The sequence below is a fragment of the Bradyrhizobium centrosematis genome (assembly GCF_045571495.1).
Lineage (GTDB): Bacteria > Pseudomonadota > Alphaproteobacteria > Rhizobiales > Xanthobacteraceae > Bradyrhizobium > Bradyrhizobium centrosematis.
The window spans coordinates 6,710,145-6,938,405 of the sequence record NZ_CP120703.1 but is presented as its reverse complement, the minus strand read 5'-3'; the positions used below and the strand labels follow the sequence as shown (position 1 = coordinate 6,938,405).

Sequence of the window (228,261 nt, the reverse complement as noted above, 5' to 3'; positions counted from 1 at the left end):
CACCGTGAGCGAAGTGGTCAAGCTTGAGCGTCATGACGAAGTCGGGATCGTCACGGTCAACAGCCCTCCGGTCAACGCGCTGAGTGCCGCGGTCCGCGGTGGTATCTTGGAATGCATCAAGGCCGCCGTCGCCGATCCCGCCATCAAGGGCATCGTGCTGACCTGTGCCGGCCGCACCTTCATCGCCGGCGCCGACATCACCGAATTCGGCAAGCCGCCGAAGCCGCCCGCGCTCAACGACGTGCTGTCCGAGATCGAGAACTCGCCGAAGCCGGTGGTCGCAGCCATCCACGGCACCGCGCTCGGCGGCGGCCTCGAGGTCGCGCTCGCCTGTCATTTCCGCGTCGCAGTGAAAGAGGCCAAGCTCGGCCTGCCCGAGGTGAAGCTCGGTCTTCTGCCGGGCGCCGGCGGCACCCAGCGCCTGCCGCGCGCGGTCGGCCCCGAGCTCGCCGTCAAGATGATCGTCGGCGGTGATCCCATCGGCGCGGCGGAAGCGCTGAAGAATGGGCTGATCGAGGAGATCGTCGAGGGCCCGGCGTCGGGCGGCGAAGCCTTCGTGCGCAAGCTGCTGGCCGAGAAGCGTCCGCTGCGGCGTCTGCGCGACGATGATTCCAAGATCGCGGCCGCCAAGGCCGATCGCTCGATCTTCACCAATGCGGTTGCCGCCATGACCAAGAAGGCGCGCGGCCTGGAGGCGCCGTTCGCCGCCGCCGACGCCGTCGGCTACGCCATTGACCTGCCGTTCGACGAAGGTCTGAAGAAGGAGCGCGAGGGCTTCCTCAAGCTCGTCACCAGCGATCAGTCCAAGGCGCAGCGCTACGCCTTCTTCGCCGAGCGCGAGGCCAACAAGATCGCGGGCGTTCCCGAAGGCACCAAGCCGCGGCCGGTGAACCGCGTCGCCATTCTCGGCGCCGGCACCATGGGCGGCGGCATCGCGATGTCCTTTGCCAATGCCGGCATTCCCGTCACCCTGATCGAGACCGGCGAAGAGCAGCTCAAGCGCGGCATGGGCACCATGCAGAAGAACTGGGAAGCGACCGCGGCGCGCGGCGGCATCCCGGCGGATGCGCCCGCCAAGCGCATGGCGCTGATCAACGGCGTCGTCGGCATCGAGAATGTCGGCGATGCCGACCTCGTCATCGAAGCCGTGTTCGAGACCATGGCGGTGAAGAAGGAGGTGTTCGGCAAGCTCGACCAGTACGCCAAGCCCGGCGCGGTGCTCGCCTCCAACACCTCCTATCTCAACATCGACGAGATCGCGAAGTCGACCAAGCGTCCGCAGGACGTGCTCGGCATGCACTTCTTCTCGCCGGCCAACGTCATGAAGCTGTGCGAGATCGTGCGCGCCGAGAAGACCGCGCCCGACGCGCTCGTGACTGCCGTCACGATCGCCCGCAAGATCGCGAAGGTGCCGGCCGTGGTCGGCGTCTGCGACGGCTTCGTCGGCAACCGCATGCTGGCGCAGCGCGGCAAGCAGGCCGAGAAGCTCCTGTTCGAGGGCGCGCTGCCGCAGCAGGTGGACGCCGTGGTGACAAAATTCGGCATGCCGATGGGCCCGTTCGCGATGGGCGATCTCGCCGGCCTCGACATCGGCTGGCGCTCGCGGAAAGACCGCGGCATCAAGTCCGAGATCGCGGACGCGCTGTGCGAGGCCGGCCGTTTCGGCCAGAAGACCGGCAAGGGCTACTACAAGTACGAAGCCGGCTCCCGCGCGCCGCTGCCCGATCCGGAGGTCGAGAAGCTGATCGACGAGACGCTGCTCCGTCTCGGCCGCAAGAAGCGCGTCGTCAGCGACGAGGAGATCCTCGAGCGCATGATGTATCCGATGATCAACGAGGGGGCGAAGATCCTGGAAGAGGGCATCGCCGCGCGTCCCAGCGACATCGACGTGGTCTGGCTCTACGGCTATGGCTGGCCGATCTACCGTGGCGGCCCGATGTACTGGGCCGACAGCGTCGGCCTCAAGCACATCGCCGATCGTCTCTCCTTCTATGCCAAGGAGACCAACGACCCCAGCCTCGAGCCCGCCCCGCTGCTGAACAAGCTCGCCGCCGAAGGCAAGACGTTCGCCTCGCTGGCCGCGGCGTCGAAGGCGGCGTGATGCGGTTGGGTGCCGCTGCGTTGTCGCGCTCCGAGGCACGCTATCTCCGTTCCCTCCCCCCTTGTGGGGGAGGGTCAGGGAGGGGGGTGGCTCCGGGCGAGGTTCGCGTTTGTGGCTACCCCTCTCCCCACCCCTCCCCCACAAGGGGGGAGGGAGCCTGACCGCCAGTGCCTGCCTCACATGGAAATGCTGTCCAGGCAGCAAGGAATATCGACCGCCTATGACCCATCCCGGCGAACAGTTTTACCCCGAGGGCGTGCGTTGGGACGATCCCATCGTCCAGGGCACGCTGCCCGACCTCTTGTCGAAGGCCGCCGCCGACTACGGCCCGCGCACGGCGCTGGAGTTCCGCGATCGCGCGATCAGCTACACCGAGCTCGCCGCGCTGGCCGACCGCGCTGCCGCGGCGTTCCTGCGGGCCGGCTGCGGCAAGGGTACGTCGGTCGCGTTGTTCCTCGGCAACACGCCCGACCATCCCGTCAACTTCTTCGGCGCGCTGAAGGCTGGGGCCCGTGTCGCGCATCTGTCGCCGCTCGACGGCGAGATCGCGCTGACGCACAAGGTCTCGGATTCCGGCTCGCGCCTGCTCGTCACGTCCAACCTTCAGGCCTTGCTGCCGACCGCGCTGAAGTTCCTGGAGAAGGGCCTGATCGACCGCCTGGTCGTCTGCGAGGACGACAATTGGGGCAAGGTCGGCACGCCGCAGGCGGCGATCCCAAATGATCCCCGCATCGTCACCTTCAAGACCTTCGTCGAGGGGGCGGCTGCGCCCGCGCAGTGGCCGAACGTGACGGCCGACGACGTCGCGCTGCTGCAATATACCGGCGGCACCACCGGCCTGCCCAAGGGCGCGATGCTGACGCACGGCAATCTCACCGCGGCGGTGTCGATCTACGACGTCTGGGGCAAGCCGGCACGCGCCGCGCGCGGCGAGGTGATCGAGCGCGTGATCTGCGTGCTGCCGCTGTTCCACATCTATGCGCTCACCGTGGTGCTGTTGTCCTCGCTCAGCCGCGGCAATCTGATCTCGCTGCATCAGCGCTTCGACGTCGAAGCCGTGATGCGCGACATCGAGGTCAAGCGCGCGACATATTTCCCGGGCGTGCCGACGATGTGGATCGCGATCGCCGCGCTGCCCGATCTCGACAAGCGTGACTTCTCCTCGCTCGCCACCATCGGCTCCGGCGGCGCGCCGCTGCCGGTGGAGATCGCGAGCTTCTTCGAGCGCAAGATCGGCAAGAAGCTGAAGAGCGGCTGGGGCATGACCGAGACCTGCTCGCCCGGCACCGGCCATCCGCCCACCGGCCCTGACAAGCCCGGCTCGATCGGCCTGATGCTGCCCGGCATCGAGCTCGACGTCGTCGCGCTCGACGATCCCAGACGCGTGCTGCCGCCCGGCGAGGTCGGCGAGATCCGCATCAAGGGCCCGAACGTCACCAAGGGCTACTGGAACAAGCCGGAGGGCTCCACCGACGCCTTCGTCGACGGCCGCTTCCTCACCGGCGACATCGGCTATGTCGACACCGACGGTTATTTCTTCCTGGTCGATCGCAAGAAGGACATGATCATCTCCGGCGGCTTCAACGTCTATCCGCAGATGATCGAGCAGGCGATCTACACCATTCCCGGCGTGCACGAGGTGATCGTGCTCGGCATTCCCGATCAGTATCGGGGCGAAGCCGCTAAGGCCTTCATCAAGCTGAAGCCGGACGCAAAGCCGTTCTCGCTCGACGAGCTGCGCACCCAGCTCGCCGGAAAGGTCGGCAAGCACGAATTGCCGGCCGCGGTCGAGTTCGTCGCCGACCTGCCGCGCACGCCGGTCGGAAAATTGTCGCGCCACGAATTGCGCCAGCAGCAGAAACCGTCACAATCCACTCCAGCCCTATCAGGAGGTCGTTCTTGACCGACGCCGTCATCGTTTCCACCGCCCGTACCCCGATCGGCAAGGCCTATCGCGGCGCGCTCAACGCCACCGAGGGGGCGACCCTCCTGGGCCATGCCATCGGCGAAGCCGTCGCCCGCGCCAAGGTCGATCCGAAGGAGATCGAGGACGTCGTGATGGGCGCCGCGCTGCAGCAGGGCGCGACCGGTGGCAACATCGCGCGCAAGGCGCTGCTGCGCGCCGGCCTTCCCGTCACCGTCGCCGGCACCACCATCGACCGGCAATGCGCCTCGGGCCTGCAGGCCATCGCGCTCGCCGCGCGCTCGGTGATCTTCGACGGCGTCGAGATCGCGGTCGGCGGCGGCGGCGAGTCGATCTCGCTCGTGCAGAACGGCAAGATGAACGGCTTCCACGCTCAGGACCCGGCGCTGCTCAAGATCAAGGGCGAGGTCTACATGCCCATGATCGACACTGCCGAGGTCGTCGCCAAGCGCTACGGCATTTCGCGCGAGAAGCAGGACGAATATTCGCTGGAGAGCCAGCGCCGCACCGCTGCCGCCCAGCAGGGCGGCAAGTTCAAGGAGGAGATCGCGCCGATCACGACGCAGATGGCGGTCACCGACAAGGCGACGGGCGCCGTCTCGATGAAGGACGTCACGCTGTCGCAGGACGAGGGCCCGCGTCCCGAGACCACGATCGAAGGCCTCGCCGGGCTCAAGGCCGTGCGCGGCGACGGCTTCACCATCACCGCCGGCAATGCCAGCCAGCTCTCCGACGGCGCCAGCGCTTCCGTGATCATGAGCGACAAGGAAGCCGCCAAGCGGGGCCTCAAGCCGCTCGGCATCTTCCGCGGCTTCGTCTCGGCCGGCTGCGAGCCGGACGAGATGGGCATCGGCCCGGTCTTCGCCGTGCCGCGCCTGCTCAAGCGCCACGGTCTCACGGTCGACGACATCGGCCTGTGGGAGCTCAACGAAGCCTTCGCAGTGCAGGTGCTGTACTGCCGCGACAAGCTCGGCATCGATCCCGAGAAGATCAACGTCGACGGCGGCGCCATCGCGGTCGGCCATCCCTACGGCATGTCGGGCGCGCGCCTGACCGGCCACGCGCTGATCGAAGGCCGCCGCCGCAAGGCCAAATACGCGGTCGTCACCATGTGCGTCGGCGGCGGCATGGGCGCGGCCGGGCTGTTCGAGGTGCTGCAGTAACCGCTGTCGTTCCGGGGCATTCGCGGCACGCGAATGAATCCGGAACCTCGCGCCACAAGCTTCTGGACTCCGGGTTCGCGCATCGCGCGCCCGGAGTGACGAATAGAGAATAACGCTCACAGGAGGATCCGATGGATCTCGCATTCACGAAGGAAGAGCAGGCGTTTCGCGAGGAAGTGCGGCAGTTCTTCCGCGACAACGTGCCGCCGGACACGCGGCGCAAGATGGTCGAGGGCCGCCACCTCTCGAAGGACGAGATGGTGACGTGGTGGCGCATCCTCAACAAGAAGGGCTGGGGCGTCAGCCACTGGCCCCAGCAATATGGCGGAACGGGGTGGACCTCCGTGCAGCATTACATCTTCAACGAGGAGCTGCAGTCCTATCCGGCGCCGCAGCCGCTCGCCTTCGGCGTCAGCATGGTCGGCCCGGTCATCTACACCTTCGGCAACGAGGAGCAGAAGAAGAAATACCTGCCGCGCATCGCCAATGTCGACGATTGGTGGTGCCAGGGTTTTTCGGAGCCCGGCTCGGGATCTGACCTTGCCTCGCTGAAGACGAAAGCGGAGCGCCGTGGCGACAAATGGATCATCAACGGCCAGAAGACCTGGACCACGCTCGCCCAGCACGCCGACATGATCTTCTGCCTCTGCCGCACCGACAACAATGCCAAGAAGCAGATGGGGATCTCCTTCATCGTGTTCTCGATGAAGTCGAAGGGCGTCACCGTGCGCCCGATCCAGACCATCGACGGCGGCCACGAGGTCAACGAAGTGTTCTTCGACGACGTCGAGGTGCCCTACGAGAACCTGATCGGCGAGGAGAACAAGGGCTGGGATTACGCAAAATTCCTGCTCGGCAATGAGCGGACCGGCATCGCCCGCGTCGGCGTCTCCAAGGAGCGGCTGCGCCGCATCCGCGAGCTCGCCGGCAAGGTCGAATCCGGAGGCAAGCCGATCATCCAGGACGCTGCGTTCCGCGAGAAGCTCGCCGCCTGCGAGATCGAGCTGAAGGCACTCGAATTGACCCAGCTTCGCGTCGTCGCCGACGAAGGCAAGCACGGCAAGGGCAAGCCCAACCCGGCGTCCTCGGTGCTGAAGATCAAGGGCTCCGAGATCCAGCAGACCACCACCGAGCTGCTCATGGAAGTGATCGGCCCGTTCGCCGCGCCCTACGACGTGCACGGCGACGACGGCTCGAACGAAGCCATGGACTGGACCGCCCAGATCGCGCCGAGCTACTTCAACAACCGCAAGGTCTCGATCTACGGCGGCTCTAACGAGATCCAGCGCAACATCATCGCCAAAGCGGTGCTGGGACTCTAGGCGTCATTCCGGGGCGCGCGTCAGCGCGAACCAGGAATCTCGCGCCACAATCTCTGGATTCCGGGTCCCCGCGCTATCGCGCGTGTCCCGGAATGACGAAGCAAATAAGTCCGGGTACGAGGAACCAAAGAAATGGATTTTGACCTGAACGAGGAGCAGCGGCTTCTCAAGGAAAGCATCGACGGCCTGCTGACCGACTCCTACGATTTCGAGCAGCGCAAGAAGTACATGAAGGAGAAGGGCGGCTGGAGCAAGACGGTCTGGCTCAAGCTCGCCGAGCAGGGCCTGCTCGGCCTGCCCTTCGCGGAAGCCGATGGCGGCTTCGGCGGCGGCGGCGTCGAGACCATGATCGTGATGGAAGCGCTCGGCAAGGCGCTGGTGCTCGAGCCCTATCTGGCGACGGTGGTGATCGGCGGCGGCTTCCTGCGCCATGCCGGCACCGATGCGCAGAAGGCCGCGCATGTGCCTGGCATCATCGACGGCAGCAAGACGCTGGCCTTTGCCCAGCTCGAGAAGAACTCGCGCTACGATCTGTTCGACGTCACCACCACCGCGAAGAAGAAGGGCGACGCTTACGTCCTCGACGGCGAGAAGTTCGTCGTGCTCAACGGCGAGAACGCCGACACGCTGATCGTCACCGCGCGTACCAAGGGTGATCGCCGCGACAGAAGCGGCATCGGCGTGTTCCTGGTCCCGGCGAACGCCAAGGGCGTCGCCAGGAAGGGCTATCCGACCCAGGACGGCCTGCACGCCGCCGACATCACCTTTACGGGTGTCGAGGTCGGCGCAGATGCCGTGCTCGGCAACCCCGAGGATTCGCTCGCGCTGATCGAGCGCGTGGTCGATGAAGCCCGCGTCGCACTCTGCGCCGAGGCGGTCGGCCTGATGGACGAATCGCTCAAGACCACTGTCGAGTACATCAAGACGCGCAAGCAGTTTGGCGTCGCGATCGGCTCGTTCCAGTCGCTGCAGCACCGCGCCTCCGACATGTTCGTCGCCACCGAGCAGGCGCGCTCGATGTCGATGTTCGCGACCATGGCGAACGATTTCGAGAACGCCAAGGAGCGCACCAACGCCATCGCTGCCGCCAAGGTGCAGATCGGCAAGTCGCTGAAATTCGTCGGCCAGCAGTCGATCCAACTGCACGGCGGAATCGGCATGACCATGGAGGCCAAGATCGGCCACTACTTCAAGCGCCTCACCATGATCGAGAACACCTTCGGCGACACCGACTACCACCAGCGCCGCGTCGCCGACGCGGGCGGGTTGGTCTGATAGCCACCGTCGTCATTGCGAGGAGCCCTTGCGACGAAGCAATCCAGACTTTCTCCACCGAAAGATCCTGGATTGCTTCGCTGCGCTCGCAATGACGGAGCAAGTTGAATCAGCGGAGCCAAAAAAATGCAAAACACCCCGTTCGATCTCACCGGCAAGGTCGCCGTGGTCACCGGCTCCAGCCGCGGCATCGGTCGCTCCTCCGCCGAGCTGCTGGCCAAGCTCGGCGCCAAGGTCGTGGTCTCCTCGCGCAAGGCGGATGCCTGCAAGGAGGTCGCTGACGGCATCAATGCGTCCGGCGGCGATGCCATCGTCATCCCCTGCAACATCGCGCGCAAGGCCGAGGTCGAGGCGCTGATCGCAGGCGCCACCAAACATTACGGCAAGATCGACATCCTCGTCTGCAACGCCGCGGTGAATCCGTACTATGGCCCGCTGCTCGACATTTCAGACGAAGCCTTCGACAAGATCATGGGCTCGAACGTCAAGAGCAACATCTGGCTCTCCGCGCTCGCGATCCCGCAAATGGCCGAGCGCGGCAAGGGCTCGGTGATCATCATCTCCTCGATCGGCGGCTTGCGCGGCTCCACCGTGATCGGCGCCTACGGCATCTCGAAGGCCGCCGACTTCGCGCTGTGCCGCTCGCTCGCCGGCGAATGGGGACCGAAAGGCGTCCGCGTCAACTGCATCGCCCCCGGCCTGGTCAAGACCGATTTCGCCCGCGCGCTGTGGGAAGACGAAGCCAATCTCAAGCGCCGCACCGCCACCACGCCGCTGCGCCGTATCGGCGAACCCGACGAAATCGCCGGCGCCGTCGCCTACCTCGCCTCCGACGCCTCGAGCTTCATGACCGGCCAGACCATCGTCATCGACGGCGGTGTGACGACAGCGGCGGTGTAGGCACCGCGCTACTTGCAATTGTGCCGCGAGCGCGCTTCACTTCACCCTCCCCTGGAGGGGGAGGGTCGCTCACGCGCAGCGTGAGCGGGGTGGGGTGAAGCCACGCAAATGGTCTCGACATCAATCCGACGCGCAGCCGCGAAGAAGCTGAGAGCGAATACCACGCCGCACGAACGTATCCTGTGGCGTGCCCTCAAGGACCTCCCGATGGACGGCTCGCACTTCCGCCGCCAAGCTCCGATCGGGCCCTATGTCGTCGACTTTTTCCTGCCGGCCAAGCGCCTCGTCATCGAACTCGACGGTGGACACCACAATGAAGACGCCACGGCCGCACGCGATCTCGAACGCCAACGCTGGCTCGAACGCGAAGGCTACCGCGTCATCCGCTTCTGGAATTCGGAGATCAAGGCCGACCTGACCGCCGTGCTCGAACGCATCTATGTCGAGCTGTATGGATCGCGCGAGGCGGAAACCATGCACCTTGAGCACCGGCGCAAGCGAAAAACGTCAACGTAAATCGAGAAGCGCCCTTTCTTACCCTCCCCTGGAGGGGGAGGGTCGATCGCGCGCAGCGCGAGCGGGGTGGGGTGATCTCTCCCCACGAGCAGTGTTCGTCGCAGAGCGACCTTCACCCCACCCCGGATCACATTCCGCTTCGCTGCATGTGATCCGACCCTCCCCCTGCAGGGGAGGGTAAGAAGGCGCCCGGCCGTGCACGCCTTGACCTCTTGCCGGCAATCCCGTTTTCTTGGCGCGACACAATGACTCCATCGGGAAAACGCCAAGGTAACTTCCATGTCTTTCGTCCTCGCCATCGACCAGGGCACCACCTCTTCGCGCGCGATCGTGTTTCGCGGCGATATTTCCATCGCCGCCAAGGCGCAGCAGGAATTCCCGCAGCATTTTCCGGCTTCGGGCTGGGTCGAGCACGAGCCTGAGGACATCTGGACCTCGACCGTGATGGTCTGCCGCGAGGCGATCGCGCAGGCCGGCATCACCGCAAAGGACATTGCCGCGATCGGCATCACCAACCAGCGCGAGACCACCGTGGTGTGGGACCGCGCCACCGGCCAGGCCGTGCACCGCGCCATCGTCTGGCAGGACCGCCGCACCGCCGACATCTGCGCGAAATTGAAGGCCGACGGCCGCGAGGCCGTGATCTCGCAGAAGACCGGCCTGATCATCGATCCCTATTTCTCCGGGACGAAAGTCGCCTGGATCCTCGATCACGTTCCCGGCGCGCGCGCCCGCGCCGCGCGCGGCGAATTGATGTTCGGCACCGTCGATTGCTATCTGCTCTGGCGCCTCACCGGCGGCAAGGTGCACGCCACCGACGCCACCAACGCCTCGCGCACCCTGCTGTTCAACATTCACACCGGCCAGTGGGACGATGAGCTGCTGGAGATCATCGGCGTGCCGCGCTCGATGCTGCCCGAGGTGAAGGATTCTTCCGCCCGCTTCGGCGAGAGCACGCCCGACCTGTTCGGCGGTCCGATCGCCATTTCGGGCATCGCTGGTGACCAGCAGGCTGCCACGATCGGCCAGGCCTGCTTCCGTCCGGGCATGATGAAGTCGACCTACGGCACCGGCTGCTTCGCGCTGCTCAACACCGGCACCACGCCTGTTGTGTCGAAGAACAAGCTGCTCACCACCGTCGCCTATCAGCTCGATGGCAAGCGCACCTACGCGCTCGAAGGCTCGATCTTCGTCGCAGGCAGTGCGGTGCAATGGTTGCGCGACGGCCTCGGCATCATCAAGCACGCCGCCGAAACCGGCCCGCTCGCGGATCAGTCCGATTCCATGCAGAGCGTCTATCTCGTCCCCGCATTCGTCGGCATGGGCGCGCCCTACTGGAATCCGCGCGTGCGCGGCGCGCTGTTCGGCCTCACCCGCAACACCGGTCCCGCCGAGCTCGCCCATGCCGCGCTGGAAAGCGTGTGCTACCAGACCTTCGACCTCTGGGCCGCGATGCGCGCGGACTGGCCGAGCTCGGAAACCGCAAGCGTCGTGCTCCGCGTCGACGGCGGCATGACCGCCTCCGACTGGACCATGCAGCGTCTCGCCGATCTCTTGGATGCGCCGGTCGACCGCCCCGTGATCCAGGAGACCACAGCGCTGGGTGCCGCCTACCTCGCCGGCCTCAACGCGGGCGTCTATCCCGAGCCGACCAAATTCGCCGACAATTGGCGCCTCGAGCACCGCTTCAAGCCGAACATGAGCCAGGCGACAAGGGAGCGGAAGCTCGCGGGCTGGGCAAGGGCAGTGAAGGGCGTGCTGGCGAGCGACGAGGGGGAGGAGTAGGGGTTGGCTGCCGAAACTGTCTTGCTAAGGCTGACGTGAATGAGGCGCATCCCCAAGCAGGCTGTCGTCCCGGCGAACGCCGGGACCCATATTGCGTGATCTATCGAGACGCGAACGATTGCGTACCGAACAACCGGTCTTCGTCAAACTGCGCCCTGTGATTATGGATCCCGGATCTGCGCGCGCTTGTCCGGGACGACATAGGAGTGCGAAGCGCCGGCCTTGGAGCCTCCCTTGATGAAGCAGAGCAACCAACCATGATCCTTCCCGACGGCTATTCCGACGTCCCCGCCGGCAAGATCGCCGCCGTCGTCACCCACCTGGAGATGACGGCGCCTCCCGCGCGCCGCGATGATCCCCCCGGCGCCTGGACCCTGCGCAAGGTCGATGCTCCCGCGCTCGATTGGTACCGCGATCTCTTCCGCCGCGTCGGCGAGGACTGGCTGTGGTTCTCGCGCGCCCGAATGAGCGATGCCGAGCTCGCCGCGATCATCCACGCGCCCGGCATCGAAGTCTATGCGCTGGTCCTGGGCGGCCGCGACGAAGGCCTGCTCGAGCTCGACTTCCGCGAGCCCGGTCAATGCGAGCTGGTCTATTTCGGCGTCACCACCCCCTTGATCGGCACCGGCGCCGCCCGCTTCCTGATGAACCGCGCGCTGGAGATGGCGTGGTCACGCGACATCCGCCGCGTCTGGGTCCACACCTGCACCTTGGATCATCCATCGGCCGTTGCCTTCTACCAGCGCTCCGGCTTCCGCCCCTTCCGCCGCCAGATCGAAATCGCCGACGACCCGCGGCTTGACGGAACGGCGCCGCGCGATGCGGCGAAGCACGTGCCGATCATCGAATAGAACACGCCTGCCTCAGCTCGTCATTGCGAGGAGCCCTTGCGACGAAGCAATCCAGACTGTCTCCGCGGATAGATTCCGGATTGCTTCGCGGAGCCTGTCATCGGACCGGACGGAACGATCGCCGCCGCCGTCACTGATCTGGAGATGACCGCGCCTGCCGCACGCCGCGATGATCCGCGGACGAATGTCCATTGATCCCGCCTTGTTGCGTCGCGCGCAATGCTCTTGTTCCGAGATAGTTGTTGCAGGCGACGCGCATTGACGATGAACTGGACGGCCCTGCCTTGTTCAATGATTGAGAAGAGCGAGAACCATGTTCCTGATCGGCCAATATGATTCCCCCTTCGTCCGCCGCGTCGCGATTGCGCTCAGGCTCTACGGGCTCGCTTTCGAGCACAAGCCGTGGTCGACCTTCGGCGATGCCGACAAGATCGCGCCATACAATCCGCTGCGCCGGGTGCCGACGCTGGTGCTCGACGACGGCGAGGCGCTGATCGAGAGCATGATCATCCTCGATTATCTCGACGAGCGCGTCGGCGCGGACAAGGCAATGCTGCCGCGCAGCGGCACCGAGCGGCGCAGGCATTTGCGCATCTGCGCGCTCGCCTCCGGCCTCGGCGACAAGGCGGTGAGCCTGCTCTACGAGCGCGTGCTGCGGAAGGAGCAGCTCGCGCTGTGGGTCGAGCGCTGCCAGGCGCAGATTGCGGACGTGCTGAAGGTGCTGGAGGCCGAGCGCGCTGGGGTGACGACGCCGTATTGGCTGGGTGACCGCATCGGCCATGCCGACGTCGCCCTCGCCTGCGTCGTCCGCTTCACCCGCGAAGCGCATCCCGACCTGTTCGATGCCTCGCGCTATCCGGCCCTCGCGGCACATGCCGAGCACTGCGAGGCGCTGGCCCCGTTCCAGGAAATCGTGCAGCCGCTGGCCCCGCCGAAGGGGTAAGGCCGTCACCCTCCCCTGGAGGGGGAGGGTCGATCGCGCGCAGCGCGAGCGGGGTGGGGTGACACACCATCCGCGATCTCGCTGCTTCTCAGTCCCGAGGCTCTCACAGCGATCTCATTCGTGGCTTCACCCCACCTCGGTTCGCATGCCGCTGCGCTGCATGCGAACCGATCCTCCCCCTCCAGGGGAGGATGGGCATCGTGCGCCTGCGAGAACTACCGGACCATCCGCCGGCTTTCCGACACCGCGCACACCAGCCGATGATGCAATCCTACCCCTGTTTTGCCCGACGCCGCAAACGCGTCCTCGGCAGCACCGAAAATTGTTCAACCTTTTCAACCCCATCGCTACTGTGCATGGGGTTGTTTTCGCGTTTTTGTCTTTGGCGCCTATCCCGCTCCCGCGCGCTTCTTCTGCCAGACGAGGTGCACCGCGCAGGTGCAGCCCGGCGGATGCGAGGCGAGATCCTTCGAGGTCTCGTCGTTCGCCGGCGTTGCCGCAAAGGCCTTGTCGCTCGCTTGCTGCGACGGGATGTAGTTCAGCACCGGCGCCAGCCAGCGCTCGGCTTCCGCTACCGTCATGCCCTTGCGTGCGGCGTAGTCCTCGACCTGGTCGCGCTCGATCTTTCCGACGCCGAAATAATAGCTCGCGGGGTTCGCGAAATAGAGCCCGGACACGCTGCTGCCTGGCCACATCGCGAAGCTCTCGGTCAGCTTCACGCCGGCCGTGGCCTCCGCATCGAGCAGCTCGAACAGCGTCGCCTTCTCGGTGTGGTCGGGCTGGGCGGGATAGCCGGGCGCAGGCCGGATGCCAGAGTATTTCTCCAGGATCAGCTCCTCGTTGGTGAGCGCCTCGTCCGGTGCATAGGCCCAGAACTCGCGGCGCACGCGGGCGTGCATGCGTTCGGCGAAGGCTTCGGCGAGGCGGTCGGCCAGCGCCTTGCACAGGATCGAGGAGTAATCGTCATTGGCTTTTCTGAAGCGGTCGGCGACTGCGTCCTCGCCGATCCCCGCGGTAACGACAAAGCCGCCGATATAGTCCGGCACGCCCACGGGCGCGATGAAGTCGGCGAGCGCGGCGTTGAAGCGGCCCTCGCGCTTCTCGAGTTGCTGGCGCAGCGTGTGCAGCGTCGCGATGCTCTTGGTGCGGCTCTCGTCGGCATAGAGCACGATGTCGTCGCCTTGCGCATTGGCCGGCCAGAAGCCGATCGTCGCGCGCGCCCGGAACCATTTTTCCTTGACGATGGTATCGAGCATCTTGCGCGCATCGTCATAGAGCGAGCGCGCGACCTCGCCGACCTTGGCGTCGTCGAGGATGGCGGGGAAGCGGCCGGCGAGCTCCCAGGTCTGGAAGAACGGCGTCCAGTCGATATAAGGCACCAGCTCGGCGAGGTCATATTCGTCAAAGCTCTTGATGCCGAGGAAGGTCGGCTTCACCGGCTTGTTCGCGGCAAAGTCGACCGGCACGCGGTTGGCGCGGGCGTCAGCGAGCTTCAGCCGCCTCTTGTCGGCCTGCGCGCGGAGATGCGCCTCCGAGATCTTGGCGTATTCGGAGCGGACCTCGGCGGCATAGGCCTCGCGCTTCTCGGGCGAGAGCAGCGCGGAGGCAACGCCGACGGCGCGGCTGGCGTCGTTGACATGCACGACGGGACCGGCGCGGTAGCTCGGGTCGATCTTGACCGCCGTGTGCACGCGGCTCGTGGTGGCGCCGCCGATCAGAAGCGGCAGCTTCAGGCCCTCGCGCTGCAATTCACCGGCGAAGAACGCCATCTCGTCGAGCGAGGGCGTGATCAGGCCTGACAACCCGACGATGTCGGCCTTCTCGGCCTTCACGGTCTCGACGATCTTGGCGGCCGGCACCATCACGCCGAGGTCGATGACCTCGAAATTGTTGCACTGGAGCACGATGCCGACGATGTTCTTGCCGATGTCGTGGACGTCGCCCTTCACCGTCGCGAGCACGATCTTGCCGGCGGACGAGGAGGCCTCGGTGCCGATGCCGCTCGCAAGGTTACGCGCCTTCTCCTCCTCCATGAACGGCATGAGGTAAGCAACCGCCTGCTTCATGACGCGGGCGGACTTCACCACCTGCGGCAAAAACATCTTGCCGTCGCCGAAGAGGTCGCCGACCACGTTCATGCCCGCCATCAGCGGGCCCTCGATCACGTCGAGCGGGCGCGAGGAGCTCTTGCGGGCCTCCTCGGTATCCTGCTCGATGAATTCGGTGATTCCATGCACCAGCGAATGCGACAGCCGCTTCTCCACCGACCATTCGCGCCAGGCGAGGTCGGCTTCCTTGCTTTCGGTCTTCTTGCCGCGGAATTTCTCCGCCAGCGCCAGCAGCCGTTCGGACGCACCCGGGTCGCGGTTGAGAACCACGTCCTCGCACACTTGCCGCAGCTCAGGATCGATGTCGTCATAGACGATCATCTGTCCGGCATTGACGATGCCCATGTCCATGCCGGCCTTGATGGCGTGATACAGGAACACCGAATGCATGGCCTCGCGCACCGGCTCGTTGCCGCGGAACGAGAACGACAGATTGGAGACGCCGCCCGAGACATGGGCGCCCGGCAGGTTCTGGCGAATCCAGCGCGTCGCCTCGATGAAGTCGACGCCGTAATTGTTGTGCTCCTCGATGCCGGTCGCGATCGCAAAGATGTTGGGATCGAAGATGATGTCTTCCGGCGGGAAGCCGACCTTGTTCACCAGGATGTCGTAGGCGCGCTTGCAGATCTCGGTCTTGCGCGCGAACGTATCAGCCTGACCGACCTCGTCGAAGGCCATCACCACCACGGCCGCGCCGTGGCGGCGGGCGATCCTGGCTTCAAGGATGAACTTCTCCTCGCCTTCCTTCATCGAGATCGAATTGACGACCGGCTTGCCCTGCACGCATTTCAGGCCGGCCTCGATCACCGAGAATTTCGATGAATCGACCATGACCGGCACGCGGGCGATGTCGGGCTCGGCGGCGAGAAGGTTGAGGAAGGTCACCATCGCCGCTTCGGAATCGAGCAGGCCCTCGTCCATGTTGACGTCGATGATCTGAGCCCCGTTCTCGACCTGGTCGCGCGCGACCTGGAGCGCGGCGGTGTAGTCGCCGGCGGTGATCAGCTTGCGGAAGCGGGCCGACCCGGTGACGTTGGTGCGCTCGCCGACATTGACGAAGGGAATCGCGTCCGTCAGCACGAACGGCTCGAGGCCGGAAAGCCGCAGACGCGGGGTGATCTCCGGCACGACGCGCGGCTTGTGCGGGGCAACAGCGGCGGCGATCGCCGCGATATGCTCCGGCGTGGTGCCGCAGCAGCCGCCGACGATGTTCACGAGGCCGTAGCGCGCGAACTCGCCGATCAGCCGCGCCATGTAGTCCGGGCTCTCGTCATACTGGCCGAACTCGTTCGGCAGGCCGGCATTCGGATAGGCACACACCAGCGTGTCGGCGACGCGGCCGATGTCGGCGATATGCGCGCGAAGGTCTTCGGCGCCGAGCGCGCAGTTGAAGCCGATGGTGATCGGCTTGGCGTGCCGCACCGAATTCCAGAACGCTTCCGGCATCTGGCCCGAGAGCAGGCGGCCGGACTTGTCAGTGATGGTGCCCGACACCATCACCGGCATGTCGATGCCGCGCTCTTCGGTGATCTCGGCGATCGCATAGAGCGCCGCCTTGGCGTTCAGCGTGTCGAAGATGGTCTCGACCAGGAGCAGGTCGACTCCGCCGTCGATCAGGCCCCGGATCTGCTCGCCATAGGATTTGCGCAAATCGTCGAAGGTGACGGCGCGATAGCCGGGGTTGGAAACATCCGGCGAGATCGAGGCGGTGCGGTTGGTGGGACCGATCGCACCCGCGACGAAGCGCGGCTTGCCGTCCTCGGCCTCGACGCGCCGTGCGGCATTGCCGGCGAGGCGGGCGCCTTCGCGCGCCATCTCGTAGACGATGTCGGTGAGGTCGTAATCGGCCTGCGCGATCGAGGTGGTGGAGAAGGTGTTGGTCGCGACGATGTCGGCGCCGGCGCGCAAATAGGCGGCGTGGATGTCCTCGATCGCCTGGGGCTGGGTCAGGATCAAGAGGTCGTTGTTGCCGCGCAGGTCGCGATGGAAGTCCTTGAAGCGCTCGCCGCGGAAGGCCTTCTCGTCGAACTGCAGGTTCTGGATCATCGTGCCCATGGCGCCGTCGAGCACCAGGATGCGCTCGCGCGCGGCGTTGAGCAGGGCAGTTCGCTTCGGAGAGATGGTCACGGTCATTGTCTGTTACGCCGCCTTCTGCGCGCTCTTGGCGCGAATCCCGAGCAAATGGCTGATCGCGAACACGAGATCGGCGCGGTTCATGGTGTAGAAATGGAAGGTATCGACGCCGTGCTTGGCGAGCTTCTGCACCTGGCCGGCCGCAACCGTTGCGGCCACAAGCTTGCGCGTTTCGGCATCGTCATCGAGGCCCTCGAACTTCGCGGCGAGCCAGTCGGGCACGGAGGTGCCGTTCCGGGTGACGAAATTGCGCGCCTGCTTGAAATTGTGCATGGGCATGATGCCCGGCACGATCGGGATGCTGATCCCGCGCGCGCGGACGCGATCGAGATAGCGGAAGTAGAGGTCGTTATCGAAGAATACCTGCGTGATCGCGCGCGTCGCGCCTGCATCGACCTTGGCCTTGAGCGTGTCGATATCGGCATCGAAGTCGCGCGATTCGGGGTGCTTCTCCGGATAGGCCGAGACGGAGACTTCGATATCCGCATGCCGCTTCTTGATCCCTGCGACGAGATCCGCGGAGCTCTGGTAGCCGTCGGGGTGGCTGGCATAGGGCGTGCCGATGCCGCCGGCAGGATCGCCGCGCAGGGCCACGATGTGGCGGACGCCGACCTCGTGATAGCGATCGACGATCTCGTCGATCTCGCCGCGCGAGGCGCCGACGCAGGTCAGATGCGCCGCCGGCAGCAGCGCGGTCTCTTTCAGGATCCGGGCGATGGTCGCGTGGGTGCGTTCACGGGTCGAGCCGCCGGCGCCGTAGGTCACCGAGACGAATTTCGGGTCGAGCGGGGCGAGCCGGTTGATGGTCTCCCAGAGATTGCGCTCCATATCTTCCGTCTTCGGCGGAAAGAACTCGAAGGAGATCGCAGGCGGCTTCAGGTGCCCGTCTTGCCCGTCGGCCCGGGCAGGGGTCGTCAGATCGGTCATGGCACCACTCACTCCAGATTTGTCGCCAGTTTCAGCGGCCGACGGTCAGGCCTCGCTTGGAGCCCAAGATAAGCCAAAGCCTGGTCGATCGACAGCCCATCGGAGATGGGAAATGGCCCACTTACGGCATTTTGCTTGAAGTTATTGACCAAGCGTAGAGTTTGGTGGGAAGTTGGTACTCTAATAAGAATTATATATATCAATGAATTAAAGGGAAGATAGGATCGAGCCATAGAGATTCTGACGGGTGGGCAGGACGAGATGATCGTCATTTAGACGTTAATCAGCCCAACGCCTCGCTTCGGCCAGCCGCGTCAGCTCTCGGCCTGCACACGTCAGGCCTGCGTAGCTGACCCATTGTCGCCGCGCGGCGCTCCATTACGGTACGCCGCCATGATCCCGCTCTCCGTCCTCGACCTCTCCGTCGTCACATCAGGCACCAAGCCCGCCGCGGCGCTGCGCAACAGCATTGACCTCGCGCGCCATGTCGACGGGCTCGGCTACGTCCGCTACTGGCTCGCCGAACACCACAACCTCGCTTCCGTCGCAAGTCCTGCGCCCGACGTCATGATCGGCCAGATCGCTGCGGTGACGCAGCATATCCGCGTTGGCTCTGGTGGGGTGATGCTGCCCAACCATGCGCCGCTGGTCGTGGCCGAGCGCTTCAAGATGCTGGAGGCCCTGTTTCCGGGCCGGATCGATCTCGGTCTCGGCCGTGCCCCCGGCACCGACGGCGCCACGGCGTATGCGCTGCGCAGCCGACTCGACCGCCGCGAGGGCGACGATTTCCTGGAGCGGCTGCACGAATTGATCCTGTGGGAGACGCGCGAATTCCCCGCGGGGCACCCCTACAACAACGTCGTCGCCATGCCTGACGACACCAGGCTGCCGCCGATCTGGCTGCTCGGCTCCAGTGACTATTCCTCGGAGCTGGCCGCGCAGGTCGGCATGGGCTTCGCGTTCGCCCATCATTTCGCATCCCACGATGCTGTCGACGCGATGGTGCATTACCGCAACCGCTTCCAGCCCTCGGCGTGGCGCGCCAACCCGCATGCCATCCTGGCGGTCGCCGTCATCACCGCGGATACCGATGAGGAGGCCGAACGGCTCGCCAGCTCGTTCGACCTCAACCGGCTACGCCGGGACCGCGGTCAATATCTGCCGCTGCCCAGCGTCGAGGAGGCGCTGGCCTATCCGTATACGGATGCCGAGCGCATCTCGATCCTGCGCAACCGCTCCCGCCTGTTCGTTGGCAGCCCCGCGACGGTGCAGAGGAAGCTGCAGCCGCTGATCTACGCGAGCAAGCCGGACGAGCTGATGGTGATCACGGCGGTGTATGACCACGCGGCGCGAAAGAAGTCGTATTCCCTGCTGGCGGAGGCGTTCGGGCTCAGAGCGCGGGGGTAGCTTACCCTCCCCTGGAGGGGGAGGGTCGATCGCGCGTAGCGCGAACGGGGTGGGGTGATCTCTCCGCACGGGCAGTGTGCAAGGTGGAGAGACCGTCACCCCACCCCGTCTCACATCTCGCTACGCTCAATGTGAGCCGACCCTCCCCCTCCAGGGGAGGGTGGCAAATCAATCCTGCGCTTCGCTGAACGTCGCGCGGAACGGATGGCCGGGATAGACGCCGACGATGCGGAATTCGCGCGAGAAGAATTTCAGCTCCTCGATCGCGAAAGCGAGGCCCTTGTCCTCGGGGTGTCCGTCGACATCGGCATAGAACTGCGTGGCGAAGAAATTGCCGTCGACCATGTAGCTCTCGAGCTTGGTCATGTTGACGCCGTTGGTGGCGAAGCCGCCGAGCGCCTTGTAGAGCGCGGCCGGCAAATTGCGCACCCGGAAAACGAACGTCGTGACCAGCCGGCCGGAGCCCTGCGCGGCCCATTTCGGCTCGCGCGCCAGCACCACGAAGCGCGTGGTGTTGTGGGCCTCGTCCTCGATGTCCTCGGCGAGGATGTCGAGGCCGTAGATCTTGGCGGCAAGGCGCGAGGCGATCGCGGCCACGGTCTTGTCCTTGCGCTCGGAGATGTCGCGGGCGCTGCCGGCGGTATCGGCGTGCACGATCGGCTTGATGCCGAGCTTGCGAATGATGCGCCGGCACTGGCCGAGGGCGTGGACATGGCTCTCGACGCTCTTGATGTCTTCGAGCTTGGTCCCCTTTACCGCCATCAATTGATGCCGAACGGGGAGGAACCATTCGCCGATGATGAAGAGTCCAGAGGCCGGCAGCAGATGATGAATATCGGCGACGCGGCCGGCGACCGAGTTCTCGATCGGGATCATGCCGAGGTCGGCCTCGCCCGACGAGATCGCCGATAGCGCGTCCTCGAAGGTGGCGCAGGGCATCGGCTCGGCATCGGGATAGGCCTCGACGATGGCGATATGTGAATTGGCGCCGGGCTCGCCCTGGAACGCGATTTTCAGCTTGCTCATATCTTGAAGTGCTCCTGCGGCGCCTTGTAGCAGCCGCTCAGGATTTGGAAAGGATGCTGCGCGCGGTTTCGAGATCGGGCGGCGTGTCGACGCCGCGAGGCACGCTGTCGACGATCATGATGTCGATTCGCATGCCGGCTTCTACCGCTCGAAGCTGCTCCAGGCTTTCCTGGCGTTCCAGGGGCGAGGGCGGCAGCGACACGAACCGCTCCAGCGCCGCGCGGCGGTAAGCGTAGAGGCCGATATGGTGATACCGCGGTCCGTTGCCGTAAGGGGCTGTGGCGCGGGTAAAATACAGCGCCCGCAGGCGCCGTGGCCCGATCGGCGAGCCGATGGCCTTTACCACGCTGGGGGCGAGGTCCTCCTCCTCGGTGTGGATCTGCGAGGCCAGCGTCACGATGTCGACCGCCGGCTCGTCGAAGGGCGGCAGCACCTCGCGGATGGTCTGCGGCGTGATGGTCGGGAAATCGCCCTGGAGATTGATCACGATTTCGGCCTTGCCCTCCGGGTCGAGCTTCTGCATGGCCTCGTGGATGCGGTCCGAGCCGGAGGGGTGGTCGGCGCGGGTCATCACGGCCTCGCCGCCATGGGCGGTGACGACGGACGCGATCTCCGGCGTGTCGGTCGCGACGGCGACCCGGCCGATGGCAGCGGCCTCGGCGCGACGCAGCACATGCACGATCATGGGCAGGCCCGCGATATCGGCGAGCGGCTTGCCGGGCAGGCGGGTGGCGGCCATGCGGGCTGGGATCAGCACCAGGATGCGGGGATCGATCATCGGTCAAGGGCCTGAAAACGGAGCGTTTTCCGCACCGGGAAATGGGATGGGGACGAGCCTGAAGCGGGGTCGCTTATACGGGTTGCCAGACCCCGGGCAAACCGATATCTCAATGGCAAAACTCGGGGAAACAATAAGGAACGTTTGATTCTCCCGAGGCTCGTCCTGGCGGCCGCCCGGCCGCTCAATCCTTCTTGCGGTGTGGGGCCTGGCCGGAAATGGACTCTTTCGAACTCAACAAGATTCTCGGTGCCGTGCTCGGCACCTGTCTCATCCTGCTGGTGACGAGCTTCACCGCGAGCGCGCTGTTCTCGCCCAAGATGCCGGAAAAGCCGGGCTTCGAGATCGCCGTGAAGGAAGATGCCGGCCACGGCAAGGAAGGCGGCGGCGCCGCTGCTGCATCCTCCGAGCCGATCGAAAAGCTGCTCCAGACTGCCTCCGTCGAAAAGGGCGCCGCTGCCGCCAAGAAGTGCGGCGCCTGCCACACCTTCGAAAAGGGTGGCCCGAATCGCGTCGGTCCGAACCTCTACGGCGTGGTCGGCGAGAATAAGGGCGAGGGCCGTAATGGCTTCAACTTCTCTGCTGCCATGAAGTCCAAGGGCGGCACCTGGACTTTCGACGATCTCAACAAGTTCATCGCCAACCCGAAGGGCTTCATCCCGGGTACCGCGATGGGCTTCGCCGGTATTCCGAAGGATTCCGAGCGAGCCGACGTCATTGCCTACCTGAACTCGCTGTCGGAGCATCCGCAGCCGCTGCCGACGGCGTCGAAGTAGGCCTCAAGAATCTGTCTTGGAATATGCGGCCAGGCTGAGAAGCCTGGCCGTTTCCATATCCGGGCCTCGCGATGACGTTATCGGGGCGTTTGGCCGCATCTGACGAGCCGTCCGGCCTTCCAAGATGAGGAAAAAGCAACATACTCGGTCGAAACCTCGCCTATATTGGGAACTTAAAGGAGTAGCCTCCTTCAAGACAGGGATGTTGATTTGGCCATTACCCGACGCGATCTCCTGCTCACCGGCACTGCGGCCGCAGCGCTTCCCGTCCTCGGTTCCGTGGCGGGCGTTCCCGCCATCGGCTCAACGCAGGCGCAATCTGCCAGTGAGCCGGCTTGGCGCCATGCGCTGTCGCTGTTCGGGAAGGTCAAGTACCCCGCCGATTTCAAGCGCTTCGACTACGTCAATCCGGAAGCCCCCAAGGGCGGCGTCGCCCGCCAGATCGCCGTCGGCACCTTCGACAACTTCAACATCGTGGTGTCGGGCGTGAAGGGGCAGGTCGCCGGCGCGGTCGCATTCATCTACGAATCCCTCACGACGCCCTCGCTCGACGAGGTCTCGACCGAATATGGCGCGCTGGCCGAGGCCGTCAGCCATCCGGACGATTTCTCCTTCGTCACCTACCGCTTGCGGCCCGAAGCCAAATGGCACGACGGCAAGCCGGTCACTCCCGATGACGTGATCTTCTCGCTCGATTCCTTCAAGAAGCACCACCCGATGTACTCGGCCTATTACAGCCATGTGGTGAAGGCCGAGAAGGTCGGCGAGCGCGAGGTGAAGTTCGTGTTCGACGCGCCGGGCAATCGCGAGCTGCCGCAGATCGTCGGGCAGCTCATCGTGCTGCCGAAGCATTGGTGGGAGGGGACCGATGCGCAGGGCCGCAAGCGCGATGTGTCCACCACCACGCTTGAAGTGCCGCTCGGGTCTGGTCCCTACAAGATCAAGGATTTCGTTGCAGGACGGTCGATCGCGCTGGAGCGCGTCAAGGACTATTGGGGACGCGACCTGCCGGCCAATGTCGGCCGCAACAATTTCGACGAGCTGCGCTACGAATATTTCCGCGACGCGACCGTGGCGATCGAGGCTTTCAAGGCCGACCAGGTCGACTGGCGCACGGAGAACAGCGCGAAGAACTGGGCGACGGCCTACGATTTTCCGGCCGTGAGCGAAAAGCGCGTGATCCTCGAGGAATTCGCCAATCGCAGCTCGGGCGTGATGCAGGCCTTCGTGCCGAACCTGCGCCGCGCCAAGTTCAGCGATCCCCGCGTGCGTCGCGCGCTCAACTACGCCTTCGACTTCGAGGAGATGAACAAGCAGATTTTCTTCGGTCAGTACAAGCGCATCAGCAGCTATTTCGACGGCATCGACGAGCTGATGGCGACCGGCCTGCCGCAGGGCAAGGAGCTCGAGATTCTCGAGACCGTTCGCGCCCAGGTCCCGCCCGAAGTCTTCACCACGGCCTACACCAATCCGGTCGGCGGCAGTCCGGAGGCTGTGCGCGACAATCTTCGCGAGGCGCTGCGCCTGTTCAAGGAGGCCGGTTATGAGGTGCGCGACCGCAAGCTGATCGACGTCAAGACCGGCGCCCAGTTCTCCCTGGAGTTGCTGAACTCGGATCCGAGCTTTGAGCGGATCACGCTGTTCTACAAGCCGTCGCTGGAACGGCTCGGCATTGCCGTCAGCGTGCGGACGGTCGACCCGACCCAGTACGAGAACAGGACGCGCGAGTGGGATTTCGACATCGTCACCAATTCATGGGGCGAGTCGCAGTCGCCGGGCAACGAGCAGCGCGAGTTCTGGTCGTCCAAGTCGGCCGACATCGCCGGTTCGCGCAATATCGCCGGCATCAAGAATCCGGCGATCGACAAGCTGATCGAGCGGGTCATCTACGCCAGGGATCGCGACGATCTCGTCGCAGCCACCAAGGCGCTCGACCGCGTGCTGCTGTGGAATCACTACGTCGTGCCGCAATGGACCTATAACAAGGTGCGCACGGCACGCTGGGATCGCTTCGGCCGGCCGGCGGAATTGCCCCGATACGGTCAGTCCGGCTTCCCCTTCATCTGGTGGTACGACACAGACAAGGCGGCGCGGATCGCAAAGAAGTCGTGAAGGACATGTCCCGCATGACGCAGATGTCACGCCGCCATGTGTTGGCCCTCGGTGTTGGCGGCGCCCTCGGGGCGTCGCTGGGCACGAAGCCGTTGCGTGGTGCGCGAGCATCGGAAGCGGGGGCCGAGGCACACGGCATCTCGGCCTTCGGCGATCTCAAATATCCCGCCGACTTCCATCATTTCGACTATGTCAATCTCGACGCCCCGAAGGGAGGCACCTTCTCCCTGATCCCGTCCGTGCGTGCCTATAACCAGTCCTACCAGACGTTCAATTCGCTCAATGCCTTCATCCTGAAGGGCGATGGCGCGCAAGGCATGGACATGACGTTCTCGCCGCTGATGGTGCGGGCGAACGACGAGCCCGATGCGATGTACGGGCTTGCCGCCAAATCGGTGCGGATCTCGCCGGACAGGCTGGTCTATCGCTTCACGATGCGGCCCGAGGCGAAATTCCACGATGGCACGAAGCTCACCGCTCACGATGCTGCGTTTTCGCTGATGTCGCTGAAGACCAAGGGCCACCCGCTGATCATCGTGCAGATGCGCGACATGGTCAGCGCGGAAGCGATCGACGATGCGACGCTCGTCGTCACCTTCGCCAAGGGACGCGCACGCGACGTGCCGCTCTATGTCGCGGGCCTGCCGATCTTCTCGAAAGCCTATTACGCGTCCCGCCCGTTCGACGAATCGTCTCTGGAGATTCCGCTGGGCTCGGGTCCGTACAAGGTCGGCAGGTTCGAGGTCAATCGCTACATCGAGTTCGAGCGGGTCAAGGACTGGTGGGCTGCCGATCTGCCGCCGTGCCGCGGCAGCTACAATTTCGACGTCGTGCGCTATGAATTCTATCGCGACCGCGATGTCGCCTTCGAGGGGTTCACCGGCAAGAGCTATCTTTACCGCGAGGAGTTCACCTCGCGCATCTGGGCGACGCGCTATGACTTCCCTGCCGCGAAGGACGGCCTTGTCAAGATGGAGGTCGTGCCCGACGATACGCCCTCCGGCGCACAGGGCTGGTTCATCAACACGCGACGCGAGAAATTCAGGGATCCGCGCGTGCGCGAGGCCCTGATCGACGCCTTCGATTTCGAATGGACCAACAAGACCATCATGTACGGCGCCTATGCCCGTACCGTGTCGCCGTTCCAGAATTCGGATCTCATGGCGGTCAACGCGCCGCCTTCGCCGGAGGAGCTGAAGCTGCTGGAGCCGTTTCGTGGCCAAGTTCCGGAAGACGTTTTCGCCGCGCCGTTCACGCCTCCGGTCTCGGACGGCTCCGGACAGGATCGCAGCCTGCTCCGCAAGGCACAGCAGTTGCTGAACGAGGCCGGCGTGCCGATCAAGGACGGCAAGCGGGTGCTGCCGAACGGCGAGCCATTCAGGATCGAGTTCCTGCTGGATGAACCCTCGTTCCAGCCGCATCATGCGCCCTACATCAAGAATCTCGCGACGCTCGGCATAGAGGCCGGTGTGCGTCTCGTCGACGCCGTGCAGCACAAGGCGCGCCAGGAAGAGTTCGACTTCGACATGACGATCCAGCGCTTCAGCATGTCGGCAACGCCGGGCGATGCCATGCGCGCGTTCTTCTCGTCGCAGGTCGCCAACACCAAGGGCTCCTACAACCTCGCCGGCGTCGCCAGCCCCGCGATCGACGCCATGATCGAGAAGATCATGGCGGCCGACAGCCGTGAGGAACTGACCGTCGCCTGCCGTGCCTTCGACCGCCTGTTCCGTGCCGGCCGCTATTGGGTGCCGCAATGGTACAACAAGACGCACCGGCTCGCTTATTGGGATCAGTTCGGCCATCCACCGAGGCTGCCGCGTTATGCCAACGGCGTCGGCGCACCCGACATCTGGTGGCATGAGCCGACCAAGGCGGCCAAGCTCGAGCAGGCGAAGTAGCCATGAGCGCCTATATCGCCCGCCGCATCCTCCTGATGATTCCGACGCTGCTCGGAATCCTCTTCGTCTCCTTCGTCGTCGTGCAATTCGCGCCCGGCGGCCCGGTCGAGCGCGTGATCGCGCAGCTCTCGGGCGCCGACACCGGCGGCACCTCGCGCATTTCGGGCGGCAGCGATTTTGCGCAGCGTGCACCCGGGCAGGTCGGGGCCGGCGCCGATGCCATCAACTCGAAATATCGCGGCGCGCAGGGGCTCGATCCCGATTTCATCAAGAAGCTCGAAGCGCAGTTCGGCTTCGACAAGCCGGCACCGGAGCGCTTCGCGCTGATGGTTTGGAACTTCGCCCGCTTTGATTTCGGCAAGAGCTATTTCCGCGACGTCAGCGTGATTCAGCTCATCAGGGAGAAGCTGCCCGTCTCGATCTCGCTCGGCCTCTGGCTGACGCTGATTACCTATCTGATCTCGATCCCGCTCGGCATTCGCAAGGCGGTGAAGGACGGCACGCGCTTCGATACCTGGACATCGACCATTCTCGTGCTGGGTTATGCCATTCCGGGCTTTCTGTTTGCGATCCTGCTGATCATCCTGTTTGCCGGCGGCTCCTTCTTCAACTGGTTCCCGCTGCGCGGACTGACCTCGGACGGCTGGTCGCAGTTTCCCTGGTACTGGAAGATCATCGATTATTTCTGGCATCTGACGCTGCCGCTGATCGCCATGGGGCTGGGTGCCTTCACCACCATGACGTTCCTGACCAAGAACTCGTTCCTGGACGAAATTCGCAAGCAATATGTCATGACCGCGCGGGCCAAGGGCTGCAGCGAGGCCCGCGTGCTTTACGGCCATGTCTTCCGAAATGCGATGCTGATCGTGATCGCGGGATTTCCCGGGACCTTCATCCACGCCTTCTTTTCGGGCTCGCTTCTGATCGAGACCATCTTCTCGCTGGATGGACTCGGGCTGCTCAGCTTCGAGAGCGTGCTCAACCGCGACTATCCCGTGGTGTTCGGAACACTCTACATCTTTTCGCTGGTCGGCCTCGTGATCAATCTGATCTCCGACCTGACCTATATGTGGATTGACCCTCGGATCGATTTCGAGGCGCGGGAGGTCTGATGACGATCACCGCGCCGACGCCGATTGAAACCACAGCGAAGTCGCCGCTTGGCGATGCCGTTCCGATCACGCGCAAGCCCTTCGCACCTTCGCCGCTGAACAGGCGGCGGTGGCAGAACTTCAAGGCGAATCGCCGCGGCTATTGGTCGTTCTGGATATTCATCTCCCTGTTCGTGGTCTCGCTGTTCGCCGAGCTGATCGCCAACGATCGGCCCTTCCTGATCAAGTTCGACGGCCATCTCTATTGGCCCGCCTTCGTGACCTATTCGGAAACCACCTTTGGCGGCGACTTCGAAACCGCTGCCGACTATCGCGACCCGTACCTGCAGAAGCTGATCAAGGACAAGAACGGCACCATCGTCTGGCCCTTGATCCGCTATTCCTATGACACCCACAATCTCGATCTGCCGACGCCGGCGCCCTCGCCGCCGACCTGGATGTTGACCGAGAAGCAGTGTCAGCCGGTCGTGGAGAAGAAGGGGCTGAAGAGCTGCCGTGACCTCGAATATAACTGGCTCGGCACCGACGATCAGGGCCGCGACGTCGTCGCCCGACTGATCTACGGCTTCCGCATTTCGGTGCTATTCGGCCTCTGCCTGACCATCGTCTCATCCGTCATCGGCATCGCAGCGGGCGCGGTGCAAGGGTATTTCGGCGGCCGGATCGATCTCATCTTCCAGCGCTTCATCGAGATCTGGACCGCGATCCCCTCGCTCTATCTTCTCCTCATCCTGTCCTCGGTGCTGGTGCCCGGCTTCTTTGTGCTGCTCGGCATCCTGCTGCTGTTCTCCTGGGTGTCCCTGGTTGGCCTCGTGCGGGCCGAGTTCCTGCGCGGTCGCAACTTCGAATACATTCAGGCGGCGCGGGCGCTCGGTGTCTCCAACCCCGTCATCATGTTCCGCCACCTGCTGCCGAACGCGATGGTGGCGACCATGACCTTCCTGCCCTTCATCGTGTCGAGCTCGGTGATGACGCTGACGGCGCTCGATTTCCTCGGCTTCGGCCTGCCGCCGGGTTCGCCGTCGCTCGGCGAACTGCTGTCGCAGGCCAAGGCCAACGTGCAGGCGCCCTGGCTCGGCTTCTCCGGCTTCTTCTCGGTCGCGATCATGCTGTCGCTCCTGATCTTCATCGGCGAAGCCGTGCGCGACGCCTTCGATCCGCGCAAGACGTTCAGGTAAGGTCATGGACGCCATTAACCAGCCCCTGCTCAGCGTGCGCGATCTCTCGGTGGCCTTCCACCAGGGCGGCGCGACCACGCTTGCGGTCGATAAGGTCTCGTTCGAGATCAAGCGCGGCGAATGCGTCGCGCTGGTTGGCGAGTCCGGCTCAGGCAAGTCGGTGAGCGCGCTTTCGATCCTGAAGCTGCTGCCCTATCCGAACGCTTCGCATCCGTCGGGAAGCATCCGCTTCAAGGGACAGGAGCTGATCGACCGGTCCGAGCAGCAGATGCGGGAGATCAGAGGCAGCGACATCTCCATCATCTTCCAGGAGCCGATGACCTCGCTCAATCCGCTGCACACGATCGAGGCGCAGGTCGGCGAGATCATCCAGCTGCACAATCCGACCAGCAATGCGGAGGCCCGCAGGCGGACGCTGGAGCTGCTGACGCAGGTCGGCATTCCCGATCCGGAGACGCGGCTGAAGAGCTATCCGCACCAGCTCTCCGGCGGCCAGCGCCAGCGCGTCATGATTGCGATGGCCCTCGCCAACGAGCCGGACTTGTTGATCGCGGACGAGCCGACGACGGCGCTCGACGTCACCGTGCAGGCGCAAATCCTGGCGCTGCTCGCCGAGATCCGCTCGCGGCTCGGCATGAGCCTGCTCTTCATCACCCACGATCTCGGCATCGTGCGCCGCATCGCCGACACCGTCTGCGTGATGAAGGGCGGCGTGATTGTCGAGCAGGGGCCGGTCGAGCAGGTCTTCAAGGCCCCGAAGCATCCCTACACACGCGACTTGCTGGCGGCGGAGCCGAAGCCGGATCCGGCGCCACCGCAGCCGGATGCACCTGTGGTGATGTCGGCTGATGATCTGAAAGTGTGGTTTCCGATCAAGCGCGGCTTGATGCGCAAGACCGTCGGCCACATCAAGGCGGTCGACGGCGTCAGCGTCGCCGTGCGCAAGGGCGAGACGCTTGGCGTCGTCGGCGAATCCGGCTCGGGCAAGACCACGCTGGGGCTGGCGCTGCTGCGCCTGATCTCCTCGAACGGGCGCATCGTGTTCTTAGGGAACGACATCCAGGGTCTGCGCTTCAAGGAGATGCGCCCGTTCCGGCGCGACATGCAGATCGTGTTCCAGGATCCGTTCGGCTCGCTCTCACCGCGCATGTCGGTCGCCGACATCATCGCCGAAGGTCTCTCCGTGCACCAGCCGAAGCTCTCGCGCGAGGAGCGCGAGGCGCGCGTCGTCAAGGCCCTGGAGGACGTCGGGCTGAAGCCCGATACCCGCTACCGCTATCCCCATGAATTCTCCGGCGGTCAGCGCCAGCGCATCAGCATCGCGCGGGCGGTGGTGCTGGAGCCGGACTTCGTCGTGCTGGACGAGCCGACCAGCGCGCTCGACATGCTGTTCCAGGCGCAGATGGTCGATCTCTTGCGCGAGCTCCAGCGCAAGCGCGAGCTCACCTACATGTTCATCTCGCACGATCTGCGCGTCGTCGCGTCGCTTGCGAGCCATCTGATCGTGATGCGCGGTGGCAAGGTGGTCGAGGAGGGACAGGCCGCAGAGCTGTTCAGGAATCCGAAGACCGACTACACGCGCGCGCTGTTCGCGGCGGCGTTCCGGCTGGAGACGGCCGGGAACGGCGCGGTGGCAACCTAGTACTTCACCTCTCCGTACGGGAGAGGTGTCGCCCGCGCAAGGAGGTCAACCGAGCCGTTTGATCGCAACGACCTCGCTGCCGGCCTGCTTGATCCGTGCGATCGCCGGCTCGATCGGCTCGATGACGGTCGCCATGTGATGCGCGTTGGCGTGAACCATGGTCGTGGAATCGCGGACGATCGCGACATGCCCTTTCCAGAAGATGAGATCGCCGCGCAGCAAGCGGCTTCGCTCATGCGGCTCCAATGCGCGGCCGAGACCGGCGAGCTGCATGTCGCTGTCGCGCGGGCAGCCGATCCCGGCTGACGTCAGCGAGACCTGGACGAGGCCGGAGCAGTCGATGCCCAAGCTGCTCTTGCCGCCCCAGAGATAGGGCGTGCCGACGAAGCGCTCGGCGACTGCGACGAAATCCGGCTCGCGATGATCGAGCGCGACAAGATGCGTTATCGGCAGATATCTGCCGTCCTGCGTCACGGCGAAGCTGCCGTCCTCGCGCGTCACGGCGAGCTTCGATCCCATCACGAGCGTATCGGCCGGCGGCAGCTTGATCGAGGGACCGGGGAACGCAAATGTCCGCAGCGCGCCGACCAGGTGAGTTGGGACGCCCGATGGCCTCGCGAGCGCCGCATCCGGAAGCCAGCCGACATAGCCATCGTTATGGAGCTGGCCCCACGCCCAACCCTCGCCGTTGCGGTCGTAGACCGTGACGCGTTCGCCGCGCAGGGCCTGCGTCATCAGCATCGCGCTCGACGACGGCTGCTCGCGCACCGGTGCGATCGCTTCGATCACCTCGAATTCCTCGCCGGTGACGTATCGATCCGCCTGCACCTGGCCTTCGAGATATTTTGCGGCGAGGTCGCCCCGCGCCGGCGTCAGCCGCGGGTCATGCATAGCGTTCGCTCAAGAGTGCGTAGATGGCGCGCGCGGCCTGGCATTCGCCGCCTTCGGGCCGCGCCGGCTTCGCCGACGGCGTCCAGCCATAGATGTCGACATGCAACCAGCTCCTGGCCTGCTCGACAAATCGCTGCAGGAACAGCGCGCAGGTGATCGAGCCGGCAAATCCGCCGGAGGGCGCGTTGGTGATGGTGGCCGTCTTGGAGTCCAGCCATGCATCGTAAGGCGGCCACAACGGCATGCGCCACAACGGATCGTTCTCCTTCACCGCGCAGCGCGCGAGGTCCGCAGCGAGGATCTCATCATTGGTATAAAACGGCGGTAAATCCGGTCCCAGCGCGACACGCGCCGCGCCCGTCAGCGTGCCGAGGTCGACCAGCAGGTCGGGCGTCTCCTCGTCGGCCAGTGCCAGCGCGTCGGCGAGCACCAGGCGTCCTTCCGCGTCGGTGTTGCCGATTTCGACGGTGATGCCCTTGCGCGAGGTGAAGATATCGAGCGGGCGGAAGGCATTGCCGGCGACGGCGTTCTCCACCGCCGGAATCAGCACGCGCAGCCGCACCTTCAGCTTCGCATCCATCACCATGCGTGCCAGTGCCAGCACATTGGCGGCGCCGCCCATGTCCTTCTTCATGATCAGCATGCCGCTCGACGGCTTCAGATCGAGCCCGCCGGTGTCGAAGCAGACGCCCTTGCCGACCAGCGTCACCTTGGGATGATCCGGATCGCCCCAACCGATGTCGATCAGCCGCGGCGCGCGGCTGGACGCCATGCCGACGGCGTGAATCAGCGGGAAATTCTTCTCCAACTCCTCGCCGACGGTGCAGGCAAAGCTCGCACCGAATTCCACGGCCAGCGCTTGCGCAGTTGCGGCGAGCTCGTCGGGGCCCATGTCGTTGGACGGCGTGTTGATGAGGTCGCGCGCCAGCATCGCTGCACCGGCGATGCGATCGATCTCGGCCGGATCGACGCCATCAGGCGGCACCAGCCGGACCTCGGGCCTGTCAGCCTTGCGGTAGCGCGCGAAGCGGTAAGTGCCGAGCGCGAAGGCGAGCGCCGCCAGCCGTGCATCGTGCGGCGCATTGGCAAAGCGATAGGTCCCCGGCGGCAGCAGGCCGGGCAGGGCGCCGGGCCGGAACAGGTCGCGCGATCTTGCGCCGTCGTCCTCGAGGCCGAACAGCACCTGCGCAATCGCGCCGTCCGGCGCGGGCAGGGCAAGATAGCCGCCCGGCTTGGCAGCAAAGGCGCTGGCGCTCGCGAACTGGCGCTGCGCCGGCGGCAGCGTCCCGGCGACCTGATCCCAGCTCGATTTGGTGACGAAGGTGATCGGGATGGCGCTGGGGGACGTCTCAAAGACAGAGGGCATCGGCGGGTCCGGATGGTCGGATCAAACATGGCATGCGAACGGACGAGACTTCGCAGAGTTTCGCTGCGGCTGCAATCGGCTTTGCTGTCACCGTTCGGCGAGCCGCTACTCGCGGCAAGGGCGCCATGCTAGGTTCCGGCAACGGTCGCCAGAATGAAATCGGGGGGCGACCGACGACAAGCGCGCCGGGAGGACATGCAATGGAATTTGTGTGGAGCATGGTCACATTCATCGGCCAGGCTATCGAGGTGATCTTCAGTTATGTCGAGCACCACCATTGGATCTTCGCGTTCCTCGCCGGCGGTTACGTGTTCTATCTCCACGACCGCTCCGTCCATGCGCGCTTCGATGCGCTCGACAAGCGCGTCGACGAAATCCGCAAGCGGCTTGCCATCGAATATTGAGACGGCAATTGCTGAGGCGCCTGAACGAGCAGGTGAGGGCGCTCGGCCGCGATCCGACCTCGGGCGGCGGGGCGCCGCGGCAAGCACTGCCTCGACAAGCGACTCGGGAGCTTCGTTAACCGGCCGTTAGGGTTAACAGCCTATTGCTGGCGCGTTCGGCTCGATCAATCGGCTCGAGAGTCAAGGCGTCATGCGTCAACGGTTCAGTCTTGCCCGGCTTCTTGCGTCCACCTCGCTGGTCGCAGCGGTGGCCATGGGCCTCGGCGGCTGCAGCGGCATGTCGAAACTCTCGGACGTGACGGGCTCGATCGGCGGGCCACGGGCGGAAGCCGCCCCCACCGATCCGGTGCGCGCCGTCGAAGTCTATGGCGAGCGTTACCGCGCCAATCCCAAGGACGCCGACGCGGCGCTCGGCTATGGCCAGGCCCTGCGCGCCAATGGTCAGCGCGCCCAGGCCGTAGCCGTGCTCGAGCAGGCGACCATCGCCAATCCCGGCAACAAAGCGCTGCTCGCCCTGTACGGCCGCGCCCTCGCCGATAACGGCAATTTCCAGCAGGCTTTCGACGTCCTGTCGAAGGCGCATTCGCCGGACAATCCGGACTGGCACCTGCTCTCCGTGCAGGGCACCGCGCTCGACCAGATGGGGCGCCATGAGGAGGCGCGTTCCTATTATGCGAGCGCGCTCAAGATCGCACCGGGCGATCCCGGCGTGCTTTCCAATCTCGGCCTGTCCTACATGCTGACCAAGGATCTGCCCAAGGCCGAAGAGGCGTTGCGGCAGGCCTACGCCTCGCCGCGCGCCGGCAGCCGGGTGCGGCAGAATCTCGGCCTCGTCGTCGGTCTCCAGGGCCGCTTTGCCGAGGCCGAGACCATCGTGAAGGCCGATCTGCCGCCGGACCAGGCCGAGGCCAACGTTGCCTATCTCAAGGACATGCTGAGCCGCAGCGACGGTCATCGCGGCGCGCCGAAGCGCACCCCGGTCGCCTCGCTCAACCAGTCCGACTGATCAGACCTGATCCTCGATGGTCGAAGCCGTCCCGCGGACCATGTGCGGTCCGTGGCCTGCGTCACTGCATCTCAGTGACCTTGATGGCGGTCGGTCCGAGAATGACGACGAACAGGACCGGCAGGAAGAACAGGATCATCGGCACGGTCAGCTTCGGCGGCAAGGCGGCGGCCTTCTTCTCGGCCTCGTTCATGCGCATGTCGCGGTTTTCCTGCGCCATGACGCGCAAGGATTGACCCAGCGGAGTGCCGTAGCGTTCCGCCTGCTGCAGTGCCAGACACACCGACTTGACGCCCTCGAGCCCGGTGCGTCGTGCCAGATTCTCATAGGCGACCTTGCGATCCTGCAGATAGGACAGTTCGGCGGTTGTCAGCGTGAACTCTTCCGACAGCGCGATCGATTGTCCCACGATCTCGGTGGCGACCTTCCGGAATGCCATTTCGACCGACATGCCGGACTCGATGCAGATCAGGAGCAGGTCGAGGGCATCGGGAAAGGCGCGCTTGATCGAGAGCTGGCGCTTGGAGATCGCATTCCTGAGGAACAGCATCGGCGCCTGGAGGCCCAGATAGGCTGCGCCGAGGCAGATGCCGATCTTGATCGGCATCGCCTGCTGCAAATGCGCGATCAGGAAAACATAGATGACAGAACCGGCGAAGAGCACGATCGGAGCGACCATGCGGGCAAACAGGAAGGTGATGTAGGGAGCCTGGCCGCGGTAGCCGGCCATGATGAGCTTGTCTCGGGCTGCTTCCTGCGCGAGCCATTTGGTGAGGTTGAAGTCCTCCACGACCTTGGAGACGATCTGCTTCGGCGTCTGGCGCAGCGAGACCTTTTCGCTCTTGTGAAGGCGCTCACGCTCGCGCTGCCGGATGCGTTCACGTTCGCTCGCCACCGCCTTCATGCGCTTGGAGAGGCCTTCGCCGGCGAACAGCGGCATCACCAGCGTATAGACGGTCGCGCTGGCGGCAATGGCTGCCAGCATCATGGTCATGAACCGGACGTCGTGCAGTTTCGCAACGAGGAACTCAACCATCGGTCACCGTCAGAAGTCGAAATTGATCATCTTTTTCATCACCAAGACGCCGATCGTCATCCAGACGACGCAGCCGACCAGCATCAGCTGGCCGGTGGGATGAGTCCAAAGCAGCGAGATGTACTGCGGCGTCGTGAGATAGACGAGGAACATCACGATCGGCGGCAGCGAGCCGATGATGCCGGCCGAGGCCTTGGCTTCCATCGACATCGCCTGGATCTTCTCTTTCATCTTCTTGCGGTCGCGCAGCACCTTCGACAGGTTGCCGAGCGCTTCGGAGAGATTGCCGCCTGATTTCTGCTGGATCGACACCACGATGCCGAAGAAATTGGCTTCCGGCAGCGGCATGCGCTCATAGAGTCGGGAGCAGGCCTCGCCCAGCGGCATGCCGATCGCCTGCGTCTCGATGATGGCGAGGAACTCGCTGCGCAGCGGCTCGGGCGAATCCGCCGCGACGACCTTGATCGATTCGAACAGCGGCAGGCCGGCCTTGATGCCGCGGACGATGACGTCGACCGCATCGGGCAGTGCGTTCAGGAATTTGTTTTCGCGGCGCTTCTTCAGATAGCCCAGTGCCCATCGCGGCAACCCGAACCCGCCGGCAAAGGCGAGGCCGGCTGCGCCGATCAGGCCGCCGCCGGCGAACAGGGCGCCTGCGAAGAACAAGCCGGCGACGACGGCGGACACGATCCAGAATTTCTGCGGCGTCCAGTCGAGTCCCGCCTGCGACAGGCGAACAGTGAGTGGAACGTTCTTTTCCTGCAGGCGTCGCGCTTCGAGGTCCTTCAGCGTGCTCTCGACCTGTTCGCGGCGCGAGCGCTGGCTCTTTTCCGCCTGGCGGACCGTCGGCGTCTCGGCGCGCGAGATCGAGGCCCGGCGGCTTTCCGCCTTTCGCTCCCCCGACAGCAGCGGATAAAGGAAGACCCAGGCGATGCCGCCGACCGCTGCGGTGGCGAGGAATGCGAGGGCGAGGACCTGCATCTTCATGGCGGTGTTGCCCTGCTCACGTCTTCGGCGCGACTTCCGCCGCGTCCAGCGCAGCGGCAAGCCGCTTCTCGTCGCCGTAATAGCGGGCGCGTTCCCAGAACTTCGGACGGCCGATGCCGGTCGAGCGGTGGCGGCCGATGATCTTGCCGTTGGCGTCCTCGCCGACCATGTCGTAAAGGAAGATGTCCTGGGTGATGATGGTATCGCCTTCCATGCCCATCACCTCGGTGATGTGGGTGATGCGGCGGGAACCGTCGCGCAAGCGCGCGGCCTGGATGATCACGTCGATCGAGGCGCAGATCATCTCGCGGATCGTTCGCGAGGGCAGCGAAAAACCGCCCATCGTGATCATGGATTCGCAGCGCGACAGGGCTTCGCGTGGGTTGTTGGCGTGCAGCGTGCCCATCGATCCGTCGTGGCCGGTGTTCATGGCCTGCAGCAGGTCGAACGCCTCGGGTCCGCGGACCTCGCCGACGATGATGCGTTCGGGCCGCATACGCAGGCAGTTGCGCACCAATTCGCGCATGGTGACCTGGCCCTCGCCCTCGATGTTGGGCGGACGGGTTTCCAGCCGCACCACGTGGGGCTGCTGGAGCTGGAGTTCGGCGGCGTCCTCGCAGGTGATGACGCGCTCGTCGTGCTCGATATAGTTGGTCAGACAGTTGAGCAGCGTGGTCTTGCCGGAGCCGGTGCCGCCGGAGATCAGCACGTTGCAACGGCAGCGTCCGATGATCTGGAGGATCTCGGCGCCCTCAGGCGTGATCGCGCCGAACTTGACGAGCTGATCCAGCGTCAGCTTGTCCTTTTTGAATTTGCGGATGGTGAGCGCGGGGCCGTCGATCGACAGCGGCGGCACGATGGCGTTGACGCGGGAGCCGTCGGCGAGACGCGCGTCGCAGATCGGGGAGGATTCGTCGACGCGGCGGCCGACCTGGCTGACGATGCGCTGGCAGATGTTGAGAAGCTGCTGGTTGTCGCGGAAGCGGATGCCGGTGCGCTGGATCTTGCCGCCGACCTCGATGTAGACGGTGTTGGCACCGTTGACCATGATGTCGGCGATGTCGTCGCGCGACAGCAGCGGTTCGAGCGGGCCGTAGCCGAGAACGTCGTTGCAGATGTCGTCGAGCAGCTCCTCCTGCTCGGCGATCGACATCACGATATTCTTGATCGCGATGATCTCATTGACGATGTCGCGGATTTCCTCGCGCGCGGACTCCGAATCGAGCTTGGCGAGCTGGGCGAGGTCGATCGCCTCGATCAGAGCGCCGAAGATGGTCGCCTTGACCTCGTAATAATTGTCCGAGCGCCGGCTCTCCATGGCCGGGGGCGGGGGCGCCTTGGCCGGAGCCAGCGGCGGCGAGGCAACGGCCGGCGGGGGCGGGGCGCGCGACACCGTCGGCGCCGGAGCCGGGGTCGGCTCGAGCGACATCGCGCCGGGCTTGGGCGCCCGAAAATCGGTGTCTGTTCCGCTACGCTTACCGAACACTTAACGACTCCTTGCGGCGGCCTATTTTCCCCGCAACTTCTCAATCAGGGGTGAAAACAGGGACGACTTTTGTTTCTTGGTCTCGCTGCGGCCGGTCAGTCGCTGGGCGATCTGAAGGAACATCTCGATAGACTTGTGGTTGGCGGAGATCTCCGCGATCATCTGGCCGTTGTTGGCCGCCGAGCCGAAGATCTGCGGCTCGAACGGGATCGAGACGATCGGCTGGCTCTCGATCGCCTTGGCGAACTCCGCGGCGGCGATTTCGGGCCGTTTCGGCACGCCGACCTGGTTCAGGCAGTACAGTGGCGGGCGGTCGTTGGGCCGTGCGGCCTTCAGCAGATCGAACAGGTTCTTGGTGTTGCGCAAATTGGCGAGGTCAGGGGCGGCCACGATCAGGATGTCGTCCGCTCCGATCAGGGCGCGCTTGGTCCAGCCCGCCCATTGATGCGGAATGTCGAGCACGATGCAGGGCATGGTGGAGCGCAGCGTGTCGAACACGGCGTCGAAGGCGTCGGTGCCGAAATCATAGACCCGGTCGAGCGTCGCCGGTGCTGCCAGCAGGCTGAGATGGTCGGTGCACTTCGACAGCAGGCGGTCGATGAAGGCGGTGTCGACGCGATCAGGCGAGAACACGGCGTCGGCAATGCCCTGCGGCGGATCCTGGTTGTAGTCGAGCCCGGCGGTGCCGAAGGCGAGGTCGAGATCGGCGACGACGGCATCCATTGCGAGGTCGCGCGCGATCGCCCAGGCGACGTTGTGCGAGATCGTGGAAGCCCCGACGCCCCCCTTGGCGCCGACCACGGCGATGATGCGGCCGACCGCCTTGGCTTCCGGCGCCGAGAACAGGTTGCAGATCGAGCGTACGACGTCGATCGCGCCGACCGGCGCAAGCACGTAATCGCTGACGCCGCGGCGCACCAGCTCGCGGTAGAGCATGACGTCGTTGATGCGGCCGATCACGACGACGCGGGTGCCAGCATCGCAGACGGTGGCGAGCTGGTCGAGACCGCCCAGCAGGTCGTTGCGGCCGTCGCTCTCGAGCACGATCACGTTCGGCGTGGGCGCCGAGCGGTAGGCTTCGATCGCGGCCGCCATGCCGCCCATCTGGATCTTCAGGTGGGCCTTGCCGAGACGGCGATCCTCGCCGGCCGACTGGACCGCGGCAGCCGTTTCCACGGTCTCGCAGAAGGCCTGGACCGAGACGCGCGGCGCGGGCGCAATATGCTCCTCCACCGGCGGCGGAGGTGCTTCCGGCTGCTCTTCGTGTGTCTGGCGAGCGTAGCTGATCATTTGCCGGTGTCGCTGAGTTTGGCCTTGTCGGCCTCGGGATAGATGGTCGCCGTCGTCGTTCCCTTGCGATACTTCTCGAAGCCGGTGATGCGCCGGGGTGTGTAGGACGGCGTTTCAGGCCGCGGCTGCTCGAGGTCCGAGGGATTGTCGACCATCGCCGCGAGGTTGCGCTGATAGGCGCAGCCGTAATTGTAGTAGTCCTTGTTCTCGAACCAGCCCTTGTTCTTCATCGACGGGCCGATGTCGTCCGGCCACAGGCCGCAGGGACCCGCGATCGCGGCGATCTTGGAATAAGTGAGCCGGATCGGCGGCAGGAAGCGCTTGTCCTCAGGCTGGTAGGGACGAACGTTGACGCCGCGCGGCGGAACGCCTGCTCCGGCGAGCATCGCCTGAATCTCACGCATCGTCTCCGCGACCGGACGCGCATTGGGCGTACCGGACGGCACGTCGATGCGGATGGCGCCGGTGCCTTCGTGCAACCATGCCGATGCGACACCCATCACGTCCGCGCGCTGGGCGGCGGTCAGTCCGCCGCGGGCATGACCGACGAAGACGACGATCGAGCGGTTCTGCTCCTCGATCGCGATCGGATGGCGTTGCTTGTAGTCGTCGGGAATGGAGGCGGTAACGGCTTCGTCGTGCTGGCAGCCGCCAAGCGCGAGCGCCATCCCGACGAGCGCGCCGCCGAGGCGGATGGCGCGTGTGCGAAGCTGGGGTGGTTTTGTGATCATCGTCAAGTCCCCGTTCCGCCTCAGTCGGTAATGAAGCCGTAGGTGCCGCGGTAGTTCTTGGCCGGTTCGGTCCGGCCGGGCACGCCGTAGATGCGGTTGATGTTGCCGATCAGCTGGGCCTGAGGATCCACCGGCGGGGCGAAGCCGTCATCCGGCCGCGACAGGTCCTTTGGCGCTACCGCGCGCACGACATAGGGCGTCACGATCACGCAGAGCTCGGTGGCGTTGTTGACGAAATCGCGGCTGCGGAACAGCGTTCCGAGGACCGGGAGCTGCATCAGCCCCGGCAATCCGCTGATCGCCTGCTTGGTCTGCTGCTGGATCAGGCCGGCCATCGCCATCGCGCCGCCGGAGGGGATTTCCAGCGAGGTCTCCGCGCGGCGGGTCCGGATCGAGGGTACGGTCAGCGAGTTCACCGTCGACGTGGTCACGGCCTGCGACAGCGTGATTGCGTTTTCGTTCGACAGCTCAGAGACCTCCGTCATCACGCGCAGGCTGATCTTGCCCTCGCTCAGCACCACGGGGGTGAAGTTGAGCGAGATGCCGAACTTCTTGAAGCTGATCTGGGTGGTGCAGACATGCGTGGTGGGATCGCACGCATAGCCGGCCGGGACCGGGAATTCACCACCGGCGATGAACGTTGCCGATTCACCGGAGATCGCGGTCAGGTTCGGTTCGGCCAGCGTGCGGATCACGCCCGCCGTTTCCATCGCGCGCAGGGTGGCCTGCACCGACGGTGCCGCGCCGAACTTCGTCGTCAGGTTGTTGCCGTCCACGAGGTTCTTGCCGAGAGCCGTGAACGGATTGGCGTTGGTGAAGCTCACCACCGAGGTGCCGTAGTTGAGGTTCGCTGAGAGGTCGATGCCGAGCTGCTTGACGATGTTGCGCTGGACTTCCGCCACCGTCACCTTGAGCATGACCTGGTCGCGGCCGCGCACCACGATCGAGTTCACCACCTTGTCGACGCCGCCGGCCAGGCGCGCGGCGAGCTCATTGGCCTGCTGCGCCTCCATCGGATTCGCTGCCGTGCCGGTCAGGACGACGCCGTCGCCCAGTCCGTCGATCTGAATATCCGAATTTGGCAGGACCTGCTTCAGCGCGGCCCGCACGCCGTTGAGGTCGCGCTTGACCGCGATGTCATAGGCCGCAATCTGCTGACCGGCGGAATCGAAGAACACGATATTGGTCTGGCCGACCGTAGCGCCGATGATGTAGGCGCGCTGCGCCGAGCGGACCACCGCGTTGGCGATCTTGGGATCGGCGACCAGCACGTCCTTGATGTCGCGCGGCAGGTCGATCACGATGGACTTGCCGACGCCGAGCGAGAGGAAGCGCGCATTCATCTGGCCATCGGCGGCCGCCGGCGCCACCGGACGGTAATCGGCGGCGACCGCGGGGGTCAGCACCGGGTTCAGCGCCAGCGCGAGAGCGGCCGTGAACGACAGGGCACGGACCGCCGAGGCCCGCATCGTCGCCAGATCCACCCTGCATTTCATATCGACTGTCTTCATCGTGCTTTCGCCGTCTGACTCGGAATGCCGTAGCGGATGATCGAAATACCGTCTCGCTTCTGCGCGGAATCATCGAGCGTGATTTCGCTCATCTTGACGTCGGCGATGCTGCGCAGCGCCAGCGACAGCGTGCCGCTCTGGCGTGCCGCGGAGAGCGTCGCGGTCTGAGCGGGATTGAGCTCGAGCGTGACGGTCTTGCCGACCACCGAATTCTGGCCGTCCTTCTCCTTGGGCGCCTGGTCGATCGCCAGGACGCGGATATTGGCCAGGATGATCTCGGAGGTGACGATGTCGGGGGCGCCGCTGGCCTGGTCCGGGTTCTTCAGCCGGCGGGTCAGAAGAACGTCGACGCGATCGTTGGGCAGGATGAAGCCGCCTGCGCCGGTCTCCGGCGAGATCTCGGTCGAGATCGCCCGCATGCCGCTGGGTAGGATTGCCGCCATGAAGCCCGAGCCGTCGGCCTTGACCAGCTTCTGATCGCGGATCGGCTCGCCTTGAATGAAGGGGGCACGCGCGATCGAACCGGCGACCTGGGTCGCGCCGTCGGGACGCTCGTTGCGACGAATGAAGGTGGCGCTGGCGGTCGCGGCCGGCCAGGTCTGCCACTGCACGTCTTCCGGCTTCACGGTCTGGCCGAGCCCGATGTCGTTCTTGGCCACGAGGACGTCGACGGTCGGAAGCTGCGCGGCCGGGGCCGCCGGAGGCGGCGCAGTATTGTCCGAGCCGCTCGCCAGGTACGCGGCGACGCCGCCGGCGCAGATGGCGACCGTCAGGACGACAATGCGTGCCCTATTCATACGCTTCACTTTCCAACAAAACGCCGCGACGCTGCCGCCGCCGTAATCGGCAGTTGACCAGCTATTCGTCAAAGCATGGTTAATGAGGCGTATCTAAATCGCCTTAACGCCGGGTTTACCCAGTGCGTTCAGCGCAGTGCGAGGTGAGCGAGATCGATCGCCTTCACCCATTCGGTCTCCGGGTAGACCATCAGCGCGCTCAGCGCGAGCGCGATGCCGTAGGGGATGCCGCTCTCCTTGGCGTGCAGCCGTGCGAGCCAGGCCTGGCCCGCCAGCCCGTAGGGCAGCGGCCATTGCCGGAACTGAAGCAGGAGCAACGTCAGCGCACCGCCGAACAGCGAGGCGTAGAGCAGGAAGTTCATCAGCTGTGCGAAGCCGAACCAGAGCGCGACGGAGGCCGCGACCTTGGCGTCGCCGCCGCCGACCCAGCCCATCGCGAAGCAGGTGAAGGCCACGACGAGCAGAAGCGCGCCGGCGCCGACATGACTCAGCATCTCGTAAGGTGCCATGCCACCGGCGAGGGCGAGCGCGAAGAAGCCGGCGACCAGCGCCAGCGATACGCGGTTCGAGATCGTCATGGTGAAGAGATCGCTCGCGGCGGCGAACGCCATCAGGGCCGGGAAGAGCAGAAGGCGCGCAAGGTCGAGGATCATGGGCTGCGTCTTGAGGCCTGGGTTCGTCGCGGGGACTGGCGTCGGCGGATGCTAGCCTTCAGTGCTAAACAAACCGACAACACAGCAAGGGGCGCGGGACGCCGAAGCGGCGGAGCGCATGCTTACCAGAGGCTGGCGATGCGCGCGGCGAGCGCGACCGTCGCAAGCAGCAGCGCAAGGCAGACCCAATAGACTGGCGAGCCGGCCTGCGCCGTCCCTGCCTCGTTCGCCGCGACTGCGGCATCGGTCCTGTACTCGCGCAACGCCACTGGAACTCGCCGTCTTCACAAAAACAAAGGCCCCGGAGGTCCGGGGCTTTTGCAGTCGTCCGCCTGTCCGCTTACTTCAGCGAGCTGCTGATCGCGCTGAACTTGCTGTTCAGCGTGCTGCCGAGATTGTTGACGACGGTGATGATGGCCAGCGCGATGCCGGCAGCGATCAGACCGTATTCGATGGCGGTGGCGCCGGATTCATCCTTCGCGAAACGCGCAATCAAGTTCTTCATGAACAAACTCCATTGGGGTTGGATCGCCTCGTTCGGCGCCGTCTTTGACCCGATGACCATGAGAGCCGAGCTCTTTCGGTAGAGTTAATTCGATCGCGCAAACCCGCGTCTGGCGCCATGCTTTGGCCCAGAGTGAATTTCGCCTTAAGACGGCGAGCCAATTTCGCGTTGGTTCCAGATGCATCGTCAGCGCGGCGGCCGCTTCACCCTCCCTTAAATTTCAGGGAGTAGGCGTTAGAGAATCGGAATCCGCGGAGAGAGGCGACGATGTCGAGCCTGCCCATGCAAGTCGCCCTGATGCTCGGCGAGACCATCGTAAAGGTGCTCCCCGTCACCTTGGTGCTCGCGGCGGTCTTCACCGTGCTCGAGCATTTCTGGGCCTGCAATCCCGGCGCGCCGTGGTGGCGCAAGCGGGAGATCGTCACCGACATCTGCTACTGGTTCTTCGTTCCGGTGTTCGCCCGGACCATGCGGATCGGACTTCTGATCGTCGGCGCCAGCGTCGTCTTCAACATCCACGACGCCGACGAGCTCATCGCCTTCTACGACAACGGCCATGGCCCGCTGTCGCAGCTGCCCCTGTGGGTGCAAGCCCTGCTGTTCCTGGTGCTGTCCGATTTCATGCTGTATTGGCTGCACCGGCTTTTCCACGACGGCGGCTTCTGGAAGTATCACGCCATCCATCACTCGTCGGAGGAGATCGGGTGGATCTCCGCGGCCCGCTTCCATCCCATCAATCTTATGCTCGGGACGATCGGCGTCGACGTTGTGCTGCTGATGGCCGGCATCTCCCCCAACATCATGATCTGGGTTGGCCCGTTCACCACCTTCCATTCGGCCTTCGTCCACGCCAACCTGAATTGGACCTTCGGGCCGTTCAAATATGTGCTGGCAACGCCGGTGTTCCACCGTTGGCATCACACCGCGCTTGAAGAGGGTGGCAACACCAATTTCGCCGGGTCGTTCCCGGTCTGGGACGTGCTGTTCGGTACCTTCCGCATGCCGGAGGGGCGCCTGCCGCAGGATTACGGCAAGGACGAAGCGACGATTCCGAAGGAGATCGTAGGCCAGTTGGCCTATCCATTCCGCCGCTAGGACGGGGATATCGAGATCGTAAATACCGGTCCGCTCAAACAATAGTCCGGGAGTTTGCGGAACGTTCACGAATTAAGGGCAGATTAGCCGGGTCGGGCACCGGCTCCGCTGTTATCCGTTCGCTTCTGCCGGTTTGTGACGTCCCGGGGGTAAGAGTATGCGTAAGGAATTGCTGCGCCGTCAGGCGCGCATCTGTCTTCTGGTTGCTGCCGCAGTGCTGGCGTCGCCGGCTGCCGGATTGGCCGAGTCCACCGCCGACACGATCGCCGTCAATGTCGACCAGGCCAAGCTGGTGCGGCTGCCAGGCAAGGTGGCGACCATCGTGGTCGGCAATCCCCTGATCGCCGACGTCACGCTCCAGCCCGGCGGCATGATCGTCGTGACCGGCAAGGGCTACGGTGCAACCAATTTCATCGCGCTCGACCGGAGCGGCGAGATTCTGGTCGACCGCCAGATCCAGGTCGAAGGGCCGAGCGACCGGCTCGTCACCGTCTATCGCGGGATCGAGCGGGAATCCTACAGCTGCATGCCGCTTTGCCAGCGTCGGGTGACGCTCGGCGACAGCGACACCTATTTCAACAATACGATGAACCAGGCCGGTTCGCTGAGCAGCAACGCCAGCGGCAGTGGGGGCACCAAATCCAACTAGCCGGTCGGGCTCGAGCGCATCGCTCAAGGTTCGGATTGCGACTTGTCAGATCACGCCCGACATTGCGAGCGGCGCGACCCTGGCGATCCGCCAGCAAGACCTGAACGAAAAAGGCCGTGCGCTATGCACGGCCTTCTTGTTTCTCGCGAGCCGATCGGGCCAAACGCCCGGCGGGTTCAGCTTGCGGCCCGGAGGTTGTCTGCTGCCGATTTGCCGGAGCGGCGGTCGGCCACGACCTCGTAGGAGATCTTCTGGCCTTCACGGAGCGTGCCGAGGCCGGCGCGCTCGACGGCGCTGATGTGAACGAACACGTCCTGGCCGCCATCGTCGGGCTGAATGAAGCCGAAGCCTTTGGTCGCGTTAAACCACTTCACGGTTCCCATGCTCACGGGGGTAGTCCCTTCTCAGATAACACAATGTGAGAGCCCGCTTGCGCAGGCCGGTTAGATCGAATTTTTGGAAGGGTCGTCAGCGTGTCTGAACCGGCTGTACCGGTGGATGCTAATGTCGTCCGGCCGAAAATCGATAAATTCCTTTTATCGGAATTCGGGCCTCAAAACAATCCGGACGCGCACGATTTTTTGATCCGCCGCGCCGTCCGCGGCGGATCAACAACAAGGTCGGAATTTTACTGCCGCGCTCGCGCGCCGGTCGGCGATTAGCGGCGGCGGAACTGGCCGCCGCGCTGTCCGGGCCGGGGCGGTCCGCCAGCCGCGCTGGGACGTTCGTCCTTGTGGCGGAAAATCAGGCGGCCCTTCTCGAGGTCGTAGGGCGACATCTCGACCGTCACGCGGTCGCCCGCCAGCGTCTTGATGCGGTTCTTCTTCATCTTGCCGGCGGTGTAGGCAACGATTTCGTGTCCGGCGTCGAGCTGCACGCGGTAGCGGGCGTCGGGGAGGATTTCGGTGACCAGTCCTTCGAACTGGATCAGCTCTTCCTTAGCCATGTGGGTGTCTCCAGTCGTAGACTGTTAGTTCGAATGAGGGTTGCGGTTCGGTCGGCCGTTGGGGCGGCTCTCGCGACGCAAAAAGGCAACGCCTTGTATTCCATCAGGCTTGCCGGCGCTATGCGCGGGACGCTGTTCCGACCGATCGGCTGGTGAGAAGTTCATCTTACCACCTGAACCGCGGCGGCGGCGAGACCCCTTGGAGGCCATGTGGCCATCACCGAGCCTGCCATCAACAGGCCTGCCCTCGCCATGGCGTCCTTCGCCCGGCCGTCCGTCGCCGTGCCTGCCGCCACCATGGTGGCGTCCCTCCGCATGCCGCTCGTCGCCACGCCGTCCGTCGCCATGCCGGGCGCCCTGCGGACGCTGGCCTGGGCGGCCCTGGCGGCCCTGCCGCTGCTGCGGCGGGGGAGGACCGGCATCGCGGCGGCCGGCGTCGGTGCGATGGTCTTCACGCGGCAACGCCACGCGGATCAGCCGTTCGATGTCGCGGAGATAGCTGAGCTCCTCGCCGCCGGCCACCAGCGAGATCGCGGTGCCGTCAGCGCCGGCGCGCGCGGTGCGGCCAATGCGGTGAACGTAGGTTTCCGGCACGTTGGGCAGGTCGAAATTGATGACGTGGCTGATGCCGTCGACGTCGATGCCGCGGGCCGCGATGTCGGTGGCAACCAGGGTGCGAATCTCGCCCGAGCGGAACTGGGCGAGCGTGCGTTCGCGATGGTTCTGCGATTTGTTGCCATGTATGGCGTTGGCCGCGATGCCGGCCTTGGCCAGCGTCTTCACCACCTTGTCGGCACCGTGCTTGGTGCGGGTGAAGACCAGCGCCCGGTTGATCGCTGCGTCCTGCAGCAGCTTGGTCAGGAAGGCGGGCTTGGCCGAGAAGTCGACCTGGAGGATGCGCTGATTGATCCGCTCGGCGGTCGAGGAGACCGGGGTCACCGCGACGCGGGCGGGGTCGCGCAGCATGGAATCGGCGAGCTCGGCGATGTCCTTCGGCATGGTGGCCGAGAAAAACAGGGTCTGCCGCTTGATCGGCAGCTTGGCGACGATTTTGCGGATGTCGTTGATGAACCCCATGTCGAGCATGCGATCGGCCTCGTCGAGCACGAGGAATTCGACGCTGGAGAGCTTCAACCCGTTGCTCTGCACGAGGTCGAGCAGGCGGCCGGGGGTGGCGACCAGCACCTCGACGCCCTGCATCAGGGCGCGGACCTGGCGGCCCATCGGCACGCCGCCGATGGCGAGCGTGGAGGACAGACGGATATGGCGGCCATAGGCATTGAAGCTGTCGAGGATCTGGCCGGACAGCTCGCGGGTCGGCGACAGCACGAGGACGCGGGCCGTCTTCGGCTGCGGCCTGATACGGTGCTCGAGCAGGCGGTGCAGGATCGGCAGTGCGAAGGAGGCAGTCTTGCCGGTGCCGGTCTGGGCGATGCCGACGACGTCGCGGCCGGTCAGCGCCAGCGGAATGGTCTGAGCCTGGATCGGGGTGGGGGTGACGTAATTCTCTTCCTGAAGAGCGCGCGCGATGGGTTCGGCGAGGCCGAAGTCCTGAAACGAAGTCAAAAGAGGGGTTCTTTCCATGTCAAAAGCGAACGCCCGGCGCATCTGGCGCGGCGCGCGCAAAAGGGTGTCGAGAAGACACCTGCGTGTTTGGGGTGTCGGATGGCTTGGGAGATTATGGGGCAAGCCAGAGGCCCGGAGGGGGCTTAAGAACACGCGGCTCGCTATGACCCCTTGATTCGCAAGAGGTCTCGTCCGTGATATGGAACATCGAGGGGGCACTTTCAAGGCACGCTGCTCGCAAATGGCGATTGCGGTGCAGAAATAGTTGTGCCGGAAATTTAGCCAGAACGGGCAATCTGCTTAAAAAATAATCCGCCTGCCGCTTTGGCATACATTTGAGTTGCTCAAGATTTGAGCTGCCTGCTCAGCGCGAAACTTTATTTTACGGCGATTTTTCTAGCAAAACCAAATGCTTATTGGGTGCTCAGTGCATGGCACGGTTCTTGCGAATCCGTTAATCGCAGGCGGCCGTGGGGCCGTTTCGCAGCGTTTTTCACGTCTGCGTCAGGGAGATGAGACACTCATGCTTAGCAAATCTACTCACGATATAGCGGCGTCATTTAGCCGCCGCGGCGTGCTCGCCGCGACCGCCGGATTGATGCTCGGTCTGGCTTCATTGACTGGCGCGAAAGCCGCCGACGACACCATCAAGGTCGGCGTGCTGCACTCCCTTTCCGGCACCATGGCCATCAGCGAGACCACGCTGAAGGACACCATCCTTTTCCTGATCGACGAGCAGAACAAGAAGGGCGGCGTGCTCGGCAAGAAGCTCGAAGCCGTCGTCGTCGATCCCGCCTCGAACTGGCCGCTGTTCGCCGAGAAGGCGCGCGAGCTGATCACCAAGGACAAGGTCTCGGTGGTGTTCGGCTGCTGGACTTCGGTGTCCCGCAAGTCAGTGCTCCCGGTCTTCAAGGAGCTGAACAACATCCTGTTCTACCCCGTGCAGTACGAGGGTGAGGAGAGCGAGCGCAACGTGTTCTATACCGGTGCGGCGCCGAACCAGCAGGCGATCCCCGCCGTCGACTACCTGATGAAGGAAGAGAAGGTGAAGCGCTGGGTGCTCGCGGGCACCGACTACGTCTATCCGCGCACCACCAACAAGATCCTGGAAGCCTATCTGAAGTCCAAGGGTGTCGCCCAGGAAGACATCATGATCAACTACACGCCGTTCGGTCACTCCGACTGGCAGACGATCGTGGCCGACATCAAGAAGTTCGGCTCGGCCGGCAAGAAGACCGCGGTGGTCTCGACCATCAACGGCGACGCCAACGTTCCCTTCTACAAGGAGCTCGGCAACCAGGGCATCAAGGCGAAGGACATCCCGGTGGTGGCGTTCTCGGTCGGTGAGGAAGAGCTCGCCGGCATCGACACCAAGCCGCTGGTCGGCCATCTCGCCGCCTGGAATTACTTCCAGTCGATCAAAAATCCGGCGAACGAGAAGTTCATCAAGGACTGGCAGGCCTACACCAAGAATCCGAAGCGCGTGACCAACGATCCGATGGAGGCGCACGTGATCGGCTTCAACATGTGGGTGAAGGCGGTCGAGAAGGTGAAGTCGACCGATCCGGACAAGGTGATCGACGCGCTTCCCGGCATCGAGGCGCCGAACCTGACCGGCGGCGTGTCGAAGATGCTGCCGAACCACCACATCACCAAGCCGGTGTTCATCGGCGAGATCAAGGCCAACGGCCAGTTCGACGTGGTCTGGAAGACCCCGGGCCTCGTCGCAGGCGATGCCTGGTCGAAGGAGCTCGAGGGCTCCAAGGACCTGATCGGCGACTGGGTCGGCAAGAAGTGCGGCAACTTCAACACCAAGACCAACAAGTGCCTCGGTTCGGGTTCCTGATCCGGGTCTGACACTCCACTGCAAGCTCGGAGAAGGCGGCGATCCCGCCGCCTTCTCCACTCATTTCTGCCGGGGTCATTCACAGTGCCAGCCCATTTGTCCGTGCGCCTCTGTTCGCTTGCGCTCTCATTCTTCCTGATCGCGTTTGCGCTGCCGGCCTTCGCCGGTCCGTTCGAGGACGGGGTCGCAAAATTCGCCAACGATGATTTCTCCGACACGGAAGAGGCAATCGGTGTGGTCGCCAGCAGCGGCAACAAGCTGGCCTTTCCCATCATCAGCGCGCTCCAGGACGGCCGGTTGATGGCCGATCCGGACAGCAAGACGGTCTACATCACCGGCACCGACGGCAAGTCGATCGATGCCGCGACCGGCGAGGCGGTGGCCAGCGTTCCCGACAGTGCGAGCGCGGTTCGCCTCAACAACCGTCTGCGGCGCAGCGTCGACGCCGCGCTCGGCAGCCTGACGCTGCAGTCGCCGGACGTCGGAACGCGCCTCCAGGCCGCGCAATCCGTCTTCAAGTCGCATGAGGAGACCGCGCTCGAGGCGGTCGATGCCGCGCTCGCCAAGGAAAACAACAAGTCGGTCAAGACGGCGCTCGGGGACGCTCGCGCCGCCATTCTGCTGTTCAAGGCGGATGCTTCCGAGGTCGAGAAGCTCGAGGCGGTCGCAACGCTCAAGGCGCGCGGCGACCAGGAAGCGCTGGCGCTGCTCACCGGCATGGGCGAGCAGCCGGCCTCGGTGACCAAGGCCGCCGCGAGCGCAATCGGCTCGATCCAAAATTCGCTCGCGGTCTGGTCGATGGTGCAGAATGCCTGGTACGGCCTCTCGCTCGGCTCGGTGTTGCTGCTCGCCGCGATCGGGCTCGCTATCACGTTCGGCGTGATGGGCGTCATCAACATGGCGCATGGCGAGATGGTCATGATCGGGGCCTACACCACCTTCGTGGTGCAGGAGGTGATCCGCACCCGCTATCCCGGCCTGTTCGACTATTCGCTGCTGATCGCCGTGCCGCTCGCCTTCGTCGTCGCCGGCGCGATCGGCGTGCTGATCGAGCGCAGCATCATCCGCTTTCTCTACGGCCGTCCGCTGGAGACGCTGCTTGCGACCTGGGGCCTTTCGCTCGTGCTGCAGCAGGCGGTGCGCACCATGTTCGGTCCGACCAACCGCGAGGTCGGTAATCCCTCCTGGATGAGCGGTGCGTTCGAGCTCGGTCAGATCACCATCACCTATAACCGGCTCTGGATCCTCTGCTTCACGCTGGCCGTGTTCGCGATCCTGCTCGCGATGTTGCGTTACACTGCGCTCGGCCTCGAGATGCGCGCGGTGACGCAGAACCGCCGCATGGCGGCCTCGATGGGCATCGCCACCTCGCGCGTCGATGCGCTCACCTTCGGCCTCGGTTCGGGCATTGCCGGCATCGCCGGCGTGGCGCTGTCGCAGATCGACAATGTCAGCCCCAATCTCGGCCAGAGCTATATCATCGACAGTTTCATGGTCGTGGTGTTCGGCGGCGTCGGCAATCTCTGGGGCACCCTGGTCGGCGCCTTTACGCTCGGCATCGCCAACAAGTTCCTGGAGCCGGTCGCCGGTGCCGTGCTCGGCAAGATCGCCATCCTGGTTCTCATCATCCTGTTCATTCAAAAGCGGCCGCGCGGCCTGTTCGCGCTCAAGGGCCGTGCGGTGGAAGCATGACCTCTCACATGCTGACCCGATCGCTGGACCGCGGCGCGACCGTCTTCCTTGCCGTTGTGGCGGCCTGCGGCATCCTCATCCCGCTCTCCAACCTGCTGCTGCCCGCGGGCTCGTTCCTGCAGGTGCCGACCTATCTGGTCGCGCTCTGGGGCAAGTATGTCTGCTACGCCCTCCTGGCGCTCGCGATTGACCTGATCTGGGGTTATTGCGGCATCCTCTCGCTCGGCCACGGCGCCTTCTTCGCGCTCGGCGGCTATGCCATGGGCATGTACCTGATGCGGCAGATCGGCACCCGGGGCGTCTACGGCAATCCGATCCTGCCCGACTTCATGGTGTTCCTGAACTGGCAGAAGCTGCCCTGGTACTGGTACGGCTTCGACATGTTCTGGTTCGCCGCGCTGATGGTGCTGGTCGTGCCCGGCCTGCTCGCCTTCTGCTTCGGATGGCTCGCGTTCCGTTCCCGCGTCACCGGCGTGTATCTGTCGATCATCACGCAGGCGATGACCTATGCGCTGCTGCTCGCCTTCTTCCGCAACGATTTCGGCTTCGGCGGCAACAACGGCCTGACCGACTTCAAGGACATTCTCGGTTTCAACGTGCAGGCCGAGGGCACCCGCGCGGCGCTGTTCGCGCTGAGCTGCCTGGCCTTGATCGCCGGTTTCCTGATCTGCCGCGCCATCGTCTCCTCCAAGCTCGGCAAGGTCTTGGTTGCGGTGCGTGACGCGGAATCCCGCACGCGCTTTCTCGGCTACCGCGTCGAATCCTACAAGCTGTTCGTGTTCACGGTGTCGGCCTGCATGGCCGGTGTTGCTGGCGCGCTCTACGTGCCGCAGGTCGGTATCATCAATCCAAGCGAATTCGCGCCCGGCAATTCGATCGAGGCGGTGATCTGGGTGGCGGTCGGCGGCCGCGGCACGCTGGTCGGCGCCGCGCTCGGCGCGGTCGTCGTCAACTACGCCAAGACGTTCTTCACCTCGGGCGTGCTGGCGCCGTACTGGCTGTTCATGCTCGGCGCCCTGTTCATCCTGGTGACGCTGCTGCTGCCCAAGGGGATCGTCGGCACCTTCAACGCCTGGTGGGATCAGTCCAAGGAAAAGCGCAACGCCGCGACCATGGCGAGTGCTGCGGCCGAGGACGGCGTCACCGAACCCAAGATGGCGGAGTAGGCGCACATGAACGTCATGGACAATCGCGCGACCTCCGCGATGCTCTATCTCGACGGCGTGCACGTCTCGTTCGACGGCTTCCACGCCATCAACAATCTGTCGCTGACGCTCGCGCCCGGCGAGATGCGCGCCATCATCGGCCCGAACGGCGCCGGCAAGACCACGATGATGGACATCATCACCGGCAAGACCAAGCCCGACGAGGGTACGGTTCTGTTTGACGGCGTCACCGATCTGACGCGGCTGGACGAGACCCGCATCGCCGAGCTCGGCATCGGCCGCAAGTTCCAGAAGCCGACCGTGTTCGAGAGCCAGACCGTGCAGGACAACCTCCTGCTCGCGCTCAATGTCGACCACTCGGTCCGCGGCACGCTGTTCTGGCGCGGCAGCAAGGCCGAGTCCGAGCGCATCGATAAGGTGCTGGAGACGATCCGCCTCACCGACGCCCGCAACCGCCTCGCCGGCAGCCTCAGCCACGGCCAGAAGCAGTGGCTGGAGATCGGCATGCTGCTGGCGCAGGACCCGAAGCTGCTCCTCGTCGACGAGCCCGTCGCGGGAATGACCGACGTCGAGACGCATCTTACCGCCGAGCTCTTGAAAGAGATCAACAAGACCCACACCGTGATGGTGGTCGAGCACGACATGACCTTCGTGCGCGAGCTCGGCGTCAAGGTCACCTGCCTGCACGAGGGCACGGTGCTCGCGGAAGGCACCATCGACCAGGTCTCGTCCAACGAGCGGGTCATCGAAGTCTATCTGGGACGCTGAGCGATGCTTGAGGTCAAGGACATCAACCTGTTCTACGGCGCGGCGCAAGCGCTGCGCGGCGTCTCGATCTCGGCCGAGCCGGGCAAGGTGACCTGCGTGCTCGGCCGCAACGGCGTCGGCAAGACCTCACTCTTGCGCGCCATGGTCGGGCAATATCCGATCTCCTCGGGCGCCATTGTGTTCGACGGCAACGACATCTCCGGCCTCAAGCCCTATGAGCGGGCGCGCAAAGGCATCGGCTTCGTGCCGCAGGGCCGCGAGATCTTCCCGCTGCTGACGGTCGAGGAGAACCTCAAGACCGGTTTCGGCCCGCTCAGGCGCGAGGACAAGCACATTCCGGACGACGTGTTCTCGCTCTTCCCCGTGCTGCAATCCATGCTCGGCCGGCGCGGCGGCGATCTCTCCGGCGGCCAGCAGCAGCAGCTCGCGATCGGGCGTGCGCTGGTGATGCGACCGAAACTGCTGCTGCTCGACGAGCCGACCGAGGGCATCCAGCCCTCGATTATCAAGGACATCGGTCGCGCCATCTCGTACCTGCGCAATCTCGGCAACATCGCCATCGTGCTGGTCGAACAATATCTCGACTTTGCCTGCGAACTCGGCGACAGTTTTGCGGTGATGGATCGCGGCGCGGTGAAGTTCAGCTGTGACCGCTCCAATCTCGATCCGGCCGAGATCAGCCGCCAGATGGCGCTGTAGGCCATTCTGCCGCGACCGGCTGGGGAGGCGGATGCGCAGCGACGTTTCAACTATGTCAGGAATTTTCGAGGCAAACCGCGCCCGTGGCGCGGTGCGCTTCGAGGTGCATGCGCGCGACGGCGTGACGCGGCGCGGCGCCTTGCATGAATCCGGCTCCTTACGTGTACGCTTTCCCTCGCCGGAAGGCGAGGGGCTGTCCGGTGTGTTCGTCAACACGGCCGGCGGGGTTGCCGGTGGAGACAGCTTCGATATCGACATCGCGGCGGGCGAGGACTCGCGCCTGACGCTGACGACCGCAGCCGCCGAAAAGATCTATCGCGCGCCGGGAGCGGCTGCACAGCTCGATATCGCCTTGAAGGCTGATGCCGGGGCGCATCTCGCCTGGCTGCCGCAGGAGACGATCCTGTTTGACCGCGCCCGCGTCCATCGCCGCTTCGACATCGTGCTCGACGAGGCGGCCTCGCTCCTGCTCTGCGAGATCGTCGTGTTCGGCCGCACCGCCATGGGCGAGCGAATGGAGCAGGGCGAGTTCGTCGACCGCTGGCGGCTGCGTCGTGGCGGCCGGCTGGTGTTCGCCGAGACGGTCCGGCTCGACGGCAATGTCGGCGCAAAACTCGCCCGATCCGCCGTTGCCAAAGGCGGTGCTGCGATCGGCACGGCGCTGATCGTCCCCGGCGACGAGGCCCTGGTCGAGAGAATCCGCGAGGCCTCGGACTCTTTCGCCGGCGAGGTCGGAATCTCGGCGTGGAATGGCTTTGCAATGGCACGGTTCTGTGCCCAAGATGCGGCGCGCTTGCGCGCCGACATGATGGCGGTGCTGGCGCGCACCGGCGCGGCGCTGCCGCGGCTCTGGCTGAACTGACGACGGAATTGACGTGTTGAACGGAAGAGATTCTTCATGAACCTGTCTCCCCGCGAAAAGGACAAGCTTCTGATCTCGATGGCGGCGATCGTGGCCCGCCGCCGGCTGGACCGCGGCGTCAAGCTCAATCATCCCGAGGCGGTCGCCATCATCTCCGATTTCATCCTGGAGGGCGCGCGCGACGGCCGCACCGTCGCCGAGCTGATGCAGTCCGGCGCGCAGGTGCTGACCCGCGACCAGGTGATGCCGGGCATCCCCGAGATGATCCACGACATCCAGGTCGAGGCGACCTTTCCTGATGGTACCAAGCTCGTCACGGTGCACGAGCCGATCCGTTGAAGCGCGAAACTGTATCAACATCGTCATGCCCGGGCTCGTCCCGGGCATCCACGACCTTCGAACCAAGTGGCACCACGTGGATGGCCGGGACAGGCCCGGCCATGACGCAGCGGAGCAAGACGAGGTAGCACAATGATCCCCGGTGAACTCTTCATCCAGGACGGCGAGATCGAGCTCAATGCCGGCCGCAAGACCGTGACGCTGACGGTTGCCAACACCGGCGACCGGCCGATCCAGGTCGGCTCGCACTACCATTTCTTCGAGACCAACCCGGCGCTGAAGTTCGATCGCAAGAAGTCCCGCGGCATGCGCCTCGACATCGCCGCCGGCACCGCCGTCCGCTTCGAGCCCGGGCAGACCCGCGACGTGCAGCTCGTCGCCATGGCCGGCAAGAAGACCATCTACGGCTTCCGCGGCGACGTCATGGGGAAGCTGTGAGCTCCACAGGAACGGGTACGGCGCGGCACGGTTGAGGCGGAAACGGAGGTATTTCCCATGCTCTCACCCATCCGCCTCGTCTCCGAAGCTGCCGAGCTCGCCGCGCATCGCCACAACGGCATGGCGCGTAAGGGCCGGGGCAATGAGCCCTATATCAATCATCTCGCCGAGGTCGCGAACCTGCTCGCCACCGCGACCGATGGCGCCGACGCCGAGCTCGTTGCAGCCGCCTGGCTGCACGATTCGATCGAGGACACCGACACCACGCGCGAGGAGCTCGCGCAGAGGTTCTCGGAGCGTGTCGCCTCTCTCGTCGCCGAATGCACCGACGACATGAGCTTGCCGAAGGCAAAGCGACGGCAGAAGCAGATCGAGGACGCGCCCCACAAATCGCCGGGCGCCAAGCTGATCAAGATCGCAGACAAGATCAGCAACACGCAGGCGCGCATTCATACCGACCCGAGCACCGCGGAGCGCGAGGATCTGGCCGACTACGTCGCGTGGGCGACGCAGGTCGTGGCGGGATGCCGCGGCGGCAACGCGTGGCTCGATACGACATTCGACGATGCCGTCAAAGCAGCAAGGGCCTTGCTGTGACCAACCAGACATTCAAACGCAAACGGGGCTTGTGATGTCCGTCAAGATGAAGCGTTCCGTCTATGCCGACATGTTCGGCCCGACCACCGGCGACAGGGTGCGGCTGGCCGACACCGACCTCATCATCGAGGTCGAGAAGGATTTCACCACCTATGGCGAGGAGGTGAAGTTCGGCGGCGGCAAGGTGATCCGCGACGGCATGGGGCAGTCGCAGGTCACCAACAAGCAGGGCGCCGCCGATACCGTCATCACCAATGCGCTGATCGTCGATCACTGGGGCATCGTGAAGGCCGACGTCGCGATCAAGGACGGCATGATCGCAGGCATCGGCAAGGCCGGCAATCCCGACATCCAGCCCGGCGTCACCATCATCATAGGCCCGGGCACCGACGTGATCGCGGGCGAGGGCAAGATTCTCACCGCGGGCGGCTTCGACAGCCACATCCACTTCATCTGCCCGCAGCAGATCGAACACGCGCTGATGTCCGGCGTCACCTCGATGCTGGGCGGCGGCACCGGCCCATCGCATGGCACCTTCGCCACGACCTGCACGCCGGGGCCCTGGCACATCGGGCGGATGATTCAGTCGTTCGATGCATTCCCGGTCAATCTCGGCATCTCAGGCAAGGGCAACGCCTCGCGGCCGGCCGCGCTGGTCGAGATGATCAAGGCCGGCGCCTGTGCGCTGAAGCTGCACGAGGATTGGGGTACCACGCCGGCGGCGATCGACAACTGCCTGTCGGTCGCCGACGCTCACGACATCCAGGTGATGATCCACACCGACACGCTGAACGAATCCGGTTTCGTCGAGGATACCATCAAGGCGTTCAAGGGCCGCACCATCCATGCCTTCCATACCGAAGGCGCCGGCGGCGGGCACGCTCCTGACATCATCAAGGTCGCCGGCCTGAAGAACGTGCTGCCGTCCTCGACCAATCCGACGCGCCCCTTCACGCGCAACACCATCGACGAGCATCTGGACATGCTGATGGTGTGCCACCACCTCGATCCCTCGATCGCGGAAGATCTGGCCTTTGCCGAGAGCCGCATCCGGAAGGAGACCATTGCGGCCGAGGACATCCTGCACGACCTCGGCGCGCTCTCGATGATGTCCTCGGACTCGCAGGCCATGGGCCGCCTCGGCGAGGTCATCATCCGCACCTGGCAGACCGCCGACAAGATGAAGAAGCAGCGCGGATCGCTGCCGCAGGACAAGGGCAGGGACAACGACAATTTCCGTGTCAAGCGCTACATCGCGAAATATACCATCAATCCCGCGATTGCGCATGGCGTGTCGAAGCTGATCGGCTCGGTGGAGAAGGGCAAGCTGGCCGATCTCGTGCTGTGGTCGCCGGCCTTCTTCGGCGTCAAGCCGGACTGCATCGTCAAGGGCGGCACGATCGTCGCAGCGCCGATGGGCGATCCCAACGCCTCGATCCCAACGCCGCAGCCGGTGCATTACCAGCCGATGTTCGGCGCCTTCGGCAAGGCGCGGACGGCATCGTCCGTGGTGTTCACCTCGAAGGCGGCGATCACCGGCGGCCTGGCGCGCAAGCTCGGCATCGAGAAGAAGCTCTATGCCGTCCAGAACACCCGCGGCAAGATCTCCAAGAAGAGCATGATCCACAACGACGCGACGCCCAATATCGAGGTCGATCCCGAGACCTATGAAGTGCGGGCCGATGGCGAGTTGCTGACCTGCGCCCCGGCGGAGGTGCTGCCGATGGCACAGCGATATTTCATGTACTGAAATAGCGCCTCGACGCATGTCCCCGGGCATCCGGGGACGGCTTTTCCGATTTTGCGTTCGATCCAGCCTGGTCTAATGTCCCGCCCGGTATCTAACCCATAGAAAAAGAGCCGGGAGGATTTCTCGTGATCTACGTCGTTGCCACCTTGACCATCAAGCCCGAAACGCGCGCCGAATTCATTGCAGCGGCCACCGCCTGCATCAAGGAGACGCGGAAAGAGCCCGGTAATATTGCCTATGACCTGCATGAGAGCGTTACCGACCCTGCCAAGATGGTGTTCGTCGAGCAGTGGGAGAATATGGAGGCATTGGGACCGCATCGCTCCGCGGAGCACATGAAGACCTTCGGCCGGGTCGCGGTGAAATGCTTCACGGCGCCGCCGAAGATCGAGTACATCACGCCCGAGAAGGTCGAGACACGGTAGAGGTAAGACGCATGATCCGGGCGACGCAGGTTAAGGGACAGCACCGCTTCACGGAAGCGCCGGCGGATACGGTCGTGCTCGATTTCGACGATCGGCACCGCCGCCGCATGGCGATGACGGGCACGCGGGGGCTCGACTTCCTGCTCGACCTGGAGCACGCCGTGGCGCTCCGCGGCGGCGATGCGCTGGTGCTGGAGGACGGAAGGCTGATCGAGGTGGTCGCGGCACCCGAGCCGCTGCTGGAAATCCGCGGCCGCGATCCGCACCACCTCATCCGCGTCGGCTGGCATCTCGGCAACCGCCACCTGCCGACCCAGATCATGGCCAAAGCCTTGCGCATTCGCCGCGATCACGTCATCGAGGCCATGGTGAAGGGCCTCGGCGCGCGCGTGATCGAGATCGAAGCGCCGTTCGATCCCGAAGGCGGCGCCTATGCAGATGCCGGTCACGCGCATGGGCGCGACGACCACGCGCATCACGATCACGGCCATCATCATGATCATGGTCACCATCATCATGATCACCACGGCCATGATCACCATCATGGTGATGCCGCCCATGACCATGCCCATGACCATGGCCACGATCATCACCATCACGACGATGAGCATTGCGATCATCCCGATCATCACCACGGCCACAAGCATGCTCATGACCACAAGTGAGCCGGTCGGCGCCGATGGCCTCGACGAAAGTGAGGCGGCGGCGCTGTACCGGCTGATGACCTGGTTGTCGCCGGCATTCCCGGTCGGCGGTTTTTCTTATTCCAGCGGCATTGAATGGGCGGTCGAGGCGGGCGACATCGTCGATGTGGCGACGCTGACCGACTGGCTCGATGCGATGCTCGGTGACGGCCCCGGTTTCTGCGACGCGACGTTTCTGGTCCACGCCTATCGCGCCGCGGAGGCTGGCGACAAGACGACTTTGAGCGATATCGCCGAACTCGCTGCGGCCTTCGTGCCTTCGCGTGAGCGGCAGCTGGAGACGAGCTCGCAGGGCCGCGCCTTCATCGACATCGCACGCGCCGCGTGGGATGCCGACGGGTTGGATGCCATGGTGACGGCATGCCGCACGCCACCGGTCTATCCCGTCGCCGTCGGCCTTGTCGCGGCTCAGCACGGCGTCGCGCTGGCGCCGACGCTGCACGCCTTCCTGCATGCGCTGGTCTCGAATTGGATCTCCGCGGCCAGCCGTCTCATTCCGCTCGGCCAGACCGACAGCCAGCGCGTGCTGGTGCGGCTGGAAGCCGCCGTCGCCGCGACGGCCAATCGCGCATTGAATGCGACCTTGGACGATCTCGGCAGCGCAACGTTTCGCGCCGATCTCGCCAGCCTGCGGCACGAGACGCAATATACGCGGCTGTTCCGGTCGTGAGAGCGCCGCGCCTTTGACCCATCGAGAGAAAGCGAACACCATGTCGAAATCTCACGGCCCCTTGCGTGTCGGCGTCGGCGGTCCGGTCGGATCGGGCAAGACCCAGCTGATGGATTTGCTCTGCAAGAGCATGCGCGACCGCTACGACATCGCCGCGATCACCAATGACATCTACACCAAATGGGATGCGGAGTTCCTGGTGCGTTCGGGCTCGCTGACGCCGGATCGCATCGCCGGTGTCGAGACCGGCGGCTGCCCGCACACGGCCATCCGCGAGGACGCCTCGATGAATCTCGCTGCGGTGGCGGACATGCGGGCCAAGTTTCCCGGGCTGGACCTCGTGCTGATCGAGTCGGGCGGCGACAATCTCGCTGCCACTTTTTCCCCGGAGTTGGCCGACCTCACCATCTATGTGATCGACGTGGCGGCCGGCGACAAGATCCCGTCCAAGGGCGGTCCTGGCATCACCCGGTCCGATCTTCTGGTCATCAACAAGATCGACCTCGCCCCCCATGTCGGCGCCTCCCTGGAGAAGATGGACACGGACGCCAGGCGCATGCGTGGCGAGCGTCCTTTCGTCATGACCAACCTGAAGAAGAGCGAGGGGCTGGACCGCATCATCGGCTTCATTGAGGCCAAAGGCGGCTTGAAACGGGCCGGCTGACGGCGCGACGACTTGGCGCACGCAGTTTTCGCCGTTAACCCTGGGCTCGAGCTGCAACGACGGAACAAATTTCGGACACGGCGATTGACTACCTCCGGTGCCCGGGCAATTCACCCCCGCCAGACCATCGGCCGGGCGGATTAAGCTTTCCAGGCGACCTACGTTGCGTACCGATGTCTCCTCCTTCATTATCTCTGCCACTGGGGTTCACCCTGTTTCGGCACATGGCCGTTCGAGCGGCGTTCATATGCTCCTTGTTTATTGCCGACCTCCTGCTTTCGCCTGAGTAGTCGCGTGGTCCGGCTGGGTTTCATCATCGGCTTCATCGCTCTGCTCGGAGCCCTGCTCTCCGGGCTTGCGGCCTATCGCGTCCACGATCAGGAGTTGGCGCTGGACCGGATCGCGCTTGCGCGTGCGATCGACGTCCACGCCAGCCTGGTCCAGGATCGGCTCACCGAGCGCGAACTGCTCGCGCGCGTCGCCTCTGGCCTGTTCCGCACGCCATCCGTGATCAAGCCGAACATGTTGGAGCCGCTGCGCTCGGCCATCTACGCCTTCAAGACGGATTTCGTGGTGGCCGGCTGGATCGCCCGGCTGAAGCCGAACGAGCTCAACGCGGCGCAGGCTGCCATTGGCGGCGCCGGCTTCCCGAATCCGAAGATCCGCACCTTCGACGACAAGCCGATCAATCCGGCCGAGATCACCCAGCCGATCGATGTGCTGCTGGATCTCGAGCCGCGTAGCGACGAGACCAAGGCCCTGCCGGGCCGGAGTTACGACCAGGACCAGGTTCGCAGCGCCATGCTGACGCGCGCCCGGATCGAGAAGAGGTCGGTGGCTTCGGACCCGGTTCCGCTGTTGCGCACAAATGGACCGATCGGCGTCATCGTGGCCGCGCCCGTCATTCCCGAGGGAGCGACCGAGCCGGCCGGGTTCGTCACGTTTTCCTACGAACTCGCCTCGCTGATGTTGACCAATGACGACATGTCGTTGTTCTCGGTCGCGCTCAGGGATCCGCGCAAGGAAGGCGGCGAGCTGATCGCCAACGACCAAGGGGTGGTCTCGACCCGCATGGCGGCGGCGGACGGACCGGTGCCGTCGGCGACGCGCACGGTGAGCTTCGGCGGCCGTGATTGGCAACTCGGCTATTACGCAAAGACCAACTCAGTGCGCCGTGCCGAGCAGACTGCGATCATCGTGGCGGCGATCGGCTTTGCGATCACCGCGATGGTGTGCGGCCTGTTTGGTTATGTCGCCTACAACAATCTGCGGCTCAGCCGGGAAATCCAGGTCAGGATCGGGTTCGAGCGCCGGCTGACCGCGGTCATCGACGAGCTCAACCACCGGGTCAAGAACATCCTTGCGGTGATCCAGTCGATCGTGACGCGGACGTTGCGTCACGGCTCCGATATCGACGTCGCCCGCGAGCTCCTGATCGGGCGCATCCATGCCATGTCCAACGTGGTCTCGCTCCTCAGCGAAAGCCAATGGCAGGGCGTCAAGCTGAAGGGCCTGTTCGAAGCGCGTGCCATCCCGCATGCCGACCGCATCGCCGTCACCGGTCCCGATATCGCGGTCAGCGCCCGCGCGGCGCAGAGCCTCTCGCTGCTGTTCTTCGAGCTTGCCTCGCATTCCGACGAAGGCTTGTCGCTGGTCGGAAAGCATCCGCACATCACCGCCAGCTGGACGGTGACGGGCGAGAATCCCGACGAGATCTTCCAATTCCGCTGGGAGGAGTTCAACACCAGCGAGGCGACGCGCCGCCCCGATTCTGATTTCGGCTTGATCCTGCTTGACCGCGTCGCCCCCGAGGCGCTCGGCGGCACCGCCAAGCGCTATTTCACCGACGTCTCCTACGTCTATGAGCTGACTGCGCCGATGGAGACGGTGGTCGACATGACCGAACGTGACCGCACCGACAAGATCTCGGCTCCGGTGCGGCCTACGCGCAGCTAACTCTTGGGTCGCAACACCAGATCGACCAGGTTGCGTGCGTAGCCAGCCGTGATCGGCGCGATGCCGAAGACGTAGCGGTAGAACAGGCTGCCATAGATCGCGTCGTAGAGATCTTCAGCCGGCCCTTCGGCCAGGATGCTGCCGTCGTTCTGGCCCGCCGCGATCATCTCCACCAGCGCGTCGCGACGGAATTGCAGATAGCGGGCGTAGAACAGCTCGGCAGAGCCGGTCTTGGAAATACATTCGGAGATGACGGCGAGCTGCACCTTGCCGAATTCACCCTGGAGCGCCTCGGCATACGCCGCGGCATGACGGCGGGCACGCGCCGCGGGGGTGCCGGAGCTCACCGGGGGCAGCGGCAGCATCTGCGCGGCATGTTGAAGAAAGGCGTCGATCAACAGCGCCTCGCGGGACGGCCACCATTTGTAGATCGTCATCTTGGAGACGCCGGAGTGGCGGGCGACCGCGTCGATGGTGGTGGCGGCAAGGCCGGTGGACGCCATCAGCGCATAGGCGCTTTCGAGGATGGCGTTGCTGGTCTCGATCGATCGCGGCCGGCCGCGCCGGGGGGCGCTGTCGGCCCCGTCATCTCCGCCATTCGCCATCACCACGCCCGGTCTCCTCGCGCAAGCCGCTCCTGCTTTCGGGATAGCGCAGCCTCGACGGCCGGCCTAGGGAAATCGCAACATGAGGGCCCTATCGCGCCGCGCTAAAGCATGATCCGGAAAAGTGCGAAGCGGTTTTCCGGAAAGATCATGCGCAAACAACAACCTGAAGCGCGATGACGATCCATCTAAATCTCATCGCGCCTTAGGCTTGCTGCCGCAAGGCCGCGGGCAGGTCCTGCCATTTCGACCAGGCGACGTAGTAGGCCACCGCAGTCATCGCGGCGAAGCCGGCGAGGCTGACCACGATCTGCATCGCCACCAGATTGGCGCTGGTGATCAGGATGAGATGGCCGGCGAAGGACAGGAACACGCCGACGCAGAACACGGCGAGCCACTCCTCGCCGCATCGGATCACCGCCTGGAGGGGCTTCAATCGCAGGCCGGGGTGATCGGCCGGAATCAGATGGGTTGCGAGGAAGGCGAGTGCGAGGAAGTGAACCACGCGATAGGGCGCGAGGTTCTCCTTGTCGGTCGGCGCGATGCTGTCGAGCAGAAGGTCCGGCAGGTAGGCGGACAATGCCGGCGAATGGCGCAGCAAGGTAATGGCCATCGCGAATACCAGATAGCTGCCGGCGAGTATCCGCAGCCAGGGCAGGCCGCGCAGCGTGCGCCCCGGAGCGCCGGTCACGGCGAACCAGCCTCCGAGCACCATCAGCATCTGCCAGCACAGCGGATTGAAGGTCCATTCCTGGTCCGGATAGACCCGGAAATTCCAGTCGAACCGGCGCGCGGCAAGATAGAGCGCGACCGATGCCGCCAGTGTCACGTTCGGCCACCGCAACAGGCCCCACAGGGCGAACGGAAAAAAGGCCATCAGCGGGATCATCAATTGCAGGAGGTCGAGGTTCAGCGGCTCCTCCTGGAGCACGAGGCCGCGGACCAGGATGCGCAGCGGGTGCTCGAGTATGCCCGAGATGTTGTATTCATGGATGATTTCCGGCGCCATCGACTGAGAGGCGACGTAGGCGATGGTGTCGATGTAGATCACGAACAGCACGACATAGGCGGCGTAGAGCCGCCAGACCCGGCGGAAGATGCGCGTTGCGGCGACGAGGTAGCCGCGCTCCAGCGCGATCCGGCCGTGGATAATTGCGACGCCATAACCCACCACGAACACGAACAGGTCGGCGGCGCCGCTGAAGCCGAAGTTTCGCAGCGTCAGCAGGTTCACGACGTTGTTCGGGATATGGTCGACGAAAACCGACCAATTGGCGATGCCGAGCGTCAGATACAGCCTGGCGTCGTGATGGAATGCGGCAAGGTTCGCCTGGACGGATGGTTTCATTGCGAAAATGACTTTTGGAATCAGGGGCGACGCTTTTAGCGGCATCCTCCTGCCCATCCGAGTAGCGTTTGCGTGAGTGGGCCGGACGCTCGAAAATTACCGCAAGACCGGCGGCGACACCCGCCGTGCGCCCGCGCTCGTCTTGCGACGAAATTTTCTGAGTACGGGCTCGTGCTTATTCGGCCGGTTCGGCCGATACCTCGTCGGGCACGCCGGCGCGGCTCGCCATGATGCCGAGGGCGACACCGCCGATCGCCAGGATCGGCAATAGCCGCTTGACCCCGATGGCACGAACGATCTGGAGCCCGGTGGCGAGCAGCATGGGGTCGGCGAGCATGCTTGAGGCCGCCGACTTGGCGGCTTGCTCGGCCGCGATCTGGGCCTGCTTGCGCAGCTGTCGCTTGTAGGCCCAGTAGCTCACCGCTGCGGCCAGGGTCAGCAGGAAGAAAACACCGGCGCCGGCGAGGCAGGCTTGCACCGGACCATACTTGTTGAGTACGGAGATGAATACCGCCGCGCAAAGGAAGCACGTGGTGATGAATAACGCGAATGCCGCGCCTGCGGCGAGCGAGGTCAGCCGCACAGTCGTGCCGGTCGATGCACTGATCCCGTCGATGATGCGTTGAAACATGGCCTTGCTCCTCAAATCCCCACAAGCCGAATCGTCCACAAGCCGGCATCGGCGGCGCGGTCGCGCCGCCGTCTCGAGATCCGATCGCGCGTCCTACCGGCGCCAGGCGGCGCCGATCAGGAAGCCGATCCCGAGCGCGAGCCCGACGGTCGCGAGCGGCCGCTGCGTGATCGCGTCTTCGAGCGTCTCCTCGATCGATCCGTAGGCCTCCTGGGCCGCGTCCATCATTGCGCTGCTGCGCTCCGACATGTCGTCGATCGCGGTGTCCATGTTCTCGCGCGCCTGGCGGTAGCCGCGGCGGGCCTGCTTGCTGGTTGAATTGGCAAAGGTGTTGAGCGCGTCGGTGATCTGGTCGGTGAGGGCGGCGATATCGCTTTTCACGGCTGCTACATCCTTCTCGAGGCGTTCTCGGGTGGCTTTGTCGGTCCAGTCTTTCATCCCGGCTTCGGCATTGGTCGTAGACATCAGGAGCTCCGGACTGTTGAGATAGCCGGGAAACGTTTCGCCGTCGGGGAAGTTCCGTTCACGGAAACCGGTCAGTCCTGCGGAAGCTGCGGCGAATCCGCCGGCAGCAGATGCTCCTTGAGGATAAGCGCGACGATCAGGAGCGGCGACGACAGAAACGCGCCCATCGGGCCCCACATCCAGGTCCAGAACGCCAGCGCGAGCAGGACTGCAAGTGCATTCAGCGCCAAGCGCCTGCCAATGATGGTCGGGGTGATGAAGTGCCCTTCCAGAAAGGTAAGGCCGCCGAAGGTGAGCGCCGCCATCAGGCCGCCGCTGATGGTCGGAAAGGCAACCAGCCCGACCACGACGAGCACCACGAACATCGCGACCGGCCCGATGATCGGGATGAAGTTGAGCGTGGCTGCGAGCGCGCCGAGCCCGGCCGGATTGGGCATGCGCGTGAGCGCGCAGATGAGACCGGTGGCGACACCGACGCCGACATTGATGAGCGTGACGGTCAAGAGATAATTGCCGAGATGTACTTCGATCTCGTTGAGAATCCGCAGCGTGCGAAGCCGCGCCTCATGATCGCTGAAGGTCATGATCATGGCGCGTCGCAGGTCGCGCCAGCTGGCGATGAACAGAATCAGGGTGACGAAGAACAGCAGGAATTCGGTAAAGGTCGGTGTCAGAAATTCCAGGGTCGGCTGCACCCACTCGACTTTCGGCATTTGGATGCTCGGAAACCCTTCCGAGCCGCCGATCATGGCTTGCGTCTCTCGCCACAGCGCAAGCGGCCGGTCGAATACGTGCAGCTTGTCTCTCAGCTGCGCGCCAAGCTCCGGCAGGCGCGTGCTCCACTCCATCACCGGCGAGGCGATCAGGGCGACCACGAAAGTGACCACGGCGGTCCCCGCCACCACGATCAGAACGGCAGCCAGGCCGCGCGGGAGCTTGTACCGCTCCAGAAAGCTCGCCGCCGGCGACAGCATGGTGCCGGTGACGAAGGCCATCACGACGGGGAGGAAGAAGGCGCGTCCGACGTAGAGCACGGTCACCGACGCAATCAATAGCAAGCCCGCAAGCGCGAAGGCGACGAATTCGGTGCGGCGGATGACCGGTGGCAGCTCGGAATGGCTGTCGGGAAGCGGCTCGCCTTCGCTGCTGCCGGGAATCAGACGTTCACTGGGAAGGACGCGCACAATCTCTCTCCCGCACGGAAGCCTCGCACCGCGCGCCCGGTAACGAGCCGATAATGCGCGAGCAGCGCGCCGGTTCCATCGCGGCTTCGTGAGGATGTGCTCTCTTGACTGTGACAAGGCTGCCGCGAGTCGCCCCGGAACTCGGATCGCCCTCGCGGAGTTCTCTGGCAAGCGCATCACCCTGATGCATACATTCCACGGGGCAGCACATGACAAAGTTCTCTGCAGTCCGTCGCAGCTTCTCGCCGCGCGCCGTCACCGCATGCGCCTTTGCGACCGCTCTGCTCGCAGTGCCGTTCGGCGGTGCGAGCGCGCAGACGTTCGGCTATTCGCCGATGCAGCCGCAAGCGTATCCGCAGGATCAGGCTTACACGCAGGGCTACGTGAATGCAGCGCCGCAGGCGGCAGACGAGGATGCGCAACTGCCCGATCGCCTGCGCAAGCAGATCGTCGCCTTCGATCGCAGCGAGCCGGCCGGCACCATCGTGATCGATACCAACAACACATATCTCTACTACGTGCTCGGCAACGGTCGTGCCATCCGTTATGGCGTCGGCGTCGGCCGCGAAGGCTTCACCTGGTCCGGCGTGCAGAGCGTCAGCCGCAAAGCGGAGTGGCCGGACTGGCATCCGCCGGCTGAAATGATCGCGCGTCAGCCCTATCTGCCGCGTTTCGTTGCCGGCGGCCCCGGCAACCCGCTCGGCGCGCGTGCGATGTATCTCGGCTCCAGCGAATACCGCATTCACGGCACCAACGACCCCTCCACGATCGGCAAGTTCGTCTCCTCCGGCTGCATCCGCATGACCAACGAGGACGTCATCGACCTGTTCGGCCGCGTCAATATCGGCGCCAAGGTCGTGGTGCTGCCGAAGAATGCTCCGCTGATGGCCAGGGGCGGCGACCCCGCGCGCAAGCGCCCGGCCGTAACGACGCTGCCCTCCGGGCGGCAGGCGCTGAATATCTCTGCGTCGTCGTCCGTGAACTAAGTCGGATTGAGTGAGGTGACATGAGCAGACGTGTGAACAGCAAGCTGGCTGGCGGTCTGGCAGTCCTGGCGATTGCCTCCGCCGGTGTCGCGCAGACACCGTCGGCGCATGCAGAGGATTTTCTCTCGGCCCTGTTCGGTGGTTTTCGGATGCGGCCGCCGCCGGAGATGCGCATGCCGTTCCCGAACGAGGACATGCCGCGCTACGACGAGCCGCGTCGGCGCGCTTCCTACGGCGGCGGCACGGCCTATTGCGTCCGCAGCTGCGACGGCCGCTACTTTCCCGCGCAAGGCAATGATGCCGAGAGCAAGGCTCAATCCTGCAAGAGCTTCTGCCCGGCGTCAGAGACGTCGCTGGTCTATGGCGTCAATATCGACGACGCCACGACCGACAAGGGGAAATCCTATTCCGACCTGCCGAACGCCTACCGCTATCGCAATGAGATCGTGGCCGGCTGTACCTGCAACGGCAAGGATCCGGTGGGTCTGGCACAGGTCAAGGCCGACGAAGACCCGACCTTGCGCAAGGGCGACATCGTCGCCGGCGCCAACGGCCTCGTGGTCGCCAGCCGCAATGCCAATGATCGCCGCGGCGTAGCGATGAATTTTTCGCCGCTGCCGAACTCGGTGCGCGCCAAGTTCCGCCAGGTGCCGGTGGTGGCGAAAGAATAGGGGCGCAGCCGTCGGCTGAGTTGCCGCGCTGGCAGCCGCACGAAGGCTGCCGTCTCGGATCAGCGCTCGCTGTGCTGGCTTGTCCGGGACGACGCTGATCGGTGTCGCGCGGCGTACCCTACGCCGCGCGGATCTTGCCGAGGAAGTCGCTGACCTCCTGGCCGAGCTGGCGGCTCTGGGTCTCCAGCGTCTCGGAGGCCTGCCTCACATTGTCGGCGGCCGCGGCGGCCGCATCCGCATCGGCTTTGACGCCGGTCATGTTGTCCGCGACGTTCTTGGTGCCCTGGGCCGCATATTGGGTGCTGCGGGTGATCTCCTGGGTCGCCGCGCCCTGCTCCTGCACGGCGGCGGCAATCGCGGTCGCCACCTCGTTCACTTCGCCGATGATGCCGCCGATGGTCTGGATCGCATTGATGGCATCGCCCGCGACCTTCTGGATATCGGCGATCTGCTCGGAGATTTCCTCGGTCGCCTTCGCGGTCTGGCTTGCCAGCGACTTCACCTCGGAGGCGACCACGGCAAAGCCGCGGCCGGCCTCGCCGGCGCGTGCCGCTTCGATCGTGGCGTTGAGCGCGAGCAGATTGGTCTGCGCCGCGATGGTGTTGATGAGGCCGACGACCTCGCCGATGCGCCCCGCCGATTTCGCCAGGCCCTGCACGGTGCCGTCGGTCTCGCGCGCCTGCGTGACGGCGCGGCCGGCGATGCCCGCGGCATGCGCGGCCTGCTGGCTGATGTCGTTGATCGAGGCGGAGAGCTCTTCGGCGGCCGCGGCCACGCTGTCGACGCTCATCGAAGCGTCGTTGGAGGCTTTTCCGGCGATCTGCACGCGGTCGTTGGTCTGGCGCGACACGGCGGAGAGGTTACCGGAGGTCTTGCGCATTTCACCGGACGCCTCGTTCAACTCGCCGAGCGTCTTGCGCACCGCGCCCTCGAACTCGCCGACATAGGCCTCGACGGCGCGCTGGCGTGCGGCAGCGCCTGCGTTGCGCTCACGCTCATGCTCTTCGATCTTGAGCTTGTCGCTGGCCTGCTGCTTGAAGGTTTCCAGCGCACCGGCAAGCGCGCCGATCTCATCCTGGCGATCGAGATAGCCGCTGTCGACGGCAAGGTCGCCGCCAGCGACCTTCAGCATGGCATCGCGGATGGTGGTCAGCGGCGTGATGACGCGGCGGCTGACCAGCATGATCGCGCCTGCCGCAACGCCGATGGCCAGCGCCAGCAATCCAAGCTGAACGATCAGTGCGCGCTGCGCTGCGCCGCGTTGCTCTTGTGTGTGGATCTTTGCGCCGTCGAGGGCCGCTTCGGCCACCGAGACCGCACTGGCCATTCGGCCGACCGTCAGCGGACTCCATTGGTTCGCGGTCATTTCGGCCTTCTCGCCTTTGACCAAGGCGTCCGCGAGCCGGTCCCGGAGGGTGAGATATTGAGGTTCGAAGTAAGCGGTCTTGGCGGCCGCCATCGCGGAAGCCAGCGCGGGCGGCAACTGCATACCCGACGTCGACAATTCCAGCGCCTTCCACATCGCCGCTGTGCCGCCGACGAATTGGGTGTAGTTATAGCGACCCTCCGGCGTGATCTTGCCGGCAGCAAGTCCGGTCGACACGATCAGCGAGGCTTCGCCCGCGGTGTTGCGGAGCAGCCAGGCGTTCTGCTTGATCGAGAGCAATTGGTCGATCGTGGCGTCCTCGTGGTTGACAGTGGCCGCCAGCGTGTTCGACAGCTTGTCCAGCACGTCGAGCAGGCCTTGCGTCGTCTCCATGTATTGCTTCGGAAGGCCCGAGCGGCGCTGGTCCTTGGGCTTGGCCACGTCCTCCCAGAACTGCTTCTGCTCCTCGACCAGCAATGTGTAGAGGCGTGACAGTTCCGGCACCAGCGTGCTCGATTGTGGAAAGTCCATCCCCGGCAACAGCTCCAGTGCGTGGGCCATGGCCGGCATCTGCGCATCGCGCAGGGCGCGCAGATACCTTTCGATCTCGGCATCCATCGGCTCGGTCGCGTTGAGGAGCCGGTTGGTGGTCGAACGGTCGGTGCGCAGATTGTGCATCGCCTTGAACAGGTCGGCGGACACATCGGTGATCTGCGAGATGCGATTTGCGGTCTTCAGCCGGTCCCAGGAGGCATAGGCGGTGAGCGAGAGGGCGAGCACGACGCTGGCCGACGTGATCGCGACTACCGCCTTCAGCAGCGTGGACACGGTCAAACGGTTCAGCATCGAAGTCCCCCAATTTCAATTCGCAAAGCTCAAAGGATGCCCGGCAACATCGACAAACGGGCGCGGCAGGTCGGCAATCGCATGCCGTTTGCGGCTCAGAGCGCAAACGGCGCTCAGATCTGAAAGGAAAAGGGTAAAGTTTTAGGCAGGCTGGCGCATCGTAGAAGTACGGAATTACTAGAAGTTGCAATGGGTTGCTTTGATGGAACCAGTGCGGGTGACGAGCGTTAGGCCAGCGGTCGCAATTTGCCTGAAGGGGGTCTCGCGATGCTGGTGGGCGTGCTCGTCACTTTTCTCGTCATTATTCTCGTCCTTTATCTCATCAACATGTTGCCGATGGACGGCCGCGCCAAGCAGATCGCGCGCGTGATCGTCATCATCATCGGCATCGTGTCGTTGTTGAAATATCTCGCGGTTTTCTAGCGCCCTGCCCAAGCGGCGCTGCCCCGGCTTGCGCTGTGCTCGTCTGGGCTATCTGCAACAGAAAGCCCCGGCTTTTGCCGGGGCTGCTATTGTGCTGCTTAGTGCAGCGATTTGAGCCAATCGTCGACGTCCTGACGAACCTGGTCCTTGGCCTTGCCGTAGCGTTCCTGGAGCCGGCCCTCGAGCTGCTCGCGGCGGCCCTCGATCAAGCGGAGGTCGTCGTCAGTGAGCTTGCCCCATTTTTCCTTGGCCGAACCCTTGAACTGCTTCCAGTTTCCTTCGATCCGATTCCAGTCCATGACCATCTCCCGTTGGTTGATGGCCCGACAACGCGAGGCGCATGCAGCCTGTTCCGTGACATAGCGCGACGTTTCGCCCAACAAGGTAGCCCCGGCGAGGCCGGGACTTTTGACGTTCCTGTCCTTCGCTCAGCCGAGCGCCTCTTTATCCAAGCGCCTCTTTATTGAAGAGCCTTGGCCTCGCGGCGGCGCGCGGTGAGGATGTATTCGGTGTAGCCGTTCGGCTGCTCGCGCCCCTTGAAGATGAGGTCGCAGGCCGCCTTGAAGGCGACGCCGTCGAAGGCTGGCGCCATCGGCTTGTAGACGGGATCGCCCGCATTCTGCTTGTCGACCACGACGGCCATGCGCTTCAGCGATTCCATCACCTGCGCCTCGGTGATGACGCCCTGGTGCAGCCAGTTGGCGAGATGCTGGCTGGAGATGCGCAAGGTGGCGCGGTCTTCCATCAGGCCGACATCGTGGATGTCGGGCACCTTGGAGCAGCCGACGCCCTGATCGATCCAGCGCACCACATAGCCGAGGATGCCCTGGCAGTTGTTGTCGATCTCCTGCTTGACGTCGTCGGGCGCCCAGTTCGACTTCGACACCGGAATGGTGAGGATGTCCGAGAGCTTTGCGCGCGCTCCGCCCTTGGTGAGTTCTTCCTGGCGCGCGATCACGTTGACCTGGTGGTAATGCAGGGCATGCAGGGTCGCGGCGGTCGGCGAGGGTACCCAGGCGGTGGTGGCGCCGGCCTGCGGATGGCCGAGCTTCTGCGCCAGCATGTCCGCCATCTTGTCCGGCGCGGCCCACATGCCCTTGCCGATCTGGGCGTGGCCAGGCAGGCCACAGGTCAGGCCCATGTCGACGTTCCAGTCCTCATAGGCCTTGATCCAGGGCTGCGCCTTCATCTCGTTCTTGCGGATCATCGGGCCCGCTTCCATCGAGGTGTGGATCTCGTCACCGGTGCGGTCGAGGAAGCCGGTGTTGATGAACATGATGCGCTTCGAGGCGCGCTGGATGCAGGCCTTGAGGTTGACGGTGGTGCGCCGCTCCTCGTCCATGATGCCGACCTTGAGCGTGTTCTCGGGCAGCGAGAGCATCTTCTCGACGCGGTCGAAGATCTCGCAGGTGAGCGACACCTCGTCGGGGCCGTGCATCTTCGGCTTGACGATATAGGCCGATCCCGTGCGGCTGTTCCTGACCTTGGAGTTGCCCTTGAGGTCGTGGATGGCGAGCAGGCCGGAGACGGCGGCATCCAGCAGACCTTCCGGAATCTCTTCGCCCTTCTCGTCCAGCACCGCGTCGGTGAACATGTGGTGACCGCAATTGCGCATCAACAGCAGGCTGCGGCCGTGCAGCTTGAGCTCGCCCTTGCCATCAGGGGTCTTGTAGCTACGATCGGCGTTGAGCGAGCGCGTCAGCGTCTTGCCGCCCTTCTCGAAATCGGCCGACAGCGTGCCGTTCATCAGGCCGAGCGTGTTGCGGTAGACCAGCACCTTGTCCTCGGCATCGACGGCGGCGACAGAGTCTTCCATGTCAAGGATGGTGGAGACCGCGGCCTCCATGATCATGTCGGCCACGCCGGCCGGATCGTCCTTGCCGATCGCGCTGTTGCGGTCGATCTTGACCTCGACATGCAGGCCGTTGTTGACGAGCAGCACTGCGCTCGGCGCGGCCGCATCGCCCTGGAAGCCAGCGAACTGCGCGGCGTTCTTCAGCGCGGTGGCGTTGCCGCTCTTCAGCTTCACCGCAAGCTGACCTGCGACGACGCTATAGGCGGTGACGTCGGTGTGGCTGCCGGTTGCGAGCGGCGCGGCGGTATCGAGGAACGCCTTGGCCTTGGCGATCACCTTGTCGCCGCGCGCCTTGTTGTAGCCCTTGCCGCCCTCGGAAGGATCATGCGGAATGGCGTCGGTGCCGTAGAAGGCATCATAGAGCGAGCCCCAGCGCGCATTCGCCGCGTTCAGCGCATAGCGCGCATTGGTAAGGGGCACGACGAGCTGCGGGCCGCAGATCTTGCCGATTTCCTCGTCGACATTGGCAGTCTCGACCTTCTGCGTCGCCGGCTCCGGGACGAGATAGCCGATCTCCTTCAGGAAGGCGGTGTAAGCGTTGAGGTCGAACGCCTTGCCCTTGTTGGCACGATGCCAGTCGTCGACCTTGGCCTGCAGCGTGTCGCGCACCGCCAGCAATGCGCGGTTCTTCGGCCCCAGATCCCTGATGATGGCGGCAAGTCCGGCCCAGAACGCATCCGGTGCGATCCCCGTTTTCGGGGCTGCTTCCTTGGCGATGAAATCAAACAGAACAGGGGCGATCTTCAATCCGTGGGCGTCGACGCGTTTCATGATGGGCTTTCTTGTTGGAAATGGCTGTTTTTGGCTGCTTTTGACCCGTCAGCAGCAAAATGCGCCCACCGGGGCGGCTTTCTGGACCTATTAGCCCCAAAATCAGGGCGGTGAGAAGACCCCCGGAGGCTTGTCAAAATGTCAAGTCGAAGGGCGGCCGCGGCTCGTTTTACAAACCGATTGAACCCGGCTCTCCGACACGCGCACGACCCCGCTCCCTCTCCCGCTTGCGGGGGAGGGCTGGGGTGGGGGTGTCTCCGCGTCGGGATTGCCAGGAAATTGAGGAGGATCTCCCTGCGTGGCGAGAGCCCTCACCCGCCGCGCTCTACGAGCGCGTCGGCCTCTCCCGCAAAGCTTGTGGGAGAGGCGGAGCAAGCCCGCAGGCCGTCGAATCCATGTGCGATGACTCTCCCCACAAGGGGGGAGGGAACGCACTACCTGTATGGTGGCAGCGCATGTACCATGGAAAGTGCTTGCCTCAAATATTGGCCGCGAGGTCCACGGCCTCGTCGAACAGCACGCCTGAAGTCTTCAGCATGCGTTCGATCTCGTCGGCGGCCTCCGCGACCGTTCGCTTCGACGTGTCGATCGCGAGCTCGGCGCCCAGCGGCGCTTCGTAGTCGTTGCCGATGCCGGTGAACGAGGCCAGCGCGCCGGCGCGCGCCTTCTTGTAATGGCCCTTGGGGTCGCGCTCCTCGCACACGTCGGCGGGCGTCGCGACGTGGATCTCGCAGAAGGCGGTGTCGGCGATCCGACGCGCGGTGGCGCGATCTTCGCGGGCCGGCGAGACGGCGGCGACGATGGCGATGTGGCCGTTACGCGCGAGATGCGTCGCCACTTCCGCGAGGCGGCGGATGTTCTCGCTGCGATCCGCGGCCGAGAAGCCGAGATCGCTGTTGAGCCCGGCGCGCAGCGTGTCGCCGTCGAGCAGGATCGGCGAGCCGCCATTGCTGAACAGTCGCCGCTCCAGCGCCTTGGCGAGCGTGGATTTGCCGGAGGCGGGCAGGCCGGTGAGCCAGACCACGGCGCCGTTGTGCTGATAGCGTGCCGAGCGCTCGTCTGGACGCAGGGCCGATTCCACTGGCACGATGTCGACGGGGACGGCGCGCTGGCCGGCATCGACCGACAGCACCAGGCCGCCGCCGGCGATGCGTCCGGCGATCTCGATCACCAGGCGCCCGGTGCGCGGGTTCTCGGTGTAGGGATCGGTGGCAATCGGATTCGAAAGAGAGATATCGATCTCGCCGACATGATTGCGGCCGATCGCCTTGTTCTCGCTGCTTTCGAGTTCGCCCGGATCGACCGCCTTCTCGATCGCCACCACGGTGGCGCGGCTTTCCTTCGGTCCGCAGCGCACCAGCAACTGGTCGCCCTTGGCGAGCGGCTTGTCGTGCAGCCAGAAGATCCGCGCGCGGAGGCGCCGCGTCTCACGTGGCGCGGTGCCGGCATGCGCGACGATGTCGCCGCGCTCGATGAACAGCTCGCGGTCGAGCGTGATGCCGACCGAGCGGCCGGCACCTTGCCGTCCGGCAACCGGCGTTACCGGCCAGCTCTCCACCGTCTTGATCTTGGCGATCTTGCCGGCCGGCATGATCACGATCTCGTCGCCAGCTTTCAGGCTGCCGGATTCGATGCGGCCCGCCACGATGCGGCGGTCGTCGAACTTGTAGATCGCCTGAACCGGCAGGCGCAGCGCCAGCGCTTCGAGCGGCCGCGCCGGCTCGAGCCGATCAAGCGCCTCGACCACCGTCGGTCCCTGGTACCAGCCGATCCGGTCGGTGCGATCAGCGACGCCGTCGCCGTCGCGGGCCGAGATCGGGATCACGGCCGTGGGCGTCACGCCGAGGCCGCTCAGATGTGCGGAGATCTCGTCGCTGATCGCCTTGAAGCGATCGGCGGAAAAGTCGACCCGGTCCATCTTGTTGACGACGATGGCGACCTGCTTCACGCCGAGCAGATGCAGGAGATAGCCGTGGCGCCTGGTCTGGTCGCGCACGCCTTCGAGCGCATCGATGATCAGCACCGCGCCGTCGGCCTGCGAAGCGCCGGTGATCATGTTGCGGAGGAATTCGGCGTGACCGGGCGCGTCGATCAGCACGATGTCGCGCGAATTGGTGCGGAAGCGGATCTGCGTGGTGTCGATGGTGATGCCCTGGTCGCGCTCGGTCTGCAGCGCGTCGAGCAGGAACGACCATTCGAACGGCATGCCGCGCCGCGCGCTGACGGCTTTCAGCATTTCCAGCTTGCCGTCAGGCAGGCTGCCGGTCTCGTGCAAGAGGCGGCCGACCAGCGTCGACTTGCCGTGGTCGACATGGCCGACGATGACGATCCGCACTTGCGGACGGGTGGTGCCGTTCGGCGTTGTGGGCGAGGCAGGCGTGACGAGCATGTTCATAGCCGCATTGCGTCCTTGATCAGAGATAGCCGGCGACGCGCAGGCGCTCGAAAGCGTCCTCGGTCTCGTGGTCGAGCGCGCGCCCCGCGCGTTCCGGCACCTTGGTCTGTTCGAGCTCGATCAGGATCTCGTCGATGCTCGAGGCCGTCGAATTCACGGGATTGGTGATGTCCTGATCGCCGAGCGAGCGGTAGCGCTTGCCGTTCTTGGCAAGGTAGAGCGGGATGATCGGGATGTTCTCGCGCTTGGTGTAGGCCCAGATGTCGGCCTCGGTCCAATGCAGGATCGGATGGATGCGCAAGTGAGCGCCTTGCGGCGGCGAGGCGTTGAAATGGTCCCAGAATTCCGGCGGCTGGTCGCGCACGTCCCAATTGCCCTCCAGGCCGCGCGGCGAGAACACGCGCTCCTTGGCGCGGGTTGCTTCCTCGTCGCGGCGGATGCCGGCGATCAGGCCATCGAAGCCGTACTTTGCGAGCGCCATCTTCAGGCCCTCGGTCTTGCGGGCGGCGGAGCGGGCCGCCGGCGGCAATGTCGGATCGACGGCATCGATCGGCGGGCAGGGCTCGACGCGCAGATCGAGATCCCACTCTTTGCCGTAATGATCGCGGAAGCGATACATCTCCGGAAACTTCTTGCCGGTGTCGACGTGAAGGGCCGGGAACGGCATCTTGCCGAAGAAGGCTTTCCGCGCCAGCCAGATCATGACGTTGGAGTCCTTGCCGAGCGACCAGAGCAGGGCGATCTTCTTCAGGCGGGCGAAGGCCTCGCGGAAGATGTAAATGCTCTGCGCCTCGAGCTGGTCGAGATGGTCCATGCTCGGCGCAACATCAGCAGAAAATTCTTGCGGGCCCGAGCGCGCGATGGGGACTGGGCTGCTCACTCCGACGGCTGCGGAATCGTCCTTGAGAAGATGCATCTCTGCCACTTTGCGTTTGGAGGCGAAAATTCTATAGTTGCGACGCGGGAGAGAAGAAAAAATTTTCTCTTTGCGCGCTCGAAACGACACATATATAGAAAATAATTCCAGTCAACCCCGGATGTGGGGAAGCGAGTATCGCATGCGGTTCTTGCCGGTATTTCTCGATCTCAAGGCCGGCCCGGTGGTTCTCATCGGCACGGGCGAGCTTTTGCGCGCCAAGCTGCGCGTGCTCGCCGCCGCCGGCGCGCGGCTGCGCGTGCATGCGATCGACGGCAATCAGGATCTCGGCCTCGGCGCCGAGGACGCGGCGCGCATCGACATCGCGACGGGCGATCCGTTGACCGCTGACCTTGCCGGCGTCATCGCCATTGTCTGCGCCGGTGCGGGCGATGTCGGTGTGGCGATGTCGGTCCGCGCCAAGGCGCTCGGCCTGCCCGTTAACGTCATGGACGATCTCGAGCATTCCAGCTTCATCTTTCCGGCGATCGTCGACCGCGGTGACGTCGTGGTGGCGGTCGGCACCGGCGGTACCTCGCCGGTGGTGGCCCGGCGCGTGCGCGAGAAGATCGAGGCGCTGCTGCCGGCGCGCATCGGCGAGCTCGCCGAGTTCATCGGCAGCTTTCGCAAATCGATCAACGAGCGCATCGCCGAGTTTCCGCTGCGCCGCCGCTTCTGGGAGCGGGTGATCGACGGCCCGATCGGCGCCGCCGTGCTGGCCGGCCGCAAGGCGGAAGCAGACGCGGCGCTCAAGGCCATTTCAGATCCTTCCGACTTCGCCCGCGCCGACAAGCCGGAAGGCTTGGTCGCGCTGGTCGGCGCCGGTCCGGGCGATCCTGATCTCCTCACCATCAAGGCGCTGCGCGCATTGCAGGACGCCGACATCGTCTTCCATGACGAGCTGGTCTCGCCCGAGATTCTCGACCGCATCCGCCGCGACACCACGCGCGTTGCCGTCGGCCGCCGCGTCGGCAAGCCCGGCATCGGCCAGGACGCCATCAACAAGCGCATGATCGAGGCCGCGCAATCCGGCCAGCGGGTGGTGCGGCTGAAGGGCGGCGATCCCTTCGTGTTCGGACGCGGCGGCGAAGAGGTCGACGCGCTGCGCGCCGCCGGCGTCGCCTATTCGATCATTCCCGGCATCACCGCCGGCCTCGGCGCGGCCGCCGATTTCGAGGTGCCGCTCACCTACCGTCACGAGGCGACCCGCATCACCTTCCTCACTGCCCACAAGGCCCGCGACGCGGAAGTGGTGGACTGGTCGACGCTGACCGACACCAGGATGACCGTTGTCATCTACATGGGCGTGTCCGCTGCACCTGCCGTGCGCGCGGGCCTGCTTGCCGCGGGGCGTTCGCCAGAGACGCCGGTCGGCGTGTTCGCCCGCGTCACGCGTCCCGATGCGCAAGGCGCGATCGGCACGCTTCGCGACCTTCCCGAACTCGCACGGCGGGCCGATGGCGGTCCCGCCATACTCATTATTGGCGAGGTGGTCCGGCGTGCCGGTTCGCTTCGCCGCCAAACGCCAAAGCAAATCATCTCTGACCTATTGGATGCAGCCGAATGACCTCCCCGCTTGAACAGAAGAAGATCAAGATCGCCGGCCCCTCGATCGTGACCGCCAACCGCACCTGGGACGGCATCGTGGTCTATCGCACCGCCGCCAAGAGCTGGTCTGCGGACCTGTCGGAAGCTGCGATCGTGCGCAACTCGGACGAGGCCAAAGCGTTGCTTGCGGAGTCCGTTGCGGATGACGTCGGCGCGATCGGTCCCTATATCGCCCCGGTGCAGGTCGGCGCCGACGGCAAGATCGAACCCGGCAACCTGCGCGAACAGATTCGCCGCACCGGTGTGACCATCGGACAGTCGGCCCAGGCTTAAGGCACGTTCTATGTACGCTTACGACGAAATCGACCGCACGCTCGTCAACGAGCGCGTCTCGGAGTTCCGCGACCAGGTGAAGCGGCGCCTCTCCGGCGAGCTCACCGAGGACGAGTTCAAGATCCTGCGTCTGCAGAACGGCGTCTATCTGCAATTGCACGCCTACATGTTCCGCGTCGCGATTCCCTACGGCACGCTGGCGACCAACCAGTTGCGGGCGCTGGCGCATGTCGCACGCAAGTACGACCGCGGCTATGGCCACTTCACCACACGTCAAAACATCCAGTTCAACTGGATCAAGCTCGCCGAGCTGCCGGACGCGCTGGAAGACCTCGCCAACGTCGGCATTCATGCGATGCAGACCTCCGGCAACAACATGCGCAACGTCACCTCGGATCAGTGGGCCGGCGTCGCGCCCGGTGAGATTGAGGATCCGCGCATCTGGTCGGAACTGATCCGCCAGCACACCACGCTGCATCCGGAATTCTCGTTCCTGCCGCGCAAGTTCAAGATCGCGATCACCGCGTCCGATCACGACCGTGCCGCGATCAAGATCCACGACATCGGCCTGCGCCTGATCAAGAACGAGAAGGGCGAGACCGGCTTCGAGGTGCTGGTCGGCGGCGGTCTCGGCCGCACGCCGTTCATCGCCAAGACCATCAAGCACTTCGTGCACGGCCGCGACATCCTCAGCTATATCGAGGCCATCCTGCGCGTCTACAACCAGTACGGCCGCCGCGACAATATCTACAAGGCGCGCATCAAGATCCTGGTGCACGAGCTCGGCATCGAGAAGTTTTCGCGTGAGGTCGAGGAGGAGTGGCAGCACATCCGCAACTCCTCGCTCCAGATCGACGACGAGGTGATCGAGGACATCCGCTCGCGCTTCACCTATCCAGCTTACGAGAAGTTGCCGCACATGCCGGACGAGCTGCGGCAGGCCGCGGCCGATCCTGACTTCGAGGCGTGGCGCAAGAATTCGGTGGCCCCGCACAAGGTGCAGGGCTACTCGATCGTCACGATCTCGCTGAAGCCCACCGGCGGACCTCCGGGCGATGCTACTGCCGAGCAGATGGACGCGCTCGCCGATCTCGCCGACAAATATTCCTTCGGTGAGATCCGTGTCGGCCACGAGCAGAACCTGGCGCTGCCGCACGTCGCCAAGCGTGACCTGCCGGCGCTGTGGAAGGCGCTCGACAAGCTCGGGCTTGCGACCCCCAACGTCAATCTGATCAGCGACATCATCGCCTGCCCCGGGCTCGACTATTGCTCGCTGGCGAATGCACGCTCGATCCCGATCGCGCAGGAATTGACCCGGCGCTTCGCCAATCACGAGCTCGCCAATTTGATCGGCCGGCTCCACATCAACATCTCAGGCTGCATCAATGCCTGCGGCCATCACCATGTCGGTCATATCGGCATCCTCGGCGTCGAGAAGAACGGCGAGGAGGTCTACCAGATCACCATCGGCGGCCGTGCCGACGAGAACGCCACGCTCGGCACCCTGATCGGTCCCGGCGTCAAGTTCGACGAGGTGGCCGACGTCGTCGAGGATATCGTGGAAGCCTATCTGGCGCTGCGCGAGCGGCCCGAAGAGCTGTTCATGGACACCGTGAAGCGCCTCGGCGTCGAACCTTTCAAGGAGCGCGTCTATGCCACTCGTTAAAGGCGGAAAGATCACCGACGACAGCTTTGCCAAGCTCGCCGTCGATACGCCGCTGCCCGAGAGCGGCGACCTCCTGGTGCCGGCCGAGCGCTTCCTTGGCGAAGCCGATGCGCTGCTCAAGCGTTCGGGCAAGGTCGGCGTGATCTGGCCCAACAATCGCGACATCAGCGAGCTCGTGCCGTATCTCGGCAAGATCGCCGCCGTCGCGCTGGTGTTCCCGACCTTCCGCGACGGGCGCGCCTACAGCCAGGCGCGCCTGCTGCGCGAGCGCTACGATTATCGCGGAGAATTGCGGGCCACCGGTCAGGTGCTGCGCGATCAGTTCGTGTTCATGCTGCGCGCCGGCTTCGATGCCTTCGAGGTCAAGAAGCAGGCCGATGCGGAGGCGTTCATGCAGACTGCCAAGCGCTATTCGGTGTTTTACCAGCCGACCGGCGATGGCCGCATCACGGCGCTGCACCGGCGCATGCAGCTGCGTCACTCCGAGGGGGTCGGCACGTGAACATGGTTGCGTCTCAGCTCGCTCCAAGGTCCGTTGCCGCGCTGCCTTCGGCGGAGGAGCTCGATCGGAGCTTGCGCGATGCTTCGCCCGCCGAGATCATCGCTGCGGCCCTGAAGACGGTCGGGCGCGAGAAGCTGGCGCTGGTGTCGTCGTTCGGCACGGAATCGGCGACGCTGCTGAAGGTCATGGCCGACGTCGATCCGGCGATCCCCGTGATCTTCCTCGATACCGGCTGGCTGTTCGAGGAGACGCTCGCCTATCGGGACACGCTGATCGCAGCGCTGGGCCTGACGGATGTCCGCTCGATCAAGCCGGCCGAGGAGACGCTGTCGCGCCAAGATCCCGATCGCGATCTCTGGTTCTCCGATCCCGATGCCTGCTGCCGCATCCGCAAGGTGGAGCCGCTGGCGCGTGCGCTGAAACCGTTCTCGGCCTGGCTCAATGGCCGCAAGCGCTTCCAGGGCAATGCGCGCACCGACATTCCCGTCGTCGAGGACGACGGTGCGCGGTTGAAGTTCAACCCGTTCGCCAACGTCTCGCGCGAGGAACTCGAGGCGATCTTCGTCCGCGCCAAATTGCCGCGTCACCCCCTGGTCGCCTCCGGTTTCCGGTCGGTTGGGTGTATGCCTTGCACGAGCAGAACGGCCGAGGGCGAGGATGAGCGCGCCGGTCGCTGGCGCGGCCGGGCCAAGACAGAATGCGGCATCCATACGATGAAGATCTCGTAGCACAGCTGCGCTGCACGCTTGCAAACAAGAAAATCCGGTTCCGTTGACTTAAGAGCGTTTCGCCCCGAGTTATGCCTGCCATCGATGACGCCGATGTCGTCGAGGTGAATGGAGATGGACATGATGCGCCGTATCGTTCCGCTCGCTGCAGGATTGCTCGCAACGGGATTCTTGGTAACGGGCCTCTTGGCAGGCCCGGCTCTCGCCGCTGACATCAACCTCTTGAACGTGTCGTACGATCCGACGCGCGAACTCTATGCCGAGTTTAACAAGGCATTCGCCAATGCCTATCAGAAGGAGACCGGCAAGAGCGTCGAGATCAAGCAGTCGCATGGCGGCAGCGGTTCGCAGGCGCGCAGCGTTATCGACGGATTGCAGGCCGATGTGGTGACGCTTGCGCTCGCCTATGACATCGATGCGATCGCCGGCAAGGGCCTCACGGCGACGGACTGGCAGAAGCGGTTGCCGCAGAATTCATCACCCTACACCTCGACCATCGTGTTCCTGGTGCGCAAGGGCAATCCCAAGGCCATCAAGGACTGGGACGACCTGATCAAGCCGGGCGTCGCCGTGATCACGCCGAACCCGAAGACGTCGGGCGGTGCGCGCTGGAATTACCTCGCAGCATGGGGCTTTGCGCAGAAGAAGTTCGGCTCGGCGGACAAGGCCAAGGACTTCATCGGCAAGCTCTACCAGCAGGTGCCGGTGCTGGATACCGGCGCGCGAGGCGCTACCGTGACCTTCGTCGAGCGCGGCGTCGGCGACGTGCTGCTCGCCTGGGAGAACGAGGCGTTCCTGGCGCTGAAGGAGTTCGGCGCAGGCAAGTTCGAGATCGTTGCGCCGCCGCAATCGATCCTGGCTGAGCCGCCGGTCGCGATCGTCGACAAGGTTGCCGATAAAAAGGGCACGCGCAACGCCGCCGATGCGTACCTTCAGTATTGGTACACGAAAGAAGGTCAGGAGATCGCCGCGCGCAACTTTTACCGTCCGCGCGATGCCGAGATCGCCAAAAAATATGAAAACGCCTTCGCCAAGGTCGAACTATTTACGATCGACGACGTTTTTGGAGGTTGGGCCAAGGCTCAGAAGGAGCATTTTGCCGACGGCGGTGTCTTCGATCAGATCTACAAGAACTGATCTGGCGCTGTCGGAGGGGCGATAACAGGGGGCTTGGTGAGCGCAATCGCAGCACGACGCCGGACGTTGCCGGGCTTCGGTCTCACGATGGGACTGACGCTGTCCTGGCTGTCCGTCATCATCCTGATTCCGCTCGCCGGGCTGTTTCTGAAGTCGCTCGAGCTCAGTCCCGAGCAGTTCTGGAATGTCCTCTCCAGCCGCCGGACCCTGAACGCCTTGCGCGTCTCCTTCGGCCTCGCCTTCGCGGCAGCCTGCGTCAATCTCGTCATGGGCAGCATCATCGTCTGGGCGCTGGTGCGCTACCGCTTCCCCGGCCGCCGGCTGTTTGACGCCATCGTCGACGTGCCCTTCGCGCTGCCGACCGCGGTCGCGGGCGTCGCGCTGACCGCGCTCTTCGCCGAGAAGGGCTGGCTGGGTGCCCCGCTTGCGGCGCTCGGCATCAAGGTGGCGTTCACGCCGGTCGGCATCTTTGTCGCCATGATCTTCATCGGTATTCCGTTCGTGGTGCGCACGGTGCAGCCGGTGCTGCAGGATCTCGATCCGGAGATCGAGGAGGCGGCGGGCAGCCTTGGCGCCAGCCGCTGGCAGACCATCATCCGCGTGATCCTGCCTTCTCTGGCGCCAGCGCTGCTTACCGGGCTCGCGCTCGCCTTCGCGCGCGCGGTCGGCGAATACGGCTCGGTGATCTTCATCGCCGGCAATCTGCCCAACGTGTCCGAGATCGCGCCGCTCTTGATCGTGATCCGGCTCTCCGAGTTCCGCTATGCCGATGCCACTGCCATCGCGGTGGTCATGCTCGTCGTCTCCTTCGTCATCATCTTGGCGGTCAACCGGCTCCAGCGCTGGGCGCAGAGCCGGATCCCGGCGCGTTGAGGGCGGACCATGACGATGCAGATCGCAGACACCGTGTCGCTATCGGCCTCCGACGCCAAGGCACGGGCGCGTGCGCGCGCGGCGGCAGCGCGTGATAGCCTTCGCACCGAGCCCCGCGCGGTGCGCATCGTCGTCATTGCGCTGGCGGTGATCTTTCTCACCGTGTTCGTGGTGCTGCCGCTCGTCGTCGTGTTCGCGCAGGCGTTCTCGAACGGCATCCTCGCCTATTTCGCCGCGCTCGCTGAGCCGGAGGCGTTGGCGGCAATCAAGCTGACGCTGGTGGTCGCGGCGATCTCGGTCGGCCTCAATCTCGTGTTCGGCCTCGTCGCGGCCTGGGCCATCGCCAAATTCGATTTCCCCGGCAAGACCTTCCTGATCACGCTGATCGACCTGCCGTTTTCGGTCAGTCCGGTGATCTCGGGCCTCGTCTTCGTGCTGCTGTTCGGCGCGCAGGGCTATTTCGGCAGCTGGCTGCGCGACCACGACATCCAGATCCTGTTCGCGGTGCCCGGTATCGCGCTCGCCACCACCTTCGTGACCTTCCCGTTCGTGGCGCGCGCACTGATTCCCCTGATGCAGGAGCAGGGCACGCAGGAGGAGGAGGCCGCGATCTCGCTCGGCGCCTCGGGTCTTCAAACCTTCTTCCGCGTCACCTTGCCCAACATCAAATGGGGCGTGCTCTATGGCGTGCTGCTCTGCAATGCCCGCGCGATGGGCGAGTTCGGCGCGGTCTCCGTCGTCTCCGGCCACATCCGCGGCGAGACCAACACCATGCCGCTGCTGGTGGAGATCCTCTACAACGAATATCAGTTCGTCGCCGCCTTCGCGATCGCCTCGCTGCTCGCAATGCTGGCGCTGATCACGCTGGTCGCCAAGACAATTCTCGAACGTCACCTCGACGAAGGACAAGACGTCAATGACCATTGAAGTCAGGAATCTCGTCAAGACGTTCGGCAGCTTCAAAGCCCTCGATGGCGTCGATCTCAAGGTCGATAACGGCGAGCTGCTGGCGCTGCTCGGGCCATCAGGCTCCGGCAAGACCACGCTGCTGCGGATCATCGCCGGCCTCGACTGGCCCGACGCGGGCGAAGTCTCTTTCAATGGCGAGGATGCACTGGCGCAAGGTGCACGCGAACGGCATGTCGGCTTCGTATTCCAGCATTATGCGCTGTTCCGCCACATGACGGTGTTCGAGAACGTCGCCTTCGGTCTGCGCGTGCAGCCGCGCGCCGTTCGTAAGGATGAGGCCACCATTCGTGCGCGCGTGAAAGAGCTGCTCGACCTCGTGCAGCTCGACTGGCTCGCCGATCGCTATCCGAGTCAGCTCTCCGGCGGCCAGCGCCAGCGCATCGCGCTTGCCCGCGCCCTCGCGATCGAGCCGCGCATCCTGCTGCTCGACGAGCCGTTCGGTGCGCTCGATGCCAAGGTGCGGAAAGAACTGCGGAAGTGGCTGCGCTCGCTGCATCACGAGATCAACGTCACCTCGATCTTCGTGACCCACGACCAGGAGGAGGCGCTGGAAGTCGCCAACCGTGTCGTGGTGATGGACAAGGGCAGGATCGAGCAGATCGGCTCGCCGGATGACGTCTATGAGAGCCCGGCCAGCGCTTTCGTGCACGGCTTCATCGGCGAATCCATCGAGTTGCCGGTCGAGGTCGAAGGCGGCGTCATCAGGCTCGGCGACCGGCCGCTCGCCCTCGCGGCGGACGGGCTTGCGCCTGGCGCGTCAAAACTGTTCGTGCGGCGACATGATATGTTGGTGGGCCCGCCCGGCAGCGGTGCCTTCGAGGGCGCCGTGCAACACGTCCGCAATTTCGGTCCCGTGCAGCGGGCCGAGGTCGCACTGTCGGGCGGCAAGACTATCGAGATCGACGCCCCCCGCGACAAGGAACTGCGCATCGGCGACACGATCGGCCTCAAACCGCGCCGTTACCGGATATTTGCGGGCTAGAAATCTCCCCCGTCATTCCGGGGCGCGCGCTAGCGCGCACCCGGAATCCCGAGCTTGTAGCGTAAGATTCTCAGGTGCGCAGTTGCGCACCAGAGTTCAGTACTGCGCACTGCCCCGGAATGACGGCTCAAATTCTCTTCAAAATTCACCTTTCAGCCACGGTTGGTATGCAACAACGGCCCCTCATTTGGGGGCACTCCATGCGCGCTGCGGCCGCAATTCTCATCACTTTGCTGCTCGCCGGCTGTGCCGGCAACGAGACACCGGTCCAGCAGCCGTCCATGTATGCCGACATGGCGGTTCCGGGCTCTAAGCTGGATGCGCAGGCGGCCGCGATCATGATCTCGCAATATCGCCAGAACAACGCCCTTGGCGCCGTCGTGATCGATCCCGATCTGATGCGCCTCGCTGAATCCCAGTCAAATGCGATGGCGGCGGCCAACAAGATGGACCATGACGTCCGTGCGCCGCTGGCCAAGCGCCTGGCCGCCGGCGGCTATCCCGCGACCGTGGCGGTCGAGAACATCTCGGCCGGCTATCATACGCTGGCGGAAGCGTTTTCCGGCTGGCGCGACTCGCCCCCGCATCGCGCCAACATGCTCAAGGGCGGTGTCACAAAATTGGGCATCGCGGCGAGCTATGCTCCCGGCACCAAATACAAGGTGTTCTGGACCATGATCCTGGCCTCGACGGAGCGATAAGCCAGACTTGATCCCGGCATGCATTGACGCCGCGGCGGAGGGTCGCCACGGTGGCGCGCCATTTGCTATTGTTCCCCCATGACCGATCGTAGCCCGGAATCCGCCAGCATCCCCGCGAATGCGCAACGCGTCCTGGTCCTGCAGGGCGGCGGCGCGCTCGGCTCCTACCAGGCCGGCGCCTATCAGGCGCTGTGCGGCGCCGGCTTCGAGCCGGAATGGGTCGCCGGCATTTCGATCGGCGCGGTCAACGCCGCCATCATCGCCGGCAACGAGGGGCAGACCCGGGTCAAGCGGCTCAAGGAATTCTGGGAGATGGTGTCGGCGCCGGTGCCGTGGAAGCCGATCGACAAGAGCGATCATAGCCGTGAGCTGTTCAATTCGACCAGTGCCGCGCTGATTGCGACCTTCGGTGTGCCCGGCTTCTTCACGCCGCGGATTCCGCCGGCGCCGCTCTGGCCGCCCGGCAGCCCGCAGGCCGAGAGCTATTACGACACCTCGCCGCTGAAGAAGACGCTGGAGCGTCTCGTCGATTTCGACCGCATCAACGACCTGAAGACCCGTCTGTCGGTCGGCGCCGTCGGGGTCACCTCAGGCAACTTCAAATATTTCGACAATTTCGAGTTCAAGAAGCTCGGCAAGTCCATCGGTCCCGAGCACATCATGGCCTCCGGCGCGCTGCCGCCCGGCTTTCCCTCCGTGATGATCGAAGGCGAGCACTATTGGGACGGCGGCATCGCCTCCAACACGCCGCTCGACTATGTGCTCGATGCCGAGGTCGATCGCGACATGCTGATCTTCCAGGTCGACCTGTTTTCCGCGCGCGGCGATCTGCCGACCTCGCTACTGGAGGCCGCCGAGCGCGAGAAGGACATCCGCTATTCCAGCCGCACGCGGATGAACACCGACAAGAACAAGCAGTTGCACAACGCCCGCAGGGCCGTGCGCGACCTGATCGGCAAATTGCCGGATTATCTGAAGAACGACCCTTCGGTCGAATTCCTGGCGAAAGTGTCGCGCGAAAGCACCGTCACCGTGGTGCATCTGATCTACCGCAGCAAGAACTACGAATCCTCGTCCAAGGATTACGACTTCTCGCACGTCGCCATGGTCGAGCATTGGGAGGCCGGCGTGCGCGACGTGCATCTGTCGATGCGCCACAAGGATTGGCTCGAGCGGCCGCAGTCCGGCGAGACCATGGTGACCTACGATCTCACGGGGGACGTCTCCGCGCCCCCGGCAAAAAGGAGCGAATAGAATGGGTAGTCTGTCAGGCAAGAATGCCGTCGTGACCGGGTCCACCAGCGGCATCGGGCTCGCTTATGCGCGTGCGTTCGCCAGCGCCGGTGCCAACGTCGTCATCAACGGCTTCGGCTCGCCGGAGGACATCGAGAAGGAGCGCGCCAAGATCGAGGCGGATTTCAAGGTGAAGGCGATCTATTCGCCCGCCGACATGACCAAGCCCGCCGAGATCGCCGGGATGATCGCGCTCGGCGAGAAGACATTCGGCTCGGTCGACATCCTCGTCAACAATGCCGGCATCCAGTTCGTCTCGCCGGTCGAGGAATTTCCGATCGAGAAGTGGGACCAGATCATCGCGATCAACCTGTCCTCCGCCTTCCATGGCATCCGCGCCGCGGTGCCCGGCATGAAGAAGAAGGGCTGGGGCCGCATCATCAACACGGCGTCCGCGCACTCGCTGGTCGCCTCGCCCTTCAAGTCGGCCTATGTCTCGGCCAAGCACGGCATCGCGGGCCTGACCAAGACCGTGGCGCTGGAAGTCGCGACCCACAAGATCACCTGCAACTGCATCAGCCCCGGCTATGTCTGGACGCCGCTGGTCGAGAAGCAGATCCCCGACACCATGAAGGCACGCAATCTGACGCGCGAGCAGGTCATCAACGACGTGCTGCTCGATGCGCAGCCGACCAAGGAGTTCGTCACTTCCGAGCAGGTCGCCGCGCTGGCGCTGTTCCTGTGCAGCGATGACGCCGCCCAGATCACCGGCACCAATCTTTCGATCGACGGCGGCTGGACCGCGGAGTAAGTCGCGCCGGTTCAGCTAGCTCACTGTCATGCCCCGGCTCGACCGGGGCATCCTGTACGCCGCGGCTTATCGATTCAATCATGGCTTTCTCGGAGTACTGGATCGCCCGGTCAAGCCGGGCGATGACAGTGAGATGGAGCACTTCTCTGGCCTAGCTAATGCGTCCAGGCCAGCGCCGTCACGATCACGGACGACAGGTTCAGCTCCGCATACATGATCTTGCCGGCGACCACGAACAGCACGCTGGCAAGCGTCAGGCGCAACACCGTCTCGGGCACGCGCGTCGCGCTGTAGCTGCCGACGATGATGCCGGGCAGCGAGCCCATCAGCAAGACGGCCATCAGCGCCCAATCGACGTCGCCGAGCGCCCAGTGACCGATGCCGGCGACCAGCGTCAGCGGCACCGCATGGGCGATATCGGAGCCGACGATGGTCGCCATCGGCAGACGCGGATAGAGCAGCAGCAGCACGGTGACGCCGACCGCGCCGGCACCGACCGACGAGATCGAGACCAGCACGCCGAGCACGATGCCGGTCACGACGGTGGCGATCGCGGTGGTGCGATCGTCGACACGCTCCAGCCTGCTGCGGTAGCGCTCCATGATCGACTTGCGGAAGATCAGCGACGTCGCGGTCAGCAGCAGCGCGAAGCACAGCACCAGGTTGACCAGGCTGCGCTCGGCATCGCTTCGCAGGTCGAGCTTCCACAGCACCAGCAGCGTCAGCGCGCTCGCGGGAATGCTGCCGCAGGCGAGCCGCAGCACCGCCGGCCAGTGCACGCTGCGCGACCAGCCATGCATCACGCTGCCGCCGGTCTTGGTGGCGGCGGCATAGAGCAGGTCGGTTCCGACCGCTGTGGACGGATGAATACCGAACAGCAGGATCAGGAGCGGCGTCATCAACGAGCCGCCGCCCACGCCGGTCATCCCGACAAGAAGGCCGACGCCGAATCCAGAGACGACGTAGAGTGGATCGAACATTTCTGGGGAATCTTAGGTTGATCTCGTCGGTTAGGCAATACGACGTAGAATAAAGTTCCCCCGACCTGCAACCTCTTGGGTACAATAAGAAAAATTTTGCATCATATCGAGTAAAGGGAGGAGTTTTTCCTCCTGCGTAGGCGTGCTCAGGCAGGGCCGTTCCCCGAGTTGCGCTGGGCAAAGCGGGCGTGCGGCGCCTATTTGCCGAACGCCAGCACGTGCAAGCCGAGGCGCTGCCGCACGATCCAGAACAACAGCACCGTTTCGAAGGTGAGGGAGATCGAGGTCGCGGCCGCCGCGCCGTGGCCGCCATAGCGTGGGACCAGCGCGATGCAGAGCACGGCGTTCATCACGAAGGCCAGTGCATAAGCCAGCGCGCAGATCTTCTGCTGGCCAAGCATGTTGAGCAGCCGCTCGACCGGCCCGATCGCGGCGCGCACCACGAGCCCGATCGCGGCGACGAACATGATGTCGTAGCCGACCACAAATTGCGGCCCGAACAGCCAGAGCAGCGGCTTGCCGAGCGCGAGCAGCACGATCGTCGCCGCCAGCGACGGCCAGAACGTCCAGCTGATCGCATGCGCGACATAGGCCGACAGCCGCGCCTTGTCGCCGCTTGCGTTGTATTCGGCGAAGCGGTGCGCCGTCGTCGCCGACATCGCGTAGTGGATGAACGAGACCAGCGCCAGCGTCTTCACGACAGCGAAATAGACGCCGACCTCGTCGGAGGGGCGGAATTGCTGCAGCACCAGCACGTCGGTGTAGGACAGCAGCAGGTAGAAGCTCTCGACCAGCAGGATCGGCAGCGAGACGGCGAGCCAGCCGCGGATGTCGTAAGCCTTGGGGCCGGGCGCGATGTGATCGGCGAGCCTGCGGTTCAGCACCATCATCTGCCCGGTCATCGCGATCCACACGGCGGCGGCGCTCGCAACCATCGCCGCGACGGCGCCGAGATGATAACCGAGCAGGAAGGCGATCGCGGTGATGCCGATGATCAACGCCTGGCGGATGATGAACTGCGGCATGAGGCCGAGCTGCATCCAGTCATGCGACCGCGCGATGCCGTCCTGGGTGTTGGCGACCACGAAGGCGGGCAGGGTCATGCAGCCGATATAGAGCGGCAGCTCCTCGGCCGGGTGGATCCAGGGCGACAGCAATTTGACGATGCCGGCAAGGGCGAGCGACACCAGCGTCGACACGGCAAAGGTCAGCCAGCGGCTGCCGGAGAGGAACCCTCGGAGCAGCGTGTGCTCGCCGCTGCCGCGGTACTCCGGAATGATTTTCTGCGCCGAGGCCGAGATGCCGAAATCCATCATGCTGCCGAGCAGCAGCACCCAGGTCCAGACATAGACATAGATGCCGTAGTCGGAGCTGCCCATCCAGCGCGCCAGCAGAACCTGCGAGCCATAGGCGAGCCCGGCGCTGATGACGCGAATGATGAAGATGGTGCCGGCGAGCCGCCGCGTCAGCGAGGCCTCGCTCGGCCCGCCCGTCAACCTGGCCCGCAGCCTTGCAATCAGCCCGGCCCGTCCGGTCGTCGCGGGTTGTGCATCCATCACGGCCAATTCGAAGGTCCCCAGCGTTCCGCTTGCCGCGGCGGGCTTGATGCGGTGACCTCAGGAATTAGCAACCATTCGTTAAGATTCGGTTGGGTGGAGTGCTGTCGCCTCACTCCAGATTCGTGTTGAACTCGTATGACTTCTCCGGTCCGACCAGCGTGAATTTCAGCGCGGCGCCGTCGGGCTTGGCGCCCGGCGGCAATCCATCGAGCTCGAACGAGAAGCGTTTGACGCCGGCCGGGCTCTGGTCGACCGGAGCCGGAATTGGCAACGCCCAATCGGGCGTCGGCCCTTCCACGTACAAATTGACCTCGCGGCTGTCAGGGACAACCACGTCGACCACCACGTTCTTCGGCCCGTCGCGCTTGACGTCGCGGATGGTGAGCGGATTGGGATCGCCGATATTGGCGGGCTTCGGCACCGTGTCGAGCGCGGCACGCAGATTCGCATCCTCGGTCGAGGCGACGCTGTTGAAGCCGAGCTCGGCGCTGGCCTCGACCGGAATGCAGAGCTTCTCGCACACCGCGTAATTGATCTCGGCGCGCAACGTCACGGGCTTGTCGGCCGCCTTGGCGACGATGCGCAAGGGCAGCACGACCTGGTTGTGATAGCCGATCGAATGGCCGCCCGCGCCGTCGTCGAATTTCAGCGGCGCAGGCCACATTACCGTCACCGCCTCGACATTCTCCGACTTCGAGAAGTCGAACCGCGGTGGAACGCCGGAATCCCCGGGGCTGCGCCAATAGGTCTTCCATCCCGGTTGGAGCTGGAAGGCGATACCGCCGAGCAGGACGGCGCCGCTGCGTGATCCCGCCAATAGCCGCACCGCGGAATGACCCTCGCGCTGCCACGGCGAAGCGTCGTCGGCGCGGGCTGCGATCGCCAGCGACGACGCAAGCAGGGTTGCCGCGACGCCAATCGCCGCACGCAGGGGAACTCTTGTGAGCATGGCACGTCTTTACAGGGTCGCCCCTGGGCAAACCATTGAATTGCTTGTGATGGATGCACTTGAATCGAATCACTGCAAGCCTTGATTTGACAGCGGCCCGGCCCGACATCAGGATAGGAATTGAAACCGGAGTGCTTCACCGATGGCTCCCACAGGCAAGAGGACGGGCGAAAGCACCCGCGGCGCGGGCCCCGCGCTGCCGAGTTCGGCTGGTTATCTCGACGGCCGCCTGCTGATCGCGATGCCCGTGATGGGCGATTCCCGCTTCGAGCGCTCGGTGATCTATCTCTGCGCCCATTCGGCGGAGGGAGCGATGGGTATCATCGTGAACCACCCGGCCGGCAGTATCGATTTCCCCGAGCTGTTGCAGCAGCTCGGCATCATCAAGAAGGGCGAGCACATCAAGCTGCCGGAGAATGCCGAAAGCATGAAGGTGCTGCGCGGCGGTCCGGTCGACACCGGCCGTGGCTTCGTGCTGCATTCCAGCGACTTCTACATCGAGAACGCGACGCTGCGGATCGACGAGGGCGTCTGCCTCACGGCGACCGTGGACATCCTGCGCGCCATTGCCAACGGCTCCGGCCCCAAGCACGCCATTCTCGCGCTCGGCTATGCCGGCTGGGCGCCGGGCCAGCTCGAGACCGAGATCCAGAGCAACGGCTGGCTGCATTGCGATGCCGATGCGGATCTGATCTTCGGCGATGACGTCGATGACAAATACAACCGCGCCCTGCAGAAGATCGGCATCGATCCCGGCATGCTCTCGAACGAAGCCGGGCACGCGTAGCTGGTAGAGTGTTTCGCACAGCTCTCACTCGTCGTCATTGCGAGCGAAGCGAAGCAATCCAGAATTTTCCGCCGAGGCAGTCTGGATTGCTTCGTCGCTTCGCTCCTCGCAATGACGACAGCGCCTGCCTACTCCGCCGCCTGCTGCTGTACCGTCGGCTCCGTCCCCGCCACGGTCGCACGGCGCATGTCGCGAGGCTGCGACTGGTCGTAGCGGCGGACGCGGTGCATGGTCTGGCGATTGTCCCACATCACGAGGTCATGCAGCTTCCATTTGTGGACGTAGACGAACTCTGGCTGCGTCGCGTGCTCGTTGAGATCACGCAGCAGCAGCCGGCCCTCCGGCACGCTCATGCCGACGATCTTGCCGGCATGCGATGACAGATACAGCGACTTGCGCCGATGCACGGGATGCGTCCGCACCAGCCGCTGCAGCACCGGCTTGAACATCTCCTTCTCTTCGTCGGTGTATTCGGTGAAGCCGAGCGAACCACGCGAATACATCAGCGAGTGCTCGCAGACGAGGTCCTCGATCTCCGCCTTGGTCTCGTCGTCGAGCGCGTCATAGGCGGCGCGCATGTCGGCAAATTCGGTGTTACCGCCCTTCGGGTTCACCACGCGCGCCGACAACAGCGAGAATTTTGCGGGAATGGGGCGGAACGAGCTGTCGGAGTGCCACAGGCAATTGCCGAGGTTGAACAAATGCGTGCGGCTGTCCTTCGCCAGCGGCTTGCCGTCCTTGCCGAGATTGGAGACGTCGTTCAGGCCCGACTGCAGCCGGTAGTCCTTTTCCTTGGTTACGGTGCCTCCCCGCGCGTCCTCGCGCTGACCAAAATTCAGCGCGAAGGCCATCTGCTGCTCGTCGGTGATGTCCTGGTCGTGGAACACCAGCACCGCATACTTGTCCATGGCGGCCTCGATCTCGCGCGCTTCGGCCTCGGTGAGAGGCTTTCGCAGATCGAGGCCGGAAACCTCGCCGACAAAATGCTTCTGAAGCTGCCGGATGGCGATCGTCATGGCGTTTCTCCCACAGGTCGCAAGCGGTTGGTCCCGCTCTGTCAGTGAAAAAGCTACTCCCGGTCCTGTCGTTGTCAACGCTTCGGGCGCATGGCTCTCACGCATTCCTCGCCATCAACCCGCCGTCAACCGGGATGACCGCACCCGTCAGGAACGACGCCGCCGGCAGGCACAGGCTCAGCGTCATATGCGCGACCTCCTCGGGATCGCCGTAACGGCCGAGTGCGGTGCGGCGCTTGGCGTAGATCGTCTTGTGCTCTTCGGAGATGCGGTCGGTGATCGCGGTGCGGATCGGGCCCGGGCAGATGCAGTTGACGGTGATGCCCTCGCGGCCGAGCTCGACGGCCAGCGAGCGGGTGAGGCTGGCGACACCGCCCTTTGCCGCCGAATAGGGGCTGTGCAATGCGGTGGCGCCGAGCGCCTCGGTCGAGGCGATGTTGACGATGCGCGGACATTTCGATTGGCGCAGATGCGGCAGCGCGGCGCGGATGATGCGCGGATGCGCCGTCAGCATCACCGCGATGCCCCTGGCCCAGGCGTCTTCGTAGGCTTCGTCGTCGATCGCGACGCGCACGGAGATGCCGGCGTTGTTGACGACGATGTCGAGCCCGCCAAAATGTGCGGCAATCTCGCCGACAACGCGCTTGATCTCGCTGCCATCGGCAACGTCGAGCTTCCACGCCTTCGCGGAGCCGCCGCGGGCGGCAATGTCCTCGGCCAGGGTGTGCGCGCCTTGCGCGTCGAAATCGGTGACGGCGACGTTGGCGCCTTCGGCAGCGAACAAGAGCGCTGTCGCGCGCCCCATGCCGCTCGCCGCGCCGGTGACGAGAACGGTCAGTCCCTTGACTGACCGGCTGAGCTCTTTGAACCCGGACATGTTGTTTCCTCGGAACCTGCTTGTTCTTGTTATGATTGACAAGGCTGGCATCGATCCGCAGACAGGTCAAACAAGCAAGACAAAAGGGGAGGCCGCCATGGCGAACGAGCTCGATTTCTCAGGCAAGCAGGTACTGGTCGTCGGTGGCTCCAGCGGGATCGGCAACGGCATCGCGCAGGCCTTTCGCACGCGCGGCGCGCATGTAGCAGTGTGCGGCACGCGGGCTCAGCCGAAGGACTATTCGGCCGAGGAGGGCTCCGATCTCACCGGCCTCTCATATGCGCAGCTCGATGTCAGCGATCCCGGTGCGGTCGAGGCGTTCAAGCCGTCCTTCGACAGGCTCGACGTGCTCGTGCTCGCGCAAGGCGCGGTGCTCTATCGCCGCGGTGAGTTCGAGATGGCTGGCTTCCGCAAGGTCGTCGAGGTCAATCTGATGAGCCTGATGGCCTGCGCCACGCGGTTTCATTCCATGTTGCGGGATTCGAAGGGGGCGCTGATCATGGTGTCCTCGACCGCAGCCTATCATTCCACCATGGGCAATCCCGCCTACAACGCCTCGAAGACCGGCGCGGTCGGATTGACGCGCACACTCGGCGAAGCCTGGGCCGAGGACGGCATCCGCGTCAACGGCATCGCACCCGGGCTCGTCGACACCAAGATGACGAAGGTGACGACCGACAACCCGAAGCGGCTCGAAGGCGCGCTCGCGCGCATCCCGCTGCGGCGATTGGGCACGCCGGCCGACATGGCGGGTGCGGCGCTGTTCCTCGCCTCGCCGCTGTCGTCCTACATCATCGGCCAGACGCTGGTCGTCGATGGCGGGCTGATCCTGTAGCGATCTTGTAACCCGCATCAGCGAAGCGACATCCGGGATCGTCCTTGTCGTTCCCGGGTGTCGCTGCGCTCACCCAGGCTACACTTTCGTCATGACTTGGAACTGCGCCGCGCCTGATCGGTTACTTGGGCTGACCCCCGAGGAGGAGCATCATGGACACGGATCGGATTGTTGGATCGGCCAAGGAATATGCCGGACGCGCGGAAGGCGCGATCGGAGACATGGCAGGCGATGCCAAAACGCAGGCGTCGGGCAAGGCGCGCGAGGCCGCAGGCACGGTGCAGAATCTCTACGGCCAGGCCAAGGATGCCGTGCGTGACGCCGCGGACACCGCGACCAGCTACGCCAAGGACGCCTATGACAACAGCGGCGAGACCTTCCGCGACGGCACGCAGGCTCTGTCGAAGAAGGTGCAGGACAAGCCGCTCGGCGCGCTGCTGGTGGCCGGTGGCATCGGCTTCGCGCTCGCGCTCCTGATGTCACGCCCTGCACGCCGTCCGCCGCCGTCGCGCTGGCGCTATTAAGTCTAATGCCGTGCGTCATTCTGGGGCGCGCCTCCTGGCGCGGGCCCGGAATCCATTCATCAACATTGCCGGTGGCACGATGAACTCCGGGATCGCGCTACGCGCGTCCCGGAATGACATTTGAAATCGCCAGAGACGAATTACCGGAACATCTCGGCCGAGCGGCCAACATTGCCCGGCGGGCGCGGGACGCCCGGATTGGGATTCAGATTGCGCGGTCCGGGCGCCGGCGTCATTTGACGCGGCGGCGGCTGGGGAGAGCCGAAGCCGAAGAAATCGCGGAATGTGGGCGTCGCCTGTGCCGGCTGTTGCGGCGAGACCGGCGGCTTCTTCGGCGCGAGTTTCGGCGGCGCGATCGCGGCGGCAGCTCCCGGCGCAGCGGGACTGGCGGCGGGGTTGCCCTCCGGCGTCGTCGCCGCCATCGGCGTATCGCCCTTGGCCTGCTCGCGGCCGACTTCGCGGCGCGGCCAGGCATAATCGTCGGCGCGACCGGCCGGCGCGGTCAGCGGCTCGCCTTTCACCATCGTCCTCGCAGCCAGCGCATCGACGGCGGCGGGACGCGAGCCCGGCCCGCCCAGCAATTGATCGGTCGAGATCGACGCTGCAACCAGCGGCACGATCGGCCCCGCCAGCGGCCGCGGCGCGGGCTTGCCGGGTTCGGCGCTGGTGTCGGGGGTCGCCGGCTCGCTCGGCAGCGCGATCGGACCGGAGCGTCCCGCCAACAGGCGCGTGATCTCGCGCTCGACATAATGCGCGAGCTTGCGCGCGCCGGCCTTGGTGAAATAGACGCCGTCTGAGCTGCGGAGCTGGCGGATCTGGCCTTCGAAGTCGGGGCCCTTCTGCAGGAAGCGGCCGGCTTCGTCGACAAAGCCATCCCAGACATCGACATAGGTGATGCCCGCCTTGGCCGCGCCCTCGCGGTAGAGCGAATCCAGGAACAGCGTGTCCGCGGTGCCCTTGGGCCCACGCACCGCGGGCAGGCCGACCCAGAGCACCGGCACGCCCTTGGATTTGAGGATGTTGGCGAGCTCCTCGATCTTCTTGCCGTAGAGCTCGACCCAGCGCTCGTCGCGGAATTCGTAGAGCCCGTTCGGATTGCGGGCCGTCTTCTCGGGCGCCGCCACTGGCGCGTCGGCGTTGTCGGCGTCGTCCTGCGGCAGGTCGGCATCGGCGGGCTTGTCGGCGGCCTTGTCGTCGGGCTTGGCGGCGCTGTCGGTGCCGGGCTTTGCCGGTGGCTTGCCGCGCGCGCCCTTGTCGTTCTTCTTGTCCTTGTCCTTATCCGTAGCCTTGTCTGCGGCAGGCTCGCGGATCGCGGCGCGGTCGTTGAGGCCCAGCATGACGACGATGACGTCGGGCTTTTCGGTCTCGAGAATCCCTTTTGCCGCCGCCGCCCAGTCCGAGGGCTCGCCGCGCGGCTGGTACTTGATCAGGCCCGAGACGGTCTTGTGCTTGCGGATCACGCCCATGTCGGGCTGCTCGGCATAGGCGTCTTCCAGGCCATAGGCGAGCCAGTCGGCCATGGCGTCGCCGATCACCAGCACGTTCTTGTCGGGGATGGTGTCGCGCTTGGCCGGCGCCGGGGCGCGCGAAAAATCCTGACGCGGCGCTTGCGGCGGTGGCTGCTGGAACGGTGCGAAGAAGTCGCCGCCGAACCATCCACCTCCACCGCCGCCCCGCTGTGGTGGCGGAGCCGAACGCTGCGGCGGGCCGCCGAAGCCGGGGAAGTTGAAGAACTGCGCCGAGGCAGGACCCGCGACCGCAACCAGGATCGCAAGCGCCGTCCCCAGCGCGATCAACGGGCCGGTCTCGGTCAGCGCCTTGAAGAGGGACTTCTTCGACATGCGATCTCAGGCACGCGCAGTGGGGATCCAGAGTGGCTCAATATAATAACGGAATCGGGCGCCAAACGGGCAAATTCCGCTGCAGATTCTTGCCCCATACACCGGGGAACAGCGGCCCCCGTCAAGGCTGGCTGCCGAAATCCCGGTTCAGGGTTACTTTCGGGCCGATTTTACCGCCCGCGCAGCCGGTCCAGCACATCGGATGACGCGAAGCCGTCGGCGGGCACCCCGATCGAGGCCTGGAAATTGCGCAGGGCTTCCCGGGTCTGGCCGCCGAACTGGCCGTCCGGGGTGCCCTTGTAGAAGCCGCGCTGGGCCAGAAGCTGCTGCAGCTCCAGCCGCTCGGTACGCGACAGCTCCCGCTCCTGACGCGGCCAGGGCTGCACGAAGGGCTGGCCACCACGCAGGCGGTCGGCGAAATGGCCGATCGCCAGCGCATAGGCCTCGGCCGGGTTGTACTTCATGATGACGCGGTAGTTCTGCAGCATCAGGAAGCCGGGTCCCTGCGCGCCGGCCGGCGCCAGCAGATAGGCTTTCTCGGTCGGATGCGGGAAGGGCTGATTGTTCGGACGCTTCAGCCCAAGCTTCTCCCATTGCGCGATCGGCATCGCCTTGGCGCGATCGGCCAGCATGTAGTTGAAGCCCTGGGGCACCACGACCTCGTAGCCCCAGGTCTGGCCAGGCTGCCAGCCGTCCTTCTTCAGATTGTTGGCGGTCGAGGCGATCAAATCGCTGGGATTGTCGACGACGTCGCGCCGGCCGTCACCGTCGCCGTCGACGGCAAAGCGCTTGAACGCAGTCGGCATGAACTGGGTCGGGCCGAAGGCGCCGGCCCAGGAACCGCGCATCTGCTCCGGCCTGAGATCGCCGCGGTTGAGGATCTCCAGCGCGGAGAGGAACTCGTCCTTGAAATAGGCCTGGCGGCGACCGATGCAGGCGAGCGTCGCGGTCGATTGCAGCACGCTGCGATCGCCCATCTGTGTCGAGTAGTTGGACTCGATGCCCCAGATCGCGGCGATGATGTAGCGGTCGACGCCGGTGGCCTTCTCGGTGGCGTCGAACTGCGCCTTGTATTTGGCGAGGATCTCGCGCCCCTTGGCGAGGCGGTTGTCGTTCACGAGGATGTCGAGATAGTCCCAGATCGATTTTGTGAACTCCGGCTGCGAGTCCATCAGGTCCATGATGCGCAGATCGGGGCTGAGGCCTGCGGTGAAGTGCTGAAAGTTCTCCTGCGTGACGCCGCGCCGCGCGGCATCGGGCCACATCCCGGCGACGCAATTGCTGAAATTGCCGGCAGCCTCGCGGATCGCCGCGGCTGTCATCAGCGGATGGCCGGAAGCGCCGTCCTCGCCGCTCCAAGGCAGCGCTCCGCTTGGCGCGCCACCCGGGCCGGGCGCTGTTTCAGAAGGCGCCGGGTTTGCACCCGAGAAGATGCCGCCGAACAGGTTGGACAAGCCGTTCTGTGTCTGGGCGTGCGCGCCGGCCGGCAGCAGCAAGGCGGCCGCAATCGTCATTGCGCCGGTCAGGGATACCGCCCGTCTTGCCTGTGCTGCCACCGATCGCATCATGTCCCACCTGCCGGCCTTAACAATTCGCCATCAGGAGGCCTGGTTACGGTTGCCAATAGCTTAACAAAAGTGAAATTTTGGCGGCGGCCTTTTTCTTAACTCTGCGCGGATGAGGCCCCACATCCGCCTTTGTTGGCGGCTGCAAACAGGCTAGCAAGGTGCCATTGCTCCGTTCCCGGCCCCGTTCCCATCTGCCCCCAGGTATTCGAACAATCACATGAAAATTCGCAAAGCCGTATTCCCCGTCGCCGGCCTCGGCACTCGCGTCCTGCCCGCCACCAAGGCTATGCCGAAGGAAATGCTGACTATCGTCGACAAGCCGCTGATCCAGTACGTCTATGACGAGGCGAAGGAGGCCGGCATCGAGCACTTCATCTTCGTCACCGGCCGCAACAAGAACGTCATCGAAGATCATTTCGACCGGATGTACGAGCTCGACGCGACGCTCGCCGCGCGCGGCAAGAAAGCCGAGCAGGACATCCTGGCGCAGAACCAGCCCGACGCCGGTGCCGTCAGCTTCACCCGCCAGCAGGCGCCGCTCGGCCTTGGTCACGCCGTCTGGTGCGCGCGCGACATCGTCGGGAACGAGCCGTTCGCCGTCGTGCTGCCCGACGAGCTCGTGCTCAACACGCCCGGCTGCCTCAAGCAGATGATCGAGATGGCCTCCTCGCTCGGCGAGAAGTCCAATCTGATCGCGGTCGAGGCGGTGCCCGACCATCTCACGCATCAATACGGCATCTGCGGCGTCGGCAAGCGCAATGGCAAGATGTTCGAGGTCGACGGCATGGTCGAGAAGCCGGCCAAGGGCACCGCGCCCTCCAACCTCTCGATCACCGGCCGCTACATCCTGCAGCCGGAGATCTTCAAGATCCTGGAGACCCAGGAGCGCGGCGCCGGCGGCGAGATCCAGCTCACCGACGCCATGATCGGCCTCGCCAGGTCGCAGAAGTTCTACGGCGTCGAGTTCGAGGGCGAGCGCCATGATTGCGGCGCCAAGCCCGGCTTCCTGCGCGCCAACATCGCCTACGGCCTGAAGCGCCCGGAGCTGCGTGACGGGCTGATCGCGGAGATGAAGAAATATCTGGGGCAGTAGCTCCCGCTGTCATTGCGAGCGAAGCGAAGCAATCCAGAATCTTTGAGCGGACAAAGTCTGGATTGCTTCGTCGCACCAGCGCAAAATTGCTTCGCAATTTTGTCGCGGGCTCCTCGCAATGACGGGAGAGAACGCTCACGCCACCAGCGACAGCTGAGGCAGGCTCGCCACCACCGACTGGTTGCGGCCGCCGGCCTTGGCGGCATAGAGCGCCTTGTCGGCGGCGGCGACCAGGACCGACCAGTCCATTCCGGCGGTGGGAACGAGGCTGGCGACGCCGCAGGACACCGTCGAAATCACGGGATCGTCGGACCAGCCCTGCACCTTGTTGCGGATCGCCTCGGCGACCTTGAAGGCGTCGGTGGCCGAAGTGTTCGGCAGCAGCACCGCAAATTCCTCGCCCCCATAGCGCGCGGCACAGTCGCCGGCCCGGCTCACCGAATCGGCAATGCAGATGGCGATGCCGACCAGCACCTGGTCGCCGGCCTGATGGCCGAACGTGTCGTTGTAGGCCTTGAAGTGATCGGCATCGATCATGAGCAGCGCGATCGGTGCCTTCTGGCGCATCGCGCGGCGCCACTCGATATCGATGACGGAATCGAATTTGCGGCGGTTCTTCAGGCCGGTGAGCGCGTCCGTCGTCGCCATCTCCTCGAGCTTGCGCTCGGCCTCGGCGCGCCGGCCGATCTCGCGCGCGAGCACGAGCGTCGATCCCAGCACGAACAGGATGAGAGCCAGCACCACGGCACCGATGCGGAACGCCTCCTTCTGCCAGAGCGCGAACACCGCGGCCAGCGGCTTGCCCGCCACCACGAACAGCGGTCCGTTGTCGCCGCTGCGAACATAGAGCCGCGGCGTCGGATCGACCGGGCCCTGTCCCGAATAGGCGGCGCCGATCGGGAGATTGTCGGCCTTCCAGGCCCGCCGGTCGTTCAGATTCGTGCCGATGATGTCGAGGTCGAACGGCCGCCGCATCATGATGGTGCGGTCGCGCCTGAGCACGGTGATGGTGTCTTCGGGATCGAGATTCAGCCGCTCGAACAATTCGTGGAAATAGCTGAAGCGGATCGAGCCGGCGACGACGCCGAGGAAGCCGCCGTCGGTGTCGCTGATGCGCCGGCTCAGCACGATGGAATAAGCGCCGCGGAACAGCATCGGACGGCTGATGTAGAGCCCGGTGGCGGGATTGTCGCGATGGACCTTGAAATAGTCCTCCTCGCTGCGGTTCTCCGGGAGCGGATCGAGCGTGGAGGCGTCGATCGCCAGCCCGCCCTCGGAATCGAACACCTGGATCGCGCCGAAATGCTTGGCTGTGGTCGCATGGTCGAACAGGATCAGGTGACGGATCGGCTTCGACACCGTTGCGAGTTCGGGCAGCAGCATGTTGTTGGCGACCGCCTTCAAGGACAAATCGTAGATCTCGACGTTGCGGCCGACGTCGGACTGGATGGTCGTCGCGAGGTTCTCCAGTGTCTGGCGGGCGAGCGCCTCCTCGCCACGGCGCATGTCGAGCATCACGTTGACGCAAATGGCGGAAAAGCCGATCACCGTCACCACGGACGAGATGATCAGCAGCTTCGCCGAAATCCGCCACGGCCGCCGAGCCATGATTTCGCGCCATCCAGACAGCATCGTTTGCTCCGACCCTAGTGGATGCGCTCGAAATCTTGAGCAGTGTTTAAGGTGGAACAACGCTGCCGCAATGAGTTAAGAATCGGTTTACGAAGCTCGCGGTTTTCGGCAGACCTCGTGCGAGCAGATCCGGTTTCGGACGAGAGGACCATTGTGAACGACTACGACGCGTTGCGCGACTATCTGATGCGGCAGAAGCAGGCCGAATTCGTCCTGAGCTTCGAGCAGATCGAGGAGATCATCGGCGCGGCGCTGCCACGCGCGGCGCATCGTGCCTCGTGGTGGGACAGTCTGCGCAGCCCCGACATCCAGATGCCGCAACGCGAGGCGTGCCTCGCCGCAGGCTTCGTCGCGACACGGATGCCGGATGGTCAGAGCGTAAGGTTCAGGAAGCAGAAGGGTGAGCGGCGGCGATAGGGCGTGTGGCACCGCTCTTACCCTCCCCTGGAGGGGGAGGGTCGGCTCATGTTGAGCGAAGCGAGACATGAGCCGGGGTGGGGTGACGACGGTCTCTCCGCATCCAACAGCGCCCGAATGGAGAGATCACCCCACCCCGCTCGCGCTGCGCGCGATCGACCCTCCCCCTCCAGGGGAGGGTAAGAGAAGCCCTAGCTCGCCGCTTCCAGCCGCACTTCGGTCAGCAGCCGCATCGCCGCGTCCGCATCCATCGGCTCGCCGAAGGCAAAGCCTTGCGCGTATTCGCAGCCCATCTGGTAGAGCTCGACTGCGTCCGAATCCGTCTCGGCGCCCTCGGCCACCACGTCCATGCCGAGATCGTGCGCGAGCGCAATGATTGACTTCAGGATCACCGGGCGCGTGCCGCGGTTGGTGGTGCGCACGAAGGACTGGTCGATCTTGATCGTGTCGAACGGGAAACGCTGCAGATAGGCCAGCGAGGAATGGCCGGTGCCGAAATCGTCGAGCGACAGTCCGGTGCCGAGCTCGCGGATCCGCGTCAGCATCTGCGCGGCGTGCTCCGGATTCTCCATCACCAGCGATTCCGTCAGTTCGAGCTTGAGCGTGCCGCGCGCCACCGAGGAGCGCGACAGCACGGTGCGGATATCGTGGATCAGATCGTGACGCAGCAGCTGGCGCGAGGAGACGTTGACCGAGGCGAATATCGGCTCGCGCGAGCGCATCGCGCGCTGCCACACCGAGAGCTGTTTCGCGGTCTGGTCGAGCACGAACATGCCGAGGTCGACGATCAGGCCGGTCTCCTCCGCGATGGTGATGAATTCCGACGGCGCCATGCGCCCGAGCTTCGGATGGTCCCAGCGCGCCAGCGCTTCGAAGCCGGCGACCGATCGATCCTCCAGCCGCACGATCGGCTGGTACAGGATCGTCAGCTCCTGGCGCTCGATGGCGCGGCGCAGCTCGCTTTCCAGGGTCAGGCGATCGGTCTTGCGCGCCCGCATCGCGGGCTTGTAGACGTCGATGCGGTCGCCGCCGATGCGCTTGGAGTGATACATCGCAAGCTCGGCGTCCTTGATGATCTCGTCCGTCAGCTGCGTCTGCGGATCGGACAGCGCGAGGCCGATCGATGCGGTGAGGAAGATCTCGCGGTCGTTGAAGGCGATCGGCGCGCGGATGGTCTTGCGGATGGTCTCGGCGAAGGCGGTGATGCGGGCCGGGTCCTGCTCCGACAGCAGGATCAGGCCGAACTGGTCGCCGGCCATGCGGGCCAGTGTGTCCTGCGGCTTCAGGATGCGGGTGAGGCGGCGGGCCAGCGTCAGCAGGATGGAATCGCCGACGGCGATGCCGACGGAATCGTTGACCTGCTTGAAGCGGTCGAGGTCGATCACCATCAGCGTCGGCCGCAGCGTCGGCATGCTCTTGGCGAAATGCGCGACCGCCCCGAGCCGGTCCATGAACAGTTTGCGGTTGGGCAGGCCGGTGAGGTTGTCATGCACGGAATCGTGCAGCAGGCGCTCCTCGGCATTGCGCAGCTCGGTGACGTCGGTGAGCGTGCCGACGACGCGCGAGACCTCGCCGTCGGAGCCGACCACCGGGCGCGCCTTGAGCGCGAACCACATGAAGTGGCCGTCCGGGGTGCGCAGGCGGAAATCCTGCACCAGGCGGCCGCGGCGCTGGTCGAGCACGCTGTCGAGCGCGGCGCGGAAACGGTCCTGGTCGAGCGGATGCAGCACCTCCAACCAGGAGGCGGCCGGGCCTTCCAGCGTGCCGCGCTTGAGGCCGAGCAGGGCCTCGGTCTCCGGGCTGGTGAAGACCTTGTCGGCCGAGACGTCCCAGTCCCAGATCAGGTCGCCGGAGCCGGCCAGCGCCAGGGCGCGCCGCTCGATATCGGAGACGACGCCGGTCGAGGCGCCGCCGCCGGCAAAGGCGTGCTGCATCACCGTGAAGCCGATCAGCATCACGATCAGCACGAGGCCGCCGAGCAGGGCAGGGCCGACGATGTCGTTGGTGACGGAACCCGCCACTGTCATGCCGGCCGCGACCACCCAGACCACCAGCAGGAACCAGGTCGGGATCAAGAGCACGGCGCGGTCGAAGCCGTGGGTGGAGAGATAGACGATCAGCGCGAATCCGGCGAACGCGATCAGCACCAGCGAGATGCGCGCGATGCCGGAGGCCACCGCCGGGTCGAACAGGGCCAGCGCCACCAGCGAGCCAAGGAACGCGAGCCACCCCACCGTGATGTGCGAATAGCGCACGTGCCAGCGGCTGAGATTGAGATAGGCGAACAGGAACACGAGGAGCGTGGCGGCCAGGATCGCCTCACCCGCCGCGCGCCAGATGCGCTCGGCGTTGTTCGACATGTCGAGCACCTTGCCCCAGAAGCCGAAATCGACGCCGATATAGACCAGCACCGCCCAGGCCAGCGCCGCGGCGGCCGGGAACATGATGCTGCCCTTGACCACGAACAGAATGGTGAGCACCAGCGCGAGCAGTCCGGAGATGCCGATCACGATGCCCTGGTACAGCGTGAACGAGTTGACCTTGTCCTTGTAGGCTTCGGGCTCCCACAGATAGAGCTGCGGCAGCTTGTCGGTGCGCAGCTCCGCGACGAAGGTGACGACGGCGCCGGGATCGAGCGTGATGCGGAACACGTCCGCGGTTGCGCTTTCCTGGCGTTCGGGCCGGTCGCCGATCGAAGGCGTGATGGTCGCGATGCGCGACAGCCCGAGGTCGGGCCAGAGCAATCCGGAGGAAACGATACGGTAATGCGGGGCGACGATCAGGCGGTCGAGCTGGTCGTCGGTGTTGTTGGCGAGCGCGAACACCACCCAGTTCTGCCCGCCCTCGCGGGCGCGCACCTCGATGCGGCGGACGATGCCGTCGGTGCCGGGCGCGGTGGAGACCTGGATGCGGTCGGCATCGCTGCGCTGATGCTCGAGCACGCCGGTGAGGTCGATCGCGGGCGCGTCACTGCGGACGCTGACGGCATCGAGCGCGCGCGCCGGGGACGCGGCGACAAGAATCATGAGGCCCAGCGCGATGGGCGCGAGGCACCTGATCAGACGCAAGGTCAGTTCTCCGCGTTCGACGCAAACTTCGAGTGCAAGGCGATTCTAGAAGGCGATCACAAGCCGGGCGGAAACCGCCCGGTGCGTCGCGATAGATGCCACGAAAGCAAGGAAAATCAAAGGGTTTCCGCCGCCGCCTGTGGGCCGGAGGCCTAGACCTCCAACACAATTTTGCCAATATGTGCGCTGGTTTCCATGCGCCGATGCGCATCGGCCGCCTTTTCCAGCGGGAAACTGCTGTCCATTAGCGGTTTGACCCGGCCTTCGCGCAGCAGCGGCATCACTTTCTGCTCGATTGCGGCCACCATCGCCGCCTTGTCCGCATTAGTACGGGGGCGCAGGGTCGAGCCGGTATGGGTGAGGCGCTTGACCATCACCTTGGCGATGTTGACGGTGACCTTGGGCCCGTTGAGGGTCGCGATCTGCACGATCCGGCCGTCGACCGCGGCGGCATCATAGTTGCGGTCGACGTAGTCGCCGGCGACCATGTCGAGGATCAGGTTGACGCCCTCCTTGTTGGTCTCTTCCTTGACGACCGCGACGAAGTCTTCGGTCTTGTAGTTGATGGCGCGGTCGGCGCCCAGCTTGAGGCAGGCGTCGATCTTGTCCTGCGATCCCACGGTGACGAACACTTTGGCGCCGAACGCCTTCGCGAGCTGGATCGCCATGGTGCCGATGCCGGAGGAGCCGCCATGGATCAGCAGCGTCTCGCCGGCCTTCAGGCCGCCGCGCTCGAACACATTGTGCCAGACCGTCATCAGGGTTTCCGGCAGCGCGCCGGCTTCCTTGATCGACAGCGCCGGCGGCACGCTCATCGCCTGGGCGTCCTGGGCAATGCAGTACTGCGCATAGCCGCCGCCGGCGACGAGCGACATCACCTTGTCGCCGATCTTGTGCCGCTTGGCGTTGCTGCCGACGGCGACGACCTCACCGGCGATCTCGAGGCCGGGCAGGTCGCTGGCGCCGGGCGGCGGCGGATAGACGCCGGAGCGCTGCGCCACGTCGGGCCGGTTGACGCCCGCGGCCATCACTTTGACCAAAATCTCGTCAGGACCGGGCTGCGGCACGGGCCGTTGTTCCGGCACCAGCACCTCCGGCCCGCCGGGCTTGGAGATGGCGACCACGGTCATTTGCGCGGGCAGCTTGTCCATGATGTGTCCTTGAGCAAAGGTGCGGGATGAACGAGGCCCTTGCTTAGCCAGCGCGGTCCGGACTGGCAACCGCCTCAGCCGTGGGGTCCGGTCCGCGGACTTTGGGAGGAACGAGGATGGCGATGGAAGACGACGACCGCCCGCGCAAGAAGATCACGCATGAGATCGGACAGGATCTCTCACTCTTGTCGGTCGAGGAACTGACCGAGCGCGTGACGCTGCTCAAGACCGAGATCGCAAGGCTGGAGGACGCCGCCACCCGCAAGCGCGCCTCGCGCGATGCGGCGAACAGTTTCTTCAAGAAGTAGCTACAACCGTGGTCCTTGACCTGAGGGACCGCGAAGCGGTCGTCTCGAAGGATGGCCGCCAGCGAGAGCCGGGCCTTGATGGTTCGAGACGCGCGCGAAGGGCGCGCTCCTCACCATGAGGGTCTACTTTCGGCCTCCGCCGCAAGCGATCCGTGGAGAGATCGTTCCACCCCACTCGGCCAGTGGCCGACATGGCTAACGAACCCTCAATAAATTTGCTCGTTTACGGTCAATTAAGCTTTCGGGTTTATGACTGACACTGTCCTCGTTTGGACACCGAGTGGCTCCTGTCCACTCTGTTTGACGCCTCCCTGTTATCAACTTTCAAAGCCGCCGGTCTCCGGCGGCTCTTTTTTTGCGTTTTTGCATCGCGTTGCGGTTGAATTCCTGGGAATGACCCGCGGAAACCATATCCGCGCTTGTCACTGGACTCCGCGTCTCGCCCGCGCAATGATTTGTTCATCATAAGCCGGCGCCAAAGCCGGACAGTCAGACAGTTGCGTAAGGGGCGTTAACCATGGAACGTTTGCAGGCCGACGGCGCTCTCGTTCAACTCAGCGAGCGTTTCACCAATTCTGCGGCGTTCGGCGCGCTGTTCCGTGAGGGCATGGACCTTGTCGAAGAGACCGCCGCCTATCTCGATGGCGCCGGCCGCGTCGAGGCCAAGGCGCTCGACCGTGCCGCCAGCCTCACTTACGCCACCGAGAGCATGCGTCTCACCACCCGCCTGATGCAGCTCGCCTCATGGCTACTGCTGCACCGCGCCGTGAAGGAAGGCGAGATGACGCTGAGCCAGGCCAATCGCGAGAAGACCAAGGTCAAGCTCAGCGCCGCCGATCCCGGCCCCGCCGACACCATCGAGAAGCTGCCCTCGCAGCTCCAGGACCTGATCCATCGCTCGATGAGCCTGCAGACCCGCGTCCGCCGCCTCGACACCACCATCCACACCCCGCCGGCCGAGCACGCCGCGATCGGCAATCCGCTGGTGCCCCACCTCAACGCGCTGAAGGCCGCGTTCGAGCGGTAAGGCCTATCCCCGCCATTGCGAGCGAAGCGAAGCAATCCAGCGAGCCTCCGGAGAGGCAGTCTGGATTGCTTGCCGCAAGTGCTTCTCGCAATGACGTCAAAAACAAAAACGCCCCCGGCTCTGCGGGGGCGTTTTCATGTCCAGCCTTGCGGGCGGATCAATCCTTTTTGAGAAAGCCCGAAAACTTTTTCTGGAAGCGCGAGACGCGGCCGCCGCGATCCATGATCTGGGCCGAGCCGCCGGTCCAGGCCGGGTGCGACTTCGGGTCGATGTCGAGGTTCAGCGTGTCGCCTTCCTTGCCCCAGGTCGAGCGGGTCAGGTACTCCGTTCCGTCGGTCATCACGACCTTAATCGTATGATAATCCGGATGAATTTCGGCTTTCATGGCAAATTCCTCGGCGCCCGGCGCCTTTTTGGTGGCTAGCGAATGACGGATTTGGGCGGCTCTATACCTCACGAGATCAGGCAAAACAAGCCATGCTGCCGGGCTGAACCGGGTTTGCCCCTAAGGGACATCCCGGATTTGCCACTACTCTTGCACCGGCCTATTGGGAGCAAATGAATGCAATGGGTCGGATCTCATGAGCGCAGTGGAACGGCTTGATGACCAATATGTCGATCAGCCCGGAATGAACGCCGCGGACACCCCCTCGATCGAAGCCGAGCTGATCGAAGAGCCGGCCAAGGGCCGCGCCAAGCTGCGGCCGCTGCTCGCGCTGGCGCCCTATGTCAGCCGCTATCGCGGTCGGGCGGCGCTGGCCTTCGTCGCACTCACGATCGCGGCACTGACCACGCTGCTGGTGCCGGTCGCAGTGCGCCGGATGATCGATTTCGGCCTGACGCCCGAGGGCATCGAGCTGATCAACAGCTACTTCTCGGTGATGCTCGCGGTGGTCGGCGTGCTCGCGCTGGCGAGCGCCGCGCGCTACTACCTCGTGATGACCATCGGCGAGCGCATCGTCGCCGACCTCAGGCGCGACGTCTTCGCCCATCTGCTCTCGCTGTCTCCCGCCTTCTTCGATTCCGCGCGCAGCGGCGAATTGATCTCGCGGCTCACCGCGGATACCACCCAGCTCAAATCGGCCGTCGGTGCCTCCGTCTCGATCGCGCTGCGCAATCTGATGATGTTCCTGGGCGCCGCCGCCATGATGGTGATCACCAGCCCGAAACTCTCCGGCTTCGTGCTGCTGGCCATCCCCCTGATCGTGCTGCCGCTGGTTGCCTTCGGGCGCTGGGTGCGGCGGCTGTCGCGCAATGCGCAGGACACGCTCGCCGAGGCCTCGGCCTATGCGGGCGAATTGGTCGGCGCGATCCGCACCGTGCAGGCCTATACCAGCGAGCAGTTTGCCGAGAAGCGTTTCGGCGGCGAGGTCGAGCAGGCCTATGAGGCCGCGCGCACCTCGACCCAGGCGCGCGCCGTGCTCACCGCCATCATCATCTTCATCGTGTTCGCCAGCGTGGTCGCGATCCTCTGGATCGGCTCGCATGACGTGCTCACCGGTGCGATTTCGCCGGGCCGGCTCGGTCAGTTCGTGCTGTATGCAGTGTTCGCCGCCGCGGGCCTCGGCCAGCTCAGCGAGGTCTGGGGCGAGGTCTCGGCGGCATCGGGCGCGGCCGAGCGCCTGTTCGAGATCCTGCATGTGAAGCCTGACATCACCGCGCCCGCCTCCGTGCGCGCGCTGCCGGTGCCGGCACGCGGCGAGGTCGGATTCGATCAGGTGAGCTTTGCCTATCCGGCGCGGCGCGACGTCAACGTGCTCGATGCCGTGTCGTTCACGGTGCGCCCGGGCGAGAAGGTCGCGATCGTCGGTCCGTCCGGCGCCGGCAAGAGCACGATCTTTCACCTGTTGCTGCGCTTCTACGATCCGCGCAGCGGCGCGATCTCGCTCGACGGCGTGCCGGTCAAGTCCGCCGATCCCCGCGACTTCCGCTCGCGCATCGCGCTGGTGCCGCAGGAATCCGTGGTGTTCGCCGCCAGTGCCCGCGAGAACATCCGCTTCGGCCGGCCCGATGCGACCGATGCCGAGGTCGAACGCGCCGCCGAGCTCGCCCATGCCGCCGAATTCATCCGCCGCCTGCCGGAAGGTTTCGAGACGGCGCTCGGTGAGCGCGGTGTGACGCTGTCCGGCGGCCAGCGCCAGCGCATCGCGATCGCCCGCGCCATCCTGCGCGATGCGCCGCTGCTGCTGCTCGATGAAGCCACCTCCGCGCTCGATGCGGAGAGCGAAACCCTGGTGCAGACCGCGCTGGAAGAGCTGATGCGCCACCGCACCACGCTCGTCATCGCCCATCGCCTCGCCACCGTGCTCTCCTGCGACCGCATCCTTGTGATGGACCAGGGCCGGATCGTCGAGCAGGGCACGCATGCCGAGCTGGTGGCGGCGAACGGACTTTATGCGCGGCTGGCGCGGCTGCAGTTCGAAGGCGCGTGAGGCGTTTCGATCGTCATCATAACGACGGTGTCATCACCCCTGCGCGGATGATGACAGCGGAGTGTAACGGAGCCATCCTTACCGGCACTTCGGCGAGAGTGCCGGCACATTCGGCCATGGCCAGTTCTTCCAGCTGCCGTCCTCGCCGACGCAGGCCGATGCGGCAGGGGCGCTCGTCGGCCCAGACGTCGTCTCGTGCGATGCGAAGCGCTGGTCGACATAGCTGGTCGACACATATCCGGCGAGGATGACGCCCAGAAAGACCGAGGAACCCTGAGCCAGGTCGCGCAGCTTCATCGATCGTCTCCATCTGCTCGCGCTTGACTACAACGATTAGCAGGCAGCCCCGGATCCAACCGTGACAGGCCTCACGCCCGCCACACCATCTTCAGCACCGGCCGGCCCGAGGTGGGGTTCACGTCGGAGCCCTCATGGGCAAAGCCGTTGCGCTCGTAGAAGCGGATGGCGCGGGCGTTGTCCTTGTTGACGAGCAGCGTGACGCCTGAGGGCGACAGCCGCTTGGCTTCATCCACCAGCAGTCTTGCCGCGTCAGAGCCCCAATGCGCGGGATCGACTACGAGCTGGTCGAGATAGCCCTCGCCATCGATGGTGACGAAGCCGGTCAGCGCGCCGTCCTGTTCCGCCACGACGATCGCGGCCTTGGGCACCAGATCCTTGCGCCAGCGCTCGCGCCACCAGTCCAGCCGGGCCGCGAAGTCGATCTGCGGATAGGCCTGCTGCCAGGTGCGATGCCAGAGGTCGATCGCGGCAGCCTCGTCCGAGACCGCGTAGGGGCGGAGGTGGATCATCGGGATACTCCCGTCAAGCCCGGCAATGACGAGCCGTGGTGTATCCTTCACCACTACCGCTCCGTCAGTTTCAGTTCGATGCGGCGATTGCGCTTGTAGGCTTCCTCGGTATTTCCCGGATCGAGCGGCTGGAACTCGCCGAAGCCGGCCGCGACGAGGCGCTGGGCGGGCACGCCGAGCGAGATCAGATATTGCACCACCGAAATCGAGCGCGCGGCGGACAGGTCCCAGTTCGACTTGAAGTTCGGACCGTTGACCGGACGGATGTCGGTATGGCCGTCGACGCGCAGCACCCAGGGGATCTCGCTCGGGATCTTCTTGTCGAGCTCGATCAGCGCGGTCGCGAGCGTGTCGAGCTCGGCGCGGCCCTCGGGCAGCAGGGTCGCCTGTCCGGTGTCGAAGAACACTTCGGACTGGAACACGAAGCGGTCGCCGACGATGCGGATGTCGGGGCGGTTGCCGAGGATGGCGCGCAGGCGGCCGAAGAACTCCGAGCGATAGCGCGACAATTCCTGAACGCGCTGCGCCAGGGCAACATTCAGGCGGGAGCCCAGATCGGCAATGCGATTCTGCGATTCCTTGTCGCGCTTCTCGGAGGCATCGAGCGCCTCTTCCAGCGCCGCCAATTGCCGGCGCAGCGCGCTGATCTGCTGGTTCAGCACCTCGATCTGCGCCAGCGCCCGCGCCGAGACCGCCTTCTCGGAATCCAGCGCCTTGCCGAGCTCGGCGGTCTTGCCTTGCGCGTCGTTGCCGGCGGCGGCGAGGCCGTCATAGAGACCCTTGATGCGGTCGCGCTCGGACTCGGCCGAGGCGAGGCCCGCCCTCAATTGCGAGACTTGGTCGTCAAGCGTGAGCTTGCCGAGCTTCTCCAGCGACAACAGCTCGTTGAGCTGGGCGATCTTGGCGTTGAGCTGCTCCAGCGCCTTGTCCTTGCCGGTGACCTCCTGCGACAGGAAGAACTGCACCACCAGGAACACCGACAGCAGAAACACGATCGACAGCACCAGCGTCGACAGCGCGTCGACGAAGCCGGGCCAGTAGTTGAAGGCGCCTTCGCTGCGGCGGCCGCGCGCTAGAGCCATTGACGTCTCCGTTTCTGTCGTGTCCGGGACGCAATACCGTCCTCAGCTCTTCTCCGGTTGGCGCGCGAGGCGCTCCAACAAGCGCCGGATCTCGCGGTTCTGCTCGCCCTGGCCGTCGGCCCATTCGCGGATCATCTGCTGCTCGGTGCGCATGTGCGAGACCAGCGCCTGGATCGCTTCGGCAAGGCTCGCCATCGCCGCCGTGGTGCCGCGGCTGGCACTGCCTTCCTCGAGCACGGAGCGCAGCCGCTCGACTGCGGCCTGGAGCTCGCCGCTGGCGACCCCGCCGCTCGTCGCAACCGGCACCTCGCCATTGCCATATTCGCGCACGGTGGTGGCGAGCCAGTCCTCGAGGTCGGTGTAGAAACGGTTCTGCGCCTGGCTCGATTGCAGGTCGAGGAAGCCGAGGATCAGCGAGCCGGCGAGGCCGAACAGCGAGCTCGAGAACGAGATGCCCATGCCGCCCAGCGGCGCGGCGAGCCCCTCCTTCAGCGTGTCGAACAGCGCCCCGGAATCGCCGCCAACCTTGAGGCTATCGATCACCTTGCCGACCGAGCCGACGGTCTCGATCAGGCCCCAGAAGGTGCCGAGCAGGCCGAGGAAGACCAGGAGGCCGGTCATGTAGCGCGAGATGTCGCGGGCTTCATCGAGGCGGGTCGCGATCGAATCGAGCAGATGCCGCATCGTGGTCTGGGTGATGCTCATCCGCCCGGAGCGCTCGCCGCCGAGGATGGCCGCCATCGGCGCCAGCAGTTTCGGGTGCCGGGCCGGCGCCAGGCCGGGATCGGCAATGCGGAAATTGTTGACCCAGGAGACCTCGGGGTAGAGCCGGATCACCTGCCGGAAGGCCAGGATGATGCCGATGAACAGCACGGCCCCGATCAGGGCATTGAGGCCGGGATTGGCGAAGAAGGCCTGGATGATCTGCTTGTAGAGCACCACGCCCACCAGCGTGCACAGCACCAGGAAGACCAGCATCCGCACCAGGAAGACGCTGGGCGAGGACAGTTTGGTGTACTCGATATCCATGGTGGAACGGGGCGAAGTGCCTGACGGCATGGCCGGTATCATCCATTACAAACTTGCTTGCGCTGCGCACTATGGCACAGCGCCAGCCCAAAAAAAGCGCCGGATGCGCCGATTTCGGGGACAGCGTGGGAACCGGGACGGGAAACGGCGCTTTGATAGCCAGATATCTGCAGAGATTCGCCATTGGGGGGGCGCATGAGCGTCGTTTCCGCGATCATCGGGACTGCCGAACGCGTGCCGTTGCCCGATGTCGTGATCCGCGCCGCGATCCAGCGCCTGTGCTCCCGCACCGCAACCCGCCTCGCCGCCCATGACGCCGCGGCCGATGCCGCCTTCGCTGGCCGGATGATGCTGCGGCCGATCGCCGAGCATGCCGAGGCCGGGCGTGACGAGGTGCCCGCTTCGTTCTTCGCGGACGTGCTCGGCCCGAGCCGAAAATACTCCTGCTGCTTCTACAAGACCGCCGCGACCACCTTGCAGGAGGCGGAGGAGGAGGCGCTGCGCCAGACCGTCGAGCACGCCGGCCTCGCCGACGGCCAAACCATCCTTGAGCTCGGCTGCGGCTGGGGCTCGTTGTCGCTGTGGGTGGCGCGGCAGTTTCCGCATGCCAAGGTGACGGCGGTGGCGACCTCGCAGGCGCAGCGTGCCCATGTCGAGGAGCAGGCGCGGCAGCGCGGCTTGCTGAACCTGCGCGCGGTCGCCGCGGACATGAACGTGTTCGCGCCCGACGCCCAGTTCGACCGCATCGTCGCGGTCGAGACGTTCGAGCACATCATGAACTGGCGCAAGCTGATGACGCGCCTGCGATCGTGGCTTGCGCCCGAGGGGCGGTTCTTCATGCACATCGCCACGCATCGTACCGGGTCCCACCTGTTCGACCGGTCCGATCGCGAGGATTGGATCGCCCAGCACGTCTTCACGGGCGGGCTGATGCCAAGCCATCACCTCGTCAGGCAGTTCGACGACCTCTTTGCGATCGAGAAGGAATGGTGCTGGAGCGGCACCCATTATCAACGCACCGCCAACGACTGGCTCGCCAATTTCGACGCGCATCGGGACGCGATCGAGGCATCCTTGCGCAAGGCCTATGGCGAGCAGACCTGCATGTGGATGCGGCGGTGGCGCTGGCTCCTGCTCGCGACATCGGGCCTGTTCGGCTATGCCGATGGAACCGAATGGGGCGTCAGCCACTACCGGATGAAGGCGGCCGAGTAATTGCGATCTTCTGTCGCGGCACGCCCGGATGGAACTCACGATCCGGTGACACCAAAAAATGATCGTTTATTCAAAATGATAGCTCGTGTGACATTGAGCCGCCCGCAATGCGCGTTGCGTCGCAGCAGCTCCATTCTATTTTGACGTCATCAGCCGCGCGGTCATTCGCCTAGAACGGGCGCCGCGCTGTGCTTGATTCCGTTTCAACAACATCGGGGCACCCTATTTCATGTCTGGACTTCGCGCGCGAACGGCATGCGTTGCACTGATGCTCGCGGCCCTTGCGCCGCTGCTCGGGGCTTGCGAGGAATCCAGCTCTGCAGTGTCCGCCGCCCCGCCGGCTCATCCTGACGTCAGCGTCGTCATCGTCAAGCAGCAAGCCCGCGCCGTGGTGCGCGAGCTGCCCGGCCGCATCGCCCCGACGCGTGTCGCCGAGGTGCGGCCGCGCGTCTCCGGGATCGTGGTCGAGCGCCTGTTCCGGCAGGGCAGCGAGGTGAAGGCGGGCGATCCGCTCTACCGCATCGATCCGCGCCCGTTCGAGGTCGAGGTGATGGCCAACGAGGCTGCGCTCGCCAAGGCGGAAGCTGCGTTGATGCAGGCGAAGCAGCAGGCGCACCGTATCGCCACCCTCACCAAGGATCGCGCCGCTCCGGAAGCCGAGAACGAGAAGGCGATTGCGGCCGAACGCCAGGCCCATGCCGAGGTCGAAGGTCGCAAGGCCGATCTCTCGCGGGCCAGGCTTAATCTCGACTACGCCACCGTGCGCGCGCCGATCGACGGCGTGGTCGGTGCGGCCCTTGTCAGCGAGGGCGCCCTTGCGGTGCAGAACGAGACCAATCTCGCCACCATCCAGCAGCTCGATCCGATCTATGCCGACTTCACCCAGTCGGTGACCGAGCTCAACCAGCTCCGCCGTGCCTTCGAGACCGGCGACCTCGAGCGCATCGCCTCCGATGCCGCCAAGGTGCGCTTGGTGCTCGACGACAACACCATCTATTCGCTCGACGGCAAGCTGCTGTTCTCCGATGCCAAGGTCGACGCCCACACCGGGCAGGTGACGCTGCGCGGCGAGTTCCCCAATCCCAAGCGGGAATTGCTGCCGGGCATGTATGTCCGCGTCCGCATCGACCAGGGTCTCGATTCCGATGCGATCGCGGTGCCGCAGCAGGCGATCCAGCACAATGGCGGCGGCGGCAGCGAAGTGTTCGTCGTCAAGGACGACAACCACATCGCGGTGCAGCCGGTGCGCACCGGCTCGGTGCAGGACGGCGTCTGGTTCGTCACCGAGGGCCTGAAGGCCGGCGACAAGGTCGTGGTCGAAGGCTTCCAGAAGTTCGCGGCCGGCGACAAGGTCAAGCCGCAGTCCTGGTCAGAAGCGGACGCGACCGCGGACAATCGGCACGCCCAGCAGCTCACGCGGTAACGTTCGCGCGGCAAGTGTGGTCCTCATCCTGAGGAGCCCGCTGAAAGCGGGCGTCTCGAAGGATGGCCGCGGGCGAGAGCCGGGCCTTCATGGTTCGAGACGCGCGTTCCGCGCTCCTCACCATGAGGGACTCACGAAACAACGAGGGTAGAGCGCCAAATGGCGAGTTTCTTCATCGACAGGCCAATCTTCGCCTGGGTGGTCGCGCTGTTCATCTGCTTGATCGGTGCGATCGCGGTGCCGCTGCTGCCGATCGCGCAATATCCGATCATCGCGCCGCCCTCGATCTCGATCTCGACCAGCTATCCCGGCGCCTCGCCGGAGAACCTCTACAACAGCGTCACGCGGCTGATCGAGGAGGAGCTCAACGGCGCCGCCAACATCCTCAACTTCGAATCGACCAGCGACTCGCTCGGCCAGGTCGAGATCATCGCCAACTTCCAGCCGGGCACCGATACCAGCGCCGCCTCGGTCGAGGTGCAGAACCGCATCAAGCGCGTCGAGGCGCGCCTGCCGCGTGCGGTGATGCAGCAGGGCATCCTGATCGAGGAAGCCTCCAGCGCGGTGCTGCAGATCATCACGCTGAATTCGACCGACGGCAGCCTGGACGAGGTCGGCCTCGGCGACTTCATGATCCGCAACGTGCTCGGCGAGATCCGCCGCATTCCCGGCGTCGGCCGCGCCACGCTCTATTCGACCGAGCGTTCGCTTCGCGTCTGGGTCGATCCGGCCAAGCTGGTCGGCTATGGGCTCACCGCCGACGACGTCAACAAGGCCATCGCCGCGCAGAACGCGCAGGTCGCCTCGGGCAGCCTCGGTGCCGAGCCGTCGACGTCGAGCCAGCGCACCTCGGCGCTGGTGCTGGTCAAGGGCCAGCTGTCCTCGCCGGACGAGTTCGGCGCCATCATCCTGCGCGCCAATGCCGACGGCTCGACCGTGCGCCTGCGCGACGTCGCGCGCGTCGAGATCGGCGGTCTCAGCTACCAGTTCAACACCCGGCTCGACGGCAAGCCGACCGCCGGTCTATCCGTCCTGATGTCGCCGACCGGCAACGCGCTGGCGACCGCGAGCGCGGTCGAAGCCAAAATGAAGGAGCTGTCGCGCTTCTTCCCGGCCAACATCACTTACGAGATTCCCTACAACATCACGCCCGTGGTCGAGGCTTCGATCAAGAAGGTGCTGTCGACGCTGGTCGAAGCCGTCGTGCTGGTGTTCGTGGTGATGTTCCTGTTCCTCCAGAACATCCGCTACACCATCATTCCGACCATCGTGGTGCCGGTGGCGCTGCTCGGGGCCTGCTCCACGCTGCTGCTCGCCGGCTATTCCATCAACATGCTCTCGATGTTCGGCATGGTGCTCGCGGTCGGCATCCTCGTCGACGACGCCATCGTCGTGGTCGAGAACGTCGAGCGCATTATGAGCGAGGAAGGCCTGCCGCCGAAGGAAGCGACGCGCAAGGCGATGTCACAGATATCGGGCGCCATCATCGGCATCACGCTGGTGCTGATGGCGGTGTTCGTGCCGATGGCGTTCTTCCCGGGCTCGGTCGGCATCATCTATCGCCAGTTCTCGGTGACCATGGTCGCCGCGATCGGCTTCTCCGCCTTCCTGGCGCTGTCGCTGACGCCGGCGCTGTGCGCGACCCTGCTCAAGCCGGTCGCGGCCGGCCACGGTCATGCGAAGAGAGGCGTGTTCGGCTGGTTCAACCGCGTGCTCGAAGGCGGCAAGGAAGGCTATTCCCGCACCGTCGGCTTTTCGCTGAAGCGCACCGGCCGCCTGATGCTGGTCTACGTCGCGCTGCTGGTCGGTCTGTCCTGGGCGTTCGTCAGCCTGCCCGGCGGCTTCCTGCCGGTCGACGACCAGGGCTTCGTCACCACCGACGTGCAGACGCCGTCGGATTCGTCCTACGCCCGCACCGAGGCCGTGATCGAGAAGGTGGAGAAATATCTGGCCCAGCGGCCCGGCGTCGACAACGTCACCTTCCTCACCGGCTTCAGCTTTTCGGGCCAGGGCATGAACACCGCGCAGGCCTTCATCACGCTGAAGGACTGGTCGGAGCGCGGGCCGAAGGATTCCGCCGCGGCAATCGTCAACGACATCAACCGCGATCTGTCGTCGATCCGCGACGCCAAGATCTCGGCGCTGCAGCCGCCGCCGATCGACAATCTCGGCAACTCCTCGGGTTTCTCGTTCCGCCTCCAGGACCGTGGCCAGAAGGGCTATGTGCAATTGATGCGCGCCGCCGACCAGCTGATCGCGGAGGCCAATGCCAGCCCGGTGCTGCAGAAGGTCTATATCGAGGGCCTGCCGGAGGCGGGCGTGGTCAATCTCGTCATCGACCGCGAGAAGGCCGGCGCCTTCGGCGTCACCTTCGAGGACATCAACAACACGATCTCGACCAATCTCGGCTCGAACTACATCAACGATTTCCCGAACCGCGGCCGCATGCAGCGCGTCGTGGTGCAGGCAGATGCCCGCGACCGCATGCGGACCGAGGACATCCTCAACTACAACGTCAAGAACAGTCGCGGCCAGCTCGTGCCGTTCTCGTCCTTTGCTACGGTCGAATGGGCGCGCGGTCCGACGCAGATCGCCGGCTTCAACTATTATCCGGCGGTGCGCATCTCCGGCGAAGCCAGGCCCGGCTTCACCTCGGGCGACGCCATTTCCGAGATGGAGCGGCTTGCCGGCCGCCTGCCGCGCGGCTTCGGCTATGAATGGACCGGCCAGTCGCTGCAGGAGAAGCTGTCGGGCTCGCAGGCGCCGTTCCTGCTCGCGCTCTCGGTGTTCGTGGTGTTCCTGTGTCTGGCCGCGCTCTACGAGAGCTGGACCATTCCGCTCGCGGTGCTGCTCACCGTGCCGCTCGGCATCGTCGGCGCCGTCACCGCGGCGATGCTGCGCGGCCTGCCCAACGACGTCTATTTCACCGTCGGCCTGATCACCATCATCGGCCTCGCGGCCAAGGACGCGATCCTGATCATCGAATTCGCGAAAGACCTGCGGAAGGAAGGCAAGCCCCTGGTCGACGCCACCATCGAAGCCTGCCGCCTGCGCTTCCGTCCGATCCTGATGACCGGCCTTGCCTTCATCTGCGGCGTGCTGCCGATGGCCATCGCCCACGGCGCCGGCGGCGCCAGCCAGCAGGCGCTCGGCAGCGTCGTGATGGGCGGCATGATCGCCGTGGTGATCCTGGCGCTGCTGATGGTGCCGGTGTTCTTCGTCTCGGTGCAGCGCGTGCTGGCGGGGGATCGGGAGCCGAAGGCGGCGAAGGAGGGTGAGGCGTACGGCCGGCCGGCACGGGCGCACACAGGCCATTGATCGCCGATCGCCCGGCTTGCCTTCTCGGGGTGGTCAATCCAGACTTCAGCTCGGGATTGAACGGCGTGCATTTGCTCCGCACCGCAAATGCCCAGACAACCAGGCCGATTGAGAGCGTGCGAAGCGTCCGACCAACTCAGTGGCTGTCACCCCTGCTACGCCACTCGCACAGGTTTCGTGTAAGCCGCTGAGTGTCCCTCCATTTTTCATCACGTCTTACCCGCAATTGAAAGTTTAGGCTCCTCTCTTGAAAGGTTCCATCCGAGTTCCCAAGTAAGCCGAGTTGCCAGCGCACTCCCACGACCTCCGGTCTGTGCTACTTGCGCATGACTTCAGCTACTGGACCTGCGTGCCTGCACAAGGGAACTTTGGGCTCGGTTGACGACTCCGTGCTCTCGGGGTCGTGGTTTGCTGGCCGCAGTAAGGAGGTGTCTGATGAAGAAATTCATTCAACACGTACGCCTTGCTCGCGAGGTCGTCATGCTGGGAATCGCGATTGCGAAATTCGTAATCGTCCTGGTTGATCTCGTTAGCAAGGCCGTCAACTGGATCGGCAAATGCTTTTCAACTACGAGTACCAATGGGACCGAAGGGGAAAAGCCATCTTTGCCCCCAACGAAGATTGCGACCGGAGGGCGCGGCAGCTCATCCGTTTCATTGAAGCTCGCGTAGAATTTCCTGAGTGCTTCTACCATTACAAGCCTGGCGGCCACGTCGCCGCACTGCATCGCCACCTCGAGAACCGCTTTTTCTTCAAGATCGATATCCGCAATTTCTTCTATTCGATTTCGCGCAATAGAGTCGCCGCGGCGCTGCACCGTATCGGATATCCTTACGCTCGGACTTTTGCGAAATGGTCGTGCGTAAAGAACCCTTACGAAGGCGGCCCCTGCTATGTGCTTCCGATCGGCTTCCGACAATCGCCAATATTGGCGAGCTTGTGTTTGATGCGCTCGCCGGTGATGGAAGTTGTCAGCTGGGCCGAAGAGACCGGCGCGTTCGTGTCGATTTACTTGGATGATCTGGTTTGTTCGGGTCCTGACAAGGCAGCACTGGAGACCCTTTACGACCTGTTCTTGATCGCCTTCGTAGAGGCTAACCTAATCCCCAACCCAAACAAGATTGTCGCCCCTACGGATTCACTGGTGGTATTCAATTGCAGTTTGCGCGAAGGGGTAGCGAGCGTCACCCCAGAGCGGATCCAAGAGTTCTTTGACGGATGGCGGAGCGCTGAAGCGACTTCCGCCTTCGAAGCATACTGCAACTGGGTAAGTGAGCGGAACGCTGCCTAATTTAGAGCGTGACCCGGGAAACTGTGCAGCCGAAAAGATCATGCTGCAGATAGAGCCGTCGTCCTGCGCCGCCTACTTCCGCAGAATCTTCACCAGCTCCCCGTGCACGTACTCATTGCCGCATACCACGTCCCCGGTCACCAGCGCATCGCCGGGCGTATTGATGTCGCTGACCGTTCCGCCGGCTTCGCGCACCATCAGCATGCCGGCGGCGATGTCCCAGGATTGCAGGTTGCGCTCCCAATAGCCGTCGAGGCGGCCAGCGGCGACGAAGGCGAGGTCGAGGGCGGCGGCGCCGAAGCGGCGAAGCCCTGCGACGCGGTTCTGGATCGCGGTCATCTCGCGGCGGAATTCCTCGTGGTCGCCGCGGCCGATATGGGGCAGGCCGCAGGCCACCACGCATTCGTTGAGCTGGCGGCGGCCAGCGACGCGCAGGCGCTGGTCGTTGAGGAAGGCGCCCTTGCCGCGCTCGGCGATGTAGAGCTCGTCATTGGCGGGGTTGTAGATCACGCCCGCGATCACCGTACCCTCGCGCGCAAGCCCGATCGAGATCGCGAATTGCGGGATGCCGTGCAGGAAGTTGGTGGTGCCGTCGAGCGGATCGACGATCCAGGTGTGGCTCTTGTCGGTGCCCTCGCGCGTGCCGCCTTCCTCGCCGATGAAGCCGTAGCCGGGGCGGGCCTTGGCGAGGTCCTGATACAGGATCTCCTCGGCACGCTTGTCGGCGAGCGAGACGAAATTCGCCGGCCCCTTCAATGAGACCTGCAGATGCTCGATCTCGCCGAGATCGCGCTTGAGACTGCGGCCGGCGCGGCGCGCAGCCTTGACCATGACGTTGATAGTGGCGGAATACAGCATGAGCTCTGGATCTTGATCGGGGAGAGAGGCGCGGAAACACGCCTGTTTGAGGGACTGGGTGCCCCGCGAGGGGGCCCGCGTCAAGTCATTTGCTCCCGAGCCACTTCCTGGCGGCGGCCTCCGCCTTGGCCCGGTCCTCGGCCGGCAGGTCGGACAATTGCTTGTCGAGCTCCGGGTCGCCCTTGCCTGATGTCTTGGCCACCAGGTGCCATTTGAAGCCCTCGACCTTGTCCATGGATGTGCCGACGCCGTTGATCAGCACCCAGGCCAGCCGGTTCTGCGCGATTGCGCTGCCCTGGCGGGAGGCTTTGCGGAGCAGGGCCACGGCGGCCGGCTGGTTCTTCGGCGTGCCGGTGCCGTTGAACATGGCGATGGCATATTCGACCTCGGCATCGACATTGTCGGCGAGCGAGGCGGCCTGAAGCAGCCGCACCGCGCGTTCCGGGTCCTTCGGCACGCCGGTGCCTTCCTTGTAGAAGGTCGCGAGCGCGTATTGCGCCTCGGGCAGCCCGGCATCGGCGGCCTGGCGCAGCAGCTCGGCGGAGCGCTTGACGTCCTGCGGCAGGGTCTGGCCATCGAGATAGAGCAAAGCGAGGTTGTAGGCCGCCTTGGGTTCGCCGAGCTTGGCGGCGGAGGCCATCAGCTTGACCGCTTCGCTCTTGTCGACCGAGCCGCCGCGGCCGGAGATGCGCAGCATGGCCAGCGCGAACATCGCCTCGCGGTCGCCGGCATCGGCAGCGCGCTTGTACCATTCGGCCGCCTTGGCGTAGTCGCGCCGGATGCCCATGGCGTTGGAATAGAGCTCGCCGAGCATGGTCATCGCCTTGGGATCGCCTCCTTGCGCGCGCACCGTGGCGAGGTCGAACGCTGTCTTGTACTGGCCGCGTTGATAGGCGCCGAACACCAGATCGACATTGGAATCATCGGATGGCGGCGCGGGGATTACGGTTGCCGGCTTGGGCGAGGGGGACGGCTTGGGGGAGGCCGCGGGCTTTGGCGCCGGTGCTGCCTCCTTCTTCTTCTTCGCAGGCGCGGGCGGCTTTGGCTTCTGCTTCTCTGCTGGTGCGCTCGGCGTCGTCGCCGGCGGGGTGATCTGGAGCTGGGCGGCGGCGGGCACTGTCAGCAGCAGCGTGGCCAGCATGGTGATGCATGGGAGCTTCATGTCGGGCGCTAGCCGTGCTCCTGACTCGCAGGATTTTGGCTCGCAGGATTCTGGCCGGCCAGCGCCGTCGCATGGGCCTTCTTGATCGCGGTATCGACCTCGATCAGCGCGGCCTTGGGCCCGCGCGGATCGGCCCAGATGAAGTCGCCGACCAGCACGAAGTCGGCGCCGCTGAGGGCGAAGTCGTGGGCCTCTTCCAGCGAGGTGGCAAATCCGACGCAGGGCGGCTCGAACAGCTCGGCCCACCAGTCGAGCCGCTCTGCGATCGCCTGCGCGGAGGGACGCTGGCCCTTCGCATCGGGCTCGCCGAACAGCACGTAGTCCGCGCCCATCTCGCCCGCGTCCATGGAATGGTGCCGCGTCGTCAGCCCGCCGACGCCGGCGATGCGATCGGGCTTGAGCGAGGGCAGCGCCTCCTTCAGCGCGGCGATGCCGGGCAGGTGTGCGCCGTCGGCGCCGCCGCGTGCCACCAGCTCGGCATGGCCGTCGACGAGCAGCGCGGCGCCCGCCTTCTGCACCGGCGGCGCCAGGGCCTTGATGCGCGAGATCATGGTGCGCGGGTCGGTCTCCTTCAGCCGCAGCAGCACGGCTGCGACGTCGGCGGCGGCGAGCAGGGCCGGCAGCTCGGCTTGAAGCGCGGCGGGATCATCGACGACGGGCGTCGCGAGATAAAGGCGCGGCGCCGGGCGTGGCGGAGGCGGTTTGTTCGACAAGATCTAGGCTGCCTTCTGTTCCAGGCTGCTTTGCCATTCGCCCTTGGAGGCGAGGCCGTTCATGCGGGCGCGATGGCTGAAGGCGCGCTGTCCGGCCGCGACGTTCTCAGGCTTCCCGGACCAGGCCTTCTGCGGCGCGGCCTGCAGCGCGCGGCCGTAGGAGAAGGTCAGGCCCCAGGGCAGCGGGCCGAGCTTGTGCATGGCGTTGAGATGCGCGGTTGCTTCCTCGTCCGACTGGCCGCCGGAGAGGAAGGCGATGCCGGGCACGGCCGCGGGCACGCAGGCCTTCAGCAATCGAATTGTCTTCTCCGCGACTTCCTCGACGGACGCCTGCTTGCCGCACTTCTTGCCGGAGATCGCCATGTTCGGCTTCAGCACCATGCCCTCGAGCGCGACGCGCTGCACGCGCAATTCCTGGAAGGTCTTGTTGAGCACGCGCTGCGTGACCTCATAGCAGCGCTCGATGTCGTGGTCGCCGTCCATCAGCACCTCCGGCTCCACGATCGGCACGATCTGTGCGGCCTGGCACAGCGCGGCATAACGCGCCAGCGCATGGGCGTTGACGCTGATCGCGGTCATCGAGGGGATGCCGCTGCCGATGTCGATCACCGCCCGCCATTTGGCAAAACGCGCGCCCCGCTCGTAATATTTCTTTAAGCGCTCGGCGAGCTTGTCGAGCCCGACGGTGACGAGTTCGCCGGGGCACATCGGCAGGGCCTGCGTGCCCTCGTCGACCTTGATGCCGGGAATGGCGCCGGCCTGTTCGATCAGCTTCACCAGCGGCGTGCCGTCCTTCGCATCCTGCCAGATCGTCTCGTCATAGAGGATGACGCCGGAGATGTACTGGCTCATGGCGTCCTTGGAGCGGAACAGCATCTCGCGATAGTCGCGGCGGTTCTCTTCGGTCGATTCCACCCCGATCGCATCGAAGCGCTTCTTGATGGTGCCGGAGGATTCGTCGGCGGCGAGGATGCCCTTGCCGGGTGCGACCATCGCCGTCGCGATCCTGTTGAGCTCAGTCAGATTCATCGAGAGGTCCTCCCAAAACGATTCTGCCCTTGCCCGGGAAAATAGACCGTTCTCGGGCAATTGCCGAGTTAACGTTCGTCGCAGGGTAAAGGGGGGCGGCAAACCTCCCGCCAGCGGCAGCAACCTGAGGTCGGAGCCATGGAGCGCCACCGCATCCACAGCGTCATGGCCGGGCTTGTCCCGGCCATCCACGCCTTGCTCCGGGCCCCCAAGAACGTGGATGCCCGGGACAAGCCCGGGCATGACGACCTCTCGTGGATCTCTACCTATGACAGCCCTGCTGCAAGTGGAGCCCGGGCGGTGTCGGCCCTCACGCGACCTTGGGGTCGAGTTCGCCCTTGGCGTAGCGCTTGGCCATCTCGGCGGTGGTCAGCACGCGTTTGATCTTGGAGGCCTGGCCTGCGGTATTGAACTCCTGCAGGCGCTGCTTGCACAGCTTGGTCATGGCTTCCATCGCCGGCTTCAGGTATTTGCGCGGGTCGAACTCTTCCGGGCTGTCCTTGAGGACTTTCCGGATCTGCCCGGTCATCGCCATGCGGTTGTCGGTGTCGATGTTGATCTTGCGCACGCCGTTCTTGATGCCGCGCTGGATCTCGGCCACTGGCACGCCCCAGGTCGGCTTCATCTTGCCGCCATAGGCGTTGATGATGTCCTGCAGCTCCTGCGGCACAGAGGACGAGCCGTGCATGACGAGGTGCGTGTTCGGCAGCTTGCGGTGGATCTCCTCGATCACGTTCATGGCGAGGATGTCGCCGTCGGGCTTGCGGGTGAATTTGTAAGCGCCGTGCGACGTCCCCATCGCGATCGCGAGCGCGTCGACCTTGGTCTCCTTGACGAACTTCACGGCCTCGTCCGGATTGGTCAGGAGCTGGTCGTGGCTGAGCTTGCCTTCGGCGCCGTGGCCGTCTTCCTTGTCGCCCATGCCGGTCTCGAGCGAGCCGAGCACGCCGAGCTCGCCCTCGACCGAGATGCCGCCGAGATGGGCCATGTCGGTCACGGTCTTGGTGACGCCGACATTGTAGCCCCAGTCGCCGGGGGTCTTGCCGTCGGCCTTGAGCGAGCCGTCCATCATCACCGAGGTGAAGCCGGCCTGGATCGCGGTCATGCAGGTCGCCGGCTCGTTGCCGTGGTCGAGATGCACGCAGACGGGAATGTGCGGATAGATCTCGGTCACCGCGTCCATCATGTGCTTGAGCATGACGTCGTTGGCGTAGGAGCGCGCACCGCGCGAGGCCTGGATGATGACCGGTGCGTCGACCTGGTTGGCCGCATCCATGATCGCCAGCGCCTGCTCCATGTTGTTGATGTTGAAGGCCGGTACGCCGTAATCGTTCTCCGCCGCATGGTCGAGCAGTTGACGTAACGTGATCCGAGCCATCTGTCTTTTTCTCCCGTTGGGGCCTGCAAGGGCCGCTTGCTTACTTGATCCGCAGAACTTCAACGCCGGGCAGGGGCTTGCCTTCCATCCATTCGAGGAATGCGCCACCGGCGGTCGAGACATAGGTGAAGTCACCAGCCACATGGGCCTGGTTGAGCGCCGCGACGGTGTCGCCGCCGCCCGCGATCGAGATCAGCTTCTTGGCCTTGGTGCGCTCGGCGGCGTGCTTGGCGGCCGCGACCGTGCCGCGGTCGAACGGCTGCATCTCGAACGCGCCGAGCGGGCCGTTCCAGACCAGCGTCGCGGCGTCGTCGATCGCGGCGTGAACGCGCGCGACCGATTGCGGACCGACGTCGAGGATCATGCCGTCAGCCGGAATAGCATCGAGGCCATAGGCATGCGACGGCGCGTTCGCCGCGAAATGATAGGCGACGGTGGCATCGACGGGGAGGATGATGGCGCAATTGGCGGCTTCCGCCTTCTCCATGATGCGCAGTGCCGTCGGTGCGAGATCCTTCTCGGCCAGCGACTTGCCGATCGCGACGCCCCGGGCGTGCAGGAAGGTGTTGGCCATGCCGCCGCCGATCACGAGCGCGTCCACCTTGCTCACGAGATTTTCCAAAAGGTCGATCTTGGTCGAGACCTTTGCGCCGCCGATGATGGCGATGACAGGCTTGGTCGGCGAGCCCAGCGCCTTCTCCAGCGCGTCCAGCTCGGCCTGCATGGTGCGGCCGGCATAGGCCGGCAGCTTGTGACCGAGGCCTTCGGTCGAGGCATGGGCGCGGTGCGCCGCCGAGAATGCGTCATTGACCCAGATGTCGCCGAGCTTTGCCAATTCCGCGACGAAGGCCGGATCGTTCTTTTCTTCCTCTTTGTGGAAGCGGGTGTTTTCGAGGCACAGGATGTCGCCATCCTTCAAGCCGGCAACCGCCGTGGCCGCGGGCTCGCCGATGCAGTCGTCCGCGAAGCCGACCGGCTTCTTCACCACCTTCGCCAGCGCCTCGGCGACCGGCTTGAGCGAGTCCTTGGCATCGCGCCCCTTCGGCCGGCCGAAATGCGCCAGCAGGATGACCTTGGCGCCCTTGTCGGCAAGCTCGGTGATGGTCGGCGCCACGCGCTCGAGCCGGGTCGTGTCACTGACGCGGCCATTGTCCATGGGCACGTTGAGGTCGACGCGCAGCAGCACGCGCTTGCCCTTCACGTCGACGTCGTCGAGGGTGCGGAATTTGTTGGTCATCTGACGCTTCCTTGTCCCGGGCCTCTAGGAGGTCATTCCGGGGCGCCCGAAGGGCGAACCCGGAATCTCGAGATTCCGGGTCTGGTCCTGCGGACCAGCCCGGAATGACGAAATCGCAGCGTGGTCAGATCACCTTCGCCATGGCGACGGCGGTGTCCGCCATGCGGTTCGAGAAGCCCCACTCGTTGTCGTACCAGGACATCACCCGCACCAAGGTACCGTTCTGCACCTTGGTCTGGTCCTCGTGGAAGGTGGAGGAGTGCGGGTCGTGGTTGAAGTCGATCGAGACGTTGGGCGCGTTGGTGTAGCCGAGGATGCCCTTGAGCTGCTGCTCGGAGGCGCGCTTCATCGCCGCGTTGACTTCCTTGGCATCGGTGGCGCGCTTGGCGACGATCTTGAGGTCGACCACCGAGACGTTCGGGGTCGGCACGCGGATCGCGACGCCGTCGAGCTTGCCCTTCAATTCAGGCAGCACGAGGCCGATCGCCTTCGCAGCGCCGGTCGAGGTCGGGATCATCGACATCGCCGCGGCGCGGCCGCGGTAGAGATCCTTGTGCAGCGTGTCCAGCGTCGGCTGGTCGCCGGTATAGGCGTGGATCGTGGTCATGAATCCGGTCTCGATGCCGACGAGGTCGTTCAGCACCTTGGCGACCGGCGCGAGGCAGTTGGTGGTGCAGGAACCGTTGGAGACGACCAGATGATCCTTCGTCAGCGTGTCATGATTGACGCCGTAGACGATGGTGGCATCGGCGCCGTCGGCGGGCGCGGAGACCAGCACGCGCTTGGCGCCGGCGGTCAGGTGCGCGGAGGCCTTGTCCTTCGAGGTGAAGATGCCGGTGCATTCCAGCGCGATGTCGACGCCGAGATCCTTCCAGGGCAGCTTCGAGGGATCGCGTTCGGCAGTGACCTTGATCTTGCCGTTGCCGAGGCTGATCGAGTCGCCATCGACGGTCACGGTGCCGGGGAAGCGGCCATGGACGCTGTCGAAACGAAGCAGATGAGCGTTGGTCTCGACCGGGCCGAGATCGTTGATGCCGACGACCTCGATGTCCTTGCGACCTGACTCGGCGATAGCCCGCAGGACGTTGCGGCCGATGCGGCCAAAACCGTTAATTCCGACGCGGACTGCCATGTTTCGTCTCCTTCAATGACCGTTGTCATCCCGCACAACGCGCGGTTGGCGCGCCTGCGAGGGTTTTTTTAGGGGCGGGCGCCCGGTTCGGCCGGGCGGTGCTTGATCATATGGGAGACTAGGTAGTCCTTTTTTGCGGCAAGCTCAACTCTCAGGAAACGCGCTTCAGCACAGCGTTAACCGCGGCCTCGGCGGTAATGCCGAAATGCTTGTAAAGCTCCTTTGCAGGGCCGCTTTCACCGAAGGAATGCATGCCGATGAATTCACCATCCTGGCCGATCACGGCATCCCAGCCCCAGCGCACCGCGGCCTCGATCGCAACCTTGACCGGCGCGTTGCCGATGATGGCGGCGCGCTTGGCCTCTGGTTGCGCTAACAACAGCTCGAGCGAGGGAACAGAGACCACCCGTGACGCGATGCCGCGCTCAGTGAGCTGCTTCTGGGCGGCAACCGCGATCTCGACCTCGGAGCCGGAGGCGAACAGCGTCACCTTGGCTTCGCCCTGGGCGGCGACCAGTTCATAGGCGCCCGCCGCGCAGGGATTGTCGTTCGGTGCGGTGGTACGCAGCTGCGGCAGGTTCTGGCGGGTCAACGCCAGCACGGTCGGGCCATCGACGCGGTTCAGCGCAAGCTCCCAGCACTCGGCGACTTCCATCGCATCGCAGGGACGGAATACGCGCATGTTGGGAATGGCTCTGAGCGCGGCGAGATGCTCGACCGGCTGATGGGTCGGACCGTCTTCGCCGAGACCGATCGAGTCATGGGTCATGACGTAAACGACGCCGGCGCCCATCAGGGCGGCGAGGCGCATCGCAGGCCGCGCATAGTCGGTGAAGACAAGGAACGTCGCGCCGTTCGGCGCGAAGCCGCCGTGCAGGAAGATGCCGTTCATCGCAGCCGCCATGCCGTGCTCGCGGATGCCATAATGGATGAAGCGGCCTTTCGGCGTCTTGGCCGAGAAGGCGGTCGCCGATTTCGCCTTGTTGTTGTTGGAGCCGGTGAGGTCGGCCGAGCCTGCCAGGAATTCCATCGGCATCGCGCCGGCGATCACTTCGATCACCGCTTCGGACGACTTGCGGGTCGCCGCCGTCATCGGCTTTTCCAGCAGCTCCTTCTTGTAGGCGCGCACGGCCTTGGCGAGCGAAGCGGGGCGCTCGTGACGCAGTCGGCGCTCGAACTCGGCGCGCTTGCGGCTGCCGAGCTCACCCAGGCGTGCTTCCCATTCCTGCCGTGCCGCGGCGCCGCGGCTGCCGGCCGCGCGCCACGCCTTCAGCACGTCATCGGGCACCGAGAACGGCTCGAGCGAGATGCCGAGATTTTCCTTGGCGGCCTTGAGCTCGTCGGCGCCGAGCGCTTCGCCATGCACCTTCGCCGTGCCGGCCTTATGCGGCGCGCCGAAGCCGATCGTGGTTCGGCAGGCGATCAGCGTCGGCTTGTTGGATTTTTGCGCGCGGGTGATTGCAGCCGCGATCGCAGCCTGGTCATGGCCGTCGATCTTCTCGGCGGCCCAGCCCGCCGACTTGAAGCGCTTCACCTGGTCGACGGAATCGGCGATCGAGGTCGGGCCGTCGATCGAGATGCCGTTGTCGTCGTAGAGCACGATCAGCTTGCCAAGCTTCCAGTGGCCGGCCATCGCGATCGCTTCCTGCGACACGCCTTCCATCAGGTCGCCGTCGGAGGCGAGCACATAGGTGTGGTGGTCGACGATCTTCTTGCCGAACTCGGCCGCGAGCATCTTCTCGGCGAGCGCCATGCCCACCGCAGTCGAGATGCCCTGGCCGAGCGGTCCGGTCGTGGTCTCGATGCCCTTGGTGCGGAAGTTCTCCGGATGTCCCGGGGTGAGCGAGTCGACCTGGCGGAACTGCTTGATCTGGTCCAGCGTCATCTCGGAATTGCCAGTGAGATACAGCAGCGAATAGAGCAGCATCGAGCCGTGACCGGCCGAGAGCACGAAGCGGTCGCGATCCGGCCAGGCGGGCGCGGCGGCGTCGAATTTCAGGAATTGCGTGAACAGCACCGTGGCGATGTCGGCGGCACCCATCGGCAGGCCGGGATGACCCGATTTCGCCTTCTCGACGGCGTCCATCGATAGGCCGCGGATCGCGTTGGCCATACGGGTGTGATCGACCTGCGTCATGTCTGAAATCCGTCTGAAATGAGGCGCTTGGAGGCGATGTACGCCCGCGCGGGAGGAGCCTGGCGGCCACTGAAGGTCGGGGCTGGGATAGCACCTCGGTTCCGGGAGTCCAAGGCAGTCAAACGCCGATTCGGCCGCAAAAGTTGCCTCTGTGGAGATCGGTTTTCGCCGGGCTCTTGCGCGGGAGAAACGCGCGCCGCCGGACGACCTCGGTCCGATCTATCGGTGCATAGTTTCGCGGCGGCGTTGCGCTTGGCTAGCTTGCCACGTAAATTTCTGCTTCTAACCGCTTGCCGAACCGAGTCTTTTGCCGGACGGCAAGCCCCAGGAAAAGGCCACTGGGCAAAGGCCGCCAGGTTCCACCGCTGACTACATGAACGATCGCGTGTCCAACAGTGCCGCCATGACGGAGTCCTCCGCGGTCGAGATCGAGATCGCGACCCGCAGGCTGATGGCAGCGCTCGACGCGCTCGAAAGCGCGGTGGAGCGGCGACGTGATGCCGATCGCGACGAGAACGAGCTCGCGGCGCGCATTCAGGCGCTGGGCGCGGACCGCTCGCGGCTTGCCGATGAGCTCGATGGCGCGCTGGTGAAGGCACGCAGGCTCGAGCGTACCAATCGCGAGATCTCCGACCGGCTGGATTCCGCGATCGTCACGATTCGCTCGGTGCTCGATACCGGAGAGGATGGATGAGCCACATCAACGTCACCATCAACGGCCGGCAATACCGCATGGCCTGCGAGGAAGGCCAGGAGGTGCGGCTGCTCAAGCTCGCCGAAACGCTGGAGACACGCATCCAGTCGCTGCGCGGAAAATTCGGCGAGATCGGCGACGCACGCCTCACCGTGATGGCCGCGCTGACCGTCTGCGACGAGCTGGTCGACACCAGCAACCGCGTCCGCAGCCTGGAGCAGGAGCTGACCGAGCTCCGGGATTTCCGCAACGCCGCCGTCGAGCGCGCCCGCATGACGCAGACCGCCGTGGTGAACGCGCTCAACGCCGCCGCCGAGCGCATCGAGAAATCGACCCAGGTCCTGAACCGCACCGTCGGCGGCGGGATCGCGATCGGGTAGAACTCGACGTGGCCGCGCGCCTTACCCTCCCCTGGAGGGGGAGGGTCGATCGCGCGCAGCGCGAGCGGGGTGGGGTGATCTCTCCGCACGGGCAGTGTGCAAGGTGGAGAGACCGTCACCCCACCCCGTCTCACATTTCGCTGCGCTCCATGTGAGCCGACCCTCCCCCTCCAGGGGAGGGTAAGAAAGCGAGCCTGCGCCGCACTGGCGATTCGTCAGTATCGTTGTTACATTGCGCAAGCGAGGCTGCGACGTGCGTCAGGAGCCATATATCCCCGGGGCCTTATCGATCCTTTAGGGAACTGTCCCTGGCCGGGCCCGTGGGCCCGGACATATGGTGCCCACCTACTTTCGTAGGGAACTCCGGGATCGAGTGCTTCAACGGCGTACGCGGCTTCGCACTTATGTCTGCTTGGTTTGTGCCTGTCGAAATGACTGCGGCCAATTCAACAGGTGTCATGCTCCCCTGGTGCGCAATTGCGCACGTGGGCCGGGCATCCAGTACGCCGCGGCCCTTGTGTAAATCACCACCGCTTCTGGAATACTGGATCATCCGCACGTGCGGATGATGACGTGGGGGACCAAAGCACATGCCCAACACCAAAGCCGAACTCCGCGCCAAAGCCCTCGCGGCGCGCGACGCCTTGAGCGAGAAGAAGCGCATCGCCGCCGCCGCAAAGCTTGCCAGGCGCGGGCTGCCGTTCAAGCTGCTGCCCGGCAGCATCGTCTCCGGCTACGCGCCGATCCGCAGCGAGATCGATCCGATGCCGCTGCTCACGAGGCTCGCGGAGGAGGGCGCCAGACTGGCGCTGCCCTGCGTCACCGCGCGCGGCCAGGCCCTGATCTTCCGCATCTTCCATCCGAACGACCGGCTGATGCTCGGCCCGCTCGGCATTCCCGAGCCGTCGCCGGCAGCCGCCGAAGTCATTCCCGACATCATGCTGACGCCGCTCGCGGCGTTCGATCGCCTCGGCCATCGCATCGGCTATGGTGCGGGGCATTACGATTTCACCTTCGCGCATTTGCGCAAAACCAAGCACATCGTCGGTGTCGGGCTCGCTTTCGCAGCGCAGGAGATCAAGGCGGTTCCGGCACTATCGCACGACGTCGCGCTGGATTATGTGCTAACGGAATCGGACGTGTTCGATTTCCGGAGTTCTGAAGTTGCGCATTCTCTTCGTGGGTGACGTCGTCGGCCGTAGCGGACGTGAGGCCGTCGCCGAATATCTGCCTGGCATGGTCAAGGACTGGTCACTCGATTTCGTCGTCGTGAATGGCGAGAATTCGGCCGGCGGCTTCGGCATCACGGAAGCGATTTATCAGGAATTCATCGAGGCCGGCGCCGATGCGGTGACGCTCGGCAACCACTCCTGGGACCAGCGCGAAGCCCTCGTGTTCATCGAGCGCGCCGACCGCCTGGTGCGCCCCGCCAACTATCCGCGTGGCACCCCCGGCCGCGGCGCCGCCTTGGTCGAGACCAAGAACGGCAAGCACGCACTCGTCGTCAACGCCTTGGGGCGCGTCTTCATGACTCCATTCGACGATCCCTTCGCGGCCCTGGAGCGCGAGCTAGGGGCCTGTCCGCTCGGCGTTGCCGCGGATGCTATCGTCGTCGATTTCCACTGCGAGGCGTCGAGCGAGAAGCAGGGCATCGGCTTCTTCTGCGACGGCCGCGCCAGCCTCGTCGTCGGCACGCACACGCATGTGCCGACCGCTGACCACCAGATCCTGTCAGGCGGCACCGCCTACATGACCGACGCCGGCATGACCGGTGACTACGACTCCATCATCGGCATGCAGAAGGAAGAGCCGCTGCGGCGGTTCACATCAGGCATTCCGTCCGGCCGCTTCGAGCCGGCAGCGGGTGCGGCAACGCTCAGCGGCGTCGCCGTGGAGACGGACGATGCGACGGGCCTCGCCCTGAAGATCGCGCCGGTGCGCGTCGGTGGCCGGCTGGAGCCGGCGACGCCAAGATTCTGGTTGAGCTGAACGAAGCCACGACGAACGCCGCTGCCCACCCTCCCCTGGAGGGCAGGGCTATCGCATATGGATTTCGCGAGGACCGCGGGCTTGCTCCGCCTCTCCCGCTTGCGGGAGAGGCCGACGCGCTCGCAGAGCGCGGCGGGTGAGGGCTTTCGCCAGTCGGGGGCATTTTCCCCAATTCTCGACAATCCCAATGCGGAGACAGCCCCCACCCCAGCCCTCCCCCGCAAGCGGGAGAGGGAGCCGACTGCCACTGCCGACGCATCGTGCACACATATGAGATAGCCCTGCCTCGAGCAGACGGTAAGAGACAGCGCTACTCCGCGGTCTGCCCTCTCAACTCCGCGACATCCTTCGCCGTCAGCTTCGAGCCCTTCGCACCGAACCGCGCCGTGACATAGTTCGCGACCGCCGCGATCTCGTCGTCGGTATAGGCATTGCCGAACGCCGGCATCGACAGCGCACCGTCAGGCGTATGCCGCTTGGTGCCCGAGATCACGATCTGCGCGACGTTGGTGGCGGCGGGGTCGTTGACGGCCCAGGTGCCGGTCAGCGTCGCCATCGGAGAGACCGGGCTCTCGCCGCTCCAGCCGTGACAGCTGGCGCAGGCGCTGGCGAACACCTTCTTGCCGCGCGCGTCCGCCGTGACACCGTCGCGGTGCGAGGCGGGCGCGACCGGCGCGGTCGTGGCGGGCAGATCGGGCGAGGGCTGCGGCGGCACGCTGCGCAAGTAAGCAACGATCGAGCGGATGTCCTCTGGCGCGAACTGGCTGAAGCTATGATCGACGGCTTCGCCCATCGGGCCCGAGGCCGAGCCGTGGCCCGGCGCGTGGCCGACCGACAGATAGGAGATCAAATCCTGATCGCTCCAATTGCCGAGACCCGTGGCTTTGTCGGAGGAGATGTTGAAAGCGCGCCAGCCGGCCGTAATGGCACCGGCGAACTTCCTGCGATTGTCGAGCGCAAAGCCGAGATTGCGCGGGGTGTGGCATTCGCCGCAATGCGCCAGCGCCTCGGCAAGATACGCACCTCTGTTCCACTCCGGACTTTTCGACGTGTCGGGCGCAAAGCGCGTGTCCGGATTGAACACGGCCGACCAGACGATCATCGCCCCGCGCTGGTTGAATGGGAACGACAGCGTATTGTCCGGTCCCCTCGCGCGCACCGGCGGCAGGCTGAACAGATAGGCCTTCACCGCCAGCACGTCCTCGTCGGTCATGAACGTGTAAGACGTGTAGGGCATGGCCGGATAGAGCCGGGCGCCGTCGCGGCGCTTGCCGTGCTGGACTGCGTTCAGAAAGTCCTGATCGCTATAATTGCCGATGCCGGTGTCCTTGTCCGGCGTGATGTTGGTGGAATAGAGCGTGCCGAACGGCAGCTTGAACGCGAGCCCACCGGAATACTCCTTCTCGCCCGGCTTGGTGTGGCAGACCATGCAGTCGGCCGCCTTGGCGAGATACTCGCCGCGTTCGACCAGGCTCGCCTTCTCCAGCTTGGCAGGCACGCCGGTCGGCTTGCCGGCGCGGTAATCCGCCAGCGCCACCTTGGGTCCGCCGGCAAAATCGAGCGGGCCGGGCCCGCGAATGGCGAAGACGCCGATTCCGATCGCCACGATGGCGATGACGACGATGCCAATGAAGATACGCATCTTGCCGCTCATGCCTTCTTCCCCACGGCTAGCAATTTCCGATCGATCGGCAAGCGGCGTAGCGTCACGCCGGTTGCTGCAAGAATGGCGTTGCGCAGTGCAGGCGGCCCGGCATTGACGCCGGCCTCGCCGATACCGCCGGGGGCCTCGCCGCTTTTGACGACGAACACCTCGATCTTCGGCGTCTCGTTGATGCGCATCATGCGGTAGTCATGGAAGTTCGACTGCTGCACGCGGCCCTTCTCGATGGTGATCTCGCCATAAAGCGCGGCGGTGAGGCCGAAGATCAACCCGCCCTCGATCTGCGCTTTCACCGTATCGGGGTTGACCGCGATGCCGGTGTCCACCACCGAGGTGACGCGGCGGAGCGTGATCTCGCCGATGTCGTCGATCTCGGCTTCCACCACGGTCGCGATGAAGCTTGCGAAAGACGGTTGCACGCAGACGCCGCGCCCGACGCGCGGCGGCAAAGGTTGACCCCAGCCGGATTTTTCGGCGACCTGGCCCAGCACCGCGAGCATGCGCGGGTTCTTGGTCAGCATGGACTTGCGGAATTCGATCGGGTCCTTGCCGGTCTTGCGCGCCAGCTCGTCCATCGCGCATTCGACCGCGAACACGTTGTTGTTCGGGCCGACGCCGCGCCAGAAGCCGGTCGGCACTGCCGGAGGCTCGGCGCGAACGTATTCGACGTGGAAATTGGCGAAGTCATAGGGAGCATCGACCGCGGCGTCGATCGCATCGATGTCGATGCCCTTCTGGAACGCCGGCGGCAGCCAGCGCGCGAGCACCGCGGAGCCCGCGACCTTGTACTTCCAGCCTGCGACCTTGCCGTCCACCAGCGACGCCGTGATCTGGTCGCGATAGACCGGGCGATAGACGTCGTGCTGGATGTCCTCCTCGCGGGTCCACACCACCTTCACGGGATAGTCGACCTGCTTGGCGATCTTGACCGCCGCGACCACCATATCGGGCTCGAGCTTGCGGCCGAAGCCACCGCCGAGCAGATGCTGGTTGACGATCACCTTGTCGACGGGAAGACCGGCGGCCTTTGCGGCCTCCGACTGCACGCGGGTCATGATCTGCGTGCCGGTCCAGATCTCGCAGGCATCAGGCCTGACGTGGACGGTCGCATTGATCGGCTCCATCGAGGCGTGGGCGAGGAACGGCAGCTCGTAGGCCGCCTCGAACTTGTCGCCGCTGGCGAGCGCCTTGGCGATATCGCCCTCGGATTTTGCGACCGCACCATCCTTCTCGCTGGCCTTGCGCAGATCGCCCCAGATATCTTTCGTGGAAATCTCAGAGTTCGGTCCCTCGTTCCACTCGATCTTGAGCGCTTCGAGACCTTTCTTCGCGGCCCACATGTGATCGCCGATCACCGCGACAGCGTCGTCGAGCACGACGACCTTGTGCACGCCGGCGACCTTCGTTGCCGCGCTGTCGTCGACCTTGCCGACCTTGCCGCCGAACACCGGGCAATTGGCAATCGCTGCGATCTTCATGCCCGGCAGGATCGCGTCGATGCCGTAGACGGCCTTGCCGTTGACCTTGTCCGGCGTGTCGAGCCGCTTCAGCGGCTGGCCGATGAGGACGAAATCCTTGGGGTCCTTGACCGCGACGTCTTTCGGCGGTGTCTGGCTCTGGGCTGCAAGCGCCAGCTCGCCATAGCCCAGCTTGCGGCCGCTCGCGGCGTGCGCGACCTCACCCTTCGACGCGGTGCAGCTCGATGGCGCGACGCCCCACTGGCTGGCCGCAGCCTGGACCAGCATCGCGCGCGCCGTCGCGCCGGCCTTGCGCAGCGGCAGCCACCAGGCGCGGATCGAGTTCGAGTTGCCGGTGACCTGAAGGCCGAAAGTCGGATTGCCATAGAGCTTGTCGTTGGGCGGGGCGTGCTGCACCTCGACCTTGCTCCAGTCCGCATCGAGCTCCTCGGCGATCACGGCCGAGATCGAGGTGTAGGTGCCCTGGCCCATCTCGACCTGCGGCATCATTAGGATGGTGCGGCCGGTCTGGTCGATGCGGATGAAGGCGTTGGGCGCGAACTTGCCGTCGGTCACATCGCGCTGCGGCGGCTCGTTGGGGGCGGCGCGCAGCGGCAGATGGAAGGCGAGCAGGAAGCCGCTGGCGAGACCGCCGGTCAGAAGCGCGCGGCGGGAGACGTTGTTGTGTGCGTTCATGGCGGAGCTCACGATTGACGGCCGTTCGCGGCCTGCTTGATGGCCTCGCGGATGCGCACATAGGTGCCGCAGCGGCAGATGTTGCCGGCCATCGCGGCATCGATGTCGGAATCGTCGGGGTTCGGCGTCGTCGCCAGCAGCGCGGCGGCCGCCATGATCTGGCCGGACTGACAATAGCCGCACTGGATCACTTCGGCCTCGAGCCAGGCCTTCTGCACCTTGGCGCCCGCCGGCGTGCTGCCGACATGTTCGATGGTGGTGATGGCGCGGTTCACGACGGCGCTTACCGGCAACACGCAGGAGCGCACGGCCTTGCCGTCGACATGCACCGTGCAGGCGCCGCATTGCGCGATGCCGCAGCCGAACTTGGTGCCGGTCATGCCGAGGATGTCGCGCAGCACCCACAGCAGCGGCATGTCCGGTGGCGCGTCGAACGATTTCGTTTCGCCGTTGATGGTGAGAGTTGTTGCCATGTGCATCCCCTTGCTCGACGAACGCTCGCGGCGCTCGGCGATTTGCGCGCGACCATAATCATACCGACGCGAAACGTTGAAGCTTCCAAAATCGCAGCAATGCATATTTGCGCGATCGAAGCGGAAGACCATGACGTTCACGAATTTGTGCGGCGATCGCTGCAGGCTTTAAGGGCTAATTGATATGATCATCGTCATGTTTTGACGCATTTTCGTCGCGCGTGCCGTCGATCGCAGCAGATGATCGTGTGAATGCGAAAAATCGTGCGATGACGAAAGTCGTGCGATTGGGAAAGTCTTGTGATCGGAGAGCCGCGCGACGGCGAACCTCTCCTGCTGCCATCCTTCGAGACGCCCGCCTCCGGCGGGCCCTCAGGATGAGGACCGAGGGTGAGGCCGTAGTTTGGACGAGCACCGATCCCACCTAGCCTCATCCTGAGGAGACCGCTGAAAGCGGTCGTCTCGAAGGACGAGGCGCTTGCTCAGGCCTCGCCAAGCCGGCATACGAAATTTCGGAATATTGGCATTATGCGCCTGTGTTGCCCGACAAGTCAAAACGGGCCACGGCCTGTCCACGTAAGCCATTGATTTCGCGCGCTGCGGCTACTGTGCATGGGGTTGTTTTTCAGCTTTTTGATCGAGCGCCCTTGTCGCCCGCCGTCAGCCTTGCCGAAAGCCCATCCGGAAGGCGCCCCAGTGCTTGCCGCGGATCATGATCGGCGAGGACAGGTCCTTCATCAGCACGAACTGTCCGCCGCCCATGTCGCGGCGATAGGTCTGGAGCAGGAATGGCTTGGTATTGGCTGCGACCTTCTTCACCGTGCGGTCGTTGAACAGGCGGCGGTTGCGGCAGTTGGCGTTGTTCCAGACCGGGTCCTTGCCCTGCGGCAGCCGGTAGTTCGGGTTGTGGGTCGGCAGATAGCCGCTCCTCGCCCAGGCGACGCAGTAGACGATGCGCGGATCGGATTTCTGGATCGGGTCCTGGATCGCGGGCAGCACGCGGTCGGTGAACTCGACATAGTCGGTGAGGTACTGTTTCGGATCGGTGCCGGGAATTTCGCGATAGGTCTCGTCCAGGAGCTGATCGAGCGTGATCTCGCCGCGATCGATCGCCGCCTCGAACTCGGCCGAGATCCGCTTCGCTGTCTCGACCACGACACGGATCAGCGGGGTGTCCGACGTCTCCACGCCGCTGTCGGCGATCAGCGCGATCAGACCCTCCGATGTGTCGAGCAGCTTCGCCACCCGCTCGTCGGCGTGCTTGAGGTCGCGCGAGGAGAGGTCGACGCCCTTGGCGAGCTCGTTGAGCTCGCTGATCACGGTGTCGCAATGTCCGAGGTTGGACGTTGCGGCGCGCGTGACGTTGTCGATCTCCGCTTCCACGGAGGCGAACCCCTGCTGAACGCGCGAGATGATGCCGGAGATCGCTTGCGCGCCTTCGCCCGCGGTCTTGGCGCGCTGGGAGGCGTCGCTGCTCTCGCCGATCAGGCCTTCGATCTGGCCGTCGAGATCGCGCACGGTGTCGGAGATCTGGTGCGTGGCCTGGCGGGTCGCCTCGGCAAGGTTCTTCACCTCGCTTGCGACCACCGCAAAGCCGCGGCCGGCATTGCCGGCGCGGGCGGCTTCGATGGTGGCGTTTAGGGCCAGCAGATTGGTCTGCTTGGCGATCGCCTCGATCGAGCCGGACACTTTCGCGACCTGCGCCAGCGCCGAGCCGACGGCGCTGAGGCGCGCCTCGATCCGCTCCACCGCTGCGACGAGCTCGGAGATGTGGCTGACCGCGCTGTCGACGGCGCTGCGCGACTGCGTGATCTCGCCGACCGCCGCGGAGGTGGTGGTTTGCACGGCCTGCGATGCATTGGCAATGTCGTGGTTGGCCGAGACCATCGTCTCGGCCGTCTTCTGCAGGTGATGGAACCGTTCGGATTGGTTGGCGACGCGATTTGCGACGTCCTGGACGTTGCCGGCGATATCGGCCAGTTCTACGCCGAGGCCGCCGATGCGGTCGGCAAGCTGATCGATCAGGCGTTCAGCCAGCGTGCGGTTGGAGCCGGTGTCCATGACGGCAATTTGTGCGACGGACATGTCGATGAGTCCTCCAGTCAGAGCCGCACCCCGGCTCACGGTGGCATTCCCATTCCAGCCCGAACTCTAGAAGATGATTCGCGATCGGCGTCTTGCCTGAGCGTGCACTCAGGCGCAGTTCGCGCCTTCTTTGTCTGTTCCGAGGGGGGCCCTTTTGAGAGGAAGCGGCGCGGTTTTCCGCACCCTCGCCCTAGAGCTTGTAAGCGGTGCGGAATCCACCCCAGTGCCGGCCCTGCACGCGGATCGGGACGTCGATCTCGCGCATCATCACCGTATTCCCGTTGCCCATGTCGCGCGCATAGCTCTGGACCAAGTACGATCGCAGGTTGCGTGCGGCGGCAAGCCCTGCCGGATCGTTGAATATCCGCCGGTTGCGGCTATTGGCGGTGTTCCAGGCGACATCGCCCGGCCGTTGCGGATGCGAATAGATCTTGTTGTGCACCGGCAGGAAGCCGTTGCGGTCGACCATGGCGCAGAACGCCATGCGCTGGTCCTTCGCCAGGAAGGCCTCCTGGAACGGCGGCAAGGCGCGGTCGGCCCAGTCGAGATATTTGGTGCGGAATTGCTGCGGATTGGTTCCGGCGATTTCGACATAGTCGGTGTCGAAGAGGTCGTCGATCCCGATCTCGCCGCGCGCGACCGCCTGCTCGAAGATCTTGGTCAGTGCGTTGCCCGCCTCCATCGCGCGGGTGACGAACTCGGTGTTCTCCTCGTGGATCGACCAGAGCTTGTCCTCGATCTTCTCCTTGAGCTCGGCAGTGGGGCTGGCGAATTGCGCGCGCGCGCCGGCCTTGGATTGCTCGACCACGCGCAGGCGACAGGCGCCGACGTCCTCGAGGGTGCCATCGATCATCGCTTGCGGCGCAAGCCGGCCGGCATCTGCGCCGCCGATCAAGACGCCGTCCATCGCGATTTCGTAGACCGGCATCACGCCGCGGGCGCTCTCGAATTTGAGATGGCAGGGCAGCCGTTCGGTCTTGCGCCGGTCGTCGTGCGCGCTCTGGCGCAGCAGCACGGCGCAACGCGATTTCAGCTTTTGCGCAAAGGTGGTGACGGCCTTGCCGGCGCTGGCGACGTTTTCGCCGTGGCTTTCGGCTGCCTTGGTCGCGGCATCGATCTCGGCCGCGCTCTCCCCGACCGAGACGATGAACTCGGAGGCGCTGGCGGCGTTGCCGGAGACTTCGCTGGTGGTGGCGTTCTGCTCGGCGACCGCGCCGTTGACGGTCTCGAACACCGGGCGGATCGCTTCGATCGCCTGCGAGATGCGGTGCACGGCATCGGCGGAGCCCGCGGCGTCGCGCTGCAGTGCGTCGATCTTCTTCGTGATCTCTTCCGTCGCGCTCTGGGTCTGCACCGCGAGCGCCTTGACCTCTGTGGCGACGACCGCAAAACCCTTTCCCGCAGCGCCCGCGCGCGCCGCCTCGATGGTCGAGTTGAGGGCGAGCAGCGTGGTCTGCCGCGCGATCTGCGCGATCAGATTGACGACGTTGCCGATGGCGGCGGAGGATTCGCGCAGGCGGTCGACGTTGGCGCGGGCTTCCTGCGCCGCGGCGCTGGCCTCGTCGGCGAGCTTGCCGGCCTCGCGAACCTGCGTCCCGATGCCAAGGGCGGACTGGGTGAACTTGTCGGCGGCAAGGGCGAAGGTGGATGCGGTCGATTGGGCGGCGTTGGTCCGGCCGGTCAGGGCATCGGTGCGGTCGCGAATGGCGGCAAGGGTCGCCGCAGTCGCCTCGGCGCCGCCGGCCACCGAATTGGCGGCGCGTTCGAGCTGGCGGATCATGGCGCCGAGCTCGAGTTCCAGCAGCTCCAGGATTTCCCGTGCCGAATCGGTTTCGGCCGCGGCCGCGGGCTCGGATTGGACCGCCGCCTGCGGAGCCGGCGGGGCGGCCACCGGCGCAGCCGGGTCCGGCAGACGCTTCCGAAATAGTCCGAACGCCATCAGCTCTCTCTTGTCGGGGAACGGTCGGACGCTATTTTCGCAGGCCGGAATGAAATCAGGGTTAACGATGCCCGACCTCTAGGCACCGGCGATTACGGTGGCTACCTTTACACTGCTACCTCGGGGCAGCAGATCCCTTTGATTCCGGTGGGGTGGCGGCCTATAAGGCCGCGCTTCCCACGCTCATCTTTGGCTGACGATTCCTCAAGAGACCACGCATGGCCGGACATTCCCAATTCAAGAACATCATGCACCGCAAGGGGCGGCAGGATGCCCAGAAGTCGAAGCTGTTCGGCAAGCTGGCGCGGGAAATCACCGTCGCCGCCAAGCTGGGCACGCCCGACCCTGCCATGAACCCCCGTCTGCGCGCTGCCGTGATTGCCGCGCGCCAGGAGAACATGCCGAAGGACAATATCGAGCGCGCCATCAAGAAGGCACTCGGCAGCGACGGCGAGAACTATGACGAGATCCGCTACGAGGGTTATGGCCCCGGTGGCGTCGCGGTCATCGTCGAGGCGCTGACCGACAACCGCAACCGCGCTGCCTCCGACATCCGCTCCTTCTTCACCAAATCCGGCGGAAATCTCGGCGAAACCGGCTCGGTGTCGTTCATGTTCGACCGCACCGGCATCATCGAATACGACCGCAGCGTCGCCTCCGACGACGCGGTGCTGGATGCCGCGATCGAGGCCGGTGCCGACGACGTTGTGTCCGGCGAGGGTGGCCACGAGATCTACGCCTCGACCGAAGGCTATCGCGACGTCGCCAAGGCGCTAGAAGCCAAGTTCGGCGAGCCGCGCAAGGCCGCCTTGATCTGGAAGCCACAGAATACGGTCGCGGTGGACGACGAAACCGGCGAGAAGCTGCTCAAGCTGATGGATTTGCTCAACGAGCACGACGACGTCCAGAACGTCTACGCCAATTTCGAGGTGTCGGACGCGCTGATGGCGAAGATGGGCGGGTAGCGCCGTCTCGGACGCGGCGCAGCGCGAAGCGGTGCGCCCACAGCGCCGCGCGCGCTGGAGGCGACTGGGCCCACTTCCCCTGTTACTTCTGTTCTGTTTCTGTTTCGCTCCTCCCGGCCAGCGGCTATCACTGGCCCATGACCGCACTCCCGATTCGCGCTCCCGTCCGCATCATCGGCATCGACCCCGGCCTGCGCCGCACCGGCTGGGGCGTGATCGAGGCTGACGGCAACCGCCTGATCTATGTGGCCTGCGGCTCGGTGGAACCGCCGAACGATTTGCCGCTGGCGAGCCGGCTGCTCGCGATCCACGAAGGGCTGGCCGCCGTGCTCTCGAACCATCAGCCGGTGGAGGCTGCAGTCGAGCAGACCTTCGTCAACAAGGACGGCGTTGCGACGCTGAAGCTCGGTCAGGCTCGCGGCGTCGCCATGCTGGCGCCCGCAATGTTCGGCATCACGGTGGCCGAATACGCGCCCAATCAGGTCAAGAAGACCGTTGTCGGTGCCGGCCACGCCGAGAAGGCCCAGATCGCGATGATGCTGAAGATTCTTCTGCCCAAGGCCGAGCCGCCGTCAGCCGACGCCGCGGACGCGCTCGCCATCGCCATCACCCATGCCCATCACCGCCAGAGCACCGCGCTTCGGCTCAAGGTGGCGGGACTCTAATGCGCGTTGCGAGGCACAGATGAGCCGCATGGACGGTGCGCTCCCTCCCCCCTTGTGGGGGAGGGGTGGGGACAGGGGTAGCCGCACCGGCGGTGTCGCCGTCGTTGGTGACCTGCGCACGCCATTCTCGCGGCTTCGAGAGAGTCCCCGTCTGGCACCCCCCTCCCTGACCCTCCCCCACAACGGGGGAGGGAACGGACAGACATTGCCGTGCGGCGTTCAGGCAGTGGGTGCGCAGCGATGATCGGCAAGCTCAAGGGCCTGATCGATTCCTATGGCGAGGATTTCGTCATTCTCGACGTCGGCGGTGTCGGGTATCAGGTGCATTGCTCGTCGCGCACGCTGCAGCATCTGCCATCGCCGGGCGAAGCGGCCGTGCTATCGATCGAGACTTACGTCCGCGAGGATCAAATCAAGCTGTTCGGCTTTCGCACCGACCAGGAGCGCGAATGGTTTCGCCTGCTCCAGACCGTGCAGGGCGTCGGCGCCAAGGTCGCGCTCGCCGTGCTCGGCACGCTGGCGCCGGCCGATCTCGCCAACGCCATTGCGCTGCGTGACAAGGCGGCGGTGTCGCGAACGCCCGGCGTCGGCCCCAAGGTCGCCGAGCGCATCGTCACCGAATTGAAGGACAAGGCGCCCGCCTTTGCCAATGTCGATCCCGCCGTCGTGCATCTTGCCGGCGCCGTCGACGACCAGCGCGCGCCGCGGCCCGTGGCGGATGCGATCTCTGCGCTGGTCAATCTCGGCTACGGGCAGCCGCAGGCAGCGGCCGCGATTGCGTCAGCCTCGCGCAGCGCGGGTGAAGGCGCCGAGACCGCGCAGCTTATCCGCCTCGGCCTGAAGGAGCTCGCGAAGTGAGCGATCCCAAGGCCAGCCGCATGGTCTCGCCCGAGCGCCGCAGCGACGATGTCGGCGACACTGCGCTGCGCCCGCAATCGCTGTCCGATTTCGTTGGCCAGCAGCAGGCGCGCAAGAATCTCTCGATCTTCATCGAGGCGGCGCGCAAGCGCGGCGAGGCGCTGGATCACGTGCTGTTCGTGGGACCGCCCGGCCTCGGCAAGACCACGCTGGCGCAGATCGTGGCGAAAGAGCTCGGCGTCGGCTTTCGCGCCACCTCGGGTCCTGTGATTGCCAAGGCCGGCGATCTCGCAGCGCTGCTGACCAATCTCGAAGAGCGCGACGTGCTTTTCATCGACGAGATCCATCGCCTGAGCCCGGCGGTCGAGGAGGTGCTCTATCCCGCGATGGAGGATTTCCAGCTCGACCTCATCATCGGCGAAGGTCCGGCGGCGCGCTCGGTGAAGATCGAGCTGTCGAAATTCACCCTGGTCGGCGCCACCACGCGCGCAGGGCTCCTCACCAATCCCTTGCGCGATCGCTTCGGCATTCCGGTGCGGCTCAATTTCTACACCATCGAGGAGCTCGAGAGCATCGTCAGCCGCGGCGCGCGCGTGCTCAATGTCGGCATGAGCGCGGACGGCGCCAACGAGATCGCCCGCCGCGCCCGCGGCACGCCGCGCATCGCCGGGCGCTTGCTGAGGCGCGTGCGCGATTTCGCCTCGGCGGCGAATGCCGACACGATCGACCGCAAGATCGCCGACCACGCGCTGAGCGCGCTCGAGGTCGACGCCGCCGGCCTCGATGCGATGGATCGCCGCTATCTCTCGACCATCGCGCTCAACTATGGTGGCGGTCCGGTCGGCGTCGAGACCATGGCCGCGGCGCTGTCCGAGCCACGCGATGCGATCGAGGACATCATCGAGCCCTATCTCATCCAGTGCGGCTATCTCCAGCGCACCCCGCGCGGCCGCCTGCTCACCTCGCACGCCTTCCGCCATCTCGGCATCGCCGAGCCCTCGCGCGATGCGGCGGCACAGTTCGGCCTGTTCGGCACGGATGACAGCGAGGAGTGATCTGCTGAACCGCGCGCCGGTCCGGCTTTGATGAATTTCCGTTAACCTCGTGCAGACGATCTGCACGAACGCACCCCAATTCCGCTCCAATCGGATATCATCAAGACGCCGTATCATCATCGGGCTTCCATGATCACGCGCCGTCATCTCATCCGTTCCATCGGTGGCCTGTCCGCCCTCGGCATCTCGACCGCTGCTTACGGCGTCGGTGTCGAGCCGGTGCTGCGGCTCCGCGTCACCCGTTATCATCCGACCCCGCGGCAGTGGCCGGCAGATCTCCCGCTGAAGATCGCCGTCATCGCCGACATTCACGCTTGCGATCCCTGGATGTCGCTGGAGCGCATCGAGTCGATCGTCGACCGCACCAACGCGCTGAACGCGGACCTGATCGTGCTGCTCGGCGACTATGTCGCCGGCATGCATCAGGTCATGCGCATGATTCCCTCGCGCGAATGGGCGAGGGTGCTGGCCGGCCTCAAGGCGCCGCTCGGCGTCCATGCCGTCATGGGCAATCACGATTATTGGGACGACAGGAGCGTTCAGCGGGCAGGGCACGGGCCGACCGTCGCGCACCGGGCGCTGGAGGCGGCAGGCATTCCCGTCTACGAGAACGATGCAGTGCGCCTCACCAAGGACGGCCGCCCGTTCTGGCTCGCCGGGCTCGGCGATCAGCTGGCGTTCCTGCCGGCGCGGCGCTTCCGGAGCACGGCGCACTTCGGTGCCGACGATCTTAGCGCCACGTTGGCGAAGATCACCGACGATGCGCCGGTCATCCTGCTCGCGCACGAGCCCAATATTGCGCCGCTCGTACCCGCGCGCGTCGCGTTGCAGTTGTCCGGCCATACCCATGGCGGCCAGGTTCGTCTGCTCGGCTGGTCGCCGGCGGTCGCGCCCAGGAACGGCTTGCGGCTCGCCTATGGCCACTTCCGCCTGAAATGCGACCTCATCGTCTCCGGCGGCCTCGGTTGCAGCATCATGCCCGTCCGGGTGGGCGTGCCGCCCGAGATCGTCGAGGTGACGCTGGGCCGGGGCGGGCTGGTTGTGTCCTAACACGCTTGCGCCTCCGGCTGTTTTTGCGCAAAACGGCCTGGTACCCGACAAGCGAAGAGGCTCGCGACGTGACAGCCCATCTCGACGGCGAGATCCGCGACGGCCGCCACCACATGCAGGTCCGCGTCTATTACGAGGACACGGATTTCTCCGGCATCGTCTATCACGCCAATTACCTGCGCTACATGGAGCGTGGACGCACCAATCATCTCAGGCTGATGGGCGCCGAGCAGCAGGCGCTGTTCGAGCCGACCGAGACCGAAGGCGCGGGCTTCGCCTTCGTGGTGCGCTCGATGCATCTTGACTTCCTCAAGCCCGCGCGGATGGACGACGTGCTCGACATCGTGACCTGGCCGGTCGCGGTGAAGGGCGCCTCGATCATGCTGGCGCAGGAGGTGCGGCGCGGTGACGACGTGCTGGTCAAAGCCGAGGTCCGCGTCGCCTTCATCAGCGGCGGCCGCGCCCAGCCGATCCCGAAATCGATCCGCACGCTGATGAAGGCTGATTTGATTTCCTGATCGCCCGATAAGTGATCGGCCGATCGGTCATGGCCTATCGACTCCGCCGGATGCAGCGATAGATTGCGGCCTCCATCAACCGATGAGGCCATCATGTCGCGCCCGCCGCTTCCGCCCTTCACCCGAGAGACCGCCGCGCAAAAGGCGCGCATGGCCGAGGATGCCTGGAATTCGCGCGATCCGGTGCGCGTCTCGCTTGCCTACACCGAGGACAGCCGCTGGCGCAATCGCTCCGAGGTGTTTCAGGGCCGCGAAGCGATCGTCGCCTTCCTCACCCGCAAATGGGAGAAGGAGCAGGACTATCGCCTCATCAAGGATCTCTGGGCGTTTGACGAGAACCGCATCGCGGTGCGCTTCCAGTACGAGTGGCACGATGGCAAGGGCCAGTGGTATCGCTCCTACGGCAACGAGCAGTGGGAGTTCGACGAGCACGGTCTGATGAAGCGCCGCGAAGCCTCGATCAACGACATCGCGATCGCAGAGAAGGACCGCAGGTTTCACTGGCCGGCGCCGGGCCCGCGGCCAGCCGATGTGCCGGGACTGGGAACGGATCCGTTCTGAGCCAAGCACCACACTCTCTCTCCTCATGGTGAGCAGCCGCGCAGCAGCGTCTCGAACCATGCAGGCCCCGTTGGTGCAGCGGGGGCCTCTCCTCGAGACGCGCGCGAGAGCGCGCTCTTCAGGATGAGGGGATGGGCTTTCGCGTCAGAAACCGCGTAATCGCCCCGCCCAGCTTTGCATTATCCATCGGCTGCGCCAGCGACGCTCGCGCCGTTGCCACGACATCATCCGGCGCCTTGCCGTCACGCAGGTCGCAACAAACTTCCGCAAAAGCCACGTCGAACTCCGGATGCGGCTGCACGGTCAGGGTCGTGCCGTTGGCGTAGAGCAGGCCGGCATTCGGGGTGAAGTCCGACGACAGGATCGTCAGCGCGTCGTTTGGCGGCTCGATCACCTGGTCCTGATGCGAGGCGGCGATGGCGATGGCTTCGCCGTCGACGACGCCGTTCTCCGGCAGCACTCGGTAGACATGCCGGCCGATGCCCCAGCCCTTCTCCGACTTGCGCACGGTGCCGCCGAGCGCCTGCGCGATCAGCTGGTGGCCGAAACAGACACCGACCATCGGCGTCTTGTTGGCGTAAGCCCTCCGCACGAAGTCTTCCAGCGGCGCGATCCAATCGAGCCCGTCATAGACGCCGGCAGCCGCGCCGGTGATCAGGACGGCCTCGAGCTTGCTCGGATCGGGAAGGGCATCGCCCTTGGGGATGCTGACGACCTCGACCGTCGCGGCCGGATCCTCGGCGCGGACCATTCGCGCGAACATGTCCGGAAACGAACCGTGGCGCTCGCGGTGCTTTTGCGGGACCTCTCCGGTCTCGATGATGGTGATGCGTGCCATGTGCCCCCGGGGTCAAAAAGCTGCGAAGCTCAGTCGCTTTCTGGCTCATGTTGCTGGTGTGGCGCTGTGTGCTCCAGCAGCGCGCTTTGCTTGCGCACCTCGTTGAGGAACGCCTTGGCGAGGCGCGACAGTGGTTCGGCCTCCGACCACAGCATATAGGCCACCGCGTGGGTCGTCGGCGTGAACGGCCGCACGATAAGGCCGCTGCCGCCGTTCTGCCGCGGCGAGAACGGATCGACCACCGCGGCGCCGACGCCGGCGGCGGCCAGCACGCAGGCCGTGTTGCAGTAGCGCACCTCGACAGTCGGCCGGAACGGTGCACCGGCCCGGGCAAAACTGTCGCGTACGGCTTCGCCGAGCCGCGTGCCGCGCTCCAGCCCGATGAAGGGCAGGCCGGAAAGGTCGGAGGCGGAGATCAGAGGCCTGTCGGCAAGCGGATGCTGTGGCGGCAGCACGCAGACCATCTCGCCGGTGTGCACCACCTCATGCGCGATCCCTGGATGATGGGTCAGGCCGAGCGCGAAGCCGAGCTCGGCGACGCGGCTGAGCACACCCTCGATGATGCCTTCGTAACGCCGCACGTCGAAGAACACGCGTGTCTCCGGGCGGCGCCGCAGGAAGCCTGACAGTGCGGACGGAATGATGCTGTAGGCGAGCGGCGGCGTCGCCACGATGGCAAGATGCCCTGAGCGGTTCTCGCGCAGATCACGCACGCGGCTCTCGAGCTTGGCGTGCAATGCGAAGATCGCCTCACTCTCCTTGTAGAGCGCCATCGCTTCCGCGGTCGGAAACAGCCGGTTGTTGACCCGCTCGAACAAGGCAAAGCCCGCCTGCGCTTCCATGGTCTTCAGCGCATTGCTGACCGCGGGCTGCGACAGGGCCAGCTCGTCCGCCGCCGCCACCGTGGTGCGATGGCGGATGACGGCACGCAGGATCTCGAGCTGACGCAGGTTCATATCACTGCCGATTATAGTCAGGGTCAAAACATCATAGCAGAACGAATTGATTTTGCAGCCCCGCTTGCCCGTAATGGCAACGGATTTGCGCGTCGCATCAATGGGTTCATTCGCCCATTAAGGCAGCACTCGCACAGATTGGAGGCAATCTTGGTTCGTGTCCTTCGCGCCGCCGCCGCTCAGATGGGGCCGACGCAAAAAGCCGATACGCGCGAGCATACGTTGTCGCGGATGCTCGCATTGCTGGAGGAGGCGGCCGGCCGCGGTGCCAGCCTCGTGGTGTTTCCCGAGCTTGCTTTCACCACCTTTTTTCCGCGCTGGCTGCTCGATGGCGAGGCGCTCGACCGATATTTCGAGCGCCGCATGCCGAACCCGGCCGTTGCGAAGCTGTTCGATCGTGCGCGTGCGCTGCGCGTCGGCTTCTATGTCGGCTATGCCGAGCTGACGCCGGAGGGGCGGCGCTACAATTGCTCGATCCTGGTCGATCGCGACGGCGAGATCTTGGGCCGCTATCGCAAGGTGCATCTGCCGGGATCGGTCGAGCCTCGCGAGGGCGCACGCTATCAGCAGCTCGAAAAGCGCTATTTCGAATATGGCGACCTCGGCTTTCCCGCCTTCCGCGCCGGCTCGGCCTGGGCGCATGCCATCATGGGCATGATGATCTGCAACGATCGGCGCTGGCCGGAATCCTGGCGCGTGCTTGGCCTGCAAGGCGTCGAGCTCGTCTGCATCGGCTACAATTCGGCGGCCTACGATCCCAATGGCGGCACCACCGAAGACGGCGCCTTGCGCACCTTCCACTCGACGCTGGTGACGCAGGCCAACGCCTACATGAACGCGACCTGGGCGATCTCGGTGGCGAAGGCGGGCGAGGAGGATGGCTCCGGGTTGATCGGTGGGTCCTGCATCGTCGATCCCAATGGGCGCATCGTGGCGCAGGCGCAGACGCTGGCTGACGAAGTGATCGTCGCCGACCTCGATCTCGACCTCTGCCGCCAGGGCAAGGACAAGATGTTCAATTTCGCCGCCCACCGGCGGCCCGAACAGTACAGGGTGATCACCGAACGCGCCGGCGTCATCGAGCCGGCCGTTCTCGACGCGGACTGACAACATGGCACGCCGTTAGCAATAGGACCGGCAAACCGTTGGCAAAGGAGCTGACATGACACGCCTCTCGCATTTCCTTGCGCTCGCAGCGCTGGCCGCGGCGACATCGGCGCAGGCAGCCGAGCTTCCGGCGGAGATCAAGCAGGCGGGAGCTTTGAAGCTCACGGTCAACTCCACCTACGCGCCGATGGAATATCGCGATCCCGCCAGCAATGAGCTGGTCGGGCTCGACATCGATCTTGCGAACGAGCTCGCCAAGCGGCTCGGCGGCCTCAAGATCGTCTGGAGCGAGACGCCGTTTGCCGAGCTCATCCCCTCGCTCCAGACCAAGCGCGCCGATTTCATCATCTCCGGTATCTCCGATCGCGCCTCCCGGCGCGAGACGGCGGATTTCGTCGATTATCTTGCGACCGGCCCGCAGTTCTTCGTAATGGCGGACAACGCGGCCAAGGATGCGGCCGATCTCTGCGGCAAGAAGGTCGGCACCACCCGGAGCACCAGCTTTCCGGTCGAGATCGAGAAGTGGAGCAAGCAGAATTGCGAGCCGGCGGGCAAGCCTGCGATCCAGTACGTGCCGGGCGAGAACTCGATCGATGTCCGCAACCAGCTCAAGCAGGGTCGCATCGACGCCGCCGTGCAGGGCAGCGAGACGCTGCCCTATGCACAGAGCCAGGAGCCCGGCAAGTACCGCGTCGTCGGCGAGCCCTTCGCGAGGGGTTATCAGGGCATCATGTTCCGCAAGGACGATGCCCCCTTGCGCGAGGTCGTGACCGAGAAGCTCGCGGCCATGATCGCCGACGGCACCTACAAGGCGATTCTCGACAAATGGGGTCTCGGGGCCAACGCGGTCGCCCAGCCCATGCTGAACGCGGCGCCGCAATGAAGCCGGCGCCGGCCCTCGCGCAAGGTTTTCCCGATCTGTCGGGCGTGCGAATCGCGCGCGAGCCGCACTGGTTTCGCTGGCTCAGCGCGGCCCTGATCGTCCTCGTGCTGGCCGCGATCGTGCGCGCCTTTGCCGGCGGCCAGATCGAGTGGTCCTATGTCAGCCGCTTCCTGACCGCAAAGGTCATTCTCGAAGGCATCGTCAACACCATGGTGATGGCGGTGCTGGCGATGGCGCTCGGCATCTTTCTCGGCATCGTCGTTGCAATCATGCGGCTGTCGCCCAACCCGGTGCTGAAGACGGTCGCGGCCGGATACACCTGGCTGTTCCGCGGCACGCCGCTGATCCTGCAGCTGCTGTTATGGTTCAACCTCGCGCTGGTGTTTCCGACCATCGGCATTCCCGGCCTGTGGTCCGCGCGCGCCGTCGATGTCATGACGCCGTTCCTCGCCGCGCTGCTGGGGCTCGGCATCAACCAGGGCGCCTACACCTCCGAGGTGATGCGCGCGGGCATGCTGTCGGTCGACATCGGTCAGTATGAAGCGGCGCAGGCGATCGGCATGGGACGGCTGCGCGCGCTGCGGCGGATCGTGCTGCCGCAGGCAATGCGGGTGGTGATTCCGCCGCTCGGTAACGAGTTCATCGGCATGGTGAAGGCGACCTCGCTCGCGAGCGTCATTCAATATCCTGAGCTGCTGCACAACGCCGAAAACATCTACTATGCCAATTCGCGCGTGATCGAGCTCCTGATCGTCGCCGGGCTCTGGTATCTGCTCGTCGTCTCGATCCTGACGCCGCTCCAGATGCTGCTCGAGCGCCGTTTTGCGCGCGGTACATTGCGGCTGGCGCGATGACAAAACCCCTCGTCGCGATCCGCTCCGTCAGCAAGAATTTTGGCGAGTTCCAGGCTCTCAAGAACGTCTCGCTCGACGTCTGGCCCGGCGAGGTGATGTGCCTGATCGGCGCCTCCGGGTCCGGCAAGACCACGCTGCTCCGCTGCATCAACCAGCTCGCTATGATCGACTCGGGCGGCATCTGGCTCGATGGCGAGCTGCTGGGGGTGCGCGAGCAGGGCGGCAGGCTCCATCGCCTCAGCGAGCGCGAGATCGGGCGGCAGCGGCTGAAGACCGGCATGGTGTTTCAGCGCTTCAACCTGTTTCCGCACAAGACCGCACTGGAGAACATCACCGAGGGCCCGACCCAGGTCCAAGGACGTAAATCCGAAGAGGTGCGCGCTGAAGCGCTCGAGCTGCTCCGCCGCGTCGGATTGTCGGCCAAGGCGGACTGGTATCCTGCGCAGCTCTCCGGCGGCCAGCAGCAGCGCGTGGCGATCGCGCGGGCGCTCGCGATGAAACCGATGCTGATGCTGTTCGACGAGCCGACCAGCGCGCTCGATCCCGAGCTCGTCGGCGAGGTGCTCGCCGTCATGAAGGAACTGGCGAAGAGCGGCATGACCATGATGGTGGTGACGCACGAGCTCGGTTTCGCGCGGGAGGTCGCCGACCGGGTCGTCTACATGGATCAGGGCGCGATCGTCGAGCAGGGGCGCGCATCCGAGGTGTTGGGCGCGCCCCGCGAGGAGCGCACCAAGGCATTTCTTTCGGCAGTGATCTGATATGGGGGCGTGGTGATGAAGAGACTTTTGCTTGCAGCGGCGTTCCTGGGCGCCATGAGCGCATCGGTGATGGCGATTGAGCTGCCGGCGGAGATCGCAAAGCGCGGCAGCCTCAAGGTGGCGCTGGTGCCGAACTATCCGCCGATGGAGTTCCGCGATCCCGCCACCAACACGCTCTCCGGCTTCGATGTCGAGTTCGGCGAGGCGATCGGCCGCAAGCTCGGCGTCAAGATCGAATGGCAGGAGACGAGCTTCGCCGAGTTCATGCCCTCGATCGCCACGGGGCGGGCTGATGCGATCCTCTCGGGCTTCACCGACTATGCGAGCCGGCATGAGACCGCGACTTTCGTCGACTATCTCCGCAGCGGTCCACGTTTCTTCGTTCAGCAGTCGCGCGCGTCGGAGTTCAAGGATGCCGCCGCGCTTTGCGGCAAGAACGTCGGTGCCAGCCGCCGCACCATGTTCCCGGCCCAGATCGCGGCCTGGAGCGAGAAGAATTGCGGCAGCAATCCCATTCAATTCGTCGGCACCGACGGCTCGGCGGATGCCCGCACCCAGCTCAGGCAGGGGCGTATCGACGCCGCCGTGCAGGGCGATGAGACGCTGCCCTACATCATGGATCAGGAGCCCGGCGCCTATGTGCCGGTCGGCCAAACGCTTGCGCAGCAATTCACCGGCATTGCCCTGCCGGTGAAGGAAAAGGCGCTGCACCAGGCGATGCTGGAGGCCGTCGATGCGCTGATCGCGGACGGCACTTACAAGGCCCTGCTGGCGAAATGGAAATTGAGCGACAACGCAATCGAGAAGGCGACCATCAATGCTGGACAGTAAGGCACTTCAGAGCATCCCGCTCGTTCCGGCCAACACCGCGGATCCCGCGCCTGAATATCCCTGGCCGACGCCGTATCATTCCGCGATGTTCCTGTCGTTCGACGTGGATGCGGAGAGCGCCTGGACCAGCAAGGACGCCGTGCATGCGCAGCGGCTCATCACCATGAGCTATGGCGGCTACGAGGCGCGCGTCGGCACACCGAAGCTGCTGGAGCTGCTCGACCAGCTCGATCTCAAGGCGACGTTCTTCGTCACGGGCTGGTCGGTCGATGCGCATCCGGCGATGGCGGAATCGATCCTGAAGGCGGGGCATGAGATCGGCCATCACGGCTATCATCATCTCTTGCCCGACCCCGGCGATCCCTGGATCGAGGAGGAGCTGGAACGCGGCTTCGAGGCGCTGAAGCGCCGGCTCGGCGTCAAGCCGACCGGCTATCGCGCGCCTTACGGCGAATTCACTGAGGAGCTGCGCGTCGCGCTGGTCCGCCATGGCATCGTCTACACCTCCTCGTTCCGCGACGACGTCAGGCCCTATCGTCATCGTCTTGCCGACGGCAGGCCCGGCACGATCGAGCTGCCGGTGACCGCGAGCTATGACGACTGGATGCACGGCCTCTCCGCCCGCTTCAGCCCCCGCTCGATTTTCCCGAAGGAGCATGTCCTCTCGATGTGGAAGGACGAGCTCGATGAGGTCCGCGACTGGGGCGCGATGGTGACGACCGTGCTGCATCCGCAGTGCAGTGGCCGTCCCATGCGGCTGCGTCTGCTGCGCGAGTTTTTGACTTACGCGAAGTCGTGCCCCGACGTCTGGATCACCACGGGCGAGAAGATCGCGGAAAACTTCCTGCGTCACGAAGCCGGCAATCGCTGAGCGGTGCCATGACGCATCGCATCCTCGTCATCAACCCCAACTCCTCGGCGTCGGTGACGGCGGCGATCGACGACGCGGTGGCGCCGCTGCGGATCGCCGGCGGCCCTGAGGTCGAGGTGGTCGGCCTTGCCGAAGGGCCGCCGACCATCAGCTCCCAACGTGATGCCGACAGCGTCGTGATGCCGCTGGTCAACCGTGTGTCGCGTCACGATGCCGATGCCCTCGTGCTCGCCTGCTTCAGCGATCCCGGTCTGCACGCCGTGCGCGAGGCCGCCGGCGGCCGTCCCGTCATGGGCATCGCGGAATGCGGCATCTTTCGCGCGATGATGTTGGGCGATCGCTTCGGCATCATCGCCCTGTCGCCGTCGAGCACCCGCCGCCAGCAGCGCATGGCGCGGGTGATGGGCGTCGACAGCCGCTATGCCGGAAGCTGGTCGGTCGGCGCGAGCGCGGCGGAAACCGCGGGCGCCGACATCCGCGGCCGCTTGATCGAGGCCGGCCGCGCGCTGGTCACGCAATACCGCGCCGATGTCGTGATCATGGGCTGTGCCGGCATGGCTTCGCACCGCGCGGCGATTGCGGAGGCGATAGGCGTGCCGGTGGTCGAGCCGGCGCAGCAGGCGGTGGCTGCGGCGATCGGCGCGGTTTTGTTGAACACGTAAGATCCTTCAGGAGCCTCTCGTCATGTCGATCTCCCGCCGCTCGCTCCTCAAGGCAGCCGCTACAGTTCCGGCGCTCTCGCTGCCGGGCATCGTCCGCGCTGAATCCCAGTCCACGCTGCGCTTCATCCCCGTGATCGACCTCGCCTTCGTCGATCCCATCTATTCCACCGCGCAGGTGTCGCGAAATCATGGCTTCATGGTCTACGACACGCTCTACGGCATGAGCTCCTCGCTCCAGGTCTCGCCGCAGATGCTGTCGGGCCATGTCATCTCCGGCGACCAGCTGCAGTGGGACCTCACGCTTCGTGATGGTCTGTTCTGGCACGACGGCGAGCGCGTACTGGCCCGCGACTGCGTCGCCAGCATCCGTCGCTGGGCCGCCCGCGACGGTTTTGGCGGCGAGCTGATCGAGGCGACGGCCGAGCTGTCGGCCGCTGATGACCGCACCATTCGGTTTCGCCTGAGGCGTCCGTTCCCGCTGCTGCCGCAGGCGCTCGGCAAGGCCGCCATCAATGCGTGCTTCATGATGCCGGAGCGGCTGGCGAGCCAGGATCCGTTCAAGCCGCTGACCGAGGTGGTCGGCAGCGGCCCGTTCCGCTATCTCACCGACGAGCGTGTGCAGGGTGCCCGCAACGCCTATGCCAAGTTCGAGCGCTATCAGCCGCGCACCGACGGCAAGCCGGACTGGACCGCCGGGCCCAAGATCGTGCATTACGATCGCGTGGTCTGGACCACGACGCCAGATGCCGGCACCGGTGTTGCCGCGCTCCAGACCGGCGAGCAGGATTGGCAGGAGACCACGCCGCACGATCTCTTGCCGGTGATCAAGGCCGCCGGCGATATCGAGACGCGCATCCTCGATCCCCGTGGCTATGCCTGCATGCTGCGCCTCAATCATCTGCAGCCGCCGTTCGACAATCCCGCGATCCGCCGCGCGCTCCTGGGGGCAATCGACCAGTCCGCGTTCATGACCGCCGTCGCGGGCGTCGATCCCGCCTTCCAGGTCTCGCCGATCGGCTATTTCGCGCCCGGCACGCCGATGGCGAACGAGGTCGGCCTCGACGTGTTCCGTGGCCCGCGCAATTACGACAAGGTCAAGGCCGCTCTCAAGGCCGCCGGCTACAACGGCGAGAAGATCGTGGTGCTCGTCCCGACCAACTCGCTGGCGCAGAAACCGCTCGGCGAGATCGCGGTCGACAGCCTGCGCAAGGCCGGCATGAACGTCGAATACGCCGGGCTCGATTTCGCCGTCGTGCTGCAGCGCCAGCTGAAGAAGGACCCGATCGGGCAGGGCGGCTGGAGCGCCGCCGTCGGCAACTGGCAAGGCATCGACTGGCTCAACCCCGCCGCCAACACCAATATCCGCGGCGAAGGCAAGGTCGCCGGCTGGTATGCGAGCGAGAAGATGGGGCCGCTGCGCAGCCAATGGCTGGCGGCCTCCGAGCTCGCCGAGCAGCAGCGCATCTGCCGCGAGATCCAGGCGGTGGCATTCGAGGAAATCCCCTATATTCCGATCGGCCTGTACAAGCAGCCGACCGCCTATCGCAAAGCCATCACCGGTATTCTCGACGGCACCGCCATCTTCTGGAACGTACGCCCCGCATGAGCACCATTGCAATCTTCGGCAGCTACGTGCTGTCACGGAAAGACGGCGCACAGGACGTGCTGCGCGACCACTGGGTTCTGGTCGAAGGCAAGAAGATCGCCGCGATCACCCGCGACAGACCGCGCGCTGATCAGATCTACGACCGCCGAGGTCGGTTCGTGTTGCCGGGCCTTCTGAACCTGCACAATCACTGCTTCTCCGAAGCCGTGGCGCGCAGTCACACCGAGGACGGCAACGGGCGCAAGAACAACCAGAGCATCGTCTACACGGTGCTGCTGCCGCTGACCAAGCGCGGCGCCGATATTCTGTCGGCGGACGAACGACTTGCTGTCGCGCGGCTCGGTATCCTCCAGCTACTCAAGGGTGGCGCCACCACGGTGATGGAGCCGTTCCGCAACTCGATCCCCGAGATGTTCGACGCGGCGGAGGAGATGGGCATCCGCTTCTACGGCGCGCCCTATCTGTTCTCGACCTCCGATGCCAAGGCCGGCGCTGATGGCGTGGTCCGTTATTCCGGCGACGACGGTGCCGCTGACATGGCGACATGGGATGCGCTGTACCAACGCTGGAACAATCGCGGTGACGGCCGCATCTCGCTCGCCATGAGCCCGCATGCCACCGACACCTGCGGCCCCGATCTCCTGAAGGCCTGCGCCACGCGGGCGCGCGAGCTCGGCGTTCCCATCACCACGCACATGGCGCAGAGCCGCGCCGAAGTCGAAACCATCGGCAAGCGCTATGGCGGCCGCACGCCGGCAGAATATCTGGACTGGCTCGGCCTGCTGGCGCCCGACCTCATGGCCGCGCACTGCATGTTCAGCAGCGACGACGATCTCAGGCTGATGGCCGCGCGCGGCATGACCGTGCTGAACTGCCCACGCGTATTCGCCCGTGCCGGCATCACGGCGGCGTTCAGCCGCTTCACCGCGCACGGGGTGCGCACCGTAGTCGGCACCGACGGCTACAACATGGATTTGCTCGGCGAGCTCAATGCGGCATCGCTGATCTCCAAGATCACCTCCGCACGTCCCGATGTCGCGAACTCGCCCGAGCTGATCGAAGCCAACACGGCGGTCGCAGCCGACGTCATCAAGCGGCCGGATCTCGGCCGCATTGAGCCGGGCGCAACCGCCGATCTCACCGTGATCGATCTCACCCATCCGCACCTGCAGCCGCTGTTCGACCCGCGCCGCGCGCTGATCGCACTCGCCAACCGCGCCAATATCGATCAGGTCATGGTCGATGGTCGCGTGCTGGTCGATGAGGGACGCTATCTCGGCGCGGATGAAGCCGCGATCACCGCGGCCGGCAGCGCCGCGATCGGCAAGATCTGGGATTTGCCGGAGGCGCAGGCCGCGTTCAGCGGGTGATGGCGGCTACGAAGAAAGTGCGCCCCCTCTCCCGCTTGCGGGAGAGGGCTCCCTCCAACCGGGGACACTCCCGATGCGGAGAGAGCCCCCACCCGACGCTTCGCGCCGACCTCCCCCGCAAGCGGAAGAGGTTGCAGCGAGTGCGCGGCCGGATCGTCCAGACTCAAAGACCTTCGGCTTAATCCTCGAACTCCACCAGCGCCTTGCGCATGGTCTCGACGAGATCCAGTGCCACCGGTGAAGGGCTGCGCTGGGCCGGAAAGACCGCGGAGAATTCGAAATCGATCCGCGGCAGGAAGCGGCGCGCGACCACGCCGCGGGTGGCGAATTCCCTCGCGGTGAAAGGATCGCAGATCGCAACGCCGAGGCCCGACGACACCATGCCGCACATGATCTCCGACAAGGTGGTCTCGACCCGGAGCACGCGGCGAACCTCGTTGCGATTGAAGACCTGGTCGACGAGATGCCGGCTGGATGATCCCGCCGACAGTGAAATGAATGTCTCGCCCTCGAAGTCGCGTGGCTCCAAAACGTCCTTCTCCGCGAGGCGATGACCTTCGGGCAGCACCGCGACGCGCGCGGGCGCCGGCAGTCGCAGACTCGGCAGGCCGGAATGGGCGATTGGCACCTCGGCAAAGCCGATGTCGCATTGATTGTTCAGAACCCAGTCGACCACGATCGGAGAGATCACGCCGAAGAACGCGAGGTTGAGGTTCGGCCGCTCCTGCAGGAAGTGTCCGGCGAGGCGCGGCAGATAGCCGTTGGCAAGCGCCGGCAGCGCGGCGATACGCAGCGAGCCGGTGCGGCGGCCACGGATTTCCTCGGCCGCTGCGGTGATGCGCTCGAGGCCGACGAAGGAGCGCTCGACCTCGGTATAGAGCGCCATCGCCGCCGCGGTCGGCACCAGCCCGGTGCCGCGCCGCTCGAACAGCTCCATTTTCAGCAGCGCCTGGAGATCGCGCAGCAGCCGGCTGACCGCAGGCTGTGTCACCACCATCAGCTTCGCCGCCTCCGTGACGCTGCCGGTCAGCATCATCGCGCGGAAGGCCTCCACTTGCCGCGAATTGATCCGTGCCATCTGTATTCCAATCATAACATTTCGGCATGCAGAGGGTGCCATTATTCATTGGACGATGGAAGTATAGGTCTGCGATCTTTTTCATCAGAGCTGGAGCCAGCCCGCTTTTTCGGCAGATTGGAGGGGTTCAAACCTCCAAATCGCGTCAGATTCCGCCGAACAGGGGCCGGAGCCCTGATCGGAGCGGGATTTGCGCGGGAGGAAATGCGGAAGGCGCTTTGGCCCGAGACTTGTCGGCACGTCACCTCATTCCGGTATGGAGATCGGTCCACATGAAGACTTTTCGCCTTCTGACCGCGGTCAGCATCGCAGCGCTCATTGCCGCCCCGTCGATCGCTTCGGCCCAGCAAAAGACGCTCTACGTCGCCGGCTATGGCGGCTCGTTCGAGAAGACCATCCGCGACGAGGTGATCCCGAGCTTCGAGAAGGAGAACGGCGTCAAGGTCGAATACGTCGCCGGCAATTCCACCGACACCCTGGCCAAGCTCCAGGCGCAGAAAGGCAACCAGCAGATCGACGTTGCCATCGTCGATGACGGCCCGATGTACCAGGCGATCCAGCTCGGCTTCTGCGGCAAGCTCGACGGCTTGCCGGCCGATCTCTATGACACCGCCCGCTTCAAGGACGATCGCGCGGTCGCGATCGGCATTGTCGCGACCGGCCTGATGTACAACACCAAGGTGTTCAAGGAGAAGGGTTGGGCTCCGCCGACCTCCTGGAACGATCTGAAGGATACGAAATACGCCAAGCAGCTCGTGATTCCGCCGATCAACAACACTTACGGTCTCGAAGCGCTGGTGATGCTGTCGAAGATGAATGGCGGCGGCGAGACGAACGTTGATTCCGGCTTCAAGATCTTCAAGGAACAGATCAATCCGAACGTGCTGGCCTATGAGCCGTCGCCGGGCAAGATGACCGAACTATTCCAGTCCGGCCAGGCCGTGATCGCGGTGTGGGGCACCGGCCGCGTGCAGAGCTTTGCCAATACCGGCTTCCCGGTCGACTTCGTTTATCCGAAGGAAGGCGCTGCGACGCTGTTGACGACGGCATGCCCGATCAGCAAGCCCAACGCCTCGCCGCTGGCGGCGAGCTTCGTCAAGATGCTGCTCGAACCCAAGATCCAGCTCGTGATGCTGAAGGATTACGGCTATGGCCCGGTGCTGAAATCGCTGGTGATCCCGCCGGAGCTCGGCAAGATGGCGCCGATCGGCGAGCGCGCGGCGAAGCTCTATAATCCGGACTGGACCGTCATCAACGAGAAGCGCGAGGAGTGGACCAAGCGCTGGAATCGCGAGGTCGAGCGCTGATCGGATCGTTTGCGGAGACAGCGCATGGCCTATCTCGAGCTCGACCGGGTCGCAAAACAGTTTGGGTCGCAGACTGTGGTCGACGACTTCAGCCTGTCGGTGGGAAAGGGGGAGTTCGTCTCCTTCCTCGGCCCCTCCGGTTGCGGCAAGACCACAACGTTGCAGATGATCGCGGGCTTCCTCGACCCCACGCGCGGCGCAATCCGGCTGGAAGGCAAGGACCTGACCGCGGTCCATCCAGCCAAGCGTGGCCTCGGCATCGTGTTCCAGAGCTATGCACTGTTTCCGCACATGACCGCGGCGGAGAACGTCGCCTTTGGCCTCGAGATGCGCGGCGTGCCGCGCGCAGAAAGGTCCGAGCGCGTCCGTGCGGCGCTCGCGATGGTTGGCCTTGCCGGCTACGAGGATCGTCACCCCCGCCGCATGTCCGGCGGCCAGCAGCAGCGCGTGGCGCTGGCGCGTGCGCTGGTGATCAAGCCGAGCGTGCTGCTGCTCGACGAGCCGTTGTCCAACCTCGACGCCAAGTTGCGCGAGGAGATGCAGATCGAGCTGCGCCAGATCCAGCGCACCGTCGGCACCACCACGATCCTCGTCACCCACGACCAGAACGAGGCGATGTCGCTGTCCGACCGCATCGTGGTGATGAGCCAAGGCAAGATCGAGCAGATCGGTACGCCGCAGGAGACCTATGAGAAACCGGCCTCGGCCTTCGTGTCGCAATTCCTCGGCAAGACCAACGACTTTGCCGGAACGATCGACCGGACCGTTGCGCCGACGCAGCTGGTGGCGGGCTCCTGGCGCGCACCAGCGCCGGTCGGGCTCGGCGGCGCCGTAACGGTCAGTGTTCGCCCCGAAAGAATCGGCTTCGGCGACACTGGGCTCAGCGCAAAGATCGTCACCCGCATCTTCCAGGGCAATCACTGGCTGTTCCAGTGCGACAGCGAATGCGGCCCGGCGATCGTGATTCGCCAGAATGACGGCCAGGCGCAGCCGGCCGAAGGCGACGCGGTTCGCCTCACCTGGCGTCCCGAGGACATGAGCGTGCGCGCGAGGGCTGGCGCATGAGCATGGCCGCCGAGGAGCGCAGCCTACGCGCGCCGTGGGCGCTGACCGCGCCCGCCTTGATGCTGTTCGTCGGTGTGCTGCTGATTCCGCTGGCGATGACGGTGATGCTGTCGTTCCACGATTGGGGCCAGTACAAGGGCATCGAGCCGGTCTTCATCCTCAAGAACTGGCACGAGATCGCGACCGATCCCTATTACGCCGAGATGTTCTGGCGGACGTTCCGCATCGCGATCCTGACCACGCTGCTCACGGCGCTGCTCGGAGCTCCCGAAGCCTATATCCTCAACCGCATGAGCGGCCGCTGGAAGAGTTTTTTCCTGCTCGTCATCCTCGGGCCGCTGCTGATCTCCGTGGTGGCGCGAACGCTCGGCTGGGCGCTGCTGTTCGGCGGCAACAACGGGCTGGTCAACAAGCTGCTGATGTCGCTTGGCATGATCCGCTCGCCGATTCCCTTCATGTTCACCGAAACCGGCGTGGTGATCGCGCTCGCGCATGTGATGATGCCGTTCATGGTGCTGTCGGTATGGGCGGCGCTGCAGCGGCTCGATCCGCAGATCGAGAATGCCGCGATGTCGCTCGGTGCCGGCCCCGTCACCATCATTCGGCGCATCATCATGCCGCAGATCATGCCGGGCGTGCTGTCGGGCGCCATCATCGTGTTCTCGCTCTCGGCCAGCGCCTTCGCGACACCGGCGATCATCGGCGGCCGCCGGCTCAAGGTCGCCGCGACGCTCGCCTATGACGAGTTTCTCAACACCCTGAACTGGCCGCTCGGGGCCGCGGTGGCGACGCTGCTGCTGGTCGCGCTGGTGCTGATCGTCGTCGGCAGCAACGCGCTGATCGAGCGGCGCTACGGCGAGGTGTTCCGATGAGACGGAACGGTCCGCTCGCGCTGATCTTCCACGCCATCTTCGTCATCGTCATGGTGGCGCCGATCCTGGTGGTCTGCCTCGTCGCCTTCACGCCTGAAGGTTTTCTGTCGCTGCCGACCAACGGGTTTTCGCTACGCTGGTTCAAGACTATCGCGAACTATCCCGAGTTCATCCACGCCTTCTGGGTCAGTCTCGGCCTCGGCGCGCTGTCCTCGCTCGTGGCGCTCCTGTTCGCGGTGCCCGCGGCACTGGCAATCGCGCGCTATCGCTTTCGTGGCCGCGATGCTCTGGCGGCGCTGTTCCTGTCGCCGCTGATGATCCCGCATGTCGTGCTCGGCATCGCCTTCCTGCGCTTCTTCACCTCGGCCGGCCTCGGCGGCAGTTTTGCCGCGCTGATCATCGCCCATGTCATCATCGTGTTTCCGTTCGCGCTGCGGCTGACTTTGGCTGCTGCGACCGGCATGGATCGCACCGTCGAGATGGCGGCGGTCTCCCTCGGCGCCAACGGCTGGACGCTGTTCCGACGCGTGACGCTGCCGCTGATCCTTCCCGGCGTCATCAGCGGCTGGGCGCTCGCCTTCATCCAGTCCTTTGACGACCTCACCATGACCGTCTTTCTCGCCGCGCCCGGTACCGAGACATTGCCGGTGCGCATGTTCCTTTATATCCAGGACAACATCGATCCGCTGGTGACGTCGGTCTCGGCCTGCGTGATCGCGATCACCATGACCGCCCTCATTCTGCTCGATCGCTTCTACGGGCTCGACCGCGTGCTCGCCGGCAAAGGTGATACGGGGCGATAGGAGAACCCATGTTCAAGGACTATGACGTCGCGGTCGTCGGCGGCGGACTGCTCGGCTCCGCCATTGCCTGGGGCCTCGGCCGGCTCGGCAAGAAGGTGGCCGTGCTCGACGAAGGCGACATCACCAAGCGTGCCTCGCGGGCGAACTTTGCGCTGGTCTGGGTGCAGAGCAAGGGGCTCGGCATGCCGGCCTACACAGTGTGGACCGTGCAGGCGTCGCAGGCGTGGAGCCGGCTTGCGTCCGAACTGAAGCAACAGACCGGCCTCGACGTCTGCCTCCAGCAGAATGGCGGCTTTCACCTCACCCTCGGCGAGGATGAATTCGGCCAGCGCACCGAGCTCGTCAAGCGCATGCACAACCAGGTCGGTGCGGCCGACTACAAGATGGAGATGCTCTCGGCGTCCGAGGTGAAGAAGTCACTGCCGCTGATCGGGCCGGAGGTCTCGGGCGGCAGCTATTGTCCGCTCGACGGCCATGTGAATTCGCTGCGCACCTTCCGGGCCTTCCACACCGGCTTCAGGGCGTTCGGCATCGACTATTTTCCCGAGCGCCCGGTCTCGGCGATCAGCAAGAGCGGCGGCGAATTCCGTCTGACCACGCCGAAGGGCGAGCTTCGCGCCGCCAAGATCGTGCTGGCCGCCGGCAACGCCAACCAGACGCTGGCGCCGATGGTCGGCCTCTACGCACCGATGGGCCCGACCCGCGGCCAGGTCGTCGTGACCGAGCGCACCATGCCCTTCCTGCCGCATCCATTGACGACGATCCGCCAGACCGACGAGGGCACGGTGATGATCGGCGACAGCAAGGAGGACGAGCTCGACGATCGCGCGCTGAAGCATTCGATCAGCGCGGTCATGACCGATCGCGCCCAGCGCATGTTTCCGCATCTGTCGCGGCTCAACGTAGTCAGGAGCTGGGCCGGCATCCGCGTGATGCCGCAGGACGGTTTTCCGATCTACGACCAGTCGGAGACGCATCCCGGCGCCTTCGTCGCCTGCTGCCATTCCGGCGTGACGCTCGCGTCGAACCACGCTTTCGAGATCGCGCGCATGGTGGCGCAGGGCGCGCTCGAGCCGGAGCTGGTCGGCGCATTCTCCGCCAGCCGCTTCGGCGGCAGGGGCGCGCCAAACAACAGCGATTACTAGAGATTCAAGGAGCCACGAGGCATCCCATGTTCAAGAGATCCGAACAGGACAAACGTCCGCAGGTGCAGATTTTCGTCGATGGTGTCGCCGTTGCGGCGCGCCAGGGCGACACCGTTTCTGCCGCGCTGCTGGCCTCCGGTTGCGACGCACGTCGCTCGACGGCGGTGAGCGGGGCGCCGCGTCTGCCCTACTGCATGATGGGTGTGTGCTTTGACTGCCTCGTTACCATCGACGGCGTCGGCAATCGGCAGGGCTGCCTCGTGCCGGTCGCCGAGGGCATGCAGATCGAGATCCAGAAGGGCAAGCGGGAGATCGGAAAATGACTGTGGCTCCCAAGCGCGAAGACTATGACGTCGTGGTGATCGGCGCGGGGCCCGCGGGCCTTGCTGCTGCGACAACCTCCGCTGAAGCGGGCCTATCGACGCTGCTGCTCGACGAGAATATCGGCCCCGGCGGTCAGGTGTTTCGCGCGATTTCCGCGACGCCGGTGACCGACCGCAACCAGCTCGGCGCTGACTATTGGGTCGGGGCCGATCTCGTGCAGTCGCTGCGCGCGAGCAACGCCGAGGTCATTCATCGCGCCACGGTCTGGAGCCTCGATCGCAATCTCGAAATCGCCGTGTCGGTCGGCGGCGCGTCTGCTTTCGTCAAGGCGAAACGCGTGATTCTGGCGACCGGCGCGCTGGAGCGGCCGTTCCCGATTCCCGGCTGGACGCTGCCGGGCGTGATGACCGCCGGCGCCGCGCAGACCATGCTGAAATCGTCGGCCCTGGTGCCGGACGGCCGCACCGTAATCGCAGGACAGGGCCCGCTGCTCTGGCTGCTCGCGGCGCAGATCCTCCGCCTCGGCGGCCGCATCGATCGCATTCTCGACACCACCGAACGCGGCAATTATTTCGCGGCGCTGCCGCACGCTTTCGCCTTCCTGACGTCGCCCTATTTCGCCAAGGGCCTGTCGATGATGCGCGAGGTGAAGGCGAAGGTGCCGGTTGTCTCCGGCGTCACCGAGCTCTCCGCGTCCGGTGACGGCCAGCTTACCAGCGTGAGCTATGTCGCCGGCGGCAAGCGCGAGACTATTTCGGCCGATCTTTTGCTGCTGCATCAGGGTGTCGTGCCCAATGTCAATCTGGCGATGTCGGCCGGCGTCGAGCATCGTTGGGATGATTTGCAGCTCTGCTGGTCGCCAGTGCTCGATGCGAACGGCGGCTCGTCCGTCGTCGGCATTGCGATCGCCGGTGACGGCGCGGGGATCGGAGGCGCGAATGCCGCGGTGGTTCGTGGCCGCATTGCCGCGCGTGCAGCGGTCGAAGCGCTTGCCCCCGCTTCTGCCGCGAAGCTCGCACCGATGGCGACGCTCCGTTCCGATCTCGCCAAGGCCGAGCGCGGCCGCGTCTTTCTCGACACGCTGTTCCGGCCGGCGTCGCAATTCCGCATCCCCTCGGGCGATACCATCGTGTGCCGCTGCGAAGAGGTGACGGCGAAGGATGTGCTCGATTCCGTCGCGATCGGCGCAACCGGTCCCAACCAGCTCAAGGCCTATCGCCGCACCGGCATGGGGCCGTGCCAGGGCCGGCTCTGCGGCCTCACCGTCACCGAGCTGATGGCGCAGGCGCGGGGCAAGACGCCGCAGGAGATCGGCTATTACCGGCTGCGCGCGCCGGTGAAGCCGATCACGCTGGCCGAGCTCGCCGCCGTTCCGAAAAGCGAGGCCGACGTCAAGGCCGTGGTGCGCGGATGAGCACAAACGTGGATGCGATCGTCATTGGCGGCGGCATCCATGGGTGCTCGACCACGCTGCATCTGTGTCTCGCCGGCCTGAAGCCGGTGCTGATCGAAAAGGACTATGCCGGTCGCCATGCCTCCGGCGTCAATGCCGGCGGCGTCCGTCAGCTTGCCCGGCACATTCCCGAGATCCCGCTGTCGATCCGCTCGATGGGCATTTGGGAGAAGATCGCGGAGCTCGTCGACGACGATTGCAGCTTCGAGAGCTACGGCCAGGTGCTGGTCGCCGAGAACGAGGACGAGCTCGCGATCTGCCGTGCGCGCGTCGCCGAGCTCAATGCGCTGGGCTTCAGCCACGAAGAACTGATCGACGCGGCCGAACTGCGCCGCCTGGTGCCGGCCGTGGCCGAGACCTGTCCCGGCGGCGTGGTCTCGCGCCGCGATGGCGCGGCCAATCCGGCGCAGACGACGACGGCGTTCCGCCGCAAGGCCGGGCAGCTCGGTGCAACCGTGCGTGAAGGCGTCGCCGCCGGCAACATCCGCCACCGTGACGGCCTTTGGCACGTCGATGTCGGTTCGGAGAGCTTTGCCGCGCCGGTGCTGGTCAATGCTGCCGGCGCCTGGGCCGGCAAGATCGCAGCGGATCTCGGCGAGCCGGTGCCGGTCGAGACCGTGGCGCCGATGCTGATGATCACCTCGCGCGTGCCGCACTTCATCGATCCCGTCGTGATCCTGCGCGGGCGAAAGCTGTCCTTCAAGCAGTTCAAGAACGGCACGGTGCTGATCGGCGGCGGCCATCTGGCGAGGCCCTATCAGGATCGCAACGAGACGGTGCTGGACTGGAAGAGCCTTGCGACCAGCGCGCAGACCGTGTTCGAGCTGTTTCCGGTGATGCGTAGCGCGACCATCGTCCGCGCCTGGGCCGGCATCGAGGCGAAGATGAAGGACGACATTCCCGTGTTCGGGCCGAGCTCCCGTCACAAGGGTCTCTATCATCAGTTCGGCTTCTCGCTGCACGGCTTTCAGCTCGGCCCCGGCGCCGGCGCCGTGATGGCCGAACTGATCGTCAACGGCGGCACCCAGACCCGAATCAGCGATCTCGGCATCGACCGCTTCCATCCTTCCACGCTCTAGAGACAAGAGGACATCATGAGCATCACCCGCAGCATCCGCACGCCCATCATGCACCGCGCCGTCGAAGCCAATGGCTTCGTCTTCCTCGGCGGCACGATCGCCGACGATACCTCGGTCTCGATGGGAGACCAGACCCGCAACATCCTCGGTAAGATCGCCGGCTATCTGAAGGAGGCGGGAACGGACAAGTCGCGCGTGGTCAGCGCCTCGATCTTCGTCACCGATCTCTCCAAGAAGAAGGAGATGGACGCGGCCTGGACCGAGTTCTTCGGCGACAATCTGCCGACCCGCGCCACCGTCGGCGTTGCCGATCTCGGCGGCGGCGCGCTGATCGAGGTGGTGGTGACCGCGCTCAAGGGCTGACAGGTGCTCAGAGCCCACAACATTTCGGAGATGTAATGATACGGAGCGGCTGCCGGGCCTTGACCGGCGGCCGTTTCCTTTTATCGGTAGGGGACCCGGCTGGAGTTCCCCATGTCCCCGCAGGTCAACGGCAACAAGCACGCGATCAGATTTCGCTGTCCCGCGGAGCTCGAAGGACTGCTGCCGCAGCCGGTCCCCGCCAATCTCGGCGTGCCCGACTGGCTCAAGGCGATGCCGAACTCGGCCTTCAGCGCCCTTAATCAGAAGGACGACGACACGGTCAAGCGCTGCCCGCCCTTCATCGATGCGATGACATGCGGCTTCCTGATCCCGTTGATCTGTGATCTCCACGTCGAGGATGGTGAGATCAGCTGGGACAACGACATCCCGGCCGGCGGGGCGATCGATTTTCCGCGCTCGCCCGTCAGCTTCCACGATCAGAGCCAGCTCACTGGCTCGCCCCTGTTCGAGGCCGATCGCTTCGTCATCAAGTTTCACAATCTCTGGACCATCGAGGCGCCGGAAGGCTATGCGCTGTTCTTCACCCATCCGGTCAACCGCTTCGATCTTCCGTTCACCACGCTGAGCGGCCTCGTCGATTGTGATCGCTATCGCGACAACTGGATCCATTTTCCGGCGCATTGGCACAACACGGGCTTTTGCGGCGTGTTGCCGAGGGGCACGCCGATCGCGCAGTGCATTCCGGTCAAGCGTGAGGATTGGACGGCGCAGGTTTCGGCCCTCACCCCGGAGGAAACGCGGCAGGTCCATGAGCTTCGCGCCACGATGAAGCGCGAGTCGGGCGTATACCGGCGGAAATTCAGGGCATAGCCGCTGGTTCTTGCTCGCGCTCCAGAAACTTCGCCGCCGCGCTCGGGCGGAAGAAGAAGCGGCCGCGCGACGAGGAGGCCAAGGCGAAGGCGGCGCGGCTGAGCATGTGCGGTCGTCCGCGAAGCACTGCGCGCAGCGCGGCCTCGCCACGGCTGCGGTCGCCCATTTCGAGCAGGCAGATCGCGAGATTGGCGCGGGATGGCGCGTCGTCCGGACGGAGCGCAAGCGCATGACGGTAGGTCTCGGCAGCATCCTTGTAGGCACCGTCGAGAAATTCGACTCCTGCGAGTTCGGTCAGGATGTCGGCGCGTCCCGGCGCGGCGGCGCGAGCGGCGGCCAGGACGGCACGCGCGCTGGTGCGATCATTGTTCCGGACATGCAGGCGTCCGAGGTCGAGTTGCAGGTCGATGTTGGTGGGGGCGCGCGCGACGGCGTTCTCGATGATCCCGATGGCCTCGCCGATGTCCCCGGCATTCGCCAGCTGGCCGGCCAACTCCTGGCAGGCAGGCAGATAGGCCGGGTGGCGTGCCGCGGTGCGGCGCAATTGCGCGATCCCGTCCGTCATGCGCCGCGCGCGGCATAGTGCGTGACCGAGCAGCGTCTCGATTTCCGCATCGTTGCCGTGCCGTGCGGCTTTCTCGAGCGGCAAGATCGCCGCCTCCGCGCGCTCCTGGCCGAGCAGCGCATGGGCCAGAATCAGGACGGCATTCCGATCGGTGCGATTTGACTTCAAGGCTTCGCTGGCAAGCCGGCTTGCGATGTCGAACTGCCTCGCCCGCAGCGCCAGGAAGGCCTGCTGAAGCAGCTGGGCGAGGGCGCTGTTTGGCTTACCGCTCACGAAATTGCCCCCTTGGCTGAGACACTCCGACCCTGTTGCCTCTTACCGTGTGCCCTGCGCAGTGTCTATCGACGGCTTCGTGAAACCTCGGCGATCACAGCGATGACGCCGCTCGGAATGCGCCCTTGATCCCGCCGGCCAGCGGGATTATGAGCGAGGCTCCCAATCAGGAAGCTCGCAGCCATGGATTTTACCCCGACCGCAAAGCCCATCCGCCTTGCCCACGGGGAATTCCATGCCTGCCTCCATCATCCTGTCGAACTTTTCGCTGTCCACACCTGACGGCGGCTCTCTCGTTTCCAATATCGATCTGGCGTTCGGCGCCGAGCGGACTGGTCTCGTCGGCCGCAACGGCGTCGGAAAAACGACGCTGCTTGCGTCGATCTGCGGCGAGCACGGTCCCCGGGCCGGGCGTGTCGTCGTCACCGGAACCGTCGGGTTGCTGCGCCAAGACGTTCGGCTTGCTGCGGGCGCGACCGTGGCCGATTTGTTCGGCGTGCGAGGTCAGCTCGCGCTGCTTCGCCGGGCTGAGCATGGGGAGGCCTCGGCCGACGAAATCGCCGAGGTCGATTGGACCCTCGAAGCACGCTTGCAGGCTGCCCTTGCACGTCTCGGCTTCGATCTCGCTCCTGAGACCGAACTGGAGCGATTGTCCGGCGGTCAGATCACGCGGGTTCGCCTTGCTGCACTGGTCTTCGCCGAGCCCGACTTCCTGCTGCTGGACGAACCCACCAACAATCTCGACCGGGATGGCCGCAAGGCCGTGATCGACCTCGTCGCCGCCTGGCGCGGTGGGGCGGTTGTCGTCAGCCACGACCGGGGCCTGCTCGAAACCATGGATGCGATCGTCGAGCTGACGTCACTTGGGGCCAAGCGATACGGCGGCAATTGGAGCAGCTTTCGCACGCAGAAGGCCGTCGAGCTCGCGGCCGTGAGGCACGACCTTGCGCATGCCGAGAAGCGCCTGTCCGAGATCGATGGGAAGGCGCAGGAGGCGGCGGAGAAGAAGGCGCGCAAGGACAGTGGCGGCAGGAAGAAGCGTGCCAGGGGCGACATGCCGCGCATCCTGGCTGGGGCGCGCAAGGACCGAAGCGAGGATACCGGCGGCAAGACCGCGCAAATCGCCGAGCGGCAGCGCGCAGAAGCGCTTCAAGCCGTCGACGCGGCGCGGCGGCGCATCGAGATTCTTCAGCCGCTCTCCGTCAAATTGCCCGCGACCGGCCTGCCGGCGGGCCGCGAGGTGCTTTGGCTCGATGGCGTCAGTGCAGGCTATCGACCGGAGCAGCCTGTCCTGCGCGATCTCTCCTTTGCGGTGGTCGGGCCGGAGCGCGTGGCGCTGGTCGGGCCCAATGGCTCCGGCAAGACGACGCTGCTGAAGCTCGTCGCGGGCGAGCTGCGTCCGCTCGCGGGCACCGTGCGGGTCAGGCCGGACTTCGCGCTGTTCGACCAGAAGGTCAGCCTGCTCGATCCGGCGCTCTCCATCCTGGACAATTTTCGGCGGCTCAATCCGAAAGCGGGTGCGAATGAGTGCCATGCCGCGCTGGCCCGGTTCATGTTTCGCGCCGATGCGGCCATGCAAGTCGCCGGAAGCTTGAGTGGTGGGCAGATGTTTCGCGCGGGCCTCGCTTGCGTGCTCGGCGGGCCGACGCCGCCGTCGCTGCTGATCCTGGACGAGCCGACCAATCATCTCGACCTCGAGTCCATCGAAGCCGTCGAGGCCGGCTTGCGCGCCTATGACGGCGCGCTGCTCGTCGTCAGCCATGACGAGGCATTCCTGCAGGCGATCGGGATTACGCGGCGGATCGAACTTGCCGCCAAGGTGATGCGCATCGATGGCGGGATCGTCTGATCTCGCCTGGCGGTCCCGGATTTGGTTGTGATTTTCAAAAACCCGACGCCCTGCCCCCAGCGCGTCGGGTGGAAAAAATGAGTATCAATCAGTGATCCCAACCCGAGTGTTGTGACGCGGGCCGCAGCAATTTTCTACTCCGGGAAACTACCGCGTCGGAACCGGGCCGTGCCTTCTGGCGTGCAGGGAGGGGCCATCGCAAGGAATATTTTGCGCCACCTGAGCGCGCGCCTCGTCCTTCGAGACGACCGCTTCGCGGTCTCCTCAGGATGAGGCTCAGCAACATCTGTTGTTGGACGACAGCCGCGTACTCGATCCTCATCCTGAGGGCCCGCCAGCGGCGGGCGTCTCGAAGGATGGCCAAAAGGAAAAGTCCCACCCATATGCGATAGCCCTGCCGTGCTTCGGCCTATGACGCCGCGTTTCCGCCCGGCTCCAGCGCCTCGCCGATCGCCAGCGGATGGGCCATGGTCTCGTGCAGCGCATCGCGGTCGAGCTCGCCTTCGGACATGCTGATGACGACGCAGGCAACGCCGTTGCCGATCAGATTGGTCAGCGCGCGGCATTCGCTCATGAATTTGTCGATGCCGACCAAGATCGCGATCGACTGGATCGGGATGTCGGGCACGATCGAGAGCGTCGCGGCGAGCGTGATGAAGCCGGCGCCGGTCACGCCCGAGGCGCCTTTCGAGGTGATCATCGCGATGCCGAGAATGCCGAGCTCCTGCCAGATAGTCAGATGCGTGTTGGTCGCCTGCGCCAGAAACAGCGTCGCCAACGTCATGTAGATATTGGTGCCGTCGAGGTTGAAGCTGTAGCCGGTCGGAATGACGAGCCCGACCACGGAACGCGAGGCACCGAGATGCTCCATTTTCTGGATCATCTGCGGCAGCACGGTCTCGGAGGACGAGGTGCCGAGCACGATCAAAAGCTCGTCCTTGATGTAGGCGATGAAGCGCAGGATCGAGAAGCCGGCGAGGCGCGCGATCGCCCCGAGCACGATCAGCACGAACAGGATGCTGGTCAGGTAGAATGTGCCGATCAGGGCGGCGAGATTGAGCAGCGAGCCGAGGCCATACGCCCCGACCGTGAACGCCATCGCGCCAAAGGCGCCGATCGGGGCAACGCGCACGATGATGCGGATGATGCCGAAGAACATCTTCGCGGCCTTGTCGATCGCGTCTGCAATGGGCTCGCCGGCCTTGCCGAGAAAGGCGATGGCGAAGCCGGACAGGATCGAGATCAGCAACACCTGCAACAGGTCGCCACGGGCGATCGCCCCCACATAGCTGTCGGGAATGATCGCCATCAGATGGGCGACGATGCCTTCCTCCTTGGCCTTGGTGACATAGGTTGCCACCGATTTCGGATCGATCGTGGCTGGGTCGATGTTGAAGCCGTGCCCGGGCTGGAGCACCTCGCCGACCAGCAGACCCACCGCGAGCGCGACGGTCGAGACCGTCTCGAAATAGATCAGCGACTTCAGCCCGACCCGGCCGACGCGCTTGAGGTCGCCCATCGAGGAGATGCCGTGCACCACGGTGCAGAAGATCACCGGCGCGATCATCATCTTGATCAGCGCGATGAAGCCGTCGCCGAGCGGCTTCAAGGCCTTGCCCAGATCGGGATAGGCATAGCCGATCAAAACGCCGAGCGCGATCGCGATCAGGACCTGGACGTAGAGGATCTTGTACCAGGGCTGATGCCGGGCGCGGATGGCTGGCTGGATCGCGACTTGTGTCATAGAGTGGCCCCGGAACGCATTGATGATGCAAGCATTTGATCTTGCATGTCTTGCATCATGTGATGACCGCCGCAGAAGCGACAATCACATTTTTGTCTGTTCGCACGAAGATCGATCGCTGCACCGCAATCGGGGGGAACATGTCGACTGTAACGGGCTCGGACGAGCGAGCACAGGGCTATTTCCCGCGTTGGAAGCTCAAGACCTCCGGCGTGATCATGCCGGAGGAGCGACTGTCATGGGGGCAGACCGTCGTCTCCGGTCTGCAGCATTGCGTCGCGATGTCCGGCTCGACAATCATCGCCCCGCTGCTGATGGGGTTCGATCCCAACGTTGCGGTCCTGTTCTCCGGCATCGGCACGCTGATCTTCTTCGTCATCGTCGCGGGGCGCGTGCCGAGCTATCTCGGTTCGAGCTTCGCATTCATCGCCGTCGTCATTGCGGCTACCGGCTATGCCGGGCAGGGGGCGAACCCCAACATTTCGGTCGCGCTCGGCGGCATCATCGGCGCCGGCGTGCTGTACGGGGTGATCGCGCTGATCGTGATGTGGTCGGGGGTCGGCTGGGTCGAGAGGCTGCTGCCGCCGGCCGTCACCGGCGCCGTGGTCGCCGCGATCGGCCTCAACCTCGCGCCGGTGGCGGTCAAGGCGGTGAGCGCCGGCACGTTCGACACCGCAATCGGACTCGCGACCGTTCTGATCATCGGCATCGTTGCCGTTGCCGCCCCCGGACTGTGGCGACGCCTGCCGATCATCCTCGGCGCGATCGGCGGGTATCTGTTGTATCTGCTGTTCGCGAACGGGCTCGGCTTCGGCAAGCCGATCGACTTCGCGCAACTGGCGGCCGCGCCGTGGATCGGCCTGCCGAACTTCACCGCGCCGACGTTCCAGGCCGATGCAATCTTCCTCATTGCGCCGGTCGCGATCATTCTCGTTGCCGAGAACCTCGGTCATATCAAGGCCGTCGGCGCCATGACGGGCCGAAGCCTTGACGCCTATCTCGGCCGCGCCCTGTTCGCCGACAGCTTGGCTACCATTGTCGCCGCCTGCGGCGGCGGCACCGGGGTCACCACCTACGCCGAGAATATCGGCGTAATGGCGGCGACGAAGGTCTACTCGACATTGCTGTTTGCCTTCGCCGCCATTGTGTCGATCCTGCTCGGCTTCTCGCCGAAATTCGGCGCGCTGATCCTGTCGATCCCGGGCCCTGTCATCGGCGGTCTCTCGATCGTGCTGTTCGGCCTGATCGCGGCGATGGCGGGCCGGATCTGGGTCGAGAACAAGGTCGACTTTGCAAATCCTGCAAACCTGATCACCGCCGCGGTGGCGTTGACCGCGGGCGCGGGCGACCTGACGCTCAAGTTCGGCGCATTCACGATCGGCGGCATCGGCACGGCGACCTTCGGCGCCATCATCCTGTATCAGATCCTGACCTCGCCACTGGCGCGTCGCGCGGACTGAAGTCGGGGAATGCGGGCAAGGGATGGAACAAAACGCCTGTTCCATCCATGATGAAGCATCCCGGAGAGAACACATGCCGCAAACCGAACGTCCGAGCTCCTTTCCGTCGCGCCTTGTCGGCCAATACGCGCTGGTGACCGGCGCCTCGCAAGGCATCGGCCGCGCCGTCGCCGTCCGGCTCGCCCAGGAAGGCGCGACCGTCGCCATCAATTATTTCGAGAACGTTGAGAGGGCCGAGGAGACGCTCGCGCTTGCTCGGGCGGCTTCGAGCGATCGCGGCCACAGCGCGCCCGATCATTGTATCGTCAGGGCCAATGTTGGCGATGAGCAGGACATTGCCGCGATGTTCGAGGCGATCCTGTCGCGCTGGAAACGTCTCGATTGTCTCGTCAACAACGCCGGCTTCCAGAAGGAATCGCCGAGCGAGGCGCTCGATGTCGAAACCTATCGCCGCATCATCGATGTCAACCTCAACGGTGCCGTGCTCTGCGCGCAGAAGGCGCTCGCGCATTTCGTCGCGCGTGGGGGAGGGGGCAGCATCATCAACTGTTCGAGCGTGCACCAGATCATTCCAAAGCCCGGTTATCTCGCTTATTCGATCAGCAAGGGCGGCATGGCCAACCTGACGCGCACGCTGGCTCTGGAGTTCGCCGGCCGTGGTATTCGCGTCAATGCCGTGGGGCCGGGTGCGATCGACACGCCGATCAACGCCGCCTGGACCGGCGATCCGGACAAGCGGGGTGTCGTCACCAGCCACATCCCCATGGGGCGCGTCGGCACGCCGGAAGAGATCGCCGCTGTGTTCGCCTTCCTCGCCTCTGACGACGCGAGCTACATCACCGGACAGACCCTCTATGCCTGCGGAGGCCTGACGCTGTTTCCGGAGTTTCGCGAGAACTGGGCGAGCTAGCGATGTGATCTGGCGAAACTCGCCTGCGCAGACTACATCTGCGCCATGACAAACCAATCGCTTCAGGACTTCATCGGTCGGCACGAAAGGCTGTTCGTGCTGACCGGCGCCGGCTGCAGCACCAATTCGGGCATTCCCGATTATCGCGACGACCATGGCAACTGGAAGCGGACCCAGCCGGTCAATTTTCAGGCCTTCATGTCGGACGAACATACGCGCCGCCGCTACTGGGCGCGCAGCCTGATCGGCTGGCGCCGGTTTGGCCAGGCGCGGCCGAACGATGCGCATCATGCGCTCGCCCGCCTCGAGGCGAGCGGGCGGTGCGAGATGCTGCTGACCCAGAACGTCGACCGGCTGCATCAGTCCGCCGGCCATCGCCAGGTGATCGACCTGCATGGCCGGCTCGATCTCGTTGGCTGCATGGGCTGCGGGGCGAAGACGCCGCGGAGCGAATTCCAGCACGCGCTCGGCCGCGCGAATGCGGAATGGTTGACGCTCGATGCCGCGGATGCACCGGACGGCGACGCCGATCTGGAGCACGCGGATTTCTCGTCGTTCAAGGTGCCCGCTTGCGAAGCCTGCGGCGGCATTCTCAAGCCCGACGTCGTGTTCTTCGGCGAGAACGTCCCGCGCGACATCGTGGCCGCCGCGCAGGATCATCTGGCGCAGGCCGACGCCATGTTGATCGTCGGCTCGTCGCTGATGGTCTATTCCGGATTCCGCTTCGTAAAGGCGGCGGCACAGCGCAACATTCCGATCGCTGCGGTCAATCTCGGGCGCACCCGCGCCGACGATCTCTTGACGCTAAAGGTCGAGGAGCGCTGCGAAGCGGCGCTTGCATTCCTGCTCTGATCGCGAAGGCAGCGAACACGCCTTGCCTATTGCATAGGTGCCTAGCAGAATAGCCGGGCGCGGCGTTGTCCTCGTCGGTCATGGCACGGAAATTGCTGCGTTTTCGACCTCAGTCTTGACGATCAGCACGGAGAATTTGGAATGCTTGAGGGAGCCGAGGTGCGGCTTGCCGTGGATATCGGTGGCACGTTCACCGACATCGTGCTGGACGTGGGCGAGTTGCGCAAGACGCGCAAGGTGCTGACCACGCCGCAGCGGCCCGAGCAGGCGGTGCTGGACGGCATGCGTCTCATTCTCGCGGATGCGCGTGCCCATATCAGCGACATCGACGTCTTCATTCACGGCACCACGCTCGCGACCAACGCCATTATCGAGCGCCGCGGTGCCAAGACCGCCCTGATCGCGACCGAAGGCTTTCGCGACGTGCTCGATATCGGCACCGAGAGCCGCTACGACCAGTACGATCTCACCATCGACAAGCCCAAGCCGCTGGCGCCGCGGTCCTTGCGTTTTACCGTGCCCGAGCGCGTCGACGCTCACGGCTCCGTCCGCCTCCCGCTCGACGAAGCCTCGCTGCGTGCACTCGCGCCAAAATTGCGCGAGCTCGGCGTCGAGAGCGTTGCGATCGCTTTCCTGCACTCCTACGCCAATCCCGAGCATGAACGCCGTGCCGCCGCGATCCTGGCCGAGGAGATGCCCGGTCTCTCCGTGACGGTGTCCTCCGCCGTCTGTCCCGAGATTCGCGAGTATGAGCGCACATCAACTGCGGTCGCGAATGCTTATGTGCAACCCCTGATCGACGGCTATCTCGCCCGCATGGCCGATGCCCTGCAGGTCGAGCAGTTCCGCGGCGCGATCTACCTCGTCACTTCTGGCGGCGGCGTCACCTCGATCGAGACGGCGCGGCGTTTCCCGGTGCGTCTCGTCGAATCCGGCCCAGCGGGCGGTGCCATCTTCGCGGCGCAGATCGCGGCGCGTCTGGGCGAGAGCAAGGTCCTGTCCTTCGACATGGGCGGCACCACCGCGAAGATCTGCCTGATCGAGAAATACCAACCCGAAACCTCGCGCGTATTCGAGGTCGATCGCGCGGCGCGCTTCCTCAAAGGCAGCGGCCTGCCGGTGCGCATCCCCGTGATCGAGATGGTCGAGATCGGCGCCGGCGGCGGCTCGATCGCGCATGTCGATGCCATGAAGCGCGTCACCGTGGGGCCGGAAAGTGCATCCTCGGAGCCGGGACCGGCCTGCTACGGCCGTGGCGGCCAGCGTCCGGCCGTGACGGATGCGGACGTTGCGCTGGGCATGATCGATCCCGACGCGTTCGCGGCCGGCACGATCAAGCTCGATCCCGAGCTGTCGAAACAGGCGCTGCTGCGCGATGTCGGCGAGCCGCTCGGGCTGTCGGCGGAAACCGCGGCCTATGCAGTGCACGAGGTCGTCTGCGAGAACATGGCGAGTGCGGCGCGCGTGCATGCGGTCGAGCGCGGTGCCGTGGTCGGCCAGCACACGCTGATTGCCTTCGGTGGCGCTGCGCCGCTGCATGCGGCCCGCGTCGCCGAGAAGATCGGCGTCTCCCGCGTGATCGTGCCGTCGAATGCCGGCGTCGGTTCGGCGGTCGGCTTTCTCGCCGCGCCGATCGCCTATGAGCTGGTGCGCAGCCGTCACGTCCGCCTCGATGACTTCGACACCGAGGCGGTTTCCGATCTCTTGCAGGAGATGGCAACCGAAGCGCGTGCGTTGGTCGAGCCCGGCGCCGCCGGCGCGCCGGTGCGCGAGCGCCGCGCCGCCTTCATGCGCTATGTCGGCCAGGGCCATGAGATCTCGGTCGAGCTGCCGAACCGGCGGCTGACCTCGGCCGATCTCACGGGCCTGCGCCAGAAATTCGAGGCGGACTATTCCGCGATGTTCGAGCGGCCCATTCCGGGCGCGGCCATCGAGGTGTTGAGCTGGTCGGTGCTGGCGACCACCGAGGCACGCAATCCGCCCGCCATCGCGTCCGTGGCGCGCAAACCCGCGGCCAAGGCGTCCGGCAGCCGAAAATTCTTCGACGGCCGGGCAGGCGAGGTGATCGAGATCCCGCTCTATCGCCGCGAGGACATGGCGCCCGGCGCGACCATCGCAGGTCCCGCCGTGATTGCCGAGGACGAGACCTCCACCTTCGTCTCCACCAGTTTCGACGCCCATATCGACGGTGCCGGCAGCATCGTCATGGAACGAAAGGCAGCCTGATCATGAGCAAGGCAAATGGCGCGAGCCTGATCGATCTGCAGATCATGTGGCACCGGCTGATCGCCGTGGTCGAGGAGCAGGCGCAGGTGCTGCTCCGCACCGCCTTCAGCCCGATCGTGCGCGAATGCGGCGACCTCTCGGCCGGCGTGTTCGACCTCAAGGGCCGGATGCTGGCGCAGGCGGTGACCGGCACGCCCGGCCACGTCAACTCGATGGCGGAATCGGTCAAGCATTTCATCGATCACTTCCCGATCGAGACGATGAAGGAGGGCGATGCCTACATCACCAACGATCCCTGGATGGGCACCGGTCATCTCAACGACTTCGTCGTCACCACCCCCTGCTTCAAGGAGGGCAAGCCGGTGGCGCTGTTCTCCTGCACCAGCCATCTCATGGATATCGGCGGCATCGGCTTCGGGCCCGATGCCACCGACGTGTTCATGGAGGGGCTCTACATCCCCATGCTGAAGCTGATCGACCAGGGCGTCGTCAACGAGACGCTGATGGCGATGATCCGCACCAACACGCGGCTCCCGATCGACACCGAAGGTGACACTTATTCGCTCGCCGGCTGCAACGACGTCGGCTGCGAGCGCCTGGTCGAGATGATGAGTGAGTTCGGCATCGATACGCTCGACGAGCTCGGCGATTACATCTGCGATCGCTCGCGCGAGGCCGTGCTGGCCGAGATCGCAAAGCTGCCGAAGGGAAGCTGGCGCAACACCATGGTGGTCGACGGCTATGATGCCCCGGTGACGCTGGCCGCGACGCTGACGATCTCGGACCAGGGCATCCACGTCGATTTCGACGGCACGTCCGCGGCCTCGAAGTTCGGCATCAACGTGCCGCTGTCCTACACCACGGCTTACACCGTGTTCGGCCTCGGCTGCGTCGTCGCCTCGCAGATCCCGAACAATGCCGGCTCGCTCTCGCCGCTGACGGTGTCGGCTCCGGCAGGAGCGATCCTAAATGCGCCGAAGCCGGCGCCGGTCGCCTCGCGTCACGTCATCGGCCAGATGCTTCCCGACGTCGTCTTCGGCTGCCTGCGCCAGATCATCCCCGAGCGCGTGCCCGCGGAAGGCACCTCCTGCCTGTGGAATCTCAATGTGCGCGGACAGACGCGCTCCGGCGTCGGCGGCAATTACGGGTTCTCGATGGCGGTCACCTCGAATGGCGGCACCGGTGCGCGCTTCGGCAAGGACGGCCTGTCGGCGACCGCCTATCCCAGCGGCGTGCGCGGCACCCCGGTCGAGATCGCGGAGACGCAGACGCCTTTGATCTTCTGGCGCAAGGAGCTGCGGCCGGATTCCGGCGGGGCAGGCCGCACCCGCGGCGGCCTCGGCCAGATCATCGAGGTCGGCAGCGGCGTCGATGCGCCGTTCGACATCCTGGCGGCGTTCGACCGCATCGATCATCCGCCGCGCGGCCGCGATGGCGGCCAGAACGGCGAGGCCGGCTATGTCGGCCTCAAATCGGGGAAGAAGCTGCGTGGCAAGGGCTTTCAGCAGGTGCCGCCGGATGACCGGCTGGTGGTGCTGACGCCCGGCGGCGCGGGCATCGGCGATCCCAGGGAACGTGATCGCGCGGCCGTCAACGACGACGTCGCGAGCGGTCTCGTGTCTTCGGAGAACGCAGTCAGGGTCTATGGGTACGCGCGTTGATGCATCAATGCGCTCGGTAAACGGAGGGGTGCAATGATCACGCGACGGAACTTCACCGCGGGCGCAGCGACGCTGCTCGCCGCCGGCCACATCTCGACCCGCGCCCGTGCGGCGACGACAAGCTGGGACATGTCGACGGTCTGGCCCGACGGCAATTTCCACACTCAGAACGCGATGGCCTTCGCCGAAGAGGTGAAGAAGCAGACGGGTGGCTCGGTCACGATCACCGTGAAGGCCGGCGGCCAGCTCGGCTTCAAGGGACCCGAGCACCTACGCGCCGTGCGCGACGGCCTGGTGCCGCTGGCGGACGTCCTCAACATCCAGCAGGTCGGCGACGAGCCCTTCATGGGCGTCGAGAGCATCCCGTTCCTCTGCGGCTCCGTCGACGAGTTGAAGGTGCTGCACAAATACGTACGGCCCGAATACGAGAAGATCGCGGCGCGCAACAACCAGAAGATTCTCTACATCGTGCCCTGGCCGACGCAATATCTGCACCTCAAGGCGAAAGTCGCCGACGTCGAGGGCCTGAAGAACATCAAGATCCGCGTACCCGACAAGAATGCGGTCGAGATGCTGAATGCGATCGGCATGGCGGCGGTGATGATCCCCTGGGGCGAAACGATTCCCGCGCTCGCCTCCGGCGCGGTGGCCGGCGTCTCCACCTCGTCGGTGTCGGGTGTCGACGGCAAGTTCTGGGAATTCCTGAAATATGTCTACCCGACCAACCATGTCTGGTCGTCGCAGATGCTCACCGTCAATCTCGATTCCTGGAAGGCGCTCAGCGCCGACCAGCAGAAGCTCGTCGCGGATATCGCGGCGAAGATGGAGCCGGGCTTCTGGGCCAATTCGCTCAAGGCCGACGTCGACAGCCTCAACCGCCTCAAGGAAGGCGGCATGGAGGTGGTGCCGGTGTCGGATGCAATGATGGCGGACATCCGGGCCAAGACCGCGCCGCAGCTCGATGCCTTCCTCAAGCGCGTGCCGTCGGCCGACAAGCCGGTGCGCGCCTATCTCGCCGAAATGAAGCGCGGCTGAGGGCGGGATCGTGGCGAGCGTTTCGTCCGAAGCACCGCAAAGCCTCAACGCAGCGGCCCCAGTGCCGCTGCGGATCCTGCTTGACAGCATCGACCGTCTCGGCCGTCTCGACGGTTGGATCGGCGGTGGCTGCCTGTTGATGCTGACCCTGCTGATGCTGTGCGAGGTCGCAACGCGCTTCCTATCGAACTTCCTGCCGTTCTTCCCGCCGACGATCTCGATCGCCTGGGAATATTCGTCTTATCTGATGGCGGCGTCCTTCACCTTTGGCGCCGCCATGACCCTGCGTGTCGGCGGCCACATCCGTGTCGTGCTGCTGCTGAAGAACGCACCAGGGCCGGTGCAGCGCGCGCTCGAGATCCTGTCGGCGGCCGCCGGCTTCGCCTTCATGGCCTTTCTGACGTCAGCGATGGCGAAGTTCGCCTTTGCCGCGTACACGCGCGGCCAGGTCTCGACCTCCAGCGACACGCCGCTGTGGTTTCCGCAAAGCGTCGTCACCTTCGGCATGCTGCTGCTGACGCTCCAGTTCCTGGCGCGCGCGATCCAGGCCGTGCTCGGCCTGCCGCTGGAGGATCAGCGCATGAAGGCCTCGCCCGTCGAATGATTGCCTTGCTCGCACACGGATTCGAGATCGCATGACGATCGAAGTCGTTGCCCTGTTCGCGATCCTGTTCGCGCTGCTGGCGTGCGGCGTGTGGATTGGCCTGACGCTCGCTCTCACGGCGACGCTGCTGCTCGCGATGTTCCGCTCGATCCCGCTCGACAAGCTGCTGCCGCAATACGCCTGGAACATCCTGACCACGCAGGAGCTGCTGGCGCTGCCGCTGTTCATCTTGATGGGCGAATTGCTGTTCCGCACCCGCCTCTCGCGGTCGCTATTCCAGGGACTTGCGCCCTGGGCGGGACTGTTGCCGGGCCGTCTGCTGCATGTCAACGTGATCGGCTGCACTATCTTCGCGGCGATCTCCGGCTCGTCGGCGGCGACCACGCAGGTGATCGGCCGCATGTCGCTCAACGAGCTGTTGCGCCGCGGCTATTCGCGCGACATTGCGATCGGCTCGCTCGCCGGCGCCGGCACGCTCGGCTTCCTGATCCCGCCGTCCAACATCATGATCATCTACGGCGTGCTCGGCGACGTCTCGATCCTGAAGCTGTTCACCGCCGGCGTGCTGCCAGGCTTCCTGCTGGCCGCCACCTTCATGGCCTGGGTGATGCTGCACACGAGCCTCAAGCCCGCGATGGTGCCGGAGACGGAAGCCAAGCTCTCGCAGGTGCCGTGGGGCGAACGCTTCGCCGCGTTGAAGGACCTCGCGCCCGCGCTGTTCCTGATCGCCTGCGTGCTCGGCTCGATGTATGGCGGACTGGCGACGCCCTCGGAGGCCGCCGCGGTCGGCGTGCTCGGCGCTGGCTTGGTTGCCTGGGCGCAGGGCGCGATGTCGCAACAGGTGATGCGCGACGTGCTGATCGGCTCGGTCGTGACCTGCTCGATGATCGCGCTGATCGTGCTGGGTGCCTCGATCCTCGGCAATGCCGCGGCGTTCCTCGGTATTCCCCAGGCCGTCGCCGCGTTCGTGAAGGGGCTTGGCCTGTCGCCCTTCATGCTGATCGTGGTGCTAGTCATCTTCTATCTCGTGCTCGGCTGCTTCCTCGACGGCTTCTCTATGATCGTGATGACGCTGCCGATCGTGCTGCCGATCGTGAAGGGGGCGGGCTTCGACGAGATCTGGTTCGGCGTGTTCCTCGTGCTCGCGGTCGAGATGGCGCAGATCACCCCGCCTGTCGGCTTCAACCTGTTCGTGATCCAGGGCCTGACGGAAGATGGCCTCGGCTACATCGCGCGCGTCACGATGCCGTATCTGGTGATCATGATTGGATTCGTGCTGCTGCTGACGCTGTGGCCGGGCATCGTCACGATCCTGCCGCGCGTGCTTTACGGCTAGCTATATAGCTGCGCTAGCGATCGAACGGTCAGCGCTGCTGTCGTTTCAATTCGCCCTCTGCGCCAATCCGCCTCCCGCGCGCATTCTGTCTTTGCACATTCTGTGATCCGTCGTACGCTGTGCAAGCAGACGTGCGACAGCAATCACGCCAGTGAACGTGGCTCCCTTGGCGACATGCGCCGAGAGAGGGGGCATCTGTTTGCAGCCCGTGTCCGGTGGAGGACGATCGACGCATATTGAACTGCAAACATTCCTCGCAGCGGCGTTCACGAGACGCAATCAATGAACATCAAGCGGGAGGAAGTGCATATGAGGAAGCAGTGGCTCAATTCGGGCTTACCCGTTCTCGTCGTTGCGGCATTTGCGGCGTCGACGGCGCTGGCCCAAACCGTGGATACGGCACGGATCGAGGGCGCCGGTCAGAACGACTGGCTCACCTATCACGGTTCATACAAGTCGCATCATTATAGCCCGCTCGCGCAGATCAACGCGAGCAATGTCGGCAATCTGGGCGTCGCCTGGATGCACCTTCCCGGACGATCGACGCGCGGCCTGCAGTCGATGCCGCTCGCGGCCGACGGTGTGCTGTACTACTCGGGTTCCTACAGCCGCGTCTTCGCGCTGAACGGCGCGACGGGCGAGGTCATCTGGTCGTTCTTTCCGGAGCTGGACGAGGCGCTCATCAGCCGGCAGACCCACTCTCCCTACAACCGCGGCGTAGCTCTCGGCGAAGGCAAGGTCTTCGTCGGCACGATGGATGGTCGTCTCTTTGGGCTCGATGCGAAAACCGGCAAGGTCCTCTGGGAGACCAGGCTGATCGATTCACAGAAGCTCACGGTCGGCTTCACCGGCGCGCCGCTTTACGCCAAGGGCAGCGTGATTATCGGCTCGCAAGGCGGCGAATGGCCGGGCCGCGGCCCGATCTTCGCCGTGGATGCCACAACTGGAAAGAAGAAGTGGGAGTTCTTGACGGTCGCGGGCACCGACGAGGCCATGAAGACCTGGGGCAATGACTCCTGGCGCACCGGCGGAGGTGGCGGCTGGATGCCGGGCACGTACGATTCCGAGACCAACACCGTCCTGTGGGGCACCGCAAACCCGGCGCCGCTCTACGACTGGTCGGGCGCCGATTACAAGACGCAAGGTGCGCGTCCCGGCGACAATCTCTATACGAGCTCGGTTATCGCTCTCGATATCGATACCGGAAAGCTGAAATCCTACCATCAGGAACTGCCGCACGATGCCTGGGACTTCGACAGCGCCGTCGGCGAGTTCGTGATGCTCGAGCGAGACGGCCAGAAATACGTGGTTCATCCGAACAAGGGCGGCTTCGTCTTCGTCTACGACCGCAATCTCGGCGTGAAGAACGTCTGGCGGTTGGTCGAGAACATCAACTTCGTCAAGGATATCGATCCCAAGACCGGCGCGTTGATCGGGCGTCGCGATTTCCCGGTCGGGAAGGTCACCGAACCGCCGCTGTGTCCGTTCATTGGCGGCGGCATCAGCTGGAATGCCGGCTCGTACAGCCCGAAGACCGGTCTCTACTACAAGATCGGCCAGGAATGGTGCATGACGCTCGATATCCAGAAGACGACGCCGGTCACTGCGCCGCAAGCTCAGCTCAACATCGGCGCCGAATTCAAGATGGCGCCGCCTCCTGGCGGTGAGATCTATGGACACCTCGATGCGCGCGACCCGATCACCGGGGCAAAGAAATGGGAGGTTCGCTACCCCGAGCCGCCGCTCGGGAGCGTGCTGTCGACCGCCGGCAATCTGGTGTTCGTGCCTGATTCCCGCGGCGTCCTTCACGCCTACGATGCCGAAACCGGGGCCGAGTTGTGGAAGCACAACAACGGTACCGGCCACCAGGGGGGCATCGTCAGCTACTCCGCGGGCGGCAAGCAATATATCGCCATGACAGCGGGCTTTGGCGGCATGCTGGCGGACGAGTATGCGCCGAACTTCGGCGGCGTCTACAAGAGCATGCCGCGTGACGACGGCGCGCTGATCGTCTTCAGCCTGAAATAGTCTGCCGCAAACGTTCGACCGGGACGCGGGCATCAGCCCGCGCCCCGGCCGATCGAAGCGGCGACGCGTGATTCGGGATGGAGCGGACGTCGTGAGATTGCATTTCAAAACGATTCCGGCGGGGCTGGCCGCCTCGTTGCTGTGCGCTGTCATGGCTCAAGGACAACCGGCCACGCCGGCGCCGGGGAACGGAACGCTTGAGGTCGAGCAGGTGTTCGCCGGGACTTGCGGCTTCTGTCACTCCGACGGTGGCCGGGCAGCCGGCAAGGGGCCGCAATTGATGAACTCGCCGCGCGACGACGATTTCATCCGCAACCGCATCAAGCACGGCAAGCAAGGGGCGATGCCGGCATTCGACGGCGCCTTCACCGACGCCCAGATCGACCAGATCATCAAATACATCCGCGCCTTGAAACCGCGCGAGGGCTGAAGCGCCAAGACTTCATCCATCACGACCTGATCCATCAAGGCCCGGTCCATCGCAGAGAGAACGCGGAATGAAGGCATTCGCCCCGGCCATCGTCATCGCCATCGTTCTGTCGGGACCGGCGCAGGCGCGAACCCTGGAGGCGGTCCGATCGAGCGGCGTGATCGGGCTGTGCGCGCATCCCAATTCGCTTCCCTTTGCGCAGAAGGCCGGCGATCCTCCCGGCTTTCAGGTCGAGTTCGGCCGGGTTCTGGCACGCGAGCTCGGTGTCTCGCTCAGGCTCGACTGGATCATCACCCAGTATCAGATGCGTAGCGCCGGCTGCGACATTCTTCTGGACGTCATCGCCGACCGCGAGGCGCAGGGTGAAACCCGCCTGAGGATCTCGAAACCCTATTATCGCACGGGCATCGCACTCGCGGTGCCGTCATCCAGCACGCTCACCTCGTTCGGGAGCCTCAACGAGGCGACCAGGGTGGGCGTGCAGGTCGGTTCGATCGCAGCCATGATCATCGGTCAACGGCGCGTGCCGACGTCGACCTTCGGTTTCGAGAGCGACAGCCTGGAGGCCGTCTCGAACCATGAGATTGATGCTGCCGCAGTCACGCCCACTGCGGCGAACTATTTCAATCTGACGCATCCGGACAAGAAGCTCCAGATCCTGGATCGCGACGAGAGCGTCGCCGATCTCAACTGGAACGTCGCCGTCGGCATGATCCGCCCGGACGATGCGTTGCGCGACGCTATCGACGATGCAGTGGAGCGGCTGCGAAGCGACGGCACGATCGACCGGATCTACGGCCGCTATGGGATCGTGCTGCAGGCGCCGAAATAGTCGAGCTGAAGGCCGAACGACGCCGTCCCGACCGAGCCGGGACGGCGTCGCGGCCGCGCGAAATACGCAGATGGCCTTATGCTGCCGCCTTCTTGCGCGCGAGCTCGGCCTTGTACAGCTCGAACTCCTCTGCCATCGCTTTCGCGATGGACGGCCGCTGGCGCAGGCGCTCGTAATAGGCCTTCACGTTCGGCCATTTCGCAAGCTCGATTGGTGGCGTCGCCATGGTCCAGTTGATGACGGTGACGAGATAGGCGTCCGCCACGCTGAAATGATCGAGCAGGAAGTCGCGCCCCTTCAGGTAGTTGTCGAGATAGTCGAGCCGCGACAGGTTCTTCTCCAGCACGTAGGCCTTGACTTCCTGCGGCGCCTTGCGGTCGAGCACGGGCACGAACAGGCCCTTGTGCAGCTCGGTGCCGATGAAGCACAGCCATTGATGTAGACGCGTGCGTTCGATGCCTGCGGCGGCACCGAGCCCGGACTGCGGGAAGCGGTCGGCGACGTATTGCAGGATCGCCGCGTTCTCGGTCAGAACCACGCCCCTCGTCAGTGCGCAATGTCGGCACCAGGCCGATCGGATTGACGGCGCGGAAGTCGGAGCCGTCGCTCAGCACTGTCTTGGTCGGCGGGTCGACCTCGAGATAGTTCGCCTCGGCGCCGGCTTCATACAGCGCGACGCGTGTCGCCATCGAACAGGCGAGCGGCGAGAAATAGAGATCCATCTGTAGCCTCCTTGGGCATTTCTCCTGAGGTTTTCGCTCAACCTGGCCAGATTGATTTTTGTACCATCTTGCATAATATGAGGTCGGTCAAGGATTAATTTGCGAAATGGTACAAAAATCAAAGGGGCCGTCCACCGCGCCCGCGCCGCCGAAGCGCCGCGGCCGCCCGCGCGCCTACGAGCCAGAGGTCGCGCTGGGCAAGGCACTGGACCTGTTCCGCAGGCAGGGGTTTGCCGCCACTTCACTCGACGATCTCAGCGAGGCCACCGGCATGAACCGCCCGAGCCTCTATGGCGCTTTCGGCGACAAGCGCGAGCTCTACATCAAGAGCTATCAGCGCTACCGCGAGGAAGCGCGGGCCTCCATGGCTGCGATTTTTCGCGAGGAAATGCCCGTGCGCCAGCGGCTGGAGCGGATCTTCGCCTCCGCGCTCAACATCTATCTGTCCGGCGAGACCGGTCCGCGCGGCTGCTTCACGGTGGTGACCGCCGCGTCGGAAGCCGTTGGCGATCCCGACATCCGCGCCATGGTGCTCGACGGGCTGAGTGAGCTCGACAAGGCCTTTGCAAGCTGCTTCCGCCGCGCGAAAGAGAAGGGCGAGTTGCCGGAGAGTGCCGATCCGGTCGTGCTGGCCCAGATTGCCTCGGCCACCGTCCACAGCATCGCCATCCGCTCGCGTGCCCGCGTGTCGCGCAAGGAGCTGGAGGCAATCGTCAAGGGCGCGATCGACGTGATGGTGGGTGTCAAAGGGTAGAGCGGAATGGCTTTAGGTCGAATCGATTGCCACGGGCTTAGTGCAACCTCTCCCGCTTGCTTGCGGGAGAGGTCGGGCCGAAGGCGCGGGTGAGGGGTTTCTCCTCCAGGGATTGTCCCATTGCGGAAACACCTTTTCCCGCAAGCGGGAGAGGGAGCGCATCTCCGTCTTTGCAGTGATCAAGCCTGAATTCATCGCGCTTTAGGAGGCGAAGCTTCAATAGCCCCTTGCCCGGTCCACCACGTTCTCCAGCGCACCGCCCGCCTCGAACCGCGCGATCTGCTCGGCGACATAGGCCGAGATCGCGTCTGCGTCGGTGTCGGCGGCGTTGTGCGGCGTCAGCACCACCTTGGGGTGGGTCCAGAACCGGCTGTCGGCGGGCTGCGGCTCCTGCACGAAGACGTCGAGCGAGGCGGCGCCCAGCGTGCCGTCGTCGAGGCAGGCCAGGATATCGGCTTCGTTCTGCAAGCCGCCGCGGCCGGCATTGATCAGCACCGGCGCGCCGAGCGGGCTGGCGCGGTTGAGTTTTGCGAAGGTGTTACGGTTGAGGATGCCATGCGTCTCCGGCGTCAGCGGCAGCAGGCAGACCAGAATGTCGGTCTTGCGCAGGAAGGCATCGATCTGCGCGGCGCCGTGGAAGCATTCGACGCCATCGATCGCGCGCGGACTGCGGCTCCAGCCGGCGACCCGGAAGCCGAGCCGCCGCAGCACGTCGGCCGCATCCGCGCCGAGCGTGCCCAATCCCATGACGCCGACCGTGACGGCGCTGGCCGGCCACTGATATTTCGGCTCCCAGCGCTTCTCGCGCTGTGACTGCCTGAGATAGAGCTCCTGGCGGTGGTGCATCAGCACATGCAGCACGACGTATTCGGTCATGCGGTTGGTGAGGTCGGGCACGGCGACGCGGACCAGCGGCACGTCGGGCAGGCTCCTGTCCGCCATCAGCGCATCGACGCCTGCGCCGAGATTGAAGATGGCCCGCAGATTGGGAAACGAGCCGAGATCGCCCGGCACTGGCTTCCACACCGCGGCATAGTGCACCTCGGCCGGATCGAGCCCGGCATCCGGCAGCAGCACCACGCGGCGGCCGCCGCAGACCGCGTCGAACCGGGCCTTCCAGCGCTCCGGCAGCCAGTTCTGCTGCGTGCTGTTGATCAGGACGGCCAGTGTGCCCATGGTCATTCGAAGTGCCTCGTCAGGTTCCGCTTGAGAAGGCCCTCCTTGGCACGATCTGCCGGATTTTTCTTGCAAATTTTTTCCGCAGCGCTGTCGGGGCGGGGCATATTGGCGCGTCTTTAGAACAGACGAGGAAAGTGCCGCCCCATGCTTTATGCCATCCTTTGCTATCACGATGAGGACTTCGTCGGCTCCTGGAGCAAGGAGCAGGACGAGGCCGTGATGAAGAAGCTCGCCGTGGTGCAGGAGAAGCTCACGAGCCAGGGCCGGCTCGGCCCGGTGGCGCGGCTGTTGCCGACCACGGCCGCCGCCACCCTGCGCAAGGAGGACCCGCCGCTGGTGCTCGATGGCCCCTATGCCGAAACCAAGGAGCAGCTGCTCGGCTTCTACATCGTGGATTGCAAGAACCTCGACGACGCCCTCGACGTTGCGCGCGATCTCGGCGCCGCCAATCCCGGCGGTGCCTATGAGGTGCGCCCCGTCGGCGTGTTCCGGCCAGGAGGAAATCTGACGTGAGCGAGACAGATGCCGCCTGGATCGAGACTGCGCTGACCTCGGCGCGCCCTCAGGCGGTCGGCGCTCTGCTGCGTTATTTCCGCGACCTCGATACGGCCGAGGAAGCCTTTCAGAACGCCTGCCTTCGCGCGCTGAAGACCTGGCCGCAGAACGGGCCGCCGCGGGATCCTGCGGCGTGGCTGATCATGGTCGGCCGCAACGTCGCGATCGATGAAGTTCGCCGCGCCCGCAAGCAGCAGCCGCTGCCGGAGGACGATCAGGCGATCTCCGATCTCGATGATGCCGAAGGCGCACTGGCCGAGCGGCTCGACGGCTCGCACTACCGCGACGACATCTTGCGCTTGATGTTCATCTGCTGTCATCCGCAATTGCCGGCGACGCAGCAGATCGCGCTGGCGCTGCGCATCGTCTCGGGCCTTACCGTGAAGCAGATCGCGCGCGCCTTCCTGGTTTCGGACGCGGCGATGGAGCAGCGCATCACACGCGCCAAGGCGAAAGTCGCCGAAGCCGGCACGCCGTTCGAAGCGCCCGGCGCGGTCGAGCGCTCCGAACGCCTCGCCGGTGTTGCGGCGATGATCTACTTGATCTTCAACGAGGGCTATTCGGCGAGTGGCGACACCGCGGAGATCCGCAAGCCGCTCTGCGAAGAGGCGATCCGGCTGGCGCGCCTGCTGCTCAGGCTGTTTCCGAGCGAGCCGGAAATCATGGGGCTCACGGCGCTCATCTTGCTGCAGCATGCACGCAGTGCCGCGCGCTTTGCCGCAGATGGCTCGCTGATCCTGCTGGACGACCAGGACCGCTCGTTGTGGAACGGCACCATGATCGCGGAAGGGCTGGCGCTGATCGACAAGGCGATGCGCCACCGCCGCAGCGGGCCCTATCAGATCCAGGCCGCGATCGCCGCGCTGCATGCCCGCGCTGCGACTCCGGAGGAGACCGACTGGACGCAGATCGACCTGCTTTACGGCGCACTCGAAGTGGTGCAGCCCTCACCGGTGGTGACGCTCAATCGTGCGGTTGCGGTGTCCAAGGTGCGTGGGCCGCAGGCCGCGCTCGAGCTGATCGAGCCCCTGGCGCCCAAGCTTGCCAACTACTTCCATTTCTACGGCGTGCGCGGCGCCTTCCTGATGCAACTCGGCCGCAACGACGAAGCCCGCATCGCCTTCGACCGCGCCATTGCGCTCGCCAACACCTCGGCGGAAGCCGCCCATATCCGCATGCACCTCGATCGCCTGATCCGGGACAGCCAGCCGAAGCAGGCGGGCGCGAGGCAGGGCGTGAAGGCGACCTAGGCGCTTCTGCCTCCACATCGTCATGCCAGGGCTTTTTCCGGCCATCCACGCTGGCCGGTCCTCCTGGCTAAGACATGGATGGCCGGGACAAGCCCCGCCATGACGTGGGGTGAGGACTGTGGCAAAAAATCCGCTTCCGATTTGTCGGTCCCTGCGGTTTCCGTTCGTCCTAAGCCCGGATCTACGGAGCCTCTCATGCTGAAAGCCATTGCCGTTATCGCTATCGTCCTCGCGGCCGCAATTGCCGCTGTCCTCGCCTTTGCTTTGACGAAGCCCGACACATTCCGAGTCGAGCGCAGCCTCGCCGTGAAGGCGCCGGCGGGCGCGATCTACCCGCAGGTGGCCGATTTCCGGCGCTGGACCGCCTGGTCGCCTTATGAAGCTCGCGACCCCGCCATGAAACGGACCTTCGGCGGAGCCGCGGAAGGACGGGGCGCGACCTATGCCTGGGACGGCAACAACAATGTCGGCGCCGGCCATATGGAGATCCTGGAGGCGAGCGGGCCGTCCAAGCTTCGCATCAAGCTCGATTTCGAGCGGCCGTTCGAAGGCCACAACACTGCCGAGTTCACCTTTGTGCCGCAAGGCGATGCCACACTCGTCACATGGGCGATGTACGGTCCGGCCCCGTTCCTGTCCAAGGTGATGCAGGTGTTCATCAACATGGACAGCATGATCGGCAAGGATTTCGAGGCAGGCTCGCCGCCCTGAAGAAGCTCACCGAGAAGCAATAAGTCCACAGCAAACGAAGAGGAGAGAAACGATGCTCAATCCCTATCTGTTCTACCAGGACAATTGCGAAGCGGCCTTCAACTATTACACCAAGGTCCTCGGCGGCAAGATCGAGGCGATGATGCGCGCATCGGACGCGCCGCCGGAGGTGCCGGCCGCGCCCGGCCGCGAGAAGATGATCATGCATGCCCGCATGTCGCTCCCCGACGGTAGCGTGCTGATGGCCTCCGACGCGCCGGCCGAGCACTTTCACAAGCCGCAGGGCTTCTCGATCTCGCTCACGGTCAAGGACCCCGCGGATGGCGAGCGCAAGTTCAACGCGCTTGCCGACGGCGGCAGCGTCACCATGCCCTTCAGCAAGACGTTCTGGGCCAAGGGCTTTGGCATGTGCGTCGACAAGTTCGGCATTCCCTGGATGGTGAACTGTCCAGAGGGAATGTGACGCGCGCGACCGCGCATGTCTTGTTGCGTTGCGATTCCCCTCTCTCCATCTTTGCGGGAGAGGGGACGCATCTGAATCGTCACGGAACGAAAGAGGCGTTCCGTCACGCACGGCTCGGCCGTCATCGGATTGATCCGGTCGTCTCCTCGCCCTGCGGTGAGGATTGCACGCAGCGAGGACAGATCACGAGCTTGGCGCCGAGTTGCTTGTCATTCTCCGCTTCGATCGCGTCGTAAACGGCCCACCATGCCTCGGAGTATGGCCGCAAGGTCCCCAGCACGCGTTCCCGCTCCAGATTAGGATCCTTCGCCGCAGGCGCGGAATTCGCTGCGCGCCGCTTCGCGATGCGAGGGCGGCTCGCGGCCTTGTTCGGATCTTGCCCAAGGCCATCCCACGCGATCGGGCGACGCTCCTGCGCCGGTGCGACTGCACATCCAAGCAGCGCTGTACACAAAGTGAGCAAGATGAAGCCGTGTCGCATCATGCCGGACCCGAATTTTTGCTGCGCAATGCCAAGCTCCGCAGAGGAAACTTGCATCGCCTCGGTCGATGGAACTTAACGCAACGAATTGGCCGGCGCGGCGGAGGAATTACGATTCGCATGAACTCTGCGGGAGCAGTGAGGCCGCTTCGTGAAACCAACCGGACTGCAGCGCACAACAATTGACGCAATATTGGGCTGTGATCTGCACGTCAGAATCGCTATTGGTGATTCATAAAATCTAAAAACTAGGGTGGACGTCACTTGGAAGGGGAGCGACCGATGGCGACGGCGCTGCAGATCAACTTTGCCCTTTGGGGGATGCTCATTTGCGCCAGCATGAAGCTGGTGCCGGTGATCCAGACTCTCTATTGAAGGCAGCCAAAGCGCGATGGCGCAAAGACCCGGTGCGCATTGATGTGCGAGCACGGGGAACCTGACGTATGGCCTCGGGCCAGCCAAGCCAGACGCCTTTCGAGCCCGGCGCCGTTAATGTGACGCGGCTCACAGATTGACGTCACACACTTGGCGACTGCCAAAATACATCAGCGGCAGCGCGGATAGATTGCGGCGAGATCACGGCCCTTGAGCAAGAGCAACCGCGCGGTGAGCCCGCCACGACGGCTGATCCAGTCGCGAACCGGACCGGGATAGGCGGCGAGCACTGCGACCGATGCCTCCGGCTCGGCATAGAAGCGCCCGTGCCGATCCACCGAACGGGCCGCATGGAAGCCGAGCACGGCGCGCTTGGTGACGCAGATGCGCTCCCCCGGCACGATGCTCAGCACCAGCGTGCAGGCAGACAGGCAGGGACCGTCGATCACCACGCGCTCGCCACTCTCGCGCACCTTCTCGAATAAATCGAGAAACGGCCCGACCTGCCCGCCCGGAGACTGGATGATGCGGATCTCGGCCGCGGCGGGTGTGGCGGCGAGCAGCGCGAATGCGAGCATCAGGGCATTGAGGCAGGTGATACGCCGCATGAACTCTCCTGCAACTCGGTTTCCTAAAGTGGTTCGCCGGAGGCGCAACCCACCATCTCTCTCGTCCGGCGATCACAAAGAGGTGGATCACGCCTTCGGCAAATCCACCCCGCAATTCCGTGCCTACAAATTCCGTGCCTACCCGTTGCGCCTTTGCCCGCGCAGCGTCGGCAGGCCGATACCTGCTGCATCGAAGCCGCCATCAACGGCCAAAATTTGGCCAGTGATGTAGCTCGCATTCGCCGAGCACAGGAAGTAAATCGCTTCCGCAAGCTCCTCCTCGAGGCCGTAGCGGTTGAGCGGAATGGCGTCGTGATAGTCGGCGCGGATCTCCTTGGTATGCACCTGCTTCGCCATCGCCGTGTCGACCGGCCCCGGCGCGACCGCGTTGACGCGGATGTCGAGGGAGGCGAGTTCGACCGCGAGCTGCTTGGTCAGGTGCGCGAGCCCGGCCTTGCTGGTGCCGTAGGCCGAGCGCAGCGTCGAGGCGCGCACCGCCGAGATCGAGGTGATGTTGACGATGGCGCCGCCATTGCCCTCGCGCATCAGGGGCACGGCGGCCTTGGTGCAGAGGAAGGGCCCGGTGAGGTTGACCTCGAGCACGCGGCGCCAGTCGGCGTCCGACGTCTCCATCAGCGGCGCGAACACGGCGATGCCGGCATTGTTGACGAGCGCATCCAGCCGGCCGAATCGTCGCTCGACCGCCTCGATCGCGGCGCCGACCGCCGCCGCGTCGGACACGTCACAGGTCAACGCCAGGGTCGCTTCGTCCTGGCCGATCTCGGCGACGGCGCGGCCGAGCAGCTCGCCCTCGATGTCGAGGAGCGCCACGTGCCACCCCTCGGCCAAGAACTTCTTCGCGGTGGCAAGCCCGATGCCGCGTGCGGCTCCGGTGACGAGGGCGACCTTCTGCGGGGCTGGCGGCATGGGCGAATATGTCCTGTGTTTGGGAGGCAGCGCGCGAGCGCCGATTCCTTCTACTGCGCTTTCGGTCCGGCAAGAAAGGCCCCAAGTCGACGGCGCGACGTCGGGACGGTTCTCGATGGAACGTCTTTCAGCGGATCGTTACTGAGGAGACCCGCAATGCCCGACCACCATGAGCGCCTGATCCGAGACCTCTTCGCAGCCTATCTCGCCAACGACCGGCAGCGGGTCGCCGACGCATTGGCCGACGATTTCCGCTTCACGAGCCCGTTCGACGACGATCTCGACAAGGCCAGCTATTTCGAACGCTGCTGGAGCGACAGCGGCTGGATCGCGCGCCATCACATCGAGCGGATCTTCGTCCGGGGCGAGGAGGCCTTCGTCACCTATTTCTGCTTGGCAACAGATGGCAGGAGTTTTCGTAACACGGAGTTCTTCGCCTTCGCAGGCGGCAAGGTCCGTCGCATCGACGTCTATTTCGGCGCGGCCCGGCAGGACGGTCGCTTCCTGCCGCAGCCGCGCTAGGCATCGCGAAATAATTCTCGTCCTGATGTCGGTTCCGCCAGGGCCCGTTCGTCTTGAAGGCGAGCGCGGCCAGGCGCGAGCCCGGTATGAACAACAATGAGGAGCCCCATGCGATTCATGATGCTGATGATCCCGCTCGGTTACGAGACCGCGCCGCCGGACGTTCAGCTCGACCCAGAGCGTGTCGCGGCCATGATGCGCTACAACGAGGCGCTGAAGGACGCCGGCGTGCTGATCACGCTCGACGGCCTGCATCCGCCGGCGATGGGGGCACGGGTTTCGTTTGCGACCGGAGAGCCCATTGTCACCGACGGCCCGTTCGCCGAGGCCAAGGAAGTCCTTGGCGGGTATTGGATGATCGAGGTTGCCTCGCGGGCCGAGGCGATTGCCTGGGCAAAGCAGTGCCCGGCCTCGCCGAACGAAATCATCGAGATCCGGCAGGTGCAGGAGATGGCCGACTTTCCGCCTGAGGTTCAGGCGGCCGCCGCCGGCTTTGACGACCTGAGGGCATAGCCAGAGACCTCAACAAGGGAGAGACCAATGAGCACCGAACACACATTCCTCGCCATCTACCTCGGCAGCATGAGCGGCGAGAAGATGAAAGCCTGGCACGCGATGCCCGAGGCGGAACGCAAGGCAAAGGAGCGCGAGGGCATGGCCGCCTGGCACGGCTGGGTCGAGAAGCACAAGGACGTCATCGTCGAGATCGGCGGCCCGCTCGGCAAGACCCGCCGGATCGACCGCGGCGGCATCACCGAGATCAGCAACGCGCTGACCGGCTTCACCGTGGTGCGGGCGGCCTCGCAGGAGGCGGCTGCAAGGCTGTTCGAGAACCACCCGCATTTTGCGATCTTCCCGGGCGAGGCGGTGGAGGTCATGCCCATCTTGCCGATTCCGCAGATGTAGGTTCAGGGCGGTCGTAAGTTGGCCGTCGTTCCGGGGCGATGCGAAGCATCGAACCCCGGTGCGCAATTGCGCGCCTGAGAATCTCGAAATTCCGGGTTCGGCTCTGAGCCGCCCCAGAATGACTGCGGAAAATACGGGTTAACCAATCCGCCTCGCGCTAGTGACCTTCACGTCCAGCTCATGTAAAAGTCGTTCACATGAGCTGGCGCAAGGAGCAGCGCCGCGCCGAGCGCGGCTATCACCACGGCAATCTGAAGGAAGCACTTCTGCAGGCCGCGCTCGGGCTGATCGCCGAAAAGGGCGCGGCCGGCTTCACCTTCGCCGATGCCGCACGCATGGCCGGCGTCAGCGCGGCGGCGCCCTATCGGCATTTCCGCGACCGCGACGAGCTGCTGTCCTCGATCGCCCAGCGCGGCTTCGAGCAGTTCGAGGCGCGCCTGACCGCAGCCTGGGACGACGGGCGGCCCGACACCGTCACCGCGTTCGAGCGCGTCGGCAAGGCCTATCTCGCCTTCGCCCGCGAGGAGCCCGCCTTTTACAATGCGATGTTCGAGTCCGGGCTGCCGGTCGATGCCAATCCGGCGCTGCTGGCCGCCAGCGAGCGCGCTTTCAACATCATTCGCGCCGCGGCCGAGCGGCTTGCGGCGCTAGCACCGCCCGGCATGCCGCGACCGCCGGCGATGATGATGGCGTTGCACATCTGGTCGATGGCGCACGGCGTCGCCTCGCTGTTCTCGCGTGGGGACGCTGCGCGACGAAAACTGCCGATGTCGCCGGACGAGTTGCTCGAGGCCGAGGTCCTGATCTATCTGCGCGGCCTCGGCTTCCCGACCGACCGCCGTCCTGCAGCGAAGGGCGCGGAGCCGCCGCCGGTGCCACCGGAGGATTCCTCCGGTTCGGGGCCGCCGCCCGCCAGCCCTTGGGGCAAGCCGAAATAAAATTGCGCAAAGAATCACGCGGGCGTGTCTTGCCGCCAGCTTGACAAAATCGCGGGATGGTCTAGCTATGTAAATGTTATTTACATTCACAACGGCGCTGGTGCCGTGATGGAGATGGGAAATGGCCTACACCGCTGACGTTAATCGCTGGCGCGGCCCTTCGGACCAATACCAACAGTACGAGCGTCCCCGCATGCTCGATACGCCCTGGCATCCCGGCTGGATCGCCGTGACCATTCTCGGCTTCATCATCTGGTGGCCGATCGGACTTGCCCTTCTCTTTTTCACACTCGGGAGCAGAAGAATGTCGTGCTGGAGCCACCAGGATCGCTGGCAGAACAAGATGGAGAGGATGCAGTACAAGATGGATCGCATGCGCGACCGCATGGAGCGCCGCGGCTTCGGCTTTGGTTTCGGCCCGCCGTCCTCCGGCAATCGCGCCTTCGACGAATATCGCGCCGAGACCCTGCAGCGGCTCGAGGAGGAGCAGCGCGAGTTCAAGGATTTCCTGACCCGTCTGCGTCACGCCAAGGACAAGGAAGAGTTCGACCAGTTCATGGCGCAGCACCGCACGCGACCGCCCCCCCCGCCGACCGACCAGCCGCAAGGCTGAGCTGCAAAGGCTGACCTACGACGGCTGATTCAAGGCCGGCCTCTCAAAGCCTTCAGGCGCATGCCCCCAAAGTCCTGATGGCCCGAGCCGCCCGTCTGCGCAACCCGCAGGCGGGCGGTTTGGTCTTGGAAGGTGCTCATGCCGGGCCATCGTCCAAGCCCCGCGGGCCCTCAAAGGATCAGCGCACGGCGACGAGTTGGGCGCGAACCGAGGAGAGGAACTGCTCGTAGGCGTGGTCCACGATCTCGTTGAGCGATCGCGTTCGCGCGAACATCGCCTTGGCTTCGGCCAGAAATTCCTCGCGGGTCGGAATCTTCGGCAGATGCAGATGCGTCAGCGCGTCGACGCCGTCATGGGCGCGATCGAGAATGTCCTGCAGCGTCGGCAGTTGCAGGTGGGGCAGATCCGCGCGGTGCAGCGCCGACGAGATCGCGTGTGCCAGGGCGTGGGCATCGAACCGTCCGGCGAGTTCGCGGGCTGCCCGGTTGATCACGCGCGCGCCGAGCGGCTGCTCGTTGCGCAGCACCTGTTCGGGCGGCGCCTTCATATTCCAGACGATTCCGAACCAGGACAACATCGTGAGGACGTAATAGGTGACGTCGATCTCCCACCAGCGAAAGCCCTGCCGCACGCTGCTCTGGTAGGCGTGGTGATTGTTGTGCCAGCCTTCGCCGAGGGTGAGCAGCGCCAGCAGCCAATTGTTGCGGGAATCATCGCCGGTCACGTAGCGCTTGCGACCATGCACATGGGCAAGCGAATTGATGCAGAAGGTCGCGTGATAGAGCAGCACCGTGCTCCACAGGAAGCCGACGACCAGGCCCGACCAGCCCGCAACCAGGAAGCAGAGCGCGGCAAGCACGACGGCCGGCAGCAGTTCGAGCCGATGCAGCCACATCAGCTCCGGATGGATCGCGAGATCGCCGACCTTCACGAGGTCGGTCGTGTCATGCTGGCGATAGAAGATCCAGCCGACATGGCTGTACAGGAAGCCGCGGTGGCGCGGCGAATGCACGTCGGTCTCGGTGTCGGAATGCAGATGATGGTGCCGATGCTTCGCCGCCCACCACAGCACGCTCTTCTGCGCGCTGCTTTGTGCGAGGCACGCCAGGATGAACTGAAACACCCTGCTGGTCGCAAACGCCCGATGCGAGAAGTAGCGGTGGTAGCCGGCGCCGATGCCGAACATCCGCGCGATGTACAGCGAGACGCAGATCCCGACCGCCTGCCACGTCACGCCTGACCAGATCGCCGCGACGCAGCCGAGATGGACCAGCAGGAACGGCACGGCGGATGGATACATGATGTCGTCGTGGTGGTCGTCGGCGGGCGCGGTGGGCGACATGTCTTGGCTTAACCTCAAGTAACGGGGATCCGGGATTCGCGGCTGCAAGCCTCGAAGGTCGCCGGGTACGAAAAACCCGCGGATGGCGGACCACCGCGGGGCTGGAGCGCGCTGCTTTGCATGGACATCCCGGCCAAAGCAGCGTCGGCCGAAAACTCGGTGGACTATATGGTCGCCGATATCCGGCCACGCAAGCTCGTAACCTCACGGGGAGCTGCGGCTGTCGGCTCGGGACGCGCGGCTCGTGGCGTGGCGTGCGGGTTGCCGACCGTCTATATTCGAGACACGAAGCAGGCACCAGAGCACCGGAGGCGGCGATGACGGCAGCTGTAACCGCGACGAACGCTGCCCTCTGGCAGACGATACGCGACGAGGCGCAGCGCGCGGTTGCCTCCGATCCCGTCTTCGGCGCGTCGCTTGCCGAGGCCATCCTCGTGCATGAGGGTCTTGCGGCTGCTCTCGCCGATCTGATCGGGCGCAGGCTTGGCGGCAATGCCGCCGAGCAGGCGCGCTTCGCGGCGTTTTGCCGCGATGCTTTTCGCCGTTCGCCGGAACTGCTCGACGCGGCCGGTCGCGACTTGCAGGCCATCGTGCGCAGCGATCCCGCCAGCGCCGGCCTGTTGGCGCCGCTGCTGCATTTCAAAGGCTATGTCGCGCTGCAGGCCTGGCGCGTCTCGAACTGGCTCTGGCATCACGAACATCGCGATGCTGCGCTGCTGTTTCAGAACCAGGCCTCGAACGTCCTGCAGGTCAGCATCCATCCGGCGGCCAGCATCGGCGCCGCGGTCTATCTCGACCATGCCACGGGCATCGTGATCGGCGCCAATGTCGTGATCGGTGACGAGGTCACCGTCCTTCAGAATGTCGGCATCGGCCGCAGCAATGAGCTGCCGGCGCGCTCGCCGCGCATCGGCCGCGGTGTCTTCATCGGCGCCGGCGCGACTGTCGTGGGCGATATCCGGATAGGCGACTTCGCCAGGATCGGCGCGGACTCGGTCGTGACCTCCGACGTTCCCGACGGCTGCACCGCGGTCGGAAATCCCGCGCGGTTGACCAACTGCCCCGAGTCCGCGTCGGCGGCTTGAGGCGCGATCAGGTCATGAGATGCGGCGGCGGGGCGGGCCGGGCAGGTCCAGCCCCGACTATCTGCCGTTGTCTCAGGCGGCGCGGCGGCGGCTCTCGCCGCCATGCTGCGGCGTCACCGGCTCCGAGCTGGTCTGACCCGGCGCATCCAGCACCGCGACGTGGTGACGGTAGACCATCTCCCAGCCCTTCCATCCCGTGAACAGCAGGATGCCGACCACGATCAGGGAGAGCGCAACGCCCCACGGCTTGATCGCGGCCTCCGTGCCTTGCGCGTAGCGCAGGTAGAAATTGATCAGGGCCAGCACGACCGCGGCGAGATTGCCGACCATATGGTACCAGGCATCGTTGAGGCGGCGGATGCGGGGCTCGCTGAAGAAGTCGGTAAAGCCGGCTGCGGCCGCGACGAGCGCCATGACGATGCCGGCGCCGATCAGCCACATCGCGGCTCTGGCCCAGAAATTGTCGCCGGTTCCAATGAAGGCCAGGTCGGCAATCGGCGCGCCGACCAGACAGGCGACGGGGAACGGGATCAGCATGGGGTGGAGCGGGTGATCGCCGATCACGGCGGTCGTCTTCGGGTTGATGGTCATGACGAGACCTCGCAAAAAGTGATTTTCGGGACAATTTTTCGGGCGAGGGGTGGTTCCTCCGGGACCTTTCCCCGCAACCGCCTGCGCCGGCTGCGTTTCCTGCAGCCAAATTGACCCCTGGTAACCCCGCATTAACCAACGCCGGGCTCTGGTAGCGGTGGACAATCGCGCCCAAAGCCTCAAGCCAGGCCCGTCAAGGCCCGGGGCCAAAAGGCCCATAGTTTTGACATCTTGGCAGGGAATGCAGACGGCCGGCTTTGGACGAGCCCTGCACCCCAGAATGACAAGGCTTTGAGCGGGCTTGCCGGCCGCGCCGGTCTAGCGCGGCCATTGGGAACCGGCAGCCATTTGCTGGCCGGCATCGGGTAACGATCGCCTTGAGAGGATACTGCTTATGAATCCGGCCGACGTGGCTCAGTCAGCCCTTCCGGTTGCCGCTTCCGCGGACGTGTCGCTGATCGCGCTGTTCTGGCAGGCTCACTGGATCGTGAAAGCTGTGATGCTGGGACTTTTGTCCTGCTCGGTCTGGGTCTGGGCGATCGCCATCGACAAGATCTTCCTGTTTGCCCGCACCCGCCGCTCGATGGACCGTTTCGAGCAGGCGTTCTGGTCCGGCGAGTCGATCGAGGAGCTCTACCGCACCCTCTCGGCCAAGCCGACTCATTCCATGGCGGCCTGCTTTGTGGCGGCGATGCGCGAATGGAAGCGCTCGTTCGAGAGCCATGCCCGCTCGGTCGCGGGCCTGCAGATGCGCATCGATAAAGTCATGAACGTCTCGATTGCCCGCGAGGTCGAGCGCCTGGAGCGCCGCTTGCTGGTGCTGGCCACCGTCGGCTCCGCGGGCCCCTTCGTCGGCCTGTTCGGCACGGTTTGGGGCATCATGTCGAGCTTCCAGTCGATCGCCGCGTCGAAAAATACCTCTCTGGCGGTGGTGGCGCCGGGCATCGCGGAGGCGCTGTTTGCGACCGCGGTCGGCCTTATCGCCGCCATTCCTGCCACTATTTTCTACAATAAGTTCACCTCCGAGGTGAACCGGCAGGCCCAGCGGCTCGAAGGCTTCGCTGATGAATTTTCCGCCATCCTGTCGCGTCAGATCGACGAGCGGGGCTGATGGACGGCATGTATGAAGCGTTTTCGAGCGAAGTGGATACCGGTTCGCGTAAAGAAAACGCGTCAAAACAAGGATACAGAGGCTTGCTCCGATTCCATCGGAACGGAAAGGTCTTTAGTGTGAAGGGCAATTTGGGCACGCGATCATGGCGATGAACGTTGCGAGTTCGTCCGGCGGCGGCGGGCGCCGTGGCCGGCGCAAGCCGGTCGTGGCCGAGATCAACGTCACGCCGATGGTCGACGTGATGTTGGTGCTGCTCATCATCTTCATGGTGTCGGCGCCGATGCTGACGGTCGGCGTGCCGCTCGATCTGCCGCAGACCCAGGCCAAGAGCCTCGAGAACAACGACCAGAAGCCGATTCAGATGTCGGTCGACATCAAGGGCAAGGTGTTCATCAATGACACCGAGATCGCGCTGAATGAGCTGATCCCGAAGCTGAAGGCGATCACCGATGCGCGCGGCGGGCTCGAGGAGCGCATCTATCTGCGCGCCGACAAGAAGGCAGATTACGGCACCGTGGCCAAGGTGATGGGCCAGCTCTCCGGCGCCGGATTCAAGAAGCTGGCGCTCGTCACGGAAGCGGATCAGGGGTCCTAAGCCGGTGAAGGTGAAGGTCGACAAGACACTCGTTGCGTCGATTGCCCTCCATGTCCTCGTGCTGGGATGGGGGCTCGTCACCTTTAGCAGCAAGGCCTACGTCGCGCCGGAGGAGTCGCTCCCGGTCGACATCATCTCTACCGATCAGCTCGCCAAGATGATGGCGGGCCAGAAGATCGGCAAGAAGGAAGAGCCGAAGCCCAAGGTCGAGAAGATCGCGGAACCGAAGCCCGAGGAAGACGCTGTCGGCAAGGTCACCGAGAAGAAAGAGCTGATCAAGACCAACTCGCAGCCGGAGCCGCCGCCGAAGCCGGTCGAGAAGCCGGTGGAGAAAAAGCCCGAGCCGCCGAAGCCTGTTGCCGAGGCGAAGCCGAAGGAAGAGCCGAAGCCGCAGGAAAAGAAGCCTGATCCGGCCAAGGAAGATCCGCTCGCTGAACTCATGAAGAAGCAGGAGACCAAGAAGCCGCCGCCCAAGCCCGTGGAGCAGAAGGTCGCGGCGGTGCAGCCGCAGCAGCAACCCAAGCCCAAGGAGCGCACGTTCGATCCCGCGCAGATCCAGCGCGACCTCGACAAGCGTGCCGCGACCCGGCACGAGCTCGCAGGGTCGGCGCTGAATGCGTCGGCGTCGCTGGGAGCGGCCACCGGCACTGCCGCCAATAACGTTGCGACCTGGCGCGGTGCATTCCAGGGTGCGGTCAAACGCTGCTTCACGCCGACCTATAACGGGCAGGACGCCGATCAATACGAAGCCGACATCGACATCCCCATGAAGATCGACGGATCGCTGGCGTCCGAGCCGATCGTGGTCGCGGTGAGGGGACCGTCGCGCTCGATTGCCCAGGCGGTGGCTGAGAGCGCCAAGCGCGCCATCGTGCAGTGTCAGGTCTATTCGTTCATGCCGAAGCAGCAATACGAGAGCTGGAAGCTCATCCCGATGACTTTCGGCCTGAAAGACATGTTGTGACATCCGAACAAAAGAATTTTGCAATGAATGACGCTCGATCGATCAACCGCCGCCGCTTCATGACCCTGACCGGCTCGACGCTCGCGATGCTCGGGGGCGGGCGCGCTTTTGGCCAGGCCCCGCAGGGGCGCCTTCGCATCGATCCCACCGAATTCCAGCCGATTCCGATCGCGATCAGCAACTTCGTGCCGGGCTCGCCGTCCGACGGCGATGTCGGCAACGGCGTCACGCAGGTCATCACCAACAATCTCAAACGTTCGGGCCTGTTCGCCCCGATCGACCAAGCCGCCTTCATCGAGCGCATCAGCAACATTGACGTCGCGCCGCAATTCCAGAACTGGAAGACCCTCAACGCGCAGGCCCTGGTCACCGGCCGCATGACGCGGCAGCCGGACGGAAGGCTCAAGGCCGAATTCCGCCTGTGGGACGTCATCTCCGGCCAACAGCTCGCGGGCCAGCAATATTTCACCTCGCCGGAATATTGGCGCCGCATCGCTCACATCATCTCCGACCAGATCTACGAGCGCATGACCGGCGAAAAGGGCTATTTCGACAGTCGCGTCGTGTTCGTCGACGAAAGCGGTCCGAAGGAGCGTCGCGTCAAGCGGCTCGCGATGATGGACCAGGACGGCGCCAATGTGCGCTATTTGACCCGCGGCTCCGATCTCGTGCTGACGCCGCGCTTCTCGCCGAACTCGCAAGAGATCACCTACATGGAGTTCGGCCAGGGCGATCCGAAGGTCTATCTCTTCAACATCGAGACCGGCCAGCGCGAGATCGTCGGCAACTTCCCCGGCATGACCTTTGCCCCGCGCTTCTCGCCGGACGGCCAGCGCGTCATCATGAGCCTGCAGCAGGGCGGCAACTCCAACCTGTTCGTGATGGACCTGCGGTCGCGCTCGACCACGCGCCTCACCGACACGCCGGCGATCGACACCTCGCCATCCTACTCGCCGGACGGCACCCGCATCTGCTTCGAGTCCGATCGTGGCGGCCGGTCGCAGATCTACGTGATGGCGGCGGGCGGAGGCCAGGCGCAGCGTATCTCCTTCTCCAAGGACGACACCAATGCCAGCTATTCGACGCCGGTGTGGTCGCCGAAGGGCGATTACATCGCGTTCACCAGGCAAGGCGGCGGGCAGTTCTCGATCGGCGTCATGAAGCCTGATGGTTCCGGCGAGCGGCTGCTGACCTCCGGCTTCCACAACGAGGGCCCGACCTTCTCGCCGAACGGTCGCGTGCTGATGTTCTTCCGCGATCCCGGCGGCAATAGTGGACCTTCGCTGTACAGCGTCGACATCTCCGGTCGGAACGAGCTCAAGGTGCCGACACCGGGCTTCGCCTCCGACCCGGCCTGGTCGCCGCTGTTGTCGTCAACGGCGGGCCAGTAGATCGATCCCGCGTTCACAACGAGCATCTTGTCGAAAACAAGCGCTGATTTTTCGTAGTTCTGTGCGCAGCAAGCTTTCCTTCACCTTGCGCTCGGCAGGCTTTTCCTAGTTGCTTGATATCTCAGCGGAAACGGTTTCGCTATTGCCGAAAAACAACCTGACTTTAACGATGTTCCCTCAGAAAGGGTTCATCTGGTCTGGGTAAAAGTACGCGCAGACAGGACGCGTGCGGCCCGAAAATGCAACTTGCAACTCAAAGCAGACAGCCCGATCGGTGGCCGACGTCATCTACGATTTCGGCGGCGCTGCTCGATTCCTTGTTTGAGGCACCTGGTCCGCTGCTCGCCGGTCTGGCCTTCGCGGTCATCGCGGCGTCCTTGACCGCGCTGAAGACGGAAAGCAATGTCATCTGGGGCTGTGTGGGGCTGCTTGTCCTCACCGGAGTTCTCCGGGCCTTTGGGCTACGCCGCTATCAGAAACGCAAAGCTCCGCTGACCGTCGACGAAGCTGCAAGCTGGCAGAGGTGGTCACAGCTCGGGACAACGATCCAGGCCGCTGCGATCGGAATCTGGTGCTCCGCAACGCTCTTGTGGACTGACGACGCGGTGGCTCACATGATCGCCCTGTCGGTCACCACCGGGCTCGCTGCGGGCGGCGCGGGCAGGGCCTACGGCCGGCAGTGGGCCTTTCAGCTTCAGGTGTCGCTGATCTTCGGTCCGACCGTCATCGCGCTGGCCTTGCGCGGCACGCCTTATTACGTAGCCATGTCTGTCGTGAGCGCGGTCTTTCTCGTGACTCTGGTGAAGCTCTCGGCCAATCTGCACAGAATTTTCATGCAGGCGGTCATAGCGCGGGAGCGCGAAGCGGCGCTTGCTGGTCAGTTCGATACCGCACTGAACAACATGCCGCACGGGCTGTGCATGTTCCGCGCCGATGGACGGCTGGCGGTCATGAACCATCGCTTCGTCGAGCTGATGGAGCTGGCCAACGATCTGGTGAAGCGCGGCGTTAACGCGGCCGAGATCGTGTCGGCCTGTGTGTCCGCCGGCTCGATCTCGGCGGAGAGCGGCAACCAGATCATGGCCAAGATCGCGCATGCGCGGGTTTGCGAGATCGTCACCGCCGATCCCGATTCCTCGCGCGGCCGCACGTTGTCCTGGACGTTCCAGCCGATGACCGGCGGCGGCACGGTGCTGCTGCTGGAAGACATCACCGAACGCACCAATGCGGAAGCCCGGATCAGCCATCTCGCCCGCTATGACGAGCTCACGGCGCTGCCGAACCGCGTCAGCTTCCACGACGAGATCGTGCGGCTGCTGGCGAATTCGCATCATTCCGAGCGCCTCTCTGCCTTGCTCTTCATCGACCTCGACCAGTTCAAGCAGGTCAACGACACGCTCGGTCATCCCTGCGGCGACCAGCTGCTGTGCGCGGTCGCCAACCGCCTGCGCGAGATGCTGCGCCCCGAGGATTTCGTCGCCCGCTTCGGCGGCGACGAATTCGTCGTGTTTCAGCAGAACATCTCTTCGCCCGAGGACGCCGCCGCGCTCGCCCGCCGCATCGTCGAGCGGCTGAGCGAGCGCTACCGCATCGACAATCACCTGGTCGAGATCGGCGCCAGCGTCGGCATTGCGCTGACCTCGCCGGAGGGATCCAGTGCCGATACGCTGCTCAAGAACGCCGACATGGCGCTGTATCGTGCCAAGGCGGACGGCCGCGGCACCTTCTGCTTCTTCCGCGACGAGATGGCGGCGACCGTCGAGGCGCGCCGCATTCTCGAGCTCGATCTGCGCAAGGCGCTCGCCAACGAGGAGTTCGAGCTGTTCTATCAGCCGCTGGTCAATCTGAAGTCCGGCAAGATCACCACCTGCGAGGCGCTGCTGCGCTGGAATCATCCGGTGCGCGGCACGGTTTCGCCGGTCGACATCATTCCGGTCGCCGAGGACATGGGCCTGATCGTCGATCTCGGCCGCTGGATCCTGCGCCGTGCCTGCATGGAATGCATGAAGTGGCCGGAGGGCGTCAGCGTCGCCGTCAATTTCTCGCCGCAGCAATTCCACCAGCGCGACGTGCTCAGCGAAATCCGTTACGCGCTCGAAGTGTCGGGCCTGCCGGCGCACCGGCTCGAGATCGAGATCACCGAATCCTCGCTGCTGCGCAACACTCAGCTCACGCACGACGTTCTGTCGCAGCTTCATGCGCTCGGGGTGCGCATTTCGCTGGACGACTTCGGTACCGGCTATTCCAGCCTCAGCTATCTGCATAATTTTCCGATGCAGAAGGTGAAGATCGATCGCTCCTTCCTCGAGGGCATCGATACGGATCGGCCGCTGACGCTGTTGCGCGGGGTGGCGCGGCTCGCCGCCGATCTCGGCATGTCGGTCGTGGTTGAGGGCATCGAGAGCAACGAGCAGCTCGAGCTGATCAGCGCGGACGGTACGATCAGCGAAGGGCAGGGCTATTTGTTCAGCCGGCCGGTGCCGGCGGTGCGGGTGCGCCAGCTTCTCAACGCCTCGCATGGCCGCCGCATGGATGAGCCGCTCGTCGCGATTTCCTCGCGCTCCTTCGCCTGAGATCCCGATTCTCTTAAATCTCGCGTCGTTTCAATTCGTTGCAGCCCTTCCGTAGTCGTACGGGGAGTTAACCCTAACCAATTCAATCCTTTGCAATCCTGTTAAGGAGTCATTAATCTTTCCAAACTCGCGGAAGTTGTTCATCGTGTTTGGAGTATCAGATGGAATCCCGGGCCGAGCCGCGCGCCCCGCTTTCGATGCGGGGGGCAGGGATTTTCGACAGAATCGATTACCGGCTCATCGAAAGTCCGGAAGACAGGGACCGCATCTGTGCGCTGCGCTACAGAGGCTATCTGTACGGCGGATTGATCTCCGAATCGGAGTCTCAGCGCGTCACGGATCCTTATGACGATGCGCCCAACGCTTGGACCTTTGGGGTCTATGTCGACGGGGAACTCTGCAGCTCTCTTCGTCTCCACGTCCTGACGTCGGAATGGCGAATGTCCCATACCAGTGACCTGTTCAGCGATGTGCTTTACCCGCGCCTCGATCGGGGCGAGATTTTCGTTGATCCATGTCGTTTCGTTGCTGACCCCGAGAAGGCCAAGAAGTTTCCGGAGCTCCCCTATCTGACGCTACGGCTCGCTTATCTGGCCTGCGAGTATTTCAAGGCCGATACGGGGCTTGCGGCGGTTCGCGCCGAACATCAGGCGTTCTACCGTCGGGTCTTTCTGCACCAACCCATCACCGAGCCGCGTGCGGCTCCGAACCTGCACATCAACGTCGCATTGATGACGTCTGATTTCCGCAGCCTGCGCGAGCGCGTCCTGACCCGCTTCCCCATCATGCGCTCGAGCGCGTTCGAGCGGCGGATGCTGTTCGAGCGTGGCAATGTCCGCGCCGCCGCCCCGCGCCCGGTGCTCGTGGCAGGCACCGCGCGGGCCTCACGTGCGGCGGCTCTTCCAGGCCTCCTTCCATCCACCTGATGGAAAGAGGCCAAAATTCAGGCAGAACCCGCCGTTTTTGCCGGTCACCCTGGCTTGCCTTCACCCTCGCGCCACATTTACAACCCATTAACCATGATGGGTGCTTTTCGCTGGTTGGGGGCATTTGATCGGCTGGGGCAAGGTTCCGTCAAGGTTGACGGAACGTTCGCTTAACCAACCCCCTGTAGACCGGACAGCAGTGGACTAAACGTGAGCGTGGAGGCTCCGGAATGAAACATCCTATGCGTATCCTCCAGGGATTGAAGCTGGCCGCGGTGCTCGCCGTCGCACTGTCGATGGGCGCCTGCGCCAACAAGAATGCTGCGACGGATGCGATGGCCAATGCGGCGACGCCGGGCAGCCAGCAGGACTTCGTGGTTAACGTCGGCGACCGCGTGTTCTTCGAAAGCGACCAGACCGATCTGACCCCGCAGGCGATCGTGACCCTGGAGAAGCAGGCGCAGTGGCTCCAGACCTATCCGCGCTACTCCTTCACCATCGAAGGTCATGCCGACGAACGCGGCACCCGCGAATACAACATCGCGCTTGGCGCCCGCAGAGCCCAGTCGGTTCGCTCGTTCCTCGCCTCGCGCGGCATCGATCCGAACCGCATGCGCACCATCTCCTACGGCAAGGAGCGGCCGGTCGCCGTCTGTAACGACATCTCCTGCTGGTCGCAGAACCGTCGCGCCGTCACCGTGCTGAACGCGAGCTCCTGACGCCGAGTTGCTGACGTCCAGTCAGGCGCCGTTCATCTTCAGAAACCGATTATGCCGGCGCCCTCTCGGGCGCCGGTTTCGTTTCAGCAATCCGTGACTGAAAACCCCGTGGTGCCAGTCACAGTTTTGGCGTACTCCCCTTCAATGTGTGGCGCGTCGCATGTTCCGTCGCAGGCCATTTCGCTTTCGTCGTCAGGGCAAGATGTCATCCAGATTTAAGGTCTTTACCGGCACCGTGGCGACCGCCGCGCTGCTCGCTTTGGGCTCGCCCGCACTTGCGCAGTCGATCCTTGCGCAGTCGGATGATGCCGATCCCGAGATGCGGATCGAGCGGCTGGAGAACCAGCTGCGCCAGCTCACCGGCCAGAACGAAGAGCTGCAGTACCGCAACCGCCAGCTCGAAGAGCGGCTGCGGGCGCTCGAGGGCGGCGGGCAGGGCGCGCCCGGACAGGCACCGGTCCAGCCCAATGTCGCCGCCGTTCCGCCCGCGCAAGTCGCGCCGGCCTATCGGCAGCAGCAACCGGCCCAGCCGAATTACGAGCAACCGCAGATCGCAGCTCCCGCTCCGATCGTTCAGGAGCAGCCGGCACCGGGCGCACCCGGCAGGAGTCGCCGCGGCGATGCGTTCGATCCGAACCAGAATCCGAATGCGCCCGGCGCGCCGCGCGCGCTCGGCGGCGGGCCGCAGCCGATGCCGGCCGCACCCGGCGGCCGCGGCGCCGGCGAGCCGCTCGATCTCGCCAACACCAGCCCGCGCTATCAGCCGCAGGCCGCGCCCCCGGCGGCGCAGCCGGGCTATCCGCCGGCGCAACAGGGCTATCCGGCGCCTTCCGGCGGCGCTGGCTTGAGCACCCTGCCGCCCTCGGCAACACCGCGCGACGAGTTCGATCTCGGCATCGGCTACATGCAGCGCAAGGACTATGCGCTGGCCGAGCAGACCATGAAGAATTTTTCGCAGAAATTTCCGAATGATCCGCTCGTCGGAGACGCGCAATACTGGCTCGGCGAGAGTTACTTCCAGCGCCAGCAATATCGCGACTCCGCGGAAGCCTTCCTCGCCGTCACCACCAAATACGAGAAATCGGCCAAGGCGCCGGATGCGCTGCTGCGGCTTGGCCAGTCACTCGCCGCCCTGAAAGAGAAGGAAGCCGCCTGCGCCGCCTTCGGCGAGGTCGGCCGCAAATATCCGCGCGCCTCCGCCGGCGTCAAAGCCGCGGTCGACCGCGAGCAGAAGCGGGTGAAGTGCTGATCCACCCGCGCTGAGCGCTGACAAAGCGGGCGGCGCTGCGCTAGATTGCGCCCGCCATTCGCTGGCAGTTGCTGGGCGGCGTCATGTCAGACGATGACAATTCTCCGATCTCGACACGTGAGGCGAGGCGGCTCTTCGCCGGCCTGAAAGCTGCGCCGGCGTTGGTGCTCGCCGTTTCCGGCGGGCCCGACTCGCTCGCGCTGATGTGGCTTATGGCCCGCTGGCAGCGCAGTCTCGTGCGCGGCCCGCGTCTCACCGTGGTCACGATCGATCATGGCCTGCGGCAGGAGGCGGCGCGCGAGGCGCGCGAGGTCAAGCGGCTCGCCGCCGAGCTCGGATTGCCGCACCGGACGCTGCGCTGGCGCGGCGCAAAGCCGAGGACGGGGCTGCCGGCGGCCGCGCGCGAGGCCCGCTACCGCCTGCTCGCGCAGGCCGCGCGCGCCGTCGGCGCGAGCCATGTGCTGACTGCGCATACCCGCGACGATCAGGCCGAGACCCTGTTGATGCGGCTGTTGCGCGGCAGCGGGCTTGCCGGTCTGTCGGCAATGGCCTCCCTTAGCGAGCGCGACGGGATCGTGCTGGCGCGCCCGCTGCTCGACGTCCCGAAATCGCAGCTGATCGCGACGCTCAAGCGGGCCAAGATCGGCTTTGCCGACGACCCCACCAACCGCGACACCGCCTTCACCCGGCCGCGGCTGCGCGCGCTGCTGCCGCTCCTCGCGGCCGAGGGCGGCGATAGCAGGAATCTGGCGAGGCTCGCGACCAGGCTGGCGCGGGCCAATGCGGCGGTTGAGGTGCTGGCCGACGGCGCCGAGCGCTTCCTCCGTTTGCGGGATCGCGGCGATGCGTCGCAGGCGGGCGTTCGAAGCTTCGAGGCTGCGACCTTTGCCGGCCTGCCGGACGAGGTCCGGCTGCGGCTCCTCCTGCGGGCCATCAACGCGCTCGGGCATGAAGGACCGGCGGAACTCGGCAAGGTGGAATCGCTCCTGGCGGCGCTCGATCAGGCCATCGCCGCACGTCCCGGCGCAGCCGCAAATGGCCGGCCGGCCTTGAAGCAGACCCTGGCGGGAGCCTTGATCAGCCTCGCCGGCGGGCGTATCCAGATTGCTCCGGCGCCGGTCCGGCGCCGCAAGGGCGGATAGGCGTCGACGAGGGCGGATCATGACACCGGCCATTTCGTCCCCGCGCCGTCAGGACACCTTAACCAGGCAGCAAAAACCCCGCTTCGGGCGCCATTATTTCAGCGGGAATCGCTCTAAGATGGGCTAAATAGTCCCATCTCGTTCCCTTGGCAGCGACCGGGGCGGCACCTAAATTGTATGCGTCTAACCGAGAGGATTCCTTGGGGATTTTCTCTTCTCTGCCCAAGGATGCGGCCGCGATCCGCGCGACCACGAAGGAAGATCGATGAACGCCAATCTGCGCAATTTCGCCCTCTGGGTCATCATTGTCTTGCTGCTGTTGGCGTTGTTCACGCTCTTCCAGAATCCGGGTCAACGGGCCTCCTCGCAGGACATCGCCTTCTCGCAGCTGCTGAGCGAGGTTGACCGTGGCAATGTGCGCGACGTCGTCATCCAGGGCCCGGACATCCACGGCACCTTCACCAACGGCTCCAGCTTCCAGACCTACGCGCCGAACGACCCGACGCTGGTGAAGCGCCTGTATGACAGCAAGGTGCAGATCACCGCGAAGCCTCCGGGCGACAACGTGCCGTGGTTCGTCTCGTTGCTGGTCTCCTGGCTGCCGTTCATCGCCCTGATCGGCGTCTGGATCTTCCTGTCGCGGCAGATGCAGGGCGGCGCCGGCAAGGCGATGGGCTTTGGCAAGTCGCGCGCCAAAATGCTGACCGAGGCGCATGGCCGCGTCACCTTCGAGGACGTCGCCGGCGTCGACGAAGCCAAGCAGGACCTGCAGGAGATCGTCGAATTCCTGCGCGACCCCGGCAAATTCCAGCGCCTCGGCGGCCGCATTCCGCGCGGCGTGTTGCTGGTCGGCCCGCCCGGCACGGGTAAGACCCTGATCGCGCGCGCGGTCGCGGGCGAAGCCAACGTGCCGTTCTTCACCATTTCGGGTTCGGACTTCGTCGAGATGTTCGTCGGCGTCGGCGCCAGCCGCGTCCGCGACATGTTCGAGCAGGCCAAGAAGAACGCGCCCTGCATCATCTTCATCGACGAAATCGACGCTGTCGGTCGTCATCGCGGCGCCGGCCTCGGCGGCGGCAATGACGAGCGCGAGCAGACGCTGAATCAGTTGCTGGTCGAGATGGACGGCTTCGAGGCGAACGAGGGCGTGATCCTGATCGCCGCGACCAACCGCCCCGACGTGCTCGACCCCGCGCTGCTGCGTCCGGGCCGCTTCGACCGCCAGGTCGTGGTGCCCAATCCCGACGTCGTCGGCCGCGAGCAGATCCTCAAGGTCCACGTCCGCAAGGTGCCGCTGGCGCCCGATATCAACCTCAAGACCATCGCGCGCGGCACGCCGGGCTTCTCCGGCGCCGACCTGATGAACCTCGTCAACGAGGCTGCGCTGACCGCCGCCCGTCGCAACAAGAGGATGGTGACGCAGGCCGAGTTCGAGGAAGCCAAGGACAAGGTGATGATGGGCGCCGAGCGCAAGTCGCTCGTCATGACCGAGGAAGAGAAGCTGCTCACGGCCTATCACGAGGGCGGTCACGCCATCGTCGGCCTCAACGTGCCCGCGACCGATCCGATCCACAAGGCAACCATCATTCCGCGCGGCCGTGCACTCGGCATGGTCATGCAGCTGCCCGAGCGCGACAAGTTGTCGATGTCGCTGGAGCAGATGACCTCGCGTCTCGCGATCATGATGGGCGGCCGCGTTGCCGAAGAGCTGATCTTCGGCCGCGAGAAGGTCACCTCGGGCGCCGCCTCCGACATCGAGCAGGCGACGCGCCTTGCCCGCATGATGGTGACGCGCTGGGGCCTGTCGGAAGAGCTCGGCACGGTCTCCTACGGCGAGAACCAGGACGAGGTGTTCCTGGGCATGTCGGTGTCGCGGACGCAGAACGCCTCCGAGGCGACGGTCCAGAAGATCGATTCCGAGATCAAGCGTCTGGTCGAGGAGGGCTACAAGGAGGCCACCCGCATCCTCACCGAGAAGCACGCCGATCTCGAAGCCTTGGCAAAGGGCCTGCTCGAGTTCGAAACGCTGACCGGCGACGAGATCGTCGACCTGCTCAAGGGCAAGAAGCCGAACCGCGAATCCGTGCTCGAGCCGACCACGCCGCGCGCCTCCGCCGTGCCCCCCGCCGGCAAGTCGCCGCGTCCGCGGCCCGATGCGGATCCCGGCCTGGAGCCGCAGCCGCAGGCGTGAGTCCTGCGGGCCATGGCCGGCTATTCCGGCAAACCGTTAGTGCAAAAGCTCGGCATCAAGCCGGGCTTTTGTATTTTTGTGGACGGTCTGTCCGTTGCCTATGGCGACATCGTCGGTGCATTGCCTGATGATGTGATGATCGCAAAGACTGCCAAGGCCCCGCTCGACCTGGTGCATGTCTTCACGACCGAAGCGAAGGGTTTCGCCGCCAAGCTTCGCAGCTATCGGAAGCTGATCGCCCCCGACGGCATGATCTGGGCGTCATGGCCCAAGAAGGCCTCCGGCGTCGCAACCGACGTGACGGAAACGCTGGTGCGCGAGACCGCACTCGCCAACGGCCTCGTCGACATCAAGGTCTGCGCCGTCGACGACGTCTGGTCCGGCCTCAAGCTGGTGATCCCCGTGAAGGACCGCGCGAAGGTCGCGAAATAGCCCCCGGCGGGATTGGAAGCGCGAGCCGTTGCCACGGCCTCCGTCATTGCGAGCGCATGTCTCGGCATTCCCCTTCGCGGAGTTTTGCTATTTCGCCGCAGTGTCTGGCGCATCCCGCCGCTCGAGAAAATGCAGCACATCCTGATTGAACTGCTCCGGGTCCTGCAGGAACGAGAAGTGGCTGACCTCCGGCTGGATCAGCAGGCCGGCGCCCGGAATGTTCGCGGCCATGAATTCGGTGTTCTCGCGCTTGATCGCCTCGTCGTGATCGCCATCCACGATCCAGGTCGGCACCTTGATCGCAGCGAGATCTGACGCTGTCCATTTCGGCTGGCTCTCCCACATCTTGGTGATCTCGTCGACGAAGCTCTTGTACTGCGTCGGCGTCGGCGAGAGACGCTTGTACTCTTCGCCCGCCCGCGCGATGTAGGCGTTGAAGACCTCGCTCGAGGCGATGTCCGCAACGCCCGACGGGTCCGAGTTCGCCGCGAAGGCGAACAGCCTGCTCACCCGCTCCGGATGCTTCATGGCGATGTCGAGGCCGATGATCGCACCGTCGCTCCAGCCGACGATCGCGGCCTTCTTGATCTTGAGATGATCGAGCAGCCCGATCACGTCCGATCCCATCAAACCGTAGCCATACGGCTCCTGATTGCGGCTGCTGCGGCCATGGCCGCGGCTCTCCATGACGATGACCCGATAGTGCCGTTGCAGCGCGCGGACCTGGTGGCCCCAGTAGTTGGCATTGGCCAAGCCGCCATGCAGCAACAGGACGGGCTGGCCGCGGCCGAACACCGCGTACCAGACCTTGATGCCGTTGACGGGCGCGAAGCCGCTCTGTGCCGCCTTGGGCAAGGTTGGCGTCGGCGGCAGGCTGAGCCATTGCGGCGCTGCGTGCGCCGTCGTGACCGAGACCGTGATGAGAAGTGCGATGAAGAGATTGCGAAGCAGCATGACGCCTCCCTTGTCGGCCATCGGATGATACCGCATGACTGAACGGGCGCGTCAGCTCCCAAGACGGTCCGCACCGAGACGTGAACGCAGCCTGCGATCGCGCCGGCGACAACCCCAACCGAGATGGGCATTTGAAGGCGCGGTGCGCTCTCTCAGTTGCGCACGCGCCGGGCCTGTTCAGCCGGGTTTCGATACGGCTTCAAACCCGCTCGAGATAATCTGGAGCCGCCGGCCCGTCTTGGGGCGAAGGCGGGAAACATTAAAGAAGAACTTAACGCTTGCGGCCTACTTTGGCCCGCCATGACTGACCAGGTCGTCCACAGCGCGGTTCAACCGTTTTCGGCACGTGCAGTGCTGCCTTGGGCGGTGGGCGTTTGCGTCTATGCCGTGTTGCTGCTCGTCGGGCCTCGGCTGCTCGGCGATCCCGACAGCTATTCTCACATCGAGGTCGGGCGCTGGATCATCGCGCATCGCACCCTGCCGGCGAGCGATCCGTTCTCCTTTTCGATGCACGGTGCGCCCTGGATCACCTTCGAATGGCTGTCCGAAGTGATCTACGCCGGCGTCTACGCGCTGTCCGGCTGGCCCGGTGTCGTCGTCATCGCAGCGGCGGCGATAGCGCTCGCCTTTGGCCTGCTGACGTTCTTCCTGTTGCGCGAGCTTTCGCCAACCCTGACGCTGCTCATGGTGATGGCGGCCGTCGTCTTGCTGGCGCCGCATATGCTGGCGCGGCCGCATGTCCTCGTGCTGCCGCTGATGGTGACCTGGGCGGCTGCGCTGGTTCGCTGCATGGATCGTGGCGGGCCTCCGCCATATTGGGCCCTGCCGCTCTTGGTGCTGTGGACCAACCTGCACGGCAGCGTCGTGCTGGCGCTGGGGCTGATTGGCCCGGCGGTGCTCGAGGCATTGTTGCGCGAGGGGCGCAGCGAATGGCCGCGCGTGCTCTTGCGGTGGCTCCCATTCGCGGCACTTGCCCTGGTGGCATCCTGCCTGACGCCGCACGGACCGGAACCGCTGCTGATGCCGCTGACGACGCTCGGCCTTGGCTCCGCGCTCGCCTGGATCGCGGAATGGCGGCCGCAGGATTTCAGCCATGTCGGCGGCTTCGAGTTGCTGCTGCTGGGGAGCATCTTCGCGCTCGCGCGCGGCGTCACGCTCCCGGTCGTGCGCGCCCTGGTGGTGATCGGCTTGCTCCATTTCGCGCTGGCGCAAATCCGCAATGCGGATCTGCTGGCCATGCTGGCGCCGCTCTATCTGGCGGCTCCGCTGGGCCGGCGGTTCGGCGGACCGGCCGCGGATGATGCTTCCATCTCGCCGCGCAGCCTCAATCTGGCTGGGCTCGGCGTGTTGATCGCGATGAGCGGGGCGGCCATCGCGCGTGACGTCAGGCCGGCTCCGTTCATCACCCCTCAAGCTGCCATCGCCGAAGCCAACCTCGCCAAGGCCGGCCCTGTGCTCAACGATTATTCCTTCGGCGGCTATCTGATCTTTGCCGGCATTCCCACCTTTATCGATGGGCGCGGCGAACTGTACGGGGGACCGTTCATCAACCGCTACAATCGTGCACTGGCGCTGATCGACCTGGAAGACCTTCTCAAGCTGCTCGACGACTACAAGATCGGCGCGACGCTGCTCGCACCGAGCACACCGGCGGTGGCGATGCTCGACCGGCTGCCCCAATGGCAGCGCGTCTACAGCGACGAAGTGGCGGTTGTGCACAAGCGGCGGGATACGCCGCAAAGATAGCTCAAGCGGTTCCGAAGGCGGCGTATTGGCTTCCGAGCCACACCCCGCTCAGGACCTGTTCGAGGCGCCGCGCCGGCTTGGTGTCCCAGGGAAGCAGCATGAAATGCCGCGCGCCGATCTCGCGCAGGCCGCCGGCCACCATCAACTTCCGTGTCGTGCCGGCGCCGAGCAGGACCGCGTCCCGGTCGAACTCGCAGCGCGCAACGGCAAGGCGGGTCAGCGGGTTGTAGGGATTGTGCTCGATCACGCAGACGAGTCCCCCGGGACGCGTCACGCGGCGCATCTCGGCGATGAAACGCGCCCATTCGGCCGGCACGACATGGTGCATCACGCAGATGGCCGTGACCATATCGAAGCTGGCATCGTCGAACGGAAAAGTGCGTCCGTCGAACTCGCGGTAGTCGACCGCAGCGTTGTGAGCGCGCGCCTGCGCCAGGCTCGCCGACGACACGTCGATGCCGCTCAGGCGGCCGACCATGCCATGCAGCAGCGGATGAAGGCTGCCGACGCCGCAGCCGACGTCCAGCATGTCCGGCTTCTCCGCGCCGAGCCGCTGCGCGATCAGATCGCCCAGCAGATCGGCCTTCGCGCGCATGAAGAAATCATACGGCAAGCCCGAGAAGTCGATCGAGGATTGGACCACATCACGGTAGGTGTCGTGATAGCCATCGAACAGTTCGGTCGTGCGCTCGGTCATTCGTTGACCGCGTGGATCGCTGGTGTCGAGGCCGCCTCGCCGCGATCGAAGCCGACGCGTGTCTGCACCACGTAGAGCGGCCGGCGTTTCACCTCGGCGTGGATGCGGCCGACATACAGTCCCACGATGCCCGTCATCAGCATGTTGATTCCGCACAGCAGCGACACGACGACGATCGTCGAGGACCAGCCGGTCACGAGATGGCTGTCCTTGCTGAGCCACAACAGCACCACCCAGCCGCCGTAGAGCAGCGCGAGCCCGGAGACAGTCAATCCGCACCAGATCGCAAGCCGCAAGGGCAGATCGGAAAAGCCGAGCGCGGCGTTCACCGCCAGCCGGACCATCTTGAACAGCGGATATTTGGTTTCACCCGCGGCCCGCTCGAGACGGTGGAAGGCGACCTCGGCCTGGCGGAAGCCGAGCCAGGCGATCATGCCACGCACGAAGCGATCCTGCTCCGGCATCTGCCGGAGGGCATCGAGCACCTTGCGATCGATCAGGCGGAAGTCGCCGACATCGGCGGGGATGCCGACCGAGGACATCCTGCCGAGGAGCCGGTAGAACAGATGTGCGGTCGCACGCTTGAAGCGGCTTTCGCCCTCGCGCGACAGGCGGCGGGCGTGGACGATGTCGTTGCCTTCCTTCCACTTCGCGATCAATTGCTCGATCACTTCGGGTGGATCCTGCAGATCGGCATCCATGACGATGACCGCGTCACCTTGCGCGGCGTCCATGCCGGCGGTGATCGCGATCTGATGGCCGAAATTTCGCGACAGGCCGATATAGCGAAAGCGCTCGTCGCGCGCGGCAAGCGCCCGCAGCACGATCGAGCTGGAATCGCGGCTGCCGTCGTCCACGAAGATCGCTTCTGCCGGCCCGTCGAGCTTGGACATGACCTGATCGAGCCGGCGCAGCAGGACCGGCAGCACGGCTTCCTCGTTGAACACGGGAATGACGAGGCTGTAGCGGATCGATCTGGAACTGGCCGCCATGCGAAGGATTCCGACTGGGTTGCAGGGGCGGAAGTCTAAGAGCCGTTGGTTAAGGTCGCCTTGCCGCAACAATTAAGGGTATAGGACCCCAGGTATTGAAGGAGGGCCGAGAGGTGAAGTCCGGTTAACCACGCTCGCGCAGCGGGTGGTGTCGGTCTAGGATCTGCGGCGGATCCTGTAGAGAACAAATCGTTTGGAGGTCTCCAGCACCTCCAGCAAATCGGGCAGCGGATTCGCGGCCGAAGGTCCCAGCATATAGAGGTAGTCGAAATCCCAGTCCCAGCTGCGGACGTATGTCGGAACGTCCGCCGTCGGCTGGCCTGTCGCGACCGCGGCAAGGAGGCCTAACGGCACCGGGCCCCCATAGGGAATGGCAATCTTGCGCACGGCCTCTCGCGGCCGCACCGGCTGCTTGCCCGTTTCCGTGAACAGGTTTGGCACGAATGCGTTGGCATAGTGCACGGCCAGCGTCGGCGCATAGAACATCGGATACGAGGCGAGGTCGGCGAAGGGCGGATCTCCATTGTTGTCGGTGCTGCCGACCAGAACGCGTGAGCCGCGATCGATCTTCTGGAACGAGGCGATCATCGCCGCATAGTCGGCGCGGTAAGGCAGCCACACCGAGAGGACGACGGCGACATTGAGCAATATGATTCCGCTGATCGCAGCGAGCGCAGCCATTCTCCATGCACGGCTCGGCAAAGACAGCGAGCAGAAGGCCGGCAGGATCACGGCCGCGGCTGGTATCACGCGCAGATCGACGAACGCGGTTCCGAACAGCTTCGACGGAATGACGAGGTAGAGAAGTGCAAAGCCGAACGCCAGCCAGATCCCGGCCGGCTCGAGCCTGAGGACGCCGCGCCTTGCGCCGAAGAACAGCGAGATCGCGAGCGCCAGGCCGGTGGCTGCCGCGACCGTCAGGCTGTAGCCGTTCATGATACGGAGCGGCCAGACCGGCTTGAATGCGAGGAACCAGCTCGTCCCTTCGCTGCCGATCGCGCCCGCAGTCATGCGCATGATCCCAAACAGCACAAGTGCCGGCAGAGCCAACGCGCCAAGCCGCGCGGCCGCGACGGGGTACGCCACGCGCTTGTGGCGGAGGCGCCAAAGCTCGTAGAGGCCGAGAGTCGCGCCGTAAATCCCGAGCGAAAAGAAATGCGCCACATACAGCCCAGCGACGAAGATCAGATTGGCGACGAAACGCAGCGGCCATGGGCCTTCGGCCAGCATCAGATAGACGGCGATACCCCAGATCGCGAGGCCCAGCCCGAACTCGAAATTCACGAAGCCCCAGCTGAACGGCAGACAATAGAGGAAGGCGAGCGCCGCGAAGCCGGCAAGATGAATCCGTCCCTTGCGCCCCCATTCCAGCAGCAGCGCGCCGGTGACGATCAGCACCTGGCTGAGCAGCAGAAACAGCCGTGTGGCGCTCTCGACGCCCATCAGCCGCGCCATCTGCGGGACCAGCAGATCCATTCCAAGGTTGGGATAGAATGCCCAGGCCACCTCGTAATTCGGATTGGCATCGGGGGTGCCGCTTTGGCTCAGGATGTACATACGGGCGAGGTGATTGGGATAATCGACCATCGCAGGAATGGGGGTCAGCAGCACGGGAAGAAACGAGACGGCCGCCAGCACTGCAAGAACGGCAATGGCCACGGATCGGTCCGAGCCGAGACGCGTCGGGATGGTCGAGGTCGGCCTGTCGGAAGGAGCCATGTCGCGGGATCGCTGAGGTTTGAGCGGGGTGTAGCAGGTCGCGTCGGCTGCGGATTTGGAAGGGTGTCTCACGGCGACGAACAGGCGTCCTGAACCAGGGTTTCACTTCGAAGGCGTCGCGGCGGCACTGTCCGCATGGTCCCGCACATGGATCACGGCGACGTCGTCCGCATAGATCCGCTTCCAGCCCTTGAGCTGGTCGAGGATCTGCGGGCCTGGTGCATCGGCACCCAGAAGCGTTGCGTCGATCCTGTACGCGTCGAGCAGGCGCGGCAGCAGCTCGGGCTTCTTGCCTTCGGTGGCCTTGAAGAAATCCATGACGAATTTCTCGCCGTAGAGTTCGGCGCGGCCGTCGATGAAGACCGGAATATCGCGGGAGATCAGATAGCCGCCGAACTGGTAGGCGTTGAAGATGCGCTGGGCCTTGCGTTGCTCGAGCAGGTCGACCGCCGCAACCGGTGTATGCGTCATCGTGAAGGCGAAGCGGTGGTGTCCCATGTAAAGCGACGTCGAGGTCCAGCTTGCCGCCACGATCATCAGCGCGCCTGCTGCCGTGACATAGCGGGCCGGCCAGCGGTCCGCCTCTCCAGCGTCAGCCGGCGGGCGCGGGAACATCTCGCCGAGCGGCTTTGCCAGCACCAGCGGCACCAGGAATGCAAATGCCTCGATGCTCCTGACATGGGTCAGCGCGCTCCAGGTCAGGAACAGGATCAGGAAGATCCGGGGTGCCGACAGCACAAGCCCGCGATAATAGCCGAATGCGATCAGGCCGAGCAGGGCGCCTTCGAACGCGGTGAACGTGGCGAAGTTCGCCGGCATCCATTCCATGATCAGCGACAGCAGCTCGCCAAGGCCGAGGATGCTGGTGGCGGCCTGCAGCGTCCGCCAGCCGTAAGGCGTGCAGCAGCTCGCGATCAGCGCGCCGATTCCGAACAGCACCCAGCGCAGGAACAGTTGAAGCCGTCGCCCCTTCTCGGCATGCTCGACGGCCTCGAGCGCGATCGGGCCGACCAGCGCCAGGCCGAGCACGAAACCGCCATGCAAATTGGCCCAGAGCGCCATCAGCGGCAGCCAGGTCCAGGACGGCGCGCTCCGGCGGTCGGCGGCGGCCATCAAGAGGCCGGCCCACGCCACCATGACGGGCAGTGCCAGGACATGCGGGCGCGCCAGCACGTGGTGGCTCGACAGCAGCAGCGCCAGCATCGCGAACAGCACGGCGCGTGACGGCCCGATCTGCGCATCGAGCAGATGGACGAAGATCGCGACGGTGAGCGCGACGCCGACCGCGGTGAGGATGACGGGACCTGCCCAGTCCCATTGCGCATGGGAGAAGGCGAACAGCACCTGCGACAGCCACGACGTCGAGATCCACGGCGAGCCCGTTCGCGTGAAGGAATAGAGATCGATGGTGGGCATGGCGCGGTGATCGAGGATCCATTGCCCGATCTTGATCTGCCAGAACGAGTCGGAATCCTGTAGCCGGGTGTCCCCGAGGTAGAGGAAGAACAGATAGGCGCCGGCCCCGGCGCACAGCGGCACCAGGGCCCTCGCGCGGCTCTGTGCCGCGACGCCGTTGGCAAAGGAAAGGGACATGCCGCCTCGTCGTCCTATCGTTCTTGATGTTCGAGCATGATCCAGACGAGAAGGCCGCGTTTGCGCAGACCGCGTGGCGCTCTGCCGATAAGATCATGCTCGAGCAACACCTGAAGTGCGATGAACGATTCATCTCATCGCCTCAGTCCGAGCCGGCGGCATTGGAGCACGCCGGTCATAACTTCGAGTAAACCGGCGGCGCCCTGCCAGGCTCATGTCCCGACAATTTAACGGACTGTTTTAGATTTCAGTTTACCATCGGCGAATACACGCAAACCGCTCGATGTTTACGCAGGCGAATTAACTGCGGCGCAATTCTTTGTCCCTAGGTTCGGTTCCATGGTCGGGCGGCGCTGGGAAGCCGAAGAGACCAGATCAGTTGTAAGCCTCGTGTACTCATTTGGAGCACTCTATGAAGAACCTCGTTGCGCGTTTCGTGAAGGATGAATCCGGCGCCACCGCCATTGAATACGGCCTGATCGCTGCCGGCATCGCGCTGGCGATCATCACCGTCGTCAACAACCTCGGCTCTACGCTGAACAGCAAGTTCAGCGCGATCTCGAGCAGCCTGAAGTAAGGCTGGACGGATCAACGGATCTGCGAAGAGCCCCGTCATCGACGGGGCTCTTTTGCTTTGTCCGGTGCATCGCCGCGGGGCATTCGACCATCGGGCTTAAGCCTCCTTCAAGCCACTCGGATGTATGGTTTGATCGCATCTGTCGTCGTCTCGCGTCAAAGGAAGCCGCATGGCCGAAGCCTCGCCCGTCCCGCCTGCCATTGGTCGTCACGGCGCACTCCCTGCGACGCTCCTCAACATCTCCTTCGTGTTGGCGGTCGTCACGCTGGCGTATTTCCCGACGGCCTATCTCACCCATCAGTGGATCTTTGACGCCGACGGACGCGGCATTCCGACCGACTTCGTCAACGTCTGGGCGGCCGGAAAGCTGGCGCTCGAGGGGCATCCCGCGCAGGCCTGGGACTGGGACATTCAGAAGCAGGTCGAGCTTGCGCTGCTCAAGCAGGATTTTGTCGGCCATTTCGCCTGGCACTATCCGCCCCCCTTCCTGTTTGTCGCCTCGTTCCTCGCGCAGTTTCCCTATGCGGTGGCTTTCATCGGCTGGGCTGCGTTCAGCATGGTGCCCTATCTCGCCGTGATGCGCGCAATCATCGGGCGCAATGCGGGCCTGGTGATTGCAGTTGGATTTCCGGCCGCCTTCCTCAACATCCTGGTCGGGCAGAACGGTTTCCTGACGGCATCGCTGATCGGCGGGATGCTCTATCTGATGCCGAAACGGCCGGTGCTGGCCGGAATCTGTCTCGGCCTGCTGAGCTACAAGCCGCAATACGGACTCCTGTTTCCGCTGGTTCTGCTCGCCGCCGCCGAATGGACCGTGCTTTTCACCGCCGCGATCGTCACCGCTGCGATCGCTGCGCTATCCTGGTTCGCCTTCGGCATTGAAAGCTGGCAGGCGTTCTTCCACTGGATCCCGATGTTCTCGCAGGCCTTCCTGACCGAAGGTAGGGCACCCTGGTTCAAGATGCAGAGCATCTTCGCATTGGTGCGCTACGTCGGCGGCACCGAGCAGCTCGGATGGATATTCCAGTGGGTGTTGACGGCCGCGGTTGCCGTCGTGCTGGTGGTGATGTGGCGGAGCAGACTGCCTTACGCCCTGAAGGCGGCAATGCTTGCGGCGGCATCGCTGCTCACGACGCCCTATCTCTTCATGTATGATCTGGTCGTGCTGGGCATCGCGGTGGCCTTCCTCATCCGCGCCGGCCTCGATGACGGTTTCGCACGCCAGGAGGTGATGGCGCTGGCCCTCGTCTTCGCGCTGCTTGCGAGCTTCCTGTTTCTCGGACAACCGGTCGGCTTCCCGGCGATTCTCATCGTCTTCGCTCTGATCCTCGGCCGCTGCGCCGCCTGGCGGGCCGCCGAGGTCGCATCGGTCCAGCTCGCTGCAACGCGCGCGAATTAAGAAGCGGAAGCTTCCGGCCAGGAGCTGGGGCCGATCCGGTGCTTCTCACGGACAGCATTTCGGCTACTCTTGGCCGGCAGGTTCGATGGCGCGCGGGCTGCTAATCAGGGCCGGGCGCTCCAGTCCTGATCGCCGTGACGCTTCACGCATTTCCCATCTTGTCATCCTCCCTGAATAGTTGTTCAGTCCTTGTGGGGCGATTTGCATCTTTGACGTGACGAAGCGTTCGGCCGCAGGGCGTGCGGCAGGCGTGTGGGACAGGAAGCGCGCCATGGTTTATCGGCGGACGCATCAAGTGGTTAAGCGCCTTGCGGCGCGGCGCAGTGCTATACTGGCGGCGGCGCGGGAGACAGCGGCGGAAGGCGGGATGGCGGCGGTGCAGATCGCGCCGGTCGCGGTCCGGGCCAATGTCGCAGCCGGCACGGTCTACCGCTACTTCCCCTCCAAGGCCGAGCTGATCTCAGAACTCATTGCCGAGGTCTCCCGCGACGAGCTCGCGGCGATCCGAAGGGCGGCCGATGCCGCGCCGGGGCCGTCCTCGGCGCTGGCCGCGGCCGTGACGACGGTGGCTGTCCATACCCTGTCGCAGCGCCGGCTGGCCTGGGGCATCCTGGCCGAGCCCGTCGATGTCGATGTCAGCGCCTCCCGCCTTGCCAGCCGGCGCGAGATCGCGGGCGAGATCGCCTCCAGGATCGACGCTGCGGTGCGCGCCGGCCACCTCCCGGCGCAGGACACTGCGCTCGCCGCCACCGCCCTGCTCGGTGCGCTGCACGAGGCCCTGGTTGGCCCGCTCGCGCCCGACAATCTCGATGACCCCGTCAAGATGCGCGATGCGGTGCAGACCGTGACGCTGCTCGCGCTGCGCGCCGTCGGCGTCATGGACGCCCGTGCCCGTGGTCTGGTGGTGCAGCAGACGCTGCTGCCGACGACCAAGGCCTTGGTCGGCGCGTAAAATCGCCGCGCTCGCACGGTGGCGACCTGATCGCGCTCAGGCCTTTGCCTGGCCACGCCTTTTGGCAAAACCCCGGCACATTCGGCCAAGCGGCCGGCTACTGTGCATGGGGTTGTTTTTCGACTTTTGGTTTGGCCGCCCCGGCGGACCTACATGTCCGCGTCGCCCTCGGGGCCGACCGAAGCGATGCGCACCATGTTCGTGGTGCCGGGGATGCCGAGCGGCACGCCGGCGACGATGATCACGCGCTGGCCGGCGCGGACAAAACCGTCCCGGAATGCGATCTGGCCGGCGCGGCCGACCATGTCGTCCTGATCGCGGGCATCCTCGGCCACCACGCAGTGCACGCCCCAGACCACCGCGAGCCGCCGGCCGGCCGTGATGTTCGGCGTGATCGCCACGATCGGCGGCTTCGGCCGCTCGCGCGCCACGCGCACCGCGGTCGAGCCCGATGAGGTCCAGCAGATCAGGGCGGGCAAATCGAGTGTCTCGGCGATCTGCCGTGCGGCGTCGGCGATGGCATCGCCCGCGGTGGATTCCGGCGCGGGACGCTGGGCCGTCACCACCGAGCGATAGGTCGGGTCGCGTTCGACCTCCTCGCCGATGCGGTTCATGGTCGAGACCGCCTCGACCGGGAATTTGCCGGCCGCCGATTCCGCCGACAGCATGATCGCGTCGGCGCCCTCATACACCGCGGTGGCGACGTCGGAGACCTCGGCGCGGGTCGGCACCGGCGACTGGATCATCGATTCCAGCATCTGCGTTGCGACCACCACCGGCTTGCCGGCACGGCGTGCCATCCGCGTCATCTGCTTCTGCAGGCTCGGCACGCGCTCCAGCGGCAGCTCGACGCCGAGATCGCCGCGCGCCACCATCAGCGCGTCGGAGGCCTCGATGATGTCGGCGAGGCGGTCGATCGCCTGCGGCTTCTCGATCTTGGCCATCACGGCGGCGCGGCCGCGGATCATCTTCTTGGCTTCGAGCACGTCGTCGGCGCGCTGCACGAAGGACAGCGCGATCCAGTCGACGCCGGTGACGAGGGCCGCCTCGAGGTCGGCGCGATCCTTCGGCGTCATCGCCGAGACCGGCAGGTCGGTGTCGGGCAGGCTGACGCCCTTGCGGTCGCTCATCTTGCCGCCGACCACGACACGTGTCACGGCGTGCTCTTTCGAGGTCTCCTCCGCGATCAGCCGGACCTTGCCATCGTCGAGCAGCAGCGCGTGGCCGGGCCTCAGCGCGGCCAGGATCTCCGGATGCGGCAGGTGGACGCGCGTGGCGTCGCCGGGCGCCTTGTTGGAATCGAGCGTGAAGGTCTGGCCGTTCTGGAGCTGGACCGAGCCTTCGGCGAAAGCGCCGAGCCGGAGCTTGGGGCCCTGCAGGTCGACCAGGATGCCGATCGGCCGGCCGTAGCTGCTCTCGACATTGCGAATCGTCGCCACCAGCTCCCGCATCTTGTCGTGCGGGGTATGGCTCATGTTGATGCGGAACAGGTCAGCGCCGGCTTCGAACAGGCGGCGGATCATCGCGAGATCTGAAGAGGCGGGTCCCAGGGTCGCGAGAATCTTGATACGGCGAAGACGCCTCATGGCTTACTTCCAGACGGGGGCGGGGCGGCGGCTGGCGGGAGGCCAGGCGCGGCGGGGGGCGTACCACCGGGCGGGCCATTGGGCAAACCCGGAACCCCGCCCGGACCGACAGGGCCGGGCAGGCCGGGTACGCGTTGCTGTGCCGGCTGTTCGTTGGCGTCGGTCAGCTGCACCGTCCACGCGCGCTGCTCGCCGGTGTCGACCTCGAAATAGCCGGTCCGGTCGTAGCCGCGCGCAAGGCAATCCTCGGTGCCGCGGATGGTGAACTCCTTGTCGCGCGAGCACATAAAGGCCTGCCCCGACCACTCGCCGCCGCGGTCGTAGTCGATCGCGTAGATGTAATAGTAGCGGGCGACCAGCGTTCCCCGCAGCAGGGTCTCGCAAGAGCGCGACGAGATGTTCCACCAGCCCTCGGTGGTCCAGCCCTCGGCGTCCTTGTAGCCGAGCGCAATGCCGACCCGGCTTGAGGTGTTATTGCAGAGGCGGAAATCGGCAGAGGCCGGGCTGGCGCAAAGGCACAGCAAGGCGACTACGAGCACCGGGACCAACCGAGCGAGCAGGCGAAGCGGGGAGTGGGGAGATTCGGCAATCATTGTCGCGGTAGCTATACCAGATCGTTGACGATTTGGCGTAGGGCCGGGAACTGCCCAGAAAGTGCCGGCAAGCCAGCTTCCAGCCCGTTTGCGCCGGGATATGGCAAAATCTGTGACAGCGCCCACCTGATCCCGTAAGGGTGACCTCAATCGGTTCAGGTCCAAGGGATACAGCCATGGCAATCGACGACAAAACCAGAACGGAGCTCGAGGCGGCCGCTTTCCGGCGTCTGATCGAACATCTGAAGACGCGGACGGACGTCCAGAACATCGACCTGATGAATCTGGCAGGCTTCTGCCGTAACTGCCTGTCCAACTGGCTCAAGGAAGCCGCCGACGCGCAAGGCGCGCCGTTGAGCAAGGACGAGAGCCGGGAGGCCGTCTACGGCATGCCCTATGAGACCTGGAAGTCGAAATACCAGGGCACGGCCACGCCCGAGCAACTTGAGACGATGAAGAAGGTCCATCCGCATAATCATTGAGTAATTTCGTTCCGTCATTTCGGGGCGATGCGAAGCATCGAACCCGGAATCTCGAGATTCCGGCTTCGCCCTCCGTACGCCCCGGAATGACGACGTCATCTCCTGTGGGCGCGCTGTGGACGAGCGCGATGCTGCCTTGAACGCGGTCGGCGCCAACCCTAAGGGTTTTAGCCAGCACGCGCGGTGAGGATGCCGGCGTCACCTCGTTTTGCCAGTTCTATTGGGAGTACCTAGATGGCCACCTCCGCCGCCGTCCGCGACGACGAGCCCGCGACGAAATTTGCCAAGGACCAGCTCAAATCCATCATCGAGCGCATCGAGCGGCTGGAGGAAGAGAAGAAGGCGATCTCCGACGACATCCGCGACGTCTATGCCGAGAGCAAGGGCAACGGCTACGACGTCAAGGCGCTGCGCACCATCGTCCGCCTGCGCAAGCAGGACCCCAACGAGCGCGCCGAGGCCGAGACGATTCTCGAGACCTACATGCAGGCGCTTGGGATGATCTGACGCCTGTCGCCCGATAGGGCGCTGCAGTGCACCAAGCTTGGGCGAAATCCCTTCATCTGCTAGAGTGCTCGGTGAAGGGACCGAGCGATGGATGTGCCGGGACCAGAGCGCAGGCTCGCCGCGGTTCTCGCCGCCGACATGGTCGGCTTCAGCCGGCTCATGGAGGTTGACGAGGCGGGTACCCTTGCGCGCCTCAAGACCCACCGGGTCGAGCTCATCGATCCCGCCATTGCCAAAAATCGCGGCAGCATCATCAAGACGACTGGTGATGGCATGCTCGCCGAGTTCCACAGCGTCGTCGACGCCGTGCTATGTGCCGCCGAGGTCCAGCGACGCATGGCTCGGCGTAATGCCGACGTCCCTCCGCCACGCTGGATACAATTCCGCATCGGCATCAATCTGGGCGACGTCATCGTCGATCAGAACGACATTTTCGGTGACGGCGTCAACGTCGCGGCGCGGCTGGAGGCGCTCGCCGAGCCTGGCGGAATCTGCGTTTCGGGCGCGGTGCGCGATCAAGTCGGCGACCGCCTGGACGGCGTTCAATTCGACGATCTCGGCGAGCAGAGCGTCAAGAACATCGCTCGCCCGATCCGCGTCTTCCGCGTCCGGTTGGCGGAAGGGCCTGCAAGCCTGCCCGAAGGCACGATGATTGTCGCATCGCCGGGTGTCTCAAAGAAGCCGTCCATCGCCGTGCTGCCCTTCGCCAACATGAGCGGCGATCCGGAGCAGGAGTTCTTCGCGGACGGCCTGACGGAAGACATCATCACCGAGCTCTCTCGCTTCCACGACCTGCTCGTCATCTCCCGAAATTCAACCTTCGTCTACAAGGGCAAGGCCGTAAAGGTCCAGGACATCGGCCGTGAGTTCGGGGTCGACTACGTCATTGAGGGCAGCGTACGGAAAGCCGGAGGCCGCGTCCGCGTCACCGTACAACTGATCGATGCGGAGACCGACCGCCATATCTGGGCCGAACGTTACGATCGCGAGCTCCAGGATATTTTCGCCATCCAGGACGAGATGACACGCGCGATCGTCGCGACGTTGCCTGGCCGCGTCGAAGCGGCAGCGCATGATCGCACCAAGCGCAAGCCGACCGAGAACATGCGGGCCTATGAATGCGTGCTGGCTGCAAAGCTGTTGCATCACCGTTCAACCCGCGAGGACAACGCGCAGGCGCAGATACTTCTCAACCGCGCGCTTGCAATGGATCCTAATTACGCTCACGCTCACGCCTGGAAGGCGTGTGTGCTCGGCCAGTGCTGGATCTATGGCTGGTGCGCCGACCGTGACGCGACCTTCGAGCAGGTGGCTTCTGAACTCGAGATCGCCTTGGCACTCGACGACAACGATGCGGATGTGCACCGGATCCTCGCCGCGCTCAATTTGACACGCCACGACTATGAAAAAGCGACCTATCATCAGGAGCGTGCGTTGGCGCTCAACCCGAACTACGATCTCGTCGTCGTGCAGCAGGGAGAACTCCTGACCTGGCTGGGCCTGCCCGAGGAGGGTATCGACTGGATCAGGAAGGCGATGCGCCTCAACCCTCATCATCCGGAGCGGTTCTGGAGCCATCTCGGTCGCGCGTATTATTGCGCCGAGAAATATGCGGAGGCTGCCGAGGCCTTCTCAAGGATCACGCGGCCCGACTACACCCATCATGCCTTCTTGGCAGCGATATTCGCGCAGATGAACAATGCTGTCGCGGCTGGCGCGCATGCCGCGGAGGTTCTGAAGCGCGAACCGGGGTTCTCGGTGTCGGCCTATCTTGCAACTCTGCACTACAAGCGCGAGCTCGATCGCGAGCGTCACAAAGCAGGACTCGACAGGGCTGGCCTGCCATCATGAGAGATACGCAATAAGAGGAGCGGGGCCGGATAGCTTTGCGGGCCGCCTTCAGCGGAGCGCGGCGGTCCGCACCACGAACGACGTCGTCTGGAGCTTTGCGGTGGCGCTGCCGGAGAAGGTGTCGCAGGACAGGCCCTGCATCGGATCGTCGACAAAACCCATCGCGATCACGGCGTGCGGCTTGA

Annotated in this window: 209 protein-coding genes, 1 other RNA gene and 2 pseudogenes (1 of these 212 cut by a window edge); 135 read left to right on the top strand and 77 right to left on the bottom strand. The window is 64.9% G+C overall.

Annotated features, from left to right (window positions below; all coding sequences use genetic code 11):
- Positions 1-4 precede the first annotated feature (4 nt).
- From P6U31_RS32695 to P6U31_RS32650, 10 genes are all read left to right on the top strand, one after another.
- Positions 5-2,101, top strand: a complete 2,097-nt coding sequence (locus P6U31_RS32695) for a 3-hydroxyacyl-CoA dehydrogenase NAD-binding domain-containing protein (protein WP_407185735.1) — start codon at positions 5-7, stop codon at positions 2,099-2,101.
- 220 nt (positions 2,102-2,321) lie between these two features.
- The gene (gene pimA / locus P6U31_RS32690) at positions 2,322-4,004 is read left to right on the top strand and encodes a dicarboxylate--CoA ligase PimA (protein ID WP_407185734.1); all 1,683 of its coding nucleotides are present in this window, start codon (positions 2,322-2,324) and stop codon (positions 4,002-4,004) included.
- On the top strand, positions 4,001-5,188 hold the full coding sequence (locus tag P6U31_RS32685) for an acetyl-CoA C-acyltransferase (RefSeq protein ID WP_407185733.1): 1,188 nt from the start codon (positions 4,001-4,003) through the stop codon (positions 5,186-5,188). Before pimA ends, P6U31_RS32685 begins: the two co-directional genes overlap by 4 nt.
- Positions 5,189-5,319: 131 nt before the next feature.
- Complete coding sequence (pimC, locus tag P6U31_RS32680) at positions 5,320-6,510, top strand: pimeloyl-CoA dehydrogenase large subunit (RefSeq protein WP_407185732.1); 1,191 nt, start codon at positions 5,320-5,322, stop codon at positions 6,508-6,510.
- 132 nt (positions 6,511-6,642) lie between these two features.
- Positions 6,643-7,785, top strand: a complete 1,143-nt coding sequence (gene pimD / locus P6U31_RS32675; protein WP_407185731.1) for a pimeloyl-CoA dehydrogenase small subunit — start codon at positions 6,643-6,645, stop codon at positions 7,783-7,785.
- Between the two features lie 126 nt (positions 7,786-7,911).
- Positions 7,912-8,685 carry an SDR family NAD(P)-dependent oxidoreductase gene (locus tag P6U31_RS32670; RefSeq protein ID WP_407185730.1) on the top strand — a complete coding sequence of 258 codons (774 nt, stop codon included), beginning with the start codon at positions 7,912-7,914 and terminating at the stop codon, positions 8,683-8,685.
- A gap of 108 nt (positions 8,686-8,793) precedes the next feature.
- The gene (locus tag P6U31_RS32665) at positions 8,794-9,201 is read left to right on the top strand and encodes an endonuclease domain-containing protein (protein WP_407185729.1); all 408 of its coding nucleotides are present in this window, start codon (positions 8,794-8,796) and stop codon (positions 9,199-9,201) included.
- A 279-nt stretch (positions 9,202-9,480) separates the two neighbouring features.
- Positions 9,481-10,986: a glycerol kinase GlpK gene (gene glpK / locus P6U31_RS32660; protein ID WP_407185728.1), complete on the top strand. Its 1,506-nt coding sequence runs from the start codon at positions 9,481-9,483 to the stop codon at positions 10,984-10,986.
- A 257-nt stretch (positions 10,987-11,243) separates the two neighbouring features.
- Positions 11,244-11,837 carry a GNAT family N-acetyltransferase gene (locus tag P6U31_RS32655; RefSeq protein WP_407185727.1) on the top strand — a complete coding sequence of 198 codons (594 nt, stop codon included), beginning with the start codon at positions 11,244-11,246 and terminating at the stop codon, positions 11,835-11,837.
- 313 nt (positions 11,838-12,150) lie between these two features.
- On the top strand, positions 12,151-12,780 hold the full coding sequence (locus tag P6U31_RS32650) for a glutathione S-transferase family protein (protein WP_407185726.1): 630 nt from the start codon (positions 12,151-12,153) through the stop codon (positions 12,778-12,780).
- Positions 12,781-13,169: 389 nt separating this feature from the next.
- Here the strand turns inward: P6U31_RS32650 and metH are convergent, their stop codons facing one another.
- Together metH and metF are read right to left on the bottom strand one after the other, a co-directional pair.
- The gene (metH, locus tag P6U31_RS32645; RefSeq protein WP_407185725.1) at positions 13,170-17,021 is read right to left on the bottom strand and encodes a methionine synthase; all 3,852 of its coding nucleotides are present in this window, start codon (positions 17,019-17,021) and stop codon (positions 13,170-13,172) included.
- 6 nt (positions 17,022-17,027) lie between these two features.
- Positions 17,028-17,948 carry a methylenetetrahydrofolate reductase [NAD(P)H] gene (gene metF, locus P6U31_RS32640; RefSeq protein WP_407185724.1) on the bottom strand — a complete coding sequence of 307 codons (921 nt, stop codon included), beginning with the start codon at positions 17,946-17,948 and terminating at the stop codon, positions 17,028-17,030.
- Between the two features lie 393 nt (positions 17,949-18,341).
- On the opposite strand from metF, the gene P6U31_RS32635 reads away from it, so the two are divergent.
- On the top strand, positions 18,342-19,355 hold the full coding sequence (locus P6U31_RS32635) for an LLM class flavin-dependent oxidoreductase (RefSeq protein WP_407185723.1): 1,014 nt from the start codon (positions 18,342-18,344) through the stop codon (positions 19,353-19,355).
- Between the two features lie 168 nt (positions 19,356-19,523).
- Here P6U31_RS32635 and P6U31_RS32630 read toward each other — a convergent pair whose 3' ends face one another.
- Both P6U31_RS32630 and P6U31_RS32625 read right to left on the bottom strand, forming a co-directional pair.
- On the bottom strand, positions 19,524-20,381 hold the full coding sequence (locus P6U31_RS32630; protein ID WP_407185722.1) for a prephenate dehydratase: 858 nt from the start codon (positions 20,379-20,381) through the stop codon (positions 19,524-19,526).
- A gap of 37 nt (positions 20,382-20,418) precedes the next feature.
- On the bottom strand, positions 20,419-21,159 hold the full coding sequence (locus tag P6U31_RS32625; protein ID WP_407185721.1) for a 3-deoxy-manno-octulosonate cytidylyltransferase: 741 nt from the start codon (positions 21,157-21,159) through the stop codon (positions 20,419-20,421).
- Between the two features lie 218 nt (positions 21,160-21,377).
- Here P6U31_RS32625 and P6U31_RS32620 point away from each other — a divergent pair, with 218 nt between their 5' ends.
- The 6 genes from P6U31_RS32620 to P6U31_RS32595 all read left to right on the top strand — a co-directional run bounded on the left by P6U31_RS32620 (position 21,378) and on the right by P6U31_RS32595 (position 29,880).
- The gene (locus P6U31_RS32620) at positions 21,378-21,935 is read left to right on the top strand and encodes a c-type cytochrome (RefSeq protein ID WP_407185720.1); all 558 of its coding nucleotides are present in this window, start codon (positions 21,378-21,380) and stop codon (positions 21,933-21,935) included.
- A gap of 210 nt (positions 21,936-22,145) precedes the next feature.
- Positions 22,146-24,047, top strand: coding sequence for an extracellular solute-binding protein (locus P6U31_RS32615; protein WP_407185719.1), 1,902 nt, complete (start codon positions 22,146-22,148; stop codon positions 24,045-24,047).
- Between the two features lie 14 nt (positions 24,048-24,061).
- On the top strand, positions 24,062-25,948 hold the full coding sequence (locus P6U31_RS32610; RefSeq protein ID WP_407185718.1) for an extracellular solute-binding protein: 1,887 nt from the start codon (positions 24,062-24,064) through the stop codon (positions 25,946-25,948).
- Between the two features lie 2 nt (positions 25,949-25,950).
- The gene (locus P6U31_RS32605) at positions 25,951-27,060 is read left to right on the top strand and encodes a microcin C ABC transporter permease YejB (protein WP_407185717.1); all 1,110 of its coding nucleotides are present in this window, start codon (positions 25,951-25,953) and stop codon (positions 27,058-27,060) included.
- The gene (locus P6U31_RS32600; protein WP_407185716.1) at positions 27,060-28,238 is read left to right on the top strand and encodes an ABC transporter permease; all 1,179 of its coding nucleotides are present in this window, start codon (positions 27,060-27,062) and stop codon (positions 28,236-28,238) included. The genes P6U31_RS32605 and P6U31_RS32600 overlap by 1 nt, the downstream gene beginning before the upstream one ends.
- Positions 28,239-28,242: 4 nt before the next feature.
- Entirely contained in the window at positions 28,243-29,880 is a 1,638-nt protein-coding gene (locus P6U31_RS32595) for an ABC transporter ATP-binding protein (protein WP_407185715.1), read from the top strand.
- A gap of 45 nt (positions 29,881-29,925) precedes the next feature.
- On the opposite strand, the gene P6U31_RS32590 is transcribed toward P6U31_RS32595, so the two are convergent.
- Both P6U31_RS32590 and P6U31_RS32585 read right to left on the bottom strand, forming a co-directional pair.
- Complete coding sequence (locus tag P6U31_RS32590) at positions 29,926-30,771, bottom strand: NlpC/P60 family protein (protein ID WP_407185714.1); 846 nt, start codon at positions 30,769-30,771, stop codon at positions 29,926-29,928.
- Positions 30,764-32,137, bottom strand: a complete 1,374-nt coding sequence (locus P6U31_RS32585; RefSeq protein WP_407185713.1) for a leucyl aminopeptidase family protein — start codon at positions 32,135-32,137, stop codon at positions 30,764-30,766. Before P6U31_RS32585 ends, P6U31_RS32590 begins: the two co-directional genes overlap by 8 nt.
- Positions 32,138-32,337: 200 nt before the next feature.
- On the opposite strand from P6U31_RS32585, the gene P6U31_RS32580 reads away from it, so the two are divergent.
- The gene (locus tag P6U31_RS32580) at positions 32,338-32,541 is read left to right on the top strand and encodes a hypothetical protein (protein ID WP_407185712.1); all 204 of its coding nucleotides are present in this window, start codon (positions 32,338-32,340) and stop codon (positions 32,539-32,541) included.
- 190 nt (positions 32,542-32,731) lie between these two features.
- The gene (locus P6U31_RS32575; RefSeq protein WP_407185711.1) at positions 32,732-33,547 is read left to right on the top strand and encodes a tetratricopeptide repeat protein; all 816 of its coding nucleotides are present in this window, start codon (positions 32,732-32,734) and stop codon (positions 33,545-33,547) included.
- Between the two features lie 61 nt (positions 33,548-33,608).
- Here P6U31_RS32575 and P6U31_RS32570 read toward each other — a convergent pair whose 3' ends face one another.
- The 10 genes from P6U31_RS32570 to P6U31_RS32525 all read right to left on the bottom strand — a co-directional run bounded on the left by P6U31_RS32570 (position 33,609) and on the right by P6U31_RS32525 (position 42,543).
- Entirely contained in the window at positions 33,609-34,583 is a 975-nt protein-coding gene (locus P6U31_RS32570; RefSeq protein ID WP_407185710.1) for a type II secretion system F family protein, read from the bottom strand.
- 9 nt (positions 34,584-34,592) lie between these two features.
- Positions 34,593-35,570 (bottom strand): type II secretion system F family protein, encoded by a 978-nt coding sequence (locus tag P6U31_RS32565; RefSeq protein WP_407185709.1) that lies wholly within the window; start codon positions 35,568-35,570, stop codon positions 34,593-34,595.
- Between the two features lie 16 nt (positions 35,571-35,586).
- Positions 35,587-37,056: a CpaF family protein gene (locus P6U31_RS32560; protein WP_407185708.1), complete on the bottom strand. Its 1,470-nt coding sequence runs from the start codon at positions 37,054-37,056 to the stop codon at positions 35,587-35,589.
- A gap of 21 nt (positions 37,057-37,077) precedes the next feature.
- A complete protein-coding gene (locus P6U31_RS32555) occupies positions 37,078-38,346 on the bottom strand; it encodes an AAA family ATPase (protein ID WP_128927987.1) in 1,269 nt (422 codons plus the stop codon).
- Positions 38,343-39,077 carry a CpaD family pilus assembly protein gene (locus P6U31_RS32550; protein WP_407185707.1) on the bottom strand — a complete coding sequence of 245 codons (735 nt, stop codon included), beginning with the start codon at positions 39,075-39,077 and terminating at the stop codon, positions 38,343-38,345. The genes P6U31_RS32555 and P6U31_RS32550 overlap by 4 nt, the downstream gene beginning before the upstream one ends.
- 20 nt (positions 39,078-39,097) lie before the next feature.
- Complete coding sequence (locus P6U31_RS32545; protein WP_407190019.1) at positions 39,098-40,573, bottom strand: type II and III secretion system protein family protein; 1,476 nt, start codon at positions 40,571-40,573, stop codon at positions 39,098-39,100.
- An 11-nt stretch (positions 40,574-40,584) separates the two neighbouring features.
- Positions 40,585-41,385 (bottom strand): Flp pilus assembly protein CpaB, encoded by an 801-nt coding sequence (gene cpaB, locus P6U31_RS32540; protein ID WP_407185706.1) that lies wholly within the window; start codon positions 41,383-41,385, stop codon positions 40,585-40,587.
- Positions 41,386-41,513: 128 nt separating this feature from the next.
- A complete protein-coding gene (locus P6U31_RS32535) occupies positions 41,514-42,038 on the bottom strand; it encodes a prepilin peptidase (RefSeq protein ID WP_246926132.1) in 525 nt (174 codons plus the stop codon).
- Positions 42,039-42,160: 122 nt separating this feature from the next.
- The gene (locus P6U31_RS32530; protein ID WP_407185705.1) at positions 42,161-42,307 is read right to left on the bottom strand and encodes a hypothetical protein; all 147 of its coding nucleotides are present in this window, start codon (positions 42,305-42,307) and stop codon (positions 42,161-42,163) included.
- Between the two features lie 71 nt (positions 42,308-42,378).
- Positions 42,379-42,543 (bottom strand): Flp family type IVb pilin, encoded by a 165-nt coding sequence (locus P6U31_RS32525; protein ID WP_407185704.1) that lies wholly within the window; start codon positions 42,541-42,543, stop codon positions 42,379-42,381.
- Positions 42,544-42,810: 267 nt separating this feature from the next.
- On the opposite strand from P6U31_RS32525, the gene P6U31_RS32520 reads away from it, so the two are divergent.
- Entirely contained in the window at positions 42,811-43,638 is an 828-nt protein-coding gene (locus P6U31_RS32520; protein WP_407185703.1) for a sterol desaturase family protein, read from the top strand.
- A 157-nt stretch (positions 43,639-43,795) separates the two neighbouring features.
- The gene (locus P6U31_RS32515; RefSeq protein WP_407185702.1) at positions 43,796-44,287 is read left to right on the top strand and encodes a pilus assembly protein N-terminal domain-containing protein; all 492 of its coding nucleotides are present in this window, start codon (positions 43,796-43,798) and stop codon (positions 44,285-44,287) included.
- Positions 44,288-44,463: 176 nt separating this feature from the next.
- On the opposite strand, the gene P6U31_RS32510 is transcribed toward P6U31_RS32515, so the two are convergent.
- From P6U31_RS32510 to P6U31_RS32500, 3 genes are all read right to left on the bottom strand, one after another.
- The gene (locus P6U31_RS32510) at positions 44,464-44,676 is read right to left on the bottom strand and encodes a cold-shock protein (protein ID WP_407185701.1); all 213 of its coding nucleotides are present in this window, start codon (positions 44,674-44,676) and stop codon (positions 44,464-44,466) included.
- A 269-nt stretch (positions 44,677-44,945) separates the two neighbouring features.
- A complete protein-coding gene (gene infA / locus P6U31_RS32505) occupies positions 44,946-45,233 on the bottom strand; it encodes a translation initiation factor IF-1 (RefSeq protein WP_092292310.1) in 288 nt (95 codons plus the stop codon).
- A 24-nt stretch (positions 45,234-45,257) separates the two neighbouring features.
- Positions 45,258-46,841 carry a DEAD/DEAH box helicase gene (locus P6U31_RS32500; RefSeq protein ID WP_407185700.1) on the bottom strand — a complete coding sequence of 528 codons (1,584 nt, stop codon included), beginning with the start codon at positions 46,839-46,841 and terminating at the stop codon, positions 45,258-45,260.
- Positions 46,842-47,322: 481 nt separating this feature from the next.
- On the opposite strand from P6U31_RS32500, the gene urtA reads away from it, so the two are divergent.
- From urtA to P6U31_RS32425, 15 genes are all read left to right on the top strand, one after another.
- On the top strand, positions 47,323-48,645 hold the full coding sequence (urtA, locus tag P6U31_RS32495; protein WP_407185699.1) for an urea ABC transporter substrate-binding protein: 1,323 nt from the start codon (positions 47,323-47,325) through the stop codon (positions 48,643-48,645).
- Positions 48,646-48,729: 84 nt separating this feature from the next.
- Positions 48,730-50,337, top strand: a complete 1,608-nt coding sequence (gene urtB, locus P6U31_RS32490; RefSeq protein WP_407185698.1) for an urea ABC transporter permease subunit UrtB — start codon at positions 48,730-48,732, stop codon at positions 50,335-50,337.
- Positions 50,334-51,503, top strand: a complete 1,170-nt coding sequence (gene urtC / locus P6U31_RS32485) for an urea ABC transporter permease subunit UrtC (RefSeq protein WP_407185697.1) — start codon at positions 50,334-50,336, stop codon at positions 51,501-51,503. Before urtB ends, urtC begins: the two co-directional genes overlap by 4 nt.
- A gap of 6 nt (positions 51,504-51,509) precedes the next feature.
- Complete coding sequence (gene urtD, locus P6U31_RS32480) at positions 51,510-52,271, top strand: urea ABC transporter ATP-binding protein UrtD (protein WP_407185696.1); 762 nt, start codon at positions 51,510-51,512, stop codon at positions 52,269-52,271.
- A gap of 3 nt (positions 52,272-52,274) precedes the next feature.
- Positions 52,275-52,970 carry an urea ABC transporter ATP-binding subunit UrtE gene (gene urtE / locus P6U31_RS32475; protein WP_407185695.1) on the top strand — a complete coding sequence of 232 codons (696 nt, stop codon included), beginning with the start codon at positions 52,275-52,277 and terminating at the stop codon, positions 52,968-52,970.
- A gap of 31 nt (positions 52,971-53,001) precedes the next feature.
- Complete coding sequence (locus tag P6U31_RS32470) at positions 53,002-53,832, top strand: urease accessory protein UreD (RefSeq protein WP_407185694.1); 831 nt, start codon at positions 53,002-53,004, stop codon at positions 53,830-53,832.
- 36 nt (positions 53,833-53,868) lie between these two features.
- Positions 53,869-54,171, top strand: coding sequence for an urease subunit gamma (locus tag P6U31_RS32465; RefSeq protein WP_027553946.1), 303 nt, complete (start codon positions 53,869-53,871; stop codon positions 54,169-54,171).
- A gap of 132 nt (positions 54,172-54,303) precedes the next feature.
- Complete coding sequence (locus P6U31_RS32460; RefSeq protein WP_035708642.1) at positions 54,304-54,609, top strand: urease subunit beta; 306 nt, start codon at positions 54,304-54,306, stop codon at positions 54,607-54,609.
- Between the two features lie 57 nt (positions 54,610-54,666).
- The gene (locus P6U31_RS32455) at positions 54,667-55,206 is read left to right on the top strand and encodes an HD domain-containing protein (RefSeq protein ID WP_407185693.1); all 540 of its coding nucleotides are present in this window, start codon (positions 54,667-54,669) and stop codon (positions 55,204-55,206) included.
- Between the two features lie 34 nt (positions 55,207-55,240).
- Positions 55,241-56,956 (top strand): urease subunit alpha, encoded by a 1,716-nt coding sequence (ureC, locus tag P6U31_RS32450; RefSeq protein WP_407185692.1) that lies wholly within the window; start codon positions 55,241-55,243, stop codon positions 56,954-56,956.
- 125 nt (positions 56,957-57,081) lie between these two features.
- Positions 57,082-57,381: a putative quinol monooxygenase gene (locus P6U31_RS32445; protein ID WP_407185691.1), complete on the top strand. Its 300-nt coding sequence runs from the start codon at positions 57,082-57,084 to the stop codon at positions 57,379-57,381.
- 11 nt (positions 57,382-57,392) lie between these two features.
- The gene (gene ureE / locus P6U31_RS32440) at positions 57,393-58,046 is read left to right on the top strand and encodes an urease accessory protein UreE (protein ID WP_407185690.1); all 654 of its coding nucleotides are present in this window, start codon (positions 57,393-57,395) and stop codon (positions 58,044-58,046) included.
- Entirely contained in the window at positions 58,027-58,755 is a 729-nt protein-coding gene (locus P6U31_RS32435; protein WP_407190018.1) for an urease accessory protein UreF, read from the top strand. The genes ureE and P6U31_RS32435 overlap by 20 nt, the downstream gene beginning before the upstream one ends.
- A 40-nt stretch (positions 58,756-58,795) precedes the next feature.
- Positions 58,796-59,419, top strand: coding sequence for an urease accessory protein UreG (ureG, locus tag P6U31_RS32430; protein WP_407185689.1), 624 nt, complete (start codon positions 58,796-58,798; stop codon positions 59,417-59,419).
- A gap of 294 nt (positions 59,420-59,713) precedes the next feature.
- Positions 59,714-61,375, top strand: coding sequence for an HWE histidine kinase domain-containing protein (locus tag P6U31_RS32425; RefSeq protein WP_407185688.1), 1,662 nt, complete (start codon positions 59,714-59,716; stop codon positions 61,373-61,375).
- On the opposite strand, the gene P6U31_RS32420 is transcribed toward P6U31_RS32425, so the two are convergent.
- The 5 genes from P6U31_RS32420 to P6U31_RS32400 form a co-directional block, all read right to left on the bottom strand.
- On the bottom strand, positions 61,372-61,980 hold the full coding sequence (locus tag P6U31_RS32420) for a TetR/AcrR family transcriptional regulator (RefSeq protein WP_407190017.1): 609 nt from the start codon (positions 61,978-61,980) through the stop codon (positions 61,372-61,374). The two genes, P6U31_RS32425 and P6U31_RS32420, sit on opposite strands and share 4 nt — an antisense overlap.
- A gap of 205 nt (positions 61,981-62,185) precedes the next feature.
- Positions 62,186-63,328 carry an OpgC domain-containing protein gene (locus P6U31_RS32415; RefSeq protein ID WP_407185687.1) on the bottom strand — a complete coding sequence of 381 codons (1,143 nt, stop codon included), beginning with the start codon at positions 63,326-63,328 and terminating at the stop codon, positions 62,186-62,188.
- Positions 63,329-63,503: 175 nt separating this feature from the next.
- Positions 63,504-63,959: a hypothetical protein gene (locus P6U31_RS32410; protein ID WP_407185686.1), complete on the bottom strand. Its 456-nt coding sequence runs from the start codon at positions 63,957-63,959 to the stop codon at positions 63,504-63,506.
- Positions 63,960-64,052: 93 nt separating this feature from the next.
- On the bottom strand, positions 64,053-64,424 hold the full coding sequence (locus P6U31_RS32405) for a YqjD family protein (RefSeq protein WP_407185685.1): 372 nt from the start codon (positions 64,422-64,424) through the stop codon (positions 64,053-64,055).
- 71 nt (positions 64,425-64,495) lie between these two features.
- Positions 64,496-65,608 (bottom strand): AI-2E family transporter, encoded by a 1,113-nt coding sequence (locus tag P6U31_RS32400; RefSeq protein ID WP_407185684.1) that lies wholly within the window; start codon positions 65,606-65,608, stop codon positions 64,496-64,498.
- Between the two features lie 209 nt (positions 65,609-65,817).
- On the opposite strand from P6U31_RS32400, the gene P6U31_RS32395 reads away from it, so the two are divergent.
- Both P6U31_RS32395 and P6U31_RS32390 read left to right on the top strand, forming a co-directional pair.
- Positions 65,818-66,594: a L,D-transpeptidase gene (locus P6U31_RS32395; RefSeq protein ID WP_407185683.1), complete on the top strand. Its 777-nt coding sequence runs from the start codon at positions 65,818-65,820 to the stop codon at positions 66,592-66,594.
- A gap of 20 nt (positions 66,595-66,614) precedes the next feature.
- Positions 66,615-67,265: a DUF2865 domain-containing protein gene (locus P6U31_RS32390; RefSeq protein ID WP_407185682.1), complete on the top strand. Its 651-nt coding sequence runs from the start codon at positions 66,615-66,617 to the stop codon at positions 67,263-67,265.
- Positions 67,266-67,383: 118 nt separating this feature from the next.
- On the opposite strand, the gene P6U31_RS32385 is transcribed toward P6U31_RS32390, so the two are convergent.
- Complete coding sequence (locus P6U31_RS32385) at positions 67,384-69,477, bottom strand: methyl-accepting chemotaxis protein (RefSeq protein WP_407185681.1); 2,094 nt, start codon at positions 69,475-69,477, stop codon at positions 67,384-67,386.
- Between the two features lie 267 nt (positions 69,478-69,744).
- Here P6U31_RS32385 and P6U31_RS32380 point away from each other — a divergent pair, with 267 nt between their 5' ends.
- Positions 69,745-69,900 carry a Thivi_2564 family membrane protein gene (locus tag P6U31_RS32380; protein WP_063694217.1) on the top strand — a complete coding sequence of 52 codons (156 nt, stop codon included), beginning with the start codon at positions 69,745-69,747 and terminating at the stop codon, positions 69,898-69,900.
- 98 nt (positions 69,901-69,998) lie between these two features.
- Here P6U31_RS32380 and P6U31_RS32375 read toward each other — a convergent pair whose 3' ends face one another.
- The 4 genes from P6U31_RS32375 to cysD form a co-directional block, all read right to left on the bottom strand.
- Positions 69,999-70,199 (bottom strand): CsbD family protein, encoded by a 201-nt coding sequence (locus tag P6U31_RS32375; RefSeq protein WP_164934719.1) that lies wholly within the window; start codon positions 70,197-70,199, stop codon positions 69,999-70,001.
- A 161-nt stretch (positions 70,200-70,360) separates the two neighbouring features.
- Entirely contained in the window at positions 70,361-72,526 is a 2,166-nt protein-coding gene (locus P6U31_RS32370; RefSeq protein ID WP_407185680.1) for a malate synthase G, read from the bottom strand.
- Positions 72,527-73,004: 478 nt separating this feature from the next.
- Positions 73,005-74,921 carry an adenylyl-sulfate kinase gene (gene cysC, locus P6U31_RS32365; protein ID WP_407185679.1) on the bottom strand — a complete coding sequence of 639 codons (1,917 nt, stop codon included), beginning with the start codon at positions 74,919-74,921 and terminating at the stop codon, positions 73,005-73,007.
- A 19-nt stretch (positions 74,922-74,940) separates the two neighbouring features.
- Complete coding sequence (gene cysD, locus P6U31_RS32360; RefSeq protein ID WP_128927956.1) at positions 74,941-75,735, bottom strand: sulfate adenylyltransferase subunit CysD; 795 nt, start codon at positions 75,733-75,735, stop codon at positions 74,941-74,943.
- Positions 75,736-75,979: 244 nt separating this feature from the next.
- Between cysD and cysG the strand changes: the two genes are divergently transcribed.
- The 12 genes from cysG to P6U31_RS32300 all read left to right on the top strand — a co-directional run bounded on the left by cysG (position 75,980) and on the right by P6U31_RS32300 (position 87,320).
- Positions 75,980-77,404 carry a siroheme synthase CysG gene (gene cysG, locus P6U31_RS32355; protein WP_407185678.1) on the top strand — a complete coding sequence of 475 codons (1,425 nt, stop codon included), beginning with the start codon at positions 75,980-75,982 and terminating at the stop codon, positions 77,402-77,404.
- Positions 77,401-77,718 (top strand): DUF2849 domain-containing protein, encoded by a 318-nt coding sequence (locus P6U31_RS32350; protein ID WP_135166566.1) that lies wholly within the window; start codon positions 77,401-77,403, stop codon positions 77,716-77,718. The genes cysG and P6U31_RS32350 overlap by 4 nt, the downstream gene beginning before the upstream one ends.
- Positions 77,719-77,728: 10 nt before the next feature.
- Positions 77,729-79,384: a nitrite/sulfite reductase gene (locus P6U31_RS32345; protein WP_407185677.1), complete on the top strand. Its 1,656-nt coding sequence runs from the start codon at positions 77,729-77,731 to the stop codon at positions 79,382-79,384.
- On the top strand, positions 79,371-79,886 hold the full coding sequence (locus P6U31_RS32340) for a DUF934 domain-containing protein (RefSeq protein WP_407185676.1): 516 nt from the start codon (positions 79,371-79,373) through the stop codon (positions 79,884-79,886). The genes P6U31_RS32345 and P6U31_RS32340 overlap by 14 nt, the downstream gene beginning before the upstream one ends.
- 2 nt (positions 79,887-79,888) lie before the next feature.
- Positions 79,889-80,614: a phosphoadenylyl-sulfate reductase gene (locus tag P6U31_RS32335; RefSeq protein WP_407190016.1), complete on the top strand. Its 726-nt coding sequence runs from the start codon at positions 79,889-79,891 to the stop codon at positions 80,612-80,614.
- Positions 80,615-80,722: 108 nt separating this feature from the next.
- Complete coding sequence (locus P6U31_RS32330) at positions 80,723-81,751, top strand: sulfate ABC transporter substrate-binding protein (protein ID WP_407185675.1); 1,029 nt, start codon at positions 80,723-80,725, stop codon at positions 81,749-81,751.
- 87 nt (positions 81,752-81,838) lie between these two features.
- Entirely contained in the window at positions 81,839-82,624 is a 786-nt protein-coding gene (gene cysT / locus P6U31_RS32325) for a sulfate ABC transporter permease subunit CysT (protein WP_407190015.1), read from the top strand.
- A gap of 9 nt (positions 82,625-82,633) precedes the next feature.
- Entirely contained in the window at positions 82,634-83,551 is a 918-nt protein-coding gene (gene cysW, locus P6U31_RS32320; RefSeq protein ID WP_407185674.1) for a sulfate ABC transporter permease subunit CysW, read from the top strand.
- Positions 83,541-84,575, top strand: coding sequence for a sulfate/molybdate ABC transporter ATP-binding protein (locus P6U31_RS32315; protein ID WP_407185673.1), 1,035 nt, complete (start codon positions 83,541-83,543; stop codon positions 84,573-84,575). Before cysW ends, P6U31_RS32315 begins: the two co-directional genes overlap by 11 nt.
- A gap of 200 nt (positions 84,576-84,775) precedes the next feature.
- On the top strand, positions 84,776-85,276 hold the full coding sequence (locus P6U31_RS32310; protein WP_407185672.1) for a CAP domain-containing protein: 501 nt from the start codon (positions 84,776-84,778) through the stop codon (positions 85,274-85,276).
- Positions 85,277-85,354: 78 nt separating this feature from the next.
- Entirely contained in the window at positions 85,355-86,530 is a 1,176-nt protein-coding gene (locus P6U31_RS32305; protein WP_407185671.1) for a DUF3734 domain-containing protein, read from the top strand.
- Between the two features lies 1 nt (position 86,531).
- The gene (locus P6U31_RS32300) at positions 86,532-87,320 is read left to right on the top strand and encodes a 3-hydroxybutyrate dehydrogenase (protein ID WP_407185670.1); all 789 of its coding nucleotides are present in this window, start codon (positions 86,532-86,534) and stop codon (positions 87,318-87,320) included.
- A 155-nt stretch (positions 87,321-87,475) separates the two neighbouring features.
- Here the strand turns inward: P6U31_RS32300 and P6U31_RS32295 are convergent, their stop codons facing one another.
- From P6U31_RS32295 to P6U31_RS32285, 3 genes are all read right to left on the bottom strand, one after another.
- Positions 87,476-88,300, bottom strand: a complete 825-nt coding sequence (locus P6U31_RS32295) for a sulfite exporter TauE/SafE family protein (protein ID WP_407185669.1) — start codon at positions 88,298-88,300, stop codon at positions 87,476-87,478.
- 197 nt (positions 88,301-88,497) lie between these two features.
- Positions 88,498-89,865 carry a lipopolysaccharide biosynthesis protein gene (locus P6U31_RS32290; protein WP_407185668.1) on the bottom strand — a complete coding sequence of 456 codons (1,368 nt, stop codon included), beginning with the start codon at positions 89,863-89,865 and terminating at the stop codon, positions 88,498-88,500.
- 103 nt (positions 89,866-89,968) lie between these two features.
- Positions 89,969-90,808: a protein-disulfide reductase DsbD domain-containing protein gene (locus P6U31_RS32285; protein ID WP_407185667.1), complete on the bottom strand. Its 840-nt coding sequence runs from the start codon at positions 90,806-90,808 to the stop codon at positions 89,969-89,971.
- Between the two features lie 142 nt (positions 90,809-90,950).
- On the opposite strand from P6U31_RS32285, the gene P6U31_RS32280 reads away from it, so the two are divergent.
- Positions 90,951-91,595: a YqgE/AlgH family protein gene (locus tag P6U31_RS32280; RefSeq protein ID WP_407185666.1), complete on the top strand. Its 645-nt coding sequence runs from the start codon at positions 90,951-90,953 to the stop codon at positions 91,593-91,595.
- Between the two features lie 128 nt (positions 91,596-91,723).
- Here P6U31_RS32280 and P6U31_RS32275 read toward each other — a convergent pair whose 3' ends face one another.
- Both P6U31_RS32275 and P6U31_RS32270 read right to left on the bottom strand, forming a co-directional pair.
- A complete protein-coding gene (locus P6U31_RS32275; protein WP_407185665.1) occupies positions 91,724-92,611 on the bottom strand; it encodes a TauD/TfdA dioxygenase family protein in 888 nt (295 codons plus the stop codon).
- Between the two features lie 97 nt (positions 92,612-92,708).
- On the bottom strand, positions 92,709-93,488 hold the full coding sequence (locus P6U31_RS32270) for an SDR family NAD(P)-dependent oxidoreductase (RefSeq protein WP_407185664.1): 780 nt from the start codon (positions 93,486-93,488) through the stop codon (positions 92,709-92,711).
- A 97-nt stretch (positions 93,489-93,585) separates the two neighbouring features.
- Here P6U31_RS32270 and P6U31_RS32265 point away from each other — a divergent pair, with 97 nt between their 5' ends.
- Positions 93,586-94,323 carry an SDR family NAD(P)-dependent oxidoreductase gene (locus P6U31_RS32265; protein WP_407185663.1) on the top strand — a complete coding sequence of 246 codons (738 nt, stop codon included), beginning with the start codon at positions 93,586-93,588 and terminating at the stop codon, positions 94,321-94,323.
- Between the two features lie 152 nt (positions 94,324-94,475).
- Complete coding sequence (locus tag P6U31_RS32260) at positions 94,476-94,847, top strand: CsbD family protein (protein WP_407185662.1); 372 nt, start codon at positions 94,476-94,478, stop codon at positions 94,845-94,847.
- Positions 94,848-94,987: 140 nt separating this feature from the next.
- Here the strand turns inward: P6U31_RS32260 and P6U31_RS32255 are convergent, their stop codons facing one another.
- Entirely contained in the window at positions 94,988-96,688 is a 1,701-nt protein-coding gene (locus tag P6U31_RS32255) for a DUF459 domain-containing protein (RefSeq protein ID WP_407185661.1), read from the bottom strand.
- A gap of 170 nt (positions 96,689-96,858) precedes the next feature.
- The gene (locus P6U31_RS32250; RefSeq protein ID WP_407185660.1) at positions 96,859-98,202 is read right to left on the bottom strand and encodes a lytic murein transglycosylase; all 1,344 of its coding nucleotides are present in this window, start codon (positions 98,200-98,202) and stop codon (positions 96,859-96,861) included.
- Between the two features lie 271 nt (positions 98,203-98,473).
- On the opposite strand from P6U31_RS32250, the gene P6U31_RS32245 reads away from it, so the two are divergent.
- Positions 98,474-99,349 (top strand): UTP--glucose-1-phosphate uridylyltransferase, encoded by an 876-nt coding sequence (locus tag P6U31_RS32245; protein WP_407185659.1) that lies wholly within the window; start codon positions 98,474-98,476, stop codon positions 99,347-99,349.
- A gap of 135 nt (positions 99,350-99,484) precedes the next feature.
- Here P6U31_RS32245 and P6U31_RS32240 read toward each other — a convergent pair whose 3' ends face one another.
- Complete coding sequence (locus P6U31_RS32240; RefSeq protein ID WP_407185658.1) at positions 99,485-100,981, bottom strand: diguanylate cyclase; 1,497 nt, start codon at positions 100,979-100,981, stop codon at positions 99,485-99,487.
- A gap of 153 nt (positions 100,982-101,134) precedes the next feature.
- On the opposite strand from P6U31_RS32240, the gene P6U31_RS32235 reads away from it, so the two are divergent.
- Positions 101,135-101,398, top strand: a complete 264-nt coding sequence (locus tag P6U31_RS32235) for a hypothetical protein (protein ID WP_407185657.1) — start codon at positions 101,135-101,137, stop codon at positions 101,396-101,398.
- Positions 101,399-101,589: 191 nt separating this feature from the next.
- Here P6U31_RS32235 and P6U31_RS32230 read toward each other — a convergent pair whose 3' ends face one another.
- Together P6U31_RS32230 and P6U31_RS32225 are read right to left on the bottom strand one after the other, a co-directional pair.
- Positions 101,590-104,466, bottom strand: coding sequence for an EAL domain-containing protein (locus tag P6U31_RS32230; RefSeq protein WP_407185656.1), 2,877 nt, complete (start codon positions 104,464-104,466; stop codon positions 101,590-101,592).
- 152 nt (positions 104,467-104,618) lie between these two features.
- The gene (locus P6U31_RS32225) at positions 104,619-105,617 is read right to left on the bottom strand and encodes an NAD(P)H-quinone oxidoreductase (RefSeq protein ID WP_407185655.1); all 999 of its coding nucleotides are present in this window, start codon (positions 105,615-105,617) and stop codon (positions 104,619-104,621) included.
- Positions 105,618-105,733: 116 nt separating this feature from the next.
- Between P6U31_RS32225 and P6U31_RS32220 the strand changes: the two genes are divergently transcribed.
- A complete protein-coding gene (locus tag P6U31_RS32220; RefSeq protein WP_407185654.1) occupies positions 105,734-105,925 on the top strand; it encodes a DUF1192 domain-containing protein in 192 nt (63 codons plus the stop codon).
- A gap of 517 nt (positions 105,926-106,442) precedes the next feature.
- Entirely contained in the window at positions 106,443-106,952 is a 510-nt protein-coding gene (locus P6U31_RS32215; protein WP_407185653.1) for a DUF1465 family protein, read from the top strand.
- Between the two features lie 157 nt (positions 106,953-107,109).
- Here the strand turns inward: P6U31_RS32215 and rpmE are convergent, their stop codons facing one another.
- Positions 107,110-107,337, bottom strand: a complete 228-nt coding sequence (gene rpmE / locus P6U31_RS32210; RefSeq protein WP_024337552.1) for a 50S ribosomal protein L31 — start codon at positions 107,335-107,337, stop codon at positions 107,110-107,112.
- A 196-nt stretch (positions 107,338-107,533) separates the two neighbouring features.
- Here rpmE and P6U31_RS32205 point away from each other — a divergent pair, with 196 nt between their 5' ends.
- Entirely contained in the window at positions 107,534-109,384 is a 1,851-nt protein-coding gene (locus P6U31_RS32205; RefSeq protein ID WP_407185652.1) for an ABC transporter ATP-binding protein/permease, read from the top strand.
- 78 nt (positions 109,385-109,462) lie between these two features.
- Here P6U31_RS32205 and P6U31_RS32200 read toward each other — a convergent pair whose 3' ends face one another.
- The 4 genes from P6U31_RS32200 to P6U31_RS32185 all read right to left on the bottom strand — a co-directional run bounded on the left by P6U31_RS32200 (position 109,463) and on the right by P6U31_RS32185 (position 112,334).
- Positions 109,463-109,681 carry a hypothetical protein gene (locus P6U31_RS32200; RefSeq protein ID WP_407185651.1) on the bottom strand — a complete coding sequence of 73 codons (219 nt, stop codon included), beginning with the start codon at positions 109,679-109,681 and terminating at the stop codon, positions 109,463-109,465.
- Positions 109,682-109,752: 71 nt separating this feature from the next.
- Entirely contained in the window at positions 109,753-110,199 is a 447-nt protein-coding gene (locus P6U31_RS32195) for a GNAT family N-acetyltransferase (protein WP_407190014.1), read from the bottom strand.
- A 47-nt stretch (positions 110,200-110,246) separates the two neighbouring features.
- Entirely contained in the window at positions 110,247-111,275 is a 1,029-nt protein-coding gene (locus P6U31_RS32190) for a peptidoglycan -binding protein (RefSeq protein WP_407185650.1), read from the bottom strand.
- A gap of 42 nt (positions 111,276-111,317) precedes the next feature.
- Positions 111,318-112,334, bottom strand: coding sequence for a flagellar motor protein MotA (locus tag P6U31_RS32185; protein WP_407185649.1), 1,017 nt, complete (start codon positions 112,332-112,334; stop codon positions 111,318-111,320).
- 165 nt (positions 112,335-112,499) lie between these two features.
- Here P6U31_RS32185 and P6U31_RS32180 point away from each other — a divergent pair, with 165 nt between their 5' ends.
- The 4 genes from P6U31_RS32180 (at position 112,500) to P6U31_RS32165 (ending at position 119,552) form a co-directional block, all read left to right on the top strand.
- On the top strand, positions 112,500-113,519 hold the full coding sequence (locus P6U31_RS32180) for an SAM-dependent methyltransferase (RefSeq protein ID WP_407185648.1): 1,020 nt from the start codon (positions 112,500-112,502) through the stop codon (positions 113,517-113,519).
- Between the two features lie 229 nt (positions 113,520-113,748).
- A complete protein-coding gene (locus P6U31_RS32175; protein ID WP_407185647.1) occupies positions 113,749-114,942 on the top strand; it encodes an efflux RND transporter periplasmic adaptor subunit in 1,194 nt (397 codons plus the stop codon).
- A 159-nt stretch (positions 114,943-115,101) separates the two neighbouring features.
- The gene (locus P6U31_RS32170) at positions 115,102-118,260 is read left to right on the top strand and encodes a multidrug efflux RND transporter permease subunit (protein WP_407185646.1); all 3,159 of its coding nucleotides are present in this window, start codon (positions 115,102-115,104) and stop codon (positions 118,258-118,260) included.
- Between the two features lie 557 nt (positions 118,261-118,817).
- The gene (locus P6U31_RS32165; RefSeq protein ID WP_407185645.1) at positions 118,818-119,552 is read left to right on the top strand and encodes a reverse transcriptase domain-containing protein; all 735 of its coding nucleotides are present in this window, start codon (positions 118,818-118,820) and stop codon (positions 119,550-119,552) included.
- 72 nt (positions 119,553-119,624) lie between these two features.
- On the opposite strand, the gene P6U31_RS32160 is transcribed toward P6U31_RS32165, so the two are convergent.
- The 8 genes from P6U31_RS32160 to tkt form a co-directional block, all read right to left on the bottom strand.
- Complete coding sequence (locus P6U31_RS32160) at positions 119,625-120,410, bottom strand: inositol monophosphatase family protein (protein ID WP_407185644.1); 786 nt, start codon at positions 120,408-120,410, stop codon at positions 119,625-119,627.
- A gap of 85 nt (positions 120,411-120,495) precedes the next feature.
- A complete protein-coding gene (locus P6U31_RS32155) occupies positions 120,496-121,572 on the bottom strand; it encodes a tetratricopeptide repeat protein (protein WP_407185643.1) in 1,077 nt (358 codons plus the stop codon).
- Positions 121,573-121,580: 8 nt separating this feature from the next.
- Positions 121,581-122,285 (bottom strand): thiamine phosphate synthase, encoded by a 705-nt coding sequence (locus P6U31_RS32150; RefSeq protein ID WP_407185642.1) that lies wholly within the window; start codon positions 122,283-122,285, stop codon positions 121,581-121,583.
- Positions 122,286-122,288: 3 nt separating this feature from the next.
- Complete coding sequence (locus P6U31_RS32145; RefSeq protein ID WP_407185641.1) at positions 122,289-123,314, bottom strand: class I fructose-bisphosphate aldolase; 1,026 nt, start codon at positions 123,312-123,314, stop codon at positions 122,289-122,291.
- 310 nt (positions 123,315-123,624) lie between these two features.
- Positions 123,625-124,692, bottom strand: coding sequence for a class II fructose-bisphosphate aldolase (gene fba / locus P6U31_RS32140; RefSeq protein WP_407185640.1), 1,068 nt, complete (start codon positions 124,690-124,692; stop codon positions 123,625-123,627).
- Between the two features lie 40 nt (positions 124,693-124,732).
- Complete coding sequence (locus tag P6U31_RS32135; RefSeq protein ID WP_407185639.1) at positions 124,733-125,929, bottom strand: phosphoglycerate kinase; 1,197 nt, start codon at positions 125,927-125,929, stop codon at positions 124,733-124,735.
- A gap of 124 nt (positions 125,930-126,053) precedes the next feature.
- Positions 126,054-127,061 carry a type I glyceraldehyde-3-phosphate dehydrogenase gene (gene gap, locus P6U31_RS32130; RefSeq protein ID WP_407185638.1) on the bottom strand — a complete coding sequence of 336 codons (1,008 nt, stop codon included), beginning with the start codon at positions 127,059-127,061 and terminating at the stop codon, positions 126,054-126,056.
- A 151-nt stretch (positions 127,062-127,212) separates the two neighbouring features.
- Positions 127,213-129,198, bottom strand: coding sequence for a transketolase (gene tkt / locus P6U31_RS32125; RefSeq protein WP_407185637.1), 1,986 nt, complete (start codon positions 129,196-129,198; stop codon positions 127,213-127,215).
- 373 nt (positions 129,199-129,571) lie between these two features.
- Between tkt and P6U31_RS32120 the strand changes: the two genes are divergently transcribed.
- The 5 genes from P6U31_RS32120 (at position 129,572) to P6U31_RS32100 (ending at position 132,261) form a co-directional block, all read left to right on the top strand.
- Complete coding sequence (locus tag P6U31_RS32120; protein ID WP_407190013.1) at positions 129,572-129,892, top strand: DUF4164 domain-containing protein; 321 nt, start codon at positions 129,572-129,574, stop codon at positions 129,890-129,892.
- Positions 129,889-130,272, top strand: coding sequence for a cell division protein ZapA (locus tag P6U31_RS32115; RefSeq protein WP_128927912.1), 384 nt, complete (start codon positions 129,889-129,891; stop codon positions 130,270-130,272). Before P6U31_RS32120 ends, P6U31_RS32115 begins: the two co-directional genes overlap by 4 nt.
- A 240-nt stretch (positions 130,273-130,512) precedes the next feature.
- A non-coding RNA gene (ssrS, locus tag P6U31_RS32110) (6S RNA) lies at positions 130,513-130,673 on the top strand.
- A 189-nt stretch (positions 130,674-130,862) separates the two neighbouring features.
- A complete protein-coding gene (locus P6U31_RS32105) occupies positions 130,863-131,459 on the top strand; it encodes a 5-formyltetrahydrofolate cyclo-ligase (protein ID WP_407185636.1) in 597 nt (198 codons plus the stop codon).
- Positions 131,437-132,261: a TIGR00282 family metallophosphoesterase gene (locus P6U31_RS32100; protein WP_407185635.1), complete on the top strand. Its 825-nt coding sequence runs from the start codon at positions 131,437-131,439 to the stop codon at positions 132,259-132,261. Before P6U31_RS32105 ends, P6U31_RS32100 begins: the two co-directional genes overlap by 23 nt.
- A gap of 310 nt (positions 132,262-132,571) precedes the next feature.
- Here the strand turns inward: P6U31_RS32100 and P6U31_RS32095 are convergent, their stop codons facing one another.
- From P6U31_RS32095 to P6U31_RS32075, 5 genes are all read right to left on the bottom strand, one after another.
- Positions 132,572-133,915, bottom strand: a complete 1,344-nt coding sequence (locus P6U31_RS32095) for a c-type cytochrome (protein WP_407185634.1) — start codon at positions 133,913-133,915, stop codon at positions 132,572-132,574.
- On the bottom strand, positions 133,912-136,077 hold the full coding sequence (locus tag P6U31_RS32090) for a molybdopterin cofactor-binding domain-containing protein (protein WP_407185633.1): 2,166 nt from the start codon (positions 136,075-136,077) through the stop codon (positions 133,912-133,914). Before P6U31_RS32090 ends, P6U31_RS32095 begins: the two co-directional genes overlap by 4 nt.
- 8 nt (positions 136,078-136,085) lie before the next feature.
- On the bottom strand, positions 136,086-136,550 hold the full coding sequence (locus tag P6U31_RS32085; RefSeq protein ID WP_407185632.1) for a (2Fe-2S)-binding protein: 465 nt from the start codon (positions 136,548-136,550) through the stop codon (positions 136,086-136,088).
- 660 nt (positions 136,551-137,210) lie between these two features.
- The gene (locus P6U31_RS32080; protein WP_407185631.1) at positions 137,211-138,635 is read right to left on the bottom strand and encodes a methyl-accepting chemotaxis protein; all 1,425 of its coding nucleotides are present in this window, start codon (positions 138,633-138,635) and stop codon (positions 137,211-137,213) included.
- A gap of 190 nt (positions 138,636-138,825) precedes the next feature.
- Positions 138,826-140,574, bottom strand: coding sequence for a methyl-accepting chemotaxis protein (locus P6U31_RS32075; RefSeq protein ID WP_407185630.1), 1,749 nt, complete (start codon positions 140,572-140,574; stop codon positions 138,826-138,828).
- 218 nt (positions 140,575-140,792) lie between these two features.
- Here P6U31_RS32075 and P6U31_RS32070 point away from each other — a divergent pair, with 218 nt between their 5' ends.
- The 7 genes from P6U31_RS32070 (at position 140,793) to P6U31_RS32040 (ending at position 146,246) form a co-directional block, all read left to right on the top strand.
- The gene (locus P6U31_RS32070; protein ID WP_126261898.1) at positions 140,793-141,539 is read left to right on the top strand and encodes a YebC/PmpR family DNA-binding transcriptional regulator; all 747 of its coding nucleotides are present in this window, start codon (positions 140,793-140,795) and stop codon (positions 141,537-141,539) included.
- Between the two features lie 137 nt (positions 141,540-141,676).
- The gene (gene ruvC, locus P6U31_RS32065; protein WP_407185629.1) at positions 141,677-142,204 is read left to right on the top strand and encodes a crossover junction endodeoxyribonuclease RuvC; all 528 of its coding nucleotides are present in this window, start codon (positions 141,677-141,679) and stop codon (positions 142,202-142,204) included.
- 240 nt (positions 142,205-142,444) lie between these two features.
- Entirely contained in the window at positions 142,445-143,062 is a 618-nt protein-coding gene (ruvA, locus tag P6U31_RS32060) for a Holliday junction branch migration protein RuvA (RefSeq protein ID WP_254125428.1), read from the top strand.
- Positions 143,063-143,082: 20 nt separating this feature from the next.
- A complete protein-coding gene (gene ruvB, locus P6U31_RS32055) occupies positions 143,083-144,117 on the top strand; it encodes a Holliday junction branch migration DNA helicase RuvB (RefSeq protein ID WP_407190012.1) in 1,035 nt (344 codons plus the stop codon).
- A 129-nt stretch (positions 144,118-144,246) separates the two neighbouring features.
- Entirely contained in the window at positions 144,247-145,167 is a 921-nt protein-coding gene (locus P6U31_RS32050) for a metallophosphoesterase (protein WP_407185628.1), read from the top strand.
- Between the two features lie 68 nt (positions 145,168-145,235).
- Entirely contained in the window at positions 145,236-145,685 is a 450-nt protein-coding gene (gene ybgC / locus P6U31_RS32045) for a tol-pal system-associated acyl-CoA thioesterase (protein WP_407185627.1), read from the top strand.
- Between the two features lie 93 nt (positions 145,686-145,778).
- Positions 145,779-146,246: a DUF1348 family protein gene (locus tag P6U31_RS32040; protein WP_407185626.1), complete on the top strand. Its 468-nt coding sequence runs from the start codon at positions 145,779-145,781 to the stop codon at positions 146,244-146,246.
- A 118-nt stretch (positions 146,247-146,364) separates the two neighbouring features.
- Here P6U31_RS32040 and P6U31_RS32035 read toward each other — a convergent pair whose 3' ends face one another.
- Both P6U31_RS32035 and P6U31_RS32030 read right to left on the bottom strand, forming a co-directional pair.
- On the bottom strand, positions 146,365-147,084 hold the full coding sequence (locus P6U31_RS32035) for a type 1 glutamine amidotransferase (protein WP_407185625.1): 720 nt from the start codon (positions 147,082-147,084) through the stop codon (positions 146,365-146,367).
- A 29-nt stretch (positions 147,085-147,113) separates the two neighbouring features.
- The gene (locus P6U31_RS32030; protein ID WP_407185624.1) at positions 147,114-148,040 is read right to left on the bottom strand and encodes a LysR family transcriptional regulator; all 927 of its coding nucleotides are present in this window, start codon (positions 148,038-148,040) and stop codon (positions 147,114-147,116) included.
- 183 nt (positions 148,041-148,223) lie between these two features.
- Here P6U31_RS32030 and P6U31_RS32025 point away from each other — a divergent pair, with 183 nt between their 5' ends.
- From P6U31_RS32025 to P6U31_RS31985, 9 genes are read left to right on the top strand one after another with little or no spacing between them, the layout of a single operon-like run.
- Positions 148,224-149,147, top strand: coding sequence for an N-carbamoyl-D-amino-acid hydrolase (locus P6U31_RS32025; RefSeq protein WP_407190011.1), 924 nt, complete (start codon positions 148,224-148,226; stop codon positions 149,145-149,147).
- Positions 149,148-149,202: 55 nt separating this feature from the next.
- Positions 149,203-150,030 (top strand): ABC transporter substrate-binding protein, encoded by an 828-nt coding sequence (locus tag P6U31_RS32020; protein ID WP_407185623.1) that lies wholly within the window; start codon positions 149,203-149,205, stop codon positions 150,028-150,030.
- Positions 150,027-150,884 (top strand): amino acid ABC transporter permease, encoded by an 858-nt coding sequence (locus tag P6U31_RS32015; protein WP_407185622.1) that lies wholly within the window; start codon positions 150,027-150,029, stop codon positions 150,882-150,884. The genes P6U31_RS32020 and P6U31_RS32015 overlap by 4 nt, the downstream gene beginning before the upstream one ends.
- Positions 150,881-151,645 (top strand): amino acid ABC transporter ATP-binding protein, encoded by a 765-nt coding sequence (locus tag P6U31_RS32010; RefSeq protein ID WP_407185621.1) that lies wholly within the window; start codon positions 150,881-150,883, stop codon positions 151,643-151,645. The genes P6U31_RS32015 and P6U31_RS32010 overlap by 4 nt, the downstream gene beginning before the upstream one ends.
- A gap of 15 nt (positions 151,646-151,660) precedes the next feature.
- Positions 151,661-152,476, top strand: coding sequence for an ABC transporter substrate-binding protein (locus P6U31_RS32005; protein WP_407185620.1), 816 nt, complete (start codon positions 151,661-151,663; stop codon positions 152,474-152,476).
- Entirely contained in the window at positions 152,463-153,347 is an 885-nt protein-coding gene (locus P6U31_RS32000; RefSeq protein ID WP_407185619.1) for a polysaccharide deacetylase family protein, read from the top strand. The genes P6U31_RS32005 and P6U31_RS32000 overlap by 14 nt, the downstream gene beginning before the upstream one ends.
- A gap of 8 nt (positions 153,348-153,355) precedes the next feature.
- Positions 153,356-154,009, top strand: a complete 654-nt coding sequence (locus P6U31_RS31995) for an aspartate/glutamate racemase family protein (RefSeq protein ID WP_407185618.1) — start codon at positions 153,356-153,358, stop codon at positions 154,007-154,009.
- Between the two features lie 22 nt (positions 154,010-154,031).
- Positions 154,032-155,615 (top strand): ABC transporter substrate-binding protein, encoded by a 1,584-nt coding sequence (locus P6U31_RS31990; RefSeq protein ID WP_407185617.1) that lies wholly within the window; start codon positions 154,032-154,034, stop codon positions 155,613-155,615.
- Complete coding sequence (locus tag P6U31_RS31985) at positions 155,612-156,985, top strand: amidohydrolase family protein (protein ID WP_407185616.1); 1,374 nt, start codon at positions 155,612-155,614, stop codon at positions 156,983-156,985. Before P6U31_RS31990 ends, P6U31_RS31985 begins: the two co-directional genes overlap by 4 nt.
- Before the next feature lie 178 nt (positions 156,986-157,163).
- Here P6U31_RS31985 and P6U31_RS31980 read toward each other — a convergent pair whose 3' ends face one another.
- Entirely contained in the window at positions 157,164-158,063 is a 900-nt protein-coding gene (locus tag P6U31_RS31980) for a LysR substrate-binding domain-containing protein (protein WP_407185615.1), read from the bottom strand.
- A 272-nt stretch (positions 158,064-158,335) separates the two neighbouring features.
- Between P6U31_RS31980 and P6U31_RS31975 the strand changes: the two genes are divergently transcribed.
- The 10 genes from P6U31_RS31975 to P6U31_RS31930 all read left to right on the top strand — a co-directional run bounded on the left by P6U31_RS31975 (position 158,336) and on the right by P6U31_RS31930 (position 167,305).
- A complete protein-coding gene (locus P6U31_RS31975) occupies positions 158,336-159,370 on the top strand; it encodes an ABC transporter substrate-binding protein (RefSeq protein ID WP_407185614.1) in 1,035 nt (344 codons plus the stop codon).
- Between the two features lie 24 nt (positions 159,371-159,394).
- Positions 159,395-160,435: an ABC transporter ATP-binding protein gene (locus P6U31_RS31970; protein WP_407185613.1), complete on the top strand. Its 1,041-nt coding sequence runs from the start codon at positions 159,395-159,397 to the stop codon at positions 160,433-160,435.
- On the top strand, positions 160,432-161,307 hold the full coding sequence (locus tag P6U31_RS31965; RefSeq protein WP_407185612.1) for an ABC transporter permease: 876 nt from the start codon (positions 160,432-160,434) through the stop codon (positions 161,305-161,307). Before P6U31_RS31970 ends, P6U31_RS31965 begins: the two co-directional genes overlap by 4 nt.
- Complete coding sequence (locus P6U31_RS31960) at positions 161,304-162,110, top strand: ABC transporter permease (RefSeq protein WP_407185611.1); 807 nt, start codon at positions 161,304-161,306, stop codon at positions 162,108-162,110. The genes P6U31_RS31965 and P6U31_RS31960 overlap by 4 nt, the downstream gene beginning before the upstream one ends.
- A gap of 8 nt (positions 162,111-162,118) precedes the next feature.
- The gene (locus P6U31_RS31955) at positions 162,119-163,255 is read left to right on the top strand and encodes an NAD(P)/FAD-dependent oxidoreductase (RefSeq protein WP_407185610.1); all 1,137 of its coding nucleotides are present in this window, start codon (positions 162,119-162,121) and stop codon (positions 163,253-163,255) included.
- A 26-nt stretch (positions 163,256-163,281) separates the two neighbouring features.
- Entirely contained in the window at positions 163,282-163,578 is a 297-nt protein-coding gene (locus P6U31_RS31950; RefSeq protein ID WP_407185609.1) for a (2Fe-2S)-binding protein, read from the top strand.
- Positions 163,575-164,993 (top strand): NAD(P)/FAD-dependent oxidoreductase, encoded by a 1,419-nt coding sequence (locus P6U31_RS31945; RefSeq protein WP_407185608.1) that lies wholly within the window; start codon positions 163,575-163,577, stop codon positions 164,991-164,993. The genes P6U31_RS31950 and P6U31_RS31945 overlap by 4 nt, the downstream gene beginning before the upstream one ends.
- Positions 164,990-166,111, top strand: a complete 1,122-nt coding sequence (locus P6U31_RS31940) for an NAD(P)/FAD-dependent oxidoreductase (RefSeq protein WP_407185607.1) — start codon at positions 164,990-164,992, stop codon at positions 166,109-166,111. Before P6U31_RS31945 ends, P6U31_RS31940 begins: the two co-directional genes overlap by 4 nt.
- 15 nt (positions 166,112-166,126) lie before the next feature.
- Positions 166,127-166,474 carry a RidA family protein gene (locus P6U31_RS31935; protein WP_025034068.1) on the top strand — a complete coding sequence of 116 codons (348 nt, stop codon included), beginning with the start codon at positions 166,127-166,129 and terminating at the stop codon, positions 166,472-166,474.
- A 111-nt stretch (positions 166,475-166,585) separates the two neighbouring features.
- Positions 166,586-167,305, top strand: coding sequence for a hypothetical protein (locus tag P6U31_RS31930; RefSeq protein ID WP_407185606.1), 720 nt, complete (start codon positions 166,586-166,588; stop codon positions 167,303-167,305).
- On the opposite strand, the gene P6U31_RS31925 is transcribed toward P6U31_RS31930, so the two are convergent.
- Positions 167,295-168,143 (bottom strand): tetratricopeptide repeat protein, encoded by an 849-nt coding sequence (locus P6U31_RS31925; RefSeq protein WP_407185605.1) that lies wholly within the window; start codon positions 168,141-168,143, stop codon positions 167,295-167,297. The genes P6U31_RS31930 and P6U31_RS31925 overlap by 11 nt on opposite strands.
- A gap of 235 nt (positions 168,144-168,378) precedes the next feature.
- Between P6U31_RS31925 and P6U31_RS31920 the strand changes: the two genes are divergently transcribed.
- Complete coding sequence (locus P6U31_RS31920; RefSeq protein WP_407185604.1) at positions 168,379-169,992, top strand: ABC-F family ATP-binding cassette domain-containing protein; 1,614 nt, start codon at positions 168,379-168,381, stop codon at positions 169,990-169,992.
- A gap of 409 nt (positions 169,993-170,401) precedes the next feature.
- Here the strand turns inward: P6U31_RS31920 and P6U31_RS31915 are convergent, their stop codons facing one another.
- Positions 170,402-171,736, bottom strand: coding sequence for a dicarboxylate/amino acid:cation symporter (locus tag P6U31_RS31915; RefSeq protein ID WP_407185603.1), 1,335 nt, complete (start codon positions 171,734-171,736; stop codon positions 170,402-170,404).
- Positions 171,737-171,876: 140 nt separating this feature from the next.
- Between P6U31_RS31915 and P6U31_RS31910 the strand changes: the two genes are divergently transcribed.
- The 11 genes from P6U31_RS31910 to P6U31_RS31860 all read left to right on the top strand — a co-directional run bounded on the left by P6U31_RS31910 (position 171,877) and on the right by P6U31_RS31860 (position 185,110).
- A complete protein-coding gene (locus P6U31_RS31910; RefSeq protein ID WP_407185602.1) occupies positions 171,877-173,196 on the top strand; it encodes a solute carrier family 23 protein in 1,320 nt (439 codons plus the stop codon).
- 73 nt (positions 173,197-173,269) lie between these two features.
- Positions 173,270-174,106 (top strand): SDR family oxidoreductase, encoded by an 837-nt coding sequence (locus P6U31_RS31905; RefSeq protein ID WP_407185601.1) that lies wholly within the window; start codon positions 173,270-173,272, stop codon positions 174,104-174,106.
- Between the two features lie 45 nt (positions 174,107-174,151).
- The gene (locus P6U31_RS31900; RefSeq protein ID WP_407185600.1) at positions 174,152-174,958 is read left to right on the top strand and encodes an NAD-dependent protein deacetylase; all 807 of its coding nucleotides are present in this window, start codon (positions 174,152-174,154) and stop codon (positions 174,956-174,958) included.
- A 141-nt stretch (positions 174,959-175,099) separates the two neighbouring features.
- Positions 175,100-177,184 carry a hydantoinase/oxoprolinase family protein gene (locus P6U31_RS31895; protein WP_407185599.1) on the top strand — a complete coding sequence of 695 codons (2,085 nt, stop codon included), beginning with the start codon at positions 175,100-175,102 and terminating at the stop codon, positions 177,182-177,184.
- Between the two features lie 2 nt (positions 177,185-177,186).
- A complete protein-coding gene (locus P6U31_RS31890) occupies positions 177,187-178,845 on the top strand; it encodes a hydantoinase B/oxoprolinase family protein (RefSeq protein WP_407185598.1) in 1,659 nt (552 codons plus the stop codon).
- 33 nt (positions 178,846-178,878) lie between these two features.
- Positions 178,879-179,880 (top strand): TRAP transporter substrate-binding protein, encoded by a 1,002-nt coding sequence (locus P6U31_RS31885; protein ID WP_407185597.1) that lies wholly within the window; start codon positions 178,879-178,881, stop codon positions 179,878-179,880.
- A 10-nt stretch (positions 179,881-179,890) separates the two neighbouring features.
- Entirely contained in the window at positions 179,891-180,484 is a 594-nt protein-coding gene (locus P6U31_RS31880) for a TRAP transporter small permease subunit (RefSeq protein WP_407185596.1), read from the top strand.
- A 31-nt stretch (positions 180,485-180,515) separates the two neighbouring features.
- Positions 180,516-181,820: a TRAP transporter large permease gene (locus P6U31_RS31875; protein WP_407185595.1), complete on the top strand. Its 1,305-nt coding sequence runs from the start codon at positions 180,516-180,518 to the stop codon at positions 181,818-181,820.
- Positions 181,821-182,129: 309 nt separating this feature from the next.
- Positions 182,130-183,848, top strand: coding sequence for a pyrroloquinoline quinone-dependent dehydrogenase (locus tag P6U31_RS31870; RefSeq protein WP_407190010.1), 1,719 nt, complete (start codon positions 182,130-182,132; stop codon positions 183,846-183,848).
- A 91-nt stretch (positions 183,849-183,939) separates the two neighbouring features.
- Positions 183,940-184,278, top strand: coding sequence for a c-type cytochrome (locus tag P6U31_RS31865; RefSeq protein WP_407185594.1), 339 nt, complete (start codon positions 183,940-183,942; stop codon positions 184,276-184,278).
- 67 nt (positions 184,279-184,345) lie between these two features.
- Positions 184,346-185,110 carry a transporter substrate-binding domain-containing protein gene (locus P6U31_RS31860; protein WP_407185593.1) on the top strand — a complete coding sequence of 255 codons (765 nt, stop codon included), beginning with the start codon at positions 184,346-184,348 and terminating at the stop codon, positions 185,108-185,110.
- Between the two features lie 76 nt (positions 185,111-185,186).
- Here P6U31_RS31860 and P6U31_RS31855 read toward each other — a convergent pair.
- Positions 185,187-185,832: pseudogene (locus P6U31_RS31855) on the bottom strand (glutathione binding-like protein).
- 106 nt (positions 185,833-185,938) lie between these two features.
- On the opposite strand from P6U31_RS31855, the gene P6U31_RS31850 reads away from it, so the two are divergent.
- A complete protein-coding gene (locus P6U31_RS31850; protein WP_407185592.1) occupies positions 185,939-186,586 on the top strand; it encodes a TetR/AcrR family transcriptional regulator in 648 nt (215 codons plus the stop codon).
- Positions 186,587-186,802: 216 nt separating this feature from the next.
- Here P6U31_RS31850 and P6U31_RS31845 read toward each other — a convergent pair whose 3' ends face one another.
- Positions 186,803-187,768 carry a 2-hydroxyacid dehydrogenase gene (locus tag P6U31_RS31845; protein ID WP_407185591.1) on the bottom strand — a complete coding sequence of 322 codons (966 nt, stop codon included), beginning with the start codon at positions 187,766-187,768 and terminating at the stop codon, positions 186,803-186,805.
- A gap of 141 nt (positions 187,769-187,909) precedes the next feature.
- On the opposite strand from P6U31_RS31845, the gene P6U31_RS31840 reads away from it, so the two are divergent.
- The 4 genes and pseudogenes from P6U31_RS31840 (at position 187,910) to P6U31_RS31825 (ending at position 190,744) form a co-directional block, all read left to right on the top strand.
- Positions 187,910-188,278, top strand: coding sequence for a YciI family protein (locus P6U31_RS31840; RefSeq protein ID WP_008546388.1), 369 nt, complete (start codon positions 187,910-187,912; stop codon positions 188,276-188,278).
- Positions 188,275-189,570 carry an RNA polymerase sigma factor gene (locus P6U31_RS31835; protein WP_407185590.1) on the top strand — a complete coding sequence of 432 codons (1,296 nt, stop codon included), beginning with the start codon at positions 188,275-188,277 and terminating at the stop codon, positions 189,568-189,570. The genes P6U31_RS31840 and P6U31_RS31835 overlap by 4 nt, the downstream gene beginning before the upstream one ends.
- 195 nt (positions 189,571-189,765) lie before the next feature.
- Positions 189,766-190,304: pseudogene (locus P6U31_RS31830) on the top strand (SRPBCC family protein).
- A gap of 29 nt (positions 190,305-190,333) precedes the next feature.
- Positions 190,334-190,744: a VOC family protein gene (locus P6U31_RS31825; protein ID WP_407185589.1), complete on the top strand. Its 411-nt coding sequence runs from the start codon at positions 190,334-190,336 to the stop codon at positions 190,742-190,744.
- A gap of 121 nt (positions 190,745-190,865) precedes the next feature.
- Here the strand turns inward: P6U31_RS31825 and P6U31_RS31820 are convergent, their stop codons facing one another.
- From P6U31_RS31820 to P6U31_RS31810, 3 genes are all read right to left on the bottom strand, one after another.
- Positions 190,866-191,228 (bottom strand): hypothetical protein, encoded by a 363-nt coding sequence (locus P6U31_RS31820; protein ID WP_407185588.1) that lies wholly within the window; start codon positions 191,226-191,228, stop codon positions 190,866-190,868.
- A 542-nt stretch (positions 191,229-191,770) separates the two neighbouring features.
- Complete coding sequence (locus tag P6U31_RS31815) at positions 191,771-192,208, bottom strand: hypothetical protein (protein ID WP_407185587.1); 438 nt, start codon at positions 192,206-192,208, stop codon at positions 191,771-191,773.
- A gap of 138 nt (positions 192,209-192,346) precedes the next feature.
- The gene (locus P6U31_RS31810) at positions 192,347-193,135 is read right to left on the bottom strand and encodes an SDR family NAD(P)-dependent oxidoreductase (protein WP_407185586.1); all 789 of its coding nucleotides are present in this window, start codon (positions 193,133-193,135) and stop codon (positions 192,347-192,349) included.
- A 156-nt stretch (positions 193,136-193,291) separates the two neighbouring features.
- On the opposite strand from P6U31_RS31810, the gene P6U31_RS31805 reads away from it, so the two are divergent.
- The 5 genes from P6U31_RS31805 (at position 193,292) to P6U31_RS31785 (ending at position 196,114) form a co-directional block, all read left to right on the top strand.
- Complete coding sequence (locus tag P6U31_RS31805; protein ID WP_407185585.1) at positions 193,292-193,657, top strand: nuclear transport factor 2 family protein; 366 nt, start codon at positions 193,292-193,294, stop codon at positions 193,655-193,657.
- 108 nt (positions 193,658-193,765) lie between these two features.
- Positions 193,766-194,170 (top strand): YciI family protein, encoded by a 405-nt coding sequence (locus P6U31_RS31800; protein WP_407185584.1) that lies wholly within the window; start codon positions 193,766-193,768, stop codon positions 194,168-194,170.
- A gap of 27 nt (positions 194,171-194,197) precedes the next feature.
- A complete protein-coding gene (locus tag P6U31_RS31795; protein ID WP_407185583.1) occupies positions 194,198-194,563 on the top strand; it encodes a hypothetical protein in 366 nt (121 codons plus the stop codon).
- 197 nt (positions 194,564-194,760) lie between these two features.
- Positions 194,761-195,501 (top strand): TetR/AcrR family transcriptional regulator, encoded by a 741-nt coding sequence (locus P6U31_RS31790; protein ID WP_407185582.1) that lies wholly within the window; start codon positions 194,761-194,763, stop codon positions 195,499-195,501.
- Positions 195,502-195,622: 121 nt separating this feature from the next.
- Positions 195,623-196,114, top strand: coding sequence for a DUF2852 domain-containing protein (locus P6U31_RS31785; protein WP_407185581.1), 492 nt, complete (start codon positions 195,623-195,625; stop codon positions 196,112-196,114).
- 178 nt (positions 196,115-196,292) lie between these two features.
- Here the strand turns inward: P6U31_RS31785 and P6U31_RS31780 are convergent, their stop codons facing one another.
- Positions 196,293-197,456, bottom strand: coding sequence for an acyl-CoA desaturase (locus tag P6U31_RS31780; protein WP_407185580.1), 1,164 nt, complete (start codon positions 197,454-197,456; stop codon positions 196,293-196,295).
- Positions 197,457-197,773: 317 nt separating this feature from the next.
- Here P6U31_RS31780 and P6U31_RS31775 point away from each other — a divergent pair, with 317 nt between their 5' ends.
- Positions 197,774-198,541 (top strand): serine acetyltransferase, encoded by a 768-nt coding sequence (locus tag P6U31_RS31775; protein ID WP_407185579.1) that lies wholly within the window; start codon positions 197,774-197,776, stop codon positions 198,539-198,541.
- Between the two features lie 72 nt (positions 198,542-198,613).
- Here P6U31_RS31775 and P6U31_RS31770 read toward each other — a convergent pair whose 3' ends face one another.
- Positions 198,614-199,132 (bottom strand): DUF2231 domain-containing protein, encoded by a 519-nt coding sequence (locus P6U31_RS31770; RefSeq protein ID WP_407185578.1) that lies wholly within the window; start codon positions 199,130-199,132, stop codon positions 198,614-198,616.
- Between the two features lie 394 nt (positions 199,133-199,526).
- Between P6U31_RS31770 and tolQ the strand changes: the two genes are divergently transcribed.
- The 11 genes from tolQ (at position 199,527) to P6U31_RS31715 (ending at position 212,428) form a co-directional block, all read left to right on the top strand.
- A complete protein-coding gene (gene tolQ, locus P6U31_RS31765) occupies positions 199,527-200,243 on the top strand; it encodes a protein TolQ (protein WP_018641591.1) in 717 nt (238 codons plus the stop codon).
- A gap of 145 nt (positions 200,244-200,388) precedes the next feature.
- Positions 200,389-200,841: a protein TolR gene (gene tolR / locus P6U31_RS31760; protein ID WP_025034102.1), complete on the top strand. Its 453-nt coding sequence runs from the start codon at positions 200,389-200,391 to the stop codon at positions 200,839-200,841.
- A gap of 4 nt (positions 200,842-200,845) precedes the next feature.
- A complete protein-coding gene (locus P6U31_RS31755) occupies positions 200,846-201,805 on the top strand; it encodes a protein TolA (protein ID WP_407185577.1) in 960 nt (319 codons plus the stop codon).
- Positions 201,806-201,828: 23 nt separating this feature from the next.
- Positions 201,829-203,196, top strand: coding sequence for a Tol-Pal system beta propeller repeat protein TolB (gene tolB, locus P6U31_RS31750; RefSeq protein ID WP_407185576.1), 1,368 nt, complete (start codon positions 201,829-201,831; stop codon positions 203,194-203,196).
- 239 nt (positions 203,197-203,435) lie between these two features.
- Positions 203,436-205,769, top strand: coding sequence for a putative bifunctional diguanylate cyclase/phosphodiesterase (locus tag P6U31_RS31745; protein WP_407185575.1), 2,334 nt, complete (start codon positions 203,436-203,438; stop codon positions 205,767-205,769).
- Positions 205,770-205,930: 161 nt separating this feature from the next.
- Positions 205,931-206,695 (top strand): N-acyl amino acid synthase FeeM domain-containing protein, encoded by a 765-nt coding sequence (locus P6U31_RS31740; protein ID WP_407185574.1) that lies wholly within the window; start codon positions 205,931-205,933, stop codon positions 206,693-206,695.
- 230 nt (positions 206,696-206,925) lie between these two features.
- On the top strand, positions 206,926-207,414 hold the full coding sequence (pal, locus tag P6U31_RS31735) for a peptidoglycan-associated lipoprotein Pal (RefSeq protein ID WP_018641585.1): 489 nt from the start codon (positions 206,926-206,928) through the stop codon (positions 207,412-207,414).
- A 202-nt stretch (positions 207,415-207,616) separates the two neighbouring features.
- On the top strand, positions 207,617-208,663 hold the full coding sequence (gene ybgF, locus P6U31_RS31730) for a tol-pal system protein YbgF (RefSeq protein WP_407185573.1): 1,047 nt from the start codon (positions 207,617-207,619) through the stop codon (positions 208,661-208,663).
- A gap of 83 nt (positions 208,664-208,746) precedes the next feature.
- Positions 208,747-209,805 carry a tRNA lysidine(34) synthetase TilS gene (tilS, locus tag P6U31_RS31725; RefSeq protein ID WP_407185572.1) on the top strand — a complete coding sequence of 353 codons (1,059 nt, stop codon included), beginning with the start codon at positions 208,747-208,749 and terminating at the stop codon, positions 209,803-209,805.
- Between the two features lie 265 nt (positions 209,806-210,070).
- The gene (ftsH, locus tag P6U31_RS31720; RefSeq protein ID WP_008546307.1) at positions 210,071-211,996 is read left to right on the top strand and encodes an ATP-dependent zinc metalloprotease FtsH; all 1,926 of its coding nucleotides are present in this window, start codon (positions 210,071-210,073) and stop codon (positions 211,994-211,996) included.
- A gap of 12 nt (positions 211,997-212,008) precedes the next feature.
- On the top strand, positions 212,009-212,428 hold the full coding sequence (locus P6U31_RS31715) for a DUF3052 domain-containing protein (protein WP_407185571.1): 420 nt from the start codon (positions 212,009-212,011) through the stop codon (positions 212,426-212,428).
- A gap of 87 nt (positions 212,429-212,515) precedes the next feature.
- Here the strand turns inward: P6U31_RS31715 and P6U31_RS31710 are convergent, their stop codons facing one another.
- The gene (locus P6U31_RS31710; RefSeq protein ID WP_407185570.1) at positions 212,516-213,382 is read right to left on the bottom strand and encodes an alpha/beta fold hydrolase; all 867 of its coding nucleotides are present in this window, start codon (positions 213,380-213,382) and stop codon (positions 212,516-212,518) included.
- A gap of 300 nt (positions 213,383-213,682) precedes the next feature.
- Here P6U31_RS31710 and P6U31_RS31705 point away from each other — a divergent pair, with 300 nt between their 5' ends.
- A complete protein-coding gene (locus P6U31_RS31705) occupies positions 213,683-215,128 on the top strand; it encodes a hypothetical protein (protein ID WP_407185569.1) in 1,446 nt (481 codons plus the stop codon).
- Position 215,129: 1 nt separating this feature from the next.
- Here P6U31_RS31705 and P6U31_RS31700 read toward each other — a convergent pair whose 3' ends face one another.
- From P6U31_RS31700 to P6U31_RS31685, 4 genes are all read right to left on the bottom strand, one after another.
- Positions 215,130-215,825 carry a class I SAM-dependent methyltransferase gene (locus tag P6U31_RS31700; protein WP_407185568.1) on the bottom strand — a complete coding sequence of 232 codons (696 nt, stop codon included), beginning with the start codon at positions 215,823-215,825 and terminating at the stop codon, positions 215,130-215,132.
- On the bottom strand, positions 215,822-216,817 hold the full coding sequence (locus tag P6U31_RS31695; RefSeq protein ID WP_407185567.1) for a glycosyltransferase family 2 protein: 996 nt from the start codon (positions 216,815-216,817) through the stop codon (positions 215,822-215,824). Before P6U31_RS31695 ends, P6U31_RS31700 begins: the two co-directional genes overlap by 4 nt.
- 156 nt (positions 216,818-216,973) lie before the next feature.
- Positions 216,974-218,536 (bottom strand): hypothetical protein, encoded by a 1,563-nt coding sequence (locus P6U31_RS31690; protein ID WP_407185566.1) that lies wholly within the window; start codon positions 218,534-218,536, stop codon positions 216,974-216,976.
- Between the two features lie 102 nt (positions 218,537-218,638).
- Complete coding sequence (locus tag P6U31_RS31685; protein ID WP_407185565.1) at positions 218,639-220,129, bottom strand: hypothetical protein; 1,491 nt, start codon at positions 220,127-220,129, stop codon at positions 218,639-218,641.
- Positions 220,130-220,541: 412 nt separating this feature from the next.
- Between P6U31_RS31685 and P6U31_RS31680 the strand changes: the two genes are divergently transcribed.
- The 3 genes from P6U31_RS31680 (at position 220,542) to P6U31_RS31670 (ending at position 223,057) form a co-directional block, all read left to right on the top strand.
- Complete coding sequence (locus P6U31_RS31680; RefSeq protein ID WP_407185564.1) at positions 220,542-220,706, top strand: Flp family type IVb pilin; 165 nt, start codon at positions 220,542-220,544, stop codon at positions 220,704-220,706.
- Positions 220,707-220,875: 169 nt separating this feature from the next.
- Positions 220,876-222,105 carry a glycosyltransferase family 87 protein gene (locus P6U31_RS31675; protein WP_407185563.1) on the top strand — a complete coding sequence of 410 codons (1,230 nt, stop codon included), beginning with the start codon at positions 220,876-220,878 and terminating at the stop codon, positions 222,103-222,105.
- Between the two features lie 271 nt (positions 222,106-222,376).
- Positions 222,377-223,057: a helix-turn-helix domain-containing protein gene (locus tag P6U31_RS31670; protein WP_407185562.1), complete on the top strand. Its 681-nt coding sequence runs from the start codon at positions 222,377-222,379 to the stop codon at positions 223,055-223,057.
- 149 nt (positions 223,058-223,206) lie between these two features.
- On the opposite strand, the gene pyk is transcribed toward P6U31_RS31670, so the two are convergent.
- Both pyk and P6U31_RS31660 read right to left on the bottom strand, forming a co-directional pair.
- Entirely contained in the window at positions 223,207-224,643 is a 1,437-nt protein-coding gene (gene pyk, locus P6U31_RS31665; RefSeq protein WP_407185561.1) for a pyruvate kinase, read from the bottom strand.
- Positions 224,640-225,236, bottom strand: a complete 597-nt coding sequence (locus tag P6U31_RS31660) for a DUF1036 domain-containing protein (RefSeq protein WP_128927831.1) — start codon at positions 225,234-225,236, stop codon at positions 224,640-224,642. The genes pyk and P6U31_RS31660 overlap by 4 nt, the downstream gene beginning before the upstream one ends.
- 176 nt (positions 225,237-225,412) lie before the next feature.
- On the opposite strand from P6U31_RS31660, the gene P6U31_RS31655 reads away from it, so the two are divergent.
- From P6U31_RS31655 to P6U31_RS31645, 3 genes are all read left to right on the top strand, one after another.
- Positions 225,413-225,718 (top strand): DUF1244 domain-containing protein, encoded by a 306-nt coding sequence (locus P6U31_RS31655; RefSeq protein WP_407185560.1) that lies wholly within the window; start codon positions 225,413-225,415, stop codon positions 225,716-225,718.
- A 234-nt stretch (positions 225,719-225,952) separates the two neighbouring features.
- Complete coding sequence (locus tag P6U31_RS31650; protein ID WP_008546273.1) at positions 225,953-226,225, top strand: DUF2312 domain-containing protein; 273 nt, start codon at positions 225,953-225,955, stop codon at positions 226,223-226,225.
- Between the two features lie 87 nt (positions 226,226-226,312).
- Positions 226,313-228,076 carry an adenylate/guanylate cyclase domain-containing protein gene (locus tag P6U31_RS31645; RefSeq protein ID WP_407185559.1) on the top strand — a complete coding sequence of 588 codons (1,764 nt, stop codon included), beginning with the start codon at positions 226,313-226,315 and terminating at the stop codon, positions 228,074-228,076.
- Between the two features lie 48 nt (positions 228,077-228,124).
- On the opposite strand, the gene P6U31_RS31640 is transcribed toward P6U31_RS31645, so the two are convergent.
- Positions 228,125-228,261, bottom strand: the 3' portion of a protein-coding gene (locus P6U31_RS31640) for a DUF882 domain-containing protein (RefSeq protein ID WP_407185558.1). Its footprint extends 1,465 nt past the window's final position; 137 of the gene's 1,602 nt are visible here — the last part of the coding sequence; its start codon lies off the right edge, out of view; the stop codon is at positions 228,125-228,127.

Bases quoted from the DNA above. Each gene is read 5' to 3' on its own strand.
- pimA (WP_407185734.1), top strand. From the start codon at position 2,322: ATGACCCATCCCGGCGAACAGTTTTACCCCGAGGGCGTGCGTTGGGAC.
- pimC (WP_407185732.1), top strand. From the start codon at position 5,320: ATGGATCTCGCATTCACGAAGGAAGAGCAGGCGTTTCGCGAGGAAGTG.
- pimD (WP_407185731.1), top strand. From the start codon at position 6,643: ATGGATTTTGACCTGAACGAGGAGCAGCGGCTTCTCAAGGAAAGCATC.
- P6U31_RS32670 (WP_407185730.1), top strand. From the start codon at position 7,912: ATGCAAAACACCCCGTTCGATCTCACCGGCAAGGTCGCCGTGGTCACC.
- P6U31_RS32665 (WP_407185729.1), top strand. From the start codon at position 8,794: ATGGTCTCGACATCAATCCGACGCGCAGCCGCGAAGAAGCTGAGAGCG.
- glpK (WP_407185728.1), top strand. From the start codon at position 9,481: ATGTCTTTCGTCCTCGCCATCGACCAGGGCACCACCTCTTCGCGCGCG.
- P6U31_RS32655 (WP_407185727.1), top strand. From the start codon at position 11,244: ATGATCCTTCCCGACGGCTATTCCGACGTCCCCGCCGGCAAGATCGCC.
- P6U31_RS32650 (WP_407185726.1), top strand. From the start codon at position 12,151: ATGTTCCTGATCGGCCAATATGATTCCCCCTTCGTCCGCCGCGTCGCG.
- metH (WP_407185725.1), bottom strand. From the start codon at position 17,021: ATGACCGTGACCATCTCTCCGAAGCGAACTGCCCTGCTCAACGCCGCG.
- metF (WP_407185724.1), bottom strand. From the start codon at position 17,948: ATGACCGATCTGACGACCCCTGCCCGGGCCGACGGGCAAGACGGGCAC.
- P6U31_RS32635 (WP_407185723.1), top strand. From the start codon at position 18,342: ATGATCCCGCTCTCCGTCCTCGACCTCTCCGTCGTCACATCAGGCACC.
- P6U31_RS32630 (WP_407185722.1), bottom strand. From the start codon at position 20,381: ATGAGCAAGCTGAAAATCGCGTTCCAGGGCGAGCCCGGCGCCAATTCA.
- P6U31_RS32625 (WP_407185721.1), bottom strand. From the start codon at position 21,159: ATGATCGATCCCCGCATCCTGGTGCTGATCCCAGCCCGCATGGCCGCC.
- P6U31_RS32620 (WP_407185720.1), top strand. From the start codon at position 21,378: ATGGACTCTTTCGAACTCAACAAGATTCTCGGTGCCGTGCTCGGCACC.
- P6U31_RS32610 (WP_407185718.1), top strand. From the start codon at position 24,062: ATGACGCAGATGTCACGCCGCCATGTGTTGGCCCTCGGTGTTGGCGGC.
- P6U31_RS32605 (WP_407185717.1), top strand. From the start codon at position 25,951: ATGAGCGCCTATATCGCCCGCCGCATCCTCCTGATGATTCCGACGCTG.
- P6U31_RS32600 (WP_407185716.1), top strand. From the start codon at position 27,060: ATGACGATCACCGCGCCGACGCCGATTGAAACCACAGCGAAGTCGCCG.
- P6U31_RS32595 (WP_407185715.1), top strand. From the start codon at position 28,243: ATGGACGCCATTAACCAGCCCCTGCTCAGCGTGCGCGATCTCTCGGTG.
- P6U31_RS32590 (WP_407185714.1), bottom strand. From the start codon at position 30,771: ATGCATGACCCGCGGCTGACGCCGGCGCGGGGCGACCTCGCCGCAAAA.
- P6U31_RS32585 (WP_407185713.1), bottom strand. From the start codon at position 32,137: ATGCCCTCTGTCTTTGAGACGTCCCCCAGCGCCATCCCGATCACCTTC.
- P6U31_RS32580 (WP_407185712.1), top strand. From the start codon at position 32,338: ATGGAATTTGTGTGGAGCATGGTCACATTCATCGGCCAGGCTATCGAG.
- P6U31_RS32575 (WP_407185711.1), top strand. From the start codon at position 32,732: ATGCGTCAACGGTTCAGTCTTGCCCGGCTTCTTGCGTCCACCTCGCTG.
- P6U31_RS32570 (WP_407185710.1), bottom strand. From the start codon at position 34,583: ATGGTTGAGTTCCTCGTTGCGAAACTGCACGACGTCCGGTTCATGACC.
- P6U31_RS32565 (WP_407185709.1), bottom strand. From the start codon at position 35,570: ATGAAGATGCAGGTCCTCGCCCTCGCATTCCTCGCCACCGCAGCGGTC.
- P6U31_RS32555 (WP_128927987.1), bottom strand. From the start codon at position 38,346: ATGATCAGCTACGCTCGCCAGACACACGAAGAGCAGCCGGAAGCACCT.
- P6U31_RS32550 (WP_407185707.1), bottom strand. From the start codon at position 39,077: ATGATCACAAAACCACCCCAGCTTCGCACACGCGCCATCCGCCTCGGC.
- P6U31_RS32545 (WP_407190019.1), bottom strand. From the start codon at position 40,573: ATGAAATGCAGGGTGGATCTGGCGACGATGCGGGCCTCGGCGGTCCGT.
- cpaB (WP_407185706.1), bottom strand. From the start codon at position 41,385: ATGAATAGGGCACGCATTGTCGTCCTGACGGTCGCCATCTGCGCCGGC.
- P6U31_RS32535 (WP_246926132.1), bottom strand. From the start codon at position 42,038: ATGATCCTCGACCTTGCGCGCCTTCTGCTCTTCCCGGCCCTGATGGCG.
- P6U31_RS32525 (WP_407185704.1), bottom strand. From the start codon at position 42,543: ATGAAGAACTTGATTGCGCGTTTCGCGAAGGATGAATCCGGCGCCACC.
- P6U31_RS32520 (WP_407185703.1), top strand. From the start codon at position 42,811: ATGTCGAGCCTGCCCATGCAAGTCGCCCTGATGCTCGGCGAGACCATC.
- P6U31_RS32515 (WP_407185702.1), top strand. From the start codon at position 43,796: ATGCGTAAGGAATTGCTGCGCCGTCAGGCGCGCATCTGTCTTCTGGTT.
- infA (WP_092292310.1), bottom strand. From the start codon at position 45,233: ATGGCTAAGGAAGAGCTGATCCAGTTCGAAGGACTGGTCACCGAAATC.
- P6U31_RS32500 (WP_407185700.1), bottom strand. From the start codon at position 46,841: ATGCGCCGGGCGTTCGCTTTTGACATGGAAAGAACCCCTCTTTTGACT.
- urtA (WP_407185699.1), top strand. From the start codon at position 47,323: ATGCTTAGCAAATCTACTCACGATATAGCGGCGTCATTTAGCCGCCGC.
- urtC (WP_407185697.1), top strand. From the start codon at position 50,334: ATGACCTCTCACATGCTGACCCGATCGCTGGACCGCGGCGCGACCGTC.
- urtD (WP_407185696.1), top strand. From the start codon at position 51,510: ATGAACGTCATGGACAATCGCGCGACCTCCGCGATGCTCTATCTCGAC.
- urtE (WP_407185695.1), top strand. From the start codon at position 52,275: ATGCTTGAGGTCAAGGACATCAACCTGTTCTACGGCGCGGCGCAAGCG.
- P6U31_RS32470 (WP_407185694.1), top strand. From the start codon at position 53,002: ATGCGCAGCGACGTTTCAACTATGTCAGGAATTTTCGAGGCAAACCGC.
- P6U31_RS32465 (WP_027553946.1), top strand. From the start codon at position 53,869: ATGAACCTGTCTCCCCGCGAAAAGGACAAGCTTCTGATCTCGATGGCG.
- P6U31_RS32460 (WP_035708642.1), top strand. From the start codon at position 54,304: ATGATCCCCGGTGAACTCTTCATCCAGGACGGCGAGATCGAGCTCAAT.
- P6U31_RS32455 (WP_407185693.1), top strand. From the start codon at position 54,667: ATGCTCTCACCCATCCGCCTCGTCTCCGAAGCTGCCGAGCTCGCCGCG.
- ureC (WP_407185692.1), top strand. From the start codon at position 55,241: ATGTCCGTCAAGATGAAGCGTTCCGTCTATGCCGACATGTTCGGCCCG.
- ureE (WP_407185690.1), top strand. From the start codon at position 57,393: ATGATCCGGGCGACGCAGGTTAAGGGACAGCACCGCTTCACGGAAGCG.
- P6U31_RS32435 (WP_407190018.1), top strand. From the start codon at position 58,027: ATGCTCATGACCACAAGTGAGCCGGTCGGCGCCGATGGCCTCGACGAA.
- ureG (WP_407185689.1), top strand. From the start codon at position 58,796: ATGTCGAAATCTCACGGCCCCTTGCGTGTCGGCGTCGGCGGTCCGGTC.
- P6U31_RS32420 (WP_407190017.1), bottom strand. From the start codon at position 61,980: ATGGCGAATGGCGGAGATGACGGGGCCGACAGCGCCCCCCGGCGCGGC.
- P6U31_RS32415 (WP_407185687.1), bottom strand. From the start codon at position 63,328: ATGAAACCATCCGTCCAGGCGAACCTTGCCGCATTCCATCACGACGCC.
- P6U31_RS32410 (WP_407185686.1), bottom strand. From the start codon at position 63,959: ATGTTTCAACGCATCATCGACGGGATCAGTGCATCGACCGGCACGACT.
- P6U31_RS32405 (WP_407185685.1), bottom strand. From the start codon at position 64,424: ATGTCTACGACCAATGCCGAAGCCGGGATGAAAGACTGGACCGACAAA.
- P6U31_RS32395 (WP_407185683.1), top strand. From the start codon at position 65,818: ATGACAAAGTTCTCTGCAGTCCGTCGCAGCTTCTCGCCGCGCGCCGTC.
- P6U31_RS32390 (WP_407185682.1), top strand. From the start codon at position 66,615: ATGAGCAGACGTGTGAACAGCAAGCTGGCTGGCGGTCTGGCAGTCCTG.
- P6U31_RS32385 (WP_407185681.1), bottom strand. From the start codon at position 69,477: ATGCTGAACCGTTTGACCGTGTCCACGCTGCTGAAGGCGGTAGTCGCG.
- P6U31_RS32380 (WP_063694217.1), top strand. From the start codon at position 69,745: ATGCTGGTGGGCGTGCTCGTCACTTTTCTCGTCATTATTCTCGTCCTT.
- P6U31_RS32375 (WP_164934719.1), bottom strand. From the start codon at position 70,199: ATGGACTGGAATCGGATCGAAGGAAACTGGAAGCAGTTCAAGGGTTCG.
- P6U31_RS32370 (WP_407185680.1), bottom strand. From the start codon at position 72,526: ATGAAACGCGTCGACGCCCACGGATTGAAGATCGCCCCTGTTCTGTTT.
- cysC (WP_407185679.1), bottom strand. From the start codon at position 74,921: ATGAACATGCTCGTCACGCCTGCCTCGCCCACAACGCCGAACGGCACC.
- cysD (WP_128927956.1), bottom strand. From the start codon at position 75,735: ATGGACCATCTCGACCAGCTCGAGGCGCAGAGCATTTACATCTTCCGC.
- cysG (WP_407185678.1), top strand. From the start codon at position 75,980: ATGCGGTTCTTGCCGGTATTTCTCGATCTCAAGGCCGGCCCGGTGGTT.
- P6U31_RS32350 (WP_135166566.1), top strand. From the start codon at position 77,401: ATGACCTCCCCGCTTGAACAGAAGAAGATCAAGATCGCCGGCCCCTCG.
- P6U31_RS32345 (WP_407185677.1), top strand. From the start codon at position 77,729: ATGTACGCTTACGACGAAATCGACCGCACGCTCGTCAACGAGCGCGTC.
- P6U31_RS32340 (WP_407185676.1), top strand. From the start codon at position 79,371: ATGCCACTCGTTAAAGGCGGAAAGATCACCGACGACAGCTTTGCCAAG.
- P6U31_RS32335 (WP_407190016.1), top strand. From the start codon at position 79,889: ATGGTTGCGTCTCAGCTCGCTCCAAGGTCCGTTGCCGCGCTGCCTTCG.
- P6U31_RS32330 (WP_407185675.1), top strand. From the start codon at position 80,723: ATGGAGATGGACATGATGCGCCGTATCGTTCCGCTCGCTGCAGGATTG.
- cysT (WP_407190015.1), top strand. From the start codon at position 81,839: ATGGGACTGACGCTGTCCTGGCTGTCCGTCATCATCCTGATTCCGCTC.
- cysW (WP_407185674.1), top strand. From the start codon at position 82,634: ATGACGATGCAGATCGCAGACACCGTGTCGCTATCGGCCTCCGACGCC.
- P6U31_RS32315 (WP_407185673.1), top strand. From the start codon at position 83,541: ATGACCATTGAAGTCAGGAATCTCGTCAAGACGTTCGGCAGCTTCAAA.
- P6U31_RS32310 (WP_407185672.1), top strand. From the start codon at position 84,776: ATGCGCGCTGCGGCCGCAATTCTCATCACTTTGCTGCTCGCCGGCTGT.
- P6U31_RS32305 (WP_407185671.1), top strand. From the start codon at position 85,355: ATGACCGATCGTAGCCCGGAATCCGCCAGCATCCCCGCGAATGCGCAA.
- P6U31_RS32300 (WP_407185670.1), top strand. From the start codon at position 86,532: ATGGGTAGTCTGTCAGGCAAGAATGCCGTCGTGACCGGGTCCACCAGC.
- P6U31_RS32295 (WP_407185669.1), bottom strand. From the start codon at position 88,300: ATGTTCGATCCACTCTACGTCGTCTCTGGATTCGGCGTCGGCCTTCTT.
- P6U31_RS32285 (WP_407185667.1), bottom strand. From the start codon at position 90,808: ATGCTCACAAGAGTTCCCCTGCGTGCGGCGATTGGCGTCGCGGCAACC.
- P6U31_RS32280 (WP_407185666.1), top strand. From the start codon at position 90,951: ATGGCTCCCACAGGCAAGAGGACGGGCGAAAGCACCCGCGGCGCGGGC.
- P6U31_RS32275 (WP_407185665.1), bottom strand. From the start codon at position 92,611: ATGACGATCGCCATCCGGCAGCTTCAGAAGCATTTTGTCGGCGAGGTT.
- P6U31_RS32270 (WP_407185664.1), bottom strand. From the start codon at position 93,488: ATGTCCGGGTTCAAAGAGCTCAGCCGGTCAGTCAAGGGACTGACCGTT.
- P6U31_RS32265 (WP_407185663.1), top strand. From the start codon at position 93,586: ATGGCGAACGAGCTCGATTTCTCAGGCAAGCAGGTACTGGTCGTCGGT.
- P6U31_RS32260 (WP_407185662.1), top strand. From the start codon at position 94,476: ATGGACACGGATCGGATTGTTGGATCGGCCAAGGAATATGCCGGACGC.
- P6U31_RS32255 (WP_407185661.1), bottom strand. From the start codon at position 96,688: ATGTCGAAGAAGTCCCTCTTCAAGGCGCTGACCGAGACCGGCCCGTTG.
- P6U31_RS32250 (WP_407185660.1), bottom strand. From the start codon at position 98,202: ATGACGATTGCGGCCGCCTTGCTGCTGCCGGCCGGCGCGCACGCCCAG.
- P6U31_RS32245 (WP_407185659.1), top strand. From the start codon at position 98,474: ATGAAAATTCGCAAAGCCGTATTCCCCGTCGCCGGCCTCGGCACTCGC.
- P6U31_RS32240 (WP_407185658.1), bottom strand. From the start codon at position 100,981: ATGCTGTCTGGATGGCGCGAAATCATGGCTCGGCGGCCGTGGCGGATT.
- P6U31_RS32225 (WP_407185655.1), bottom strand. From the start codon at position 105,617: ATGGACAAGCTGCCCGCGCAAATGACCGTGGTCGCCATCTCCAAGCCC.
- P6U31_RS32220 (WP_407185654.1), top strand. From the start codon at position 105,734: ATGGCGATGGAAGACGACGACCGCCCGCGCAAGAAGATCACGCATGAG.
- P6U31_RS32215 (WP_407185653.1), top strand. From the start codon at position 106,443: ATGGAACGTTTGCAGGCCGACGGCGCTCTCGTTCAACTCAGCGAGCGT.
- rpmE (WP_024337552.1), bottom strand. From the start codon at position 107,337: ATGAAAGCCGAAATTCATCCGGATTATCATACGATTAAGGTCGTGATG.
- P6U31_RS32205 (WP_407185652.1), top strand. From the start codon at position 107,534: ATGAGCGCAGTGGAACGGCTTGATGACCAATATGTCGATCAGCCCGGA.
- P6U31_RS32200 (WP_407185651.1), bottom strand. From the start codon at position 109,681: ATGAAGCTGCGCGACCTGGCTCAGGGTTCCTCGGTCTTTCTGGGCGTC.
- P6U31_RS32190 (WP_407185650.1), bottom strand. From the start codon at position 111,275: ATGGCTCTAGCGCGCGGCCGCCGCAGCGAAGGCGCCTTCAACTACTGG.
- P6U31_RS32185 (WP_407185649.1), bottom strand. From the start codon at position 112,334: ATGCCGTCAGGCACTTCGCCCCGTTCCACCATGGATATCGAGTACACC.
- P6U31_RS32180 (WP_407185648.1), top strand. From the start codon at position 112,500: ATGAGCGTCGTTTCCGCGATCATCGGGACTGCCGAACGCGTGCCGTTG.
- P6U31_RS32175 (WP_407185647.1), top strand. From the start codon at position 113,749: ATGTCTGGACTTCGCGCGCGAACGGCATGCGTTGCACTGATGCTCGCG.
- P6U31_RS32170 (WP_407185646.1), top strand. From the start codon at position 115,102: ATGGCGAGTTTCTTCATCGACAGGCCAATCTTCGCCTGGGTGGTCGCG.
- P6U31_RS32165 (WP_407185645.1), top strand. From the start codon at position 118,818: ATGCTTTTCAACTACGAGTACCAATGGGACCGAAGGGGAAAAGCCATC.
- P6U31_RS32160 (WP_407185644.1), bottom strand. From the start codon at position 120,410: ATGCTGTATTCCGCCACTATCAACGTCATGGTCAAGGCTGCGCGCCGC.
- P6U31_RS32155 (WP_407185643.1), bottom strand. From the start codon at position 121,572: ATGAAGCTCCCATGCATCACCATGCTGGCCACGCTGCTGCTGACAGTG.
- P6U31_RS32145 (WP_407185641.1), bottom strand. From the start codon at position 123,314: ATGAATCTGACTGAGCTCAACAGGATCGCGACGGCGATGGTCGCACCC.
- fba (WP_407185640.1), bottom strand. From the start codon at position 124,692: ATGGCTCGGATCACGTTACGTCAACTGCTCGACCATGCGGCGGAGAAC.
- P6U31_RS32135 (WP_407185639.1), bottom strand. From the start codon at position 125,929: ATGACCAACAAATTCCGCACCCTCGACGACGTCGACGTGAAGGGCAAG.
- gap (WP_407185638.1), bottom strand. From the start codon at position 127,061: ATGGCAGTCCGCGTCGGAATTAACGGTTTTGGCCGCATCGGCCGCAAC.
- tkt (WP_407185637.1), bottom strand. From the start codon at position 129,198: ATGACGCAGGTCGATCACACCCGTATGGCCAACGCGATCCGCGGCCTA.
- P6U31_RS32120 (WP_407190013.1), top strand. From the start codon at position 129,572: ATGAACGATCGCGTGTCCAACAGTGCCGCCATGACGGAGTCCTCCGCG.
- P6U31_RS32115 (WP_128927912.1), top strand. From the start codon at position 129,889: ATGAGCCACATCAACGTCACCATCAACGGCCGGCAATACCGCATGGCC.
- P6U31_RS32105 (WP_407185636.1), top strand. From the start codon at position 130,863: ATGCCCAACACCAAAGCCGAACTCCGCGCCAAAGCCCTCGCGGCGCGC.
- P6U31_RS32095 (WP_407185634.1), bottom strand. From the start codon at position 133,915: ATGAGCGGCAAGATGCGTATCTTCATTGGCATCGTCGTCATCGCCATC.
- P6U31_RS32090 (WP_407185633.1), bottom strand. From the start codon at position 136,077: ATGAACGCACACAACAACGTCTCCCGCCGCGCGCTTCTGACCGGCGGT.
- P6U31_RS32085 (WP_407185632.1), bottom strand. From the start codon at position 136,550: ATGGCAACAACTCTCACCATCAACGGCGAAACGAAATCGTTCGACGCG.
- P6U31_RS32080 (WP_407185631.1), bottom strand. From the start codon at position 138,635: ATGTCCGTCGCACAAATTGCCGTCATGGACACCGGCTCCAACCGCACG.
- P6U31_RS32075 (WP_407185630.1), bottom strand. From the start codon at position 140,574: ATGGCGTTCGGACTATTTCGGAAGCGTCTGCCGGACCCGGCTGCGCCG.
- P6U31_RS32070 (WP_126261898.1), top strand. From the start codon at position 140,793: ATGGCCGGACATTCCCAATTCAAGAACATCATGCACCGCAAGGGGCGG.
- ruvC (WP_407185629.1), top strand. From the start codon at position 141,677: ATGACCGCACTCCCGATTCGCGCTCCCGTCCGCATCATCGGCATCGAC.
- ruvA (WP_254125428.1), top strand. From the start codon at position 142,445: ATGATCGGCAAGCTCAAGGGCCTGATCGATTCCTATGGCGAGGATTTC.
- ruvB (WP_407190012.1), top strand. From the start codon at position 143,083: ATGGTCTCGCCCGAGCGCCGCAGCGACGATGTCGGCGACACTGCGCTG.
- P6U31_RS32050 (WP_407185628.1), top strand. From the start codon at position 144,247: ATGATCACGCGCCGTCATCTCATCCGTTCCATCGGTGGCCTGTCCGCC.
- P6U31_RS32040 (WP_407185626.1), top strand. From the start codon at position 145,779: ATGTCGCGCCCGCCGCTTCCGCCCTTCACCCGAGAGACCGCCGCGCAA.
- P6U31_RS32035 (WP_407185625.1), bottom strand. From the start codon at position 147,084: ATGGCACGCATCACCATCATCGAGACCGGAGAGGTCCCGCAAAAGCAC.
- P6U31_RS32030 (WP_407185624.1), bottom strand. From the start codon at position 148,040: ATGAACCTGCGTCAGCTCGAGATCCTGCGTGCCGTCATCCGCCATCGC.
- P6U31_RS32025 (WP_407190011.1), top strand. From the start codon at position 148,224: ATGGGGCCGACGCAAAAAGCCGATACGCGCGAGCATACGTTGTCGCGG.
- P6U31_RS32020 (WP_407185623.1), top strand. From the start codon at position 149,203: ATGACACGCCTCTCGCATTTCCTTGCGCTCGCAGCGCTGGCCGCGGCG.
- P6U31_RS32015 (WP_407185622.1), top strand. From the start codon at position 150,027: ATGAAGCCGGCGCCGGCCCTCGCGCAAGGTTTTCCCGATCTGTCGGGC.
- P6U31_RS32010 (WP_407185621.1), top strand. From the start codon at position 150,881: ATGACAAAACCCCTCGTCGCGATCCGCTCCGTCAGCAAGAATTTTGGC.
- P6U31_RS32005 (WP_407185620.1), top strand. From the start codon at position 151,661: ATGAAGAGACTTTTGCTTGCAGCGGCGTTCCTGGGCGCCATGAGCGCA.
- P6U31_RS32000 (WP_407185619.1), top strand. From the start codon at position 152,463: ATGCTGGACAGTAAGGCACTTCAGAGCATCCCGCTCGTTCCGGCCAAC.
- P6U31_RS31995 (WP_407185618.1), top strand. From the start codon at position 153,356: ATGACGCATCGCATCCTCGTCATCAACCCCAACTCCTCGGCGTCGGTG.
- P6U31_RS31990 (WP_407185617.1), top strand. From the start codon at position 154,032: ATGTCGATCTCCCGCCGCTCGCTCCTCAAGGCAGCCGCTACAGTTCCG.
- P6U31_RS31985 (WP_407185616.1), top strand. From the start codon at position 155,612: ATGAGCACCATTGCAATCTTCGGCAGCTACGTGCTGTCACGGAAAGAC.
- P6U31_RS31980 (WP_407185615.1), bottom strand. From the start codon at position 158,063: ATGGCACGGATCAATTCGCGGCAAGTGGAGGCCTTCCGCGCGATGATG.
- P6U31_RS31975 (WP_407185614.1), top strand. From the start codon at position 158,336: ATGAAGACTTTTCGCCTTCTGACCGCGGTCAGCATCGCAGCGCTCATT.
- P6U31_RS31970 (WP_407185613.1), top strand. From the start codon at position 159,395: ATGGCCTATCTCGAGCTCGACCGGGTCGCAAAACAGTTTGGGTCGCAG.
- P6U31_RS31965 (WP_407185612.1), top strand. From the start codon at position 160,432: ATGAGCATGGCCGCCGAGGAGCGCAGCCTACGCGCGCCGTGGGCGCTG.
- P6U31_RS31960 (WP_407185611.1), top strand. From the start codon at position 161,304: ATGAGACGGAACGGTCCGCTCGCGCTGATCTTCCACGCCATCTTCGTC.
- P6U31_RS31955 (WP_407185610.1), top strand. From the start codon at position 162,119: ATGTTCAAGGACTATGACGTCGCGGTCGTCGGCGGCGGACTGCTCGGC.
- P6U31_RS31950 (WP_407185609.1), top strand. From the start codon at position 163,282: ATGTTCAAGAGATCCGAACAGGACAAACGTCCGCAGGTGCAGATTTTC.
- P6U31_RS31945 (WP_407185608.1), top strand. From the start codon at position 163,575: ATGACTGTGGCTCCCAAGCGCGAAGACTATGACGTCGTGGTGATCGGC.
- P6U31_RS31940 (WP_407185607.1), top strand. From the start codon at position 164,990: ATGAGCACAAACGTGGATGCGATCGTCATTGGCGGCGGCATCCATGGG.
- P6U31_RS31935 (WP_025034068.1), top strand. From the start codon at position 166,127: ATGAGCATCACCCGCAGCATCCGCACGCCCATCATGCACCGCGCCGTC.
- P6U31_RS31930 (WP_407185606.1), top strand. From the start codon at position 166,586: ATGTCCCCGCAGGTCAACGGCAACAAGCACGCGATCAGATTTCGCTGT.
- P6U31_RS31920 (WP_407185604.1), top strand. From the start codon at position 168,379: ATGCCTGCCTCCATCATCCTGTCGAACTTTTCGCTGTCCACACCTGAC.
- P6U31_RS31915 (WP_407185603.1), bottom strand. From the start codon at position 171,736: ATGACACAAGTCGCGATCCAGCCAGCCATCCGCGCCCGGCATCAGCCC.
- P6U31_RS31910 (WP_407185602.1), top strand. From the start codon at position 171,877: ATGTCGACTGTAACGGGCTCGGACGAGCGAGCACAGGGCTATTTCCCG.
- P6U31_RS31905 (WP_407185601.1), top strand. From the start codon at position 173,270: ATGCCGCAAACCGAACGTCCGAGCTCCTTTCCGTCGCGCCTTGTCGGC.
- P6U31_RS31900 (WP_407185600.1), top strand. From the start codon at position 174,152: ATGACAAACCAATCGCTTCAGGACTTCATCGGTCGGCACGAAAGGCTG.
- P6U31_RS31895 (WP_407185599.1), top strand. From the start codon at position 175,100: ATGCTTGAGGGAGCCGAGGTGCGGCTTGCCGTGGATATCGGTGGCACG.
- P6U31_RS31890 (WP_407185598.1), top strand. From the start codon at position 177,187: ATGAGCAAGGCAAATGGCGCGAGCCTGATCGATCTGCAGATCATGTGG.
- P6U31_RS31885 (WP_407185597.1), top strand. From the start codon at position 178,879: ATGATCACGCGACGGAACTTCACCGCGGGCGCAGCGACGCTGCTCGCC.
- P6U31_RS31875 (WP_407185595.1), top strand. From the start codon at position 180,516: ATGACGATCGAAGTCGTTGCCCTGTTCGCGATCCTGTTCGCGCTGCTG.
- P6U31_RS31870 (WP_407190010.1), top strand. From the start codon at position 182,130: ATGAGGAAGCAGTGGCTCAATTCGGGCTTACCCGTTCTCGTCGTTGCG.
- P6U31_RS31860 (WP_407185593.1), top strand. From the start codon at position 184,346: ATGAAGGCATTCGCCCCGGCCATCGTCATCGCCATCGTTCTGTCGGGA.
- P6U31_RS31850 (WP_407185592.1), top strand. From the start codon at position 185,939: ATGGTACAAAAATCAAAGGGGCCGTCCACCGCGCCCGCGCCGCCGAAG.
- P6U31_RS31845 (WP_407185591.1), bottom strand. From the start codon at position 187,768: ATGACCATGGGCACACTGGCCGTCCTGATCAACAGCACGCAGCAGAAC.
- P6U31_RS31840 (WP_008546388.1), top strand. From the start codon at position 187,910: ATGCTTTATGCCATCCTTTGCTATCACGATGAGGACTTCGTCGGCTCC.
- P6U31_RS31825 (WP_407185589.1), top strand. From the start codon at position 190,334: ATGCTCAATCCCTATCTGTTCTACCAGGACAATTGCGAAGCGGCCTTC.
- P6U31_RS31820 (WP_407185588.1), bottom strand. From the start codon at position 191,228: ATGATGCGACACGGCTTCATCTTGCTCACTTTGTGTACAGCGCTGCTT.
- P6U31_RS31815 (WP_407185587.1), bottom strand. From the start codon at position 192,208: ATGCGGCGTATCACCTGCCTCAATGCCCTGATGCTCGCATTCGCGCTG.
- P6U31_RS31810 (WP_407185586.1), bottom strand. From the start codon at position 193,135: ATGCCGCCAGCCCCGCAGAAGGTCGCCCTCGTCACCGGAGCCGCACGC.
- P6U31_RS31805 (WP_407185585.1), top strand. From the start codon at position 193,292: ATGCCCGACCACCATGAGCGCCTGATCCGAGACCTCTTCGCAGCCTAT.
- P6U31_RS31800 (WP_407185584.1), top strand. From the start codon at position 193,766: ATGCGATTCATGATGCTGATGATCCCGCTCGGTTACGAGACCGCGCCG.
- P6U31_RS31795 (WP_407185583.1), top strand. From the start codon at position 194,198: ATGAGCACCGAACACACATTCCTCGCCATCTACCTCGGCAGCATGAGC.
- P6U31_RS31790 (WP_407185582.1), top strand. From the start codon at position 194,761: ATGAGCTGGCGCAAGGAGCAGCGCCGCGCCGAGCGCGGCTATCACCAC.
- P6U31_RS31785 (WP_407185581.1), top strand. From the start codon at position 195,623: ATGGCCTACACCGCTGACGTTAATCGCTGGCGCGGCCCTTCGGACCAA.
- P6U31_RS31780 (WP_407185580.1), bottom strand. From the start codon at position 197,456: ATGTCGCCCACCGCGCCCGCCGACGACCACCACGACGACATCATGTAT.
- P6U31_RS31775 (WP_407185579.1), top strand. From the start codon at position 197,774: ATGACGGCAGCTGTAACCGCGACGAACGCTGCCCTCTGGCAGACGATA.
- P6U31_RS31770 (WP_407185578.1), bottom strand. From the start codon at position 199,132: ATGACCATCAACCCGAAGACGACCGCCGTGATCGGCGATCACCCGCTC.
- tolQ (WP_018641591.1), top strand. From the start codon at position 199,527: ATGAATCCGGCCGACGTGGCTCAGTCAGCCCTTCCGGTTGCCGCTTCC.
- tolR (WP_025034102.1), top strand. From the start codon at position 200,389: ATGGCGATGAACGTTGCGAGTTCGTCCGGCGGCGGCGGGCGCCGTGGC.
- tolB (WP_407185576.1), top strand. From the start codon at position 201,829: ATGAATGACGCTCGATCGATCAACCGCCGCCGCTTCATGACCCTGACC.
- P6U31_RS31745 (WP_407185575.1), top strand. From the start codon at position 203,436: ATGCAACTTGCAACTCAAAGCAGACAGCCCGATCGGTGGCCGACGTCA.
- P6U31_RS31740 (WP_407185574.1), top strand. From the start codon at position 205,931: ATGGAATCCCGGGCCGAGCCGCGCGCCCCGCTTTCGATGCGGGGGGCA.
- pal (WP_018641585.1), top strand. From the start codon at position 206,926: ATGAAACATCCTATGCGTATCCTCCAGGGATTGAAGCTGGCCGCGGTG.
- ybgF (WP_407185573.1), top strand. From the start codon at position 207,617: ATGTCATCCAGATTTAAGGTCTTTACCGGCACCGTGGCGACCGCCGCG.
- tilS (WP_407185572.1), top strand. From the start codon at position 208,747: ATGTCAGACGATGACAATTCTCCGATCTCGACACGTGAGGCGAGGCGG.
- ftsH (WP_008546307.1), top strand. From the start codon at position 210,071: ATGAACGCCAATCTGCGCAATTTCGCCCTCTGGGTCATCATTGTCTTG.
- P6U31_RS31715 (WP_407185571.1), top strand. From the start codon at position 212,009: ATGGCCGGCTATTCCGGCAAACCGTTAGTGCAAAAGCTCGGCATCAAG.
- P6U31_RS31710 (WP_407185570.1), bottom strand. From the start codon at position 213,382: ATGCTGCTTCGCAATCTCTTCATCGCACTTCTCATCACGGTCTCGGTC.
- P6U31_RS31705 (WP_407185569.1), top strand. From the start codon at position 213,683: ATGACTGACCAGGTCGTCCACAGCGCGGTTCAACCGTTTTCGGCACGT.
- P6U31_RS31700 (WP_407185568.1), bottom strand. From the start codon at position 215,825: ATGACCGAGCGCACGACCGAACTGTTCGATGGCTATCACGACACCTAC.
- P6U31_RS31695 (WP_407185567.1), bottom strand. From the start codon at position 216,817: ATGGCGGCCAGTTCCAGATCGATCCGCTACAGCCTCGTCATTCCCGTG.
- P6U31_RS31690 (WP_407185566.1), bottom strand. From the start codon at position 218,536: ATGGCTCCTTCCGACAGGCCGACCTCGACCATCCCGACGCGTCTCGGC.
- P6U31_RS31685 (WP_407185565.1), bottom strand. From the start codon at position 220,129: ATGTCCCTTTCCTTTGCCAACGGCGTCGCGGCACAGAGCCGCGCGAGG.
- P6U31_RS31680 (WP_407185564.1), top strand. From the start codon at position 220,542: ATGAAGAACCTCGTTGCGCGTTTCGTGAAGGATGAATCCGGCGCCACC.
- P6U31_RS31675 (WP_407185563.1), top strand. From the start codon at position 220,876: ATGGCCGAAGCCTCGCCCGTCCCGCCTGCCATTGGTCGTCACGGCGCA.
- P6U31_RS31670 (WP_407185562.1), top strand. From the start codon at position 222,377: ATGGTTTATCGGCGGACGCATCAAGTGGTTAAGCGCCTTGCGGCGCGG.
- pyk (WP_407185561.1), bottom strand. From the start codon at position 224,643: ATGAGGCGTCTTCGCCGTATCAAGATTCTCGCGACCCTGGGACCCGCC.
- P6U31_RS31660 (WP_128927831.1), bottom strand. From the start codon at position 225,236: ATGATTGCCGAATCTCCCCACTCCCCGCTTCGCCTGCTCGCTCGGTTG.
- P6U31_RS31655 (WP_407185560.1), top strand. From the start codon at position 225,413: ATGGCAATCGACGACAAAACCAGAACGGAGCTCGAGGCGGCCGCTTTC.
- P6U31_RS31650 (WP_008546273.1), top strand. From the start codon at position 225,953: ATGGCCACCTCCGCCGCCGTCCGCGACGACGAGCCCGCGACGAAATTT.
- P6U31_RS31645 (WP_407185559.1), top strand. From the start codon at position 226,313: ATGGATGTGCCGGGACCAGAGCGCAGGCTCGCCGCGGTTCTCGCCGCC.